Below are 227,807 nucleotides of genomic sequence, written 5' to 3'. Positions count from 1 at the left end.
GGCCTATGACGGTGTGCGCACGCGGCGCATCCTGGCCTTCATAATCGACTATTGCATCGTGGCGCTGCTCACCATTCCGTTCGCGATCCTGGTGGCCGTGCTTGGCCTTTTGACATTCGGTCTTGGCTGGGCGCTGTATTCCATCCTCGTGCCGGCGGTCGCCATTCTCTACATCTGGAACACGCTGGGCGGTCGCAACCAGGCCACATCAGGCATGAAGATGATGGGCATTCGGCTCGATCGTCTCGACGGCAGCCGTATCGACGGCCTCACCGCCGTTGTCCATTCGGTGCTGTTCTGGGCGAGCACGGTCATCCTGACGCCGCTCGTCCTCCTGGTGACGCTGTTTTCCGATCGCAAGCGCACACTGCACGACCTGCTGCTTGGCACGGTCGTCAGCCGCAGCGACCGTTGAACCGGCGTCCAACCGACGCCAACAGGCATTTGTGCGCAAATGTGAAGGGGTCCGTTCAACCCCGCCTTCACAATCCTGTTGAATTTTTCGCCAGCCAAGCCAAAGGTAGAGCGATTCGCAGGAGTGTTCCCAAGGTTCGATGACGCACCATCCGACCCAGTCGCCGCAGTTCTTCCTGACCGCGCCATCGCCGTGCCCGTATCTCGAGGGCCAGTTCGAACGCAAGGTGTTCACGCATCTGGTCGGCGACAAGGCGCCGGAGATGAACGATCTGTTGACGCAAGGCGGTTTCCGGCGCTCGCAGAACATCGCTTACCGTCCCGCCTGCGAGACCTGCCGCGCCTGCGTCTCGGTGCGTATCCTGGCGCAGGAGTTCACCGCCAGCCGCAACATGAAGCGGGTGATCCAGCGCAATTCCGATCTGATCGGCGCCATGCACGACGCGCAGCCGTCGACCGAGCAGTATTCGCTGTTTCGCGGCTATCTCGACGCTCGCCATCGCCGCGGCGGCATGTCCGACATGACGGTGCTCGACTACGCCATGATGGTCGAAGATACCCATGTCGACACCAAGGTGATCGAATACCGGCGCCGCGGCCCCGACACATTCATCACCGGCAAGGGCCAGGGCGAGCTGATCGCCGTGGCGCTGACCGACAAGATGGCCGATGGCCTGTCGATGGTCTATTCCTACTTCAATCCCGAGTTCGAGGACCGCTCGCTCGGCACCTTCATGATCCTCGACCATATCGCCCGCGCCCGGGCCATGGGCTTGCCCCACGTCTATCTCGGCTACTGGGTCAACGGCTCGCGCAAGATGAACTATAAGATGCGCTTCATGCCGCAGGAGCATCTCGGCCCGAAGGGCTGGGAACGCTACGACCACGAAGCGGTCACGCGCTGATTTTTCTTCTTACCAGATCCTGATCTAAACATTTTCAGCCGAGACGATGCTGGTCTTTCCGCCCGTTGGCGGGGCGATTGCGCCGACTGGCATCTGCTCAAATCATTGCGAAAGCCGTTGCATGTCCTCTCACAATGCCCACACCAAAGGACTTCTGCTCACCGCGCTTGGCGGGCTGGCGCTGACCATCGACATTCCCCTGATCCGGCTCGCCCATGGCGAAGCCTGGACGATCCTTTTGCTGCGCACCGGCTGCACCTTCGTGGCAGGGCTGATCGTATGGGCCATCTGGCGCTCGTTCAGCAAGAATGCTCCGCAGCTGATACCCGGCTGGTCGGGGCTCGTCGTCGCCACCCTCTACGGGCTCGGCGCAATCGCCTTCATCACTGCCGTCTACAACACCTCGACCGCCAATCTGGTTTTCATCCTGGCCTTCTCCACCATGTTCTCGGCGCTGCTGTCGTGGCTGTTCCTGAAGGAGCGACCGCAGCCGCTGACGCTTGCGGCAATGGCGCTGATGATCGTCGGCATCGCGATCATCGTCGGCGATTCCGTCGGCACGGGAAATCTGTTCGGCGATGTGATGGCGCTGTGTTCGGCCTTGGCGATTGCCTGCGCCATCACCGTTTCACGCGCCAGCGGCAGGGATATGGGATTCACCGCGCTGACCGGCGTCCTGCTGCCGTTCGGGCTGGCGGCGCTCATGGTCTCCAGGACCGGTTTTCAGGTGGAGGCGCCATGGTGGATCGTTTTCAACGGCGCCGTCATCATGCCGTTCGCCTTCTTCTGCCTAGCCAACGGGCCGAAATACATTTCAGGCCCGGAAGTGGCGATGTTCTATCTCCTGGAAACGGTTTTGGCGCCGGTCTGGATATGGATGATCTTTGCCGAGACGCCGTCGCGCAACAGCTTGATCGGCGGCGTGATCCTGATCGTCACGCTGGTTGCCCATTCCCTGTGGCAGTTGCATGAAGGGCGCAAGCGCCGGGCAGCGCTCGCCGTCGCTTACCCAGCCTGACTTTTCTTCGCCGGGCCGGCGACAATCTCGATCTGCGGCGGCCCGCCTTCGAGCTCGGCCGCCGCGTCGGGAACGGTGTCTTCGGCCAGTTCCACCTCGCGCAGCCATTCGCGCCAGATCGCGACGAGCAGCGCCATCAGCACCGGGCCGATGAACAGGCCGAGAAAGCCCATTGTCTTTACGCCGCCGATCAGGCCGAAAAAGGTCGGCAGGAAGGGCAGCTTGATCGGCCCGCCGACCAGCTTCGGGCGCAAGGTCTTGTCGACGATGAACAGTTCCACTGCGCCCCAGATGAACAGCGCCAGACCCGCCATCGGCGAGCCGCTGGCGGCGAGGTAGATCGACACAAGCGTAAACGACAGCGGCGCGCCACCGGGGATCAGCGCCATCACGCCGGTCAATGCGCCCAGCGTCACCGGCGACGGCACCCCGGCCAGCCAGTAGGCGATGCCGAGCACCAGCCCCTCGCCGATGGCGATCACGGTCATGCCGGTAACGGTCGAGGAAATGGTCGCCGGCACGACGCGCGAAATCCGCTCCCAGCGCGTCGGCAGGATGCGTTCGCCGAGCCGGTCGATCTGGCTGGCAAAGTGTTCGCCGTCGCGGTAGGCGAAGAACAGCGCGATCATCATGAACAGCAGCGTCAGCAACAGGCCGAAGGCGCTGCCGCCGGCAGCCAGCACGCCGCGATAGATGCTGCCGATATTAGCGCCGCTGACCAGCTGGATCAGCTCGCCGATGCCGCCGGGATGGCCGAAATTGTCGATCCACTGTTCGTTCAGCCACTCGCCGACGACAGGCAGCGAGGTGATCCAGTGCGGTGTGACCGCGCCGTGCCTGTTGGTCTCGATCGCCCAGCCGACCCATTCGCGGACCTCGTTGATGGCGTAGGTGCCGGCGAGCGCTATCGGCACCACCAGGAAGGCGAGGATGAACAGGATGGCGAGCGTCGCGGCGACGGTGCGGTTACCGCCGACACCGGCAAGCAGCCGGCGGTAGAGCGGCCAGCTGGCAAAAGCAATGACGAGGGCTGCCAGCACGGGAAACAGGAACCCGTGGAAGAAATAAACGCCGGCGGCGACGATCAGCACCAACAGCCAGCGCGCCGCCGACAGCGGAGGAATGACAGCTGATCGCAACGGAGTCGACAGGCCGAACAGGCGCTGCTGACGCTCAGGCTTCTGGATCTTCGCTTCCTTCAAACGGTCAATTCTCCCCGGCCTAACAGCGTTTATGCACTGTTATAGTGCCGCAATCGTGACGATAGTCCAAATGGTTGGTGAAGCTGCCAATCTCCCCCCTTGTGGGGGAGATGTCCGGCAGGCCAGAGGGGGTCGCGAAGGATCGCCAGCCTGGCACCCGACATTGAAGACCCAAGAGTTGCGACCGAGTGGCGAGCCATGACCATTTGATGCGCTGGCGGGACAGCGCCCCCCTCTGGCCTGCCGGCCATCTCCCCCACTTGGGGGGAGATCAGCAGCTTCAACCAAATTTCCCGGTCCGCGGGAATCCCTTCGGCACCATGCGACCGGCCGACGCTCTCGCGCCGATCCATTCCGCCAGCTCCTCGCGCGACCTGACGAAGGTGCGGTCTGCGGAATCCTGCCACGACAGGCCGCTCGCCAGCGTGAAGGGTTTCAGGTCGAGCAGACCGCCATCCTTGTATTTCTGCAGGCGAACGCCCTTGCCGCGGCCCATCTCCGGAATTTCGGAGAGCGCAAACACCAGCATCTTGCGGTTCTCGCCGACAATGGCGAGATGATCGCCTGACACCGGGACGCAGGCCTTGGCCTCGTCGGGCGCCTTGACGTTCATCACCTGCTTGCCCTTTCGGGTGTTGGCGACGACCTCCTCCTCCGGCACGACGAAACCATTGGCATCGTAGGAGACGAGCAGCAGCTTGCGCTTCGGGTCGTGGACGAAAGCGGTGACGATGTCCTGGTCGTTGTCCATGTCGACGATGATGCGGATCGGTTCACCATGGCCGCGGCCGCCTGGCAGCCGGTCAGCGCCGATGGTGTAGAATTTGCCGCCGGTGGTGAAGACCAGGATCTTGTCGGTGGTCTGGGCATGGAAGGCGAGCTTGAGGCTGTCGCCTTCCTTGAAGGTGAGCGTGGAATGGTCGGCCAGATGGCCTTTCATCGCTCGCAGCCAGCCTTTTTCCGAGACCACCACGGTGACCGGCTCGCGCTCGATCATGGCGTGCGCAATGTCGGTCAGGTCATGCTCCGGCGCGTCGGCGAACTGGGTACGGCGCTTGCCGAGTTCGGTCTCGGGGCCGAACTTGTCGCGAACCTGCGTGACTTCCCATTTGATCGTCGACCATTGCTTGGCGTCGGATGCCAGCAATGCCTCGATCTGCTTCTTTTCGGTGGTGAGACCGTCGAACTCCTTGCGGATCTCGAACTCTTCCAGCTTGCGCAGGGCCCGCAGCCGCATGTTGAGGATGGCTTCGGCCTGGGTGTCGGTGAGCGACCAACGGGCCATCATCACCTGCTTGGGCTCATCCTCCTCGCGGATGATCCTGATGACCTCGTCGATGTTGAGATAGGCGATCAGGTAGCCGGCAAGGATTTCCAGCCGCTTCTCGATCTCGCCAAGCCGATGCTTCGAGCGGCGGATCAGCACATCGCGCCGATGGTCGAGCCACTCCTTCAGCACGCCCTTCAGCGACAGGACGTTAGGCACCTTGCCCCGCGACAAAACGTTCATGTTGAGGGGAAACCGGCTTTCGAGCTCGGTCAGCTTGAACAGCGATTCCATCAGAATGCCGGGATCGACCGAACGGCTCTTCGGTACGAGCACAATGCGGACGTCCTCGGCGCTTTCATCCCTGACATCCTCAAGCAGCGGCAATTTGCGCGCGATCAAAAGCTCGGCGATCTTCTCGATCAGCCTGGCCTTCTGGATGCCGTAGGGGATTTCAGTGACGACGATGCTCCAGGTGCCCCTGCCCTGATCCTCCTGGCCCCATTTGGCGCGCACGCGAAAACCGCCGCGGCCGGTCTCATAGGCCTCCAGGATGGATGCGCGGCTGTCGACGATGATGCCGCCGGTCGGGAAATCCGGCCCCTGGACGAACTCCATCAGCTTTGTCACCGGCGCGTCCGGCTGCTCGATCAACTGCAGCGCTGCGTCGCAAAGCTCGGCGGCATTGTGCGGCGGGATGGAGGTAGCCATGCCGACCGCAATGCCGGAGGAACCGTTGGCGAGCAGATTCGGGAAGGCGCCGGGAAGCACTACGGGCTCCTCGTCCTCCTCGTTGTAGGTTGGCCGGAAATCGACGGCGTCCTCGGTGATGCCGGCAAGCAAATCGCTCGCCACCTCGGTCATGCGCGCCTCGGTATAGCGCATGGCGGCGGCGTTATCGCCGTCGATATTGCCGAAATTGCCCTGCCCGTCGACGAGGGGATAGCGCATGGAGAAATCCTGCGCCAGGCGCACCAGCGCGTCGTAGATCGACTGGTCGCCATGCGGATGGAACTTGCCCATCACGTCGCCGACGATGCGGGCGCATTTGGCAAAGCCCTGGTCGGGGTTGAGCCTGAGCAGCCGCATCGCATGCATGATGCGGCGATGCACAGGCTTCAGCCCGTCGCGCACGTCAGGCAGCGCCCGGTGCATGATGGTCGACAGCGCATAGGCGAGATAGCGCTCTTCCAGCGCCTTCTTCAGATCGACCGGTTCGATGTGGTCACCACCGCCATTTTCAGGCGGCAAAATCCTTTTTCCCATGCGGCTGGACTAGCCGAGCGGGTGATTCGCGGCAAGGCGGGGCTGCGGAAATCCGCACTTTGCAGCCTTTGGGCTTACGAGGGCGGCTCAAGGTCCGACAATGGATGTGACGGACTTCATGTTCCCCCTTGCCGTCCCTGTGCAACAGCAGCGGTAGCAGTGCTGTTGCCAACCAACATCAATCTGTTACACGCCTTCTCTAAGGCAGGAGACGGTACGCAGGGGAGCCCGACCTTCATGACATATTCACCGCATCGGGCGAAGGCTCCCGCTCCGATTTGCCTTTCGCCGTGATTTTCGACAACTCTGCGGGAAAGCGCCTTTTTCCCGTCCAGTTCGTCACGGAATGGTGATGGCGTAGAATTGAGAAAACACTTTTTCAGGACTCTCTCAGGGAACTCGCGATGACAATCCAACGTTCGACACTCAAGAAACTTGCTTTTTCGACCTTTTTGCTGACGCTGCCGCTGAATGCCGCCTTTGCGCAAGACACGGCGGTTGCCGACCGACTGAAGGCCGCACTTGCCGTCCAGGGCGTCGATATCACCTGGACCGGCGTTACCGGCGACAATTCCAGCATGGTGCTGCAGGGCGTGTCGGTCAAACCGGCGGCCGAAAAGGAGGCGCTGCCGATCGGCGACGTCAAGCTCGAGGGCGTGACCGAAGCCAATGGCGGCTTCGATGTCGCGACCATCACGACTTCGGCCTTCGAGCACAGCAAGGACGGCGTCACGCTCAACCTCACCCCCTTCGTCATCCACGACGCCAACATCCCGGCTGAGGGCGCTACAGGCCCGCTCGGCTCGATGATGATCTACAAGTCGGCCGAACTCGAAAGCCTGACGGTCAAGGTTGCCGACAAGACCGCCTTCTCGGTGGATGGGCTTGCTGTCCAGATCACGCCGCCGGCCGACGGCAAGGCGATGGAGTTTTCCGCCACCACGGAAAAGTTCAACGCCGACCTGACCCTGGTCGACGATGCGAAATCCAAGGAAGCCATCGAGGCCCTCGGCTACCAGAACATCTCGGGCAATATCGAAATCGGCGGCACCTGGCAGCCGAGCGACGGCAAGATGGACCTGTCGAAATACGACATCTCGGTCGAGAATGCCGGCACGCTCGGCATGACCTTCGGCCTCGGCGGCTACACGGTCGACTTCGTCAAGTCGCTGCAGGAGATGCAGAAGAAGATGGCGGCGCAGCCCGAAGGGGCTGACAATTCGGCGCAAGGCATGGCCCTGCTCGGCCTGTTGCAGCAGCTCTCCTTCAACAGCGCATCGATCCGCTTCGATGACGATTCGCTCACCGGCAAAGTGCTTGAGTATGTCGGCAAGCAGCAGGGCATGTCGGGCAAGGACATCGCCAACCAGGCCAAGGCGATCGTGCCGTTCGGCATGGCGCAGCTCAACAATCCCGAACTGACCGCCGAAGTGACGGCCGCGGTGAGCAAGTACCTCGACGATCCGAAGAGCCTCGAGATTTCGGCCGAGCCGCCGGCAGCGGTGCCGTTCGCGCTGATCATGGCCGGCGCCATGTCCAACCCGGCCGACCTGACCAAGACGCTGGGCGTCCACGTCAAGGCCAACGAAGACTGATCGAAGTTCGCTCCCTTCTCCCCGTCACTATACGGGGAGAAGGTGCCGGCAGGCGGATGAGGGGCGGCGCCAACGCCTGCAAATTGTAGTTCGATGCTGAACCGGTTGTCAGAAGGCGCCAACTGCTAAGGCCGTTCGCCAATCGCCTGCATGCGTGCTGCCCCTCATTGTCCTGTCGGACATTTCTCCCCGTATAGAGACGGGGAGAAAGGGCGGCTTCAACGCTGCCGTCAGTCCTTCTTCACTGCCGCGACACGCAGCGACAGATCACGCAACTGCTGCGGCGAGGCTTCCGAAGGCGCGTTCATCAACAAATCGTAGGCCTGCTGGTTCATCGGGAACATGGTGATCTCTCGCAGGTTCTTGGCGCCGACCAGCAGCATGACGACACGGTCGACGCCGGCCGCCATGCCGCCATGCGGCGGGGCGCCATACTGGAAGGCGCGGTAGAGGCCACCAAAGCGTTCTTCCACCGTGGCGCGGTCGAGGCCAACCGTCTCGAACGCCTTGACCATGGTTTCCGGCAAATGGTTGCGGATACCGCCAGAGGCGATCTCGAAGCCGTTGCAGACCATGTCGTACTGGAAGGCCTTGATGCCGAGCAGGTCGTCGCCGTTGAGCGCGTCGATACCGCCTTGCGGCATCGAGAACGGGTTGTGGGCGAAGTCGATCTTCTTCTCCTCCTCGCTCCATTCGAAGAACGGGAAGTCGACGATCCAGCACAATTCGAAGCGCTCGCGGTCGACAAGGTTCAGTTCTTCGCCGGCACGCGTACGCGCGGCACCGGCGAAGGTAACGAACTTCTTCGGATCGCCGGCGACGAAGAAGGCGGCGTCGCCATCGGCAAGGCCGAGCTGCTGGCGGATCGCCTCGGTGCGCTCCTCGCCGATGTTCTTGGCCAGCGGACCGGCGCCTTCAAGCTTGTCGCCTTCCTTGCGCCAGAAGATGTAACCCAGTCCCGGCTGGCCCTCGCCCTGCGCCCACGAGTTCATGCGGTCGCAGAAGGCGCGGCTGCCGCCGGTCTTGGCCGGAATGCCCCACACTTCGGCCTTCGGATCGTTGGCCAGAATGTTGGCGAAGACCTTGAAGCCGGAATCGCGAAAATGGTCGGAGACGGCCTGCATCTCGATCGGGTTGCGCAGGTCCGGCTTGTCGGAGCCATATTTGCGCATGGCGACATCGTAAGGAATGCGCTGGAATGTCTGCGTCACCGGCTTGCCGTTGGCGAAGGTCTCGAAGACGCCGCGCATCACCGGTTCCATGGTCGACAGCACGTCGTCCTGCTCGACGAAGCTCATTTCGAGGTCGAGCTGGTAGAATTCGCCGGGCAGACGGTCGGCGCGCGGGTCCTCGTCGCGGAAGCAGGGCGCGATCTGGAAATAGCGGTCGAAGCCCGAAACCATGATCAGTTGCTTGTACTGCTGCGGCGCCTGCGGCAGCGCGTAAAAGGTGCCGGGATGGATGCGCGACGGCACCAGGAAGTCGCGCGCGCCTTCCGGCGACGAGGCCGTCAGGATCGGCGTCGAGAATTCGGTGAAGCCGACATCGGTCATACGCTTGCGCATCTCGGCGATGATTTTCGTGCGCGCCACGATGTTCCTGTGCAGCGTCTCGCGGCGCAGGTCGAGAAAACGGTACTTCAGGCGGATGTCTTCGGGATAGTCGGGCTCGCCGAACACCGGCAGCGGCAATTCCTTGGCTGCCGACAGCACCTCGATCTCGCGGGCAAAGATCTCGATCTCGCCGGTCGGCAGGTTGGCGTTGGTGGTGTCCGGCAGGCGCGCCTTGACCTCGCCGTCGACGCGGATCACCCATTCGCCACGCAGCGTCTCGGCCACCTTGAAGGCGGGCGAATCCGGATCGGCGACGATCTGGGTCAGGCCGTAATGGTCGCGCAGATCGATGAACAGCAGGCCGCCATGGTCGCGCACGCGATGCACCCAGCCCGACAGGCGAACCGAAGAGCCGACATCGCTCTTTCTCAACTGGGCACAGGTGTGGCTGCGGTAACGATGCATTGTCATGTCAAAATTCCGGGGTGCTGGGTTGTGGGTCGAGCATCAAAGCCCGGTCCAAAATTTGCGCGAAAAGCGCATGGGAGGCCCGATTTGTCAAGGCAAGCCGGGTTTGGGTCGCCGCCCTATGCGATCGTCAGCATAAAGTCTTTGCCAGGCTTGGCGCATTGCCGCCAGGCATGTTTCTCGCGACAGTGCCGTCCTCAAGCAATCTGGAGATGCTTCATGCCGAAACGCACAGTCCCGTCGGGCGTCGGGCCACATAATGGCCGCGAGTTGGCACTGATGCTTCAGGGCGACAAGCCGATGGCCCTGTTCGGGGCGGAGCCGGGTATGGACGCCGAAGATATTGGCGACACGGGCTTTGCACCGTTTGTCGACGAAGGCCGCATCCTGAAGTTCACCCACTTTGATCCAGAGACGTCCGTGGAAGATCGCCGCTACTGCCTGCCGACAGAGGAATGGCGCTGCAAACTGAGCTTGTTGATCTCCAGAATGTGCCGCAGCGGAGAGGCCTTTGACATCTTCACATCGAATGATCTGGCGAGGCTTGAAGGAGCCCTTCTCGGTTATTCAAAGGAAGATGTCGAAGTGTTCGTCGCCCATGCTGCGTCCCGGACTGCCCGCGCGCCGAGCTCCGTTTAAGCCAAATGGATTTCGGCGCCCTGGCGTTCGAAATCCGCGAGGATCGCGGCCGGCGCGGTCTTTTCGACCACGAGGTGGCGGATCGCCTCTGGCCTGGCGACCCGGTAGGGTGCGGCTGTGGCTAGCTTGTCGTTGGTTACAGCGATGACGATGCCTGCGCTGTTCTTGGCCATCGCCCGCTTTACCTCGGCCTCAGCCGAATCGAAGGCCGTGACGCCGCGCGACGCATCGAGACCGCAGGATCCGAGAACAAACAGGTCCGCGCCAAGTTGCGCGACAGCGGCAAGCGTGTCGGCGCCGACGCAGGCGCCGAGGTGGCGGTCGAACCGTCCCCCAAGCACAATCAGCTCGACCAAAGCGTGGTTTGACAGGACGGAGGCAATTTCGAGCGAGTTGGTGGCGACGGTCAGATCGAGGTCGCGCGGGATGGCCCTGGCGATCGCGGCATTGGTCGAGCCGCTGTCGATGAACAGGGTCTGTCCGCGCGAAAGCAGTGCCACGGTCGCGCGGGCCAGCCGCGTCTTTTCTTCGACCGCATGGCCGGCGCGCAGGCCGACCGGCGTGGCCGCGAAGGGTGCGGCCGCGACCGCGCCGCCATAGACGCGGCGGCACTGCCCGGCCTTGGCCAACTCCCTGAGGTCGCGGCGAACCGTGTCTTCCGAAACGCCGAAGCGGCCTGCCAGCTCGCCGGCCAGCACCCTTCCCTCGACGGCCAGGCGATCGCGAATGATTTGATGCCGCTCATCGGTCAGCATTGCATGATCCTGTTTTCTTTGTGCACGTTCTTGCACAATTTGCATGTTTGTGCAAGATAAGGGGATATCAACGACAATCTCCGGCTCTCTTCCCCGAAAGCATCGTCATGACCTTTGGCCTCCGCCTCGCTCCGCAACACCGGGTCTACGCCGGCTTTGCGATCTATTCGTTCGCCATGGGCCAAATCTTCCCGCGGCTGCCCGACATCAAACATGCCATGGGCATAGGAGACGGCACGCTCGGGCTCAGCCTGATCGGGACGCCGATTGGCACCTTGACCGCGCTGACGCTGGCGGCGCCGATCCTGGAGGGCGTCGGCTTCCGCCGCGCGCTGCTCGGACTGGTGCCGCTTTTGTCGGTCGTCTTTGCCATTGCCGTGCATGCGCCTGGGCCGCTTGCGCTATTCCTGATGCTGTTTCCGGTCGGCCTGATGATCGGCAGCGTCGAGATCATTCTCAATGTCGAGGCCGACAGAACCGAATTCCTGCTCAAGCGCCGGATCATGAACCGGGCGCATTCGTTCTGGAGCATTGGCTTTTTCGGCGCCGGCCTGTTCGGCGCCGCGCTTGCGCATCTCGGCATATCGCCGCAACTGCACCTGGCGATTGTCGTACCGATGGTGGCGACAGGAATCGCGCTGTTTCTCGGCGGTTACGAACCGGCGCCGAGCCGCTTCGCCGGCAATGACGAGACGGCGCCAAGGCTGGCGCGGCCGACGCTGCCTATCCTCGTCCTCGTCGCGGTGACGCTGTCGGCGATGCTGATGGAAGGCGCCAGCATCGACTGGTCGGCAATCTACATGCGCACCGTGTTCGATGCGGGCCCTTTCGTCGCCGGCTTCACAGTGGCGCTGTTTGCATTCTCGCAAGCGAGCACGCGCTTCTTTGCCGACTCCTTTGTCGACCGCCACTCGCCGAGCGTCGTGGCGCGGGTGCTGCTGGCGACGATGGCGGTGGGCGTGCTGCTCGTCTTCTTCTCGCCTGCCCCGCTCGTATCGATGCTGGGCTTTGCGCTACTTGGCATCGGCAGCAGCGTGCTCTTTCCGTTGGCGATCTCGGCGGCAGCCCAGCGGACGGACCGCTCCGCGACGATCAATGTCGCGGCGCTGTCGCAGATTTCCTTCGTCGCCTTCCTGCTCGGCCCGCCGCTGCTCGGTTTCGTCTCCGACCATTGGGGCATCCGCTCGGCCTTCGGTATCGGCATCCCGTTCATCATGCTCAGCCTGCTGACCGCCGGCTCGCTTGGCCGAAGGGCTGCCCGGGGCAAGCCTGCGCCGGCGAGCGAAGCTTTGGCGAGGGCCGACGGAGCTTGAACGGCCGCACTTGAAGCCACACACCTGTTGGCGGCGGGACAAGCCACTGGCATTGGCCACACCGATGGTTCAGAACTGTGGAGCCACCTAAGCAACGGTTCCGTATGTCCTCCATCCGCCCGCTGATCCCGCTCCTCATCGCCGCCGGCATCCTGCTTGGCGGCAACGGGCTGCAGGGCACGCTGATCGCGTTGCGCGGCGCGCAGGAAGGGTTTTCGGCCTCCGACATCGGCCTGATGGGCACGTTCTATTTCGCCGGCTTCCTGCTTGGTTGCCTCGCAGTCACCCGCATCCTCAAGGCAGTCGGCCATGTCCGGACGTTTTCAGCGCTCGCCGCCATCGCCGCGGCCAGTACGCTGCTCCTGGTGCTGATCATCGATCCGGTGATGTGGTGCGCGGTGCGCTTTGCCGGCGGTTTCTGCTTTGCCGGTCTGTTCACCGTCATGGAAGCCTGGCTGAACTCCGGCGTCGAAAACAAGGATCGTGCGCGCGTGCTGGCCATCTACCGCATGGTCGATATCGGCTCGGTGACCGGCGCACAGTTCCTGATCCCGATCTTCGGCCCCGGCGGCTTTGCCATCTTCGCCATCATGTCGATGATGATCACGCTGTCGCTGGTTCCGGTGTCGCTCGGCGACCGCTCCAACCCGACGCCGCCCGAAGACGTCAAGCTCGATCTCGCCCGCGTCTGGCGGATTTCGCCGCTCGGCTGCTTCGGCTGCATCTGCGTCGGCGTCACCAACAGCGCCTTCCGCACGCTGTCGCCGGTCTATGCCGAACAGATCGGCATGTCGGTGGCCGATGTCGTCACCTTCGTCAGCGTCGGCATCTTCGGCGGCGCCCTCATCCAGTATCCGCTGGGCTACCTCTCCGACCGCTGGGATCGGCGCGCGGTGCTTTTGGCCACGACATGCGGCGCCATGTTCGCCGCGCTGGCGCTGGTCTTCGTCGCCGGCGCCGATCCGACCCTCAATTTGATCATCGTCTTCATCTTCGGCAGCTTCGCCATGCCGCTCTATTCGCTATCGGCGGCGCATTCCAACGACCGCGCCGACAAGGGCGAGTTCGTGCTGATCAACGCCGCCTTGATGCTGTTCTATTCCTTCGGCGCCATTGGTGGCCCCTTCGCGGCGTCCGCAGTGCTGCAACATTTCGGACCGGGCGCCCTGTTTGTCTTCAGCGCAGTCGTCTACGCCACCCTCATCGCCGTCATTCTCTACCGCATGCAGGTGCGCGGCAGCGTGCCGGCGGGCAAGCGCAGCCGCTTCACGGCGCTGCTGCGCACATCAACCGTCTTCGCGCGGCTGGCGCGCAGAAATGGCGATTCCGACGGATCGGCTGATACTTGACCGAAGGGCGGCTTGACGAAAGCGCCCATGGCTGAAATTGAAAGAGAACCTTACCCGTTACTAAAAAGCGATTTGATGCACGTCATCACCACCCAAAATGAGCTCGAGTCCGTTCTCGCCGCTTTTGAAAAGTCGGATTTCGTCACCGTCGACACCGAATTCATCCGCGAAACGACATTCTGGCCGATTCTGTGCCTGATCCAGATGGCGGCGCCAGGCGTCACCGCGCTGATCGACCCGCTGGCGCCCGACATCAACCTCGCCCCATTCTTCCGGCTGATGGCCAATGAAGCGGTGGTCAAGGTTTTCCATGCCGCGCGCCAGGACATTGAAATCATCGTCCATCTCGGCGATCTGGTGCCGCATCCGGTGTTCGACACCCAGGTCGCGGCCATGGTCTGCGGCTTCGGCGACAGCGTCTCCTACGATCAGCTGGTGCAGCGCATCACCGGCGCACGGCTCGACAAATCCTCGCGTTTCACCGACTGGCGCCACCGGCCGCTGTCGGACAAGCAGCTCGATTATGCGCTGGCCGACGTCACCCATCTGATCGACGTCTACAAGCACCTCAGCGCCGAACTGGAGCGGGAAAACCGCGCCCATTGGCTGAACGAGGAAATGGAGGTGCTGACTTCGCGCGAGACCTACGATCCGCACCCCGAGGATGCCTGGAAGCGGCTGAAGATGCGGCTGCGCAAGCCGCAGGAGCTGGCGATCGTGCAGACGGTGGCGGCATGGCGCGAACGCGAGGCGCGCGAGCGTGACGTGCCGCGCGGCCGGGTGCTCAAGGATGACGCCATATACGAGGTCGCCCAGCAGGCGCCGCGCGATGCGGCAGCCCTTGGCAAGCTGCGCACGACGCCGAAAGGCTGGGAGCGTTCGTCGACGGCTACCGCATTGCTCGGCGCGGTCAACACGGCGCTCGCTTTGCCCCGCGAAGAGATGCCGAAGCTGCCCAAGAGCTTTCAGCCGCCCGAAGGCTCCAATGCCGCCTCCGAGCTGTTGAAAGTGCTGTTGAGGATCGTCGCCGAGAAGGAAGGCGTCGCCTCGAAAGTGCTTGCGTCCAGCGATGACATCGACCGCATCGCCGCCGAGGGCGAGGATGCCGACGTGCCGGCCCTGCAGGGCTGGCGACGCGCCGTGTTCGGCGAAGCCGCACTGAAGCTGGTGCGCGGCGAAATCGGCATCAAGTTCGACAAGCGCAAGATCGCGGTGTTCGATTTGTAGACCCCCACCCCGCTCCGCTGCGCGGAGCGACCCTCCCCACAAGGGGGAGGGTAAACAACTGCCCTACACCGCTCCGAGCAGGTGTAGCGCGAACCAGATCCATGCCAGCAAGAGAATGATCGCGCCGACGTAGAAGGCGCGGCTGCGAAACCGCAGATTGTTGCTGGTGAGGTGGACCCAGGCGTGGCCATAGCGGGAAATCACGAAAATCCACATCAAGGCCAGGGTCAGATAATTGACGCCATTGGTCGCGTGCAGCGCCAGGCACAGCACATAGAACAGCACCGGCAGTTCGAACTGGTTGATGAGATTGTTGGCAACCGTGACGCTCGACCCGGGCTCGGTCGTGCGCACCTTGTATTGACCGACCTTGGCCTCGCCCGATTTGACCGCGCCGTAGCGGCGCCGGCCCATCACGACATAGACGATATAGACGAGCAACACCTGCGCCAGCATCGGCCAGAAAATCGCGGTCTGGCTCATGGCGTTGCCCCTGCTCTGTCGTTCATGCCTGTGGACGCCGCTGGGCGGCAAGGATCAAAAACGCGATGACGATGACGGGGATCGCCAGCAGCGCGAATTTGGTGACGATCAGCGACGAGGCGAAAGACAGAGAATCCGGGTTGGCCGACAGCGCATCGGACAAGAGCCGCGCCACCGCAATGTTCTGGGCGTAGTCGGCGCATGTGTAGGGCAGCACGATTACCAGCGCGAACAGCGCCTGAAGCTGCACCGGCATGGCACGAAAACTCTTCAGCCGCCGCCCGGTTGCCAGGATCAGGCTGACCATGGTCAGCGACAGCAGCGCCGGGAAGAGAAGGTCGAAAGTCAAATAGTGCCAGACCAGGATGATCTCGCTGCCGCGCCGGCCGAGTGCCGTCAGCCAGGCCATGCCCTCGTCGGGCGTGAACCCGCCAAGGCGCACGTCGAGCGACGGCAGGCCACCGCTCAGCCGGCGGAAATAGAAGAATTCCAGCAGCGTCATGATGATGAAAACCGCCGCGGCGGCAAAGCACAGCGCGCCGGCATGGCGCGCCAGCCGCAGCACGATCGTCGCCTGGTGGCGCCAGAGCATGTACCGCTCTGGCTGCCGGTCAGGCTCCGCCAGGATAGTTCGGGCTTTCGCGGGTAATCGTGACGTCATGGGCGTGGCTTTCACGAAGTCCGGCGTTGGATATGCGCACAAAGGTGGCGCGTTCGCGAAAATCGGCAAGGTCGCGGCCACCGACATAACCCATAGCGGCTTTTAGCCCGCCCGCAAGCTGGTGCAGCACGCCAGACACAGGTCCCTTGTAGGGCACCTGCCCTTCAATGCCTTCCGGGACCAGTTTCAGCGTGTCGCGAACCTCGGCCTGGAAGTAGCGATCGGCCGAGCCGCGCGCCATGGCGCCGACAGAGCCCATGCCGCGATAGGCCTTGAAGGAGCGGCCCTGATGCAGATAGACCTCGCCCGGGCTTTCGTCGGTGCCGGCCAGCAGCGAACCGATCATGGCCGCACTGGCGCCCGCGGCAAGCGCCTTGGCCAGGTCACCCGAATATTTGATGCCGCCGTCGGCGATGACCGACACGCCTGATCTATGCGCCGTCTCGACCGCCGACATGATCGCCGAAAGCTGCGGCACGCCGACGCCGGCGACGATGCGCGTGGTGCAGATCGAGCCCGGGCCGATGCCGACCTTGACGGCATCGGCGCCGGCGTCGATCAGCGCCTGCGTGCCTTCGGCGGTGGCGACGTTGCCGGCCAGGATGCGGACGGAATTGGAAAGCTTCTTGGCCCGCGTCACCGCATCGAGCACGCGCTGCGAATGGCCATGCGCGGTGTCGATGACCAGGAGGTCGACACCGGCATCGATCAACCGCTCGGCGCGCTCGAAGCCGTCATCGCCGACGCTGGTGGCGGCCGCCGCCCGCAGGCGCCCCTGCGCATCCTTGCTGGCGTGCGGGTTGAGCTGCGACTTCTCGATGTCCTTGACGGTGATCAGGCCGACGCAATTGCCGGACTTGTCCACGACGACGAGCTTTTCGATGCGGTGCTGGTGCAGCAGCCGCTTGGCCTCGTCCTGGTCGACATTCTCCTTGACCGTGATCAGGTTCTCACGGGTCATCAATTCGTAAACTTTCTGCCCCGGATCGGAGGCGAAGCGCACGTCGCGGTTGGTCAGGATACCAACCAGGCGGCCGATCTTCTGGCCGCCGGTGCCGCCATTCTCGACAACCGGAATGCCCGAGATGGAATAGGTGCGCATCAGCGCCAGCGCGTCGGCCAGGGTGGCGTCGGGGCCGATGGTGACCGGATTGATGACCATGCCCGATTCGAACTTCTTGACCTGACGCACCTGCTCGGCCTGTTCGGCCGGCGAGAAATTGCGGTGGATGACGCCGATGCCGCCGGCCTGCGCCATGGCGATGGCAAGCCTCGCCTCGGTGACGGTGTCCATGGCGGCCGACAGGATCGGCACGTTGAGGTCGATGTCGGTGGCGATGCGGGTGCGGATGTCGGTCTCACCGGGCATGACCTCGGAATGACCGGGCTGCAACAGCACGTCGTCAAAGGTCAGCGCCAGCGCGCCGGTGGACGTTTCGATGATTTTTGCCATGGCCAGTCCTCGGATACGAAAAGCGCCGGGAGAATACAAAAAAGCGCTGGACCGAAATGGACAGCGCCGACTCGTTTCTTCCCTTTCAGGATTGGCGCTGGCTGGTAACACGTCGCGGCGTGGTTGAAAAGCCGGTCGTGGCCTATTCGGCGGACTTGCCCAACAGGGCATCGAGCAAGACATGGCGCGGTGACGCGAAAGGATTGACGACCGTTACGCCGCCCCAGGTGAAGCCGTCCTGCAGATCTTCCGACAGCAGCAGCCGGCAACCGGTTTGCGAGGCAACAGACAGGATGGTCGCATCCCAGATGCCGAAATGGTGATCGGTCGCAAGATCAGCCGCGACCGTCATCACCTCCGGCGTCGTGCCGACAACCGGAAACGCGTCGCGCCAGCTCAACAGGGCGTCGCGCGCTTGTGCACGTGATCGTCCGGCCTTGCGTGTGAGAACGGTGAACAATTCGCCGAGCACTTGGACTGGAATGACGGCTGCCTCTTGCGCAATGTCGTGCAGCAGGCCGAAAACGATGTCGCGCTTCTCGGCTCCGTTGATCCCCTCGGCATAAACAAGGATGTTGGTATCGAGCGCGACCTTCACCGCTCGTCCTCGTAAAGCTCGTCGCGGCTCCAGCGCCCGGCTTCTACAACAGGCTGGCGTTCGAGGCGCGACAGCAGCGCTGTGCGCGAACGAGACGCCGCAGGGTCGGGCTGCCCTGCAGGCACGATCCGCGCCACGGGGCGCCCATGGCTGGTCACGACATAGCTCTGTCCTTCGCGGACACCGCGCAGGAGGAGCGAGAATTTGCGGTTGGCGTCGGCTGCGGAAACGGCTTCTTCCATGGCATTGTCCATATAGTAGTTATATTCACTACAGCATAGTGAACCCGGTCAATTTTCGCAAGTTCATTCAATGTGGCGAAACGCAGCGACGCCTCTTGTCCGCCCACGGTCGCACAAAAGTGACAGCAAATTAATGCGACATCGCGCCTGAGGCGTGATAACCGCCCGTTTGTATCGGCTTGCCCGCCTTTTCATTGTTTGGATTGGCCGGCAGGCACATTTAGACCAGTTCGGACGCGTTCGTTGAACCGCATCATTCCGCTCATTCTGGCGGTCGCCTTGTTCATGGAAAACATGGATTCGACCGTCATCGCGACATCGCTGCCGGCGATTGCCGTCGACATCCACACCAGCCCGATCGCGCTCAAGCTGGCGCTGACCGCCTATCTGGTGGCGCTGGCGATCTTCATTCCGATCAGCGGCTGGATGGCCGACCGGTTCGGCGCCAAGACCATTTTTCGCGCCGCGATCGGCGTCTTCATCGTCGGCTCGGTCTGCTGCGCCATCTCCAATTCACTGCCGGCCTTTGTCGTCTCGCGCTTCCTGCAAGGCATAGGCGGCGCCATGATGACGCCGGTCGGCCGGCTGGTCCTGGTGCGCGCGACGCCGAAGAGCGAGCTGGTCGCGGCCATGTCGTGGCTGACGGTGCCGGCGCTGGTCGGCCCGCTTGTGGGACCACCGATCGGCGGCTTCATCACCACCTATTTCACCTGGCATTGGATCTTTCTGATCAACGTGCCGATCGGCCTGATCGGCATCTGGCTGGCGACGCGCTTCCTGCCGCAAACCGACTCGATGGAGACGCCGCCGCTCGATTTCGTCGGTTTCGTACTGAGCGGGCTGGCGGCCTCCGGCGTCATCTTCGGCCTGTCGGTGGTCAGCCTGCCCTATCTGCCGCCGGCGACCGGCCTCATCACCGTGGCGGTCGGGCTGATTTCCGGCGTGCTCTATCTCCTGCATGCGCGGCGCGCCAAGAACCCGCTGCTGGCGCTGGAACTGTTCCGCAACCCGGTGTTCCGCTCCTCGGTGCTCGGCGGCTCGCTGTTTCGCATCGGCATCGGGGCGGTGCCGTTCCTGTTGCCCCTCATGTTCCAGATCGGCTTCGGGCTGACGCCGTTCCAGTCGGGCATGATCACCTTCGTCTCGGCTATCGGCGCCATCGGCATGAAATTCGTTACCGCGCTGATCTTCCGGCTTGCGGGGTTCCGCCGGGTGCTGATCTGGGGCTCGCTGATCGCCGCGGCATCGATCGCCATATACGGCCTGTTCACGCCGGAGACGCCTTACGCGCTGATGCTGGCGATATTGCTGGTCGGCGGCTTCATCCGCTCGATGTTCTTCACCGGCGTCAACGCGCTCTCCTATGCCGAGGTGACGGCTGAAGACACCAGCAAGGCAACGCCGATCACGGCGGTGTTCCAGCAACTGTCGATCGCGCTCGGCGTGGCGCTGGCCGGCGGCATCCTGGAAGTCTCGACCTCGATCCATGGCGGACCGCTGGCGCTCGGCGATTTCCACATCGCCTTCTTCATCGTGGCGGCGGTGTCGGCGGCAGCGTCCGTGTCATTCATGCGGCTGGCGCCGGATGCCGGCAATGCCGTGTCGGGACATGGCCGGCTGACGACGCCGAAGACGCTGGAGCCGGTGAGCACGGCTGGGAAGTAAGGGGCGGCGCGACGAAAATCGTCGACGTCGGCGATCCTTCACACCCCCCCCTCTGGCCTGCCGGCCATCTCCCCCGCAAGGGGGGAGATCGGATATCACGCGGCTTTCGCCAATCTTGCAACTTTGAAGGAACGGCGAGGCGGGGGCGGTCGCAACTGCCAATCTCCCCCCTTGCGGGGGAGATGTCCGGCAGGACAGAGGGACGGAACGCTACGAAGCGTCTTTCACGCCGTGCCGTCTCTGCCCTTAAAATCCTTCGCCAGCAGATACAACTCCACCGACTCATCGCGCGACGCCGGCGGCTTGACGTGATGCACTGAGCGGAAGTTCTTCTTGAGCATCGACAGCAGCTCGTTCTCCGCGCCGCCCTGAAACGTCTTGGCCAGAAAGTGCCCGCCCGGCTTCAGCACCGACAGCGCGAAATCGGCGGCCACTTCGCACAGATGCATGGTGCGGATGTGGTCGGTTCGCTTGTGGCCGGTGGTCGGCGCCGCCATGTCGGACAGCACGACATCGGGGTCGCCGCCCAGCGCTTCGGCGAGCTTTTGCGGCGCCTCGGGGTTAAGGAAGTCCATCAGCAGCACCGGCGCGCCGGGCACGGCGGGCATTTCGAGATAGTCGATGCCGATGACATGCGGATTTTCTGCCGTCGACTTGGTCCTCGCGGCCGCCACCTGGCACCAGCCGCCGGGGGCCGCACCGAGGTCGATGACCTTCATGCCGGGTTTCAGCAGATGATGCTTGTCGTCGATCTCGATCAGCTTGTAAGCCGCGCGCGAGCGATAGCCATCGGCCTTGGAGCGCTGAACGTAGGGATCGTTGATGTGGCGTTGCAGCCAGCGGCGCGACGATTCTTTCAGGCCCGACTTCTTCTTGATCCGCGTTTTGAGGACACGAATGCTGGCGGAGCCCGGCTTTTCCGGCTTCTTGGTCATGACTTTTTTTCTTGTTTGAGTTTTTGCACTCGCCGAGTTGCCGCCGTTTTTCGGCGGCTTCGCGTTTCGCGAAGGGCTTCCCCCACTCCGTCGCCGCTTCGCGGCGCCACCTCTCCCCCCTCCGGAGGGAGAGGAAAGGCGCTGGTCTGCATAAGTTCGCGCCCTTCCTCTACCCCGTCGATCGGGGGAGAGGTGTCGAGCGAAGCTCGACGGAGTGGGGGTCGACCGTTCACCAAAGCAATGCGGATCATGCTCGGCCCCGCCCACTGTTGCGCCAGACGCCGTCATCGGCCATCAGCTCGCTCAAAATGCCTTCGCGTAAGCCCCGGTCGGCGACGCGCAGCCGCTCCGACGGCCACACCGCACGGATGGCTTCCAGGATAGCACAGCCGGCCAGCACAAGATCGGCACGGTCGGCGCCGATGCACGGGTTGGCGCAGCGCTGCTGGAAGTCCCAGCCGACCAGTTTTTCGACCATGCGGTCGACGCTGTCGCGGTCCATCCACAGCCCATCGACGCGGCGGCGGTCGTAGCGTTCGAGATCGAGATGGACGCCGGCCAGCGTCGTCACCGTGCCGGATGTGCCCAGCAGATGGAATTTCGGACTGGCCAGCACATGGCTCAGCCGGTCGCGGCCGTCGAAGGCTTTCAGCCGCACCGCGACATCGTCGACCATGGCGGCAAAGATCTCGCGCGTCACCGTGCGGCCGCCAAAGCGCTCGGCCAGCGAGACAACGCCGACCGGCAGCGACGTCCACGACACGATGTGGTTGGCAAGCCGCGGCGAGCGCTGGCCGGTGAGGTCGATCAGCGCGATTTCGGACGAGCCACCGCCAATGTCGAACAGCACCACGCCTTGCGTGTCGCGCTCGACCAGCGAGCCGCAGCCGGATACAGCAAGCCGCGCCTCGGTCTGGCGATCGATGATTTCCAACTTCAACCCCGCCTCTCGTTCGACGCGCTGCAGGAATTCGACGCCATTATCGGCGGTGCGGCAGGCCTCGGTGGCGATCAGCCGGGCTTTCCTGATCTTGCGGTTGCGCAATTTGTCGCCGCAGATTTTCAGCGCCTCGACGGCGCGGTCCATCGCCGCCTGGCTCAGGTGCCCATTGGCGGTCAGCCCCTCGCCCAGCCTGACGATGCGCGAGAAGGCGTCGATGACGCGGAACTGGCCATGGCGTTGCGGCACCGCGACCAGCAGCCGGCAATTGTTGGTGCCGAGATCGAGCGCGGCAAACACCGGCAGTTCCTGCATCGGCGGCCGATGCATGGGCTGTTCCGGTCGGGGTTGTGGGGCCGAGGGCAAAGGCACGGGCGCTGGAGCGGCCGGGCCGACGGAGGCCGGCGCACCGACCGCCGCGGCCGTTGCGAGAGGGCTGTCGTCGCGCGCAAAAACCTTGCGCCCACGCCGGCGCTTGCGCCGCTTTCTCGCCTTGCCGCGCTGATGCTGGGCGTCGCCGGCCTGTCCGTTGCCGGACTGGGGCCCCGCCTGGCGGGGCCGCCCGGCGGATGGGCTTGGCCCGCCTGATGGCGGCGAAGCCCTGGACACGCCCACTTCCGGCGCGCCAGCGCCGGTGTCGTGGTCTTCCACTTCAGTTCCTTCCGGCGCCGCGCGAACCGGTAAACCGGACGCAGCAGGCGCTTCAATCTTTTAAGTTGCCGCCAGAGTAGCAGCGCCGGACCGGATCACCAAGAGCAAGGACTCAAATTTTGCCGGCTGCGTCCTGCCAGATCCCCGCTGCTTTGCAGCGTCCCGGCGTTCGCTAGCCTTTCATCTTGCCACTGGCACGGCGAATTCGCCGTTGGCGAACCGGCTGCTCACCCTTGCCGGTTGAATAGCCGGCTTCAATGAGGCATTTCTGAAATGAGGGGGAATTGGTGAATCGCGGACGTTTTAACGCCCGCCTGGGCGATGGGCAGCAACACATGACGACAACTGCATGAATTGGGGGGCCACGAATTGGAAGCGCTATCTGTGGCCGGTCATCGGTGTCGCGGCGGTCATCGGGTCGCTGTTGTTGCTGTGGCATGAACTGCGCGGCATCTCGATCGACGATGTCTGGGACGGCATATCCGCCATCCCGACGCGCGGCTGGATGCTTGCGGCGCTGAGCTCGGTGGTCGCCTACGCCTCGCTTGCCGGCTACGACCACATTGCCCTTCTACATATCGGCAAGAAGGTGTCGTGGCTGTTCGTCACCTTCTGCTCCTTCACCACCTACGCGCTGTCGCACAATATCGGCGGCTCGGTGTTTTCGGGCGCCGTGATCCGCTACCGCGCCTACGGCACCAGGGGGCTGACCGGCCAGGACGTCGGCATTCTGGTGGCAATCTGCTGGATCACCTTTGTGCTCTCCAGCATTCTGGTCGGCGGCCTGGTGCTGGTTTTCGAGCCACAAATCATCGACCGCTTTTCCGGCGCCCCGCACCACGGGTTGGCGATCGCCGCCGGCATCGCTTTGCTGATCCTGGTCGGCGCCTACATCTTCGGCAGCTGGCTGCATCTGAAGCCGCTGAAAATCGCCGGCTTCCAGCTGCACTATCCGGCGCTGCCGATCGTGGCGCGGCAATTGCTGATCGGCCCGATCGAGCTTCTGGCGGCGGCGGCGATCATCTTCTTTGCCCTGCCCGTTGCCGGCAATCCCGGCTATTTCGTCATCCTCGGCGTGTTCCTGGTGTCGTTCTCGGTTGCGCAGATCTCGCACGCGCCGGGCGGGCTCGGCGTGTTCGAGGTCGTGTTCCTCGCCGGCCTGTCTGATATGGACCCGGTCGGCGTGCTGGCGGCACTTCTGGTGTTCCGGCTGTTCTACCTGATCATCCCGCTGCTGATCGCGCTCGGCGTGGTGCTGTTCTTCGAGCACTCGCAATACAGCCGGACGGAGAGTTGAGGATCATTGGGTGCGGCGCGCCACCCCGGCGTAATTGCCCCTATGAAACGCTGTGATTGAAACGCAGCTTAGGCTTGACTATTTTCCGGCGGCGGCTACAAGGCACGCGCGGCTGCTTCGGCGGCCCACCAGCGCGACAGCGCCTGCTGGGGAATAGGTTAACGGTAGACCCACGGACTCTGACTCCGTTAGTCCTGGTTCGAATCCAGGTTCCCCAGCCAAGGCACGTCATGCCCACTGACAGCCAGTACATCCTCGAACGCATCAGCCAGGGATGCGTGACGCTTACCGAGGACGCGTTCGTCATCGACAGGTTAGTCAAGTATGTCGGCAACGGCAGGATCCGCTGGCATGTCGAATTGCGTAGGCACCGCATCGAACTGACGACCGGCCAGATCAAGAAGCAGCCGACCTTTCGCAGGAAAATCCTCGAACAGGCTGGCGTGCTGCCGCCGCAGCGTACCGGGGCCGACTACCGGCGATGGGCTCTCGATCTGAGGCGGAACGCCATCGAGCTTCCCTGGCGGGACAGGCCGGTCGATGCCGGTTTTGCCATCGACAGGCTGACCAGCCACGGCGATGGGCGCTGGACGGTGGAATACCAGGGCAAGGCGATAAAATTCACGACGACCAAACTGCGCAGGCAGCTCAGCTTCCGTAAACGCATGCTGGCCAAAGCCAAGGTGCTGCCGCCCGAACTGGCCCCAGCCGCTTATCGAAAGTGGATGGGCTGGCTTATTCAAAACGCCACTGAGGCGGCACCACAGGCCGGCGAAATCTTGATGACGGAGAAAAGCTGGCTGGACGACCTGCCGGAGCTGGCCGGCTGGCAAGATGAGGCGCCGCCCGAGAATTGATTGGGTTCCAATGATGTCATGCGCCGCTGGCGTGCGATCCGGTCGACGCTGTTGGGCACTTCACGTAAACAAGCTAAGATCGGTCCCGGCAGGGAGGACTTATGCAATGGCCGAACGAGAGGACAGAGATATCAGGGAATCGCGCCGCATCCTCCGGGACATCAAGCAACAGAACGGCCCGGCAGGCTTTAGTCGTCTCCCTTACGAGGACCGGTTGCTTAGCCTGAGCGAGAAATATCCTGATCAGATCGTACGGTATTGGCCAGTTGGCCTTATCGTTGTCTTTGGACTCCTCGCCCTGTTGATCTATTTCGCCTAGCGCAGTGGGCATTGCCCTCGGTGCGCTTTGACGAGGTTCCTCGGCATCCCAACGCGGATCTATCCGCATTTTAACTAATGTAGACAATTTAACTAATGTAGACAATCCTCACGGAGAACGTTCTCCCGGCTGGTGAGCAGTGTGGAATGGACTAACCTTGTGGATGAGGATGAGCTTCCGGCACCCAGCCGATCAGGCCGCTGGCGCACAATAGCTTTGGCGGCACTCCAAATCGTCCCACCGGTCATTTCGGTGGGATGCGCCATCATGGCCGGCTATTTCACCTATGGCTTCAAACAACAAGCCGCCCGCGGACATGGCCGCTTTGGCCGTGTCGATCATGAAATCCGGCGATGCCTCTCCGGAACTGCGCGATTGGGCAGCGGACGTTCTGGGGATACAGACCGATATCGGAATGCCTGCCAAAACTGCCCAGCAATAATCGCCTACCCGCCTCATATTCCTCCGGCGGCAATTTGGTCGCCGCCCAAATCAGCGGCCGGCGCCGCTCATTCAAGAGATGGCCTGAGGAGGCGCCGGCCAGGCGGGCATTGGGGTACCCGCCGACGCTACATTAGCATTCACGCATAGATTTGGTATGGCGCGAACGCGGAAGTGCCTTCACAGCAGCATTACCGCAATTTTTCCCAAGACCAGGAACCCGCAACGGTGCAAGGGTTGGAACGCCCAGCGTTTCGGCGCGGCTTGCCTGGAGACAATCATGGCGACGTTTCTTACCGCTCTCGCATCCGAAGGTCCGCCAGCCGACCGGCCGAAAGACATGGACCTGTATGGATGGTTGATCGGCAGTTGGGACATGGAGACGCTCCACCACCGCAACGACGGCACAATTCAGAAATGGGATGGCGAGTGTCACTTTGGTTGGGTGCTCGAAGGCCGCGCCATTCAGGACATCTGGATCAGGCCCAGGCGCCCTGCCCCGTCCACCATGTATGGCACGACCTTGCGCGTCTTCGATCCCGGGATCGGTGGCTGGCACATTATCTGGAGCGATCCGCTCAACCAGGATTACTCGCGCCAGATCGGGCGGGCCGAAGGCAAGGACATCGTCCAGATGGGCGCCGACTCGCGCGGCCTGCAGGCGCGGTGGCGGTTCACCGAGATCACCGCCGACAGCTTTCACTGGATCGGCGAGGAGAGACGCGCGGAGAGCGACCCCTGGCGCGTGACCTATGAACATTTCGCCCGCCGGGCGGGTTTCTGAAGCACGCCTGCGCGTTCCGCCCTCGTGCCCTTGCGCAACGCTCGATCATTTTCCCAACCGGCGCGATAACCCTCGTCCCGGTCGACGCCCCCGGCGAGAGCACGAAGGCGGTGGTCCCGCCGCCTGCCCCGCCCGCGAAAGGCAACAGCGCGCATACCGGCGTTTGAGCGAAAGACGGAAGCTTACTCCGCCGCTTTCGTAGCCTGCGATGCCCCTGATCGAGAGGAAATCCTCGAGCCTGTATCCGGCGTATTCGGCCGTTGCCGGATTGCTTTGCGCCGCCCGACCGGCAGCCTGCGCCAGCCGGGATGGTTGATGCAGACATTGTGGTGCGCATGGCGGGCGAGGTACGACCATAGATTAGCGATAGCTCAATTAACACCAAACGAGTATCTCAAAACCCGCCGGTACAAGCGCGCCCAAGAACCTTCATATGTACTGAGCGCGAACAGAGGCTAGACAAGCGAAGATTCCAATAGCATTGTTGGCACTGGGACGGGGCTCGACCGGCAAACGCAAACGATGCTTGTCGGTGGTTGGCAACAGCTAAACCGTACGGCCGTAATTGCCACGGCTGCGAGACCAAGGAGTCCCAAGGATGCCGAACCCAAGCCAAACCAGCGATCAATGGTGGGTCAACGACCAGACGCCGGACAACCCGTACGGCAAAAGCGAAGATTACGGGGCCTTCCTCACCTACCTTGGAGCGCTGGACCGGTCGATAACGCCGGCGATCGCGGCGGGAACGCTGAGGATCAATGTCTCCGAGCTCAATGACCATCCCGAATACAAGGCCGCCGCGATCGGCGCCTTGCAGATGTGGGCCAGTGTCACCCCTTTGAAGTTCGAAATCGTCGACAATGCACCATACAACAGCGCAACGGACTGGATGCAGGTTGTCAGCCCCGAACTGGGCGAAGAGGACGACGGCAGCGCCTATTCCAACGACCGCTATGTCAGCATCGGCCAGCGTTTCCACGACACCGAGGTCAACAAGACGGATATTGGCGGCTATGTCTTCGATTCCTTCATCCATGAATTCGGTCATGAGTTCGGCCTGAACCACCCCGGGCTCTACAATTACAGCGGCCCCGGCGGCGTACAGATCAATTATCTGAACAATGCGACCTGGACCTACGACCGTCAGCAATACAGCGTCATGTCCTATTTCGACGGGATCGATGTCGGTGAAACCAGCCGCTGGTCGGCGTCAACGCCGATGATGGCCGACATCGAGGCAGTCATCCGCCGCTTTTTCTCCACCGTCGACGAGAACGGCGTGCGCACCTATCAGCATATCGACCTCAACACGGGCGACAACGTCTACGGCTTCGGCAGTGCCGTGGACGGCTACCGGCTGACCTCCTCGGGCATGCAGCACGATATCGGTTTTGTCATCCATGACACCGGAGGAACCGACACGATCGACTTCTCCGGCTCGACGGCCGGCACGATCCTCGATTTGCGCGCCGGGCAGTTCTCCAGCGTCAACGGCCATAGCAACAATGTGTCGATCTTTGCCGGGCACAACGCCGACGGCACCGACTATTACATCGAGAACGGCATCGGCAGCAGCTATGACGACGTCCTGATCGGCAATGACGGAGCCAACGTGCTGGATGGCCGCGGCGGCGGCGACCGCATGGCCGGCAATGACGGCGACGACACCTACTTCGTCGATTCCCTCGACGACATCGTGCGCGAGGAAGCGAATGGCGGGAATGACATGGTCGTTCTGCTGAACCGGAACTTGAATATCCGGAAAATCGCCAACGTCGAACACATCATCTACGCCGACGAGTCGACACTCCAGCCTGGAGACGGCGGCACCGAAACCGCACCGACCATCGGCGACAACACGATGACCAGCGTCATCTTCGGCGACAATGGCAACAATACGCTCGACGGCGGCGCCGGCGACGACACGATCTTCGGTCAGGGCGGCGATGATCTCATCATCGGCGGCCGCGACTCGCTCGCCAGCCGCGACATCAACAACACCATCGATGTCGCCGACCTTCCAGACCAGACCGAGAGCGACGACGGCAATGACACGCTCTATGGCGGCCGCGGCAACGATACGATCCTCGGCGGCCAGGGCAACGACATCCTCGACGGCGGCGACGGCGACGATACGCTGAGCGGCCAGGATGGCGTCGATATATTCAGGGGCGGCGCCGGCGTCGACACGGTCGACTTCAGCAAGGAGAGCCCCTTCCAGCTGCTCGTCAACCTCGAGACGAACGTGGCCAGCGGCGGAACCGCTACGGGCGACACCTTCTACAGCATCGAAAACCTAATCGGCTCCGATGACCGCATCGACCGTTTCATCGGCACGTCGGCGGCAAATCATTTCTGGGGCCGGGGCGGCGGCGACTATTTCAACGGCGGCGGCGGCAACGACATACTGGATGGCGGCAATGACGGCGACATCCTGTACGGTGAAGCCGGCAACGACACGATCATCGGCGGCGCCGGCCAGGACTATCTGGATGGCGGCGCCGGCATTGATACGGTCGTCTACGAAGGCAGCTCCGCCGGCGTGACGATCGACCTCGCCAATGGCACGGCCAATGGCGGCGACGGCGATGGCCCGGTGCAGATCGTCGGGCGCGGCACCGTTATCCGGCACGACATCCTGGTCGGCTTCGAAAACGCCGTCGGGTCGTTCTTCGACGACCATCTCATCGGCAACGCCCAGGCCAACAAACTTTCCGGCGGCGCCGGCAACGACACGCTGACCGGCGGTGGCGGCGCCGATATATTGAATGGCGGCGCCGGCAGCGACACGGCGGACTACGCCGACGCGGCCAGCGGGCAAAACCTCAAACTGGGTGGCGGCAAATCCGGCGGCGACACCTATATCTCGATCGAAAATCTGGCTGGCTCGGGCTTCAACGATCACCTGACCGGCGATGGCGCGGCCAATGTGCTGACCGGCCAGGGCGGCGCCGACAAGATCGACGGCGGCGGCGGCGATGACACCCTGCTCGGCGATTTCGCTTATCAGGGCGATGCTCCGCCACGCCCGGGCATGGGCACCGGCTACGCCACGCTCGGACCGGACGCGACCAACAATTCGGTCTCGACCGCCTTCGACATCTCGAACAACTTCTCGCTGACCGCCGACCCCGACATCTTCGAATTCGACGACCACACCACCGTCAATGCCACCGGAAACGGCTTGGGCGGATATTACAGCATCAACCTGGCGGCCGGCACGATCATCACCATCGACATCGATGGCATTGCCGACCCCAATGTCCATGACAGCATCGTCAGGGTGCTGGACAGCGATGGCAATATCGTCGCCCAGAACGACGATGGCGGCAACGACCCCGGCTCCAACAACGGCCGCGATTCGAGCACCAGCTTCATCGTTCAGGAAACCGGAACCTACTATATTGTGGAGGGCGAATGGTCGGACTCGGCTCCTGGCGATGGCTGGGTCGAATCCGTGCCGGAGGGCTCGACTTACAAGCTGAACGTGTCGGTCGAATTCCCGCCGGCACCAGCTCAGCCGGGCGTTGCGGGCGCCGATACGCTCAACGGCGGCGGCGGCAGCGACCTTTTGGATGGCGGGCTGGCTGCCGATACGCTGACCGGCGGCGCCGGCGACGACTATTTCCGCTTCTCGACAGAACTCGGGAACGGCAATATCGACTGGATCAAGGACTTCAAGGTCGCCGACGATACGATCCTGCTGGACAACCTCATCTTTGCCAGCGTTGGCGGCGACGGCGCCCTCGCTTTGGGCTCATTCTACAAGAGCGCAGCCGGTGTTGCTCATGATGCCGACGACCGCATCATCTACGACACCGACAGTGGAATATTGTCTTACGACGCCGATGGTTCCGGACAGGGAGCAGCCGTTCAGTTTGCACACCTGAACACAAATCTGGATCTTTCGGCTGCAGACTTCATTGTCATCTAACGCGTTGCCGGGAGGGGTGCCGTCAGGCTCCCCTCCCGCATACCCCAGCGCAGTGAAAAGGGAGAGGACGCGATGACCGACCGCCGCACAGTGTTAATGGCCGCCGGAGTTGCGGCAGTCGCCGCGGCCACCGGGGCGGCGGCAGCGCAATCGCCAGATATTCGCGCGCTAGATATTCGCGCAACGGATATTCGCGGCGCCGTCACCTTTGTGGGCGGCAAGGCTATCCCGGAAGGTCATCTCGAGATCTATCTTGAGGATCCCGCCATTCAGGACAGTGGGCGACGCCGCGCCGCCAAAACCAGCCTCAAGAGCGAGGGCGGCTCAAAGACCATAGAATTTTCCTTGCCCCTGCCCGCAAGCTCGACCGCTTCACCAACGCTGCAGGTCGTTGCGCGCCTGGAGCGTGCGGACGGCTGGCTGGTGGCGCGGGGCAGCGCGCAGTTCCAGGCTGGCTTGCCCGTCCATGTCACACTCAAGGCAGTTATCTATTGAAGGGACGAGATGCCATATCCTGATTGCGAGCCTGCATGCAGCTGACGCCATCGACGCCGCTTACGCTGGTCGGAATCCTGGCGTCCTTTCGACGTGCGTTTTCGGGCATCGTCCTGATGAGCGGGGTCGTCAACGTGCTGACCCTGACCGGCTCGTTCTTCATGTTGCAAGTCTATGACCGCGTCGTTCCGGGTCGCAGCGTGCCGACGCTGGTCGGCCTGGCGGTGCTTGCGGGAACATTGTTCGTGTTTCAGGGAGTGCTGGAGCTGATCCGCTCTCGCCTCATGGTGCGGCTGGGACAGGGGTTGGACGCAAAGCTGAGCCCGTCGGTCTATTCGGCGCTGATGCGCCTGCCGCTGCGCGCCAAGCCTTCCGGCGACGGGCTGCAACCCCTACGGGATCTCGATCAGGTCCGCTCCTTTATCGGCAGTGCCGGACCGACCGCTTTGTTCGACCTGCCATGGATGCCGCTCTATATCGGCATCTGTTTCATTTTTCATTTCTGGATCGGCGTTACCGCGCTTGCCGGCGCCGTTGTCCTGTTTGCACTGACGCTTCTGGCCGAATTCCGGACCCGCGGCCCGACAAGGATCGCCGGACAGCACGCGGCCGTTCGCAGCACGTTGGCCGAGGCGACAAGGCGCAATGCCGAAGCCATGCAGGCCATGGGTTTTGGCGGGCGTATCGCCGAGCGGTGGTCTGCCGTCAATGCCGAGTACCTGAACGCCCATGCGGCGGCCAGCGATGTCGCGGGAACGCTTGGCACGATTTCCAAGATCCTGCGGTTGATGCTGCAATCGGCAATGCTGGCGATCGGCGCTTATCTGGTCATCCAGCAAGAGGCGACCGGCGGCATCATGATCGCAAGCTCGATCATGATGGGCAGGGCGCTGGCTCCGATCGAACTGGCGATAGCGCATTGGAAGGGTTTCATTTCAGCGCGGCAAAGCTGGGCACGCCTGAAGCAGCTTCTGTCCGCGCTGCCGGAAGGCGCAACCGGCGTGACCCTGCCCGCGCCTGTCAGCGCGCTGGCGGTCGAGAATGTCAGTGTCGCGCCGCCGGGCGAACGCACGCCGGTGGTGTGGGATGCAAGTTTTTCACTGGCCAGGGGAGCGGGCCTGGGGGTCATCGGCCCGAGTGCTTCCGGCAAATCATCGCTGGTGCGTACGCTTGCAGGTGTCTGGCTTCCGGCGCGCGGCGCCGTGCGGCTGGACGGCGCGACGCTTGACCAGTGGCCGGCCGACGAGCTGGGTAAACATATCGGCTATCTGCCGCAGGATGTGCAGTTGTTCGACGGCACGATTGCGCAGAACATCGCCCGCTTCGACCCGGATGCGTCGTCCGACATGGTGCTTGCGGCAGCCAAGGCCGCCGGCGTGCATGATCTTGTCGTGCATCTGGCCGACGGTTACGACACAAAGGTTGGCGAAGCCGGCGCCTCGCTCTCGGCGGGGCAACGCCAGCGTGTCGCGCTGGCGCGCTCTCTTTATGGCGATCCGTTCCTGGTCATCCTGGACGAGCCGAATTCCAATCTCGATTCAGAGGGTGAAGTGGCCTTGTCCGCCGCCATCCAGGGCATCAGGGACCGCGGCGGCATCGTTATCGTCGTCGCGCACCGATCCAGTGTCCTGGCCAATGTCGACACCGTGCTGGTGATGGCCAATGGCCATGTGCAGGCCTTCGGTCCGAAGGACGAGGTGCTGAACAAGGTCTTCCGATCGGCAGCGCCGCTCAAGGTCGTTGCCGTCACGGAGCGAGGCGTTCCGGCATGAGCGAGGACAGAAGCGCTTTGCATCATCGGCAGGTCCGCCGCTATCTCGTGGCTGGCGTTGCTACCTGTCTTCTGCTTGTCGGAGGTGTTGGCGGCCTGGCGGCAGTGACCAAGATGTCAGGTGCGGTGATCGCAGCTGGCCGGCTGGTGGTCGATTCCAATGTAAAGAAGGTTCAGCATCCGACGGGCGGCGTGGTCGGCGAGATCAGGGTGCGTGAAGGCGACCGGGTCAAGGCGGGCGATATTCTGGTGCGGCTGGACGAGACGACAACGCGCGCCAATCTGGCGATCGTCTCAAAAGGTCTGGATGAGTTTTATGCACGGTTGGCGCGCCTGGAGGCGGAGCGTGACGGCAAGGACACGATCAGCTTTCCGGACGTTTTGACATCGCGGCGCGACGAAGCCGGTGTCGCCGCATCGATGGCCGGAGAACAATCGCTGTTCGATTTCCGGCACCAGGCGCGGTCTGGCCAGCGATCGCAATTGCGCGAACGGATCGCGCAGTTGACGCAGGAGAGTGCCGGCCTGACCGAGCAGCTGCAGGCGAAACGCCGCGAGATCGAGCTGATCCAGATCGAGCTGGAAGGCGTGCGGTCGCTCTGGCATCGCAAGCTGATAGGGATCGACCGCATGACGTCGCTGGAACGGGACGCGGTGCGGCTCGAAGGCGAGCATGGCCAGTTGACCGCGGGAATAGCCCAGGTGAAAGGCAAGGCGTCCGAGATCGAACTGCAGATCATCCAGATCGACCAGGATCTTCGCAGCGAGGTCGCAACCGACTTACGCGAAACCCAAGGGAAGATCTCCGAGTTCGTCGAACGCAAGGTGGCGGCCGAGGACCAGTTGAAGCGCATCGATCTGCGCAGCCCGCAGGATGGCGTGGTGCTGCAGTTGGCGGTGCATACGATCGGCGGGGTGATCACGCCCGGCGAACAGGTGATGCAGATCGTACCGGTGACGGACGACCTGACCGTTGAAGCGCATATCGCACCGCAGGATATCGACCAGGTGACGATGGGCCAGAATGCGATTTTGCGCCTGTCGGCGTTCAATCGGCAAACCACGCCGGAGCTGACCGGGACGCTGTCGCGGATCTCGGCCGATCTCACCATCGAAGAGCGCACCGGAGCAGCCTTCTATGTGGCGCGGGTGACGCTACCGAAAACGGAGGTCGCCAAGCTGCGCGGGCTGGCGCTGGCGCCGGGCATGCCGGCCGAAGTGTTCTTCCCGACCGGCGACCGGACGATGCTTTCCTATCTGGTGAAGCCGCTGTCGGATCAGATCCAGAAAGCTTTCCGGGAAGAGTGAAGCCGCACCTTTGAGAGCTGAAGCCTCGGGACCGGCTGGTTGCCGGTCCCCAAGGGGTAGCCCCTACTCCGCTGCCTTATACCCCGCGATGCCCTTGATCTCGAGGAAATCCTCCAGCCCGTATTCGGCGTATTCGCGGCCGTTGCCGGATTGCTTGTAGCCGCCGAAGGGCAGGCCGGCGTCCCATTGGGGATAGTTGATGTAGACGTTGCCGGTGCGCATTCGGGCGGCGACTTCGCGGGCATTCTCGATATCCTTGGTCTGGATGTAGGACGCCAGCCCATAGACAGTGTCGTTGGCGGTGCCGATCGCCTCTTCCACGGTGTCGTAAGGCATGATCGCCAGCACCGGCCCGAAGATTTCCTCGCGCGCGATGCGCATATCTGATGTGACGTCGGCGAACACGGTGGGGCGGACATAGTAGCCGCGGTTGAGCTCGGCCGGACGCCCCGGTCCACCCGCGACCAGCGTGGCGCCTTCATCTATGCCGGCCTGGATCAGGTCCTGGATCTTGTCGAACTGGATCTGGCTGACCACCGGGCCGAGCTTGGTGCCGGCCGCATCGGCCGGGCCGACGGTCAATTTTTCGGCCGCCGTCTTGGCGTAGCCGGTCGCTTCGTCATGGCGGTCGCGCGGCACGAACATGCGGGTCGGCGCATTGCAGGACTGGCCCGAGTTGCTGAAGCAGCCGGCGACGCCCTTGCTGACGGCCTTTTCAAGATCGACATCGGGAAACAGGATGTTGGCCGACTTGCCGCCAAGCTCCTGATGCACGCGCTTGACCGTGTCGGCGGCCGCCTTGGCGACCAGGATGCCGGCGCGGGTCGAGCCGGTGAACGACATCATGTCGACATCGGGATGGCTGGACAGCGCCTGTCCGACGCCCGGACCGTCGCCATTGACGAGATTGAAGACGCCCTTGGGAACGCCGGCCTCGTCGATGATCTCGGCAAAGATGACGGCGTCGAGCGGCGCGATTTCCGAGGGCTTCAGCACCATGGTGCAGCCGGCGGCGAGCGCGGGACCGACCTTGCAGGTGATCTGGTTCAGCGGCCAGTTCCACGGCGTGATCAGGCCGACGACGCCGATCGGTTCCTTGACGATCAGCGACGAACCCTTGACGTGGCGGAATTCGAACGACTTGAGCACCTCGGCCATCTTCATGAGATGCGCGAGACCAATGCCGACCTGGCTGTCGAGCGCCATCTGGCGAGGCGCGCCCATCTCACGCGACACGGCCAGCGCCAGATCGGCGCTGCGCTTCTTGTAGACCTCGATTATGCGGTTGAGGATATCGAGGCGCTCCTCGACCGAAGTGAAGCCGAATGTCTCGAAGGCGCGCTTGGCGGCCGCAACCGCCTTGTCGACATCGGCCTTTGAGCCGAGCGAAATCTGCGCGAAAGCATCTTCGTTTGACGGATCGATGACGTCGAGTGTGCTGGGCACGACAGGATCGACCCACACGCCGTCGATATAGAACTGCAGATTGTGTGACATGGGCTTCTCCTCGGGGGATTTCTGAATTGATGGGGGGCGATCGCCAGATCGTCGTATCGGTTCAGGGATAACGATGGGGCAAGAGCGATGTCAAACGCAAGGGCGGGCGATTGAGCCGACGGCTACAGAAGCGTGTGCCCCGCCGCGACCAGAAGCCCCCTTGCCGCGGCTTCATCCTTGGCTTTGACGAGCAGATGGTCGCCATCGAAGGTGGATACCAGAAAAATGCCGAGTTCGTTTTCCGACAATGGCTTTATTACCGACAGCACGATGCCGGTTTCGTCGAAGGCAAAGGGACCTTGGAGTTTCAGGGCGACCCAGTCCCTGTCATGCTTCACCCCGTCCGGCACCCGATCCTGCAGGCAGACAACCGAAAGCTCGTCGTCGGTCCTGGTAATGCTGACGAAGCCCGGCCCGTCCGCCCAGCCGGGAATGCTGTCTTTTGCTTCGAGGCGCGAAACCGCATACCGCCCCGTGAGCGGCTTCAACCGGACCCTGACTGCCATCCGATCCTCCCTGTTATCGGCCATCACCCCAGTTTCTTGCTCATATAGACCGTGATGCCGTTCATGAACGGCTCCTCCCGGTCGATCGTATAGCCATGCCGTTTGTACAACAACACATTAGCCATGAAGGCGCCATTGGTCAGCAGGCGCAGTTCGAAGCAGCCGGCCTCCAGCGCCTTCTGCTCCGCCCGTTCCAGCAACAGCCGGCCGATTCCCCTGCCCTGCGCCTGTGGCGCGACGCAGACATTCTCGATCCAGAGATGATCGTCGGCCGGCATGGTCTCGATCATGCCGACGATGCGGCCATTTTCGATGGCGAGATCGAACGGATGTTCGGCGACCGCCTTGTCATAGTCGGCGCGCATCGGCAGCGGCTCGCGGCCGATCAGAGGCACCCATTTGGCATAGGCGGCACGCACAATGTCCTTGATGGCGGCAGCGTCCGCTGATTGGGCCGGTCGAACAGGATGGAAGAATTGGACATGGCAAAGGCTCCAGACATGAAAACCCCGCCGGCAGACGTCGCGGGCGGGGCTGGAACGAACGAACCGGAATTTTATTGGGCCGGTCCTTTTCGTCGCGCAAACAGCTTGCCGCGCTGCGTGGTGCAGGAACGGCGTCGCTTGGCGATGGCGAACGAGAAAACGAACATGACGCCACGCTGGAGCAGGAAGCGCGGCGCTGTCAAGATTTTGGCGTTGGCCCAGCCTCCGAGTTGACCCGCGCGGCTAGAGCGGGCGGCGCCGGCAAGGCCATAAGTGTACTGCCAGGCAACGCCAGTCTTCACCTTGCGCGGTGGTTGCTCGCCTAAACTGCTGCGCCGTCGAGTAGGGCTCTCGTACGCGTACAAAAAAACAGCAACAGCTAATATTGTTGGACATTCAACCTACCATTGTTTCAAATTTCTATTTGATCTAATCTTGGCATCATAATATAAGCGGAGAAGCACTGGACGGGCTGACGGGGGGGCGCCATGCATCGAGGGCTGGCAAAGCGTACAATCTCACGTTTGTTAGGCGCGATGACGGTCGTCTACGCGCTCGCGGGCACGACGTCAGCGCTCGGGCAGTCTTGTAGTCCCACACAGACAGCTCATGCTTTTAGCTTTACTGGCGGCGACCAGTCCATCTCGGTTCCTGGCAACACCCATTCCGCCACAGTATACCTCAAGGGAGCGCAAGGCGGGGTTGGCAAGAGCGGCGCCGGCACCATCGGGGGCAGCCCATTGAGCCCAGGCGGCGCCGGCGGGCTCGGCGGCCAGGTGAGCGGTTCCTTGACTGTCGCGCCGGGTGACATCCTTTCTGTCGGCGTTGGCGGCCGTGGCTCGCTCGCGGTCAATCCCGGTGGCGCGAGCGGTACTCCCGACGGCGGCAATGGTGGCGGGGCGACCGACCTGCGGCTGGGCGGAACCCGCCTGGCAATTGCTGGCGGCGGTGGCGGCGGTGGCAACGGGGGCTGGCACACTACAAATTCGATAGCTGGTGGCGCCGGTGGCAAGAGCGGGGGATCCGGCTCGGCAGGAACCGATGTTTCGGGCGGCCTTGGCCCCTTTGGCGGTGAAGGTGGCACTGTAGGTGCCGGTGGCGCGATCGGCGCTGGGTGCGATAGTTTTCCTGGCACGGCCGGTCAGACAAATGGCCAAGGCGGAACTGCACGAAATTTCTCAGGGTCTTTCCTGGGTGCCGGATATGCTGGTGGCGGCGGTGGCGGGGCTACTGTCGGCGGCGGTGGTGGCGGCGCAGGCGTCGGCACGACCTCGTGCCAGCAGAACTGGAACGGCGCCGGCGGCGGCGGCGGCGGCGGATCATCGGATGCCGGCTCGCTGCAATCGGCTGCGGTGGCGGATGGCGTCAATTCCGGCGATGGGTCCGCATTGATCTGTTTTGATGAGCCGCTCTATGTGATCAGTGGCACAGCGAGCGGTCAGACCGGGACGGTGAGTTTGAAATTGACATCAAGCTCGCCGGCAGGGACGCAAACCAGGGACGTGAATGTCGGCGATATCACCTTTGCCTTTGCGGATGGCCTGCTGACCGGCTCCAACTGGAGCGTTGAGGTTACTGCCAAGCCGGCCGACCAGACATGCACGGTCACGACGGCCTCGGGCACGGTGGCGGGAGCCGACGTGACCAATCTTGTCCTGTCCTGCACCACGGTCACGGTGGAGCTGTCGCCGGCAACATTGCCGAATGCGCATATTGGCACGCCGTACAGCCAGACCATCACGGCAAGCAGCCCCAATGGCGGCGCCGCACCCTATACCTTCACCGTGATTTCCGGCTCAGTGCCTCCCGGCCTCGCGCTCTCGCTTGGAGGTACGCTGGCTGGCACACCCACTGTCGCGGCCAATTACGATTTTACGGTGCGGGCCACGGACAGCAACGGCTTTACCGGCCAACGTGACTACACTGTGGTCGTCGAGATCCACTTGCCGTCGGCACAGGACCACACGCTGGACGTGATGGCCGGAACGACCGGGTCCCTCGACCTGACGCAAGGGGCTACGAATGGGCCGTTTACCAGCGCCACGATTGCCTCGCCGCCGCCGAGCGAAGCGGGCACGGCTTCCATTGTGCCCGATGGCGGCGCTTATATCCTGCAGTTTGCCGCGGCAGCCACCTTTGTCGGCACAACCAGCCTGACCTACACGCTCTCGAATGCCGACGGAACGTCACCTCCGGCAACCGTGACCATCAACGTCACGGCACGGCCCGACCCCTCCCGCGATCCGGAAGTGATCGGCCTGATTCGGGCACAGGTGGAGGCGGCAAAGCACTTCGCCGACATTCAGATCCAGGGATTTGGACAGAGGCTGGAACAGCTCCACAATGAGGGCGACCAGCGCCACAGTTCGATAGGCCTCAGCGTTGCCGTCCAGCAATCGTCGGACAATCCCGACGCATACGCTCAGCAGCAGAATGCGGCGAACGATCCGGCGCTCGCCGCAATCGCCACGGCATCGTCGCAGTCCACTTACGGAGCGCCCAATCCGGAGCGCATTCAGCCCAACGCCAACGCAAAGCAGGACAGGACTTCGACCGGCGCGTCGCCGATCAAGACCGGACAGTCTTCAACTGGCACGGACGTGGACACCCAGACGTCGTCACTGCCGGCCGAGAACCCATTTGGCGAACTGGCCTTCTGGAGCGGCGGCTACGTCAATTTCGGCACCGATGACGATGGAGCCATCAAGCTCGACCATACGCTGGTCGGCGTGAGCGTCGGTGCCGACTACCGCTTTTCCCCGACCTTCACCGCCGGTCTCGGGTTTGGCTATGGCCATGACGTCACCGACGTCGGGAGCAACGGCACCGAAAGCCGCGCCCATGCCATCTCGGTCGCCGCCTATAGCAGCTACCGCCCGGCGCCAAGTTTTTTTGTCGATGGCCTTGCCGGCTATGGCGCCCTCAATTTCGACAGTGAGCGCTATGTGACCGATACCGGCGATTTCGCGTCTGGAACGCGCGACGGAAGCCAGGTCTTCGGGTCGCTGACGGCGGGCTACGAATTTCGCCGGCCGGACTCTCTGATATCACCCTATGGACGTCTGTCGGGGTCCCACTCCACGCTTGACGGCTTCACCGAGACGGGTGGCGACATCTATAATCTGACCTTCGGCAAGCAGACCGTCGACACGCTGTCGGGCACCCTTGGCCTGCGCATCGAGAACAACATTCCTACCAGCTGGGGTCTGCTCACACCGCGCGCGCGCTTTGAGTATACGCACGACTTTGCCGGCTCCAGCCGCGTCAGCCTCGGCTATGCCGATATCGGCACCACGCCCTACGCGCTGGACGCAGATGCCTTTTCCAACGACTATTTGTCAATCGGGCTCGGCGTCGATGCGCAAATCGGCGGTATTGCCTTCGGGCTGAACTACAGCACCGCGGTCGGCAGCAACGGCGACAGCCAGGACCATACGATCGCCGCGCGAATTGGGATGAAATACTAGGGCATGATCCCAAAAAGTGGGGTTAGATCGTGAGGGAATTCATCATGATCTAGGGCGGCTCCAGGTTTCGCCCGGCCGCTCTTTCTCATTCTGACCTCGGCCGCCCTAAACGTTCACAAAAATCGATCATTTCAACAAAAACAATTCGTTGGAAAGATCGATTCTGGAATGACATTCTCCTGAGGTACTTGCGTGGAGAATTGCATTGTCTTCCGCCGCCCAGCTAGCGAACGATATTCCGATCAGCATGATTTCCGCCGATCTGGCCGTGGGCCGGAAGCGGCTCGGTTCCGTGTGGAATGGCGTCATCCCCGGGATCGTGCTGGTGGCGATGATCACGGGGGTGGCCTTCTCGGCCCATAATGTCTCCGGCTTCGCGCTGTTCAGCCCGATGATCCTCGCCGTCGTCGCCGGCATGATCTATTCCAACGTGCTCGGCACGCCCGCCCACGCCAAGGCCGGCATTGCATTCTCGCAGAAGCGCCTGCTGCGCTTTGCCATCGTGCTGCTCGGCTTTCAGCTGACGCTCGGCCAGGTTGTCTCCATCGGCGCCGGCGGCGTCGGCATCGTGGCGCTGACCCTTGGAGCGACCTTCGTCTTCACCATTACGCTTGGCCGGCTGATCGGCGTCGACGCCAAGCTGGCGCAGCTGATTGCCGCCGGCACCTCGATCTGCGGCGCTTCGGCGATCGTTGCCACCAACATCGTCACCGATGCGCGCGACGAGGACGTCACTTATGCCGTCGCCTCGATCACGCTGTTCGGCACCGTCGCCATGCTCGGCTTTCCGCTGCTGGCGCCGGTGCTCGGCCTCGACCAGCACGCATTCGGCCTGTGGGCCGGCGCCTCGATCCACGAGGTGGCACAGGTCATCGGCGCCGGCTTCCAGAACGGCGCCCAGTCCGGCGAGATCGCCACCGTCGCCAAGCTGACCCGCGTCGCCCTGCTGGCGCCGATGGTCATCGCGCTCGGCCTGATGGCGCGCCGCAAGAGCAATGGCGATCGCCCAAGCGACCAATCCGGTGCGCGGCCGCCGATGCCGTGGTTCGTCGCCGCTTTCATCGCCGTCGTGGCGCTGAACAGCCTGGTTGCCGTGCCGGCCGAAGTGAAGTCGGCCATGGCGTTCGCCACCACCATCATGCTGACCATGGGGCTCGCCGCCATGGGTCTGCAGGCCAACATTTCGCAGCTGCGCTCGCGCGGCCTTCGCCCGCTGGCGCTCGCCTCCTGCGCCTTCCTGTTCATCGGCTGCTTCAGCCTGATGCTGGTGAAGTTCGCTTAATCCTCGAACGAACTCGCCGCGACATAGATCGCGGCAAGCGCCTCGATGCCCGCCTGGTCGTCCTTGTCGAAGCGGCCGGGCGCCGGGCTGTCGAGGTCGATCAGGCCGAAGACGCCGTCATTGTCCCTCAGCAGCACGACGAGTTCCGAGCGCGAGTCGGCGTCGCAAGCGATGTGGCCGGCAAATTCATGCACATCCTTGACCAGCATCGACATTTCGAGATCGATGGCGGTGCCGCACACGCCCTTGCCGACGGCGATGCGCACGCAGGCCGGCTTGCCCTGGAACGGTCCGAGCACCAGCTCCTCGTCGGAGGCCAGGAAATAGAAGCCGGCCCAGTTGAGATCGGGCACCATCTGGAAGATCAGCGCCGATGTGTTGGCGGCGTTGGCGACGGAGTCGCTCTCGCCTTCCAGCAGCGCCTTCAACTGGGTGGCCAGTTCGCGGTAGAAGGCCGGCTTGTCGGTGCTGTCGATGGTCTGGGCCGCAAACATGGCGTCGTCTCCATTGCCGGCGGGCCAAAAAGCCCGTTACATTTCCTGTCTGCCACCAATGACGCTCCCAGGAAATACACAATTGTGAATACCGACCGTGCCAGCCAAACACACGACCGGGCGCAACCCGCAGCGAGCGAAGGTCCCCTCACCTTCGCTGTGCTGGTCTTTCCCGGCTTTCCGATGATGGCGTTCAGTTCGGTGATCGAGCCGCTGCGCGCCGCCAATGTGCTGGCCAAGCGCGATTGTTACCGCTGGGTGATCGTCGGCGCCGACCAGGGCACGGTCGAGGCGTCCAATGGGGTTGTCATACAACCGGGATTCTCAGCCTCGAGCGCACCGAAGGTCGACCGCATCGTCGTCTGCTCCGGCGGCAATGCGGACTTGCTTGTCGCGGACGATGCGGTTGCCTGGATCCGCAGGAGCCTGCGCGCCGGCGCCCATATCGGCGCGGTGGCCGACGCCGCCTTCTTCCTCGCCAGGGCCGGCTTGCTCGACGGCCATGCTTGCACCTTGCACTGGACCAGCCAGGCGGCCTTCACGGAGGCCTTCCCGGATATCGAGCTTCGGCGCGATCTCTATGTCATCGACCGCAAACGCTTCACCTCGGCCGGTGGCGTCGGCAGCCTCGACATGATGCTGGAGATCATCACCAACGATTATGGCGGCGAGCTCGCGGCGGGCGTTGCCGAATGGTTCGTGCACAGCCCCTTGCGTTCGAGCGTCGACCGCAAGCTGATGCCGCTCAGGCTGCGCACCGGCGTCCAGAACGAACTGGTGCTGTCGGCCATCGCCATCATGGAGGATGCGGTGGAAGAGCGGCTTGGCATGACGGAGCTGGCGGCAAGGCTCGGTGTCTCCTCCGACAAGCTGGAGCGCAATTTCCGCACCGAGCTCAGCATTTCGCCCAACGGCTATTACCGGCGCCTCAGGCTACGGCGCGCCGCCGACCTGTTGGCCCATTCGACGCTGATGGTGCGAGACGTGGCGCTGGCCTGCGGCTTCGCGTCCATGTCAAGTTTTGCCCGAGCGTTTCGCGAGGAGCATGGGCACGCGCCGAAGGCGATGCGGCGGCATTAGAGGGCGCTGCGCGCTAACGCGGTGAGATGCTGGCGGGACAGCGCCCCCCTCTGTCCTGCCGGACATCTCCCCCACACGGGGGGAGATCAGGTAGTGTGCTGAGAGTTCTGCAAATTCGCTGAGAGGGGGCGGTCATGGCAGGCTGGTGATTGTTCACGTCACCTGATTCCCGCGAAGGAACGCCACCATGACCAAGACTGAAGTTAAGACCGCCAGCGCTGCCGTCAAAGACATTTTGCTTTCGAACCCGGATGGATTGCACGAAGTGCTCCGTGCGGTGATGCAGGAGGTGCTTGAGGCCGAGATGGACGAGGCGCTGGGTGCCTCGAAGAGCGAGCGCACGCCCGAACGGCTTGGCTATCGCTCGGGCTATTACGGCCGCACCCTTGTGACGCGGGTCGGCAAGCTCGAGCTGCGGGTTCCGCAGGACCGGGCCGGGCGCTTCTCCACCGAGCTGTTCGAGCGCTACCAGCGTTCCGAGCGGGCCTTGGTGGCGACACTGGCGGAGATGTATGTGCAGGGCGTGTCGACCCGCAAGGTGAAGGCGATCACGGAAGAACTGTGCGGCCATGCCTTCTCGGCCTCGTCGATCTCGGCCATCAACAAGCGGCTGGATGAGAGCCTCGCTGCCTTTGCCAGGCGCCCCCTTCAAGAGCCGTTTCCTTACCTCATCCTCGATGCGCGCTACGAGAAGGTGCGTGAAGCCGGTGTTGTCATGAGCCAGGCGGTGCTGATAGCGGTCGGTATCGACTGGGACGGAAGGCGCCAGATCCTGGCCGTGGAGATGGCCAATCGCGAGAGCCGCTCGGCCTGGAGGGACTTCCTCGTCGGCCTCAAGGCGCGCGGCCTCAAGGGCGTCGAGTTGGTTGTGTCCGACGATCACGCCGGCCTGGTGGCAGCGATCGGCGAGGTGATCCCCGAAGCCGCCTGGCAACGCTGCTACGTGCACTTCCTCAGGAACGCGCTCGATCATCTGCCGAGGAAGCACGGCGACGACTGCCTTCAGGAATTGCGCTGGCTCTACGACCGGCGCGATCTCGCAGAGGCCAGGGCTGATCTTGCCGCATGGCTTGCCAAATGGTCGGCACGCTATCCGCGCCTGACAGGCTGGGCCGAGGATGCCATCGAACAAACCCTGACCTTCTTCAGGCTGCCGAGACAGCACCACAAGCATCTCAAATCCACCAACATGCTGGAGCGGCTCAACGAGGAAATCCGCCGGCGCACCTATGTCGTGCGCATCTTCCCCAACACCGAAAGCTGCCTGCGCCTGGTCAGGGCCTTGGCCGTCGAGACCAACGAAAACTGGATGGAGGCCAACCGATACATCAACATGGACGACCTGCGCGAGCACAAGAAGCTCGCTCTGCGCCAAGCCGCATGACCAGCATCATGGCTGCCCCATTTTGCAGAACTTGACGCACACAACCGGAGATCAGATGTCGCCTCGGCTTTCGCCAATCACCAACGTTGCAGGGCGAGCGGGACGCGAAAGCTGCTAATCTCCCTCCTTGTGGGGGAGATGTCCGGCAGGACAGAGGGGGCGCGAAGGATCGCAACATTGCCCTTTGTATCCATGCCCTTCTTGCGGCATTTCGCACGACACCTGCGGATTCTCGCACAGACATTTTTCGGCGCATGGCTATGGTCTAGCCCTTCAGGAGGCGCACCCAATGAGCATCGTCGTTTTCGACCCCGACAGCACCGAGGATGTGGATTTCAAGGACCGCATGCGCCACCCGGTCGCGGCTGACTCGGCCGGTGGCATGTGGCTGTCGGACACCGAGCCGTCCTTCATCGATGCCGACGCGCTGCGCAAGGGTCGGCTGGCGAAACTGCGCGGCTGGATGCGCGAGGCGGGCTATGGGGGCGTCGTTTTGTTCGACCCCTACAACCAGCGCTATGCCACCGGCTCGCGCAACATGTTCGGCTATTTCCTGCGCAACTCGACGCGGTATTTCTTCATCCCGACCGACGGGCCGATCGTGCTGTTCGAATACCCGCAGAGCTACCATGTCTCGATGGTGCTCGACACGATCGACGAGGCGCGGCCGTCCAAGCTGGTATGGTCTTCGGTGTCGGGCCGCGACGACGAAACCGCCGGCCCCTTCGCCAACGAGATCGCCGAGCTTTTGACGAAGCACGGCGGCGGCTCGATGAAGCTCGGGCTCGACCGCTGCAGCCATTTGCAGGCGCTGGCACTGGAAAAGCGCGGCTGCGACGTCAGGGATTGCCAGGGCGAAATCCTGGCGGTGCGGGCGGTCAAGACGCCCGAGGAAGTCAAATGCCTGCAGGTGTCGATGGCGGGTGCGGAAGCCGCCGTCTACGCCGTGCGCGAGGCGATAAAACCCGGCGTCTCCGAAAATGAGCTGTTCGCCATCATGTATGGCGAGGTGATCCGCCAGGGCGGCGAGTTCATCGAGACGCGGCTCCTCACCTCGGGACAGCGCACCAATCCGTGGTTCAACGAGGCCAGCGGCCGCAAGATCCGGCCGGGCGAGCTTCTGGCGCTCGATACCGATACGATCGGCTGCTATGGCTATTATTCCGATTTTTCGCGCACCTTCCGCTGCGGGCCGGGCAAGCCGACCGGCTATCAGAAATCGCTCTACCGCATGGCGCACGACCAGGTTCAGCACAACATTTCGATTGTCAAACCTGGCATGGCGTTTCGCGAGATCGCCGAAAGAGCGTGGAAAATCCCGGACCGTTTCGTCGACCAGCGCTATACCTCGGTGATGCATGGCGTGGGCATGCATGGCGAGACGCCGTTCATAGCGCACGCCATGGACTATGAAACCTACGGCCGCGACGGTGTTGTCGTGCCCGGCATGGTGGTGAGCGTGGAAAGCTATATCGGCGAGAAAGGCGGCCGCGAGGGCGTCAAGCTGGAGGACGAAATCCTGATAACCGACACCGGCACCGAGCTTCTGTCGCGCTTTCCCTACGAGGATGAGTTTCTGGAGAAGCAGGTTTGATGGTCGTTTCGCATCCCTTGGCAACCAGCGCGAACGCCAATCCCGTCGTCATCCTAGGGCGAAGCAAGGAGCGCAGCGACGCGGCGCAGACCCTAGGATCCATGCCGGGACTCATCGGCGCCGCAACGGTGCAAGTTCTGCTCCGCCGCACTCTCCGGCCAGCGTCACGGCATGGATCCTCGGGTCTCCGCGACGGAGCTTCGCTCCTGCTTCGCCCGTGGATGACGAAGGTGGGGAGGCACCGGCCAATCACCACTGTTGGCGCCACTTCGCTGAACGGAATAGCGTTGGTCGCGAACCAAGGCCTATCCGCATGAAAAGCCCGATCTCGATCAAACGCGGCACGGTCGCCGCGGCGTTCATCGACCTCCAGGAAGAGCATCGACAGGACAAGCGCTATCTGGTCGAAGGCTTTGGCGAGGTGCTGGCCAACGTCCAGCGCCTGCAGGCGGCGGCGCGGCGCAACTTCGTGCCGCTCTACCACTGGGCCTATATCGTCGATACCGCCAAAGCGCGTCCGTTCCATCCGCTCGACGCCGACGGCAAGTCTGCCTTTTCCGACAAGAGCGACCCGCTGACGGAAATCTGCCCGGAAGTGGCGCCCGCGGCCGGCGAGACGATGCTGGTCAAGACGCAGGCCAGCGCCTTCGGCGCCGGGCCTGCCACAACCGAACTCAAGGCGCGCGGCATCGAATGGCTGATCGTCGCCGGCGTCTGGACCGAGGCCTGCATCGACGCCACCGTGAAGGACGCGGTCGCATCCGGCTTTCGCGTGCTTCTGGTCAAGGATGCCTGCGGCAGCGGCAGTGCCGCCATGCACCAGACCGCCATCCTCAACCTTGCCAACCGGCTCTATGGCGGCGCCGTCACCAACACGATAGACGCGTGCCGGCTGATGGCGGGCGACACCATCGATGCATGGCAGGTCGAAGGCTCGGTACCGCTGCGCTTCACGTTTGAAAACGCCAAACGGCTCTACGGCGAGCTCTGAGAGATGGGCACGGTCCACAAGCTCAAGACCGCCAGGCGGGGGAAATACGCCACCCTGCTCGATCCGGCGCTGTGGGAGTATATCGACCTGGTCAATGACTGGTTCCCGCCAGATATCGCCGAACTTCCGATCGCCGAGCAAAGGTCGGTCTATGATGCGATGTGCCGCGCCTTCCATCAGGGTTATCCCAAAGGGGTTTCGGCCAGCGGCGGCATCATCGCCGCAGATGCAGGGCACGCCATCCCGATCCGCTACTATCGGATGGCGGGCAAGCCCGTGCGCGCCGTCATCGTCTACTATCATGGCGGCGGCTTTGTGCTTGGCGGGCTCGACAGCCATGACGACATCTGCGCCGAGATCTGCGCCGGCACCGGTTTCGACGTTGTCTCGGCCGACTACCGGTTGGCGCCGGAACATCCCCACCCGGCCGCCTTCGACGACGCGCTGACCGTGTTCGAATGGGCGGCGGTGACAACGGACCTGCCGATCGTGCTCGTCGGCGAAAGCGCCGGCGGCAACCTTGCCGCCGCGGTCGCGCACGCGTCTCGCCGCCACCTGCGCCGGGCGGCCGGCCAGGTGCTGATCTATCCCGGCCTCGGCGGCGACGAGAGTGCCGGCTCGTATGTCGAACATGCCGAGGCACCGTTGCTGACGCTGCGCGACATCGCGTTCTACCGCACCATTCGCGCTGCCCCGGCACAGTCGCCCGACGACCCGACTTTTTCTCCGCTGAAAGACAACGACTTCTCCGGCCTGCCGCCGACTGTCATCATCACTGCCCAGTGCGATCCGCTGTCATCGGACGGCGAGACCTATCGCGACCGCATCGTTGCCGCCGGCGGCCGCGCCTGGTGGTATGAGGAGCCGCGGCTGGTGCACAGTTTTCTGCGCGCCCGCAAAAGTGTTCAGCGCGCCGGCGAGGCGTTCGTGTGCACGCTTGCAGCCATCGCCGCCGTCGCCGTGCTCGGCAAGAACGACTGGCCATATTGAGGCGGCGAAGCGCTGATCTCCCCCTCATGGGCAGGCAATCGCATATGAGATTTTTGCGAAGAGGACCCCCACCCTAGCCCTCCCCACAAGGGGGAGGGAACGCTGCCGCCCGCCATATTGCGGCGCTCAACGTGGCCAATCTGCCGAGTTCAGCGCTGCCGAGTCTCCCTCCCCCTTGTGGGGAGGGATTAAGGGTGGGGGTATTCGTGGAGCGCAAAGCGCCGAAATCCATATGCGATTGCCGCGCCCACAAGGGGGAGATTGTCTGCACTCCCACTGCGGAGCAGTGCACAAGAATTGCGGAAAAGCGAACATTTCCCGGTGTCGGCCCGCTTTATCATCACCTGCTCAGGCAACGGCGCCTCGGCGATCGCATCCGCCCCCAGCGGAAGCGGACCGTCGGGGCGCCCAACAAAAAAGGGAACGACGATGAAATTCATGCTGACCGACCGTAATTTGCACCCGCAGGCGAAGCCCGTTGCCGATGATTTCAGGAAAGGCGGCGTCAACCGGCGCGAATATCTCGCCATCATGGCCGGCTTTGGCGTCAGTGCTGCCGGCGCGCTGGCGCTGGGCGGCCTCAGCGCGTCACCTGCCCGGGCCGAAGAGCCGAAGCGCGGCGGCACCTTGCGCGTCGCCATGAACGTCAAGGGTTTCAAGGATCCGCGCACCTTCGACGGTGTCGAGATGTCCAATGTGGCGCGCCATTGCAACGAATATCTGGTGCGCTGGAACCGCGACTTCACCTTCGAGCCGTGGCTGCTCGAAAGCTGGGAAACCAGCGACGACGCCAGGACGCTGACGCTGCATGTGCGCAAGGGCATCGCCTGGTCGAATGGCGACGCCTTCAACGCCGACGACGTCATCCACAATCTCACCCGCTGGTGCGATGCTTCCGTCGCCGGCAACTCGGTCGCCGCGCGCATGGGTGCGCTGATTAATGCCGACACCAGGAAACCGGTCGACGGCGGCATCGAGAAGGTCGACGACTTCACCGTCAAACTCAACCTGCCGAAGCCCGACATTTCGCTGATCGCAGGGATGGCCGACTATCCGGCTTTGATCATGCACCGCTCCTATGAGGGCGGCGACGATCCGATGAAGGCGCTGGCGATCACCACCGGACCCTGCGAACTGGTCAGCTGGAATGCCGAGACAAGTGCTGAGGTGAAGCGCAAGGACAAGCCCTGGTGGAAAGGCGACTTCCATCTCGATGGCATCAAATGGGTCGATTACGGCTCCGACCCCAACGCCATGCTGTCGGCGTTCGAATCCGGTGAGATCGACACCGACCACGAAACCGCGTCCGACGCCGTGTCGCAGACCGAGCAGATGGGCTTGCTGAATTCCGAGATCGCCACCGGATCGACCATCGTTGCCCGTTTCAATGTCGGCAACGCACCCTATGACGACGTCAAGGTGCGCCGCGCCGCCCAGCTTGCCGTCGACAATTCCGCCGTGCTGGCGCTCGGCCTCGGCGGCCGCGGCAAGCCGGCCGACAACCACCATGTCGGCCCGATGCATCCGGAATTTGCCGATATCGGCCCGGCCAAGCGCGACACGGAACAGGCCAAGAAATTGCTCGCCGAGGCCGGCAAGACGGACCACGAATTCGAGCTGATCTCGGTCGACGTCGAATGGCAAAAGAGCACCGGCGATGCGATCGCCGCGCAGATGCGTGAGGCCGGCCTGAAGATCAAGCGAACCGTGCTGCCCGCCGCGACCTTCTGGAACGACTGGAGCAAATACCCCTTCTCCACAACCGAATGGCTGGGCCGCCCGCTCGGCGTCCAGGTGTTGGCGCTCGCCTACAAATCGGGCGCCGCCTGGAACGAAAGCGCCTATGCCGACAAGGAATTCGACACGCTTCTCGACAAGGCGCTGGCAACGCCGGACGCCGCCCAGCGCAAGGAGATCATGGCCAGGATCGAGCAGAATCTGCGCGATGCCGGCATCATCATCCAGCCCTACTGGCGCTCGGTCTACCGCACCTATCGCAAAGGCGTGCAGGGCTGCGAACAGCACCAGTCGCTGGAGCAGCATTTTGAGAAGGTGTGGCTGGAGGGGTGATCGTTCGGGGACGCCGCATACCGGCTGGCACCTGAGCGGTATGTCGCTCAGGTAAATACCTGCAGCGCACTCCGAGCATTTACGACGGTGTTTGTCTTGACGCGGCGATCGTGGATCGGTCTGGTGTGTCGACGAGGCGCCGCTGTGGGCTCGCGTCATTCCGGAGAATACACATGCGCGCCCGTTGGGCTTTCATTCTTGCACCCAATTCCGGCGATCCTGCCCGGCTACAATTGGCATGCGAACCACCCTGAGACGGGGCCGTTGTCGGGCTTCATCTTCGTAACCCTTGTTTTCTATGTTGTGGAGGCGGTGGTAGGAATTCCGGCCTTCTATGTCCTCACCCGACGGCGCTGGCAGTTTTTTTGGGTATACGTCGTCGTTGGCTTTCTGGCAGTTTTTGTTCCAGCGTTTGTCTTCGGCCTCATTAAGTGGAGTCCTCCATTGGGAATCGGCGGAGTTCTCTATGCATGCTCCTTCATAGGGATACTCGGTGGCGCTACAGGGCTGATCTTCTGGCTTTTGGTGCGCACAGACAAGGACCCTGTCGAACAGATTGCTTCGCACTTTACCTAGGTCAGCACCCCAAGATTGAGTTCAAGGCCTGATACACTTTGGCCGCGATATTTTGCACGAGAACGCATGGACCACTTCGACCTCGGCACCTATCGCCGTCCAATCTCCACCGCCTCGGCCGAGACGCAGCGCTGGTTCGATATCGGGCTGAACTGGTGCTACGGCTTCAACCATGAGGAAGGCATAAAGTGCTTCGAGAAGGCGCTGGAGACAGATCCTGATTGCGCCTTCGTGCATTGGGGCATCGCCTATGCCGCCGGGCCTTTTTACAACCTCACCTGGAACGAGCACGGACGAGCGTGCAGGCGAAACACGCTTGTTGTCACTGAGATCCCGCCGTCCGAGCAGCCGAGTCAGCTTTCGCCTTCTACGAGAAAATCTCCGCGAGTTCGTCGACGCTGGTGCCTTCCTTGACCTGGCGCAGCTCGACATAGGTGACGGCAATGGTCACCGACAGCATCGTCGAAAAGATCGTCGACACCAGAGTGCTGCCGAGCGCTCCGACCAGGACACCGACGCCGGTGATGCCGCCGGTGGTGGCGACCGCCAGTCCGAAAAACAAAGTGAACACCGCCTGGATGAGCATCGCCGCCACGCCAATGATCAGCAGGAGCCAGAATATCGACCAGCGGCTGCCTTTGGTCAGGGCACGGCTGCGCGATATCGAGCCGAACACGCCAAGCCGCTCCTGAACCGCAATGGGCACGGAAACCGATACGGAAATCAGCCACATGAAAGCGGGGATAAACGCCAGGGCAAGCCCGATCAGCCACCCGATAGGGGGAATGACCCAGGCGATGAAAACCATCACAAAAACAGCCACCACCAGAGTGACAATGATCAGAATGCCTATGCCCAGCGTGGGCAAGAAGCTGCGCAATGCTATCTGGATGCAGTCGCCGATGACCGGCCGCTTGCCGTTCAAATCCTCGATTGCCGCCCTGACAAGCGCCGCTTGCACCAGCAAGGCCAGAACGAAAATGATCAAGGAAGCGACTATCGATAAGCCCGAGTAGTCTCCCATGGCCGACGTCTCGAAAGCGGCGGCGTTCCCGGCGCTGTCGACGTTCGCCAATGTAGCGACCCGGGACAGGTTCCAGAGATTGTACAGCAGTGCGGGCAGTGTAGAGAAAAGTCCGACAACCACAGCAAGGAAACCCAGATTGCGGCCAATGACCGCGAAGCTGTTGCTGAAAACCCTGCCGATGCGAAATTTTTCCAGTCGTTCCTGCGTCAGTGACGTCATGATGCCTCCTCCCCGCGCTTCCTTGATCCAACCGGGTCAAGGCAGTGCAAAGCCGTCTGCTTATGAGAAAATCTCGGCCAGTTCGTCGACGCTGGTGCCTTCCTTGACCTGGCGCAGCTCGACATAGCCGACCGCGGCGGCGACCGACAGCACCATCGACATCACGCTCTGCACCAGCCCCGCCACGATGGTCGCGGCAATGCCGTGAAACAGGTAGACAACCACGCCAACCATCGACTGGATGACCATGGCGATGATGAAGAGGAGCAAGAACAGGCCGAACAGCGACCAGCGGCTGCCCTTGGTCAGGGCGCGGCTGCGCGACATGGAGCCGAACACGCCGAGCCGCTCCTGGATCAGAACTGGTACTGAGACAGACCAGCCGAGCCACAGGATGATGCCAGGCACTGCCAAGGCGAGGAAGGCCAGTCCCGACCCCAGGCCAACCAGTATGCCGATCCCGAGGGTCGGCAGCAAAAAGCGAATAGCGGTCTGAATACTGTCGCCGAAGGATGGGCGCTTGCCGTTCAGATCCTCGATGGCGGCACGCACCAGCGCCGACTGCAGCAACAGGGCGCAAATGGAACTTATGAAAACGGCGACGATCGAGACCCAGGAATTGCGAAAGGCGAAAAGGGGATCAGCCGCCACGCCCGGATCGACCTGCAGGATCGCCTGCATGCGCGAATCGATCCAGAGCTGCATGATGATCGTCGGCAGTCCCGCAAGCAGAAAGGCCAAGCCGACGCTCAGGCCGATGTTGCGGCCGATGACGGAGAAGGTGTTGTTGAAGACCCTGCCGATCTGAAATTTCTCAGGCGGCGCAAATGTTGCCGAAGTCATGAAGTACCCCCCTTTTCGTCGCTGAATATTGGCCGACGATTGCAGCAGTAAATTTGCCAAGATTAACGACACTCGTCTAGCCCACTTGCAAATGTTGCGCTGCATTGCCAGTGTCGGCCCGCGAACCGCAGGTTGCATGGGGGCGAAAAGGTGACTGCTGCACAGCCGGACGCTGCGCAAGCCGAATGGCTGGCCAAACTGCACAAGCAGTTGCTGTCAGACGATTCGATCCAGTTCGACCTGCCGGCCTACAGACCACCCGAGACACCCGAGTGGCTGAGACCGCTGGGCGAGTTCCTGAAATCGCTCGGCCCGTACATGATCTACCTGTTCTGGGGCGCGGTGATCACAGGTGCCGCGATCATTCTGCTGCTGATTGTCCTTGAAGTGAAAGGCGTCGCCTGGCGCCTGCCCTGGTGGCGCAAAAAGAGCGTGACCGAGGCGGAAGCGATATGGCACCCCGACGTTGGCGCCGCGCAGATCCTGTTGTCGGAAGCCGATGCGCTCGCCGCCCGGGGCGAGTATGACGAGGCGGTGCATCTCCTGCTGCGCCGCAGCGTTGCCGACATTGCCGGCCGCCTGCCTGACTTTCTGCGCCCGTCGCTGACCGCGCGCGATATCGCGGGAGCGGCGTCGCTGCCAACGCGGGCGCGTGGCGCCTTTACCCAGATCGCGCGCATCGTCGAGGCCGCTCTGTTCGCGCGCCGGCCGGTCGGGCCCGAGGGCTGGCAGGAGGCGCGCAGCGCCTATGAGCGATTCGTCTTCAGGGATGCCTGGACGTGAGTGACGCGACAGCCGAGATCGCCCAGCAGGAGCCGTTCAGCCGCAGGACGCTGTTCTGGGGCATTTTCGCCAGCCTGCTCGCGGCCGCGGGCTTCTTCCTGTTGTCCACCTATGCGCCCGACTTTCGCCAGCCGAGCGTCGGTGGCGCAACCCCGCTGTCGAAGAGCGGCATCGGCTATGCCGGCTTGGCGGAATGGCTGGAGCTGACCGGCGAAGCGCCCGACATGGCGCGGTCCGACAGCGATCTTCAGATCGACACGAACCTCCTGATCGTCACCATTTCGCCCGACAGCGACCCGGATGCGCTTGCCAACATCATCAAGCTTCGCAAGGGCCTGGATACGCTGTTCGTGCTGCCCAAATGGGCGACCTTGCCGCTGGCCTTGCACGAAGGCTGGGAGATGAAGATCCAGCGGCTGCCGGATGTGGTGGTCAACGACTGGCTCGGCCGCATCGCCAAGGCCAAGCTCGGCGAAGGTGAGACCACGGTCAAGCAACTCGACGTCTCAGGGCAAATGGTCAGCGTTCCCGGCCAGTTGCAATGGGTGGCCGACGAACACCCGCTGATTGCCGCCGGCAACGGCAAGGCCGTGCTGACCGAGGTCGAAGACGAGCGGTTCTACATTCTGACGGACCCCGATCTCATCAATAACGCTGGCTTGAAAGATCCCGACAAGGCGGCGGCGGCGCTCAAGCTGATCGAGCTCCTCCAGCCCGAAGAGGGTGCCGTCATGTTCGACCTGACGCTGCATGGCGTCGGGCGAAAATACGATCTCGCCAAGCTTCTGGTCGAGCCGCCCTTCCTGGCGCTGACGCTGACCATCCTGGCGGCGGCGGCACTTGCCTTCCTGCATGGCCTTGGCCGGTTCGGGCCGCCACGGGCCGATCAGCGCGCCATCGCCTTCGGCAAGCGCGCGCTGGTCGATACCACGGCGATGCTGTTGCGCCGCGCCGGCCGGCTGGAGGAACTGGGCGACCGCTATGGAGCACTGGCACGCGTGCGCGCCGGCGCGCTGCTCGGCGCGCCGCACGGTTTGCAGGGCGAAGCGCTCGACCGCTGGCTCGATTCCCGCGACAAGGACGAAGCCGGCGGTTTCACGACCCGCCTGCAAGCTGCGAACGCGGCAAAGACCCTGACACAAATGCATGATGCAGCCGAAAAGCTGCACGACTGGACGGCAAGGAGGCTCGGTGAACGTCGATGATGTGAAGGCCCTGGCGACACAGATCAGGGAAGAGGTGGCCAAGGCCATCACCGGGCAACACGATACGGTCGATCTGATGCTCACGGCATTGTTCGCCGGCGGGCATATATTGCTCGAAGGACCGCCGGGCACGGCCAAGACGATGACGGCGCGCTGCTTTGCCCAGGCGCTGGGCGTCGCCTATGGCCGCATCCAGTTCACACCCGACCTGATGCCCGGCGATATCGTCGGTTCCAACATCTACAATTTCCAGACCGGGCAATTCACGCTGACGCGCGGCCCGATCTTCTGCGACCTTTTGCTCGCCGACGAGATCAACCGCACGCCGCCCAAGACCCAGGCTGCCCTTTTGGAGGCGATGCAGGAGCATGCCGTCACCTTCGACGGCACCACTCATGCGCTCGGCCCGAACTTCATGGTGGTGGCGACGCAGAACCCTATCGAACACCAGGGCGTCTATCCCCTGCCCGAAGCCCAGCTCGACCGTTTCCTGTTCAAGCACCGGGTGAGCTACCCCGGCGCGCAAGAGGAAAAGGCGATCATCATCCACCATGGCGGCGGCACCGCCTCGCACGATATCAAGCAATACGGCATCACCGCCCAGGCCGACCGCAAGACGCTGGAAAAGGCGTTGGCGACCGTCGGCGAGGTCACGCTTGTCGACGACGTCGTGGACTATATCGCAAGGCTGGTGCGGGCCACGCGCGAAAGCCCCGACCTCGAGGTCGGCGCCAGCCCGCGCGCGGGCGCCATGCTGGCGAGAGCTGCACGGGCTCGGGCAGCGCTCGACGGGCGTGCCTATGTCATCCCCGACGACGTCAAGGCGCTTGCCGTGCCGGCGCTGCGCCATCGCGTTATCCTGTCGCCGGCGGCGCAGATCGACGGCCGCCTGGTCGAACAGATCGTGACCGACCTTGTAGACCAGACGGAAGCGCCACGTTGATTTATCCGAGCGGCCGGGCAGTCTGGGCAGGTGCGGCCGGTGCAATACCGGCCTTCCTGATCGCGCTCGCGCTGCCGTCGATGTGGTATCTCGGCCTGTTGTGGATCTGCGCGCTGCTTGCTTTCCTGGCCGTGGACGCGGCCGCCGGGCGCGGACGGGCTTCTCTGAACGCCAGCATCCACGCCCCGCCGCAGGTCAGCGTCGGCGGCCAGCTCACCGTCAATGTCACCGCCAGGCTCGGCGGACGGCCGCGCGCCGTGCAGGCGCGTCTTGGCCATGACGAGCGGCTGCAACCGGTGGGCGGCACCGGCGGCGCATCGACCGCCGAGGCCGGCAGCGCATCGCTCGATCTCAGATTTCAGGCGCTGCGGCGCGGCATTGCCAGGTTCGATCGCCTGTGGGTGCGCTGGCGCGGGCCGTTCGGGCTGGTCTGGAACCAGGTGGTGCTGCCGATGGACGGCAAGGTGGCGGTGCTGCCCAACGTCAGCAGCGCTCGCGACGAGGCGATCACGCTTCTGCAGCGCCAGGCGCTGCCCGACGGACATGCGCAGCGCCGCGCCGGCCAGGGCCGCGAATTCGAGGCGCTCAAGGACTACCAGCCTGGCATGGGCCGGCGCATGATCGACTGGAAGCGCAGCGCCCGCCACGGCAGGCTTCTGGCGCGCGAATTCCGTATCGAGGAGAACAACAACATCGTGCTGGCCATCGATAGCGGCCGGCTGATGTGCGAGCCCGTCGACGGCGTGCCGAAGGTCGACCGCGCCGTCACCGCAGCCTTGCTGTCGGCGTTCATTGCGCTGAAGGGCGGCGACATGGTCTCCCTGTTCGGCTTCGACGCGAGGCCGCGCGTTTCCAGCGGTGCCGTGCGCGGCTCCGCCAGCTTCGCCATGATCCAGAAGCGGGCAGCGGAAATCGACTATTCCACCGAAGAGACCAATTTCACTTTGGCGCTGACGACGCTGGCGGCGCGGCTCGACCGGCGTTCGCTGGTGATCATCTTCACCGACTTCGTCGATCCGATCAGCGCCGAACTGATGCTGCGCACCGTCGGCCGGCTCACCGAACGGCATCTGGTGCTGTTCATGATGATGAAGGATGTCGAACTGGAGACACTGGCCGACATGCCGCCGGACGCACCGGAGGATGTGGCGCGCTCGGTTGTCGCCGGCGGGCTGCTGCGCGAAAGGCAGGTCGTCATCGGCAGGCTCAGGCTGCTCGGCGCGCATGTCATCGAAGCCGACCATCAGAGGCTCGGGCCGGCACTGGTCGAGCGCTATCTCGAACTCAAGCGAGAGGATCTGTTGTGAACGCGCTGGTCGGCAAGGATGCGGTGCGGCAGTCGCTGGCGAGCTTCCGTTCGGAGCGCGAGGCCGACTGGAAGGCGTTCGAGGCGCTGCTTGCCCGGGTCGAGAAACGTGCGCCGCGCACGCTGTCGGAAGACGAGCTTTTGTCGCTGCCGCTGCTCTACCGCTCGGCGCTGTCCTCGCTTTCGGTGGCGCGGGCGACGTCGCTCGACAATGCGCTGGTCAGCTATCTCGAAGCGCTGTGCCTGCGCGGCTACTTCTACCTCTATGGCGCGCGTCGCGGCTTGCGGCAGCGCATCGGCGATTTCTTTCTGCATGACTGGCCGCATGCCATTCGCGATTTGTGGCGCGAGACCTTGCTGTCGGTCGTCCTGACCTTTGTCGGCGCCGGCGCCGGCTACTGGCTGGTGGCGAAGGACAAGGGCTGGTTCGACGCCATCATTCCGCCGAGCCTGGCCGGCGGGCGCAACCCGGATGCATCGGCGGAAGTGCTGCGGCAGGTGCTTTATGACGGCGCCGACAGCAATTTCCTGTCGGGCTTCGCCGCCTATCTGTTCACGCACAATGTCCAGGTGGCGATCCTGGCCTTTGCGCTCGGCTTTGCCTTCGCGGTGCCGAGCGTGCTCCTGATCCTGATGAATGGCTGCCTGCTCGGCGCGATGTTCCAAATCTACGTCGCCAAGGGGCTTGGCATCGAGCTGGGCGGATGGCTGTCCATCCACGGCACCACCGAGATCTTCGCGATCGCCTTGGCGGGCGCCGCCGGCATGCGTATCGGCACGCGTATCGCCTTCCCCGGTGAACTGACGCGGATGACGGCCGCAGCCGATGCCGGGCGCGTGGCGGCAACCACCATGGTCGGGGTGACGATCATGCTTTTGTTCGCCGGCCTGCTCGAAGGCATCGGCAGGCAGGTGATCACCAGCGACGCTACACGCTACGCCATTGGCGGCGGCATGCTGACGCTGTGGCTCTGTTATTTCTATTTGTTCAGGGTGGTGCGGCATGGCGACCGCTAGGCGTGCTACCGTCTCGACGATACGGCCGCTGATCACGCCGGAAGGGGTCGATCTCCGGATCAAGCTCGTCGATGCCGGCACTCGCGCCGCCGCCTTCCTGCTCGACTTTGTCATCATCATCGTCACGGCGATCGTGATCTCGATCGTTGCACTGTTCGGGCTGGCCGGCCTCAAAGGCGAAGGCGCGCAGCCGCTGTTCATCGTCTGGATCATCCTGATCTTCTTCCTGCGCAACGCCTACTTCATCGTCTTCGAAGCCGGCCGCCGCGCCGCCACACCCGGCAAACGGATGCTCGGCATCCGGGTGGCATCGCGCAGCGGCGCCGGCCTGTCAGTCGATCAGGTCATTGCCCGCAACCTGATGCGCGAGATCGAGATCTTCCTGCCGCTGTCGATCATCCTAGGCCGCAGCCAGATGGGGCTCGCCGACACGCTGTCGACGATCTTCGGGCTGGTGTGGACGCTGCTGTTTGCGCTCTTCCCGCTGTTCAACCGCGACCGCATGCGCATCGGCGACCTGCTGGCCGGAACCTGGGTGGTGGAGGCGCCCAAGCTGGCGCTGGTCGAAGACCTGTCGCAACGCCAGGATACCACCACCCGCGCCTTCCGCTTCACCCAGGCGCAGCTCGATGCCTATGGCATCGCCGAACTGCACAAGCTGGAAGAGGTGCTGCGCCGCGACGACTATTTCGCGCTGAAAGCCGTGGCCGAAACGATCGGGCGCAAGATCGGCATGACGATCGAGCCGGTCGATTCCAGGGCCTTCCTCACCGCCTATTATGGCGAGCTGCGGGCACAGCTTGAGCGCAAGCTTTTGCTGGGGACGCGTAAGGCGGATAAGTACCAGCGGTAGATCGGAGTTCGGGATGCCGGCTCAAGTTAGCGAAGCGGAAAAAGCCAGAATAGAACGCGCCATTCAGGCGGCAGTCTCCGGATCCTGGAAGGAATTTGCAGAACTCACCGACGAACCGTTTCCAAACGATGCATCGATGAGGGAGCAATTCGGAGATACTTCTTCCCGACTTCAGCAAGCCGACGGAAATTGGGAAATGACCTCAGGCCTAGGTATCGTGCCTGACGGCAGCGCGCGCCTGATCACAGTCTTGATCAAGGCGCCGCCCACCGTGGATATTGTCCTGACGCTGCACAGCACGAGCGATCGGGATGACAGCACGATCAGCATCTGGACGTTCTTTCAGCAGGTGAATTGGGGCGATTAGGCATCGCCTACCCCACCCACTTCTCATAGTCGGACACCAAAAGGTGCACCGGCGCGACATCCTCGTCGATGTTGGAGAAGCGGCCGATCGGCTCTCGGAAGACGTTGTCGGTGAGATCGTCATTGACGGTCGAGACCTCGCCGATCAGCACATCCTTGCCCTCGGCCCAGAAGGCGTGCCAGACGCCGGGCAGCAGCGTCACGCTCTGGCCCGGGTCGAGCTTCAGGAGCCCGCCTGCCGGCAGCCTGTGGATGGTGCCGTCGACCGGCACCGTCACTTCGGCCTTCGGATCGATGCCGCCGTCGCGATCGTGCATGAACAGTTCCAGCACGAGCTTACCGCCGCCGCGGTTGATGATGTCCTCGGCCTTGATGTTGTGGCGGTGCATCGGCGACAGCTGATCCTTGCGCGAGATCATGATCTTCTCGGCATAAAGCATGCCCATGCCCTTCTTCATGTCGGCATAGACGCCGTTGCGAACGGTGAACAGGAACAGGCCGAGTTCGTCGAATTTTTCCTGGCCGTAATCGGTGATGTCCCAACCGAGCCGCGAGGTGAAAATGGCGGCGGAGTCGGCCTTGCGCGCCTTCATCTCTTCCGGGCTCCAGTAGGCGAAGGGCGGCATGATGTAGCCGAACGAGCGGATGAAGGCGTCTGCATCGCGGATGATGTCGTTGACGGTGGAGCGTTTCATGATCGTGATCCCTTCGCGTCGCGTTCCCTGGAGTTGTCTGAAGCGCATAGCCGAACAGCGCTGCGGTGTCGACGCAAACTGCGTGCTGGCCCCATGACATCCGTGCGGATAGGGGCCATAAGTCAGCCAGATTTCCCAGGGTGACATTCATGCAAGGCATAGACGACCTCGACACGCCGGCGATCCTCATCGACGCGGCCCGCGCCGAAGCCAACATCACACGAGCGCAGGCGCATGCCGACCGCCACGGGCTGAAACTCAGGCCGCACATCAAGACGCACAAGCTGCCTTATTGGGCGAAGAAGCAGATGGCGGCCGGCGCGGTCGGCATCACCTGCCAGAAGATCGGCGAGGCCGAAGTGATGGCCGATGCCGGGCTGACCGATATTTTCCTGCCCTACAACATCCTTGGCCGCGCCAAGCTGGAGCGGCTCAAGGCCCTGCATGGTCGTGTGACGCTGTCAGTGACGGCCGACAGCCGCGAAACGCTGGAGGGGCTCGCCGCTACTTTCATCGATGCCGGGCGGCCCCTGCCCGTGCTGGTCGAATGCGACACCGGCATGGGCCGCTGCGGTGTGCAGAGCGCCGCCGAGGCGTTGGCCTTGGCGAAAATCATCGACCAGGCCAAGGGGCTCACCTTCGGCGGACTGATGACCTACCCCGCGGCAGGCCGCGCCGCCGAGGCCGAATCCTGGCTGGCCGGCGCCAAGCAGGCCCTTGCGGCGTCGGATCTCGCCTGTGAACGCATCTCCAGCGGCGGCACGCCGGATATGTGGCGCTCCGGCGAGGACAGCGTGGTCACCGAATACCGCCCCGGCACCTACATCTATCTCGACCGCTACCAGGTCGCCAAAGGCGTCGGCACGCTCGACGATTGTGCGCTGACGGTGCTCGCCACCGTGGTCAGCCATCCGACGCCGGCCCGCGCCATCCTCGACAGCGGCAGCAAGGCGCTGTCCAGCGACACGCTGGGGCTCGCCGATTTTGGCGAGCTGCTCGGCATGCCCGGCGCCCGCGTCACCAGCTTGAGCGAGGAACATGGCACGGTCACGCTTGCGAATGGCGCGAGCCTGCGCATCGGCGAACGCGTTCGCGTGGTGCCTGATCATTGCTGCGTCGTGACCAACCTGTTCGACCAGGTGCATCTGATCGACGGTGACAAGGTGCTGGAAACGCTGAAGGTGGAAGCGCGTGGGCGGATGGGGTGAGGCTTTTCGTTTTGGAGGCTCGCCCTATTTCGACATTGACGAATTGTAATTTATAACTTACTAGTCCCCATGGCAATCCTGAAGCAGACAGCCACCTTTCGGAGGTGGCACCAAAAGCTGAAAGACGGAAGAGCCAAGGCGGCAATTGCCGTTCGGCTGCAACGTTTGATTGTAGGAAATCCCGGCGACGTGGCCCCAGTGGGTGAAGGCATCAGTGAATTGCGCATTCACTATGGGCCCGGCTATCGCGTTTATTTCACAAGCGCGGTGAAACGGTCATCCTGCTCCTGTGCGGCGGGGATAAAAGTTCACAAGAAACCGACATACGGACAGCAAAGCGCCTGGCCGTAGAATGGAGTGACGACAATGGTTGAAAAAATCTATGATTTCGATCCCGCCGAAATGCTCGATTCCGATACGGCAATCGAGGCGTTTCTGGCAGAGGCAATGGAAACCGGAGACGCCAAATTCGTCGCGTCCGCCCTCGGTGTCGTTGCCCGCGCCAAGGGGATGAGCAACATTGCCAGAAAGACCGGCTTGGCTCGCGAGCATCTTTATACCTCGCTCAGCGAAAACGGCAATCCTACGCTGGAAACCACACTGGCGGTCATGAAAGCATTCGGCTTTCATTTGGCCCCAAAGCACGATGCAACTCATGTCTAATCTACGCCAGCGCGCGTCGAGCGCGAGGTTGTTCGGGCCAACTGAAATCAGGACTGATAAACCGGACCCAGCGCCGCCTTCAGCGGATCCAGCGCGTCGCCATACAGCTTCCAGCGCTCGACCGAGGATGAATAGATCGGCTGGCGCACCTGCCAGCGGCTCGGCGTCCGCACCGTGCGCTCGGTTTCGTTGAAACGCAGGCAGGCATCGTCCCACTCGACGCCGAGGAATCCGATCAATACACGGGCGCGATTTTCGAAATCGGCGACCGTTTCTTCGTAGGGTATGTCGTGGATATCCAGCGGGATGACCTTGGCCCAATGGCGCATTAGGCGGTCATACTGCCGGTAATACTGCCCAATCTTGGTCAGATCGGCATTATAGCCGTGCGCCTCGGAAAAGTTATGCATGAAACAGGACGCGCAATTGTCCATCGGGTCACGCCGGCAATGGATGATGCGGGCATTCGGCAAGATCAGGCTGATGAAGGCCAGCAGCTCGAAATTATGCGGCATCTTGTCGACGACAAGCCGCGCCTTGCTGTTGCGTCTGTTGAGATCGTCGAGATACTTCGATCCAAGCTCCTTGGCCTTGGCCGCAGTGAGCGCCGCCATGCCCTTGGTGAAAATGGCTGGGTCGAGCTTGTCGAACCCAAGTTCGCCGGCAAGTGACCGAATGGTCGACAACTCGCCGGCGCCATGGATATCGCGATGGCTGGCGCATATCTGCTCGGTCAGCGTCGTTCCCGACCGGGGCATGCCGACGATGAAGACCGGGCGCCTGGATGGATTTCCCAAACTGGCTCGCGTCTTGAAGAAGCCAGCGTCGAAGGTGTCGATGAAGCTGTCGTAAAGCTGGGTGTGCCGGTCGATGTCGAAATCATTGCCGGAAATCGCCTTGGCCCTCGCGAAATGGCGGATGGCCGGGCTATACTCGCGCTGATCGTTGAGCATCTTGCCGGCGGCGTGGTGCAGCACTACCCGCTCGCGATCGGTGGTTGTCGGCAATTCCAGGCGTTTCAGCACCAAAGGCAACGTCGGATCGTCCTTGACCGCCCGGCGCGCAAGCGCCATTCCAGCCAGCGCCTCGACATGGCCCGGGTCGATGGCAAGGGCCTTGCTGAAGCATTCGACCGCCTCGGCCGGCCGGCCAATGTCGGTGAGCAAATCGCCCATACCGGCAAGTGCCATCACCGACTGGCCGTCGATAGCCAGCGCCTGGCGATAGAACCCTTCGGCAATGTCGCCCTCGAGCTGGCTGCGGTAGGAGCGGCCGAGATTGCACAGCGCTTCGATGAGCCCTCCATCGAGCTCGATCGCCTTTCTCAGATGTCTGCGCGCCTTGTCGACGTTGCCGGTGACATTGTAGGCGTTGCCGAGATTGTTGCGGAAGATGGCGTTGTCCGGTTCGAGCTTGACCGCCCTTTCCATATAGGCAATGGCGGCGTTATGATGTTCGGCCTCGATGGCCAGCGTGCCCATCAGGTTCAGCGCCATGGCATTTTTGGGCTGCGTGCGAAGCACCGTCTGGTAGCAGAACTCGGCCTCGCGAAAACGCTTGCGCCGTTGCAGGTCGATGCCGCGCTGCAATGTCTTTTCCGCCGACTCACCGGCGGTCGGCAGCGAAGCTGGGATCATTGCCGGCGGACCCAGGGGTTGCCGGCGTGGCAAGAGCGGCATCCGTCAAATCCCGGTCGCGGCCTGCGACGAACCAATCAGAACTTCAGGGTTACGCCAAGCTGGAGATTGTGGGAGTACAATTTGGCGTTCTCGTATGTGCCGCCGCCATCATTGTCGTCTAGATCCACGCTTGTCACGGCCTTGAAGCGGTAACCGAGATCGAGGTCGACATTCTGCGTTACCGCGTAGGTAACACCGGCGCCCACTTGGCCGGCGAAACCCCAGCCGCCAGGCCCGTATCCAAAGGCGTGGCCATCAAAGTGAGTGTCGGCGGTAACATAGGCCGCGCCGAGACCGCCGCCGACATAGAGTTTGGCATCACCAAAATGCGCAACATCGGCCCAGACGTTGGCGAGAAGATAGGTGGCCGACAGATTGCCGGAAGCCGGATAGTTGCCGACGCCCGTGTAGCTGTATTCGCTTGCCTTGTAGCGCGCGTAGGACAGTTCGCCTTCGACACGAAACACATCGTTGATGCGCCGACCGACAGCGCCGCCGATTACGAACCCGGTATCAAGATCGACTGAATAGCCAGTACCATTGTAGTCCGTCTTCACATGGTTCGGGAAACTGGCGCCGCCAAAGAGCGTGACGTACCAGAGATCCTCCGCCCTCGGAACGTCGACGATCGCGTCGGCGGCGTACGCCGAACTCCAGCCAAGCACCAATGCCGTTGTCGCCACACCAGCCAGTAGAAGCAGTTTCATCGTCGATTCCTCGTAGCCTTCCAGCTACTTGCTCGCCTGCGGTTGGAGCTGTCAATAAGCAGACGCAGTCAGGGCACTCTTTCAGGAATCCTCGTTGCTATGCAGCAACATAGCAGCATACTCTAATTTAGACGGAGATAGGCAAAGGCTGCTGTTTCGGTTGTCATTCGAGTGGCCGGAAGAGAACCGCCTAGTCGCGTTGCTCTGCCTGCCGCGCCGCGATGCGCCTCATGGCAATGACCCGCCGGCGGCGAATCTCAGTGCGCATCGCCATCAAATGCAGCGCGAAGAACAGCACGGTGAAGCCGAGCGCCATGACCAGCAGCGGCCATAGCAGGCTGGGATCGATCGTCGGTCCGCCGAGCCGGAACACCGAGGCCGGCTGGTGCAGCGTGTTCCACCAGTCGACCGAGAATTTGATGATCGGGATGTTGATGAAGCCGACGAGCGTGATGATGGCGGCGGCCCAGGCGGCGCGGCTGGCGTCATCCAGCGCACGCGTCAGCGCGATGATGCCGAGATACATCAGGAACAGGACGAAGACCGACGTCAGGCGCGCGTCCCACACCCACCAGGTGCCCCACATCGGCTTGCCCCAGATGGAGCCGGTCACCAGAGCAAGCGCGGTGAAGGTGGCGCCGATCGGGGCTGCAGATTTTAGCGCGACGTCGGCCAGCGGATGGCGCCAGACCAGCGTGCCGAGCGCGGCGACCGCCATCACCGTGTAGCACATCATGGCGAGCCAGGCGAAAGGCACGTGGATATACATGATGCGCACCGTGATGCCTTGCTGGAAATCCTCAGGCGCGGCAAAGCTCATATAGAGACCGATGGCTAGCAGGATCGCGGCGATCGACGCCAGCCACGGCACCAGCCTATCGGCCAGCCCGACAAAGCGCGTCGGGTTGGCGAGGTCGGTCCAGCCGGCGAGGCGTGAGGAGGTGTCGCTCATAAGGTCTAGATAGACCGGCGGCGCGTTCGGGGCAATCGAGTGGTTGTCGCAGTGCTTACCCTCCCCCCTTGTGGGGAGGTCGCTGCAAAGCAGCGGGGTGGGGGTGGTGGGGCACCACCCCCACCGGGACCCTACGGGTCCGACCTCCCCACAAGGGGGAGGTAAAAAAGCTTACGCAGCTTCGATATTCACCGTGCGGCTGAGACGGCGGACTTCCTCGTCGTTGAGCAGGCCGCCGGCGCGCAGCAGGCTGGCGAAACGGCCATTGCGCAGCGACAGTTCGGCGAAGCCGCCCATCTCGACCACCTTGCCCTTGTCCATGAACACGACCAGGTCGGCGTCGCGGACGGTGGTCAGGCGGTGGGCGATGATGAAGGTGGTGCGGTTGCGCCTCAGTTCGTCGATGGCTTCCTTGACGCGGTCCTCGGTCTCGACATCGAGCGCGCTCGTTGCCTCGTCGAGCACCAGGATCGGTGCGTCCTTGAGCACGGCGCGGGCAATGGCGATGCGCTGACGCTCGCCGCCCGAAAGCTGGCCGCCGCGCTCGCCAACGACGGTGTCGTAACCGGCGCTCTTGGCAAGGATGAAATCCTGCGCGGCAGCCGCGTTGGCGGCGGCGTGAACCTCGTCATAAGTCGCCTCGGCACGACCGACGCGGATGTTGTCCTCGATCGAGCGGTTGAGCAGGCCGGCATCCTGGAAGACGGTGGCGATCGAATGACGCAGCGACTTGCGGGTCACCGTGCGGGTGTCGATGCCGTCGATCAGGATACGGCCATGAGACGGCGAGAAGACGCGCTGCAAGAGGTTGATCAGCGTCGTCTTGCCGGCGCCGGTCGGGCCGACGATGGCAACCGTCTGCCCGGCCTGGACTTCGAAGGAGACGTCGTCGACGCCCTGCCTCGAATTGGCAAACTCGAAGCCGACATTCTCGAAGCGGACGTGGCCGGTGACGTTGGTGAGGTCGCGCAAGCCGTCCGGCTCGGCGGAGTCGGCGGCCGAATCCTCGAGGTGATAGAAGTCCTCGAGCTTGGCGCGGGCTTCCGAAATCTGGTTGGCGAAAGCCGACATCTGGTCGAGGCGGGCAATCAGCAGCGTGGCAAAGCCGGTGAAGGCGATGACGTCGCCGATCTTGAGCTGGCCATGGGTGACCAGATAGGCGCCGATCAAAAGCACAACCATCATCGATATGGTCGACGACAGGCGGTGCAACGCATTGGCCATCGCCCACCAGTCGAGCACCGGGTTCTGCGCGTCGAGCAGGTTCTTGACATAGCGGCGCAGCGTATCGGCCTCGTGGCCGAGACGGTTGTAGCTCTGCAGCACGGCGACATTGCTGACCGAGTCGGTCACATGCGCGAAGACCTGATGGTAGTGGCGCTCGACCGCGGCCTGGCCCGCCTTGGTGCGCTTCATCACAAGCCGGCCGATGCCGACATAGAGAACGCCCAGCGCCATTAGCACCAGCGACATGCGAAGATCCATGCTTATCGCGGTCGGAATCAGCAGAGCCAGCGCAACCGCCGTCGACAGATGCTGGCGCATGAATTCAAGCCACAGGCTGAACAGCGTCTCGACGGCGCGCAGCAGCGTGTGCAGCGCGTTGGAGGTGCCGCGCTGGTGGTGCCAGGCGAGCGGCATGGTGATCACGCGCTCGAACGACTGGCACAGCACCTCGCTGCGCCGCTTGTGGGCAAAACGGTCGGCGCCGCGCGCCACCAGCACGAAGGCGACGATGTTAAAGGCGCCGAGACCGGCCCACAGCGCCAGCGTCGAAAACACCGAACCCTTATCGGAGATGGCGTCGATTACCCGGCCGAACATGATCGGCTCGAGGATGGCGATAATGGCGAGCGCGACATTCGCACCGCAGATAAACGCAACGCGCTTCCTGTCGGCTGCGAGATAACCCAGCGCTCTCCAGTAGATTTGCAGAAGTGACACTTCAGCTACTCCGCCCAAAACATTATTGTGCACCGCACCATTTCTTGACACGTACCGGTTAACGGGTCGCAAAACAATGCCCGTCTACCTCTTCCGTTCCCATTCTGCGAACAAAAGATGACGACGTTGCGAAATCTGCCGTGATCACCTAACGGTTTGAGATAAAAGGTGAAATGTCAGTCTTGCGGCAAAATCATGGCAGCATCTGGCGCTGCCACATTTTTAGTCACTGCACGCTTGGACCGCCGGTATCCGGGAAGGCACGCCGTTCTTCGCGAGGAGCATGCCGAAGTAGAAAACGCGCGCCTCGAAAGGCGCGCGTCAATAACCTGAAGCCTTTGATTTTACGCGGGTATCTTGACGACCACCTCGGTCTTGTCGCCGGCTTTCGGCTGAAAACCGGAAGACTTTGTCTTGGTTCCATTGACTTCGAGCGAGATGGATTTGGCCTTTTTGTCGCGGATGACGCGAACCTTGATCTCCGACCCCAGCATCTTCAGCGTGGCAGAATAGCCGTCCCAATGGCTGGGCAGTTTCGGCCGGAACGTGATCTGCTTGCCCCGCCGCTCAATGCCCAGAATTCCTTCGACCGCAGCACGGTAGAGCCATCCAGCTGAGCCCGTATACCAGGTCCAGCCGCCGCGACCGCCCTTGTCCTCACCGGAATAGATGTCGGCGGCGACGACGTACGGCTCGACGCGATAATGCTCGGCCGATGCATCGTCGAGCGCATGGTTGACCGGGTTCAGCATCGAGAAGCAGCGATAGGCATCGTCGGAGCGGCCCATTTCGGCGAGCGCGATCACGAACCAGGTCGCCGCATGGGTGTACTGGCCGCCGTTCTCGCGCACGCCCGGCGGATAACTCTTGATGTAACCAGGGTCCTTTCTCGTGTTCTGGAAGGCCGGGGTAAACAGTTTGACGATCTTGAGCTTGTCGTCGACCAGCAGGTTCGTCGCCTGCTGCATCGCCGTGGTCGAGCGCGCGGGGTCGCCCTCGCCGGAGAGCACGCTCCACGACTGCGCGATGGAGTCGATCTTGCACTCGTCCGAATTGTGCGAGCCAAGCGGCGTGCCGTCATCGTAGCTGCCGCGGCGATACCACTGGCCGTCCCAGGCGGTGCTTTCCAGCGCCCGCTTCAGCACATCGGCGTGTTTTGTCCAGGCCTGCGCCCGCTTGGTGTCGCCCTGCCCCTTGGCCACGGTGGTAAAGTCGCCCAGCGTCTTCAAAAGGAACCAGCCGAGCCAGACACTCTCCCCCTTGCCGGCTTCGCCGACGCGGTTCATGCCGTCGTTCCAGTCGCCGCCGAGGATCAGCGGCAGCCCGGCCGGGCTGCTGCGCTTGATCGCAAGGTCGAGCGCGCGCGCGCAATGGTCGTAAAGCGAAGCGTTCGTCTTGGAGATTTCCGGCGTGAAGAAGGCGTCGTGCTCGCCCTCGCCCAGCACCTGCCCGTCGATGAAAGGCAGCTGCTCCTTCAGGATCCCTGTATCGCCGGTCACCTCGATGTAGCGATTGGTGGCATGCGCCAGCCAGACCACATCGTCGGAGATCATGGTGCGCACGCCGGCGTCGGTGCGCGGCAACCACCAATGCTGGACGTCGCCTTCGGGGAACTGCCGGCGCGCCGCATTGAGGATCTGGTCGCGCGCCAGTTTCGGATCATGCGCAAGCAGGGCCAGCGTGTCCTGCAGCTGGTCGCGGAAGCCGAAGGCGCCGCTTGCCTGATAAAAGGCCGAGCGGGCGCGGATGCGGCAGGCCAGGCTCTGATAGGGCAGCCAGTGATTGACCATGGCGTCGAGCGCCTTGTCGGGCGTCTCGACCTGGATGGTGTCGAGGAAGCCGCGCCAGACGCGTTCATTATCGGCCAGCCGCTGGTCGAAATCCTTGCCCGAATGGGTCTGCACCAACGCGCTCGCTTCGGCTGATGTAGCGGCGTCGCCAAGCAGCCAGACCAGCGTGACGTCGCCGCCGGCGGGGATGTCGATGTCGCTGGCGACAGCTGCGCACGGATCGTCGCCGGCCTCGACGCGGCCCGACAGGCCGGCGCCGCTGACGACAGCGTGCGGGAAGGCGCTGGTGCCGTGCCTACCGATGAACTCGCCACGATCGGCTGTCACCGAATGCACCGGACCGGTGGCGGCCAGGAAGGCCACCCGGTCGCCGAAATCGAGACCGTAGGGGTTTTGCGCCAGAAGCGCGCCGGTCGCTGGATCCCTGGACGGGATGATGGTCGCAGCCGTGCTCGAGCGATGGCTGCCGAGGACCCATTCGGCATAGGCATAGACGCGCAGCCGCGCCGGCGCCGAGCCCGAGTTCTGGATGCGCAGCCGCGTGATCTTCACTGGATCGACGGGATCGACGACGTGCGTCAGATCCATCGACAGCGGGCCGCGTTTGGACCGGAAGGTCGAGAAGCCCTGGCCGTGCCATGTCTCATAGGTCATCGAGGGATCGCGGACCACGGCAGCCAGCGGCGAGAATGCCTTGCCGCTGGCCTGATCGTAGATGTAGATGCCCTCGCCCGGCCGGTTGGTGACCGGATCGTTCGACCATGGCGTCAGTTGGTAATCGCGGCTGTTGCGGCTCCAGGTGAAGGCAGCGCCTTCGGCCGAGACATGGAAGCCGAACGAGGCGTTCGAGACGACGTTGATCCAGGGCTGCGGAGTCGTGCGCCGGCCGGTGAGACGCGTGACATAGTGACGGCCATCGCCTTCGAAACCGCCGAAGCCGTTCCACTGGCTGAGGCCGCTGCCGTCGGCGCTGCTGTCGGACGCGGCATGGTATGCAGGCGCCGCCGGCACCGGCAGAGACGGCTCGCGCAGTGACGCGGGGGCCGCCGGCTGCAGGGCATCGCGTGCTTGCAAGGCTGCCGCCTCGGCGCGTTCGATCTGGTCGAAGATGGTGCCGTTGCGTGTGTGCAGAACCACGCGGGCAACCGCCAGCAGCGTCTTGTACGTCGCCTCGTCCATCAGGTCGCGGCGCACGGCGAAGATGTGCTGGCGCGGCCCGAGTTCCTTGCCGCGCAGGCGGCTGTTTTCGCACAGCGTCTCGACCGCGCGCTGCAGGTCCTGGACATAGGACGATGCCTGCTCGTTGACGACCACGAAGTCGATCATCATGCCGCGGGCGCGCATATACTCCTGGAAGCGCAGCGCCTGGGCGACAATTTCGAGGTCGGCCACGTCGCCGATGCGGACCAGGAAGATCGGGAAATCGCCCGAAATGCTGGTCGGCCACAGGCTGGACTGCTTGCCCAGCCCCGAAGCGACGGATTCGCCGGGAAGGCGCAGGAACGGATCGGGATAGATCAGGAAGCGCGCCAGCTTCTGCACGTTGGCGGCGTCGGTCAGGCTGAGACCAAGATGGCGGGTCTGCACCTGCGAACGCGTCCAGGCAAGCATCGCCTGGCGAGCAAAACTTTCGGGATGGTCGAGCCTGGCGATGGCCTCGTCCAGTTCGGCGCGGTTGGCGCCGACGGCGGTCCAGAAGGTCAGCGATATCTTCTTGTTGGCCGGCACCCGCACCTGGCGGCGCAGGGCCGCTACCGGATCGAGGGTGAAGCCGTGGTGACCGCCAAGCTTGGCGCCGGGATCGAAGGCCGCCGCTTCCGCGATGGTACGGCCACGGCCGATGAAGGCACGGCGGTCGGTTTCGGCCTCGGCATCGCGCGCCGACCCGGACGGATCGGTGACGAAATGCACCATGGTGACGTCAGGCTCGTTCTTCTCGCGCTTGCGCCTGGTGGCAAAGATGGCGCCGTTATTGGCAGCGATCTCGGTCTCGATAAACATTTTCGAGAACGCAGGATGGGCATTGTCGGAGGCTTCGTTGCCCAGCACCAGCTCGGCAAAGGAGGTCACCTCGATATGCCGGTCAGTGGCGCCGTCGTTGTAGAGCGTGACGCGCCGTCCCTCGCCATTGCCTTCCGAGATGACGATGCATTCGACCTCCGAACGCAGCGAGCCCACTGTTTTGACGAAGCTCGCCTTGTCGTCGGAAAACAGCGTTTGCACTCTCTCGCCGGTCGCCTGCTTCGGCTCTGCGGTGGCCGACCACCAGTCGCCGCTGCCGGCGTCGCGCAGGAAGATGTAGGAGCCGAGCCGGTCTTCGGTCGGGTCGGGCTGCCAACGGGTGACGGCGAGTTCGCCCCAGCGGCTGTAACCGGAACCGGTGGCCGAGACCATGACGGAGTAGCGGCCATTGGACATGACGCTGGTGGCGCGCAACGCCCTCAGCGGGTCGAGGATAATGCGCGAGTCCGGGCTCTCGACCTCGGTCTCGTCCTTCGAACGCTCGTCGGCTTCGGTCCTGACCGTGGCGGTCGGGATGTCGCGCGGCGCCCTCTCCTGCAGCAGGAGTTCGGCAGACTCGATCACCGGATCGCTATGGAAGCGGTCGCGCAGCCGGCCCTCGAAGATGGCGTCGGCAACGGCGGCGATCGACATGCCGGAGTGATGCGCCATGTAGTTCAGGACAACGGCATGGTCGGTGCCTTCCGGCACGCGCTGCGGCGTGAAGTCGACGGCGTCGTAAAAGCCATGCCGGCCGAGAGCGCCGATGGAGCGCAGCCTGGCCAGATTCTGGACGGATTCGCGCGGTGTGAACTGCGCCGCGAGGATCGTGGCGTAAGGCGCGATCACCGTGTTCTGGCCAAGGCCACGCTTGAGCCCAAGTCCGGGCACGCCGAAATTGGTATACTGGTAGGTCAGTTCGCGGTCGCGGGCATTGTAGGCCGCTTCCGAAATGCCCCAGGGCACGTTCTTCGAACGCGCGTACTGGATCTGACGCTTGATGATCAGCTTGCTGGTCTGGTTGAGGATCGAGCCCTGCGGTTCCTTCATCACCAATGGCGGCATCAGATACTCGAACATCGAGCCCGACCAGGACATCAGCGCACCCTGGAAGCCGATCTCGACGATCGGCCTTCCAAGCCGGAACCAATGCTCCGTCGGCAGGTCACCCTTGGCGATGGCGAACAGGCTGGTCAGCCGCGCCTCGGAGGCGAGCAGATCGTAGCAGCTCTCATCGAGCTGATGCTCCTCGACCCGGTAGCCGATCGACAGCAGTTTGCGCTCCTGACGCATCAGGAAAGAGAAATCCATCTCGAAGGCATAGCGGCGGCAGCGTTCGCGCAGCGCCAGCAGCTTGGCGCGCAAGGCTTCGACGGCGTTTTCGTCGCTGTGCGAGTCATGCACATGCGCCTCGCAGGTCGCTTCCAGCCGTGCCGCCCAGTCGGCGATAATGTCGCTGCGCTGCGATCCGGCCTCGGTGTGGATGGCGGTGGCGAGCTTGCGGATCTCGCCGGCAAGCACGGCCAGGTTAATGGTGCGGATCGAGGCCATCTCCGGCTGCGCCTTGATGGTCATGACGGCGCGCCGCATGCCATCGAGGCGATCGGCCAGACGCTGGCGCAACGGCCGCAGTTGCCGGCGGTCGTCAGGCAATTCCTCGAGGCTCTCGTCGAGGATACTCACCGTGTCGAGGACGCCTTCGAAATCGCCCTGCAGGTGAACGGACGGGGCTTCCGCCCATTCGGCGCAGGCAGCCGCCACCGCGACCAGATGTCCGGCGAGATTGCCGCTGTCGACGGCGGAGATGTAGAGCGGATAGAGCGGCTTGAGCGTCGTGGTGTCGTACCAGTTGAAGAGGTGGCCACGGTTGCGCGGCATGCTCTCGATGGTCGTCATCGTGGCGTCGATCCGGGTGATGGCGTCGGAGAGCGCAATCCAGCCGAAATCGCGTGCCGACACCACCGACAGCAGGTAGACGCCGATATTGGTCGGCGACGTCCGCGGCGCCACAACCGGCGCCGGGCTTTCCTGGAAATTGTCGGGCGGCAGATTGTGGTGCTCGGCCGTGACGAAGGTTTCGAAATAATGCCAGGTGCGGCGCGCCACGGTGCGCAGCGCGTGGATGTCGGCCTGCGATATGCGCAGGCGGTCCTCGGTCTCGGCCGAGCGGCTGATCCAGCAGGCAACCGCCGGCGAACCGATCCAGAACAGAGCGAAGAAGAAGGCGACGAAGGCACCGGTGGAATCGGCCAGCACGGGGATAGCGAGACCGACGACGCCGATGATCACGGCGCCATACATCATGCTGTAATAGGAGCCGATATCGTTGTCGCCGCCCTTGTGCGCCTGCGACGCGGTGCGCCATTCCAGCAGGTTCTGGCGGCTGACGAACAGGCGGTAGAGCGTGCGCACGATGGCGTCGCCCATCATCCAGGCATTGTGCGCCATCAACAGCACTTTCAGCGCCACAAGGGCCGTGCCGAAGACGGTGTCGTGCGCCAGTGCGGAGAAATGGCCGCGCGGCGTCTGGTCGCCGCTCTTGGGCAGGATGGCGTTGACGACATCGAAGGTCGGCGCCATGAACAGCGACAGGATCAGCAGCGCCTGCCACTGCGCGGCCTGCGTGAAGGGCAGCAGCGTCCAGCCGGCGATCGCCGCCATCACCCAGAAGATCGGGGTCAGCGAGCGGCGCAGATTGTCGACCATCTTCCAGCGCGACAGCGCCGGCACGCCGGAACGCGGCGAGAAGATGAAGCGCAGCAGCTGCCAGTCGCCGCGCGCCCAGCGGTGGTGGCGCGAGGCGTCGACCGAGTAGCGGGTAGGATAGTCCTCGACCAGTTCGACGTCGGTGACAAGTGCTGCGCGCGCCAGCGCACCTTCGAGCAGATCGTGGCTGAGGACGGTGTTTTCCTCGATGCGGCCCTGCAGCGCCGCCTCGAAAGCGTCGACGTGATAAAGGCCCTTGCCGGTGAAGGAGCCGTCGCTGAAGACGTCCTGGTAGAGATCCGAGACGGCAAAGACGTAAGGATCGAGACCGCTGTTGGACGAGAAGACGCGCTGGAAGAAAGAAGCGTCGTCGCCGCTGGTGAGCGAGGCTGTGATGCGCGGCTGCAGAATGGTGTAGCCGGCGGTAACGACGCGCTTTGTCGCGTCGAAATGCGGGCGGTTGAGCGGATGGGCGAGCTTGCCGACCAGTGACGACACGGCGTCGCGCGTGGTGCGCGTGTCGGCGTCGAGCGTCATGACATAGACGACCTTTTCCGGCAGCGGCACGTCGAGCGGCAGGAACGTGGTGTCGCTGTCGCCGCGCAAGAGAAGGTTCAGCTCATGCAGCTTGCCGCGCTTGCGCTCCCAGCCCATCCAGGCGCCCTGCGCCTGGTTGTAGAGCCGGCGGCGATGCAGGATATAGAAACGCGGCGCGCCTTCCGAGGGATAACGGGCATTGAGCCTGGCGATCTCGTCGCGCGCATATTGCAGGATCTCGATGTCGGCGGCGTCGATCTCGGTCTTGGAATCCGGCCAGTCGGACAGCAGCGCGAAATGGATTTCTTCGGCCGTGTTGGCGAGGTGATGCACCTCGATGTTGCGGATGTTTTCCTCGACATCATCGCGCGAGCCGATCAGCGACGGCACCACGACCAAGGTGCGTGATGCCGCCGGAATGCCGTGCTTGTAATCATAGCCGACGAGCCGCGTCGGCTTCAGGAACAGTGAAACAACGGTGTTGAAGAAGGCGAGCGCGCCTTCGCTGGCAGGCACCGCAAACAGCGCCAGCATCAGCGTGATGGATTCCACCGACAGGCCGAGATGGGCAAGCGCATTGCCGGAGACAACCAGCAGCAGCACCGTCAGCAGGAAGACCGGCACAACGATGCCGAGCCAGCCCGTGGCGGTGAAGGCGCGCTTGAAAGTCACATGGAAGGGCGGCCGATAGCCGATCGCCTTTTCCAGATCCGGCCGGCGCGGGCCGACCAGGAAGAAGCCGACATCGGTATGCATGGCCGGATCGGCTGATGCATCCGGCACGCCGGAGGCATCGGTGACCCCGGGAACATGGCTGGCCAGCTCGATGGCCTTTTCGGCGACACGGAATTCGGACAGGTCGGAGCGGCGCGCCAGTTGCTCGATCGACGTGCGGTACTGGTCGCGCGAAAAGAAATCGAGCGCGGCGAAATCGGTGCGCTCGCGCAACAGCGTGTCGATGCGGCTGACGCCCTCGAACCACACCGTCCAGTCGACGTCGTTGATGAGGCGCAGGCCGCGGATGATATTGCCGGTGGTGACATTGCCGCTGGACAGCGTGCGATGCTCGGAAATGATGATTTCCTCGGCGTCGGAGCCGGTTTTCTCGAGCTCGACCTCCAGCCATTCCAGCGCCCTGCCGGCATTCTGCGAGCCGTCGCGCAGGCGGTAGAGCAACTGGGTGGCGAAGGTGGTGTCCTGCGCATGCGCGCCGTAGCCCGACAGGATCTTCCGGCGGTCTGCATTGTCGTCGGTCGCCAGCACGCGGTCGGCGACCTCGTTGGCGATATGGCGCATCTGCCTGGTGCGGTCGACGCGCACGGCGATGCGGCGCAGATTCTCGATCAAAACGAAGCGCAGCAGCGACGGCAGCGCCCAGAGCTCGCCGATCTTGAGCGGCTCGACCGACTGAAAACCCTCGACGATGGATTTGAACATGGTCGCCGAAACCGAACTGTCGGAATGGGCGACATAGCTCCAGGCCAGGGCCAGCGCGCGCGGCACCGCGGCGCGATCGGCCACTTTCAGGGTCGGCAACTGCCGGTAGAAACGGCGCGGCAGGTCGCGCTTCACCTGAAAAATGGTCTCCTCGACGAGATAATTGTTGTCGAGCAGCCATTGGGCGGCAGGCGTGATGGTTTCGCCCTTGGCCTGGGCGGCATTGGTCGAGCGGTAGACTTCGAGGATTTTCTTGGCGCTGTCGCGGATGCGGGCCTGGAAATCGAACGGCGTCAGGCCGAACAGGTCCTTGATGTCGCCCTTGGCAAGGCTTTCGCCCAGCGCGCGCAGCCGCTCTTCGGGCAGGAAATTGGAGCGTATCGGCTCTTCGGTGATGACCGGGAAGCCGGCGCTGGACTTTTCGATATGGGCAGGATTTGTCTGGATATTCATTGAAAATTCCGCATGGGGGACGCGATGCGGCGCCACCGCCACGGCAATGTCCCTAAAACCGATTCAAATGCAATTGGTTGCATGATTACACTGGCCGAAAGTTTTGCTTCGCACCACGCCAGAGGCGTTATCCCTTCGACATTTTAAGTGGGGCTTTCGACAACTCAAGGACGAGCACCCCTGCCCTCCCGTCCGCCTTGGAACGACGGAAGGATTCGGGCTTTTTCGTGATCCAGACAACAGCTTACGCCAGATTTCTCCGGCGTGCGATCATGTTTGGCAACAGGCGTTAATCGTTGTGCTGGCGGTGCGGCTGGCCCAGCCTGGCTATCCGGACGACGAACACGGTCGTCGGCCGTACCGGTTCAACCCGTAGTTTCGCCTGCGGACCGAGCAACAGCGTGTCGAGGGGTCCAAGACGAGACGATGTCGGGCCGCTGAGGCCGACCTCGCCGTCGAACGGCAGGATCAGGGTCATAGCGCTGGTCGGCCGGATATCGGTCGGAACCGAGACCACCAGGCGCTCGACCGTGTGCATGGCCCGCCCGCGGCGGGTCATAACGTTGAGGTCGGTGATCGGACCGGAGATCAGCGCCGCCGAGGTCGGCACATCGGCCGGGAAGGACAGCGGGGCGGAAGCCGCCGTCACTTCGGCCGGCCGCCGGCCAGCAATGTCGAGGACGATGCCCTCGCCTTCCAGCACGGCCAGCGTGCGGTCGACGCCGGCAAAGCCCGAGAACGGCCCGCTATCCTCGACTCGCGCCATCGAAACGCGCCAGTCGAAATCGTCCAGGCCGGCGCCGTCCGGCGAGACGGCGATCTCGGTGGTCGTGCCGCCGCCATTCTTCCACGGCATGACCCGGTAGTCGGCGGCCCGTAGGATGCGCATCATTTAAGCCAATCAGCCTAAAATACCGGGCAGATTGAGCTGGTGCTCCTTCGCGCACTCGATGGCGATGTCGTAGCCGGCATCGGCGTGGCGCATGACGCCTGTCGCCGGATCGTTCCACAACACGCGCTGCAGGCGCCTTGCGGCGTCCGGCGTGCCGTCGGCGACGATGACCATGCCGGCATGCTGCGAGAAGCCCATGCCGACGCCACCGCCATGATGCAGCGACACCCAGGTTGCGCCCGACGCGGTGTTGAGCAACGCATTGAGCAGCGGCCAGTCGGAGACGGCGTCGGACCCGTCCTTCATCGCTTCCGTCTCGCGGTTGGGCGAAGCCACCGAGCCGGAATCGAGGTGGTCGCGGCCGATGACGACGGGCGCCTTGAGTTCGCCCCTGGCCACCATCTCGTTGAAGGCGAGCCCCAGCCTGTGGCGGTCGCCGAGGCCGACCCAGCAGATGCGCGCCGGCAGGCCCTGAAAGGCGATGCGCTCACGTGCCATGTCCAGCCAGTTGTGCAGATGGGTGTTGCCGGGGGTGAGTTCGCGCACCTTGGCGTCCGTCTTGTAGATATCCTCGGGATCGCCCGAAAGAGCAGCCCAGCGGAACGGGCCGATGCCGCGGCAGAACAGCGGCCTTATATAGGCCGGCACGAAACCCGGGAAAGCAAAGGCGTTCTCGAAGCCTTCGTCCTTGGCGACCTGGCGGATGTTGTTGCCATAGTCGAGCGTCGGCACGCCGGCATTCCAGAACGCGACCATCGCCTCGACATGCTCGCGCATTGAGGCGCGGGCGGCCTTCTCGACAGCCTTGGGATCGGAGACGCGCTTCTCGCGCCACTCAGCCATCGTCCAGCCCTTGGGCAGATAGCCGTTAATCGGGTCATGCGCCGAGGTCTGGTCGGTGACCATGTCGGGGCGGATGCCCCGCTTGAACATTTCCGGCACGATGTCGGCCGCATTGCCGAGCAGGCCGACCGACTTCGCCTCGCCGGCCTTGGTCCAGCGCTCGATCATTTCCATCGCTTCGTCGAGCGTCTCGGCCTTCTCGTCGACATAGCGGGTGCGCAGCCGGAAATCGATCGAGTCCGGATTGCATTCGATGGCGAGGCAGCAGGCGCCGGCCATGACGGCGGCAAGCGGCTGGGCGCCGCCCATGCCGCCGAGGCCGCCGGTCAGGATCCATTTGCCCGTAAGGTTGCCATTGTAGTGCTGGCGGCCGGCCTCGACGAAGGTCTCGTAGGTGCCCTGCACGATGCCTTGCGTGCCGATATAGATCCAGGAGCCGGCCGTCATCTGGCCGTACATCATCAGGCCTTTTTTATCGAGTTCGTTGAATTTGTCCCAGGTCGCCCAATGCGGCACGATGTTGGAGTTGGCGATCAGCACGCGCGGCGCATCGGTGTGCGTCCGGAAGACGCCGACCGGCTTGCCGGACTGGACCAGCAGCGTCTCGTCTTCATTGAGGGTCTTCAACGAGGCGACGATGCTGTCGAAATCGTTCCAGGTGCGCGCGGCCCGGCCGATGCCGCCATAGACGACGAGCTCATTGGGGTTTTCGGCGACATCGGGATCGAGGTTGTTCATCAGCATGCGCAGCGGCGCTTCGGTCGTCCAGTATTTGGCGTTGAGCTTGTCGCCGCGGGGCGCGCGCACTTCGCGGATGTTGTGGCGAGGATTGTTCATCATTGTCCCTTTGGAGTAAGGCGGCGTCTCAGCGCCCGGCCCAGTCAATGGCGGATTGGAGGATTTTCGTCAGTGTGGCGCGCATCGGCGCGGCGAACTCGGCATCATAAGGCACCGGCCAATTGTCCGGTTCGCCCTTGCCCTCGGGCTCGCGCAAATAGCCGCGATCGGCAAGTTCCATCTGCAGCGCATGGTAGCCGGCTTGCGGATTGCCGAAATAGCGGGTGATCCAGCCGCCCTTGAAACGACCGTTGATGACATTGCTTTCACCGCTTTCGGCCATGATCTGGCCGACCAGCGCCTGAAGCATTGGGTCCGCGGTCTGGCCGTCATTGGTGCCGAGATTGAACACCGGCAGCGTGCCATAGAACAGCCGCGGCAGCACCGAACGGATCGAGTGGCAATCGTAAATGACGACCTTCTCATGCAGGCCGCGCAGCCTGACGGCCTGGGCCGCCAGCATTTCATGGTAGGGCACGAAATACGCTATGCGGCGCTGGTCTATCTCCGACGGCGTCGGTTCCGCGCCGGGCAGATACAGCGGATCGCCGTCGAAGGTCTCGGTCGGGCATAGCGTCGTTGTCGTCTGCCCGGGATAGAGCGAGGCGCCGGAGGGATCGCGGTTGACGTCGATGACGGTGCGCGAGATCGACGTGTGCACGACAGTCGCGCCAAGGCCGGCGGCAAAATCGTAGAGATTGTCGATCCACCAGTCGCAATCGCGGCGGCCGAGCCAGGGCGAGACCAGCCGATTGTCGATGCCGGCGAGATCGATACCCGTGTGCGGGATGGACACCAACAGGGGTGCCGTGCCTTCCGTCACTGTCAGCCAGTCGGCCATGTCAGACTCCCGAAATCGAAGGCAGTGTCACCGCGCCGGCAGCCTTGATGGCAGCGCCGCTGCGCACCATGGCGATGGCCTTTTCCATATCGGGATGGAAATGTCGGTCGTTGTCGAGATGCGGCACTTCTGCGCGGACCAGTTTGCGCACGGCTTCAAGGGCCGCGCTCGACGCCAGCGGTGCATGGAAATCGCAGCCCTGCGCGGCGGCCAAGAGTTCGATGCCGATGACGGCTGTCGCATTCTCGACCATGCCGATCAGCCGGCGCGCGCCATGTGCGGCCATCGAGACGTGGTCTTCCTGGTTGGCCGAGGTCGGGATGGAATCGACGCTCGCGGGATAGGCCTTCTGCTTGTTTTCGGAAACGAGTGCCGCCGCCGTCACCTGCGGGATCATGAAGCCGGAGTTCAGGCCGGGCTTCGGCGTCAGGAATGCCGGCATGCCGGACAGCGCCGGGTCCACCAGCATGGCGATGCGGCGTTCCGACAGCGAGCCGATCTCGCAGACGGCGAGCGCGATCATGTCGGCGGCGAAAGCCACCGGCTCGGCGTGGAAATTGCCGCCTGAAAGCGCAGTATCGTCCTCGGCGAAGATCAGCGGATTGTCGGTGACGCCATTGGCCTCGGTGCCGAGCGTATCGGCAGCCTGGCGCAGCACGCTGAGTGCAGCACCCATCACCTGCGGCTGGCAGCGCAGGCAGTACGGATCCTGCACGCGCTCATCGCCGACGCGATGCGATTCACGGATAGCGCTGCCGGCCATCAGATTGCGCAGCGCTGCTGCCGTCTCGATCTGGCCCGGGTGTTTTCTGAGGAGATGGATGCGCGGATCGAAGGGTGCATCGGAGCCCTTGGCAGCGTCGGTCGACAGCGCCCCGGCGACCAGCGCCGACTGATACAGCACTTCGGCCTCGAACAGAGCGGCCAGCGCGTAGGCGGTGGAAAACTGCGTGCCGTTGAGCAGCGCCAGACCTTCCTTGGCGCCGAGCGTCACGGGCTCCAGGCCGTGCGAGATGAAAGCGACCTTGGCCGGGAAGCGACCATGCGGTGTAAAGCATTCGCCGACGCCGATCATCACCGCCGTCATGTGCGACAGCGGCGCGAGATCGCCGGAGGCGCCGACCGAGCCCTGCGCCGGCACCATCGGGATGACGTCGTTGGCCAGCATCGCTTCCAGCAACTCGATGGTTTGCGGCCGTACGCCCGACGCGCCCTGCGCAAGGCTGGCGAGCTTCAGCGCCATCATCAGCCGAACCACCGAAACCGGCATCGGCTCGCCGACACCGGCGGCATGCGATAGCACGATGTTGCGCTGCAAGGTCTCAAGATCCTCGGCCGGAATGCGGACGCTGGCCAGCTTGCCGAAGCCGGTGTTGATGCCGTAGACCGGCTCACCCTTGGCGACGATGCGGGCGACAGCCTCGGCGCTGGCCTTGATCTTCGGACGGCAGGCAGCGTCGAGCTTCGGCACGGCGCCACGATAGATAGCGCGCCAGTCGGCCAGCGTCGCATTGCCGGGCTTCAGGTTAAGTTCGGTCATTGTCCTCTCCAGATGCGGGCATGGAGCGGGTTGAAGCCCATGCGGTAGACGAGTTCGGCCGGACGCTCGATGTCCCAGATCGCCAGGTCGGCGGATTTCCCTGCTTCAAGCGTGCCGGTCTGGCCGAGCAATCCCAGCGCGCGGGCAGCCTCGCGAGTGGTGCCGGCCAGGCACTCCTCGACGGTCAGGCCGAAAAGCGTCGCGGCCATGTTCATGGTCAGCAACAGCGAGGTCAGCGGCGACGTCCCGGGATTGTTGTCGGTGGCGACCGCCATCTTGACGCCGTGCTGGCGGAACAGGCCGACCGGCGGCTTCCTGGTTTCGCGGATGAAATAATAGGCGCCGGGCAGGATGGTCGCCACGGTGCCGGCCTTGGCCATCGCTGCGGCGCCGGCCTCGTCGGTGTATTCGAGATGGTCGGCCGACAGCGCGCCATAGCGGGCGGCGAGTTCGGCGCCATGCAGGTTGGACAACTGGTCGGCATGGAGCTTTACCGGCAGGCCAAGCGCCTTGGCCTTGTCGAAGACGCGGGCAATCTGTTCCGGCGAAAAGGCAATGCCCTCGCAAAAGCCGTCGACGGCGTCAGCCAGGCCCTCGGCGGCGATTCCGGGGAGGATGGTGTTGGCGACGAGATCGACAAAAGCGTCCTTGTCGCCTTTTGCTTCCGGCGGCAGCGCATGCGCGCCGAGGAAGGTGGTGCGGACCGTGACCGGGCGTTGCTTGTCCAGCTGCCGCGCGGCGCGAAGCGACTTCTGTTCATGTTCGAGATCGAGCCCGTAACCCGACTTTACCTCTACCGTGGTGACGCCCTCGGCCATCAGCGCATCGAGGCGTGGCAGCGTCTGCGCAACCAGTTCGTCTTCGCTCGCGGCACGCAGGGATTCGACCGAGGAGACGATGCCGCCGCCGGCACGGGCGACTTCTTCATAGGTGGCGCCGGCCAGCCGCATCTCGAACTCGTTGGCACGGTTGCCGGCATGGATGAGATGGGTGTGGCAGTCGATGAGACCGGGCGTGATCCAGCGGCCTTCGCAATCGGTAGTCTCGCCGCCCTGAGCCAACGCTGACGGCATGTCGGCTTCCGGACCGGCATAGACGATGAGACCGTCGCGGGCGGCAATCGCGCCCTTGTCGACAATGCCCAGTCCGGCGTCGCCTTCGGCCATGGTTGCCAGGCGCGCATTGCGCCAAAGGTGAAGGCCCCCTGCCCGGCTTTTGTTCTGTGCCGCCATCATCTTTTTCCGTTTGATTGGATGGCGATTATGTATATACATATTGAAAAGCACTGCAAGTGCAATTGTTCAGGGAATGCGGAGAAAAACGTGACGGCGATCTTTGCGGAACAGGCGCTGCTGCCCAATGGCTGGCACGACAAGGTGCGGATTTTGTTGAACGACGGTCGCATCACGGCAGTCGAAGCCGGCACGTCGATACAGGCTGGCGACGAACGCCACGCCATTCTGGTGCCGGGCATGCCGAACCTGCACAGCCACGCCTTCCAGCGCGGCATGGCCGGGCTTGCCGAACTGCGCGGTCCCTCCGCCGACAGCTTCTGGAGCTGGCGCGAGGTGATGTACCGCTTCGCGCTGTCGATGACGCCGGACCAGGTCGAGGCGGTCGCCGCCCAGCTTTATGTCGAAATGCTGGAGGCCGGATTCTCGCGCGTCGGCGAATTTCATTATCTCCACCACGATCGCGACGGAAAACCCTATGCCAACCTTGCCGAAATGGCCGAGCGCATTGCCGCTGCATCCGCCGAGACCGGTATCGGCCTGACGCTGCTGCCGGTGTTTTATGCGCATTCGTCCTTTGGCGGCGCTGCGCCCAATGAAGGCCAGCGGCGATTCATCAACGATGTGAATCGCTTCTCCCTGCTGGTTGAGAAATGCCGCGAATCGGTTCGTGCGTTGAATCAGGCTGTCGTCGGCGTCGCCCCGCACAGCCTGCGCGCCGCGACGCCGGAGGAACTCAGCCCTGTTGCCGCCATTGCGCCGGACGGACCGATCCACATCCACGTCGCCGAGCAGGTGAAGGAGGTCGAGGATTGCCTGGCGTGGTCGGGTGCGCGACCGGTCGAATGGCTGCTCGCCAATGCCGGGATCGACAAGCGTTGGTGCCTGATCCACGCCACCCACATGACCGAGGCTGAGACAACCGGCATGGCCAGAAGCGGCGCCATTGCCGGGCTTTGCCCGATCACCGAGGCCAATCTCGGCGACGGCACCTTTTCAGCACCTCTGTTCATCGAACATGGCGGCCGCTTCGGCGTCGGCTCGGATTCCAACGTGCTGATCGGCCTGCCGGATGAATTGCGCCAGCTCGAATATTCGCAGCGCCTCGCACACCGCGCCCGCAATGTGCTGGCGGTGGCCGGCGGCTCGACCGGGCGGGCTCTGTTCGACGCCGCCCTCGATGGCGGCAGCACCGCACTCGGCGCCGGCCCGTCGCGGATCGCCGCCGGCGCCGCGGCTGATTTCGTCTCCCTCGACGAAAACCATCCTTCGCTGGCCGGAAAAAGTGGCGATGGGATCCTCGACGCCTGGATCTTTGCCAATGGCGGCAAGGTCGATTGCGTCTGGGTGCACGGAAAAAAACAGGTCAGCGGCGGCCGGCATGCAGCGCGTGAGACGATCGCCGAGCGCTTTCGCCATGTGATGACGGCGCTTTCGGCATGAGCATATCAGAGACAGCGGCGGTGGAAGGCGGCGGTTCGCTGCACCAGCGCATCCTGTCCGACATCAGCGAGAAAATAATGTCCGGCGCCTGGGCGCCGGGTCACCGCATCCCGTTCGAGCACGAGTTGACGGCCGAATACAATTGCTCGCGCATGACAGTGAACAAGGCGCTGTCGCAACTGGCCAAGGCCGGGCTGATAGAGCGGCGTCGCCGTTCGGGCAGCTTTGTCCGCCAGCCGCAGTCGCAGGCCGCGGTGCTGGAAATCCACGACATCAGGATCGAGGTTGAGTCGCTTGGCCTGGCTTATCGTTACGAGCGCTTGGCGCGGCAGAAAAGGCGCAGCAGCGCCGAGGATCGCGCCTTGCTGGAACTGGACGCAGCCGGACAGGTGCTGGCGCTTGAATGCCGGCATTTCGCCGGCAAGCGGCCATTCGCGCACGAACAGCGGCTGATCAATCTCGCCGCCGTCGCGGAAGCCGCCGAGGAGGAGTTTCTCGACATCGCCCCCGGCCCTTGGCTGATCGGCCGCGTGCCATGGAGTGAGGCCGAGCACCGCATCCGAGCGGTGGCGGCCGACAGGCATATTGCCGAAGCCCTCGACGTCGCAACCGGCGCACCGTGCCTGGTGGTCGAACGCCGGACCTGGAGCGCGGAGCACCCGGTGACGCAGGTGAGGTTCACTTATGCCGCGGAGAGCCACACGCTGGTGGCGCGGTTCAGGCCTTCGCAGGGGTGATTACCCTCCCCCTCGAGGGGAGGGTCGCGGAGCAAGTGCCGCAAGGCGGCACTGGTGACGCGGGGTGGGGTCGGTGCAGCCTCGCCGACCCCACCCCGTCTCGCAGTCTCCGCTTCGCTTCGACTACTCGCCGACCCTCCCCTCGAGTGGGAGGGTAAGGCACCGCGCTCTAAATCGCCGCCGTAACAATAATCTCGACAGTGTATTCCGGCCCTGCAAGCTTGGCCTCACCCGTGGCGCGGGCGGGCGTGTTGCCTTGCGGGACCCACTTGTCCCATTCCTTGTTCATCTCGGCGAAGGTGCCCATATCGGCCAGCCAGATGATCGCCTGCAGGATCTTGGTCTTGTCGGTGCCGGCCTTGGCCAGCAGTTCGTCGATAGATGCGAGGATCGACCTGGTCTGTTCGCCAACGCTGGCGCCGGGCGTTCCGACCTGGCCGGCGAGATAGACGGTGTTGCCGTGGATGACGATCTGGCTCATGCGCGGGCCAACATCGATGCGACGAATGCTCATTGGATGGTTCCTTCGTTTGTCGGTGCGCCTGTTTAGAGTTGCTGCCGCCTCCGGGCAAGGCCAACAGCGCGAAACCTCTTGAGCCTGGGTTGGATCTTGGGCCGCAAATGTCTATCTGCGCCGAGGGATTTCTTTCCGGCGCGGATTGCCGACCTCGTGTGAGAGTGGCAAGACTTCGCGCCAAACCAGATTGCGAGGATGAGAGCCATGGAATATCGCGAAATCAGCGAGGACTATTCGGTCTCGGGCCAGATCCAGCCCGAAGATGCCGCCGCCATCAAGGAAGCCGGTTTCAAGAGCGTGATCTGCAACCGGCCGGATGACGAGCAGCCCGACCAGCCTTCGGCCGACAGCGTCAAGGCGGCGGTCGAAGCCGCGGGGCTGGCCTTCCGCTACATCCCGGTGATCAGCGGCCAGATCACGGCCGAGAATGTCGAGGACCAGGCCGAAGCGCTCGACGCGCTTGAGGGACCGGTGTTTGCTTATTGCCGGTCTGGAGCGCGCTGTTCCAATCTTTATGGGCTGATCCAGCAGTCGAAGGGCTGACCTGGGGAATCAGCGGCGTCTTCTGGCCATCAGTTCGCGCACCCCAAAGAAGATAGCGAAAACGGCGGTGGTCATGGCAATCTGACCAAGTGGGACAGTGTTGGCAACGAGCAAGACAAAGCCCACAAGACCGATCGGAACGCCGATAATGCACCACCAGCGGGATTTCGGATCTGTGAATATGCCTCGTACGAAGCCTCCAAGTGGAGATGCCGGAGGTGACCGGAAGGGATTGATGTAAAAGGGAATTTGGAACATTGCGTCGAAGCCCTTGGGATGCCGCGCGAAATAGATAAAACTACCTATTGTGTACAGCACTAGTCCAACACCAAAGAGAACAATAGCGACGAGCTGAAAACTGACCATCTTCCCCACAGCCTGAACTTTCCAAATGCAAATGAACGGTATCGAAGTGCCGATATCATATCCACTCAAATCGGTAGCGCGCCGGTTTCCTTCAATGTCTCAAGCACGATCGCTGTCTTCACATGCTGCACCGATTCATCCGGCAGCAGCACGCCATTGACGAATTCCGACAGCGATTTGAGGTCGGGCGTCACCACCTTCAAGATATAATCCATCTCGCCTGTCAGCGCGTGCGCCTCCTGCACCTCCGGCAGCCGCGCCAGCAGCTCGCCGAAGCGCCTGGCATTGTCGCGGTTATGGGTGGCGAGCGTCACCGAGATGACGTTGACCAGCGAGAAGCCGAGCTTGTCGCGGTCGAGCACGGCGCGATAGCCCTTGATGTAGCCGTCTTCCTCCAGCCGCTGGCGGCGGCGTGAGCATTGCGATGCCGACAGGTTCACGCGCTCCGAGAGATCGTTGTTGGTGAGCCGCGCGTCGCCCTGCAAGAGAGCCATTATCTTGCGGTCAAATTGATCGATGCGCGCTTCATTCATCGATTCATCTCCAATCATGCATGAATTACGCACGAGATGATCATTTCAAGCGTTTGAATGCAAGCACCGTGCGGTCGCTTCGCACTATCATGCGTCATCTCGTGGTCCGATGCGGCCACCATCCGTTTGGAGGAATGCCATGGGTCCCTTTCCGCACGACGCCCCGCCCGCCAAGATCAGCAAGGAAAACCCCGCCGGCACCGACGGTTTCGAGTTCGTCGAGTTCGCCCATGCGGAGCCGCAGAAGCTCGCCGAGCTGTTCACCCGCATGGGCTATGTCGCGGTGGCCAGGCACCGCACGAAGGACATCACCGTCTGGCGCCAGGGCGACATCAACTATGTCGTCAATGCCGAGCCCGGCTCGCATGCGATGAAATTCGTCGACAAGCACGGCCCCTGCGCCGCCTCGATGGCCTGGCGCGTGGTCGATGCAAAGCATGCGTTCGAGCATGCGGTATCGAAAGGCGCCACGCCCTACGACGGCAACGACAAGGCGCTCGACGTGCCGGCCATTGTCGGCATTGGCGGCTCACTGCTCTATTTCATCGAAGCCTATGGCAAGAAGGGCTCGGCCTATGATGCCGAGTTCGAGTGGCTGGGCGAACGCGACCCGCGGCCCCAAGGCGTCGGCTTCTATTTCCTCGACCACCTCACCCACAATGTCTATCGCGGCCAGATGGACAAATGGTGGGACTTTTATCGCGAATTGTTCGGCTTCAAGCAGATCCATTTCTTCGACATCGACGGCAAGATCACCGGCCTCGTCAGCCGCGCCATCACCTCGCCCTGCGGCAAGATCCGCATTCCGCTAAATGAATCCAAGGACGACACCAGCCAGATCGCCGAATACCTGAAGAAGTACAATGGCGAAGGCATCCAGCATATCGCCGTCGGGACCGACGACATCTACGCCGCCACCGACAAGCTTGCCGACAACGGGCTGAAGTTCATGCCCGGTCCGCCGGAGACCTACTACGACATGTCGTACAACAGGGTGAACGGGCATGACGAGCCGATCGAGCGGATGAAGAAGCACGGCATCCTGATCGACGGCGAAGGCGTGGTCGACGGCGGCATGACCAAGATCCTGCTGCAGATATTCTCCAAAACCGTGATCGGCCCGATCTTCTTCGAATTTATCCAGAGGAAGGGCGACGAAGGTTTTGGCGAAGGCAATTTCCGCGCGCTGTTCGAGTCGATCGAGCAGGACCAGATCAAGCGCGGCGTGATCAAGGTCGATGGCAAGGCGGCGTGAAAACCGTAAGCTCGTTTGCGGCTCGATCGGCTTTGATCTAAGTTCCGATCACAAGAGGTCGAGCCGTGAACGTCTCCATAACCGAAGCAAAGGCCAAACTATCGGAACTCGTCGGCCGCGCGGAAGCCGGCGAGGAGATAGTCATCACTCGTCACGGCAAGATCGCGGCGCGGCTCGTGGCACCAGTTCGAGAAGACTTGGTGTCGCGCATAGGTGCCCTGAAGGGCAAGATTTGGATTCTGACGATTTCGACAAACTCGGCCCTGAATGGAACGAGTACACCAGATAAAGGTCAGAGGCCCAGCCGCTCGACCTCTTCCTTCCTCACCTTCAAATCATAATCGAGCAAAAACTCGTCCAGCTGCGGCGGCGCGACCGAGCTGCCCGAGAGCATCGCGTGAACCTGGCCCCGATGGTGGATGTCGTGCAGGAAGACATGGGCGAGAATGTCGCCGATCTTTTCGGGGATCATGCCGTCCTCGCGCCGGTCCGTGATGACCTGACAGTCGAGATCCGCCTCCGACAGCTTCTCGCAAAAGGCGATAAGGCGTCGATCTGCTGCGACCTGGGCGGCAAACAGCGCCTGCGGCACATCGAACGGCACGTAGTCGTCATAAGCGGCCGCACCGACGCCGCCTTCTTCGAGAAAATCGAGATAGAGATGATCGACCGCGAGGATGTGGTTGAGCGTCGCCTTGATCGACGGGAAGAAGCTTGTGCGCTCGGCTTCGAATTCGCCGGGCTTTAGCTGCAGCACGGCGCGATAGAGCCGGTCGTTCGACCAGAGATTGTTGCCGGCCATGCGGCTGAAATGCTCGAGCAGGGTCACGCGTTCATTCGTCTGATCAGGCCAATGCCAGCCGCCATGACCACGAAACCGGCGACGACGATCAGCAGCAGCCGGTTCATGCGCCGGCGCATGGCCTGCGTTTCCGCATCGCGCGCCACATTGGTGTTGGTGATGGTGTGGAACATCATCGCCTTGCGCGGGTAGCCGCTGCGGTTGGTCAGATCGGGCGAGCGCGCCTCGATGCGGTAGCTCAGCCGGATCGCCTGGATGAAGACCACCAGAATGGCCAACGCCCAGACGCCGGCCAGCAGGTAGAACGCCTCGCCCGTCATTGCATTGCCCCCTCTTATGCCTGGGACTTCTCGACCTTCTGCTCGATGGCGCCGAAGATCGAGTTTCCGCTTTTATTCTTCATCTCGATACGCACTGTATCGCCAAAGCGCAGGAACGGCGTCTTGGGCTCGCCAGACTCAATGGTCTCGATCATGCGCAGTTCAGCGATGCAGGAATAGCCGGCGCCGCCGGCCGCCACCGGTTTGCCCGACCCGCCATCCAGCTTGTTGGAGACGGTGCCGGAGCCGATGATGGTGCCGGCAACCAGCGGCCGTGTCTTTGCGGCATGGGCAATCAGCGCCGGGAAGTCGAAGGTCATGTCGACGCCGGCATTGGCACGGCCGAACGGCTTGCCGTTGACGTCGGCGAGCAGAGGCAGGTTGACCTTGCCGCCATCCCAGGCGTCGCCGAGTTCGTCCGGCGTCACCGCCACCGGCGAAAAAGCCGAGGACGGCTTCGACTGGAAGAAGCCAAACCCCTTGGCGAGTTCGGGTCCGGTGAGCGCGCGCAGCGTCACATCATTGACCAGCATGACCAGCCGGATCGCAGCGCGCGCCTGGTCGAGGCTGGCGCCCATCGGCACATCGTCGACGACGACGGCGACCTCCGCCTCCATGTCGATGCCGAAGGCTTCGTCCGCCGCGCGGATCGGCTCGCGCGGCGCGATAAAGGAATCCGAGCCACCCTGATAGATCAGCGGATCGGTCCAGAAGCTTGCCGGCGTCTCGGCGCCGCGGGCTTTGCGCACCAGCTCGACGTGGTTCACATAGGCAGAACCATCGGCCCATTGATAGGCGCGCGGCAGCGGCGAATGGGCGTCATGCTCATGGAAGCGTGCCGACGGCACCGCATTGTTCTCCAGCGATTCGGCGATCGTCGCCAGGTGCGGCGAAATCCGCTGCCAGTCGTCGAGTGCGGCCTGCAGCGTGCGCGCCAGGAACGAGGCGTCGGTGAAGCGCGTCAGGTCGCGCGAGACGACGACAAGCTTTCCGTCGCGCGTCCCGTCCCTCAATGTGGCAAGCTTCATGCGGTTTCCTCTCCTGATGCGGCTTTGGCGCCGTCTAAGTTCACAACAAGGCCGTCGCGGGCAATCGTCAAGTCACCCACCCACGATTTCCTGACAGCAGCCTCCCAGTCGGCCTCGCCGATCTCGGGATCATCGGCCGGAATGAGGTGGTTGAGCACCAGCCTCTTCACCCCGGCATCGCTGGCGATGCGGCCTGCCTGCTCGGCAAATGAGTGGCTGGCAAGCAGATGCTCTTTCAGCCGCGCGCCATTGCCGGTCCTGGCGACCAGCCGCTCGATGCCTTCTTCCAGCATGGCCTCATGGACGAGAATGTCGGCATTTCGGGCAAAGCCTGCGAGCGGCGGAAAGAAGGCTGTGTCGGCCGAGAACACGACGCTATTCGCACCATGCTCGAAGCGCAGCGCGAAACAGTCGGTCACCGGCGGATGGTCGACGCGCAGTGCCGAGACCTTCAGGCCGCGCTGCGCAAAAATCTCGCCCTCGCCGAATTCCACGATCGAAACCATTTCGCGGATGTCCGGCCTGCCTTCGTCGACGATTCGGATCTCGATGTCGAACTCCATCGCCTGGCAGAAGCGCCGCCAGTAGTGGCCGGTGCCGGGCGGTCCGAACAACGTCACCGGATTGGCCAGACCGGCGGTCCAGGCGGTGTGGAGCAGCGCCCCCAGTTCCAGCACATGATCGGAATGCAGATGGGTGACGAAGATCAGGTCGAGCGCCTTCAGGCTGACGGCGGAATCGACCAGCCCACGCGTGACGCCGAGCCCGCAATCGACGACGATGGTTCGCCCGCCCAGTTCCAGCAGCGACGAACTCGGCCACGGCCCGCCCGGCCGCAGCGCCGGGCCGCCTTTCGAGCCGAGAAGCACCAGCCGGTCGTTCATCGGGCTGATCTCAAGACCAGTCGCCCTCCGGCGTGCCGTTGAAACGCTTCTTCAGATCGGTCCAGCAATCGATGTAATTGTCCTGCCTTGTTTCAAGCTCGGCGCCGTAGCGGGTGAGCATTTGCGGGAATCGGGTCTCGAACATGAAGGCCATGGTGTTGTCGAGCTTGACCGGTTTCAGCTCCGAGCGCGAGGCCTTTTCGAAGCCAGGTGCGTCGGGGCCGTGGGCCAGCATCAGATTGTGCAGGCTGATGCCGCCGGGCACGAAGCCTTCTTCCTTGGCGTCGTACTGGCCATGAATCAGGCCCATGAACTCGCTCATGATGTTGCGGTGGTACCAGGGCGGCCGGAACGTGTCTTCCGCCACCAGCCAGCGCGGCGGGAAGATGACGAAGTCGATATTGGCGGTGCCCTCCTCGCCGCTCGGCGCCGTCAGCACGGTGAAGATCGACGGATCGGGATGGTCGAACAGGATGGCGCCGACCGGCGAAAACGTCGCCAGATCATATTTGTAGGGCGCATAGTTGCCGTGCCAGGCGACGACGTCGAGCGGCGAATGGCCGATCTCGGTGACGTTGAAATTGCCGCACCATTTCACCGTCAGCCGGCACGGCGTCTCCTTCTCCTCGAACCAGGCGCTGGGCGTCTTGAAGTCGCGTGGGTTGGCCAGGCAGTTGGCGCCAATCGGGCCGCGGTCGGGCAGCGTCAGCTTGGCGCCGTAATTCTCGCAGACATAGCCGCGCACTTCCTTGTCGGCGAGCTCGACCTTGAACACCAGACCGCGCGGCAGCACGGCGATCTCGCCGGGCCGAAGCTCGATGACGCCCATCTCGGTGACAAAGCGCAAGGCACCGACCTGGGGGACAATCAGCAACTCGCCGTCGGCGTTGAAGAAATGGTCGTCGACCATCGAGCGGTTGGCGACATAGACATGCGCCGCCATGCCGCTTTGGCCCAGCACGTCGCCGGCGGTGGTGATGGTGCGCATCCCTTGAATGAAATCGGTCGGCTCCTTCGGCATCGGCACCGGGTTCCAGCGGTACTGGCCGAGCGCCAGCTCGTGGTCGCCGACATTGGGAGCGGTGTTCCACAGGGGATAGCTCGCCGCCTTGAAGCGGCCGGTGTGTTTTACGCTCGGCCGGATGCGGTAGAGCCAGGAGCGCTCATTGGTGCCGCGCGGGGCGGTGAAGGGCGAGCCCGAGAGCTGCTCGGCATAAAGTCCGTAAGCCGGCCGCTGCGGGGAATTGCGCCCTTGCGGCAGCGAGCCGGGCAGCGTTTCGGTCTCAAAATCATTGCCGAAGCCCGGCATGTAGGAAAATTCCATCCGATCCTCCCTGATCCCGACCGCCGCGAAGCGCGGCCTGCCGGCGATGTTGACCAAACTGGTTTCATTTGTAACCATCGAAAATGTAACTATCAACGGCTGATGCCGCATCCACGGTGCGCATGTGGAAACCCTCGAACTCGAAAATTTCCTGCCCTACCGGCTTTACCGGCTGGCCGACGCTGTCAGCCGAGAATTTTCAAAAATCTACCGCGACCGTCACGGTCTGACGCGGCCGGAATGGCGCACACTCTCTGGGCTCGGACAGCGCGGCACGATGACCGCGACGGCGCTCGGCGAGCAGTCGGCCATGCACAAGACCAAGGTTTCGCGGGCGGTGGCGGAGCTTGAGCGGCGGCGCTGGCTGACGCGCACGCCGGACGAGAATGATCGGCGTGTGGAGCATTTGGCGCTGACCAAGGCGGGACTGGCCGCCTATCGCGAGATGGTGCCGCTGGCGAAAGCCTTTGAACGGCAGTTGCTGGCGAGGCTTGGTACGGAAGAGCGGGCGGCGATTGTGAATGGGGTGGCGGCGCTGGAGGCAAAACTCACCTTGGGTTGAGATCTTCCCATAAGTTCGACCGTCGCTGAAATCAGATCGCGAATGCGGCAGGCAACGCCCCTAGACCGTAATAGGCGCGTTCGGCTTCAATGAAGCCTCTGACACGGCTTCGAAATGCCACCGGATCATCAATGTAGGCTAGAAGCGCCTGCGCTTGCGAAGCCGCGTGTCTTTGAGCGCTTTCAAACAGTCGCCTTGCCGTTTCAAAACCACCGGCCAAACCAGCCGCCACCCCGGCGTGGAAGGCCGCCCACTCGCCGTAGGCGCCCGGCTGCAATTCACTCACGAGGATTTTCGCTGTCGCCTGGACGGAAGGGAACATCGATCGGTGAACCTGATCGATTTCGACGACCTTCTTGGCCATTTGATCAACCGCGAGAAGAAACTGTGGCGGGCTCTCGAACGGAACGAACTGTCCAATGCGCTCAACGCGATCGAAGGTAATCGTTTCCGGAAGCGAACCCCAGAGCCAGTGGACTGCTACGTTAAGGTAAGTGCCCTTGGACCAGGAACTGGGCTGGAACTCGACTACACTTAGCCAGAAGCCGCGATCGGCGATCCAGATTCGGGACTGCCCTTTGCGTCGAAATCCGGCCGGCTTCAGTACGAGCTTTGCCTGCGAGGCAATGATACGACCGTGCTCATTGTCCGCCATCTTGCACCCACACGTGCCTCACCAATCCATCACCACCTTGCCCGAACTGCCGCTCCGCATCGCGTCAAACCCCGTCTGGAAATCGTCGATCCCAATGCGGTGCGTAATCAGACCCGACACATCCAGCGGCCCCTGCACCAGGGCGATCATCTTGTACCAAGTCTCGAACATTTCGCGGCCGTAGATGCCCTTCAAGTGCAGCATCTTGAAGATGACCTTGTTCCAGTCGATTTCGAAGCCGGTCGGCGCGATGCCCAGAATGGCGATCTTGCCGCCATTGTTCATGGTGTCGATCATGTCGCGAAAGGCGGGCGCGGCGCCCGACATTTCGAGGCCGACGTCAAAACCCTCGGTCATGCCCAGCGCCGGCATAACGTCGCGCAGTTTTTCCTTCGAGGCATCGACGACATGCTGGACGCCGAGCTTTTTGGCCAGCGCCAGCCGCACCGGGTTGATGTCGGTGATGACGACTTTTCGCGCCCCCACACATTGGGCAACGAGCGCGCCCATGATGCCGATCGGCCCGGCGCCGGTGACCAGAACGTCTTCACCGACCAGGTCGAAGGACAGAGCGGTGTGGACGGCATTGCCCAGGGGATCGAAGATCGCGGCGATCTCGTCGGGCACATCGTCGGGGATCGGCACGACATTGTGCTGCGGGATCGCCAGATATTCGCCGAAGGCGCCGGGGCGGTTGACGCCGACGCCGAGCGTGTTACGGCAGAGATGCCCCCTGCCGGCGCGGCAATTGCGGCAATGGCCGCAGACGATGTGACCTTCGCCGGAGACACGCTGGCCGACCTTGTATTCGGTGACCGCAGCGCCGAAATCGGCCACCGTGCCGACGAATTCATGGCCGGTCACCATCGGCACCGGCACGGTCTTCTGCGCCCACTGGTCCCAATTGTAGATGTGGACGTCGGTGCCGCAGATCGCCGTCTTCTTGACCTTGATCAGCACGTCGTTGGGGCCGATCTCCGGCACCGGCACCTCTTCCATCCAGATGCCCGGTTCAGCCTTGGCCTTCACCAGCGCCTTCATCATGTTCGACATGCTACAACTCCTTACCCTCCCCCTTGTGGGGAGGGTGGCCCGAAGGGCCGGGTGGGGGTCAAAAACTGGCGGAGGTCGTGACCCTGCAGACCCCCACCCCGCCTCCCGCCCGCTTGCTTCGCAAGCGGTCGAAAGTCGACCCTCCCCACAAAGGGGGAGGGTAAAACTCTCAGCCAATCACGCCCAGTTCCTTGCCGACCGCCGCGAACGCTGCCACGGCGCGGTCGATGTCGGCGCTGGAATGCGCCGCCGACATCTGCGTGCGGATGCGCGCCTGGCCTTTCGGCACCACCGGGAAGGAAAAGCCGATGACATAGATGCCGCGCTTCAGCATGCGCGCCGCCACTTCCTGCGCCAGGCTGGCATCGCCCAGCATCACCGGAATGATCGGATGATCGGCGCCGGCCAGCGTGAAGCCGAGCTTGCCCATTTCGGAGCGAAAGCGCGCCGCATTGGCATAGAGGCGTTCGCGCAGGGCGTCGCCATTGCGGATCAGCTCGAACACCTTGATGGAAGCGCCGGCAATCGCCGGCATCAGCGTGTTGGAGAAGAGATAAGGCCGCGAACGCTGGCGCAGCCAGTCGACGACCTGGCTTTTGCCGGAGGTGTAGCCGCCGGAGGCGCCGCCGAGCGCCTTGCCGAGCGTGCCGGTGATGATATCCACCCTGCCCTCGACGCCGCAATGCTCGGCCGAGCCGCGGCCGTTCTTGCCGACGAAGCCGACGGCATGGCTGTCGTCGACCATCACCATGGCGCCGTACTTTTCCGCGAGGTCGCAGACGCCTTTCAGATTGGCGATGATGCCGTCCATGGAGAACACGCCGTCGGTGGCGATCAGGCGGAAGCGGCAGTCTTTCGCCTCTTTCAGCCGCGCTTCGAGGTCGGCCATGTCGTTGTTGGCATAGCGGAAACGCTTGGCCTTCGACAGCCGCACGCCGTCGATGATCGAGGCATGGTTCAGCGCATCGGAGATGATCGCATCCTCCTCGCCGAGCAGCGTTTCGAACAGGCCGCCATTGGCGTCGAAGCAGGAGCCGTAAAGGATGGTGTCGTCCAGGCCGAGGAAGGATGAAATCGTTGATTCAAGCTGCTTGTGCTCTTCCTGCGTGCCGCAGATGAAGCGCACCGAGGCCATGCCGTAACCGTAGCGGTCGAGCGCGCCTTTGGCCGCGGTGCGCAACTCGGCGCTGTCGGCGAGGCCGAGATAGTTGTTCGCGCAGAAATTCAGCACCTTGTCGCCGCCGACTTCGATCTCAGCCGACTGGGTCGAGGTGATCACCCGCTCGGATTTGTAGAGCCCGGCGGATTTCAGCCCTTGCAGTTCGATGTCGATATGGGAGAGGAATGCCGCGCTCATGGATCAGGTCCTGTTGAGATTGGCGCGACTGTCGCGCTACGCGCACTAAAAATCCATCGCAAAAGCGACCGTTTCGGTGGCACGGCGGGCTCAACCCTGGCGCGACCCGATCGCATGGCCCGCATGCTGGAGTAGCAGGCACGCGAATACGGCTATGCCGCGAAAGAACATGATAACCATCTCGGCAGCTTTCGTTTACTGCCGAAGCAACAGTTCCGCCGGCTTCCAGACCTGTTAACCCTTTCAAGCCAATGGTCTTCTCGCCACGAATCGGTGGCAGAATCAGTTCGACCGAGGGGTCACCTAGAATATGTCGCAGCAGCCGGCGCAAACCGTCTCGGGCAAACTCATCCTGCTGATCAAGAGCGGCTATTGGCTGGCGCTGCTGATCATCGCCGCCATGGTGATGGCCTCCTTCATCCTGCTGCAGCAAATGATGGCGGCGCAACAGCACAACCATACTCTGCTCGACATCGTCAGCACCCAGAAGGCGCTGTCGCAGCGCATCGTCTTTTTGACCAGCGCAACCGGCTCCGCCGCGCGTGACAAGCAGCCGGCCCTAGTTGCCGCGCTGAAACAGGCGACCGCCGAGTTCGAGACGAACTACGACCTGCTCCTCAAACAGACGGGAGCCGACCCGCTGTCGCCGGCATTGTCCGACCCAAGGTCGATCGAGAGCGTGCTCTACGGCAAGCCGTTCCACCTCGACTATTTCTCGGTCGGGCTGGTCGCCAATGGCGAAAGGCTGATCTCGTCCTTCGAATCCCAGCTCTCCGGCAATGCCGCCTACAAGGGCGGCGGCGAGCGCGTCAATCTCGATGCTTCCGTCGCCAATGCGACGCTGTCGGGTTATGCCGCGCTCGGCCAACGCATCGCCGCATTCGCAGACGAGCGGTCGGAAAAGCTCCTCGATCTCCATCGCACCTTGTTCTACGCCACCATCGGCGTCATCGTCCTGGTGGCGCTTTTCATCTTCCGGCCGATGTCGAAGGCGATCCTGCGCAAGACGCACGAGCTTGTCGATGCCCGCAACTCGATGGCCTTCATCGCCGTACATGACGGGCTGACCGGTCTGCACAACCGCACCTTCCTGACCGACCACTTCGAAACGCTGATCAAGGGCGCGCATCGCCGGCGCGAGAGGCTGGCGGTCATCCAGCTCGACCTCGACCGGTTCAAGCAGATCAACGACACACTCGGCCACGCCGCCGGCGACTATGTGCTGGTCGTCACCGCGCAGCGCATGCGCGATTCCTGCCGTGCGTCGGATCTCTGCGCGCGCCTTGGCGGCGACGAATTCGTGATGATCCTCAATGGCGCCGGCGGCCCCGAGGACATCAACATGCTGGCCCGGCGCATCCTGGAGGAGATCAACGAGCCGATTACCTTCCAGGGCACGACCATCCTTCCAGGGGCCAGCGCCGGCATTGCCGTCTATCCCATCGACGCCGACAATGCCGAGGATCTGCTCGTCCACGCCGACCTCGCGCTCTATTCCGCCAAAAAGCTCGGCGGCGGCAGCTTCTCGTTCTTCTCCGAGGAACTCAGGCGCGAGCTAGACTACCGCAAGCAGCTCGAGCACGACATCAAGGTCGCGATCTCGGAGAACGCCTTCCAAGTCTATTTCCAGCCGCAGGTGTCGCTGAGCAACGGCGCCATCAGCGGCATCGAGGCGCTGGTGCGCTGGAAGCATGCCGAGCGCGGCATGATTGCGCCGGGCGAGTTCATTCCGGTCGCCGAAAAATGCGGCTTCATGCCCGAGATCGGCCGCATCGTCTTTACCAAGGCGATCGAGCAAGCAGCCGAATGGAATCGCGCCGGCATCGCTTTCGGCCGGCTTGCCGTCAACGTGTCCGGCACCGAGCTGCGCGAACCCGACTTCGACCGCTTCCTGTTCGCGACGCTGGAAAAGGCCGGCCTTGCTCCGCAGAAGCTGTCGCTGGAAATCGTCGAATCCGTCATTCTCGACGACGAGAAGACGGGCATCGCGGCGAAGCTGCGCCACATCCGCGCTGCCGGCGTCCATCTTGAGCTCGACGATTTCGGCACCGGCTATGCCTCGCTCAGCCACGTCAATCCCAACGAGATCGACCGGCTGAAGATCGACCGCCGCTTCGTCCAGAACATCAACGAGAATGGCGACAACACCAAGATCGTGCGCGCCATCACCGAGCTGGCGCGCGGTCTCGGCATTTCGATCGTCGCCGAGGGCGCGGAAACCGAAGCCGAGCTCGATTCGCTGATGGCGATCGGCTGCGATCAGGTGCAGGGCTATTCCATCGCCTTCCCGATGCCGCAGGACAAAGCGCGCGAATGGCTGCTGGCGCGCAGCCCGAAGAAAGCCAAGCTGAAGGTGCTTCAGGGCAATTTAGCCTAGACTATTGCCCACCGGTGCCGGTCATTTGGCCGGCGCGACATTCGCCCGCAATGCCGCCAGCACCTCGGCGAACTCCGCCAGCCTGTCGTCCGGCAATCCCGCGCGCAGCCGCTTGTCGAAGATGAGAGCCGCCGCCCGCAGCTTCAGGAACATCGTTTCGCCCGCCTGCGTCAGCTCGACCAGATGAACCCGGCGGTTGTCCGGATCGCGGCGGCGCGTCAGCAAGCCTTGCGCCTCCATGGCGTTGAGATGGTGGGTGAGCGTGGCGCCCTGGATGCCGATCATGCCGGCAAGTTCGCGCTGGTTGGCAAGCTCGCTCGACTTGACCGAAAGCAAGGTCAGCCACACCGGCAGTGTGCCGCCGGCCTCGACCAAAGCGGCGTCAAAAGCCTGCGCCACCAGCTTGGAGGTGCGCGCGAGATTCATGCCGATTGGCGGACGGTCAAAGGGAGTCATGCGCCGACAGTAGAACAAGGCGCCGAGCGATGGAACGCGGCATTATACATTGACATCGAACCATTTGATAGCTAACTATCATGCGTGTCGATCTACCGAGTTCGTATTATCCCGCATTCGACAGGGATCCGAGGACGGGCGGCGGGCAAGGAGGAAGCGGTCATGCAATATGTCTACATCGTCGTTATCGGCCTTCACGTCATGGCCGGTGTGTTCTGGGCCGGCACCACCATCACGCTTGCCCGCGACCCCGAGATCAGGGCGGAGCGCTTTATCGGACCGCAAATGGGCTCGGCCGGTATGGTGTTCTTGACCGGCGCCCTGCTCTGGTATTTCTTTCACGGCGCCTATTTCGGCTCGATGGAAATGGTGCTGGCGCTGGGCATCCTGGCCGCCTTCGCCGCTGCAGGCGTTCTCAGCGTCGTCGTCCGCAAGACCAGCCGGCAGCTTGCCGGCGCGGACGCCGCAACGGAAGCGGCGCTGCGCAGCCAAATGGCACGCGGCGAGCGCATCGCCGCCTGGCTGCTGGTACTCACCGTGCTTTGCATGGCGACCGCAAGGATGATTTGAGCCCTGCCGCGCGTTGCCGCCCGGTTTAAGCATTCCGCATCGTGCGTCGCCCGGCTCTCGGCTGGTGGCGTACGCGGCGCGCAGTTCGGACGGATGTGCAAGGTGGCTCTCCGCACAGAGGTTTGGCTGCGCGCCACCCATCACTTTGATCGATCGAGATGCGCCCGCCGGAAGGGTGAGATCGAGCTTTGGAACAAGCCGTAGGCCGGCTTGTAGGCTCAAACCCGCAAGCCGAACCTGATGCCATCATAGATGGCGGCGTGGATGTTGCGCGAGGCGACCGCATCGCCGATGCGCAACAGCACGAAGCCGCCTTCGGGGTTGCGTGAAGGAAAAATATCGCCGCCGCCGACCAGCCGCTCGTAATCGACCGCGCCACCATTCTTCGACAGCGGTTTCAGCTGGAGATAGAGATCGTCGAGCGGCGCCGTGCCGTGCTCGACCACCACCTGGTCGACCCGCCTTTCGCCACGCCAGCCATCGGCAAAGTCGGAGGCAAGTTCGGCGACCAGCTGGTTGCCCTCGCGCCGTACCGAGCGCAGCCTGGTGTTGATGGTGATGGTGACGCCCTTCTCCTGGAAGGCGCGCATATAGGGCACGTGGTTCATGCCGCCCATTTCGGGGGCGAAGAAGCGCTCCGGCGAAACCAGCTCCAGTTTTGACCCTGCATTGGCGATCAGCTCCGCCGCGCCCATGCCCTGGTGGCCACCATTGTCGTCGAAGAGCAGCACGTTCTCCGCCGGCTTGATGCTGCCGGCCATGATGTCCCAACTCGACGTGACGAGATTGTCGCCTGATGTCAGCGGCGGGTTCTGTGGCAGGCCGCCGGTGGCGATCACCACCACGTCGGGCGACAGCGCCAGCACTTCGTCCTGCTCGGCCCAGGTGTCGTAGCGGATCCCGACGCCGAGCCGGTCGAGTTCGGCCAGCCGCCATTCGATGATGCCGATCAACTCCTTGCGGCGCGGGTTCTGCGTCGCCAGCCGAACCTGGCCGCCGGCCTGACCGGAGGCTTCAAGCACCGTGACATGATGGCCGCGTTCGGCCATCACGCGAGCTGCCTCGAGCCCGCCAGCGCCAGCGCCAACGACAACGACGTTCCGCCTGGGCCCTTCGGTCTTCAGGATGATATGCGGAATCTCGGCCTCGCGGCCGGTCGCGGCATTGTGGACGCACAGCGCCTCGCCGCCTTCATAGATACGATCGAGGCAATAGGTGGCGCCGACGCAAGGCCGGATCTCGTGCTCGCGACCTTCCATGACCTTCTTGATGATGTGCGGGTCGGCGATATGGGCGCGGGTCATGCCGACCATGTCGAGCTTGCCGGTCGCGATGGCGTGGCGCGCCGTGGCCACATCGGAAATCCGCGCCGCATGGAAGGTCGGGAACTTCGTTGCCGCCCTCACCTCGCCGGCGAAATCGAGATGCGGCGAAGAGCGCATGCCGGTCACCGGGATAACCTTGGTGAGCGCCGCGTCGCTTTCGATCGAGCCGCGGATGATGTTCAGGAAATCGACCTTGCCAGAATTGGCTAGCCGTCTCGCGATCTCGACGCCCTCGGCCTTCGACAGGCCTTTGTCAAAGTCCTCATCGGCGACCATGCGGATGCCGACGATGAACTTTTCACCGACGGCAGCCCGCACGGCATCCAGCACCATGTCGGTGAAGCGCAGCCGGTTGTCGAGCGAACCCCCGAACTCGTCGTCGCGATGGTTTGTGGCCGGCGACCAGAAGCCGTCCATCAGATGGCCGTAGGATTCGAACTCGATGCCGTCGAGGCCGGCCGCCTGGCAGCGCTGCGCAGCGGACGCATAGTCGGCGACGATGCGCTCGATGTCCCAGTCCTCGATAGTTTTCGGGAACGCGCGGTGCGCCGGCTCACGCACCGGCGAGGCCGACAGCACCGGCAGCCAGTCTGCCTTGTTCCAGCCGGTGCGGCGACCAAGATGGGTGATCTGGATCATCACCTTGCAGTCATGCTCGTGGCAGGCGTCCGCCAGTTCGGCCAGCCACGGCACGATGCGGTCGTCATAGACATGCAGATTGCCAAAGGCGGCCGGGCTGTCGCGCGAGACGATCGCCGAGCCCGCCGTCATGGTCAGCGCCATGCCGCCCTTGGCCTTTTCGGCATGGTAGAGCCGGTAGCGCTGTTTCGGCATGCCGTCCTCTGAATAGGCCGGCTCGTGGCTGGTCGACATCACCCTGTTCTTCAGCGTCAGGTGTTTGAGCTGGTAAGGCTGGAGAAGCGGGTCGTTGCTGGTCATCATCTTCCTGCCATTCCAGTTTGTGTCGGAGCAGCGCGCGCTGCTCCAGTTCTTGTCTTGAGCATCGAATTTATCCGAAAATCGCTGCACACTTTTTGATCCGATGCTAATGAGCGCGGAAAATCCCCAGGAAAACCACGATGATCGATACCAAAACCCTCACCCAGCTCGGCGCCCACGTCGAGACGCCACAGAGCCCGGAGACCGCGGTCCTGGAGACCGTGCCGTTCCAGCGCGGCGACGGACCGCCGGCGATCGTGCGCTTCACCTGCCCGGAATTCACCTCGCTCTGCCCGGTAACCGGACAGCCGGATTTCGCTCATATCGTCATCGACTACGCACCCGATACCACGCTCGTGGAATCGAAGTCGCTCAAACTGTTCATGACCTCGTTTCGCAACCATGGCGCTTTCCATGAAGACTGCACGGTGATGATCGGCCGCCGCATTGTGGCGGCAACGAAGCCGCTGTGGTTGCGCATAGGCGGCTATTGGTATCCGCGCGGCGGCATTCCGATCGATGTCTTCTGGCAGACCGGCGCTCCGCCCGAAGGCGCCTGGTTGCCCGACACCGGCGTTGCCCCCTATCGCGGAAGGGGCTGAAGCTATTTTGCGGACCTTTAGCGGGACAGCGCCCCCCTCTGTCCTGCCGGACATCTCCCGCACACGGGGGGAGATTGGCCGCCACATAGGCTTTCGCTAATCTCAAATGATGCGGAGCGGGCGAGACGCTGGAACTGCTGATCTCCCCACCCGTGGGGGAGATGTCCGGCAGGACAGAGGGGGGCGCGAAGGATCGCAGGCGCTGACCCTCAATCAACATTATTCGCACTGATACTGGCTGAGCGCCCATTCACCGGTCACCGAAAGCAGATCGGATATCTTCCACTTGCCGTCGACTTTCCTGAATTTCCATTCAAGGCGATGCGGGTTGCCGGCGACGACGAAGGCGACAATGACCTTGGCCTGGTCGCCATTGATCGCTTCGAGTGTCTTCAGGCTCTTATCGATCTCGGCCTTGTCATAGTCGGCATTGTCGAGCGCCATGTTGGGGTCGAGGCATTCGCCCTGCCCGGATTTGCGCAACGCGTCGCTCTTGTCGAGAACGGTTTTTGCCGGGTCGATGAAGTGGCTGCGCTGCGCCGGATCGATCTCCAGCCCCACCTGATCGTAAAATGGCCGCACCACCGCCGTCGGGGATCCCGGCAGAATGGGTGCGGCCGGTGCGGCGTCGACCGGCGACCACCCAACCGGCGGTGTCGCCGCGTCCACCGCTGTCCCGGGTGGATTTGCGGGCGGTGCTGCGCCGGCCGGTGCCGCCACGGCCGGGGCATTGGCTGGCGGCGGGCCCAACAGGCCTTGGGCCGCGGCTGCGCTCATAGCCACCGCCAGCACGCACGTGGGCGACAGCGCCAGGGCAAGACGGCGGAGCACAGGATCACTCCGGCGCTTTGTCGGGCATGCATTCCAGCGCGCTCAGCGTCCAGCTGCTGGTCTTGGAGGTGATGTCGGCTACCTTCCATTTGCCGTCGATTTTCTTCAGCGACCACAGCATTTCGCGTTTGGAATCATCGCCTTCCGCAAAAAGGCTGAAGGTGGCGGTGACTTCGGCCGTATCGCCATTGACGGTCTCGGCCAGCTTCAATGTCTTGGCAATCGACGTCTGGTCGAAATCCTGGGCGTCGAGGCCGGGATCGAAGTCGAGGCAGGCGACTTCGTCGGGCTTGTTCTTCGTTGCCTGGTCGTTGAGATCGAACAGCTTGGTCACCGGCTCGGTGAAGCGGTCGCGGTACTTTGCATCTCCCTCGAATTTCACCTCGGGCACATAAAAGAACTTCACCGCGTTGGAAGCCGGCCCGGCCAGCACCGTCGCTGGCAAGGCAATCGAAAAGACAGCGGCAAGCACTATCGGTTTCATGCAGGATCTCCGGACGGTTCGGCGGCAAGGCGGCAATACCAGACATCCTGCATATCGGCTTTTTTGCGGCTCATGAAGCCCCGGCTTGCACCCTCTCAGCCATCCAGCCAGACGTTCTGCAGGTCCATCTCGAAGGTCTGGTGGACGCCGTAGTTCTTCACCTTCTTGTTCATGTGGCTGTAGAGCTTCTGCCAGAAGGGTTGAATGATGATGCCGGAATCCTGCAGGATCTGCTCGACATCCTTCATCACCTCACGCCGCTTCTCCACATCGATCAGCGACAGCGCCTGCTTCAGCTTGGCGTCGAAGTCCGGGTTGGAATAGGCCGATTCATTCCAGGCCTCGCCGGTGCGATAACCAAGCGCCAGGACCTGGACGCCAAGCGGGCGCATGTACCAGATGGTCATCGAATAGGGATACTTCGTCCAGTCGTTCCAGAAGGTCGAGCCCGGCAGCACCGTGCGCTTGACCTTGATGCCGGCGTCGCGCAGTTGGCCGGCAATCGCGTCGCCGGTGTTCTTCTGCCAATCGTCCTCGACGGTGATCAGCTCGTGCTCGAAATCGGCCTGCCCAGCGTCGGCCATCAGTTTCTTGGCGCCGGCCGCGTCGCGCGTCTTCTTGGGCAGCGCGAAATATTCAGGATGGATAGGGCTGACATGGTGGTTTTCACCGACCGTCCCTCGCCCGGCATAGCCGAGTTCCAGCACCGCATTGTTGTCGACCGCCATCTGCAGCGCGTTGCGCACCCGCTGGTCGTCATAGGGCTTGTGGGTAACGTTCGTGCGGGCAACCAGCGTGGTTGCCGTCGCAACCTCGGACTTCTCCAGCCCCATCTTATCCAGGATGTCGATGAAGTCGGCCGGCGTCTCGAAATTGAGGTCTATCTCGCCGGATTCGAAGGCGTTGATCGAAGCGTTGAAGTCGGTGCCGTAGTCGATGAACTCGACGCTGTCGAGCGGCGCTTCACCACCCCACCACTTGCCGTTTTCACGACGCTTGACCACCGCCTTCTGGCCGACATCGTAGGAGACCAGTTCGAACGGGCCCGTGCCGATCGGCTTCTTGACCGGGTCGGCGCCTTCGGCGTCGAAATTGCGGTGGACGACGAGCGCGGGATAATCGGTGAGGTTCGGGATCAGCGAAATGTCGGGCGCGCTGAGCGTCAGCTTGACCGTATTGTCGTCGACCTTGGCGATCGCGCCTTCCCTAGCCTTGCCCGACTTTTCGTCGATCAGCCCGCCGACGCGAGCGGCCATGGAGTTGCCGGCGACCTTCTTCTCGCACCAGCGGGTAACATTGAAGACCACGTCATCGGCGTTGAAAGCATCGCCATTGTTCCAGGTGATGCCCTTGCGCACATGCAACGTGTATTCCGTGGCGTCGTCATTGATGTCCCAGCTTTCGAGCAGCACTGGCTCGAAGGTGAATTCCCTGGTGTAGCGGACCAGCGGCTCCAGCCAGCAGCGCGAGATGTTGGCGAGTTCCACCCAGTCATAGGTGCGCGGATCTTTTTGGGCCTTGACCGACATCGATATGTGCAGCGTGCCGCCCTTCTTCGGCTCCTCGGCAAAAGCCTGTCCCGGCACGGCAAGGCCGATCATGCCGTAGGCCAGCGCCGTCGATGCGCCGAACGCACTTGCCAATGCTAGAAACTCGCGCCGGTCCATGCGGCCAGCACGCGTCTCTTGCGCCAGCGCCTCGATGGCGGTTGGCACGCGATCGCCATTGCTTTTGAAAAGTGTCATGTCTTTCTCCCTTGCGCTTCCCATCGGGTCTTCGCCCGTTTATCAACTCATTCGTCGTTCTCTTAGCTAACGCTGTCGGGCAGCCTCTCTTCGCGCTGCGCGATAAAGTCCCTGAGGCCCTCGGCAATGCCCTCATCGAGCTTCGGCTCTTCATAGTCGGCCAGCATGTTGCGGGCTTTCTCGCGGCCGCGCGTATCGTGATCCTTCGCCCCTCCGGCCTTCCATTGTTCGTAGGAGTTGAAGTCCATGATGGTGGGTATGAAGAATGCCGACTTGTAATGATCGAGCGTGTGCTGGGTGCCGAGGAAATGGCCCTGCGGCCCGACCTCGCGGATCGCCGCCATGGCCTCCTTGAAGTCGTCGAACGGCAGGCCGCCGGCATATTTGTACCAGCCGACAAGCTGCTCGCAGTCGGTGGCGAATTTCGAATAGCCGCAGGTCAGCCCGGCCTCCAACCAGCCGGCGGAGTGCCAGATATAATTGGCGCCGGCGAGGATGGCGGCATGCATCAGCATGTTGGATTCATAGCCGGCCTGGGCGTCGTTGAGCTTGGAGCCGACATGGAAGCCGGAGGTTCGCCAGGGCAGTTTGTATTTCCGCGCCAGCGCGCCCATCAGATACATCATCTGGGCGGCTTCCGGCGTGCCGCCCATCGGCGCGCCGGTCTTCATGTCGACCGTCACCATGAACTGGCCGTAGATTTGCGGCGAACCCGGGCGCAGCAGTTGGGTGAAAGCGACGCCGGCCAGTGCTTCGGCATTGACCTGCGCCACCGCGCCGACGGCCGAGGCCGAAGTCGATGCGCCGCACAGCGCAAAGGGAGCCAGGATCAGCGGCTGATTGCTGCGCGCATAGACCTTCATCGCGTCCAGCATGGTGGCGTCCCACACCAGCGGCGAGTTGCAGTTGGTAATCGACACCAGCACCGGGTTGTCGCGAACGAAATCTTCGCCAAAGACGATGCCCGCCATCGCCATCGTGTCTTCGGCGCGGTCTTTGGAAGTAACGATGCCCATGAACGGCTTGTCGGAATGCTTCAGCGCCGAATGGATGATGTGGAGATGCCGTTTCGGCACCGCGATCTCCATCGGCTCGCAGATGATCGAACTCGACGAATGCAGCGCCGGGGCCATGTAGGCGAGCTTGTGAAAATTGTTGAGGTCTTCAAGCGTGCCATAACGCCGGTTGTTGTCGAGGTCGCGCACGTAAGGCGCGCCATACATCGGCGCGAAGATGGAGTTCTTGCCGCCGACGCGCACGGTGCGCTCGGGATTGCGCGCATTGAGAGTGAACTCGGATGGAACCTTCGCGACCAGTTCCATCAGGAGGCCGCGGTCGATGCGGACGCGTGTCTCGGACACGTCGGCGCCCGCCGCCTTCCACATGGCGATCGCCTCGTCGTCGCGGAACTCGCAACCGACCTCTTCGAGGATAGCGAGTGACTCCTGGTGGATCAGTTCCACCGCCTCGTCCGGGACCATCTGGTAGGTGGGGATCTCGCGGACCAGCGTCGGGAACGAGGCGACGGGGGCGCTCCTCAGCGCCTTGCGTCCGAGGCGACCGCCGCCGCGGCGGTGGGTTTGCTCGGTCAGTTCAGCGGCCGGTGCGTTCATGGAGCCTCCTCATTCCGTCCAACCAAGTTAGCGAGAGGAAATATGGATGTGATGCTGGAAAATCCTGATCTCTTGTATAAGCTCAACTTATGCGAAGCCTGCGCCATCTCCTACCCTCGGCCGGCAGCCTGATCGTCTTCGAGGCGGCGGGCCGGCTGTCGAGCTTCACTGCCGCCGGGCGCGAGCTCGGCATGACGCAGGCCGCCGTCTCCTATGCGGTGCGCGGGTTGGAGGAACAGCTTGGCGCGCAGTTGTTCCAGCGCCGCCACCGCCAGGTCGTCCTGACAGAAGCGGGCGAACGCTTCCATGCTGACGTCTCGCTCGGCCTGTCGCATATCCGCAAATCGGCGGAGGATCTGCGCCTGCAGGCGACCGGCGGTCATGTCACGCTGGCGGCGTCGACCGCCTTCGGCTCGTTCTGGATGATGCCGCGGCTGCAGCAGTTCCGCGACGAACTGCCGGGCATCGACTTGCGCATCCAGACCGCCGACCGCGATCTCGACATCATCGCCGAGGGCATCCCGCTCGCAGTTCGCGGCGGCGAACCGCGCGACTGGGCCGATTATCACTCGCTGCCGCTGGCCGACGAGGAGATTTTTCCGGTGGTTGGCGCCAGCTATCTCGCGAAATTCGGCATGCCAAGGAGCGTCGCGGAGCTGGCGACGCATCGCCTGATCCACCTCGAGGAGCCCTACCGCGAGGCGGCTAGCTGGGACGAATGGTTCCAGTCTGCGGGCGGCAGGCTCGACAACACCGCGCGCGGCCTGCGCATCAACGATTACGGCCTCGTGATCCAGGGCGTCATGGAGGGCCAGGGCATCGCGCTCGGCTGGCGGCATCTGGCCGAACGGCTCCTGGCGTCGGGGCTGCTGGTGCCGGTGACCGACCATGTGCTGAAAACCGGCAAGGCGTTCTATGTGGTTTGGCCGAAGAACCGGGAGTTGAGCGAGAATGCGCGGAAAGTCAGGGACTGGCTGGCGGCGCAGGCTTGAAATCGGTTGCAGCGTAGTCACTATCGCGGAGTTCCTTCACACCCCCCTCTGTCCTGCCGGACATCTCCCCCGCAAGGGGGGAGATTGGCAGTTCATATGTCGCGTCACCCTTCAAGCATTGGAGATTGGCGAAAGCCGTCGTGACATCTGATCTCCCTCCTTGCGGGGGAGATGGCCGGCAGGCCAGAGGGGGGTGCTGTCCCGCTGGCGTCTCCAATGTCCGGCATTCATTGAAGCCTTCCGCACACCCTTCGAATCCGCCTATAATACCCCCATGCCCATTCGCCAGCTTTCCGAAACGATGATCAACCAGATCGCCGCCGGCGAAGTCATCGAGCGTCCGGCGAGCGTGGTGAAGGAACTGGTCGAAAACGCGCTCGACGCCGGCGCCTCCCGCGTCGAGGTCGTCACTGCCGGCGGCGGGCTGAACCTGATCCGCGTCACCGATGACGGCTCCGGTATCCCCGAACAGGAACTGGCGCTGGCCATTGCGCGCCACTGCACCTCGAAACTTGCCGACAACATTCATGATATCCGCTCGCTCGGCTTCCGTGGCGAGGCGCTGCCGTCGATCGGTTCGGTGGCGCGGCTGTCGATCCGTTCGCGCACGACCGCAGGCGACGCTGCCGCCGAGATCGCCATCGAAGGCGGCCGCGTTTCGGCGGTCAAGCCGGCGGCGGCCAATCGCGGCACAACGGTCGAGGTGCGCGACCTGTTCTTTGCCACGCCGGCGCGGCTCAAATTCATGAAGGGCGAGCGGGCCGAAAGCTCGGCCACCAGCGACGTGGTCAAGCGCATCGCCATCGCCTTCCCCGCCGTGCGCTTCACGCTGGCCGGCTCGGACCGCTCGACGCTGGAATTGCCGGCGACCGATGACAGTACCGAGGGCAGCCTGCGCCGCGTCGCTCAGGTGATGGGCGCCGAGTTTCCCGACAATTCCATCGCTATCGACGCCAGCCGGGACGGCGTGCACCTGACCGGCCACGTCTCGATCCCGTCCTTCACCCGCGCCAACGCGCTGCAGCAATATGCCTATGTCAACGGCCGGCCAGTGCGCGACAAGCTGATCGCCGGCGCCATTCGCGGCGCTTTCGCCGATGTGCTGCCGCGCGACCGGCACGCGGTGACCGTGCTGTTCCTGACGCTCGATCCGGCGACCGTCGACGTCAACGTCCACCCAGCCAAGGCCGATGTGCGCTTTCGCGACCCCGGCCTGGTGCGCGGGCTGATCGTCGGCGCCATTCGCGAGGCGCTGGCCAATGCCGGCATCCGCGCCGCCACCAGCGGGGCCGCCGGGATGGTGGCGGCGTTCCGGCCGGGAGCCGCCTCCTACGCCCATGCGGGTCCTGCCAACGGTCATCGCAGTTATGACGCGGCCTACCGGGCCTCGGGCTTTTCGGGCTTTGACCGCTCGCCACAGCGGCCGCTGGATATGGGATTTGACGGCGCCGGCTTCCGCGAAAACGACCAGGCTGCATTCGACGCCGGTCCGCTCGCCAGCGCCGATGCGCGTGCCGGATTAGCCGAGCCGGCCGAGACGCTGCTCGGCACCGCGCTGGGCGCCGCCCGCGCGCAGGTCCACGAGAACTACATCGTCGCCCAGACCAGGGATTCGCTTGTCATCGTCGACCAGCACGCGGCGCATGAGCGGCTGGTCTACGAGGCGCTGAAGAATGCCCTGCACTCGCGCGCGGTGCCCTCGCAGATGCTGCTTCTGCCGGAGATCGTCGACCTGCCGGAGGAGGACGCCGAGCGGCTGGCCATGCATTCCGAAACGCTGGCCCGGTTCGGCCTCGGCATTGAGCGTTTCGGTCCCGGCGCGGTGGCGGTGCGCGAGACGCCGTCGATGCTCGGCGAAACCAATGTCCAGCAATTGGTGCGTGATCTTGCCGACGAGATCGCCGACAACGACACGATCGAGACGCTGAAGGAACGACTGGACAAGATCGCCGCGACTATGGCCTGCCACGGCTCGGTCCGCTCCGGCCGCCTGCTCAAGCCTGAGGAGATGAACGCGCTGCTGCGCCAGATGGAAGCAACGCCGGGCTCCGGCACCTGCAACCACGGCCGCCCGACCTATATCGAACTCAAGCTCGCCGATATAGAGCGGCTGTTTGGGCGGCGGTGAGCACAAGCCAGGTCAGGGCACACGCTCAATTCACCAACAGGCGATAATCCTTGAACCTATGAGAGAAAACGTAATCCCTTGAGTAACCGTCGCTACCGCCGCGAAAATTCACGGAGATTATCTCGAAGCTTCTCCCAACCTGTTTTTGAACATTCATGTAGATGGGAGTCATCAGCATGCCGGCATCGCAATCGTCGTCATCGAAAGCGATCTCCTGAACGACCTTCTTTTTCTTCTTATCGATGACCCGCAGCTTATTCATGCAGACGAGAAAGCCCGCTTTCTCGTAGACCCCGGCAAATCTGTGGGTGGCTGTCTGCGCCCAGTGGGAATCTCGACGGTGCCGTCAACCTTCGTCGAGGCTTGCGACCTTCTTCAGCGTGATCGGGAACTTGTCCGAGCCCTTGCTCCAAGTCCCTGTTGCGCCGCTTTCGCCAAGGTCGAGAGAAAACGGACATCCGGTGGTGCCAACGGGCGTTTTCGATCCCATGACCAGCACCCGGTCGAACTCCCTGTCGTCCGCATCGCAAAGGAAGACGCTGGTGCCACTGATCTTGCCGTACACCGCTATCGGGCTTTGCTTCGCGTCGTAGAAATAGCTTCCTTCGACCGTAATCCCGCTGCCGAAACTGCCATATCTCTGCAGTGACAGATGGACTGGATTAGGCCCGATGGACCCTTCGTAGTTTTCGACCTGGTACCAGCCAGCGACGGCTTTCCCGGTCAGCAGCAAAACGCAAAAGATTGCCGATATGAACAGTTTTCCCATTCCATCCCCCAGCCAGGCAACTCACCATAACGGTCCTTCCTCCGGGTGTCTGCAGCTGTCGGATACGGCTCCCGGTTTGAGTCCGGAAACGGTTCCAACTTTTTGTTTTAACGCTTCAAATTCACCACGATGACACCGCCGAGCGCCAGCGCGCCGCCGAGGAGACCGAGCAGTGTCGGCACTTCGCCCAGCCAGAAGAAGCCGATCAGGGCAGACATGGGCGAGACCAGATAGAGGAAGTTCGACGCGCGCGCTGCCGGAAGACGCGACAGTGCGGTTGCCCAGGCGGCATAGGCGATCAGGCTGGGCACGATGCCAAGAAAGATCACGGCACCGATACCGGCCGTGTTAGCGACCGCGGCCTGCGCAAAGCCGCTCGGCAGAAAGGGTGCCAGGCAAAGCGCGCCAAGGATCATGTTGGAGGCCGAAATGGTCAGCGGGTGATGGCGGGCAAAGAGCGGCTTCTGCACGATCGTATTGACGGCCGAGCACAGCGCGGAGCCAAGAACCAGCAGCGCGCCGGTGTCGAAACTCAAGCCATTGCCGTCGGCCACGGCGATGATGCCGATGCCGGCGAAAGAAATCGCCGTGCCGAACCAGGCCCAGCTTGAGAAGCGCTCGCCCAGCAATGCCATTGCCATGATGGCGGTGAAGATCGGGCTGACATTGATGATGAAACCGGCGGCACCCGCCGAAACCGTCAGTTCGCCGAAATTGAGCATGACAGTGTAGAGCGCGACGAAGATGGCGCCGCCGAAAACCAGGCGCCACACTTCGTCGAGCCTCGGCAGCGCCGGGCGCTTGACGGCAAGAAAGATCGCTGCCGGCACCGCGGCAATGGCAAAGCGCAGCGCACCGAGTTCTAGCGGCCCGAAAGCGGCGAGGCCGGCACGGATGGCGGGAAAGGCCGAGGCCCAGCCAACCACCGTCAACGCCACGGCGATGGCCGCCGTGGTGTCCATCCGCTGTGTCGGATTCGACGTGCTGGTCGTTGCGCTCATCTGCCTGTCCTCGGGTGCCCAGAGTGTTGAAAGGCAGAAAGCGCCTTTTCGGCGCCGTTGACAAACGATCAAATCGTGGATCACCTGTGACTATGGATCACAGCTCAGACACAATGGTGCCGCTCGAGACCCTGCGCGCCTTCGATGCGGCGGCGCGAACGGGGAGCTTTTCGGCCGCGGCCGAGAAGCTCAACATCACCCACGGCGCCGTCAGCCGGCAGATCGCCAAGCTGGAGGACTGGCTGGGCTTGAAAGTGTTCGACCGCGGCGCGCGCGGCGTCTCGCTGACCATCGAGGGCAACCGCCTGCATCTGCGCACGGCGGAAGCCTTTGCGCTGATCTCCAGCCATTCCGACCGCTGGGTCGAGCCGCGCGGCACCGCCGTGGTGCGGCTGACCTCGATACCCTCCGTCAGCGGGCTGTGGCTGATGCCACGCATGGCGGCGCTGGAGAACAATCCCACCAAGCTGCGCATCGTGCTCGACGTCGACATCCGCCAGGCCGACCTTGCCGATGAAGGCATCGACCTGTCGGTCCGCTGCGGCCGCGGCGGCATTCCGGGCCGCATCTCGGTGAAGCTGTTCGAGGAACATGTCTTTCCCGTCGCCGCGCCCGGCCTTGCCCACGAGATCGGTCGCGGCGACCCGGCCCGGCTGCTGAGGTTTCCACTGATCAACGATTCCGACGCCTCCGGCTGGCGTGCCTGGTTTGCCGCGCAAGGGATGGACTACCGCCCGCGCCCGCAGGATCGCCGCTTCGAGGACTATAATCTGGTGCTCGACGCTGCCGCCTATGGGCTCGGCATCGCGCTGGCACGGCCACCGCTGACCGGACATCAGTTGGAGGCAGGCCGCATCGTCGCCGTCGACGAGCGCACGGCGCTGAACCCGGTGTCGTACTGGCTCGACCGGCCGCTTGGGCGGCCGCGCACGGCTGCCGCCGAACTTTCACGCCGTATCGCTGTCGAGGCGGGGCTGGCGATGGACAAGATGGAAGCATTCCTCGAAGCCGAGCGGTAGCGGCGATTGTTCGGTGCTCAGCCAAGCACCAGCAAGGCGAGCCCGACAATGGCAACGGCCAGAAACCCGGCAGCCAGCGCCATCAGGCCGACACGCATCTGCTGCCGGCCTTCGGGCTGGACCGTGTCATTCGACCCAGACATCGCCTGCCCCCGCTTCGCCGCCGCGCCGGTGGCGGAGGCGCGGCGCGGCGGCGAAACCCCCGGTGCGAGAAGCGCAAACCAGGGCAGTCCTGCCGGCTTTGCGGCAGCGCCATCATCGGCCCTGGCCGGCGGCACCGGCAGACCGCGCTGTGCATCGTCGTTGGCTGGCGTCGCCTTGCCTGTCGCAGCCGTTGTCGGCCCGAAATCGTCGGGCGCCGCGTCACCCGGTTCGGCAAGGGCCAGATAGGCCTGCAGGATCTCGGCTGAACCCGTCTGCTGCCCCTTTGCGACGGCTGCGGACAACAGCGCCTGCAGCGCCGGCGCCGCTGCCGGCTGCAAAGGCGCACCGGATGGCGTCGGCTGCACCAGCGCCTTTATAAGTGCTGCTTTCGCCGGATCGGCCTTCGCCGACGGCACCGCTGCCAATATCATGGCCTCGCGCAGCAGCGCAGTCAGGCGGGCGGATGAAATGTCCATGCCGGTCCCATAAGAATGGTTTGGAGCCGACAATAGCGCCTCAGCATTGCGTCAAGCTTGACCTTGCCGGCAATTTATGGCGATGAAATCAGCATGAACTCTGGCACCACCCCATGATGAACCGCTTCGAAGGCCCTGGCGGCAAGGAAGCCCGGATCCGCTATCTCGACGGCGACTTCCAAGTCACCAGCCCCGGCGCATTCGTGCGCTGCGCTGTGACCGGTGAGAGCATTCCGCTGGACGAGCTCAAATATTGGAGCGTCGCCAGGCAGGAGCCCTATGTCAGCGCCGCCGCCTCGCTGCGCCGCGAGATCGAAACGCATCCGGACCTGCGCAGCCGGGGTTAAAGGCGCGCACAGAGCCGTTGGTCGCGTTCCTTCACACCCCCCTCTGTCCTGCCGGACATCTCCCCCGCAACGGGGGAGATTGGATGATCATCTTTGCTTTCGCCAAATCACCAGCGTTGCAGAATGAGCGCCATTGGCAAAGCTGCTGATCTCCCTCCTTGCGGGGGAGATGGCCGGCAGGCCAGAGGGGGGTGCTGTCCGCCAGCATCTCCGCGTGACGCTGCACGCCCTACCCTCGCAGCTTGCGCTGTCTCCAGGCATCCAGCGTCTCGTCGATGATGCGCTCCGGCACAGTGTCGAGTTCGAACGTGGCGTCGATCTCCAGCACGGCGAGTTCAGCGAGGAAATCGGCCGGGGCAGCGCCATGGCGCAGCCGGGCGGCGTCCTTGGCGGTGGTGACGAGGCCCAGTCCATCGCGGCGCGCGGTTGCCGCCAGTTCCGCGAGCTCATCAGGGGCATAGAAGTGATGGTCCGGAAACGACCGGGTCAGCGCCACTTCCGCACCGGTGCCGCGCAGCGTCTCGAAGAATTTTTCGGGATGGCCGATGCCGGCAAAGGCGAGGAACCGCCGGCCGGCGAACCGCTCCTTGCCGCCCGGTTCAGCATGCGCCTCGAAGATCGGCCGGCCGGCGCGCGCCGCCTGGCGCACGACCTGGTCGGCGGCGGTGCCCTCGCCCATCTTCAACAGCCCATCGGTGAACACCAGTTGGTCGACGACGTTGGCGCGCAGCGGCCCACCCGGAATGACGCGGCCATTGCCGATGCCGTAGCGGGCGTCGACGACGACCAGCGCATAATCAATATGGATGCGCGCGCTCTGAAAACCGTCATCCATGATCAGGAAATCGCAGCCATGGGCTTCCATGAGCAGCTTGGCGCCGGCGGCGCGGTTCGGGCTTACCGCAACCGGCGCATGCTCGGCCAGAAGCAGCGGCTCGTCGCCGACATGCTTGGCGGCGTCGTGACTGGCATCGACAACATGCGGCTGCGCAAACGAGCCGCCATGGCCGCGCGACAGGAATCCGGGATTGAGCTGCATGCGCCTGGCCTGCTTGGCCAGCGCGATGGCGACCGGCGTCTTGCCGCTGCCGCCGACGGTGAAGTTGCCGACGCAAAGCACTGGTGCGTCGATCTTTTCACGTACCGCCCGGTGCATACGGCGGCCGGCGACCATGCCATAAATCGCTGATAGCGGCGACAGCGCAAAGACCCGCCAGTCCGGCGCTTCCCACCAGAAAGGTGGTGCTTCGGACGCCACCTATCGCCCGTCGGCGCCCTTCAGGCGCGACTTGACGATCAATGGCTGGATATAAGGCTCAAGCGATTTCAGCGTGTGCGCCAGCGCACCGCGCATCTGGTCGACGGTGGCGGCACCGGCCGCCATCATCTCATGGCGCGCGACTTCATTGCTCAACAGGAAATTGACGGCGCCGGCCAGCATGTCGCGGTCGCGCACCAGCTTGGCGCCGCCACTGTCGAGCAGACGCTGATAGGCTTCGCGGAAATTCTGGACGTTGCGGCCGGCAAGCACGGCGGTGTCGAGCATGGCCGGCTCCAGCGGGTTCTGGCCGCCTTCCGAGGTCAGCGAGCGGCCGACAAAGGCGATTTCCGTCAGCCGGAGATAAAGCCCCATCTCGCCGATCGTATCGCCGAGCAGGATATCGGTGTCGGCGGTGATCCTGTCGCCCTTGCTGCGCCGCGCCAGCTTCAGCCCCATGCCGGAAATCTGCGCCGCAAGGGCTTCGGCGCGGTCGGGATGGCGCGGGACGATGATCGTCAGCAGGCCATGGTGGCGCTTGTAGAGCGTGGCGTGGACTTCCGCCGCGACCACCTCCTCGCCGTCATGGGTCGAAATTGCCGCCCAGGTCGGGCGGCCGGCGATCTGGCGCTTCAGCGTCGCCAGCGCCCGTTCGTCGACGGGGGGCGGCAAGGTGTCGACCTTGAGGTTGCCGGACACGGTGACCGGCCGGGCGCCAAGCGCGCGAAACCGTTCGCCGTCGACATCCGACTGGGCAACGACGTGTGCGAGGTTCTCGAACAGCGCCTCGGCGATGTTGGCGCGCTTCTTCCAGGATTTGAACGAACGGTCGGACAGCCGGCCGTTGACCAGCACCTGCGGCACGTGTCGGGCGCCGAGCTCGAGGATGGTCATCGGCCATATCTCGGATTCGGCGATGATAGCCAGGTCCGGCCGCCAGTGATCGAGAAAGCGGCTGACGGCCGGCTTCAGGTCGAGCGGAACATATTGGTGGATGATGCGGTCGCCCAGCCGTTCGTCGGCAACCTGCGCCGAGGTCACTGTTCCCGTCGTCAGCACGATGTTGACACCGTAGTCGAGGATGCTTTGCACCAGCGGCACGACCGCAAGGGTCTCGCCGACGCTTGCCGCATGGATCCAGATCACCGGCCCTTCGGGGCGCGGCCGCCCGGCAACGCCGTAGCGCTCACGGCTGCGGCTGCGGTCTTCCTTGCCCTGCGATGTGCGCCAGGCGACATAGGGACCCATCAGCGGATAGGCGGCTGCACCGGCAAGGCGGTAGGCCGCCAGGAAGGCGCGCGCCCAGCCGACGCTCATGGCCTGCCGTCCACGAGCCGATAGGCCTCGGCGGTTGCGGCATTGAGCGCGGCCGTGACTTCCTGGCGCTTGCGCTCCATTTCGGCCTCGTCGGCATTGGCCGGCACGAAAACCGGCGTTCCGATGACGATCGAGGAGCGGCCGAACGGCAGGTTGATGGTGGTCTTGTCCCAGCTCCTTTCCAGCACCTTGCGGCGGCTGGTGGCGATGGCGGCAGGCATGATCGGCCGGCCGGAAAGGCGTGCCAGCAGAACGATACCAAGCCCCGCGTCGCGCGGCGTGCCGTGGGGAATGTCGGCGATCATGGCGACGTTCTTGCCGGCCACGAGTGACTTTTTCAGGGCGATGAGCGCCTTGGCGCCGCCCTTGTCGAGATGCTTCGTGCTTTCACGCCCGCCGGAGCCGCGCACCGCCTCGATGCCGAATTTTTCGATCATCAGCGCGTTGAGTTCGGCGTCGGCGCTGCGCGAGACCATGGCGACCAGCGGCCGTCCCTTGGGATAATAGGCTGGGGTCAGCAGATGCTGGCCATGCCAGAGCGCGATGATGCCGGGTTCGAATTCGGCGTAGTCGCCGCCTGAAAATTTAGCCGAGCCTTCGACCACGCGGTTGGTCAGGCGCACCAGGCGGACGAACTGGGCGAGCAGGCTGACGATCATGCTCTTGACGATTCGCGACTGCGCCAACGGCTCGCGGATCTTGCGCCAGAATGTCTTCGAACTGCCGCCGCGTCTTCTTCGGACCGCGGCGCCGGTGGGCTGCCCTTTCACCGCTTCATGCTCCATCGCTGTCAACCGGCGGCCTTGCTTTCAGGGTCGAGCAGCCGGTGCAGATGGACGACGAAATAGCGCATATGGGCATTGTCCACGCTGGCTTGCGCCTTTGCCTTCCACGCGGTGTGCGCGGTTTGATAGTCCGGATAAACGCCAACGATGTCGAGCGCGTCGAGATCGCGGAACTCGGTGCCTCCCAGCTTCTTCAGCTCGCCGCCGAACACCAGGTGCAAAAGCTGTTTCTTTCCGTCTTCCGCGGCCATTTCGGTCCTTCACATATTGTGAGTTTGCGACAGGTCTAGCCCAAAGCTGCCGACTTTGGAACCTTCGATCACGCTTCCGTATCGGCAATGACGCCGGCAAGCACGGTCAGCAACTGCCCGCTGCCGGCGACCAGCGCGCCGTGACGGATGATCTCCCCGGCATAAAGCGGCGCGCGGCCATGGCCGTCGAGCACGGCGCCGCCAGCCTCGCGCAAGATGAGATCGGCGGCGGCGATATCCCAGTCATGCGCGTTGGGCTTGACGAAGGTGGCGTCGAGCGTGCCGTTGGCGACCATCGCCAGCCGGTAGGCGAGCGAGGGAATGTGCGCCGCCCGCCGCACCCGGCCCTGCCATTGCGGCGGCATCAGGTCGATCAACTGCTTCAGCCCGCCGATCTCGACCGTCTCGCCCAACTGGCGCACGGCAATCGGCTTGCCGTTGCAGAAAGCTCCATGGCCAGGCAACGCCCAATAGGTTTCGCCCTTGGCCGGACATTCGAGCACACCGGTGAGCGTGCGGCCGTTCTCGACCACGGCGACGCTGACGCACCAGGAGCGCAGACCTTCGAGGAAGCCGCGGGTGCCGTCTATGGGGTCGACGACAAAGGTGCGCCGCGCCAGAAGCCGCGCCGGATCGTCAGTCGTTTCCTCTGATAGCCAGCCATAGTCCGGCCGCGCCGCAAGCAGGGTCTCGCGCAAATAGGCGTCCGCCGCGTGGTCGGCTTCGCTGACCGGCGAGGTGCCGCCCTTCATCCACACTTGCGGGTTCTTGCCGAAATAGCGCATGGCGATCGCGCCCGCCTCGCGGGCGGCGTCGCGCAGCAGATCGAGGTCGTCCGAGGCCCCGGCCGATATGACCGGGTCACGCTCCGGCAAGGGTCATTCCTTCGATCAGCAGCGTCGGTGCGGCGGTGCCGAAATCGCGGTCAAGATCGCTCGCCGGCACCATGTTGAGGAACATCGTCTTCAAATTGGAGGCGATGGTCACCTCGGCCACCGGATAGGCAAGCTCACCATTGTCGATCCAGAAGCCGGATGCGCCACGGCTGTATTCGCCGGTCACCATGTCGACGCCCTGGCCGAACACTTCGGTGACATAAAAGCCGGATTTCAGCGACCTGATCAGGTCTTCCGGCGTCCTGTCGCCCGGCTCGATGGCGAGATTGGTCGAAGACGGCGATACCGACGAGCCGCTGCGCGCGCCGCGTCCGTTGGTGGTCAGCCCCAATTCCCGCGCGGCGGACGTCGACAGGAACCAGTGCTTCAGCACGCCGTTCTCGACCATCAACAGCTTTTCGCCCTCGACGCCTTCGCCGTCGAACGGGCGCGAGGCCTGGCCGCGACGCCGTAGCGGCTCGTCGGTGACGGTGATGGCAGCCGACGCAACCTGCTTGCCCATCATCTCGCGCAAGAAACTGGTCTTGCGCGCCACCGAAGCGCCGTTGATGGCGCCGGCGAGATGGCCGGCAATGCCGCGCGCGACGCGCGGATCGAACACAACGTTGACCGGACCGGTCGCCGCCTTGCGGGCGCCGAGGCGGCGCACGGCGCGCTCGCCGGCCTTGCGGCCGATCAGCTCCGGCGCGTCGAGATCGGAAAAATGCTGGTTCGAGGAGTATTCGTAGTCGCGCTCCATGCCGGTGCCTTCGCCCGCAATAACGCTGGCCGAACGCGAAAAGCGCGATGCGACATAGTGGCCGACGAAGCCGTTCGACGTGGCCAGCACCAGCCCGCCAAGACCGGCGCTGGCGCCGCTGCCGGCCGAATTGGTGACGCCCTTGACTGCAAGGGCCGCTTCCTCGGCGGCAAGGGCCGCTTCCTTCAACTGATCGGCCGAAACCTCGGTGGCGTCGAACAGATCGAGGTCGCGCACCTTGCCGACCAGCAAAGCCGGATCGGCGAGACCCTGATAGGGGTCCTCGGGCGAGACTTTGGCCATGGCCACGGCGCGCTCAGCCAGCGCCTTGGGGTCCGATGCCGCCGTCGCCGAGACGCTCGCCACCCGGTTGCCGACGAAGACGCGCAGCGAGACATCGTCGCCCTCGGACGCTTCGGTGTTCTCGACCTTTCCCAGCCGCACCGACACGCCGATCGAGCGGCCGCGCACGGCAACCGCGTCGGCGGCGTCGGCGCCGGCCCGCTTGGCAGCCTCGACCAGTGCCGCGACGCGGTCGGTCAATTTCGCTGCCTCTGGTGTATCGGTCATGCGCATGGTCCTGGCTGAAGCCGCGCCGGGCGGTAGCGGCTGTTGCACCATCTATTGTCCCAATGCGGCTTGTGCAATGGCGCACGGGCAATTGTCCCGCTGCGGCATAGCGCCCAAGCGGCCCGCAAAGCCCATCCGCGGCGGCCGCCACAGACGCGCGGCTTGACCGGTTTGTGAGTTTAACCAAGGCCGATTTCCGTCAAGGAGTGGCGACTGGCGTCCAGATCACGTCATCGATCCTCGTCGCGCCCGTTGCCAGCATCACCAGCCGGTCGAAGCCAAGCGCCGAGCCGCTGGCTTGCGGCATGATGGCGAGGGCGGCGAGAAAATCCTCATCCAGCGGATAGCGCTCGCCATAAACGCGCTCCTTCTCGTCCATCTCGGCGGCAAAGCGCCGGCGCTGCTCGACCGGATCGGTCAGTTCGCCAAAAGCATTGGCGAGCTCGACGCCGCAGCAATAGAGCTCGAAGCGCTCGGCCACGCGCTGGTCCTCCGCGCTCGGCCGGGCGAGCGCCGCTTCCGAGATCGGATAGCCGTACAAGATGGTGGCCCGCCCCTGCCCCAGCACCGGTTCGACCTTCTCGACCATTACCCGGCTGAACAAATCGGCCCAGTTGTCATCGTCGGCCGTGCGCAGGCCGACCTTGACCAGAGCATCATGGAGTGCGGCGCGGTCTGTGCCGCCATCGGCAGAAACGGTGGCAAGAAGATCGATGCCGGCGTAACGCGCAAAAGCTTCCGCCACGCTCACGCGTTCCGGTTCGGCGAACGGATCGGCCTCGCGGCCGCGAAAGCGGAAGGTTTTGGCGCCGGCCCGCTCGGCTGTCAGCTTCAGCAGTTCGGCGCAATCGGCCATCAGGCTGTCATAGGTTTCGCCGACCCGATACCATTCCAGCATGGTGAATTCGGGATGGTGCAAGGGGCCGCGCTCGCGGTTGCGCCAGACGGCGCCCAGGCTGAAGATCCGCCGCTCGCCGGCGGCAAGCAGCTTCTTGCAGGCGAACTCCGGCGAGGTGTGGAGATAAAGCGGCCGGCGCGCGCCGTCGGCGCCGATCGCCTCGGTGGCGAAGGCTGAGAGATGCGCCTCGTTGCCGGGCGAAATCTGCAATGCCGCCGTCTCGACCTCGATGAAGTCGCGCTCGCCAAACCAGCCGCGCATTGCGGCAGCTATGGCGTTGCGGGCCATCAGCCGCGGCCGGCGGTCGGCGTGAACATCCGGCGTCCACCAGGGCGAAGCGCCAGTCATGGGTTTGCCGGGCAACGGAATTGCTGACAGGGCTGGCGGTTCGGGCCAAGATGCGCTACGGCGACGGCTCTCGCAGCCGATTTGCGCCGAACGATCGTTTCAGGCCAACGAAGTCTAGGATTGAAAACCGTGGTGAAGGTCATCGCCAGTTCGCTCCGTAAAGGCAATGTCGTCGACAAGGACGGCAAGCTTTACGTGATCCTCTTTGCCGAAAACATCCACCCTGGCAAGGGTACGCCGGTCACCCAGCTCGACATGCGCCGCATCTCCGACGGGGTGAAGGTTTCGGAGCGCTACCGCACCACCGAGCAGGTCGAGCGCGCCTATGTCGAGGAGCGCGAGCACACCTTCCTCTACGCCGACGCCGAGGGGTATCACTTCATGAACCCGGAAAGCTACGACCAGGTCGCGGTGCCGGAAAGCGTGGTCGGCGACATGGCGCCCTACCTGCTCGAAGGCATGGCGGTGCAGATCTCGCAGTTCAACGGCATCGCCATAGCCCTGGTGCTGCCGCAGCGCGCTACTTTCGAAGTGGTCGAGACGGAGCCGACGACCAAAGGCCAGACGGCGTCCTCGTCATACAAGCCGGCCGTGCTTTCCAACGGCGTGCGCACGCTGGTGCCGCCGCACATCGCGCCGGGCACCCGCGTGGTGGTGATGACGGCTGACGGTGCTTATGTGGAGCGGGCGAAGGACTGACGCGCGAGCGCTTCCGTCCTGGTTGATCCGTTGCATTGCCTTCTGCGGCCGCTGGCTCGATAGTCCTGCCGATGTGGCAGACCTTTGTGACCTACTGGCCTCTGATCCTTGTGATCATTCCGATGCTGATGGCCGCCATCGGCATCGTCCACGCAATCATGACCAAGGAAGACGTGCGCGCCGCCACCGGCTGGGTCGGCGTGATGATCTTGTCGCCGTTCCTTGGCGCGATCATCTATGCCATTGCCGGCATCAACCGCATCCGCCGCGCCACGATCAGCGCCATGCGGCCCGTCGCCGGTGAAGCCGAGACAGCCAAACACGACCACGACATTGCGCTCGAAGCACTCATTTCAGCCGAATTCGGCCAGCGCTTTGCCGGCCTGAAGACGCTAGGCGACAGGGTGGCGCGGCGCGCACTGACGTCGGCAAACGCGATCACGATCCTCAGGACCGGCGACGAAGCTTACGCAGCAATGTGCCGGGCGATAGACAGTGCACAGCGCAGCATTCTGCTCGAGACCTACATCTTCGACAATGACGAGATCGGACGACGTTTTGTCGGATCGCTGGCCGGAGCGGTCCGGCGCGGTGTGACGGTTCGCGTGCTGATCGATGCGGTGGGCGTGCGCTATTCCGTGCCCAGCATTCTTGGGACACTCCGGGAAGCCGGCGTCACCGTCGATCTGTTCAACGGCAACATCGTCATGGGCCTGAGACTTCCCTATGCGAATTTGAGGACGCACAGGAAAATCCTGATCGTCGACGGCGCGGTGGCATTCACCGGAGGCATGAACATCCGCAAGGGGTTCTCGGCTGAATTCGCTGGCACTGCCAGCTCGGCGGATACGCATTTCCAGGTCACGGGGCCGGTCGTGGCCGACCTGTTCGCGGTTGCCGCCGAGGACTGGCGTTTTGCCGGCAACGAGGCGCTCAAGGACGAGGTCTGGCACGTGGCAAAGCCCTCGCCGCCTCCCGGTCAGCCGATCCTGGTGCGGGCGGTGGCGTCGGGGCCGGATGCCAGCATCGAAACCAACCACAAGCTGCTGATGGGCGCATTTTCCGTCGCCCGCAAATCGATCCGCATCATGTCGCCCTATTTCCTGCCGGACCGGGAATTTGTCAGCGCGCTGGTCACGGCTGCCCGGCGCGGCGTCGAGATCGACATCGTCGTGCCCGCGGTCAACAATCTCTTCCTGGTCGGCCGCGCCATGACGGCGCAATACGACCAGGTGCTGAAGCACTATTGCCGCGTCTGGCGCCATGAAGGGTCGTTCGACCATTCGAAGCTGTTGTCGGTCGATGGCGTGTGGGCCTATGTCGGCTCCTCCAACCTCGACGCCCGGTCGCTGCGGCTGAATTTCGAAATCGACCTGGAGGTGCTGGATACCGGCTTTGCCGCCGAGATCGAGGGGCGCATCGGAGCGGCAATCGCTTCCGCCAAACCCGTCACACTCGCAACCCTAAGAGCGCGGCCATTTGTCATCCGGGTTTTTGACCGGTTGTTATGGCTGGGATCGCCCTATCTTTAGAATCAGGACAGATTGAACGCAGGCCTATGGATATAAACGGACGCAGCCTTCCTGAAACCGTGCTCCTGTCGATCCGCGGCAGGAAAGCGCGCAAGGCGAACGCGACGCCGCGCAAGCACATTGAAGGGACCCAGATGGTGGTCGCCTCCTACAACGTCCACAAATGCATCGGCACCGACCGCAGGTTCGACCCCGAACGGACCGCCCGCGTCATCCGCGAGATCGGCCCCGACGTCATCGCGCTGCAGGAAGCCGACAACCGATTCGGCGACCGCGCCGGGCTGCTCGATCTTGCCCGGATCGAACACGAAACCGGGCTGGTGCCGGTGCCGGTTTCCGGAAGCGGCAAGGGCCATGGCTGGCGTGGCAACGTGCTTTTGTTCAAGCGCGGCACGGTGCGCGACGTCCATCAGATCAAGCTTCCGGGACTGGAGCCCCGCGGCGCGCTGGTTGCCGAGATCGACCTCGACGAAACGCGCACTCTGCGCGTCATCGCCGCGCATCTCGGCCTGTTGCGCCGCTCGCGCTCGGAGCAGGCCCGCGTCGTGCTCGACATCATGAGCAACCAGGATGAAAGGCCGACCTTGCTGCTCGGCGACCTCAACGAATGGCGGCTGGGCAACCGCTCGGCGCTCAAGACGCTGCACGCCACCTTTGGTTTCACGCCGGCGGCGGTGCCGACTTTCCCCTCAGGCCTGCCGGTACTGGCGCTCGACCGGATCATGGCCAACCGGCACGGCATGGTCTCGTCGGTGGAAGCTCATGATACGCCGCTGTCGCGGGTTGCGTCGGATCATTTGCCGCTGACGGCGTTTGTCAGCCTGTAACTCATCCGTCCCGCAGCCAGACCAGCATCTCACCGGGTTCACGGTTGTCCCAGGCAAAGTACGGGACGGCGGTGATTTTCGTTTCGCTCACCGCCGGCGGATCGGTGCGATAGAGCCCGGTTTCCCAGTTTTCCTGAGCTTCCTTGCTGGCAAGTGCCGAAAGCGTGACGATGCCGCCGAGCAGGTTCGGCTCGGCATGCGCCTCGATTTTTGCCGTTCGCGGCAGAGCGATCCGATGCAACTGGCCGGCATTGTCGGTCTCCTCGACGCAATAGATCAGCGGACCGCGCGCAAGTGCGACGCGGCCGATGTCCTGACGCACCTCCGGATTGGCGAACAGACGGGCGATCGACATTTCGAGATCGAGTTCGACCCGGTCGCCCTGGCGCCACTCGCGCCGGATCGCGGCATAGCCGTCGCTGGTGATGCCGTCCAGATCGACCGCGGCGCCGTTGATCTTGAGCGCCGCCTTGCCGCACCAGGACGGGACGCGCAGGTGCAAGGTGAATTCCGCCGGAGCGTCGGCTTCGATCCGGATCGAGACCGCGCCATCCCAGGGATAATTGCTGGTCTGAATCAGACTGACCGCCCGGTTCGATATGTCGAAGCGCGCGGTGCTGTCGCCGTAGAGATGAACGGCCAGCGCGTCGTCCGACAGGCTGTAGAAATAGCTGCCGATGGAGGCGACCATGCGGCCGATATTGGGCGGGCAACAGGGGCAGCGATGCCATTTCCAGCGATTGTGCCTGCCCCGGCTCTCCAACGGGTTCTCGTAGAAGAACAGCGAGCCGTCGAGCGACAGGCCGGAGATCGAGCCGTTGTAGAGTGCCCGCTCCATCATGTCGGCGTAGCGGGCGTTGGGACCCATGCCGAGCATGCGGCTGGCCCAGAACACCAGGCCGACCGAGGCACAGGTCTCGGCATAGGCGGTTTCGTTGGGCAGGTCGTAGTCGCTGGTAAAGCCCTCATTGTGCGCCGACGGCCCGAGGCCGCCGGTGATATAGAGGTTCTTGGTGGTGAGATCGTTCCACAGCCGGTCGAGCGCTACCCTGAGCGTGTCGTCGCCATATTCGGTGGCGATGTCGGCCATGCCGGAATAGAGGTACATCGCCCTGACCGCATGGCCGACGACCTTGTCCTGCTCGCGCACCGGCTTGTGCGACTGGTTGTACTCATAAGTCTTGAAATGATAGGCCTTCGGATCGGCGCCGCGCGCACGCGCCTCCTCGTCGAAATAATGCGGCTGTTGCCCGCGCTGGTCGATGAAATACCTGGCCAGGTCCATGTATTTCTGCTCGCCGGTAGCCCGCGCCAGCTTGACCAGCGCCAGCTCGATCTCCTCATGGCCGCAATAGCCCTTCTTCTTGCCCGGCTCCGGGCCGAAGGTGTCGGCGATATGGTCGACGTAGCGGCACATGATATCCAGCAGCTTGCGCTTGCCGGTGGCCTGGTAGTAGGCGACCGCGCCTTCGATCAGATGGCCGGCGCAATAGAGCTCGTGGCAATCGCGCAGATTGGTCCAGCGCTTGCCGGGCTGGATACGCTGGTACCAGCTGGAGAGATAACCGTCTTCCTGCTGCAGTCTGCCGTAGAGGTCGATGACGGCATCGATCTTCTTCTCGAGCGCCGCGTTCTTGCGCCGGTAGAGCGAATAGGCCGCGGTCTCGATGGTCTTGCCCCAATCGGAGTCCCAGAACATCTGCGTCGTCACCGTCGAGCCGGTGAAGCCGGGGCTGGCCGCCTCGTCGGGCGACGGCGAATGGAACGAAATGACGACGCCCGGCGAGGGCCGGTCCGGGTCGATCTGCTCCAGCATGCGCGCCTCGACGCAGCGCTCGTAGAGGATGTCGGCGGTGCGCGACGCCACGGCATCGACACGGTCGCCCCAGAAGCCGCGGACATCGACCTGCGGCACCGGCAGTGGGCGGAAGGCGAGTTTGCCGGGCTTGGCGGATGGTTGAACGGTCATCGTGTCACTCCGTTGGATATTGGTCATTCACGGCGGGTCATTTCACCGCGCCGGCCATCAGGCCGCGGATGTAGAAGCGCTGCAGCAAGAGGAAGAGCACCAGGCACGGCACCATCATCACGGTGACGCCCGCCTGCACCGCGCCCCAGTCGATGGCGCCGAAGCGGCCCGACTGAAGTGCGGTCATCATGATCGGCAGCGTGAATTTGGACTGGTCGGTCATCAGCACCAGGGCGGCGAGGAACTCGTTCCAGGCGCCGAGGAAGGCAAACAGTGCGATGGTGACGATGCCCGGCCAGACCAGCGGCAGCATCACCTTCAACAGCATGGTGACGTTGTTGGCGCCGTCCATGCGCGCGGCCTCCTCGATCTCGCGCGGCACCGCGTCGAAGGCGTTGCGCATCATGAAGATCGAGAACGGCAATTGCAGCGTGGTGTAGACCAGGACCAGCCCGGTCAGCGTGTTGTGCAGGCCGACCTTGGTCAGCACCAGGAAGATCGGCGTCAGGATGGACTGGAAGGGGATCATGATCGTCGACAGGATGACGATGAAGAGCACATCCTTCATCGGAAAGCGGAAGCGCGAAAAGCCATAGCCGGCCAGCACGCTGACGACGACCGACAGGATCACCGTCATGGAGGCGACATAGAGGCTGTTTTGCGCCGGCAGCCAGAGGCCGTCGCCAAAGGTGTCGAGCGTGCGGTAGTTCTCGATCGAGAAGCCGGTCGTCGGCCATGGCGGCAGCGGCGGCTGGCGCGCCTCCTGCGCCGGCTTGAAGGTCGACAGCACGGCCCAGACGATCGGCGCGATGAACAGCGCGGACGCGATCATGCCGGTCGAATGCTCGGCGATCCTGAGCCAGAGGCGGCTGCTGCGGCTTCTTGCCTGCGCCATCAGTCGATGCCCTCCGGCTTGCGCAGCAGCCACAGCTGAACCAGGCTGAGCGCCACCAGTATGGCCAGCAGGATCATCGACAAAGCTGCGCCATAGCCGAGCTTGAACGAGACGAAAGACTGGTTGAAGATCCAGTAGACGGCGGTCAGCGTCTGGTTGCGCGGGCCGCCGCGCAGGATGATGTAGAACTGGTCGAAGGCGAGGATCGAACCGGCGATCGACAGGATCAGCGCCAGCGCCAGCGTGCGGCGCATCAGCGGCAGGGTGATGGCGCGAAAGCGCGCGAACGGCCCTGCCCCGTCGATCATCGCGGCTTCCTGCAGGTCGGTCGGGATCGACTGCAGGCCGGTCATCAGGATGATCATGGTGAAGCCCGCCACCTTCCAGACGACCATGGCGATGATCGACCAGAAGGCCGGCTGGAAAGTCGCCAGAAGGTTGAACTTTTTCGCCGTCAGGCCGAAATCGTAGGCGGCCGGGCTGAACAGGCCGGAATCGACATTGAGCAGCCACGACCAGAGCAGGCTGGCCGAGGCGAAGCCGACGACCGCCGGCATGAAGAAGGATGTCCGGTAAAAGCCGGTCAGCCGCCTGGGCTTTTCGATGAACAGCGCCAGCGGAAAGGCGACGGCGAAGATCACGATGGTGACGATCACGGTGTAGTAGGCGGTGAAGCTCAGCGCGTTCCAAAAACGGTTGTCGCGCAGGATCGCCCGGTAATTGTCGAAGCCGATGTAAAAATGCTCGCCCATCAGCGGCCAGTTGTGCAGCGACATCCAGGCGGTCATGCCGAGCGGAATGATGAAGAACACGACGACCAGCGCCACGGCCGGCGCGACATAGAGCAGGCCGATCCACTGCCGGCGGCCGGCGCCGACCAGTTTTCTGGCGCGTGGCGGGGTGGTGGTGGTGATGGTCATTTACCCTCCCCCTTGTGGGGAGGGTAGCTGCGCAGCAGCGGGGTGGGGGTGCGGCGCCGGCCTCCCACCCGGACCTGCGGTCCGACCTCCCCGCAAGGGAGAGGTAGGGCGTCGGTGCGATGATTGAGAATGCCAGAGGTCATGCTGCTCTTCCGTTGGATCTCGTAGGGCGGTGGGACACACCTCCCCCACCCCGCTGCTTCGCAGCGACCCTCCCCACAAGGGGGAGGGTAAGGAGCGCCGGCCGCCCGTCCAGGGAGACGGACCGGGCGGCCGGATCAGGACCCGCGACGGCAAGGGCGTTGCACCGCCCTCGCCGCCGGCCAGTCCTTATTTCTGCGCCTGGTCGATGATCGACTGCATGGTCTCTTGTGCATTGGCGATGGCGCCGTCGACGTCGTCGCCGAAGACGACCTCGTTGATCATCTGCGTCCACGGACCGTTGGCCGAGTTGATCAGGTCGTTGAACACCACGGAATAGGGCGTGCGGCCCTTGGCCATGGCTTCGGCGGCGATCTGGTAGCGCGGATCGAGATCCTTCAGCGCCTCCTTGGCGATGTCGCCGCGCACCGGCAGGCTGCCGTATTTGGCCAGGATGGTCTGGCCTTCGAGCGAATAGGCGAAGTCGAGAAACTCCTTCACCACGGCGAGCTTCTTGGTGCCCTTGGTGACGACAAAATTGTCGCCGCCGGCAAACGAAGACCAGCCGCTGTCCTTGCCCGGCAGGAAAGTGACGCCATAGTCGATATCCGGATACTGCGTGTTGAGCGCGCCGATGGCGAAGGCGCCGGACGGCGAAATGCCGATATTGCCGGTGGCGAAGGCGGCAAAGAAATTGGCGCCGGTGTCGGTCTGCGCGCCGGCCGGCACCAGATCCTTCTTGACCATCGAGCGGTAGAGGTCGATGGCGCCGCGCAGCTGCGGGCTGTCCAGCGTCGCCTTCGAGCCGTCCTCGGAGAGGATGTCGCCGCCCGAGGCCCACACCAGCGGCGTGAAGGTGAAGATATTGCAGCCGCCGCAATTGCCGGAGAAATAAAAGCCCTTGATGTCGCCGCCAAGCGCATTGACCTTCTCGGCATCGGCCTCGATCTCGGCCCAGTTGGCCGGCCCCTTGTCGGGATCGAGACCCGCCTGCTTGAACAATTTCTTGTTCCAGATCAGCACCGAGGCATCGGCCGAGAACGGCAGCCCGTAAATGTGGTCCTTGTAGGTGCCGGTCTTGACATGCGCCGGCGACAGGCTGGCGAAATAAGGCAGCGATTTCGCCCAATCGGTGATGTCCTCGAGCTGGCCGGCGGCGGCAAAGGACGGCGTGTAGATCAAGTCGAGCGACAGCGCGTCGGGCGCCGTGCCGCCGGCGGCGGCGGCGCCATATTTCGGGATGATCTCGGCATTGGGAATGATGTCGAGCTTAACCTGGTTCTCATGGCCCTTGTTGAAGGCATCGACGATGCGCGGCATGAAGTTCGAGCCGTCGGCGCGAACCCAGATGTTGGCGGTGTCGGCGGCCATTGCAGGCAAGGCAATGATGCTCGCGGCGAGCGCGAACCCGGTAATCACGGTCTTCATGGTTTTCCTCCTCATGGTTCTGTTCTCCTCCCTGTTGCGGCGCGCTCTTGGATCGCGCCGCGCGTTCTCCTAGCCGTCCGGCGGACGGCCGCATGACTGACGCACCACCAGCCGGCACGGCAGTTTTCGAATGCCCGGCGCGGCGGGTTGGCCGCCGACGAGCGAAAGCAGAGTGAGGCCGGCCTCGCGGCCGAGCGCTGCCAGGTTCATGTCGACCGAGGTCAGCGGCGGGCGGGTTGCCTCGGCCACGATCTCCCAATTGTCGAAGCCGATGACGCCGACATCGCCAGGCACGCCTAAGCCGCGCTCGCGCAGCGCATCGATGACGCCGCGCGCGATCTGGTCGTTGCCGCAGAACACGGCGTCGGGTTTCTCCCCCTTCTTGTTGAAGAGCGTTGGGCCGTCGAACAGCTTTCCGACGGCTTCATGCCCCCAGGCTTCCGACCACGAGCCGAGCAAGGGCTCGGTGACCGGCAGGCCGTGCGCGGCCAGCACATCGCGAAAAGCCTGTGCCCGCTCATTCACCACGGCAAAACTTTCGGGACCGCTGACATGGGCGATGCGCCGCCGCCCGAGCCGGCAAAAATGCTCGACCGCCAGCCGCGCGCCGCCGGCATCGTCGGAGACGAAGGCGATGGCATCGGGATCGGGCTGGCTGAAGGCGTAGATGACGGGCACGCCGAGATTGGCGAGGTCGACCGGCAAATGGCGGTCGATGCGCTTGCCGCTGGCGATGATGCCATCGATGCGCTTGTCCAGCATCGCCTCGACATGCAGCTGCGCCAGCCGCGGATCGTCCTCGACATTGCACAGGAACACCGAGACGCCGGCATCGACCAGCGCATCCGAAATGCCCGACATGACCGGCAGCGAAAAGCGGCCGTAGGTATCGTTGGTCAACAGGCCGACGGTAAAAGAGCGCCGCCGAAGCAGGCTCTGCGCCAGGCTGTTGGGGCGAAAGCCGAGCCGCTGCGCCGTCTCGCGAATGCGCTGGCGCGTCTCGGCAGTCATCCGCCCCTGTCCGTTCAGCGCCTTGGAGGCCGTGGCCACACTGACACCAGCCATCGCCGCGACTTCACGCAGGGTGACTGGTTGTTTGGCGGGTGCTGGCGAGACGTCGGAGGGCATATTTCGGGTGTCGGTCCTCGGTTTGGGAAAAGGTTTTCTCTTACTGGTCTGTAGAGTGGCGATATAGATGGGCGGCGGATGCTGCGGGATTTGGGAAAACGTTTTCTCAGAGAGAGACTAGGATGAGAATCTGAGTATGGCAAGAGGGATGGTGGGGTACGGACAACTGACCCGAATATTTCCGAGTGACCAGCTCACGGTCGCTTGCAAGTTCCCACCCGGCTCATCAGTATCCGGAGTATGACAATACAACCGATCCACACGCCAGATTCGTTCAACGAGGAGTCTAGCCCGGAGGATTCTAATGCCTGGGATACGTGGATAGCCGCGTGCTTGTCGGAGACCATGCAGGGCTATCGGGCTAAACCGGAATGGCTCAAGCGCGATGCCAATGGAGAGCGTTCGATCGCGCGCGATTATGCGAAGCGCGAGTTGCTCGAACTCGTCCAGAATGCCGCTGACGCGGCCGCCGAGCAAGGGGGCCATGGGCGTATCCGGATCGAGATCGCTCGGGAGGGCCTGTTCGTCGCTAATACGGGCATGCCTTTCCGTGCAGGCGGGGTTCGGTCGCTGATGACCGCGCACACGAGCGACAAGCCCGAGCGGCAGGCGACACTGATTGGCGCGAAGGGCCTCGGGTTCCGCGCCCTTCTTAACTGGTCGTCAGAGCCATTTGTCACCAGTGGCGCGCTCGAAATAGGCTTCTCTCGTAGCCATGCCGCTGGCCAAGTCGAGGCGCTCTCGCGGTCGGACGCACGCATCGCCGCTCTTGTGGCGCGCAGTAGCAAGCCGCTCGTTCCTATCCTTGCCTTTCCGGTGGCGGGGCCGGCGCTCGCGGCGATCGATGATCCGAAGCTCTCGCGGCTGATGGAACGTGCACGTGCGCTCCGCGCTGACGGCTATGACACGGTGGTCGCCGCACCGTTCGAAGATGAGAAGGCGCGCCAGCGCGCCCTCGACCAACTAGCCGAATTTCACCCGGACTTCCTACTGTTCGTCGAGGCGCTCGAGCAGATCGTAGTGTATGTCGATGATGACAGCCCACGGCGCTGGACTAAGTATCTCGACGCGTCCGGCCGGTACGTGCTCGAACTCGCCGAAGGCGATACAATCACGATTCAAGAATGGACCTGCGGCCGAAAGCGTGGGGCATTACCAGACCCGGAGTATCCCGGCAGCTTACGCGCGTATGAGCTCGCCATCGCGGTCCGCCACGACGCACCGAACGCGGCTGGGCGGCTGCACTGCTATTTTCCAAGCGAGGTCGCAGTCCCCTTCCCGGCGCTCTTCCATGCGACGCTCGAACTGGATTCCAGCCGCAAAACGCTCAACACAGACTCCGAGCTCAATGCAGGCGTCCTTTCGGCGCTCGCAGACTTTTTTGCCGATTTCCTGTTAGCGCTGCGGGATGATCCCGAAGCACCTGACCCCCTTTCACTTTTGGCTCGCCAGGCTGCCTTCCCAGACGCGCTGCAGGTGTTCGAAGCGCTAGTTTACAAGGCGGCCAGGGCGCGTCCTCTGGTCCCGACCAACGGTGGGGGTTATGCGAGTGCCGATGAAACCAAGGTCGAGCCCGCCGCCTTTGCCGGATATCTTCCGGCGCGCCTCTTCCCAAAGCTTGCCCTCGGTCGGACTGAGGCCGACCGTGCTGTTATCACAAGGCTGCAGGTCGGCGTGCTGAAGGACGCCGAGATCGTCCAGGTTCTCCGACAGGCGCCGATGACTCTCGACGAGCGGGCGACGGCGATCGTCGGCATTGCCAAAACACTGCCCGCCGATTTGCATGATCGAACGCTCCTGCTTGACACTGAGGAGCGTCCGCTTACCCGCAACAATACGTCCTTCCCTCCACCTACCAGCGGTCGTCCGCCCGCGCTCCCCCGTTGGGCAAGGGCAAGATTCCTGCATCCCGAGCTCTGGCAGAAGGTCAGCACAGGGCTCGGCGGAGCCATGCGAGATCGGTTCGACAAGCTAAGCACCTTTGGCATTAATGAATTCAGCGCCACCGGAGTCATCACATCGCTACGCCGCCAAGCCAGCGAAGTGCTCAGGCGAGCCAAGGTCGATCCCGTCCGGGTACGCCGCGAATTGCTGCAAGCCCTATTCGGCCTGCGGCAGACCGTAGCGCGAGACTCCTATTACCCTACAGGCCTAACGGAAGTGCCCTGCGCCAACGGCGCCTGGCAAGACGCCTCCAAGACCCATCTCTCGGCGGCCTATGGCGACACCGGTATTATCCTCTCGGCGCTCTATGCCTCGGACTCTGGTCGATTACTCGCCGCCCCTGAGACGCTTGGCATAATCGCGAGGACCGACGAGCTCGCTGCTTTCTTCCGTTGGATCGGCGTCCATTCCTGGCCCATGGCGGTTTCACAGCCCGTGCCGATAGCGTACAGGCCATTAGTCATTGACGCGCTGCCGGCGCAGTTTGAGGTATCGCAGGACAATACCAAGCGCAACATCGAGCGAGCGGAACTGAGCTGGGCCTGGACCTGCACCGCGGAGACTGACTGGATCGCGGGCCTCGACAGTATTCTTGATACCGCGCCCAGCGTGGCGATCTTGGCATGGCTGGCCCAGGACGAGCGGTTCGATGTCATCCGCGCCAAGCCGTTCCTGACGCGCTTTAGGGCAAAGTCGGGCCGAGCCGAATACAAGCCATACCACGGCCCACTGCCCGATCTGGTACGGCACGCCCTCGCTGCGCGGCCTTGGCTTGCTGTAGCCGGCGGCGAGAGAGTCGCACCACGCGATGCGATGATTTCGCCTGGCCCGCTCGCCGCGCTGTTCAAGACACCTCTGCGCCCGACACCTGCGGAAGAATCGCAGTTTGGTGTGTCACGGGCCGTCTGGCAGCGTGGCCTTGCCCATGCCCAGGTTCCAGATAGGCTGTCTGACCTTAACGAAGCCCAGATCTACCGATTGCTTGAGGGACTGGAGCAGCGCGATCCCGGCCCGGAGGTAGTCCGACGACTATATGGCCAGGTGCTGCAGATCGAGGACTTCGATCCCGCCCGAGCAATCGATGCCGCCTCGCGATTCCGGACTAGCGGCAAAGTTCAGATTCGCAAGAACGGTATGATCGGCTGGACGCCAGCCGAGGCCGCGCTCTATCTCGACCGAGACAATTTCCCTGCGGCAGCGCGCGAACATCTCGCCATGCTCGACCTGCCAGCGCGCCGCAGCGCAATCGAGATCGAAGCGCGCTTCGGCGTCGCTCCGCTGAGCAAGCAGAGTTTCAGCCTGATGGTCACTCGGCTGGTGGAGGATGAGGGGATGGACGCCGCGCATCTCCGGAGCCGCTTTCAGGACAGCCTTCCGTTCATCAAAGCGTTTCGCCTCGCCAACTCGTTCGAGACCGCACGCCTGCGGCGACTTGAGACGCTTGAGCTCAAGATCGTGCTCGAGGCGGATGTTGCTTTCAGCCTAGGGCCCAACCTATTTGACGGGCATCTCGAACCCGGCAAATATCTGCTCGACGGCGACGCACTGCTGATCTGCATCGATCCGAGCGAGGGGAGCGAAGAGACCGAGCTGCGCGCGATGACCGCGATGAGCGACGGATTGGCGGAACTCTTCGAACTGCAAAGCGGAGACGACTTCGAGAAGCTGCTGCTGGCTGGCAGCAATGCACTGCGGATGCTCCAGCTCCGGCGACTGCTCGATAATCAGACGCCAGACGAGATCGAGAAGCTAATCGCCGCCATCGAGACGGAGATCGCCATTCCGGAAGAGCCCTATGGAATTGATGCCGCGACGCTAGCACTGGCAATCGCTCCTAGTCCTGCAAGCGCGGTACCGCCACCTGCCGCCAGCGTGCTGACGGGGCCGGGCGTGGCGCCGATAATCCAGCCGATCCGAGCACCGACACCGCCGCTTGCACCACCGATACCGCCGCCGGCATTTCCGGTCATGCTGCCAAAGGCTTCTGCGGTCGTTTCAACGCGGCTTGAGTCTGACACCACCGGTGGCCATGGGGGGGGCGGTGGTTGGACCGTGGCTGTTCGAGTGGGCGGAATACCGAGTGCACCGCAGCGTCGTGCGGATGTTCAGGCACCTAACGATGCCGAGGAGTGGGCAATGCTGTTCGAGGAAAGTGAAGGTCGTTTTCCGCTGCGGGTATCGCGCCTTCAGGGCTACGCCGCCTATGGCTGTGATTGCCTGAGCTTCACCACGCAAGAGCATCGCCAAGCGTTCATCGACGATCCCAGGCAGCATGCGGGCCGGATAGTTCGGTTCATCGAAGTCAAGTCCGGGACGGTCCGTCTGACGCTAAATGAGCTGGCCTCGGCCCGGCGCAATCGCAGCCGCTACTACATCTACCAGATCGCGTTCGACGCCCAGGGACGCGCTTCGGCATACCTCACGATCGTTGTCGACCCGGTACGGTATAGGGCTGCGCTATCCCGCGAATGCGAGGTGCGGATCGACCAGATACCCGACCGCGACCGCATCAAACTCAACGCAATCGCCAACTGAAGCCTGACGGAGATACGCTCGCCCTCCTGGCGAAGCATCTCGATGCCGCGACCGGTCGACTGTAAACGTGTTGCTGTCGATCGGGCCACTCGCAATCGGCTCACGGCCCAACAGGGATATAGCTTGACCTCTCTGTACTATCCTTAGCCTTATGCTTCCGCGACCGGCCAGATTCTGGCGTCGGCCGACAGATAAAGGGGGAGACGTGGAGGTATCGTTTCTAGACAGCGCGGCGGCCAGCCGGGCCATATCGCGACTGATCTCTAGCTATGACGAACTACACTGGTCTGTCGCGTGGGGTTCGTACACTCCGCTGGCCGAGCAACTGATCAAGAACGCCGGCAAATTCCGCAATGTCACTTTTGGGATCGCTTTCAGTCAGACAGATCCTGACCTCGTTGACGGCCTCATAGGCCTCGACAACTGCTATGTCGCAACCAAATTCGCCGATGGAACCTATCATCCTAAGGTCTATTGTTTTCGTTCAGACGAACGTGTCGCCGCGATCGTTGGAAGCGCAAACTTTACCCGCGGCGGGATGGGGAAAAACCTCGAGGCGGTCGTGGAACTTACCGGATCGATCCACGACCCCGCACTCATGAACCTACTCAAATTCACCAATCGTAGCGCAACGTACGGCGAACCTGTGACACAGCGGCTGGCGGAAACGTATAGATTGAGCTGCAAGCGAGTAGCCCGCTTGCCCAAGGCGCCGCGCGACCCGCTCTCTAGCACGACCAGGCTCTCGTCTAACGGCGTCTCCTCTCGCTTGATCGCGATGGGCTGGAACCACTATTCTCAAGCAATTTACACGGCACAATACCACAACGTCGATCATAGCCTGGAGCTCCTAAGGATCGCCCAGACATGGCTTGCGTCTGTCCGGTCATTCAAGAACCTCGGGTTGGAGCAACGCAAGGCGCTCGCTGGCGTCATCGGCAAGAATCAAAAGACCAGTCCGGAACTGGATCGCGACTGGGGCTGGTTCGGATCAATGAGCGGGATGGGCGACTTCGCGAACCGGATCAAAGAAAACGACGCCTACCTCGCCCGAGCCGTCGATAGCATCCCGCAGAAAGGCGAGGTGACGAAAGATCACTTCGATCGGTTCGCAACACTGTTCGTGCAGGCGTTCAGGAGCTCCCATCGGGTCGGCGGGGTGCCGACGGCGTCCAGGCTGCTGGCAATGAAGCGGCCTGACGTCTTCCTCTGCATATCCGAGCCAAATCTAGAACTGGCTGCCAAGGAAATGGGGTTTTCGAAGTCGACGCTTCGTCTGGAAAACTATTGGGACCGCGTCGTCGAGGTGATCCGCTCGGCCGACTGGTATAATGTGGACAAGCCGGACGGTGCAGACGGCGAGCTCTGGGAAGGGCGAGCCGCAATGCTCGATGCTATGCTGTACCGACCTTGACCTCCGGGGGCCTTACCAATGACGCCGCTCGCCCCAGAGCTTCCACGCGCCCTTCCCGTCCATTCACGGCATGGCCGCATCGCCGCTGAAAACGTAGGTCAGCGCCATCGGCGCGAAAGCGTCGGTCCTTCATCAACAATCGGCAACGCCGATCAGCCAGACTGGCCTGGCCTCCATCGATACACCGGCAAGGATCCCTCGCGGCCCGGCGCTGGGCTGACGGCCGCGGCACGCCCGTTTTCGAATCCACCCCGTGATGGACACTGCTGCGATCTAAACAGACCGGTAGTTTTCAGGAACATGCCAAGGCCACCTGGACGATAGCAACCAGGCGCAAAGCAGCCTTCCGCAGCGTAGAAGTCAAAGAGGCCTGGGGGTAGAACCTGCCATTTGCCAATGTCAGCTTCAATCCAAACAGTCCCTGCGGTCAGATGCGATGGCGGAGCGCGTCGATGATCACCGCCATCGCAGGGGAGAGCTGTCGCCTGCTCGGATAGTACAGGTGATAGCCGGCAAATGGCGGGCTCCAGTCGTCAAGCACGAGCCTGAGGCGTCCCTCGGCGATGTGGTGGCTGACGAGGTTTTCCGGGACGTAGGCGACCCCGAAACCGCTTGTCGCAGCCTCGATCATGGGAATGGACGAATTGAAGGTGAGTTGGCCTTCCACCCGCACACGTAGGTCGCGGCCATCCCTGGCGAATTCCCAGGCATACAATCCGCCGAACGTCGCCTGCCGCATATTGATGCAGTCATGATCGACCAGGTCCTGGGGCGCGGTCGGAACCGGATGGCGGGAAAAGTAGTCCGGCGAAGCCACGGCCACGAGCCTCCAATCCGGCCCGATGCGCACTGCGATCATATCCCGGTCGATGCTCTCACCAAGCCGCACGCCTGCATCGAAGCGCTCCTCCACGATGTTCTTCATGCCGTTGTCGCTGTAGAGCTCGACGCGCACGTCTGGATTGTCGTTGAGCAAGGGCTGGAGCTTCGGCCAGACGGTCGTCTGGAGCGCATGGTCGGACAAGGTGATGCGGACCGTTCCGGAGGGCTTGTCGCGAAACGGCACCAGGCTTGCGAGGTCGGATTCGATTTCCTCGAAGCGGGGAACGAGAGATTGGAAAAGTCGCTCGCCGGCCTCGGTCGGAGAGACGCTCCGCGTCGTACGCGTCAGCAGGCGGACGCCAAGACGAGCTTCAAGCTCCTTGATTGTCGAACTCAGGGTCGACTGCGAGGTGCCGAGCTTGGCCGCCGCCCTGGTGAAACTGCGCTCCCGGGCGACCGCCACGAACCAGAGCAGATCCTTCATGCCATCGCGCTGCATAGGGCACCTCCCGTCGGACATTCATATCATGAGCAGATAAGTCCATGCGGATTGCTTAGTCTACTTAAATGGGTTCCCCTGCAATATCTTCTGGCAGCGACGGGAATTTGCGGCCGATCCGTCCGGTCGCTTTGCCAGGATGCCAATCATGGAAACCACGTACGACACAAGGCTGGTCGAAAACCGCGCCGCATGGGGCGCGGTGTTGTCGATGGCGCTGTGTGTTTTCGTGCTCATCGCGTCGGAATTCATGCCGGTCAGCCTGCTGTCGCCGCTAGCGGCCGATCTCGGCATCACCGAGGGCCGGGCGGGACAGGCGATCTCGATTTCGGGCGCTTTCGCCGTCGTGACCAGCCTGCTGGTCGCCGGCCTCACGCGCCACATCGACCGCCGACTGGTCGTGACCGGCTTCACCCTCCTCCTCATCGTGTCCGGTCTGGCTGTCACCTTCGCGCCGAACTACGCGTTGCTCATGGTCGGCCGGGCGCTGCTCGGCATCGCGATCGGCGGGTTCTGGTCGATGTCGACCGCGATCGTCATGCGCCTCGTGCCGCAAGACATGGTTCCGAAGGGTCTCGCCATGCTGAACGCCGGCAATGCCATTGCGGCCACCATCGCCGCGCCGCTGGGCAGTTTTCTCGGCGCCTATGTCGGCTGGCGCGGCGCTTTCTTCCTCGTCGTGCCGTTTGGCCTCCTGGCGCTGGCCTGGCAATGGACAAGCCTGCCGGCGCTGCCGCCGCGCCGGCGGAAGCGTGCCGGCAATCCGCTGACGCTGCTCGGCCGTCTTCCTGTCGCCACCGGCATGGCTTCGATCATGATGCTGTTCATGGGCCAGTTCGCGCTCTTCACCTATCTGCGGCCCTTCCTCGAGAACGTCACGCGGCTCGACATCGCCGCCCTCTCGGCGGTCCTGCTGGCGATGGGGCTGGCCGGGGTGCTCGGCACATGGTGCGTCGGCCGGCTTTTGCGCACGCGTCTGTTCAGCATCCTCACCGTCATCCCGCTGGTCATGGCTGCGCTGGCCGCCGCGCTCATCGCCTTCGGTGCACTCCCAGGTCCCACAGCGCTGCTGCTCGTTGCCTGGGGCTTCTTCGGCATGGCCGCGCCGGTCGGTTGGGGCACGTGGCTCAGCCGAACATTGCCGAACGACGCGGAGGCCGGCGGCGGGTTGCAGGTAGCCGTCATCCAGCTCGCCATCACCGGCGGCGCCGCGATCGGCGGCACGCTGTTCGATACGGTCGGCTGGTGGGGACCGTTCACTCTGGGCGCGGTGCTGCTCTGCGGATCGGCGCTCGCCGCCCTTGCCGCAGCGCATATGGCCCGGAGGTCTTTGCCGTGACGATCGAACATGCGCCGCTCAGCCGCCGGACATTGCTCGGCGTGGCGCTCGCGATGACCCTGCCTCGCACAGCCGCCAGCCAGGAAGACCAATCTCCCGTCAGCCAGGAGCCCACCGACATGAAGATCAGGATGGTTTTCAACGGCCGCACCATGACCGCCACGCTCTACGACAATCCCTCGGCGCGCGACTTCTTCTCCATGCTGCCGCTCGACCTCGAGATCGAGGACTACGCCCATAACGAGAAGATCGCCTATCTGCCGCGCAAGCTGACCGAGGAGGGAAGCGGTCCGTTCGCCGACGAGCAGCCCTACGACCTGTGCTATTTCATGCCCTGGGGCAACCTGGCCATGTTCTACGCCGACTACCGCCATCCCGGGCTGATCAGGCTTGGCCGCTTCGACGAGGGCGAGCAGGCCCTGCACATTCGCGGCAAATCCCCGCTTCGCATCGAACGCATTTGAGGACGCAAAGGAGATCACCATGGACATTCTTCGCGCCGGCACCAGGCCTTCCGGCAAGGGACCGCCTGACTGGTTCACCGGAACGGTGCGGATCGATCCGCTCTTCAATCCCTACGACGCCGAGCGGGTTCAAGGCGCACAGGTGACCTTCGAGCCCGGCGCCCGCACCGCCTGGCACACGCATCCGCTCGGCCAGACGCTGATCGTCGTCTCCGGCCTCGGCCGAGTTCAGCGCGAAGGTGGCCCGGTCGAGGAAATCCGTCCGGGCGACGTCGTCTGGTTCGCGCCCGGCGAAAAGCACTGGCACGGCGCGTCGCCTCGGACCGCCATGACCCACATTGCCCTCCAGGAGGTCAAGGACGGCAAGGTCGTGGACTGGCTGGAACATGTCAGCGACGCCGACTACGGCGCCTGATCTTCTCCTCTCGAAAGGAACCAACATGCTTGCAACCGTTCTTCACAAACCGGGCGACATACGCTGCGAGGAAATCGCCGATCCGAAAATCATGCGGCCGACGGACGCCATCATCAAGCTGTCGGCAAGCTGCATCTGCGGCTCGGACCTGTGGCCCTATCGCGGGCTGCAGCCGGTCGCCGGGCCTATGCATATGGGCCACGAATATTGCGGCATCGTCGTCGAGGTCGGCACAGAGGTGCGCACGGTCCGCCCCGGCCAGTTCGTCGTCGGCTCGTTCTGCCTCTCGGACAACACCTGCCCGCATTGCCGCTTCGGCTTCCAGTCGTCTTGCGTGCAGCGCGAGTTCATGTCGGGCGCGCAGGCGCCTTACGCCCGCGTACCGCTGGCCGATGGCACACTGGTCGCCACCGCCGAGGTACCGCCGGCCGACCTCATCCCTGACCTGCTGGCTGTGTCCGATGTGCTCGGCACCGGCTGGTATGCGGCCGACGCAGCCGAGGTCCGCGAAGGATCGACGGTGGTGGTGGTCGGCGACGGTGCGGTCGGCCTGATGGGCGTGCTTGCGGCCAAGGAGATGGGCGCCGAGCGCATCATCGCCATGAGCCGGCACGCCAGCCGCCAAAAACTCGCCCGCGAGTTCGGCGCCACCGACATCGTCGCTGAGCGCGGCGAGGAAGGCGTGGCCCGCATCAAGGAACTCACCAAGGGCGTCGGCGCGGACTCCGTGCTGGAATGCGTCGGCACGGGAGAATCCTTCGACCAGGCGCTGGCCTGCTCCCGCCCCGGCGGCACCATCGGCTATGTCGGCGTGCCGCATGGCGTGAACTTCGACGGCCAAAAACTATTCTTCGGCCAGAAACGAATGCTGGGCGGCCCGGCGCCGGTGCGCCGTTTCCTGCCCGACCTGATGGACCGTGTGCTGCAAGGTCGGATCAAGCCCGGCAAGGTCTTCGACCTCAAGCTGCCGCTGGCCGAGGTCGCTGAAGGCTACCGCGCCATGGACGAGCGTCGCGCCATCAAGGTCATGCTTTCGGTGTGAGCAAAGATCGGGCGGACGGCCTGTGCGCACCCACAACTCAGAAAAGGGACAACATATGACGATGAGATTGAAGATTGCCGCCCTTGCGCTTGCGCTTTCGGTCGCCACGCCAGCTTTCTCGCAAGAGCCTCCGATCATCGGCGCATGGCGCATGACGTCGCTGGAGGCCGGCGCCGAGGGAAACCTGAAGCCCGTGCCCTATTCCGGCCAGGTCATCTTCACCGAGGCCGGCACCCTCTCGGTGCAGGCGCAGAACCCCGACCCCAAGGCGCCGGACACGCCTTACACGGCGAATGGCTACGAAGCCTATTACGGGCCGGTCGCCATCAACGACCAGGACAAGACTTTCGTCATCACGATCGAGTCCTCCCTGGTCCGCAACCTTGTCGGGAAGAGCATGAAACGCAAATTCGAGGTCTCGGACAACAAACTGGTCCTCACGCCGGACAACCCGGCCGAAGGCTGGCGCGTAACCTACGAACGCTACTGATCCGAACAGTTGAGTTACCGATGGCCAAAATGGCGCGGATGTCAGACCGAAATGGCGTCATCGCGGAACTGGTGCCAATCATGGCGGCTGTCTTCGCCGGCTTCCTGCTGATCGGACTGGCGCTACCCGTCCTGCCGCTGCATCTTCACCAGCAGCTCGGCTTCGGCCCCTTCGCAGTCGGGCTGGTGACGGGCAGCCAGTTCGTCGCCTCGATGCTGTCGCGCATCGGGGCTGGAAACTATGCCGATGGACGCGGCGGCAAGCGCGCCGTCGTCGTCGGCCTCATTGCCGCTGCCCTTGCCGGGTTATTTTACCTCGGCTCGCTGGCATTGCTCGACCGGCCGGTAGCGTCCGCATCGGCGCTGTTCGCCGGACGGGCGGTACTGGGCGCGTCCGAGAGCTTCATCATAACCGGCGGCGTCGCCTGGGGCCTCTCCGTTGCGGGCGGACAGAACTCCGGAAAAGTCATAGCCTGGGTGGGCACGGCGATGTTTGCGGCGCTCGCGCTAGGGGCGCCGGCCGGATCTGCGCTTTATGCAGCGAGCGGTTTCACCGCGATCGCACTCGCGACGATCATCCTGCCGCTGGCGACGCTGCTTGCCATCCTGCCGATGCGCGACACCGGCGCCGCCGCGGGCAGCGTGCCGCAGTCATGGAGGAGCGTGGCGAAAGCGGTCTGGCTTCCTGGCGTCGGAGCTGCTTTCAGCAGCCTCGGCTATGGTGCTATTCTGGGCTTCGGCGCCCTGCTCTTCGCCGAGCGGGGCTGGCAGCCGGTATGGCTTCCTTTCACGGCCTATGCTGCGTCTCTGATTGTGGCAAGGCTGTGCTTCGGCCACCTGCCCGACAGGCTTGGAGGCGCACGCGTCGCCGTGATCTTCGTCGCGGTCGAGGCGGCAGGGCTGATGCTGATCTGGCTTGCGACCGGGCCTGTTGTCGCCGCAATCGGAGCGGGTCTGACTGGCCTCGGCTACTCGCTGGTCTATCCCGGCCTCGGCGCCGAGGCCGTAGGCCATCTTCCGTCGCGCAGCCGCGGCCTGGCCATGGGACTCTACACCGTCTTCCTCGACGTGGCGCTCGGCTTCGGCAGTCCGGCGCTCGGCCTGGTCGCCGCGTCGACGGGGCTGCAATTCGTCTTCTTCGCCGTCGCGGCGGCGACGCTTCCGGCGTTGGGCATCGCTCTGCTGCTGGGTCGCCGTAGCGCTCCATTATAGACAGCTCGCCGGCGTCGTCCGCATGAGGTTCGCTCATATTCTGTTTCCGGGTTGCCACCAAAGCTGAACCCCTGCCCCGCAAGGGTCAACGAGGCCCGGCAAATCCCCGCCCAGACACACTCCAGAAACAAAATTCAACAGTTCGGAAAAACCGGCGAAAAGATCGGGTGGCATAAGCTTCCCCGTCGGGATTCCGGGCACTTCCTTTTTGGAAGCCCTCCACCAACAAAATCGCAGCGGCGGCGCAGTGCCTCCTCCAGCGGCGGCATGAACAGCCGGGCGATGCCCGGCGAGGACGAGAAAGTATGGACATGGACTACGATATCGCCGAACTGGACAGCGACGCGGCAACGGCGATCGGCAGCCTGGCAAGCATCGATGCGCTGGCAAGGATCGCTCGCGGCCCGGCAAGGGACGGCCAAGTCCTGACGGGCGCCGACTTTGCCCTGCAGCCGGGTGAGCGGCTCGATACGGTGTTCGAGCAGCTCGCCGTGACATTCGCCACGTTGCCGGCGGTGATCTCCGACGGACGCGTGTGGACCTATCAGGAGCTGAACAGCCGTGCCAACCAGTGCGCCCGCATGCTGATCAAGCACGGCGTGCGGCCGGGCCACCGGGTCGGGCTCATTCTCGACCGGTCGGCGGAGACCTATGTGGCGTTGCTGGCGGTGATGAAGGCGGGGGCTGCCTTCGTGCCGCTAGCCACCGCGTTTCCGCAGGAGCGGATGGCGCTGATCATCGAAGACGCCGCCGTCAGCATGATCGTCACCATCGCCGCCTATGCGTCGCGCGCCGGTCAACTGCCCGTTCCCCATGTGCTGATCGACAGCGCCGCCGCCGAAATCTCCGCGCAGTCGCCCGCGCCGCCGAAGCCGCAGGCGACCGACGACATCTGCTACATCCTCTATACCTCGGGCACCACCGGCAAGCCCAAGGGCGTGGTCATCACGCACCAGAGTTTCGTCAATTTCATACACGTCGCCGCCGCCTCCTATGGCTACCGGCCGGGCGACCGGGTCTATCAGGGCATGACCATTGCCTTCGACTTTTCCTCCGAAGAGATCTGGGTGCCGTTCGTCGCCGGCGCGACGGTGGTGCCGGCACCTGGCCAGATGCCGCTGGTGGGCGAGGAACTGGCGGATTTCCTGCGCCTCCATGACATCACCTGCATGGCCTGCAGCCCGACATTGTTGTCATCGATGACATCGGACGTTCCCAGCCTGCGCACGCTTCTGGTGGGCGGCGAGGCCTGCCCGCACAATCTGGTGGTGCGCTGGTCGAAGCCGGGCCGGCAGATCCTCAACACCTACGGGCCGACCGAGGCGACCGTCACCGCAACGATGGGGGCGCTGACGCCGGACCGTCCCGTCACAATCGGCGCGCCGTTGCCGACTTACTCGATCGTCATTCTCGACGCTTCGCTGCCGCAACTTGCCGAGCCCGGTGAACTGGGCGAGATCGGCATTGCCGGCATCGGGCTCGCCGTCGGTTATCTGAACCGGCCGGACCTGACCGACCAGAAATTCATCGCCGATTTCGTCGGCCTGCCGAACAACCCGTCGCAGCGCATCTACCGCACCGGCGATCTTGGCCGGATCAACGATAGCGGCGAGATCGAGTATGCCGGGCGCATCGACACGCAGGTGAAGATTCGCGGATATCGCATCGAGCTCGGCGAGATCGAGGCGGTGCTGCTCGACCAGCCCGAGATCGCGCAGGCCGCCGTCACCACCTGGGAGATCGAGCCCGGCCGCGTCGAACTCGTTGCCTATTACGCGCTTAAAACCGGCGTAGCGGCGGTTTCCCGTGCGGATCTCGCCCAGACGATGAAGCGGCGGCTGCCCGACTACATGGTGCCCGCCTATCTGGAGGAACTGCCTGCCATCCCGATGACCGTCTCCAACAAGGTAGACCTGCGCCAACTGCCGAAGCCGACGAGCGTCCGGCTTTCGGCCGATCGCACGATGGTGCCGCCCGGCAATGAGGACGAGCGATTCCTGGCGGAAGCGCTGGCCACGGTGCTGAAATTCGACGCGGTGTCGGTCGAGGATCACTTCTTCGACGATCTCGGCGCCAACTCCTTGCTGATGGCGCATTTCTGCGCGCGCGTGCGCACCAGGAAGGAATGGGCGACGACGTCGATGCGCGACATCTATCTCTATCCCACAGTGGCGCGCCTGGCGCTGCATCTGGGGGTAGCGGAGGAGATGACGACGGCAACCAACGAGCCGGTCCTCACCCGCCGGGCCTCGAATTTCGCCTACTGGACCTGCGGCGCGGCGCAGCTTTCGTTCTACGGCCTCTACAGCTACGTGGCGCTCTGGGCGATCAATGACGGCCTCAACTGGATGTATGACGCGCTCGACGATCCGCTGCAGCTCTATATCCGGTGCGTGGCGCTCTCGGCCGCCGTGTTCTTCGGCATGTCGGGCTTTGCCGTCCTGGCGAAATGGGTGCTCATCGGCCGGTGGAAGGCCGAGGCGTTTCCGATCTGGGGCGTGCGCTACTTCCGCTTCTGGGTGGTCAAGACATTGATCCGCACCGCGCCCGTCGTGCTGTTCCGCGGCAGCCCGCTCTACAGCCTCTATCTGCAGCTGCTCGGCACCAAGCTCGGGAAAAACGCCGTCATCGAATCGAAGTCCGTGCCCGTCTGCACGGATCTCATTTCCATCGGCGCCAACACCATCTTGCGCAAGGAATCGATGATCCTAGGCTTCAGGGCCGAGGCCGGCTACATCCATACCGGACCGCTGACCATCGGCCGCGATGCCTTCGTCGGCGTCGGCTCCACGCTCGACATCGACACCAGCATCGGCGACCGTGTCCAGCTCGGCCATTCGTCCTCGCTGCATCGCGGGCAAAGCATCCCCGACGGCGAGCACTGGCATGGATCGCCGGCGGTGCCGACCACGGCGGACTATTGCAAGGTGCGCAATGTCAATCCTTACCAGGTCCGGCGCTTCCTCTATGAAGCGCTGCAGCTGATCGGCCTGTTTGGCCTCGTCACCCCGCTGCCGCTCCTGTTCCACAGCTACTGGGAATATGTCGGCGACGACTACCAGGAGACGATCGGCCTTGTCGCAATCGGCACCACGGTCACGCTTTTCGGCTATATCGCGGCGGCTTTCCTGGCAGCGACGCTGGTGCCGCGCCTGACGAGCCTGATCTTGAAGCCGGGCCGCACCTACACGCTTTACGGTTTCCGCTACTGGCTGCAGACCGTCGCCGAATTCGCCAGCAATTCCCGCGTGCTCGGGCTCCTGGCCGGCGACAGCTCGGCAATCGTGCACTACATGCGCGCCATCGGCTGGAACCTCAACAGAGTGGTGCAGACCGGCTCCAATTTCGGCTCCAACCAGCAGCACGAAAACCCGCTTCTGTGCGAGATCGGCACCGAGACCATGGTCTCGGACGGGCTGTTCATGATCAACATGCACAAGTCCGCCTCGGCCTTCAGGCTCGAGCCGACGCGCATCGGCGAACGCAACTATCTCGGCAACAACATCTACTATCCGCCGGACGGCCGCACCGGCGACAACGTGCTGCTCGGCACCAAGGTGATGATCCCCATCGATGGGCCGGTGCGCGAGAATGTCGGCCTTCTCGGTTCGCCTGCGTTTGAAATCCCGCGCATGGTGAACCGCGACAAGGAGCTTATCGCCGGCGTCGACGAGGCCGACCGGCGCCGGCGCATCCCGCACAAGAACCGCCACAACCTGGTGACCATTCTTCTGTTCCTGGCAACGCAATGGGTCATGCTGTTCGTCACGCTGGCGATCTGGGACCGGGCGCTGAACTACTATACGGAATGGGCGGAGGTCGCCCTGTTCGCCGCCGTGCTTTTGACCTCGGCGATCACCATTCCGTTCTACATTCTGGTCGAGCGGGCAAGCCTTGGCTTTGGCCGGTTAAAGCCGCAGATGACGACGATCTACGACGTCGCCTTCTGGCGCCACGAACGCCACTGGAAGCTGGCGGATTCGCCGATCGTGCGCCTGTTCGCCGGCACGCCGTTCCGGCCGATGATCCTGCGCCTGCTCGGCGTCAAGGTCGGCAGCCGGGTCTATGATGGCGGCAGCAACCTGACCGAGCGCTCGCTGGTCGAGATCGGCGACGACGTCACGCTCAACGAGGGCTGCGTCATTCAGGCCCACTCGCTGGAAGAAGGCGCGTTCAAGTCCGATTTCATCCGCATCGGCGATGGTTGCACGCTCGGACCTTCCGCCTTTGTCCACTACGGCGTGGTGATGGGCAAAGGCTCGATGGTCGACGCGGACTCCTTCGTGATGAAGGGCGAAGAGCTGGAGCCCAACTCGATCTGGCGGGGCAACCCGGCCAAGCTGCATCGCTTCGTCGAGCCGGTGCCGGAGGATAGCGTCAAGGCAACGGCTTGATGGGCGCAGACGTCCGTCTCGTTTCGCTGACTGCGGCCAACCGGGCCTTGGTCGCGGCCCTGCAACTGGCCGCGGATCAGATCGATTTTGTCGCCAGCAATGCGGAGTCGCTGGACGAAGCCGAAACCGACGGGGACGCACGGCCGCGCGTCGTCATGGCAGGGGATCGCGTCGTCGGTTTCCTGATGTACGAGGCGCCGCAGGACGACGACGAGGCGCGGATCTACCGCTTCATGATCGATCGCGTCCATCAGGGCCAAGGCTACGGCAAGGCCGCTTTGCGCGAAGTGCTGGATGAAATCATGCGGCTCGGCCACATCAGCCACGTTTCGATCTGCTACGAACCTGGGAATGAAGCGGCACGCCGCCTCTATCGCGCTGCCGGTTTCGTCGAAGAAGGGCCCGACGAGGACGGGGAAATGATCGCCGACCTCGCTCTGCGGGGCGAACAGCCATGACGCGCCCGCTCGATGCCGGCGCCAGCCTGTCGGCGCAGTTGCTGGCGGCGATGGCCGCCATGGCACCCGCCGGCGTTCGGATCGGATGCCGCACGATCCGCGAAGGCGATGAGAACCATTTGCTGCCGCAGGAAGCACGCTCCATCCCGTCACGCCTGCCGCTGATGCGGCGGGCGAGTGGCGCGGCGCGGTGGATCGCGCACGAGTTGCTGGCGGATATGGGCTTGAACGACGTCGCTATCCTCCGCGGCTCCTCCGGCGCACCGGTATGGCCTCATGGAGTAACGGGGTCGCTGGCTCACGACGACGAGATGGCCGTGGCGGCCGTCGCGCCGCTCTCCCACGTCGCCTCGCTCGGCATCGATATCGAGCCCGCTTTGCCCCTGCCCGACGACATCTTCGCGCTGGTTGCAGCCCCCGCTGACCGGATCGACGCAACCGACTTGTATCTTGCCGGTCGCATCCTTTTTGCCGCCAAGGAAGCTGTCTACAAGGCCGCCTACCCGCTTGATGGCGAAGTGCTGGGCTATGAGGACATCACCGTCGATCTCGACGCAAGCGACGCTGTGACGAAGACGGGCCGCAGAGCGAGACTGGTTTACTGCGTTGCTCCGTGTGTGGTCGTTCTGGCGTTTGTCGATGGTGTCCGAAGCGCCCCCCTTTAAGCGCGATGGGCCAGCGCCCGACAGCAACGCCTGCTCAACAAAGCGCTTTTTTTTCGCAGAGCGGTCGCAAAAGGCTCACACGGTTCGTCCTTTGACAGAAGAAGGAGAGCGCCATGAGAAACCTTATTGTCACCGATTTCATCAGCATCGATGGCATCGCCGAGGTCGAGAAGCTGCCCAGCGTGACCTGGAACGATGAGATGCAAAGGTTCAAGGAGGACGAGCTTGCCGACAGCGGGGCCATGCTTCTGGGGCGCACCGACCTACGAGATTTTTGCCGGCTCTTGGCCCAAGGAAACCGGAGACTTCGCCGACCGGTTCAATGCGCTGCCGAAATATGTCGCGTCGACAAGCCCGAAGGCACTCGACTGGAAACCGGCCGAGTTGCTGAAGGGTGTGTTGCCGGAAGCGGTTCGGGCGCTGAAGCAAGGCAGCGGCGGCAACATCTATGTGCATGGCAGCCTCAGCGTCGCGCGGGAATTGCTGCGCCATGGTCTGGTCGATCGCGTCAGGCTGCTGAGCTACCCTGGCTCCGTCGGGGAGGGCAAGAAGCTGTTCCCGCCCGATATGCCGGTGGCGTTGGAGCCGATCTCGACCGTACAGTTCAGCAATGGCGTGGTGGCGCTGGAATATGCGGCTGGGAGGGTGTGAGACGCTGGTGGGGTAATCTCCCCTTTAGGGGAGATGTCGCCGAAGGCGACAGAGGCGGTCGGTCCGTCCTGACGCAACCTCCTATCGACAGTAGGAGGTCTAGCTTCACGCGAGACGACCCCCTCTGGCCTGCCGGCCATCTCCCCCTCGAGGGGGGAGATCGGCAGCTCACCCTACTTTCTTCCCCCGCTTGCCCTTGGCACGCGCCTCGACCACTCTTTCCACCTCGCGCTTCAGTTCGTCCTTGACCTCCTGCGTCTCGGCCATCAGCGTGTCGATCTTCATGAAATCGAGCACGCGGTATTTCGACACTGGCGGGCGGATCAATATGTCTGGTGGGCGCTGGTTCAGCTTGTGGGCGATGATCGACTGCATCATCAATTGCGTCGCGCCGTACATCAGGTCGACCGTGGTCGGGTGCTTGCGCTCGGCCTCGCTCGGCGCGCCGACGACGTCGATGGCGATGATGATGTCGGCGTCGTTTTCGATGAGGTCGAACGGCACCGGATTGTAGATGCCGCCGTCGATCAGCACGCGGTCGTCGCGCGTCACCGGGCGGAACACGGCGGGAATGGCAGCCGAGGCGGCGAGCGCCGAATGCAGGTCGCCCTCGTCGAAGACGGCCAGCTTGTGACCGAAATAGTCCGTCGCCGTCACCTTCAGCGGGATTTTCAGCTCGGCGAAGGTTTCCGGGATGGCTTCCGGCAGGAACGCCTTCAAGATGCGCTCTATGTTGAACTGGCTGACTCGGATGCCGCCCTGCATCGCCTCGGCGATGGTGCCGGGACGCGAGCGCCACATGCGCGCCGCCACCTCGGCGCGGCGGCCGAGGATCGAGCGGGCGTAGTCCTCGATGTCCTTGCCGCTCATGCCCGAGGCCATGCCGGCGCCCATGATGGCGCCGATCGAGGAGCCGGCGATGGCCACGGGCTTGATGCCGAGCTCGTCCAGCGCCTCGACGATGTGGATATGGGCGAGGCCGCGCGCGCCGCCGCCGCCAAAGGCGATACCGAAAGTCGGACCTGTCATTTGGCCTCCAGCTTCGGCCCGATGCTCATGATCGCGGGCGCCGGCGTCAGCAGCTTCTTCGCCGCTGCCTTGACCTGATCGAGCGTCACGCCGTTGATGAGCGCCGCGCGGCGCTGCACGTAGTCGATGCCGAGATTGTCGAGCTGCAATTCCACCAGGGTCGCGGCAATGGCGCTGGAAGAATCCAGATTGCTGATAGCATAGGAGCCGACCATGTATTTCTTGGTCGCGTCCAGCTCGGCCTCGGTCGGCCCCTCCTGCGCCATCTTCTTGACCACCTCCTTGACGATGCCGAGCGTCTCGGCGGCGCGGTCGGAACGCGTCGCCGTGGTGATGATCAGCGCATTGGAATGCTGGTGGTCGACCAGGTTGGAATCGACGGAGTAGGCCAAGCCGCGCTTTTCCCGCACCTCGTCATAGAGGCGCGAGGTGAAGGTGCCGCCGCCGAGAATCTGGTTCATCAGCACCGCAGGGAAGAAATCCGGCGCATCGCGCTTCACACCGGGATAGGCAAACTGCAGCGAGGTCTGCGGCAGGTCGTAGTCGACCTCGAGCTGCTGGCCGAGCTTCAGCTCGGTATCGGCAACCGGTTGCAGCACCTGCTTTTCCGGCAGATCGCCGAAGACCTCGTCGAGCTTCCGTTTCAGCGTCGCGGCATCTATGTCGCCGACCACCGCAACATGCAGGCCGCTGCGGGCGAAATTGGCCTTGTGGAAGGCAGCCAGATCCGCCGCCGTGATGGTGGCGATGCTGTCCTTGGTGCCCTGGTCGGGCCTGGAATACGGATGTTCGCCATAGATGGCGCGCAGCCATTTGGTTTGCGCGACGGTGTTGGGGTCACGCTCATTGGCGATGATGCCGGACAGGATCTGGGCGCGGATACGGTCGATCGGCGCCTGGTCGAAGCGCGGGCTGGTGACCGCCAGCCTGAGCAGGTCGAAGGCCGCATCCTTCTGCTCGGCCAGCATCCGCATCGCGCCATAGGTGCCGTCGCGCGCCGCTTCGAAGCCCATTTCGGCGCCGGCATCGTCAAGCTTGATCTGGAAGGCCTCGCTGTCGAGGTCGCCGGCGCCCTCGTCGAACAGGCCAGTCATCAGATTGACCAGCCCTTCCCGCCCCGCCGGATCCTGCGTCGAGCCGCCATCGAAGACGAAGCGGATGGCGACGATCGGAATGGAGTGGTCCTCGACCAGCCAGGCGTTGACGCCTTTCGATGAGGTCACCGGCTGAATGTCCATCGCGTGCGCGGCAAGCGCCGGCAGGATGAGGAAGAAGATGCCGAGGAACAGTGTGGCGAAGACGTGGAGAACCGCGATGCGCCTATGAGCAATCGCATAAGGCCATTGATCGCCAAGGTCAGCTCCGCCCCTCATCGCGCTGCCGGGCACTTCTCCCCGTATAGTGACGGGGAGAAGGGGTCTCGCCGCGACGCTGGCGCTCTTCTTACGACGCTGATGGTTGGTGAAATCGACGATGACAGCGCCCCTCTCCCCGTCACTATAGGGGGAGAGGATGCCGGCAGGCAGGTGAGGGGCAGCGCTAACGCTCAATCTCGTCATCATCAATTCCCCGCCTGTTGCTGCGGCAAGAGATAGCCGGTCGTCGTACGATCGAGCAGCAGATAGCGTGCGGCGACCGCCTTGATCTCATCGGCGGTGACCTTGCGAATGCGTTCCGGCCATTCCTCGATATCCCTGACGTTGCCGCCGGTGGCGAGCTCGGCGCCGTAGAGATTGGCCATCTCGTCCTGCTTGTCGCGGGCGAAGATCATGGCCCTGATATAGCGGGCCTTGGCCTTCTCCAGCTCATCGGCGGTGACGCCGTCCTTGACGATGCGGGCGATCTCGGCGTCGACGGCCGCCTCGACGTCGCTCAGCTTGGCGTCGCCGCGCGGCGCGCCATAGACGGTGAAATTGGTGGCGTCGAGCATCGTACCCTGGAAGAAGGCGCCGGTCGCCGATGCGATGCCTTGCTTGACCACGAGTTGCTGGTAGAGCCTGCTGCGGCTGCCGCCGCCAAGGATCTCTCCCAGCAGGTCGAGCGCCTCGGCCTCGCCGGGTTTTGCCGTGTGGTAGGACGGAACCACCCATTGCGTCGAAAAGCTCGGCACCGAAACGCGCCCATCGGTGAGCGTCACCGTGCGCTTGGTGTTCTGCTCCGGCTCGACCGGGCGGATGCGCGGGGGCAGGTCGGGACCGCGCGCGACCTTGCCATAGGTTTTTTCGGCCAGCGCCTTCACGACCTCCGGCTCGACATCGCCGGCCACGATCAGCACCGCATTGTTGGGGCGGTAGTATTTGTCATAGAAGGCAACCGCATCGGTGCGGTTCAACTGCTCCATCTCCTGCATCCAGCCGATCACCGGAATGCGGTAGGGCTGGTTCTGCCAGAGCGTCGCGTCGACCTCTTCGTCGAGCACCGCCTGCGGATTGCTGTCGATGCGCGCGCGGCGCTCTTCCAGGATCACGTCGCGCTCGGTCTTGATGACCTCGTCGGTCAAGATGAGGTTGCGCATGCGATCGGCCTCGAAGCTCATCATCTCACCGAGTGCCGAGGGCGCCACCGTCTCGTGGAAGGCAGTGTAGTCATAGGAGGTGAAGGCGTTGTTGGAGCCGCCGATGGCCGATATGGCGCGGTCGAACTCGCCCGCGGCGTGGTTGGTCGTGGCCTTGAACATCAGGTGTTCGAAGAAGTGCGCTATGCCGGACTTGCCTGGCGGCTCGTCGGCGCTGCCGATCTTGTACCACACCATATGGGTGACGATGGGGGCGCGGTGATCGGGAATGACCACCACCTCCATGCCATTGTCGAGCAGGAAGTTGGCCACCTTGCCATCGTCCGCGGCCAGGGCCGGGCCGGCCATGGTCAGCGCGGTGGCGAGCAAGGCTCTCCGCAGCCATTCAGTATGAAATGTCATTGATGGCTCCGGTTGTTATCGCGCGACGATAGGCAAGGTTAGCCGCGGAGGCAAAGTGAATTGTGCGTCATTTTGAAGGCGCCGGTCGCTCCACCCTTACGCAAGCTCGATGAACCGGACCACCGTCTCGCCGTAGTTTCGTTCATCAACCACCGAGAATTCCGGCCCAATCTCGAAGGGCGCCGAGGCGGCTTCCTCGACCACGCAGAGCGCGCCGGGCAGCAACCAGCCGCCATCCCTGGCCGAGCGCAGGGCGCGCTCGCCAAGGCCCTTGCCATAGGGCGGATCGGCGAAGACCAGGCCGAATGCCGCAAGCGTACCGGCCTCACCCAGGGCGGTCGCGTCGCGGCGGAAGATCTTGGTGCGGCCGGTAAGGCCAAAAGCTTCGACATTGGTGCGGATCAGGCCGCGTCCTTCGGCCGATTCTTCGATAAAGACGCCATAGGAAGCGCCGCGCGACAGCGCTTCGAGGCCGAGAGCGCCGGTGCCGGCGAAAAGGTCGAGCACACGCGCGCCGTCGAGCTTGTCGGCAAAGCGGTGCGCCAGCACGTTGAAGACGGCCTCGCGGGCGCGGTCGGTCGTCGGGCGGATGGCATGGTCGCGCGGCGTCGCCAGCGGACGCCCGCGAAATTGGCCGCCGACGATTCTCATTTATGCCCGGGTCTCATTTAAGGCCGGATCTCATTTAAGTCCCGGCATCATCTGGTCCTCGGGCCCTTGGGACCGTTGCGTGGCCGCTCGCCGCCCCGACCGCCATCCGGACGCTCGCCACCCGGCTTGCCGAACGGCTTGGCTCCGCCCGGCTTGCCATAGGCCGGCTTGCCATAGGACGGCTTGAATGACGCCTTGCGCGCCTTGGCCTCGGCCGCCTTGGCGGCATCGGCTTCCGCCCTGCCCTTGCCGATCGGACGCGCGCCCGGCGCCATCCAGACATTAGCCTTGCGCTGGCCCGGCGGATCGATCGGCCGCTGCTCGCGCTCGGGCTTCTTGCCGCCGCGCGGTTTGTCACCAAAGGCGCCGCGCGGCTTGTCGCCGAAGCCTCCACGGGGCTTGTCGCCAAAATCGCCGCGCGGCTTTTCGCGAAACTCGCTGCGCGGCTTGTCCGAAAACTCGCTGCGCTCGGGTCTCGGGCCGCGTTCGCCAAAGCTCTTTTCCGGCCTCGCGCCCCTTTCGGGACTGGTCGACAGCTTGCCGAGCGCTTCGTCGCGGCTGCCTTCGCGGCGCTTGCGGTTCTTGATCAGACCGCCCTCGCCGATCGGCCGATGGTCACCCTCGCGGGTGACTTTCGGCCGTTCCGGCTCCGCGTCACGCTCTCGCCGCACCGGCTGGTTGGAAAACGGCTTGATGATCTCGGCGTCGAAATTGGCGCCGGATTCCTCGACCAGTCGCTCGCCGAGCTGGTCGCGCAAGACGCGGCCCTTGATCTCCAGCACATGGCCTTCGGCGAGATCGTCGAGCTGGAACGGTCCGTAGGAGATACGGATCAGCCGCGTCACGTCGAGGCCGAGCGATCCAAGGATGTTCTTCACTTCGCGGTTCTTGCCTTCGCGCAGGCCGATCGTCAGCCAGGCGTTGGTGCCTTGCTCACGGTCGAGCGTCGCTTCGATGGCGCCGTAGAAGACGCCGTCGACGGCAATGCCTTCACGCAGGCCTGCGAGCATGCTTTCCTCGACCTTGCCATGGACGCGCACGCGGTAACGGCGCAGCCAGCCAGTGGCAGGCAGTTCGAGCACGCGCGACAGACCGCCATCATTGGTGAGCAGCAGCAGGCCTTCGGTGTTGATGTCGAGGCGGCCGATGGTCATCAGCCGCGGCAATTCGGCCGGCAGCACGTCGAACACGGTCTTGCGGCCCTCGGGGTCGCGGTTGGTGGTAACGACGCCGGCCGGCTTGTGAAACAGGAACAGGCGGGTGCGCTCGATCGGCGGGATCTCCATGCCGTCGAGATGGATGATGTCGCCCGGCATGACGTTGAAGGCCGGCGAGGTCAAAGCCCGGTTGTTGACCTTGACACGGCCCGCCGCGATCAGGTCTTCGGCGTCGCGGCGCGACGCCAGGCCGGCGCGGGCCAGCCGCTTGGCGATACGCTCGCCGGCTTCTTCCGCATCTGCCGGACGCGGGCGCGGCTTGAAGGCGCCGCCAGATGCTTGCGGCCGGTCACCACCGAAATCGCGCTTGGGGCGATCGCTGAAGTCACGCTTGGGACGATCTCCGGCGTCGCGCTGCGGGCGATCGCCAAAATCGCGCTTTGGCCGGTCAAAACGCTTTTCGCCCTCGGCGGAAGCAGGCCGATCGCCACGCGGTGCGTAGGGCTTGCGCGGCCCTTCACGCTTTTCGAAAGGCTTGCCTTCGGGACGCGGCCCCTTGCTGAATGGCCGATCGCCGCCCTTGAAATCGCGCTTTGGCCGCTCGCCATCGGCCGCAACCGGCCGATCGCCGCGCGGTGCATAAGGCTTGCGCGGCCCCTCGCGCTTTTCATACGGCTTGCGTTCACCCTCGGCCGGCATAGGGCGATCCCCACGCGGCGCATAGGGTTTGCGCGGCCCTTCGCGCTTTTCATACGGCTTGCGCTCGCCTTCGGCTGCCATCGGCCGGTCACCGCGTGGTGCATATGGCTTGCGCGGTCCCTCGCGCTTTTCGAAGGGCTTGCCTTCGGAACGCGGACCTTTGCTGAATGGCCGGTCGCCACTTTTGAAATCGCGCTTGGGCCGCTCGCCCTCAGCCGCTGCGGTCCGGGCGCCTCGCGGTGAATAGGGTTTCTTGGCCCCGAAGGAGGGTTTGCCGCTTTTGCCGGCGGCGCCATCGCGGCGCGGCCCCGCGGCTCCAGGGCCGCTTTTGCCCGGGCCTTTGTGGCGCGGAGATTTCTTGTCGTTGTCGTCCATGTGGCCTTTGCCTTGTTGCGCTGCTACAGCGTGGCGCATCCTTTCGGACGCGCAAAGGACGCTATAGCACTTTGATTTGGCGCATGATCATTTCCGAAAATCTGTTCCGATATTCGGGTTGACGCGCTCCATAACAGGATCACCGCCAAGTGGCGAGGAGATAATCGGAATGGAAACCGCGTGAAGCGGCCGGATTTCATGGCGCTGGCGCTGAAAGAGGCGCAAGCCGCCGCCTTGCGCGGAGAAGTTCCGGTTGGCGCCGTCATCGCCAGCGGCGACACGGTGGTGGCATCCGCCGGTAACCGCACCCGCGAACTTGCCGATCCGACGGCGCATGCCGAAATGCTGGCCATCCGCGCGGCCTGCCAAACGCTCTCCAGCGAGCGGCTGACCGGCCACGACCTCTATGTGACGCTGGAACCCTGCGCCATGTGCGCCGGCGCCATTTCCTTCGCCAGGCTGCGCCGGCTCTATTTCGGCGCGGCCGACGAGAAGGGCGGCGCGGTGGTCAACGGCGTGCGCTTCTTCGCTTCGCCGACCTGCCACCATACGCCCGACATCTATCCGGGCATGGCCGAGGCCGATGCGGCGCTGCTGCTCAGGGAATTCTTTCGGGAAAGACGCGAAAGGTAGAGCCTTCAGCTACCGAAGGCGGCGTTCCTACCAGGAGGGCAGCCAGTCGAAGAGCCCGCCGCTCTTGCCCTTGGCGGCCGCTTCCTTCTTGAGGCGGCGTTCCTTCTTGTATTCATCCTCGCCGAGTTCGCCCTGCGGCGCCGTGTCGGAGGCAGCTCGGTAGGCCAGAGGCGGCTCGCTCAGATATCTGCGAGTGTTGGGATCGCCCTGCTTTTGCTCTGCGGTGCGGCGCTGGATCTCCGCGGCGCGGCCCTTGTCTGAATCCTTCGGCGACCAGGCCGGCGGGTGGCTGGAGCCCGAATCCGCCAGCGCCTTCTTCACGGAAGCCGGATCGGTCTGCACGTCATCGACGATCCCCGATTGATAGGACGGGTCGTCCTGGTGGGCAGTGGCGTCGGCACGCAGACGGGCGCGGCGCTGCTCGGGCGATTCGGGCCAATCGGTGCTCGCCGTCTCGATGCTTTCCTGAGGCGGCGGCAGCACTTCCTTCTGCCCCGGCGCCGGCTTTACCAGCTCCGGACGCGGCCTGTAGTCGATCTGTTCCTTGTGCTTGGGCGTGATCGCGAAGGCGCCGGAAAGGTCTCCGGCAAGCTGCTCGCCAGCCGTCTTGTCGGTGCCGTAGGTCGGCGAACCCATGCAGCCGGACAGAGCGAGGCCGGACGCGACAAACGGCGCCAGCAGCGCAACGCGCGCATAAGTTCTCTTGGTCATGCCAAAAAGTCCCACTCTAGACAGCCTCTCGATCGTCACCGGCCGAAGGCCCGGTCCCCATCGTCCACGCTCTTGCGACGGAATTCCGGCGACAATTTGTCTTCCGGAGTTTCGCGTGTTTATCTCAACCACTCGTTAAGGGCAACGCGCGGGCGCTTTTCACCCGCCCGCCGTGGCATTTGTGCACCGGCTTTGAGCACTCACAAACGTCCCAGAGCCTTGAGTTCATGCAGCACGGCGGCATCGCGGGCAGACACGTCGGGGAATTCCACGTCCTGCCCGACATCGGCGGTATAGCGCCACGAACGCGCGCATTTGACCAAGCCGCGGTCCTCGGCCTTTTCGACCACCACCGAGACACCTTTGACATCGTCGAGCGCAAAGGCGCCTTCCGGCGCCTTGCCATGGGCGATGACGAGATCGCTGGTGATCGCCATCTCGGCCATGTCGACATCGGCGATCGCGGCTTCAACCGCGGCATCGTCGAGGGTCACGACCGGCACGGCTTCCAGAGAGGCACCTATGACCTTCTGAGCGCGTGCGATCTCGAGCGCGCCGGTGACGACACGGCGAACCTGCCGCACCTTGCGCCATTTCTCAGCCAGTGCCTCGTTCTTCCAGTCGGCCGGAATCTCGGGGAACTGGTCGAGATGCAGCGAGACAGCATCCGGATGACGGTCGAGCCAGGCTTCTTCCGTGGTGAAGGGCAGCATCGGCGCCAGCCATTTCACCAGGCAGTCGAAGAGGTGGCGCACCACTTGCACCGAGGCCTTGCGCTTCACGCTGGCGGGTCCCTCGCAATAGAGCGCGTCCTTCCTGATGTCGAAATAGAAGGCCGACAGCTCGACCACCATGAAGTCGAGCAAAGTGCGGGTGATGCGTTTGAACTCGAACGCGTCGTAGCCCGAGCGCACGACCTCATCGAGCTCGGCCAGCCGATGCAGCATCAGCCGCTCCAGTTCCGGCATCTTGTCCAGCGGCACCTCCTCGCCATCGTCATGGGCGAGCGTGCCCAGCATCCAGCGGATGGTGTTGCGGAGCTTGCGGTAGGCGTCGATGTTGGTCTGCAGCACGTTCTTGCCGAGACGCTGGTCTTCCCAATAATCCGTCGTCACCACCCATAGCCGCAGAATGTCGGCGCCGGACTGCTTGATGACGTCTTGCGGCACGACGGTGTTGCCGAGCGATTTCGACATCTTTCGCCCCTCCTCATCCATGGTGAAGCCATGGGTGACGACGGTGTCGTAAGGTGCCCTGCCCCTGGTGCCGCAGCTTTCGAGCAGCGAGGAGTGGAACCAGCCGCGATGCTGGTCGGAGCCTTCGAGATAGACGTCGGCCGGCCATTTCAGGTCCGGACGGTCCTCCAGCGTGAAGACATGCGTCGAGCCCGAATCGAACCAGACGTCGAGGATGTCCATCACCTGCTTCCATTTAGAGGCATCGTGATTGCCGAGGAAACGCTCCTTGGCGCCGGCAGCGAACCAGGCGTCGGCGCCTTCCTTCTCGAATGCGTCCATGATGCGCTGGTTGACGGCTTCGTCCTTCAGCACATTGCCGTCCTCGTCGGCAAAGACGGCGATCGGCACGCCCCAGGCGCGCTGGCGCGACAAGACCCAATCCGGGCGCTCCTCGATCATGGCGCGGATGCGGTTCTGGCCGGCCGCCGGCACGAAGCGTGTGTCGTCGATCGCCTTCAGCGCACGGCTGCGCAGCGTCGTGCCGTCGCCGAGGTCCTTGTCCATATAGACGAACCATTGCGGCGTGTTGCGGAAGATGATCGGCTTCTTCGACCGCCACGAGTGCGGATAGCTGTGCTTCAGCCGGCCGCGCGCGAACAGCGCGTTGCGCTTGATCAGTTCGTCGATGACCGCCTGGTTGGCATTGCCCTTCTTGCCGTTGTCGTCGATGACGCGCGCCGCCCCGCCTTCGCGATCCGGGCCAAAACCCGGCGCGTCCCTGGTGAAGAAGCCGGCATCATCTACAGTGAAGGGGATGGCAGGGTCGATGCCACGTGCACGCAAATCCGATGCCGCATCCATCCAGGCATCAAAGTCCTCGCGGCCATGGCCGGGCGCGGTGTGGACGAAACCGGTACCGGCATCGTCGGTGACATGGTCCCCGGCAAGCATGGGTACGGCGAATTCGTAACCACCGCCGAGACCTTTGAAGGGATGTGAAAGTGTAAGGCTTCCAAGCTCTTCGACCGAAACGCTGCGAAGCCGATTCAAGGTGACCTTGGCCTTGGCCGAGGAGTCTTCGGCAAGCGCATCTGCAAAGATCAGCTTCTCACCGGGCTGTGGACCGAACGAATTTTCGGCTGCGGTAACTTCATAAAGGCCGTAGCCGATCCGTGACGAATAATTGACGGCACGGTTGCCGGGGATCGTCCACGGGGTTGTCGTCCAGATGACGACGTGGGCGTTGTCCAAAAGTGCAACGCTTTCCGGAACGCGCATGGACGGTGCAGCGTCTGATACAAAGTGCTCAACGCTCCAAAATCCTGACACAACTGGAAACTTCACCCAGATCGTGTCGGACTCATAGTCCTGGTATTCGATCTCGGCCTCGGCCAGTGCGGTGCGCTCGACGACGCTCCACATTACCGGCTTGGAGCCGCGATAGAGCTGGCCCGACATGGCGAACTTCAACAACTCCTCGGCGATGCGCGACTCCGAGTGGAAAGCCATTGTCGTATAGGGGTTCTTGAAATCGCCGACGACGCCGAGCCGCTGGAACTCGCCGCCCTGCACCGTGATCCAGTTCGCGGCGAACTCGCGGCATTCCTTGCGAAACTCGTTGACCGGCACCTCGTCCTTGTTCTTGCCCTTGGCGCGGTACTGTTCCTCGATCTTCCATTCGATCGGCAGGCCATGGCAGTCCCAACCCGGCACATAATTGGCGTCATAGCCGCGCATCTGGAACGAACGGGTGATGACGTCCTTGAGGATCTTGTTCAGCGCATGGCCGATATGGATGTTGCCATTGGCGTAGGGCGGGCCGTCATGCAGCACGTATTTTTCGCGGCCGGCCGCGTCCTCGCGCAGCTTGCGGTAGAGATCCATGTCCTGCCAGCGCTTGACCAGCAGCGGCTCTTTTTCAGGCAAGCCGGCGCGCATCGGGAAATCCGTCTGCGGCAGATAAAGCGTCTTGGAATAGTCGATCGTTTCAACAGTGTCGGTCATTGGTCTGCCATATGCATTGCCCGGCGGGCGTAAAAGCTCGGGCGTGAACTATCATGATTTGGAAAAAGCGCGAGGGCGCACGCCAAGATTCCCGGCGGCTCCGGCGGCGCTCAGGCCGCCCGGAACACCGGGCCTGTAATTCGTATCGTCAGCGCGCGAAGGCGTGAAAAGCTCGTCATTGCCGGGCTTTTAGCGGAGAAAGCCGCAGGAATAAAGCGTCTCTTGTTCGATTCACTTACATCGTGAAGTCGAAGCGATAGGTGGTCGAGACGCCGACCGTGAACTGGTTGCGGTCGCCGCGCTCCTTGACCAGGCTGGAATCGGCGGCCGGACCCATCAGGCGCGCATATTCGCCGAACAGGCTGGCGGTCATCGGCTCGGTGACCTTCCAGGTGATGGCGCCACCAAGGCCGGTCGATTTCAGGCCGCCGCCAGGATGGTATTCGCTCAGGCCCGAGGCCGCAGCCTCCTTGGCGTTGACACCATAATAAGAGTCGAAATAGCCCGACGAGGCAAAGGACACGCGTGGTCCGCCCGAAATTCTGACAGTCGGCGTCACGTCGTAGAAAGCATCGGCGGCGATGTCGGCGACAAAGCCATCATGGGCACGAATGCCATGGCGCAGTTCGGCGCGGGCGCGCAGCCAGTCCGTCGGATAGATTTCGAAGAAGCCGCCGACCTCACCGCCCCAGCGCACCGGGTCGAGGCCCTTGAGCTCATCCTTGCTGTCGCGGGAAAACAGGAATTTTCCGGTCAGGCCGGCGCGGACGCCGCCATCGTCGACCAGCGCCAGCGAGATGTTGTCGTTGCGCGAGGTAAAGCGCGCGGCCGGGCCGGCCTTGCCCAGCGAGATGATCGGCGATGCGCTGAGCAGATAGCTGTTGGAGCCCTCGAATTTCGGCGCGACCATGCCGGTGGCGCCAAGCGTCAGGTACCAGTCGCCGGACATCCAGCCGAAGGCACCCTCGCCCGCATTGGCGGTGGACACAGTGAGCAGCGCCGAGGCGAGAAACAGCGGAATCGTCCAGACAATACGCATCACCACCCCATACGCGAAACAAAACGGAGAGAACACCGGCAGCCAAAGCCATGGCGCCGGTTCGGTAAAATTTGACTTAAAATCTACAGCAGTGGCGGCAACTGCGACCCTGTTTTTTGCGCTGTGGCCCATTTGAACAGGGCGCCGCCGGGCCTGTGGCGACTTGACAGAAAAAGCGAGGTTGCCTAAATTCGCGTTAGTGCAGACTAACATGAACAGATGGACAGCGCTTGGCGACCCGACCAGGCGGACGATCTTCGAACTGCTGGTCGAACAACCCTGTTCGGTCGGGGAATTGGCTCATGCGCTTCCTGTCACCCGGCCGGCGGTCTCGCAGCACCTGAAGGTGCTCAAGGACGCCGGCCTCGTGGCCAACACACGGCTAGGCAAGCAACGCATCTACCGGGTCGAACCGGAAGGCTTGGCCAGCCTGCGCGCCGAACTCGACCGGTTCTGGAGCAAGACCTTGGCGGCCTACAAAGTGGTCGTCGAACAGCCCTTGAAGGAGCAGGAATGAGCACACATCAACCGCCCGTGAGGCACTCCATCCTTGTCGAGGCTCCGATCGCACATGCCTTCAAGGTCTTCACCGAGGACTTCGGCAGTTTCAAACCCAAAGAGCATAACCTGCTTGCGGTGCCGATCGCGGAGACGATCTTCGAACCCCGCGTTGGCGGTCACGTCTACGACCGCGGTGTGGATGGCAGCGAGTGCCGCTGGGCACGGGTGCTGGCCTACGAGCCGCCGAACCGACTGCTTCTGAGTTGGGATATCAGCCCTCAATGGCAGATCGAGACCAATCCGGACAGGACCAGCGAGTGGGAAGTCCGGTTTACGGCGGAGACGAATAGCCGGACCCGCGTCGAGATCGAGCATCGCAATCTCGAACGTCATGGCGAAGGCTGGGAAGGCGTGCGCTTTGGGATTGACGGTGATCAAGGCTGGCCGCTGTATCTCAGGCGATTCCAAGATCTTTTTGCCGGCAAAGTGACCTGAAGGAGCACAATTATGGAACCCTATTGGCTAAGCATCCTCGGTGTACTGATCCTCTGTCTTTTGTCAGTCGCGCTGGCGGTTTACTCGGGTTCGTCCAAGGGATTTGCCGGAGCGCTTTCCGGTCCGGTGATCCCGGCCGACGACGCCAATCTCCTCTACAGGATCGACCGCGTGCATATGAACTCGGTCGAGGCGCTGGCGCCTTTTGTCGTCCCGGCGGTGCTGGCCATGATGGTTGGCGTTGGGTCGGCCACGTTGGCGACCATTGTCTGGGTTCATGTGGCGATACGCCTGCTTCACCTGGGGGTTTACCTACGCGGCGGCAATGCCGCCAAGGGTGGCAGTGTCAGAACGATCGTCTACGTCTCTGGAGCGATCGTCACGCTTGTCCTCGTCCTTGTGACTGGGTGGGCTGCCATAAATTGACACGTACGCGCGAACCTCAAGCCACCGACGCTTTGTTTATTTACTAGCCGTCGCCATCGGCTGGACGTCCGCTATAGCCGGGGCTAACCTCCCGGCAAGGTGCCAGGCGATTTCGAGGAGATGCAGCAATGACCCTGCACGGTGATACCCTCAAAGATGCGATCGGCCGGACACGGGACAAATGGGGGTGGTTCGTCGCGCTCGGCGTGCTGCTGCTCATCTTCGGCGGCATTGCCTTCGGCAATCTGTTCATCGCCACCGTCGCCTCGGTCTATGTCGTGGGCTGGCTGATGCTGATGGCCGGCATCATCGAGATCGTGCATGCCTTCGGCGTGAAGACCTGGAGTCGCTTCTTCTATTGGCTGCTCAGCGGCCTACTTTATGCCGTTGCCGGTTTCTTTGCCTTCGACAATCCGCTGCTGGCCTCGACGGTGCTGACCTTGCTGCTGGCGGTGGCGCTGGTCGCTTCAGGCGCGCTCAGGGCCTGGGTCGGCTATAGCCACCGACCGGAAAAGGGCTGGGGCTGGGTCGTCGCGGCGGGCCTGATCAGCGTGCTGGCGGGGCTGACCATCGCCATGGGCTGGCCGGTCAACAGCCTGTGGGTGCTCGGCCTGTTCCTGGCCATCGACCTGATCTTCCAGGGCTGGAGCTTCATCGCTCTCGGACTGGCGTTGAAGAAGTAGGGGCTTGAAGAGGTAAGCGGCCGGAAGGCTCAAAAAGCGATGGCGCCGTCCAGATCCGAAAGCGGCCTGACGCCGGCCAGCAGCGCGCGCGCCTCCGCCTCGTCGCGCTTCATTTGTGCCACCAGCCCATCGAGCCCATCGAACTTCACCTCGGGACGCAAAAAGCCGAAGAGCGATACGTCGCAGATCTCGCCATAGAGATCGCCGGCAAAGTCGAAGACGAAGGTTTCGAGCAGCGGCGCGCCATTGTCGTCGACAGTCGGGCGACGCCCGAAGCTGGCGACACCATCATAGAGCGTGCCGTCGGCGCGGCGAAAGCGGACGGCATAAATCCCTTCCTTCAGAGTCGTTTCCGGCGAAAGCCTCATGTTGGCTGTCGGGAAGCCGAGCGTGCGGCCGAGCTGCTGGCCGCCGATCACTTCGCTTTCGACGGTGAAGCGGTAGCCGAGCAGGCCTGCGGCCTCGGCGACCTCTCCCTCGCAGAGCAGCTCGCGGATACGGCTCGACGACACCACCTCGGCGCCCTCGTCGCGAAAGGCGTCGACCAGGGTGACGCCGAAACCATGGCGCTCGCCTGCCGCCATCAGAAACGCAGGACCGCCCTGCCGGTCCTTGCCGAAGTGAAAATCGAAGCCGGTGACGGCATGGGTGATGCCGAGGTTCGTCTCCAGCACATCGGTCACGAAAGCCTCGGCCGACAGGCCGGCAAAGGCGCGCGTGAACGGCTGTTCGACGAGTGCGGCAAAGCCCAGATGCGACAGCAGCCGCGCCTTCATCGGCGGCGGCGTCAATACGAACAGCGGCATATCGGGCCTGAACACCTTGCGCGGATGCGGGTCGAAGGTCAGCACCAGCGCCGGCACGCCGCGCCGCCCGGCTTCGGCAAGCGCGCGATCGAGCACCGCCTGGTGGCCGCGATGGACGCCGTCGAAATTGCCGATCGCCACCACGCCGCCGCGCAAATGCGGCGGCAGCGGCGCGGTTGCTGAAATGTGTTCGAAAGCTGCGCTCATGCAGCAACCCTACCGCAGTCTCGGAATGACGGCGACCGGCCGGTAGCCGTGCTTTTGCAGAAAGGCTGCAAGCCTGGCGGGGTCCGGCTGCATGGGATCGCCATAGTCGCGCGCGTGAATGCCGCCCGAGACGTAAAGCACGTCGATGCCGTTGTCGGCGGCGCCCTTGACGTCGGTCATCATGCCGTCGCCGATGGCCAGCACCTCGGTGCGCGCGACGTCTCGGCCGAGAAGCACGGCGACCTCCCGCAGCGCTACGTCATAGACCGGCGCATAGGGTTTTCCGGCGATCAGCGTGCGGCCGCCAAGCTGGGCATAGTCGCGCGCCAAGGCGCCGGCGCACCAGATCATGCGCTCGCCGCGTTCGACCACGATGTCGGGATTGGCGCAGATGAAAGGCAGGTTCCTGGCGCGCAGCCGGCGCAGCAGATCGGCGTAATCCTCAGGCGTTTCCACCTCGTCGTCGAACAGCCCGGTGCAGACCACGCCGGAAGCCTCGAACTCCTCGACGAGCTCGACGTCGAGACCGTCATAGAGGGTGAAATCGCGGTCGGCGCCGATATGGAAGATTTTTCGTGGACCTTCGGCGATAAGGTCGCGGGTCACATCGCCTGAGGTGACGACGCGATCGTAGGCGGCGGCGGGAACGCCGATCGCATTCATCTGCGCCACCACATCGGCATTGCGGCGCGGCGAGTTGGTGATCAGGACGACCGGGACCTTCGCCGCACGCGCGGCGGCAAGCGCTTCGGCAGCCGCCGGAAAATGCCATTCGCCATTGTGGATCACGCCCCAGACATCGCACAGGATGGCCGAGTAGGCGCCCGACAAATCCGCGAGCGAGCCGATGATGTCAGGCGAATCCGCCATGCCGTTTTCCTGCTGTGACGATCATTGCGACAGCTGCAGCCGACGGTCCGCCGCAACCGGCCCCGCATTAACCGAAGCGTTTCATCCTGTCACCAGCTTTTCGGCACTTGCCAGGCTGTTGCGCAACGGGCTGATCGAAGGTTGCACAGGCAGGAACCACCCTTCTCCGAGCTTTGGTCTATCGAAACAATGTCGCACCGCTGATCACCAGGGCCGAGTGGTTAACGAGCCTTGAAAAGATCGGCCTATGTTGAACGCATTTCAGCAACCTGAAATTTAACGATTTTGTGGGCATCTTCGGACCGATATTGGGGTCCTGGCAGGGGTGCTGAAGGCATGATCCGCAGATTTCTGAACGACAGACGCGGCAACTATGCCTTGATGACAGTGATCACCATGGTGCCCTTGATGGGCGCGCTGGCGCTTGCCATCGACTACACCGATCTCTTGCGCCAAAAGCAGAACATGCTGAACGCGCTGGATGCCGCCGGGATTGCCACGGCACAGCAGATCGTCACCGGGGCGACCGATACGGCAGTCAAGGCCTATGCGAAGGATTTCTTCGAAGCCAATCTCGGCCGCGTCAAAGCAGCCAATACGGTCCTGACGGTGACGCTTCCCAACAACAACGCAGGTGGTGGCACGCTGAAGCTGTGCGCCGAATTGACGTACCACCCCTATTTCCTGCCGGCAGCGGCCATGATGATCGGAAGAACCGCCGCCGACGTCACAACATCGGCATGCTCGGAGATCCGCCTCAAAAACACGCTGGAAGTGTCTCTCGTGCTCGACAATTCCGGCTCCATGAGCATCAACGGCTCCGGCACCGGCCAGCCGCGAATAGATTTGCTCAAGAAGGCCGCGACGGAGCTTGTCAATACAATGGCGCTCCAGGCCGCACAAATGAAGCAGGTGACCAAGCCGGTGCAGTTCTCGCTGGTCCCGTTTTCTGCGTCGGTCAATGTCGGCGCTCCGATCCCCCCGGCTCCATTGCCGACGTGGCTGGACACGACCGGCATTTCCCCGATCCATCATCAGAACTTCGATTGGTCGACGATGACAGCGGCAGCAAATGCCACCAAATGGATCGAAAAAGTAGGCAGCGTTTACTACCAGCGCGGCACGGGCTGGGGCACTGACAAAGACAAGGAGATGACGCGTTTCACCCTCTATCAGGACATGATGGCAACGACCTGTACGAAGAAAAACTCGAACGGCACTTGCAAGACCTCCGTCGTCGCCAAATACGAAGCCTGGAAGGGCTGCGTGGAGGCGAGGCCGTATCCCTATAATGACGACGACACGTCGCCGACCACTGGCACGCCCGCCACCATGTTCGTGCCGATGTTCGCGCCGGACGAAGCTGGCAATTTCTGGACCGACACAACTCGCACCAGCACATCGACGTGGGGTTACGCCAACAATTGGTGGATCGATTATTCCGACACGCTGACTGTCCCCAAACGCCAGGCGGATATGCGCAAGTATTTTCTGACAAAGCCCTGGGACGCAGCAGCCGCTGCGGCCGATGATGGACCCAATTCGGCATGCACGACCGCCGCGATCACGCCGTTGCAGGACATAACCACCACCGATGGCAAGAAAATCCTGACGGATGCCATCAATGCCATGGCCCCGACGGGCAACACCAACGTGCCGGAAGGGCTGGCCTGGGGCTGGCGGACGGTGTCGAGCAACGAGCCTTTTACGCAAGGCCGGCCGAACACCGAAAGAGGCAACGACAAAGTGGTCATCGTCCTGACCGACGGCGCAAACACCTATAGCATCGGCCCCAGCAACGACATGACCAGCAACTACGCCAAGAATGGATCGACCTACGCCGCCTATGGCTACACCGGCCCTAATTTTCCGAAGCCAGTGGAGCCTGCGACCCGCCTGTTCGTCAACACGACCGTCGCCAAGACAACCTATACGGCGACCAACTACACGGCCGCGCTTGACGAGCAGATGCAAACCCTTTGCGCCAATGCGAAGAATTCGAACATTCTCTTGATGACCGTCTCGCTCGACCTTGTTAGTTCCAAGCCGGCGGAAAAGACTGCCATAGATGCGCTCAAGAAATGCTCCTCGGATTCGCGCTTCCGCAAGGATCCGACCGACCCGAGCAAACCGGCGAAGCTGTACTGGAACGCGACCGGCGCCACCTTGTCGCAAAGTTTCAAGGAAATCGCCGACGAACTGTCGAACCTGCGCATCGTCAGCTGATCGGCGCGATCTTTCGAACAAGGCGCTCCGCCTCGGCGGGGCGTTTTGCGTTCGGCAGCTGGCGCATTTGGTTAGCGCCTGGTGAAGCGCTATCCGCGCAATCGAGCAGTTTCCCAAACCCGTCCTTCAACGTTTTGTGAAACTGTGGCGGCATTGAAGAATCCGCAGGCGGGGCCGCTTACATCACATGCGTGAACTCTGGCGCACATTCCGGCGTGACTTCTGGCGTGACCGCCGCGGCAATTACGCTCTGATGACCGTTGTGGCGATGGTGCCACTGATGGGCGGCGTGGCAATGGCTGTCGACTACACCGGCGTGGTCAGCGAGAAGCAGAGGGTGGTCAACGCGCTCGACGCCGCCAACTTCGCCACAGCGCGCCGGCTGGTGGAAGGCGCCACCGACGACCAGTTGCGGGCCTATGCGCTCGACTTCTTCAAGGCAAACCTCAACCACGTCGATCCCGCCGACACGACGCTCAGCGTTACGCTGCCCAGCAGCACGACCGGCGGCGGCATCGTCAAGCTGTGCGCCAGCCTGGTCTACAAGCCCTATTTCCTGCCGGCAGCGGCGATGCTGATCGGCAGGACGTCGGAAAACGTCACCTACTCCGTGTGTTCGCAAGTCCGGCTGAAGAACACGCTGGAAGTGGCCATGGTGCTCGACAATTCGGGGTCGATGTCGAACACGGGCACGGGTGCCGGACAAAAGCGCATCGACCTTCTCAAGCAAGCCGCCAAGCAGCTCGTCGACACGCTTGCCTTGCAGGCCGCGATGATCAAGCAGATCGACAAGCCGGTCCAGTTCAGCCTGGTGCCGTTCGCCGCCTCGGTCAATGTCGGCGCCAGCAACGACAACGCGTCGTGGATCGACGCCTTCGGGCTGTCGCCCATCCACAATGAGAATTTCGCCTGGTCCACGCTTAACGCAGCCGACAAATATGCCCAGAAGATCGGCGGCATCTGGTACAAGAAAGGCACTGGCTGGGGTGAGCAGGAGGGGCAGATGCTGACCCGCTTCTCGCTCTACCGCGACATGAAGGTGGTCACCAGCCACGAGCGCATCGTCGGCAGCAAACGCGTGGTCTGCGACAAATATCGCGCCAATCATACATGCTCGGACAGCCACAACGAATACGACTACAACGACACATACGGACCGTTCGCCAGCTGGCAGGGCTGCGTCGAAGTGCGGCCCTATCCCTATAATGTCAACGACGCGCCGGCCTCCGGCGGACCGAACAACACCGGCACCGGCGTCGGCGATCCCGCGACCATGTTCGTGCCGATGTTCGCGCCAGACGAGCCGGGCAATCATTGGTACATAACGCAGGACCCCGACGAGGTGGCCCCCAAGACCTATGGCGCGGCCAACAGCTGGTGGAACGACGATCCGGCGAGCACCTCCGGCAAGACCAGGCAGTCCAACATGGCCAAGTATTTCCAGCCGCGGCCGATCAATGCTCCGGTGCTGTCGGCCGGTGCCGGTCCTAACTACAGCTGCACGACGACACCGATCACGCCGCTGACCGACGTCTCCAACACCGCCGGGCTGACCAAGATCAAGGCTGCGATCGACCTGATGGCGCCGAACGGCTTCACCAATGTGCCGGAGGGCATGGCCTGGGGCTGGCGCACCGTCTCCAGCACGGAGCCTTTCACAGGAGGACGTCCTGAGACGGAGCGCGGCAACGACAAGGTGGTCATCGTGCTCACCGACGGCGAGAACACCTACGCGGTGCCCAGCAGCGATCCCGCCGGCAACAAGTCGACCTATGCCGCCTATGGCTATACCGGCGTCGGCTACAACGGCACTGCGGTCACCCGCCTGTTCGGCGGCACGTCGAGCGCCATCGGCCAGCTCAACTATTCGTCGAGCAACTACACCGCCGCCCTCAACGAGCAGATGGCGACGCTGTGCAACAACGCCAAGGCGGCCAACATCATGGTGATGACGGTGGCGCTCGATATGTCGACGACCGACGCCGGCGACAAGAGCGCGATGGAGGCACTGAAGGTGTGCTCGTCGGACTCGCGCTTCCGCAAGGATCCGGCCGACCCGAGCAAGCCTGCAAAACTGTTCTGGAACGCGACCGGCGCCACGCTGTCCGACAATTTCAAGGAAATCGCCAACGAGCTCTCGAACCTGCGCGTGGTGAGCTGAGGGTTGAAGCTGCTGATCTTCCCCCACCTTGCGGGGGAAATTGGCGGCTTCGCCGCTTTCGCCAATTTTCGACGCTGGCGCAAAGGCTCCGGCCATCATGCTCTTGCGGTGAGTCAAAACGCGTGGTGGGTATCGTCACCGCTTCCCGGAGATTGCCCGTGCCCGAAACCGCCAACCATCTCGCCTTCGCGCTGGTCTGCCTGGGCATGGTGCTGACGCCCGGGCCGAACATGATCTACCTGATCTCGCGCTCGCTGTCGCAAGGCCCGAAGGCCGGGCTGATCTCGCTCGGCGGCGTGGCGGCCGGCTTTCTGTTCTATGTCGTATCGGCAGCGCTGGGCATCACCGCGCTGCTGCTTGCCGTGCCGTTTGCCTATGACGCACTGCGCATTGCCGGCGCGCTCTATCTGCTATGGCTCGCCTGGCAAGCGGTGCGGCCCGGCGGGCGCTCACCATTCCAGGTGCGCGAACTGCCGAAGGACAGGCCGCGCAAGCTGTTCGCGATGGGCCTGATGACCAATCTCCTCAATCCCAAGGTGGCGGTGCTTTATCTGTCGCTGCTGCCGCAGTTCATCTCGCTGGGCAACGGCCATGTGCTGTCGCAGCTTCTGGTGCTCGGCGCCACGCAGATCTCGATCAGCCTGACCGCCAATGCCATCATCGCGGTAACGGCCGGTTCGATCGCCACCTTCCTTGCCGGACGGCCGCTATGGATGGTCATCCAGCGCTGGATGATGGGCACGGTGCTCGCCGCGCTGGCGCTTAAAATGGCGACCGACGCGCAACGCTGATCGGACGCAGCGCGCCGAGACTACATCGGCCGCCGACCTTCCCATTCGAATCGGCCGGCCGAACCTGCACGGAGGCCAGCGATTGAGATTTTCGCAGCCCTGCCCGGCAAAAGCCATGATCGCGGCTAAGTCAGGCAGGCATGACAATGATCTGCACCACCAATCATCCGCTCGCGCAAACCCGCTCTGGCGCAGCAAGTCCAAAACCAAACAGGCGCCTGCTGCTGATCGGCCTTGCAGCCATGGCCGGCCTCGCTGCTTGCAGTACGGTCTCGGTGCCGACCGGCGAAGGCGCCGGTGTGTCGTCCTCGGCCACCGCGACGCTGGCCGGCATCCGAGCTTCGGCCGGATTGCCGGCGCTGGTGCCGGACGCCCAGCTCGAGCAGGCCGCTCGGCAGCAGGCCGGCTATATGGCCTCACGCGAACGCATGAGCCACACGACGGGCTGGGGAAAGGATTTCGCGTCGCGGATGAAGGACAATGGGGTGCGGGGCGCCGCCGCCGAGAACATCGCCGAGGGCCGCTTCGACCAGCAGAAACTGTTCGACATCTGGATGCATTCGGCTGGCCACCGCCGCAACATGCTCGATCCGGATTTCAGCCGCTTCGGCCTCGCCTATGTACGCGACGGACGCGACAGCGCCATCCGCTACTGGAGCCTGGTGCTCGGAAAATAGCAGCCAGCGGTTACGGCGCGAGCCAGCCGTCAGCCTTTCGCGATCAGCTCGCCGATATCCCCAGCCGACAGGGGTTTGCTGAAATAATTGCCCTGCACCTCGTCACAATTGTTCTTGCGCAGGAAGGCGACCTGGTCTTCCGTTTCGACACCTTCGGCCAGCACCCGAAGGTTCAACTTCTGCCCCAGGGAAATCACGGCGCCAGTGACCGCTTGATCGTTCTCGTCGGTCGCGAGATCGTTGATGAAGGACTTGTCGATCTTCAGCCGCGCCACCGGAAACGTCTTGAGAGCGCTGAGACTGGAATAGCCTGTTCCGAAATCGTCGATCGATATCTGCACGCCGAGCTTTTGCAGTCCGTTCATCGTTGCGACCGCCAGCTCGAAATCCTGCATGATCAGGCTTTCCGTCACTTCGAGCTCGAGATACCTCGCCTCCAGGCCGCTTTCCTTCAATGCGTTGACGACGCGGTCGATCAGGTTCTTCTCCCGGAACTGCCGCGCCGACACGTTGACGCAGACGGTTACGGGCGACAGACCGGCGCGCTGCCAGGCTTTGTTCTGCCGGCAGGCTTCGTGCAGGATCCAGTCGCCGAGCGGCACGATCAGCCCGGTCTCCTCGGCGGTCGGGATGAACATCGCCGGCGAAACCAGGCCTCGCGTCGGGTGGTTCCAGCGCACCAGCGCTTCGACGGCGAAAACCTGCCCCGATCGCAGATCCACCTGTGGCTGATAATGCAGAGCGAATTCCGACCGGGCGAGCGCGTTTCGCAATTCCTCCTGAAGCAGGAATTTTTCATGTGCCGTTGAGTTGAACTCCGGGGCATAGAACTGGAAATTGTCGCGGCCGAATTCCTTGGCGCGATACATGGCGGCGTCGGCATTGGCCAACAGCGTATCCGGGCTGGTCCCGTCCTTCGGGTAATTTGCGATGCCGATGCTGGCCGTCGTTCTCAGCCGATGCTCTCCGACAAGAACCGGTTCCGCGATCGCATCCCTGATCGTCTGCAGGGTTTCCGAGACCACATCGACATTGGTGGTTTGGTCGAACAGGACGATGACAAATTCGTCGCCGCCAAGCCGCACGACGGTGTCGGTGGCCTTCACGCATCCAACCAAACGGCTGGCGACGGTCTTGAGGAGTTCGTCGCCGGCATTGTGGCCAAACGTATCGTTCACCAGTTTGAAATTGTCGAGATCGATGAACACTACCGTCATCCAGCGATTGTATCGCTGCGCGTAGAGGACCGCCTGGGAAAGCCGATCCTCCAGCAAAGCGCGATTGGGCAGGCCGGTCAGCGCATCATGGTTGGCCATGAAGTGGATCTGGTCTTCCGCCAATTTGCGCTCGATTGCGATGCCGGCAATGTGTGTGGTGAATTCGATCAGGCGGGTCTCGGCATGGGTGGGTTCGCGCACGGTCATCGAATACATGGCAAAGGCGCCCAACACGACGCCCCGATGCGACAGGATCGGGGTTGACCAGCACGAACGATAGCCATGGGGTGCCGCCAGTTCGCGGTAATCGTCCCAAAGCGGATCCTGCAGAATATCGGTAACAATGACCGGTTCCCGCCGGTAGATGGCGGTTCCGCAGGATCCCACCTTGGGACCGATGGCGGCCCCATCGATGGCGCTCGTATAGGCTTTCGCCAGGCCCGGCGCCGCACCGTGACGCAAATGAATGCCGTCCTTGTCGAGCAGCAGGACGGAACCGAATATCCCCTTCAACTGAGACTCGACGAAGCGCATGAGGCGGTCGAGCACGTCCTCCAGCGGCGCGCTCGTGGCAATCATTTCGAGGATCTGCGCCTGCCCGCTGCGAAGGACATCCGCCTGCTTGCGGGCGGTGATGTCGTGGGCGATGCCAACCAGGCCGAAGATTTCATTTTGACGATTGCGCAGCGGCACCTTCGTCGACGAAAGCCATTTGCCGGCGCCCGACGCATCGACGACAAACTCTTCCGCGTCGATCATTGGTTGTCCGCTCTTGAGCAGGCGCTGCTCGACCAGGCGAAATTTCCGCGCAAATTCCGGGGGGTGGAGATCAAAATCGGTCAAACCGATCATGTCGCTGGTCTTGTTGCGGCCGCTATCGGTCGCAAGGGCGCTGTTGACCACGACGAAACGGCTTTGCGTATCCTTGACCCAGAGATAATCGGGCACCCAGTCGATCAGCGCCTGCAGCGAAATGCGCTCGTCGACGATCTGCCGATTGGCGAGGAGTTCAGTGATGTCCTCATGCGTGGCGATCCAACTGCCATCGGGCATGGGCTGGTTACGGATCTGGATTGTGCGACCATCGACAAGTTTGGCGGTCCAGAGCCGCGAAGCCTTGCCCGAATTGATCGAGCGAGCCGTTGCGAGATAGGTGTCGGCGGCCGTCGCCGCCGTGCCGGCGGCAACGCGGCGTTCGACTATTTCGCTCAGTGTCACGCCAGGCCGCAATTCCTCGGGCGCAATGCGGTAGATTTCCGCATAGCGCCGGTTGCTCAGGATCAGCCGTTCATCGGCATCGAAAAAGCAGATGCCTTGCGAAATATTCTCGATCGCAGTCTCGAAGCGCAGGGTCTGCCCTTCGAGACCCGCAATGGTCGTGCGAAGTTCTCCCTCGAGCGTATCGTAGGAAACGTCAGCCAGTCTTGCCAATGCGGCTACGCCCACCGGCCGGCGCGCCCCGACGGATCTTCTGGATGACTTCGTGACCAAACAGACCTCCTCCGGTTTGGCACCTGAAACAAGAAAGGGCCTCTGTCGTGCCAGACGAAAGTCGACTGACAATGTTACAGATGTGCTAATTCAAGATGAACTGTAACGGAATTGGAGGCGTCAGCAACCAGATACCAAAGGTGCAAATGTCATTTCAAATCAACTTCCAACGGCTCATTATCGATATTCTTTTGCACACGCGGGTTTTGACGATCATCCGAGCAACAATCATCAGGGGCAACCAGCTTGCTGCCAGCGCTACCGGCGCCCGCCTCAATCCATATGCGCGGCAGGAGCGGCCGCGCCGGCCGGAGCGGTCTTCGGCTTGCGCAGCAGGAAGACAAACGGAATGGCAACCAGCGTCATCACCATCAGCAGTTTGAAGTCGTTGACGTAGGAGATCATCATCGCCTGGATGTTGACCATGCGGTCCACCTGCGAAAGTGCCGTCGGATCGCCGCCTGCTGCCGCCGGCGAGGCCGCCCACAAATTGGGGTTGAACGGGTTGATGAAAGCCGACAGTTCGGTGTGATTGACCTGCGTGTTGCGCACCATGAGAACCGTCACCACCGACACGCCGATCGACGAACCGAGATTTCGAACCAGGCTGAACAGGGCCGTGGCGTCGGTGCGGAAGCGCACGTCGAGCGTGGCGAAGGCCACCGTCGACAGCGGCACGAACACCATGCCCATGCCCAGGCCCTGGATGACGCCGGAGCTAAGGATCAGCCAATTGTCCATCTGCGGCGTGAAGGAGGACATGGTGTAGAGCGACTGCGCGGTGAGCAGAAAGCCGATGACGACGAGGATGCGGGCGTCGATCCTGCTCATGAGCCGTCCAACGACAAGCATCGAAATCATCGTGCCGACACCGCGCGGCCCCAGGACGACGCCGATGGTGACGGTCGGATAGCCGAAGATGGTCGACAGCATCGGCGGCAGCAGCGACATCGAGGCCAGGATCAGCACGCCCATGACGAAGATGAAAGCCAGACCGGTGACGAAATTGCGGTCGAGGAAGATCTTGGGGTCGATGAAAGGACGTTCCGCCGTCAGTGTATGGATGATGAAAACCCAGAAGCCGGTGATCGAAAGAGCAAGCTCGATCCAGATTTCGACCGAGGAAAACCAGTCGACCTCGCCGCCGCGGTCGAGCAGCAGCTGCAGCGCGCCGACGCCGAGCGAAATCATGGCGAAACCGAAGAAATCGAAGCTGCGGATCCGCCGGGCAACGACCGGCAAATAGGCTGCCATGCCGAGGAAGGCGATGATGCCGACCGGCAAATTGATGAAGAACACCCAGCGCCAGTTGAAATTCTCGGTCAGCCAACCGCCCAGCGTCGGACCCAGGATCGGCCCCAGCATGATGCCGGCGCCCCAGATGGCCATCGCCTGGCCGTGGCGTTCCCTGGGGTTGATGTCGAGCAGGAAGGTCTGCGACAGCGGCACGATGGCTGCGCCGAACACGCCCTGCATCAGCCGGAAGAACACTATGCTCTCCAGGCTCCAGGCAATGCCGCACAGCATCGAGAACACGGTGAAGCCGACAACCGCCGCCAGGAACAGTTCCTTGCGGCCGAAGCGGTCGGCCAGCCAGCCGGTCACCGGCGTCATGATCGCGGCGGCAACGATGTAGGAGGTCAACACCCAGTTTATGTTGTCGGGCGACGCGCCGAGGTCGCCGGTCATGGTCGGCAGCGCGACATTGGCAATCGTGGTGTCGAGCGCCTGCATGACCGTCGCCAGCATCAGCGCCACGGTGATCAGGCCGCGATGCGGCACTTCCTTGAAAGGTTCTGGTGTGGTCATGATGCGGAACTTCCGACAGGTTACAAAAACGTGTACATTAGGTTTCCGGGCGGCGAGGCCTTCTCTGGTGAAGAGACCCTCATCGCGGTGGGACGCGATCTATCGATGTGGGGGTTACATCGATCGAAGGTCTCGACACATCAGGCGCTTGCCGCCCGGAAATCCAAGGTCCGAAGGATGGGCGCCGAGATGGTCCAGGTTCTGGGCAGGCCGCGATGCGGCCCGGTCCAATCCACCCCTCGTTCAACCTGCCGTCGGACCGATCCTGTCATCTCAACTTCACCTCGCCTGCGGCGGGCGTTCTGCCGGGCCGTGATCCTGCTTTTCGAGATCACGGTCCATTCACAGTCTATTGTGCTTCGCCTGCGGTGGCGTGGCCGAAGATAGCGGGGAACCCGCGAGCAACGCCGGTATCCACCGTAACCGAGGCGCTCATGCCGGTGCGCAGCGCCATTTTGGCGTCGGCATCGGTCAGTTCCAGGCGCACCGGAATGCGCTGCGTGACCTTGACCCAGTTGCCGGTGGCGTTTTGAGCTGGCAGCAGCGAAAACTCCGCGCCGGTGCCGGCGCCGATCGCCTTGACGGTGGCCTCGAAAGTTCTGCCCGGATAGGTGTCGACGACGATCTCGGCCTTCTGGCCAGGCTTCATGTGGGTAAGCTGGGTTTCCTTGAAATTGGCATCGATCCAGGTGTCGCCGGTCTCGACCAACGCAAACAGCGGCGTGCCGGAACCGACATACTGGCCGATCTTGAACGAGGAGGCCTGGCTGATGACGCCGTCGGCCGGCGCCTTGACCGTGGTCTGCGCCAGATCGTAGGCGGCCTTGTCGCGCGCGGCGAGTGCGGCCATCACCGTCGGATGCTTGTCGGTCTCGATATCGGGATTGCCGGCGAGAGCCGCCTTGGCGCTGATGATGCCTTGCTCGGCAACGGCCAGTTGCTGCCTGGCCTTGTCGAGATCGTTCTTGGCCTCGTCCAGCGACGATTTGGCGTTGATGCCCTTCTGGGCAAGGTCGGCGGCGCGGTCATACTGCGACTGCGCGTAGTCGACCTGGCTGGCATCGGACTTTTCCTGCGCCAGCGCCTGGCTGTAGGCGGCGCGCAGCTGTTCGATACCGACGCGTGCGACTGCGACCGCCGCGTCGGCCTGCGCCAACGCGATCCGGTAGGGCTCGGGGTCGACGGCAAACAGCACATCGCCCTGCTTGACCTGCTGATTGTCCGAGATGCCGACCTGAACGATGCGGCCGGCCGTGTCCGAGGCGATCGACACCTTGGCCTGCTGCAAATTGGCGTTCTCGGTTTCCTGATAGCGGCCGCCGGTCACCCAGACATAACCGCCACCAATGGCCAGCGCGGCCGGCAGGGCGACCATCAGCAGCAAGCGGCCGATGCGGCGCTTCTTGACCGGAGCCGGAGCGGGTTGAACCGGGGGAGCCACCGCGACAGGTGCTGCGGCCGGCTGTGCAGGCGCTTCGGCAGCCGGCTGTGCAGGCGCTTCGGCAGCCGGCTGTGCCGGCGTCTCGATCTTGGTAACATTCTCGTCTAGTTTGGCTGCCGCGTTCATGCTGCTGCCCCTTCCGTACTCTTCAAGGACGACGTCTCGCCGTCCGCCAGGTTTTGCACGATGGTGTCCAGCGCCCGGATAAGGACGCGGCGGTCGTCCGGCGAAACGCCGACCAGCGATTCCTCATAAACTTCGCCAGCAAGGCTTTTGACCTCGGCATAGGCCGCGTTCGCCTTGGCTGTCGGGAAGATCATGCGCACGCGCCGGTCAGTTGCGTCGGAGCGCCGCTCGATCCAGCCGCCCTCCTCCATCCGGTCGACGAGGCGTGAAACGCTGATCGGCTCGATTTCGAGAAGTTCGGCGAGGCGAGCCTGGGCGACGCCGGCCTCCTTGGCGACGCGAACCAGAAGCCGCCATTGTGCCGAGGAAAGGCCAAGACCGCTGGCGCGCGCCTCGAAGCGCTTGCGCATGAGGCGCTGCACGTCGTGGATCAAAAAGCCCAATCTATCTATGCCGTCGGAAACCATGAGCGGTATATATTATAAGCGTGCTTACCATTCAAGGCGCCGCATTGCGCCAGAGCCGAAAAAGAGGGGTGGCAGCCATGCAGATGCGGTCATGGCACAGTCAATAACGGTTGCGGATGACCTCCCGACCGTGACGTGAATTGCCGTCGAGAACGCCGCGAGGAGAAAGGTCGTCTTGCGCGTCCTCGCCACCGGCACACCTAGGCTTTCGGCGGCACTTTCGCCGGCGGGGAAGGCATCGAGCCGGCGGTGGTTCCACAGGGCATAGGCAAGGATGGTGCCCGCACCCAGCGCGCCCGGATATTGTCCCAGCGAGCCAGGCCGAGGCCGCCCAGCAGCGGCTTTCCACGATGGTGACCTGCCACAGTCGACCAGCGCCCTTCGATTTTACGACAGGCGCAATTTCGATCAAACTGGCCTCGCAAAAAGCCGGCAGCATGGAGTGGCCAAATGAGAGGAGACTCATGAACCCGACCGAGAAAGCGCTGTGGTTTGTCGAGAGCCATTTGCCGGAAGCGATCTCGCTTGAGGATGTCGCGCAAAGCAGCGGCGTCTCGCGCTTTCATGTGACGCGCGCCTTTGGCGCCGCCACCGGCCGTTCGGTGATGGGCTATATGCGCGCGCGCCGGCTGACCGAAGCGGCGCGCAAGCTGGCTTCCGGCGCGCCCGACATCCTCGCTGTCGCGCTCGATGCCGGCTACGCCTCGCACGAAGCCTTCACCCGCGCCTTCCGCGATCAGTTCGGCACGACGCCGGAACTGGTGCGCGCGCAGGGCAGCCTCAGCAATCTCGACCTGGTGGAGCCGATCCTGATGGACCAGTCCTTCCTCGCCTCACTGCCGCCGCCGCGCTTCGAGACCGGCCGTCCCTTCCTCATTGCCGGCCTCGGCGAGCGCTACAGCTGCGAAACCAGTGCGGCCATTCCGATGCAGTGGCAGCGCTTCGGTCCCTTTATCGGCAACATCCCGGGCGAGACCGGCGACGTCGCCTATGGCGTCTGCGTCAATGGCGACGATGCCGGCAATTTCGACTATATCGCCGGGGTCGAAGTTTCGGATTTCTCGGACCTGCCGAAGGAGCTTTCGCGGGTGCGGGTGCCGGCGCAGAAATACGCCGTGTTCACCCATGCCGAGCACATCTCCACCATCCGCCGCACCGTCAACACGATCTGGAACAAATGGCTGCCGGCCTCGGGGCACGATATAGCCGACGGCCCCGAATTCGAGCGCTACGGCCCGGAGTTCGATCCGCGCAGCGGCAATGGCGGGCTGGAGATATGGGTCCCGGTGGCCTGAACGCCGCTACAGCTCCAGGCTCCAGTTCTGGCCGACCAAATCCTTGCCGAAGGCGTGATGGCGCTCTTCGTCCACCAGCCTGAAGCCGGCACTCTCGTAGATGTGGCGGGCGGCGGTCAGGATGTCGTTGGTCCATAGGGTCAGCGTCTTGTAGCCCTTGGCACGAGCAAAGCCGATGCACTCCTGAACCAGCCGCTTGCCGATGCCGAGGCCGCGCGCCGATGGTTCGACATAGAGCAGGCGCAGCTTCGCCACCGCGTCGGATTTGCGCACGACGAAGACCGAGCCGACCACCTCCCCTTGCCGTTCGGCAATCCAGCTGCGTTCCCATTCTGGATCGAAGGATTTTACGAAGGCGCCGAGGATTTCGGCGACCAGCGCCTCGTAGGTTTCGTCCCAGCCATAGTCCTGTGCGTAGATCTGTCCTTGGCGGCGCACCACCCAGCCGATGTCGCCGACCTGCAAGGGGCGCAGCATATACGGCACTTTGGTCTCCGGGCTGTCGCCCAGGAGTTGCTGCACCGTCTGCATGGCCTTGACCAGCCGGTCCTCTTCGGCAGCAGGAAGCCGCTCCAGCAAGGCCGCGACCTGGTCGTGCGAAGCCCGGTTCAGCGGCGCGAAGGCCTGCCGCCCCACCGGCGTCAGCGTGATCGACGACTGCCGCGCATCCGACGCCAGCGGCGCGCGCGCTATCAACTGCAGGTGCTCGAACTTCTTCAGGAGCCGGCTGACATAACCGGCGTCGAGGCCGAGATCGCGGATGAGATCGCTGGCGGTCAGGCCATCGCGATGCGCCAGTTCGTAGAGCACCCGCGCCTCGGTCAGCGAGAAGGCGCTTTTCAGCAGGCCTTCGTCGAGCAGACCTATCTGGCGGGTGTAGAAGCGGTTGAAAGCCCGCACCGCGTCGATGCGTTCCTTGCCGGGTTGATGATGGATCGTCATGGGAAGCCTCCTGCCCATCAACGATCGGTCATTTATTTGACTTAGTCAAGTATCGAGGAGATGCTCCCCCGGTCGTGTCTCAGGCGATGGCGCGGCGGCGCCGTGCGATCAGGACGAACAGGCCGAGCAGCACGACGCTGGCCGCAGCACTGGCGGCGGCAAATTCCGGCACCGGCCGAAAATCCTTGCCGTCGATCAGCAGCGATGCCGCGACCGGGCCGATCGCCAGACCGAAAAGCTGGGCCGCCGGCACCAGAAGCACGGCCGTGCGCGTCTCGTCGGCGGTGATCGCCAGCCGGATCTGATAGGGCACGATGAACAGAAGGATGAAGCCCATGATCAAGGCCGCGACCCAGAAAACCGTCAGGCCGGGGCTGCCGGCGAGCACCACGGAACTGGCGACGGCGACCACGCCGATCGCCACGATGACGAAGCGGTAGTCGATACGCGCCTCGAAGACGGTAGCCGTCATTGCGCCCAGCACCTGCAATGCGAGGCTGGCCGAGACGATCAGGCCGACGCTGCGGCCATCGATGCCGTATTGTGCGCCAAGCGGCTCGAGAAACGCCCAGACCGAGCCGAAGAACATAAAGTAGCAGAAGACGCACAGCAAAGCGGCAAGCGAAGGAACGGTCAGCACATTGCTGAACTGTTCCTCCTTGGGCAGGTCGGCATAGCTATCGGGGACGATGAAGGCGACCGCCACCGAAGCGATGCAGACGACGGCAAGGACGATGAAGCCGCCTGCCGATCCGGCGGCCGGGATGACGTAAAGCGCCAGCAGCAGGGCAAGGGCGCATTGCGCCAGGGTCTGAAGGGTGACGAAGAAGCCGCCGATGCGCTCGGCCCGGCGCGAACGGGCGATCAGTTCCGTGGCGACCGCCACCAGCCCACCCTCGGCGAGGCCCGCCACCGCGCGGGCGGCAATCAGCGAGGTCGAGGTCAGCGCATAGGCGGTCGCGCAGTTAGCCAGCGCCAGCAAGAGCAAAAGGCAGGCACTTTTCGAGCGCATATTGTGGGCGGACAGCATCATGGCGATGACCGCCGATCCGATGCCGATGGCGATCATCTCCGCCGTGGCGACCAGCGCGAGTTCGTCACCGCTGACATGCCCTTCGGTGTAGAGCGCGCCAAGAAGCACCGGCTGCAGCCCGAGAATCAGCAGGCCGACCGAGCCGATCCACAATGCCGAGGCGAGCTGCGCCCCAGTCGGGTTGCCGACCAGCCAGTCGCCGTTCCCGGCATCGGCGTTACCAGCAGAAGTCACGGTCGCCTCCCAACGTCCTTGCCTGTCGGCAAAAAAACTGACAGTCTGTCAGCATTTAGAAACTGATACTCGATCATATTCGTTTGTCAATCATCAGCGGGACTTGGCACCAACAAGGCTGGGGATGGTCTTGGCGATCGAATGGTCTGGGCGATCGAGAGGATGGCGGCATGAACGAAGCAGTGCAGATGACGACCGAACCGAGGCGCAGGCCCAAACAGGAGCGCAGCCGCGAGCGCATCGACGCCATCCTGTCGACGACCATGCGGCTGATTGGCGAGAAAGGCATCGACGCCGTCACCATGAAGGAAGTCGGCGCACAGGCCGGCGGGCCGATCGCCACCGTCTATCATTACTTCCCCAACAAGTCGGCGATCCTGGCGATGCTCTACGAGCGATTCTCCGAAGTGAGCCGCGCCCGGCTTGCCGCCATCGTTGCCGACATTGGCGGGCTGGACGACGTTATCGCTGCGGCCGACCGGCTGCTCGACGACTACTATGAGCGCGTCGCCGGCGACCCCGCCATTCAGGACCTGCAAAACGCCATCCAGGCTGACAAGGCGCTGAAGAATCTCGACATCGCCGAAACCCGGCGCCAGGCGACGATGTTCTGCGACCATGTCGGCCCCTTTCTCGCAGCCGAGCGACGCAATGAGTTCGGCCGTATGGTTTTCCTGATCTTCCAACTGGCCGGCGGCGTCGTGCGCATGGCGCTGACCCAGGACCAAGAGGAAAGCCGCCACACCATCGAGGACTACCGGTCGATCATCCATACGCAGTTGGGACTGTTCCTCTAGCGCCCGATTCGGCCCCGTCCGGTCTGGTGGATGAGGTTTTCGAAGCCGTCGGCCAGGTTGGCGGCGCCGGCGGCAACGATCTTCGACAGGTTCCTGGCGCGACCTGGGGTCTTGTTGGCATCGAGCAGCACGGCCCTGCCCTCATGCACGACAAAGTCGAACTTGCCATAGTCGAAGCCCAGCTTCCGACGCAAGGCGCGCAATTCGTCGGGAACCGCAACCGGCTCCCGGCGGATGGTGTCGTCGCCCTTGACCAGGCGCTGCGGCGAGACATAGCGGGTGCAGCGCTCCCGATCGCCGCAGAATATCCAGAACCGCGCCGCAAACCCGTCGGGCTCGATTTCGGGAATGAATTTTTCCACGATTAGGTCGGCACGCCTGAAAATCTCCGGCGCCACATCGGCCAGCGAGGCATGCACCTGATAACGGTCGAAGGTCTGCGCGCCCGGGAAAGGCACTGCCTTGCCGGCGCGAACGGATTTTCGGTTGAGCTGCTCCTCGGGCGTCCCCCAATGATTGAGGTTGCTCTTGACGATGACCTGGCCGCTCCAGTTGGCACCCTCCTCGAGGATAGCACCGCTGATGCGGCGCTTGGAAATGTCGGTTGCACCAAGATTGAGACAAATCGGAAATCCGCGCGCGTAGTCGACATAGTCCGATGGCGTCACTGTCGCGTCGACATGCAGGACGGCAATATCGGCGTTATGACTTGCCGAGGGTCCACGCATGATCTGCACGGAGTGACCGCGCCGTTTCAGCTCCGCCAGGACGTCGAACAGCATGTAGGGGCTGTCCTGGCGCAGCAGGAGGCCCCGCCGGCTCTGGAAGCGGTCAAATTCATGCGTTATTACGGCAATGCGGGCCATGGCCTTTCCTGCATGAGGTAACTCGCAAGGCAACCAACAGCCTGGAAGGAAATATGTCCAGCCTTTCCCCAAACCGTTCCGCATGACTGAGCATTGGGACGCAATTCGCCGTCATTGGCGGCTTCTCGGGTCGCCGCTGTGTCCGCCCCCGGAAGCTGTCGCCGCCTATGAGCGCGAACTTAGCCTGCAATCGGTCGATGTGGTGCTGCTCGGGGTCACGCCGGAGCTTGCCGGCCTCGGAAGGACCATGCTCGCGATCGACGAGTCCACTGCCATGATATCGGGCATCTGGCCGGGCGATACCGCCTCACGCAAGGCGGTGATCGGCAACTGGCTGGAGTTGCCGCTGGGCGACGAAAGCGCCGGGGCGGTGATCGGCGACGGCTGTCTGTCGGCGCTGGACTCCTCGGTTGCACGGCAGGCGCTGCTTGCCGAGATCGCGCGTGTGCTGAAGTCCGATGGGCGGGCTGCATTGCGCGCCTATGCAAGCCCTCAGGTGCCGGACGATCTGCAGGAGGTCCGGGCGCTGACGCTGTCCGGTGGTGTCGCGACCTTCCACGAACTCAAATGGCGCATTGCCATGGCTTGTGCCGGCGGCGATCCCGACCGCGCCATTCCGGTGCGGGCGATCCTCGACGCCTTCGATGCGCTGTTTGCCGACCGGGAGGCCCTTGCCGCGACGACCGGATGGGAGATGCCGGTCATCGGCACCATCGATGTCTATGCGAATTCGCAGACTGTCTACAGTTTCGCCCCGGCGGCGACGCTGGTCGAAGAGGCGAGCCGGTTTTTTGACAGTGTCCGCCTCGCGCCGACAGGGACCTATGGGCTGGCTGAACGCTGTCCGCTTCTGGTGCTTAAATCGCCGCGGCGCCGGTAGGGTCTGCCGTCGGATCGCGGCACGGCTCCAATTGGCACAATTGTGCTCACCGTTCGCCTTGACTCTCGAAAGCCACGCGCTTATTTCAGCGCACGTTAGCACTCTCCCCAGGTGAGTGCTAACGCACATCCGGCACCGCCGGATCGAGGAACAGCTCTCACCGTTCTCATTCGAGGAAGAAAAAATGGCAAAGTCGAAGTTCCGCCCGCTTCATGACCGCGTGGTCGTACGCCGGGTCGAATCCGAATCCAAGACCGCCGGCGGGATCATCATCCCGGATACGGCAAAGGAAAAGCCGCAGGAAGGCGAGATCATCGCCGTCGGCTCCGGCGCTCGCGACGAAGCCGGCAAGCTGGTCCCGCTGGACGTCAAGGCCGGCGACCGCATCCTGTTCGGCAAGTGGTCGGGCACCGAAGTCAAGCTCAATGGCGAAGACCTTCTGATCATGAAGGAATCCGACATTATGGGCATCATCGGCTGATTATCGGCCTCACCGTCAACTAATTTCGGGCTTGATCGCAAGCCCCCTGCCAGGAGCTAAAAAATGGCTGCTAAAGACGTAAAATTCTCCCGCGACGCCCGCGAGCGCATGCTGCGCGGCGTCAACATCCTCGCCGACGCAGTGAAGGTCACGCTCGGCCCCAAGGGCCGCAACGTCGTCATCGACAAGTCGTTCGGCGCACCGCGCATCACCAAGGACGGCGTCACCGTCGCCAAGGAAATCGAGCTTGAAGACAAGTTCGAAAACATGGGCGCGCAGATGGTCCGCGAAGTTGCTTCGAAGACCAACGACATCGCCGGCGACGGCACCACGACCGCGACCGTTCTGGCGCAGTCGATCGTCCAGGAAGGCCACAAGGCCGTTGCCGCCGGCATGAACCCGATGGATCTGAAGCGCGGCATCGACCTGGCCGTGACCGAAGTCGTCGCGGCTCTCGGCAAGGCTGCCAAGAAGATCAAGACCTCCGAGGAAGTTGCCCAGGTCGGCACGATCTCGGCCAATGGCGACGAGTCGGTCGGCGCCATGATCGCCGAAGCGATGCAGAAGGTCGGCAATGAAGGCGTCATCACGGTTGAGGAAGCCAAGACCGCCGAGACCGAGTTGGAAGTCGTCGAAGGCATGCAGTTCGACCGCGGCTATCTCTCGCCCTACTTCGTCACCAACGCCGACAAGATGGTTGCCGAGCTCGAGGACGTCTACATCCTCCTGCACGAGAAGAAGCTGTCCAACCTCCAGGCCATGCTGCCGGTTCTCGAAGCCGTCGTGCAGACCTCCAAGCCGCTGCTCATCATCTCGGAAGACGTCGAAGGCGAGGCTCTGGCCACGCTGGTCGTCAACAAACTGCGTGGCGGCCTGAAGATCGCCGCCGTCAAGGCGCCGGGCTTCGGTGATCGCCGCAAGGCCATGCTGGAAGACATCGCCATCCTCACCGGTGGCCAGGTCATCTCGGAAGACCTCGGCATCAAGCTCGAGAACGTCGGCCTCAACATGCTCGGCCGCGCCAAGAAGGTGTCGATCTCCAAGGAGAACACCACCATCGTCGACGGCGCCGGCAAGAAGGCCGAGATCCAGGGCCGCGTTGCCCAGATCAAGCAGCAGATCGAAGAGACCACGTCGGACTACGACAAGGAGAAGCTGCAGGAACGTCTGGCGAAGCTCGCCGGCGGCGTTGCGGTGATCCGTGTCGGCGGCGCGACGGAAGTCGAAGTCAAGGAAAAGAAGGACCGCGTCGATGACGCCCTCAACGCGACCCGTGCGGCCGTGGAAGAAGGCATCGTTGCAGGCGGCGGCGTCGCTCTCCTGCGCGCTTCGGCCAACATCAAGGTCACCGGCGTCAATGCCGACCAGGCTGCCGGCATCAACATCGTTCGTCGTGCACTGCAGGCTCCGGCCCGTCAGATCGCTTCGAACGCAGGTGCTGAAGCTTCGATCGTCGCCGGCAAGATCCTCGACAACAAGGGCGCGACCTACGGCTACAACGCCCAGACCGGCGAGTATGGCGACATGATCGCCATGGGCATCGTCGACCCGGTCAAGGTCGTTCGCACCGCTCTCCAGGACGCGGCTTCGGTCGCCGGCCTGCTCGTCACCACCGAAGCCATGATCGCGGAGGCTCCCAAGAAGGAGTCGGCTGGCGGCGGCATGCCTGGCGGCATGGGCGGCGGCGGCATGGGCGGCATGGGCGGCATGGATTTCTAATCCAAGCTATCTGGCTTATACATACGGAAAGGGCGTCGAGAGGCGCCCTTTTTTGTTTTGGAAAGCGGATGGTTAGGCGGCGCTGTCCGCCTGCCGCGCAACCTTGCCTGCAAGCACCGCCTGCTCGACAAGTGCCGCCACCTCGTCGGCCACCACCAGCACCGGTGCACGGTCGCGGGTGGCCCGCGCAATCACCATAAGCCCTTCCAGCGAGGATTCGACCAGCAGTGCCAGGGCATGCGCCCGGCGTTCGGGCACTCCTGCCCTGACAAAGGCCTGTCGCAGCAAGCCGATCCATTGCTCGAAAGCCGATCGGCAGAGTTCCGCCAGTTCCGGCACATCGGTGGGTGAATCCAGCACCACCGGCGCGATGGGGCAACCCAGCGAAAAATCATTGTCCTCCAGCATGCGCCCGACCGACTGGTAGATGTGATGGACGGCCACTGCAGGATCGCTCTCGGCTGCCAGTGCTTCGCCCAGCCTTTTCGTGACGTCGGCAACGCTGTTGCGCGTCACCTCGATGACCAGTTGGTCCTTGCCGCCTGGGAAATGAAAATAGAGCGAGCCGCGCGGCGCCCCGCTGGCGCCCAGAATGTCGTTGAGCGAGGTGCCGTGATAGCCGCGCTGCCTGAGCAACAGGCCTGTGGTCTCGAGTATGCGGGTGCGGGTGTCGTTGGCCATGTCAACCTCTGTCAGCAGTGACGCATTATAGGCCTTGCCAAGAATATGACAATCGGTCTATATAATATGTGGATCAGTCTATATACTATTAAGGAGAGTGACATGCGCAGCTACCGTCTCGAAGGGTTTGGTGGAACCGAATCCCTGGCGATGCGCGACGAGGCGCGGACGGAACCGAAACCGCATGAGATCGTGGTGCGAGTCCGCGCCGCCTCGCTCAATCGGCGCGACACGATGATCCTTGGCGGCACCTATCCCTTGCCGGCGCGGCAAGGCATCGTGCCGCTGAGCGACGGAGCCGGTGACGTCGTCGCAATCGGCGATGCCGTCACCCGTTTTGCCGTCGGCGACCGCGTCACCGGCAGCTACTTCGCCCGCTGGATCGATGGCCGCATCAATGCCGGTCTGATCGACCAGCTCGGCTGTACGCTTGACGGCATGCTGACTGAGTTTGCCGTGCTCGACGAACAATGGGCGGCGCGACTGCCCGATCATCTGAGCTGGCACGAAGCGGCGACGCTGACCTGCGCCGGCGTGACGGCCTGGAACGCGGTGACCGGGACCCGGATTCCGAAGCCTGGTCAATGGGTTCTCACCATCGGTTCGGGTGGCGTTTTCGCTGTTTGCTCTGCAGTTCGCCAAGTTGCTCGGCTGCCGGGTTGTCGCCATCACATCGCGCGCGGAGAAGGCCGACAGGCTGCGGGCGCTGGGCGCCGACCTCGTTGTCTCCAGCACCGACATACCGGAATGGGGCGGCTGGGCGCGCGAGCAGACAGGCGGAGTCGACCTCGTCGTCGAAACCGGCGGCCCGGCCACCTTCGCGCAGTCGCTGATTGCCAGCACGCTTTATGGACACATCGTGCTGCTGACGCTGCAGGACGCCAGTGGCAGATCGATCGAGATGCCGGCAGCGCTTTATCAGCGCAGCCTCGCCACCATCAGCCGCCTGTTCGTCGGCAGCCGCAGCAATCTTGAGGCCATGCTGCGCGCCGTGTCGCAGCATCGCCTCAAGCCCGTTATCGACAGGGTCTTCCCCTTTGCCGAAGCCCCCGAAGCGTACCGCCACTTCCAGCAGGGCGACGTGTTCGGGAAGGTTGTCATCGACTGCGCCTGACCCAATTGCCCGCTTTTCAACCCCGAATCAGGAGAACGACCATGACCATCCGTGAAGCTTCCGCAGAATGGCAAGGCACGCTGAAGGAAGGCGGCGGCCGTCTGCGGCTTGGCAGCGGCGTCTTCGAAGGCGCCTATTCCTTTCCGTCGCGGTTCGAGGACGGTCCGGGCACCAATCCCGAAGAGCTGATCGGGGCAGCACATGCCGGCTGCTTCTCGATGGCGCTGACCTTCATCCTCGGCCAGGAAGGCCACGTCGCCCGCACCATCCGCACCGTCGCCAAGGTGCATCTCGGCGCGACCGCCGCCGGGCCGACGATCACCCGCATCGAGCTCGAAACGGAAGCAGAGATTCCCGGCCTTCAGCCTGCCGAATTCCAGCGTATGGCGGAGACGGCGAAGACGACCTGCCTTGTCTCTCGCGCTTTGGCCGGCGTTACAACCATCACCCTCAAGGCCGAGCTGGCCGCCACCACTGCCACGGAACAATGAAAACCAGGAGGTATGAGATGAGCCAGGACAGCATCACGAGCATTCATCCGGGCGACCACTCTAGCCAGACGGCCGAGATCATGCGTCGCTTCAACGATGTGTTCCAGTTGCACGATCCGTCCGCGCTTGCCGAGTTGGTGGCGCAGGATTGCGTTATCGAAAACACCGTGCCGGCGCCGGACGGCGCCCGCCATGCCGGCAAAGAGGCATGCATTGACCTATGGTCGGCGATCGCCACCCAGCCCGGCACGCGCTTCGACCTCGAGGAAACCTTCGTCGCCGGTGAACGGGCGACGATCCGCTGGCGCTACTTCATGGCCGACGGCAACTCCATCCGCGGCGTCAACCTGATGCGTGTCGCGGACGAGCTGATCGTCGAGGCGATGGGTTACGTCAAAGGATAGAAGCGTTGCCCGGCACTCCCGTTCCCAGCCCGGAATCTCGCTCAAGTCGAGTTTCCGGGCCGGTTTTCTGGTCACTGGATGACGCGGTGCAGCTTCACCGTGGTGCTGGGACTGTTCTGGATGGTCTGGAAGATCACGCAATAGCGATCCGTGAGTTCGAGCAGTTGGTCGAGCTGACTTTGGGGAGCGTCGGTGTCGATGTCGAAGCGCAAGCGGATTTCCTTGAAGCCGACTGGAACACCCGCAGTCACGCCGAGCGTGCCGCGAAGATCGACGTCACCTTCCGCGGAAACTTCGGCGGACCTGATCGGAATTTCGAGCACGGCCGCCGCCGCGCGCATCGAGACACCGGCGCATGCGATCAGCGCCTCCAGCAGCATGTCGCCGGAGCACAGTTCCTGGCCGCTGCCCCCGGCCATCGGATGGATGCCGGCAAGCGCCAGCCCGCGTCCGGTCTCGACCTTGCAGGTCACGGTGGACGCGTCGGCGACGCCTTTGGCCTTCAAGGTGAGGAACGCGGCCTTCGCATCCCTGCGATAGAGATCCTTGATCGGCTCCTGCGTGGCGCGAAATGTTGCGATTTCCATGAACAATCTCCTGTCTTGAATTGTCGTTGTCAAAAATGGCGAGCAGTGGCCGGGCCTTATTCCGGCACCGCGATGCCGGAGCCGCCGAGCTCAGCCGGAAAGTCCCTGAGCTTGGGCAGCCCGTCCTTCATCGGCAGCACGGTCTCAGCGTAGTTGACGTGAACTCCAGGCGTGAATTTCACGCCTGGTATCGTTGCCGCATAGACATCGACCAGGCCGAGCGGCGGATGAACGGTCATCAGATGACCACCGCATTTCGTGCAGAACTGGCGATCGCTCATTTCGGTCTTCTCGAACCCGGACAGGAACTCCGCGCCCCCGGTGACCTTGACGTTCTGAGGCTTCCACAGCGTGAATGCGTTCACGGGAGACGCCGACCACGATCGACACGAACCGCAATGGCAATAGCCCATTGCCTCGGCGGCTCCGTGCACTTCGATTTCCACAGCGCCGCAAAAACACCCGCCCTTATGTACCGTCATGACATTTGTCCCTGGTTGGTTTCGACAGCACTCAGCGCCCACTCTCGGCAGCGCTTGAGCACCGGTGCAGGTTTAGGAGTTCTGGCCGCGAACTGAATGATACGGCGTCCGCCTCGCTTGACAGCGCGTCCGGAACTCGAAAGGGATGGCTGACCGGCTAGCCGGGTGCGGGACGAAACGGAATGGCCGGGGATGCTCTGTCTGACCTGTTGAGGACGGTACGCCTTACCGGCGCGACGTTTTTTGACATTGAGGGCCACGAGCCGTGGGCCGTCTGCTCGCCGGCGCCATCGTCCATCCTGCCGAAGATCCTGCCCGGTGCGGACCATCTGATCTCCTACCATGTGGTAACGGCCGGTCGCTGCTTCGCGCGCATCGTCGGCCAGGAAGCGATCGCGCTGGAGGCCGGCGAAGTCGTCGTCTTCACCAGGAGCGACCCGCATATTATGTCCAGCAATCCGGCGTTGCGCGCCGATCCGCCGACAGCCGACGTTCTCGACATCGCAACAGCCGGCCGGATGCCGTTTTACATCAACTGCGCCGGCGACGGCGCGACCTCGGCCAGGCTGGTTTGCGGCTATCTCGCCTGTGATGCACAGCCTTTCAATCCACTGCTCGAGGCTTTGCCGCCGGTGATCAAGGCCGCAGATGCCAAAGGCGATGGCGGCTGGCTCAGCCAGTTCATCAACCTGGCTGTCACGGAGGTGGCGCAAAAGCGCGCAGGCAGTGAAACGGTGCTCACCAAACTGAGCGAACTGATGTTTGTCGACGTGTTGCGCCGTTACTTGGAATCGCTGCCGCCACAAACCACGGGATGGCTGGCTGGCCTGCGCGATCCGCACCTGGCGAGGGCACTGGCGCTGATCCACGACCGGCCGGCGCATAACTGGACGGTGGAGGCGCTGGCGAAGGACTCCGCGCTGTCGCGCAGCGTGCTCGCCGAACGCTTCACCAGGCTGGTCGGCATGCCGCCAATGCATTATCTCGCCAAATGGCGCATGCAGATCGCCTCGGAGCTGCTCAGCGCCGGCTCCAGCAACATGGCCAGCATCGCCGCTGAAATCGGCTACGAATCCGAGGCAGCGTTCAGCCGCGCCTTCAAGAAGATGATCGGCCTTCCGCCCTCGGCCTGGCGTTTAGGCATCCGGACCGGATCCGGAACCGACGAAGAGTAGGCCGAGGCCTGGCAGCTCCTGTTCTATCGATCAGCCAGCGCCAGCTTGGCGCCAAGCATGACAAAGGCGCCGGCGAAGGTGCGGCGCATCCAGGTCAGCACCATCGGCCGCGACACGACATGGCTGCGGATCGAGGCCGCAAAGATGCCGTAAGCGACGAAGACGACGAAGGTCAGTAGCATGAAGACGCTCGAGAGTTCGAGCATCTTGGCAAATGCGTTCGGTTCGGTCGTGCTGACGAATTGCGGCAGGAAGGCAAAGAAGAAGATCGACAGCTTCGGGTTCAGGATGTTGATCAGGATACCGGAGGTGATGACCTTGGCTGCCGAGCGGGGTGCCGCGTTTTCATCGACGCTCAGGCCGCCCTTCTCGTTCAGCGTGTTCCAGGCCATGTAGAGGAGATAGGCGACGCCGAGATATTTCAGCGTCTCGAAGGCGACAGCACTTGTGTGCAGCAGCGCCGCCAAGCCGGTGATGGCGGCGGCCATATGCGGGATGATGCCAAGCGTGCAGCCGAATGCAGCAGTGATCGAGGCGCGCGCGCCTCGCGAAAGCCCGGCGCTCAGCGTGTAGAGAACGCCGGTGCCGGGCGAAGCCACGACGATCAGCGACGTCAACAGGAATTCGATGCTCATGGTTCCTCCAACGCCCTGCCCGTAGTGGAAGCTATCGGGGGATGTGGGATGAGGCAAGGTGGGCGTCGGCTAGATCGTTGGCATCCCGTGCGCCTTGCGCGCCATCAGGCAATCGTCGCCGCCAGGCATGCAGGCGTGGCAGACGTCCGGGCGGATCTCGTAGATGCCGCAGGCCGTGTGCTTGCCGATCTCGCCCGTAAGCGCCGAACAGCGCACGCCCTCGCAGCGCATGCCGGACAGGTCGGCGGACACGAACTTTTCCGGAATCCGGTCAAGTTGCGCATCGTCCTCGGTCGAGAAGCGCGGCCATTCGGCCGAGTAGGAGCAGCAGGCGCCGCAGCTCTGGCAATCGAAAACCGGCTGGTCGTCCTGTTTTGACGACCGGATATCCCTGGCGGCCAACGCGACCAGTCCAGGCGCTGCGAGATTGCGATCGGCTTGGTGCGGCAAGGCGCTATTTCTTCTTGCCTGCCTTGCCCTTGGGCGTGGCGGCTGGCGCCTCGAACAGATCGGTCGCCGACGGTTCGGCGGCCTTCGGCGCGGCAGCGGGCTTGGCCTGCTTTGCAGTGGCAGCAGCCGGCGCTGCCGGCTGGTCCTTGGTGGAAAACTTTATGGCCATGTCAGTCCTCGTCGGAAAAGCGGGATGATGGTGCGCGCGGATTGCGCAAGCGGCCGATCAGCGCCGAGACCGCTGTGATGTTCATTTCCTCGGGCGACCAGTTCCTCGCCTCGGCAATGTGGTGCGCCGCCAGTTCGCGATGCGTGCTGCCGCTATAGGCGGCATCCTGGTAGGTCACGCGCTCCTGGGTCTTTTTGTCCTCGCGGACATATTCGACCAGATAGTTCGGGGCTTCGGCACGGCCGCGCACGCCGACGCGCACCTGGGCATCGCCATGCGCGCGCTTGCAGCGCTCGAGCTTTTCCAGCACACGGCGGACATATTCGACCGGCTTATCCAGGCCCGGGACCATGGACGCTATGGTCGCATCGGCATCGATCGGCGTCGGCGGTACGCGCTTGGTGGCCATCAGCGTTTGCCTGCCCGCTTCGGCAGCGCCGCAAGGGCTGCGGCCGCTGCCATGTCGTCGGCTTCCTTTTCCTTGCGCAGTTCGCGCAAGCGCGCGGTCTTGGCTTCGCGCGCCTCGCTGACGGCATCACGCTCGGACAGGATGCGGTTGAGTGACATCGACTGGGTTTGCGTCTTGCTGAACAGCGAGCCGGCCTGGTCGGCGGTCTTGGATTGAGTGGTCAAAACTTTTTCTCCTGTCGGGAGCCTGGTGCCGATAGAGCGAGAGCGGTCTTCGATTACGACCAAAGCAATACGGCAGCGGGGCAGTATGGGCGGTTCAGATTGCTGGAGCGTCCCTTAGCACGTTCCGGCCGGCGTGCGGCGCACTTTTAGCGGCACGACGCACAAAATGAAAAAGGCCAGGCACCGCCTGACCTTCCATGAAAGCGCCGCGCATCCAGTTGGATGCGCAAGGCGCTCCTTTCAGCCTTTCATCGGTGCCAGTACATCCGTGGTCACCGGAAGGCCGAATTCCTTATCAGGCCGCCTTCAACTGGTCGGCGGACATCTTGCCCGACTTGTTGTCGCGGGTCATCTCGTAGCCGAGCTTCTGACCCTCGACGATGTCACGCATGCCGGCGCGCTCTACGGCCGAGATGTGGACGAAAACGTCGGCGGAGCCGTCGTCAGGCTGAATAAAACCAAAACCTTTGGTGGCGTTGAACCATTTCACTGTGCCGGTGGCCATGAAGAACCCTTTCCCTGGCAAATATTCGTTCACCATCGTGCGACTGCACAACAGCGTTTTGTCTCGATTTTTGATGGGGAAGTTCGTCAAAGGCGCGCATCATGCGCGGATAACAAAAGTCGGTCAAACAAATATCGACATATTTCTTATAGACTTCTCTTAGCGCCGAGTCAATTTCTGGTTTGGCCACAGCCCAAATTCAACCTGAGGATGCCTGAGGCATAAGCCTCAACTGACGAGGTGGCGGAGCGCAACGCGTTCCCAAAAAATATTCCACGCCCCGGAACCAATCGCAAGCCGGCGCATTTCCGTGGTGTCAACAATTCAGAGAGAAATCTCGGTAATGCTGGCAAAAGGACGCCTCCCGCACATTGAACGGTGCGAGAGGCGTTCTTGTATGTGCCGTTGTCTGACACAATTCCCAAGGGAAAACCGTTTCACACTTTTCCTTAAACTTACGCTCGCCTACAGGATCGCGCTGATCAGCGGCAGGATCTCGTAGCGGAAACCGCGGCCGGAGCTCGACACCGGATCGCCGTCGGTGACCGCTCTTGCCTCGGCTTCGCTGCCGACACGCAGGATCAGCAGACCCCAAGGGCCGGCCGGGTCGGCGACCGGCCCGGCCAGGATCATGGTGCCCTCGGCAAGCTTGCCGCGCAGATATTCGGCATGCCGGCCCATCAACTCCCTCTCCTCCTCCGTCAGGGTGAAGGCGAAGTCCGGCCGAGGCGGGATCAGCCGGCAGTGGAAGATTGTTGGCGCGGTAGTCTCACGCGGTCCATCATTGCTGGCCATCGGTCACTCACCGTGATGTCATTAGTGGTCCTATTCGTCCGGGCCGGGTTCCGGCCAAGTCTCCTTCGCCGCTTCCGCATACCAGTGCCGCATCGCCGGCGTTGCCAACACGGCGTCGACATAGGCGCGCGTGTCGGGCGCCAGTTCGCCGCCATAGGTGTCGAAGCGGGTGACGACAGGTGCATACATGGCATCGGCCGCGGTGAAATGACCGAACAGGAAGGGGCCGCCCTTGCCGTATTGTTCCCGGCACTGGCGCCAGATCGTTTCGATGCGCGCGCGCTGCATTTCGCCTTCGGCGTCGAGCGGCTTGTGGCCCTTCGGCCGACGCAAATTCATCGGCCAGCCATAGCGCACCTCGCGAAAGCCGGAATGCATTTCGGTCGCCACCGAGCGCGCCAAGGCGCGGGCGCCGATATCCTGCGGCCAAAGTTTTTTCTCCGGAAACAGGTCGGCCAGATATTCAAGGATGGCAAGGGTTTCCCAGACGATCCTCCCCACTCCTTTCAACGGTTTGTGATTCAGGATCGGCACCAGGCCGGTCGGCGACACTTTCGCCAGATTGGCAAAAGTCTCGGGCGTGCGCAGGCGCACGAAACCTTCCTCGAACGGGATCTCCAGATGCTTCATCGCCACCCATGGCCTCAACGACCAGGACGAAAAGCACTTGTTGGCGATGATGAGTGTAAATTCAGCCAAGGCGGTCTCCCCAAAATTTCGTCACACTAGTCACACGATACGACGCGGCAAAGCGTTTCGGCGACCATATAAGCGACCATATGCGACGATGATCGGCCGCCCAGGGAACCTAAGCCAAGCCGGCCCGTTTGCCTCCTGCGAAGGAATCCCCGGAAACCCCAGGAGATGTAAAGATGGTGAACAAGGATCAGGTTGCCGGCGTGGCCAAGCAGGTCAAGGGCTCGGTCAAGGAGGCCGGCGGCAAGGCGACCGGCAACAGGCAGACCCAGGCCGAAGGCACGGCCGACAAGACCGCCGGCAAGGTGCAGAAGGTCTATGGCGACGTGAAGGACAAGATCAAAAAGGCGCTCTGATTCGATCTTGCAGGCAATGAGGAAGGCGGCTCAAGGCCGCCTTTTTCTTGTCAGAGGCTGAGGCTTTTGCTGAAGGCGCTGGTGAACTTGACCTCGCCGTGGTCGTCGGCCGCCTCGCCCAGCACCACGTCCATGCTGTCCCCGGTTACCCTCACCAGCGCGAAGCCACCCATATAGGCAGCCTTCGGCTTGAACAGGTCGAGGCCATCGCTGTTGTAGATCATCGGCACTTCGTGCTGATGGCCATGGAAGATGGCGATGACATTGTAGCCCTTCAGCGCCGCCAGCATCGCCTGGCGGTCGGCCTCGCTCCACCAATGCGGCGCGCCTGCGCCGTCATCGTCATAGGTGCGCTTGGCCGGGTCCCAGCGCTCGACCGAGAAAGTGTCCCAGCCATAGTGCTGGAACAGGATGACGGGACGGCCATCCGCCGCGTAGGTCGCCAGATCCTGCTTCAGCCACGGCAGGCTGCTCACCGCGCCGTGGCCGGTGTCGCCGGCAAAGCGGTGGGTCTGGACGAGATGCAGGCCGCCCCAGTCCCAGGAATAGCAGTCGGTGTCGACATCGTATTCGGTGGCCGGCACCGCCGGCTTGAAGAACACGCCGGGGCGGTGGTTGACCTCGACATAGTCGCGCAATTCGCGCCGATACCAGTCGACATGGGGCGGCGAGCCGTTCTGGTCGAGATCGTGGTTGCCGAGGCCGACATAGACCGGCATGTGCACGCGGTCCGGGCCGACGCCTTGTTGATAGCGCTGGCTGAACTGCAACAGTTGCGTGCCTTCGCTGGGCTCGGTGATCTGGCCGCCGCCATCGTCGGTGATGTCGCCGCCGACAATGAGGCCGAGCGGCGCATCGATGCGGCTGCCGGCCGAACGCAGGCGGGTTGCAACGCCATCGATCTCGACTGGCCATTGCCGGCCGGCCAAGCCATTGAGGACAGCGACATTGCGCAACAGCGCGGCATCGGTCTTGCCTTCCTCCAGGCAGTTGGGGCTGAGGCCGCTCGACATGCGGCAGGCATGGACGTCGGCGATGAACAGAAAGGTGGCGTCGATGGGCTGGATGCGCTTGCCGGTCTGGCCAAGCGCGGCGCGCGGCAGCATGCCAGCCATGGCAAGGCCGGCTGCCTGTGCGAGGAAATTGCGACGGGAGAGGACGAGCTTGCGATTCATGACCTGAAATTCAGCACAGCCGGCGCCCCACCGTCCAGTTGCCAGGAATGGCAGGTCGACACGGCACTGTGGCTCTGGCATTTCTTGGGTCATGCTGGCGCGCAGCAAATACAAGCAGAGGGGGAGGATTTCATGAGAGCCTTTTCGATAGGCGTGGTGCTGGCTGGGTTGCTGCCGGCGGCTGCGGTGCATGCCGCTGATTGTGTCGACGCAAAATCGGCCAAGGCCGGCTTCGTTCTGGAAATGCCTGGCGTCCGCAGCGAGTTTCGGCCGGTGGCCGGCGGCATGGTGTCCGTCGCCAACACCTACGAATCGCAATCGCCGCAGACACAGTTCCTGTTTGCCGGCCTGGTCGAAGTGTTTCGCGACAGCGATACCGGACGGATGGCGACGATCCCGTTTTCCGATCTGCGAAAACTGTTTCCACTGAAGACGGGAGCCAAGAGCACGATCGAATTCGTCGAGCTGTCGCCGAACAAGCAGCCGAAGAGCACCAAGACGCTGAGCCTGGTCGTCAAGGGCAAGGAGACGTTCAGTGTCGGCGGCTGCAAATACAACGTGCTGGCCGTCACGGAGACCTTCAAGAACGGCGCCGGCGAAACGCTGGACACATTCACCGCGCTTTATGCGCCCGATCTGCATGCGTCCCTCGCCCGGCGCTACGACGAAGGGACCAGCGCGGAATCGGTGAACGGTTACGAGACGATCAAGCCGCTTTCCGACTAGAACAGCGCAGTTCCGGCCTCAAGGTTTTCCCGGCCGCAGCAGGATCCTGCGACGCCGCTTCGCTCTGCTCGGGAATGGCTGCGTTGAGCTGCCCTGAAGTTCGGCCAGGCAATCGCGCAGCACGCTGGCATCCTGTGCCGCCTTGGCCATCGACATGGCGCCGGAATAGGCGGCGATGGCGAGTGCCGCAAAGCGCTCGGGGTCGGTGCCCTGCTCCCTCCCCGACTGCTGGTCGGCTCGCACCTTGTCGGCAACCGCCTGACGCCATCCGGCAAAGATATCGTCCAGAGCGGCGCGGAAATCCGGGTCAGCGAGCGACAGTTCATGCGCCAGATTGTTGAGCGGACAGCCGCGCACGAAGCCTTGCTGCTCAAGCTCGGTCGCCACCGCCTCGAACACCGCGCGCACGCCTTCGCGCGCCGAGCCTGCCGCCCGTACAGGGTTGATCCAGGTTTCATCGAGGGCCGCTGCCACGCGCTCCTCGATCACCGCCAGAGCGAGCGCCTTCTTCGTCGGGAAATGATGATGCAGCGCGCCGCCGCTGACGCCTGCGGTCGTCATCAGCTCGCCAAGGGCGGATGCATGATAGCCACGCGCCTGGAACGACGCTTCGGCGATATCGAGCACCTTGTTGCGCAGCCCTTCGGGATCGTTGGTGCGTTTTCGCGGCGGCCCTTTCGGAGCCCGAGCAATCTCTGCTGACATTTGCCAACGATAGCAGATTGACAAAACAGGACAACCGGTCTGTTTTATAAACCGGATGATCATCCTGTTTTTTGGAGACGACACAATGACCGTACCCCTGAATGCGCCTGCAGCGGCAAAACTGCTCGCTTCGCCTGTCGTCGAGTTGCGGCAGTACACGCTGAAGCCGGGCCGGCGCGAGACGCTGATCGACATCTTCGACAGTCGGTTCATCGAAGGCCAGGAACACGCCGGCATGACCATCATCGGACAGTTCCGCGACCTCGACCGCCCCGACATGTTCGTCTGGCTGCGCGGCTTCGATGGCATGGAAGCGCGGAAGCAGGCGCTCACCGCCTTCTATGACGGGCCGGTGTGGACGGCGCACCGCGACGCCGCCAATGCGACGATGATCGATTCCGACGATGTGCTGCTCTTGAAGCCGGCATGGCCAGGCGCCGGCTTCGATCTGTCAGGCGCGCAGCGAGGCGCCATGCCGGCGGATGGAAAGTTGAGCGCAGACAATCGCTTGACCGGTGTTGTTGTCATCCAGATTCATCATCTGCGGTCTGGCGCCGAAGCCGATTTCGCCGGCAATTTCGAAACGGACGCCGTTCCGGTCCTTATCGGCGCCGGCGGACGGTTGCTTGGCGCCTTCATCACCGAGCACGCTGAAAACAGCTTTCCCCGCCTGCCGGTGCGCTTGAGCGAAAACGTCTTTATCGCGGTGACGGGTTTCGACAGTCCCGAGGCGCATGCCAGTTACGAAGCCGCAGTTGCCGCTTCGCCCCAATGGCAAGCGGCCGATGTGACGTGGCGGACCGAAACCTTGCGCCTGACGCCGACGTCGCAGTCGCTGCTGCGGTAACCGGATCGGCACGCGGCCAACCGAAGTTCATACTGAGCGATAGGCCGGCGGCTTGACCGCCCTCGCCGATCGGCATTGCCTTCGTGACGCGGGCAACAGCGAGAGCATTCGATGCGACTTGGCCTTCAATGAGACTTTCTGGCAAACGAGCACTGGTGACCGGCGGCTCGGACGGCATCGGCCTGGCGATATCGGAAGCTTTCTTGCGCGAGGGCGCCGACGTGCTGATCGTCGGTCGCGACACCAGCAAGCTCGAGACCGCCCGCGAGACACTTGCGGCGGCGGGCAACGTCGGCACCCAGTCGGCCGATCTCTCGACCTCGTCCGGCATCGATGCCGTGGTCGATCGCGCGAAAGCAACCGGCCCGCTCGACATCCTCGTCAACAATGCCGGCGTCGCTTATCTGGTGCCTTTCGAGACCGTCACCGAGCACCAATTCCAGCAATCCTTCGCGCTCAATGTGACGGCGGCGTTCTTCCTTACCCAGCGGCTGCTGCCGCATCTCGGCGCCAACACCTCCGTCATCAACATCTCGTCCTACTTCGCCGACAAGATGATCCCGAAGCGGCCGTCGAGCCTGTATTCCTTGTCCAAGGGCGCGCTGAATTCGCTGACCAAGTCGCTGGCCTTCGAGCTTGGTCCGCGCGGCATCAGGGTCAATGCGATTGCGCCCGGCACGGTCGACACCGCCATGCGGCGCAAGTCGATCGACAACCTGCCGGCGGCAGCGCAGGCCGAGCTGAAAACCTACGTCGAGCGCAGCTACCCGCTCGGCCGCATCGGCCAGACCAGCGATCTTGCCGGCATCGCCGTCTATCTGGCCAGCGACGAGGCGGCGTGGACCAGCGGCGGCATTTTCGCGATCGATGGCGGGTATACGGCGGGGTGACCGTTTGGACGGCCCTCTGCCTCGAACAAGCGGAGCACTTGACCAAACTTCCGATACCGCGTCTGTCTGCAGATTGAGCAATGCTTCAGACATTCGTGGTGCCATGCCGTCTATCGATCCACTGATCCTCTTCTACACAACGTTCTTCAGCAAACCCGTCGATATCGCGTCGATACAGTGCGAAATGCCCGGGCGGTGGACACTGGACAAACGACGGATTTCCGAGGCCGCGGCAGTGGTCTTCCATATTCCGAACTTTCGCGAAGTTGGCGATGCCTACAAATACCCTGGTCAATATTGGGTCGCCTGGTCGATGGAATGCGGCCAAAACTACAAGCGACTTGCTGACCCCAAAATCATGCGGCACTTCGATATCATCATGACGCATGAATCCCGGTCCGATGTCTGGGTACCCTACCTTCCGCGTGCGGTGTGGTGGAAAGATGCGCTGGCCAGACCAATCGTGCCGAAAACGGAAGAAGCGCCGGTCGCACTCTTCCAGTCGGCCGGCCTGAATTATAGCGGCCGTGTCGATTTGGCGAACGAACTGGCGCGCCACATCAAGATCGATTCTTATGGCCGATATCGCAACAACCGATCGGTCTCTGGCCCCGATCTGGGCTCGAAGACCAAGATCGAAACCATTGCGCGGCACAAATTCTGCCTGGCCATGGAGAACTCGATCGAGGCCGACTATGTCACCGAGAAAATCTATGACGCGTTCATGGCGGGCACGGTGCCGATCTACCTTGGCGCTCCCAATGTGGACGAGTTCGTTCCGGAGCACTCCTTTATTGACGCCAGTGCCTTCGCCAGCGCCAGCGATCTTGCAGCCTATCTCCAGCACCTGATCGCAACGCCGCAAGACTACGAGGCTTATTTCGACTGGCGCTCAAAGCCATTGCCCGACAACCTCGTCAAACGGGTGCAATCATTGGAAACACCCGCGTTCTGCAGACTGATGAGCGTCGTGCGCCAGCGTCTGGAGGCGCGGACAAGCAAGCCTTCCGGACGGCGAACACTTCCGTTCGGCTATAGATCCTATCTCAGGACAAAGCTGCGCCGTTGGAGGAAAAAGGTTCCGAGCTGACGGTCCGCGATCAGGCGCGCTTTCAGCAAAATACGGAGAACAAAGAGCGTCTCTTGCGACGTCGAGACGGCTTCGACCTTGCCGCCATGCATCTTGGAAATCTCCGAGGCTATGTGGAGGCGCTCCCAGGGTGGACTTGAAATTCTCGGCTTCGCGATCCGAAGCTCGATCCGGATGCGATGTCGGATTTTGGTCGGAAACTGAACAGAAGGACAAGTGCATAAGCTACCTCATCGCTGCTGTTGCCAGTGAGACGCCGGCACGGATGGTAGTTTGTGTGGCAGCGTCGCTCGTAGGTAGAGTAGGTAGACATGAATTGCGCATTGCTGATCCTGGGGGAAGTTTGCGTAGAGCAATCCGCCAGCTCGACATGATCTCATCGAGCTAAATCCGCAAGTTTCCGTTCACTTCATGGGATCAAGCCGCACTGAGGAGCAATTTCCTTCACAAGAAAGTGGAGGGTGCAGGATCCCGAAGGCCGGCGCTACCGCTTCAACCGATTTACTGCCTGCCGGCCGCAATCTCTGCTTGAAGGCCATTGTGCAACGCGATACGCCGTTGCCGAATTCGATCGTCGGAGAGACAAGTGACCGCTGCCAGGACCAGAACCGAAACCGACACGTTCGGCCCCATCGAGGTTGCCGCCGACCGTTACTGGGGCGCGCAGGCGCAGCGTTCCCTCGGCAATTTCAGGATAGGCTGGGAAAAGCAGCCGGCCTCGATCGTGCGTGCGCTCGGCATCGTCAAGCGAGCGGCGGCGGAAGCCAATATGGAGTTGAAGCGGCTCGATCCGGCAGTCGGCAAGGCGATCATCGAGGCGGCGCAAGAGGTGATCGACGGCAAGCTGAACGATCATTTCCCGCTGGTCGTCTGGCAGACCGGCTCGGGCACGCAGTCCAACATGAACGCCAACGAGGTGATCTCCAACCGGGCGATCGAACTTCTGGGCGGCGTCATGGGCTCGAAGAAGCCGGTGCACCCTAACGACCACGTCAATATGAGCCAGTCGTCGAACGACACCTACCCGACAGCCATGCACATCGCGTGCGCCGAGCGCATCGTGCACGATCTGCTGCCGGCGCTGAAGCATCTGCACGCGGCGCTCGAGGTCAAGACGAAGGCCTTCGCCCACATCATCAAGATCGGCCGCACCCATACGCAGGACGCGACACCCCTCACGCTGGGCCAGGAATTTTCCGGCTACGCCGCGCAGGTGGCCTCTTCGATCAAGCGCATCGAGATGACGCTGCCCGGCCTGCAGGAACTGGCGCAGGGCGGCACCGCCGTCGGCACCGGCCTCAACGCGCCGGTGGGCTTTGCCGAAACGGTGGCGGCGCGCATCGCCGAAATCACCGGCATCGCCTTCGTCACCGCGCCGAACAAGTTCGAGGCGCTCGCCGCGCATGATTCCATGGTGTTCTCGCATGGCGCCATCAACGCGGCGGCCGCCGCCCTCTTCAAGATCGCCAACGACATCCGCTTCCTCGGCTCCGGCCCGCGCTCGGGCCTCGGCGAACTGTCGCTGCCGGAAAACGAGCCGGGTTCCTCGATCATGCCGGGCAAGGTCAACCCGACCCAATGCGAGGCTCTGACGCAGGTCTGCGTGCAGGTGTTCGGCAACAACGCCTCGCTGACCTTCGCCGGCAGCCAGGGCCATTTCGAGCTCAACGTCTACAACCCGCTGATGGCCTACAACTTCCTGCAGTCGGTGCAGTTGTTGGCCGACGCCTCGATCTCCTTCACCGACAATTGCGTCGTCGGCATCGAGGCTCGCGAAGACAACATCAAAGCCGCGCTCGACCGCTCGCTGATGCTGGTGACCGCGCTGGCGCCGACGATCGGGTACGACAATGCCGCCAAAATCGCCAAGACCGCGCACAAGAAGGGCACCACCTTGCGCGAGGAAGCACTGGCCACTGGGCTGGTCAGCGAGGCAGACTACGACCGGCTGGTGCGGCCGGAGGACATGACGCATCCGGGTTAAGCGATTCCAGGGAAAGTGCCTTGCGTTTCCTCGGGAAGGGCGCAGCCCTCTTCTTGGGGATTGCGTCAACTAGAAATCCGAATTTGTGGCGGGACAATTTGCTCCCGCCGCTGCTGGCCGCGACAAGAATTTTGCGTCGGTCGAACGATCCCGAAATGTACGTCCTGTGAACAATGTGTCGCCGGACTGGCGGCTTTGGTGAACAGTCGGCTTGGTCTATCTGACGGGACATCAACCCTTTTCGGAGAGCCACCATGTCCATCAACACTTCCGCTGCCGGCGCCGGCATCGCGTCCAACAGCTCCACCACCATCCTGCTCGGCCGCATCCTGCTCGCCGCCATCTTCCTGCTTTCCGGCTTCGGCAAGCTCACCGCCATTTCCGGCACCGCCGGCTATTTCGGCGCCATGGGCCTGCCGGTGCCGACCGTAACGGCCATTGTCGTCGGCCTGATCGAATTGCTCGGCGGCCTTGCCGTGCTCGTTGGCTTTCAGACCCGCATCGCCGCCTGGGTGCTCGCGGTCTTCACCATCGCCTCGGCCTTTGTCGCCCATACCGGCTGGGCCGACCAGAACCAGATGATCCATTTCCTGAAGAACGTCGCCATCACCGGCGGCTTCCTGCTGCTGGCTTCCTCAGGCCCTGGCACCTACTCGATCGACGCCAAGCGCGGCTGAGCTTTCCCTTCCCAAGCCTGAAAAAAAGCGGCGTGGAATTTTCCACGCCGCTTTTTCGTTGTCTGCCCAAGCGCACGCTCGACCCATCCCTGCTAGGATCGGTCTCGAAACAGCCGGCGGACAGACATCGGAGATGACCATGCCCCGCGATGCATTGCTTCTGATTTCCCGGCTGCTGCTCGCCGTCCTGCTCGTTCCCTCCGGCTACCACGCGCTCGCCGACATTGCCGGGACGACCGGCTATTTCGCCGGCCTCGGCATGCCATTGCCGACGCTTGCCGCCTGGGGCACCGGGCTGTTCGAGTTGATTGCCGGTCTCTTGATACTGGTCGGCTTTCAGACGCCGGTCGTTGCGATACTTCTTGCCGCTTTCTGCATCGTTGCAGGCTCCATCGGCCACTACGGCCAGGGCGGCGATGACCCGATGCTCACCTTCCTGCACCAGCAGATGCTGATGAAGGATATTGCCATCGCCGGTGGATTCCTGGCGCTAGCCATGGCCGGCGCCGGGGCCTGGTCGATCGACGGGCGCCGCGCCGCGGTCTGATATCGTCAAATATCGTCCCGGTTGAACCATCCGTGCCAATTCGACCCCCACTCCGTCTCGGCTTCGTCGAGCCACCTCTCCCCCGATCGACGGGGTAGAGGAAGTGCGCGAGCCTATTGCCGCCAACGCTTTCCAACGAGGCTCCCTTCCTTTCCCTCCGGAGGGGGAAGGTGGCGGTGCGAAGCAGCGACGGATAGAGGAAGCCGGTCCTCGAACGCGAGGCCGACGACGACATGGTTTTGCTGTCAGGCCGCGCCTACTTCACCGACACGCTCTGCCCACCCTCGACCGCCAGCACCAGCCGGCGGTTGGTGATCCGCGCCAGTTGCGCCAGCCGTCCGGCCGGGCGTTCGCCGTAAAGATCGGAAAGTGAGGCCGGCAGCACCAGCGCCAACGTGCCATTGCCGCGGTTTTCCCATTTCAGCCGCGGCATGACGCCGGGCATGGCCGCAGTCAGCAGATAGACGACGCGCAGCACCGCCGCCAGGATGCGGGCGCGCTCGAGATAGCGCGGCGTCGCCAGGCCGCGGATTTCCGGCGCCGCATCGTTGAACACGCCTTCGTGGCGGAACAGGCCGACCAGCGCCAGGAAGGCACGGCCGGGGTGATCGACGCCAATGAAGGAGGCGTGGGCAATGATGTTGAGCGACTGCTTGCCGCGATATTCCGGGTGCGCGCGCCAGCCTATATCGGCCAGCAGACAGGCAGCGTGGCGATAGCGCGCCTCATCCTCCGTCTCGTCGATGCCGAAGGCGGCAAAGGTCTTGTCCGTCCATTCGACAAGCTCATGCGCATGGGTGACCGAGCGCGACCGCAGCCGCGCCAGTTCCTCCGAAGCGGAGACCAGCGGATCGGCCTTCTGCTCGGCAGGGTCGAGCAGCGAATAGAGAAACCCTTCGCGCACGCCCAATGCCGAGACGATGATCTTCGACGGCTGCATCGCCGCCATGATCTCCTGCAGCACGACCGCGCCATAGGGCAGCAGCGAACGGCGGTTCTTCGACACACCTTCGATGCCCTTGACCTTCTCGATCTCGCCTTTCGCCACCTGCTTCAGGAAATTGGCGGCGCTTTCGACACCGATCTCATAGTGGTGCATGACGCCAAGCGGGTAGTTGGTCATTTCCATGTGCAGCCGGGCAAGGTTTCGCCAGGTGCCGCCAACGGCGTAAAAGGGCCGTCCCAGCCCGCCCTTCAACAATTTGGCGCGCGCCAGTTCGTCGCGGGTGATCTTTGCCGCCTGGGCGAGCGAATTCCTGGCCATGTCCTGCAGCCGCAGGCCACCCAGCGGCAGCGTGATACCGTCGCCGATCGCCTCGCCATTGATGTCGATAAGCTCCAGGCTGCCGCCGCCAAGATCACCGGCAATGCCATTGGCGGGGTGGAAGCCCGAAATGACGCCAAGCGCCGAATAATGCGCCTCCTGCCGGCCAGTGAGCACGCGGATCTCGGTCTTGAGCACATCCTGGGCGCGGTGGATGAAATCGGGGCCGTTGATCGCTTCGCGGGCCGCGGCCGTTGCCAGCACAAACATGTGCTCCGCACCCGCCTGGTCGGAGAGCGCGCGGAAACGGCGGAACTCCTCCATCGAGCGCGTCACCGCCTCCGGGTCGAGCTTGCCGGTCGAAACGATGCCGCGGCCGAGGCCGGCCAGCATCTTTTCGTTGAACAGCAAGGTCGGCGAGCGCGCCAACCCTTCATAGACGACAAGGCGGATCGAGTTCGAGCCGATGTCGATAATGGACAGCGGCCGGCGATCCTGCAGCCGGCCTTGGGACGTTGAAATCATCAGCCGGTGTTCTTCTTGCGACGCTTGAACTGCGCGATGCGCTTGGGCGCATGCGACTTCAGCGCGTCACCCCGTCCCGACAGGCTCGGATTGGTCATGAAATATTCCTGCGCGTTGAACGGTTCCTCACCCTCCTCCAGCACGACGCGCCGGGAGGTTCCGTCAGCCAATACGTCGAAACTTTGCTGGTTGTCCATGATGTTGCCCAGCATGATCTGGCCAAGGATCTGTTCATGCACCGTCGGATTGGTGATCGGCACCATGGTCTCGACACGGCGGTCGAGATTGCGTGGCATCAAGTCGGCCGAGGCGATGTAGACGATCGCCTCGTCCGACGGCAGGCCATGGCCGTTGCCGAAGCAATAGATGCGGCTGTGTTCGAGGAAGCGGCCGACGATCGACTTGACCCTGATGTTTTCCGACAGGCCGGGCACCTGCGGCCGCAGGCAGCAGATGCCGCGCACGACGAGATCGATCTCGACGCCGGCACGGCTGGCGTCATAGAGCGCGTCGATGATGTTGGGATCGACGAGCGCGTTCATCTTCATCCAGATGCGCGCCGGACGGCCAGCCAGCGCGTGGGCGACCTCGTCGGCAATGTGCTTGAGGATACGGCTGCGCAGCGTAAACGGCGAGATGGCGATCCGCATCTCATCGGTCGGCTCGGCATAGCCGGTGATGAAGTTGAACAGCTGGGCGACATCGCGCGCGATCGTCGGATCGGTGGTGAAGAAGGACAGGTCGGTGTAAATGCGCGCTGTCACCGGATGGTAGTTGCCGGTGCCGAGATGCACATAGTTACGCAGCTTGCCGTCCTCGCGCCGCACCACCAGCGACATTTTCGCATGGGTTTTGAGTTCAAGGAAGCCGAACACGACCTGGACGCCGGCGCGTTCGAGGTCGCGCGCCCAGCGGATGTTGGCTTCCTCGTCGAAGCGCGCCTTGAGCTCGACCAGGGCGGTTACCGACTTGCCGGCCTCGGCCGCGTCGACCAAGGCGCGCACGATCGGGCTGTCGTTGGAGGTGCGGTAGAGCGTCTGCTTGATCGCCACCACCTCCGGGTCGGCCATCGCCTGGCGCAGGAATTGGACCACCACGTCAAAGGATTCATAGGGGTGGTGGACGACGATGTCCTTCTCGCGAATGGCCGCGAAACAGTCGCCGCCATGCTCGCGGATGCGCTCGGGAAAGCGTGGATTGTAGGGGGTGAACTTCAGGTCGTCGCGTGGCACGGCGACGATCTCGGAAATCTGGCTGAGCGCCAGCGGGCCGGTCAGAACGCTGATGCGGCTCGAAGAGACGCCAAGCTCGCCGGCGACGAACTCGCGCAATTCGCCGGGCATCGACTTGTCGAATTCGATGCGGATGACCGAACCGCGGCGGCGCCGCTTCAGCGCCGTCTCGAACAGGCGCACGAGATCTTCCGACTCTTCCTCGACCTCGATATCGCTGTCCCGGATGATGCGGAAGGTGCCGGAACCCTTGACCTCATAGCCGGGGAACAGCTTGCCGATATAGAGGCCGACAGCCTCCTCCAGTGGAATGAAGCGAACGTGCTGCTTGCGGTCGGGCAGGCGGATGAAGCGCTTCAGCGCCACCGGCAGGCGCAGAAGCGCGCTCATCTCCTCGCCATTCTTGCGGTGGCGCAATTGCAGCGCCATCGAGAAGCCGAGATTGGGAATGAACGGAAACGGATGCGCCGGGTCGATCGACAGTGGAGTCAGGACCGGGAAGACCTGGTCCTGGAAATGGTCTTCCAGCCAGACTTTCTCATCCTTGGTCAGTGCATCGCGGGTGATGCTCTCAATGCCTTCCTTGTTGAGCAGCAGCATCAGCGCCGAAAGGCTGTTCTGCTGGTCCTCCTGCAGCCGCTCGACCTCGCGCAGCAATTGTTCCAGCTGCTGCTCCGGCGTGCGGCCGTCGGGGCTCTTGAGCGCAATGCCTTCGCGCACCTGGCCGGCAAGGCCGGCGACGCGGACCATGAAGAATTCGTCGAGATTGGCGGCTGAAATCGACAGGAAACGGACGCGTTCGAGCAGCGGATGGTGCTGGTTCTGGGATTCCTCGAGCACACGCCGGTTGAACTGCAGCCAGGAGAACTCACGGTTGACGAACCGATCGGGGTTGCCGCCCTCGGGGCTCGCCACCTCGACATTGATGAATTCGCTCTGCACCGGCTTCAGTTCGTTCATGGTTCCTGCTCTTCCCCCGCCAACCGTCCCTTGGAGCGCCGCTGGACGTGCCATGCCTCTAACACGCTTTTGTGGCGCATGACCCTTCGGCGAAAACCGTTCCGATTTCAGGGACATGCACTTAACCGGCTCAACGTATCCTCTGACAGGCTTTTGCGACAGTTTCATTTCATCGATCTTGCAAACAGGCCTGTTATGTTCCAGATGCTTTTCGACGAGATCAAGGAGACGACGATGGCAGGCGGTTCCATTCCCCATTTCCAGAACGATGCGGGCCATCCGGCAATCGACATCGGCGTCAAGGAATTCATGTGCACCGGCGCCAACCCGCCCTTCGACCACCCGCATGTGTTCCTCGACATGGGCGACGACAATGAAAAGGTCTGTCCCTACTGCTCGACGCTCTACCGCTATTCGGCGAAGCTGAGGGCGACGGAAACGCTGCCGGCTGGTTGCCTTTATATCGACCAGGCCGCCTGATCCTTCCGCGACAAGCCCGATGGAAGACATCAGGTCCCGGCAGGTCATAATCGCCGGGGCCGGCATCGCCGGGCTGACCGCTGCCCTTGCCTTCGCCGGACGGGGTTATCCGGTAAAGCTTATCGAACAGGCACAGCACCTCGAAGCGGCCGGCGCCGGCATCCAGCTTTCGCCCAACGCAACACGCATTCTTGGAAAACTCGGCGTGCTCGACCGACTGCTGCCCGCAGCGTTGCGGCCGGAAGCGGTCGTGCTCAAGGACGCCGGGACGCTGCGCGAACTGGCGCGGGTACCGCTCGGGCACGCCGCCGAAGCGCGCTGGCAGTCGCCCTATCTTGTCGCCCATCGCGCAGATCTGCAGGCAGCGCTGCTGGGGCAAATGGCTGAACGGTCGCAGATTGAGCTCATCACCGGCGCCCGCGTGACCGGCATCGTCAAAGACGCGCAATATGTCGCCGTGACCGCCGAAGTGGACGGCCGCGAGATCGAGGCACGCGGCAAACTGCTGGTCGGCGCCGACGGCGTCTGGTCGGCGGTCCGGGCGCAACTCGCAGGCGAGGACTTCGTCAAAAGCCGTTTTTCGGGCGAACTCGCCTGGCGAGTCACGATCGCGGCCGAGAGCGCCTCCGGCGAAGCCTTTGTCGCGATCGGCGCCGCCGACTGCGTCACCACGTTCCTGCATCCAGGCTTCCACATGGTCGCCTATCCCGTCAGCAAAGGCCGGGCCTTCAATCTCGCCGCCTTCACCAAGGGCGAGCGCATGGCCGAAGGTTGGTCGGGCCATGCCGATCCCGCGATCCTCACGGCTGCCCTGCGCGGCACCGCGCCGGGCCTGACGAAGCTTGTGGCACTGGCCGGCCCATGGACGGCCTTTCCGATCCACACCGTCGAACAACAGCGGTGGACGAGCCCGCAGGGCATCGCGCTGATCGGCGACGCTGCGCATGCGATGACGCCGTTTGCCGCACAGGGCGCGGCAATGGCGATCGAAGATGCCATCACGCTTGCCGACGCTATCGCCGATTTCCCTGGCGATCTGCCCAGAAGTTTTCAAATCTGGGAAAATCTTCGGCGGCCGCGTGTCGCCAAGGCCGCGCGTCGTGGGGCCGTAAACCGCCTCGCCTGGCATGCTGCCGGCCCGGTGGCGATCGCCCGCAATCTGTTCCTGGCCATGCGCTCGCCCGACAAGCTCGCCGCCGACCTCGACTGGCTCTATGGATGGCGAGCGGACGCTCGGCAGTCTAGATCGTCGACTTAGCGATCCTTCCCACCCCCCTCTGTCCTGCCGGACATCTCCCCCGCAAGGGGGGAGATTGGATGTCGCCGCCGCCTTCGCCAAAATCGCCGGCGTTGCAGCAGGAGCGCCGCGGGCAAAACGGCTGATCTCCCCCCTTGCGGGGGAGATGGCCGGCAGGCCAGAGGGGGGTGCTGTCCCGCTGGCTTCAAAAGATCCAACACTGTCGCGGTGCGATGAAGGACTGCTAGTTATAAAACCGCATCGACAAGCCCAGCGAGGCCGGCAGCGGGTTCCACCAGCCGGTGCGCAGGCCGGCGGTGCGCAGGCCGGCGGCTGTCCAGGTGTTACAGCCGACAAGCGCGTTGAAATGGCCGTTCGCCTCGAAGAAGCGGTCGAAGCTGGAATAGGCGGCGTTCTCGATGACGACCGGACCATGCGGCCCTTGCTGGAAACTCGCGTCGATATAGTCGAGCAGCGCTGCAAAACGTTCCTCATCGATGTCGAAACCGGTGACAGCAGGGTGCGGCTCGGCGATGGCCCCGGCGATATCGACATGCATGACCGAGGCGTCCAGTGTCAGCGCCTTGAGGACGGGCACTGTCTTCAGCTGCGACCAGCTCGGCGTCTCCAGATAGAAGGCCCGGCCGCCCCAGCCAAAGACGATGTAGCGCACTTCCGGGGCGTCGACAGGGATGCCGGCAGCGACCAGGAAATGGAAGCGCCGGCGCACCTCGTCATCGACGGGAATGGCGATGTCGGTGTGGATCGGATTCTCCAGCACCAGAATATGGCGCGTGCCCTCACCCGCCGCTGACGCCGGCCACAGCGGACGCGGCACCAGCGTGCCGAGCGTGGCAGCGAGCGCGACCACGATAATCAGCATGGCCACGAAACGCAGGGCTTTTCTCATGCGGCGGCGGCTTTGTGTTTCAATGGAGAAGATCAATCCCGACCCCAGATAGAAAGAGCCCGGCCGCATTACGGCCGGGCTCTTTTGCTTCGCATGAAAATGCTCAGTGCAGGATCTGCGACAGAAACAGCTTGGTGCGCTCGTGGCGCGGATGGTCGAAGAACTCGGCCGGCGTGTTCTGTTCGACGATCTGGCCCTGATCCATGAAGATCACCCGGTTGGCCACTTTGCGGGCAAAGCCCATTTCGTGGGTGACGCACAGCATGGTCATGCCTTCCTCGGCCAGGCCCACCATCGTCTCCAGCACTTCCTTGATCATTTCTGGATCGAGCGCCGAGGTCGGCTCATCGAACAGCATGATGCGCGGGTTCATGCACAGCGAACGCGCTATCGCCACGCGCTGCTGCTGGCCGCCCGACAGCTGGCCCGGATATTTGTTGGCCTGTTCGGGGATCTTGACGCGCTTGAGGAAGTGCATCGCGATTTCCTCGGCCTGCTTCTTCGGCGTCTTGCGCACCCAGATCGGCGCCAGCGTGCAGTTCTCCAGGATGGTCAGATGCGGGAACAGGTTGAAGTGCTGGAACACCATGCCGACCTCGCGGCGCACCTCGTCGATCTTCTTGAGATCGTTGGTGAGTTCCTTGCCGTCGACGATGATCTTGCCCTTCTGGTGCTCTTCCAGCCGGTTGATGCAGCGGATCATGGTCGACTTGCCCGAGCCCGAAGGACCGCAGATGACGATGCGCTCGCCGCGCATCACCTTGAGGTTGATGTCCTTCAGCACATGGAACTCGCCATACCATTTGTGCATGCCGATGATGTCGATTGCGACATCGGTGGTCGAGATGTGCATCTTCTTGGCATCGACCTTGATCTCTTCGGCGCTGACGGCGTTTTCTATGACCATGGCAGGTTCCCCTTTTTGTTCTGTCTTTTAGCTATGATGCATGTCGTTGTCCCAAAACCGCTAAACACTTTTGGGCGACATGCATCAACGTTTGTGGCCGGTGTCGAGCCGGCGTTCCGTATACATCGAATAGCGCGACATGCCGAAGCAGAACAGCCAGAAGACGAAGGCTGCGAAGATCAGGCCGGACTTGGTGGTCTGCGGCGTCGCCCAGTTGGGATCGGAGAAGTTCTGCTTGACGACACCGAGCAGGTCGAACATCGAGATGATGATAACCAGGCTTGTGTCTTTCAACATGCCGATGAAGGTGTTGACGATGCCGGGTATGACCAGCTTCAGCGCTTGCGGCAGCACGATAAGGTTCATCTTCTGCCAGTAACCGAGACCAAGCGAATCCGCACCCTCATACTGGCCCTTGGGGATCGCCTGCAGACCGCCGCGCACCACCTCCGCCATGTAGGCGGCGGCAAACAACGAGAAGCCGATCAGCGCCCTGAGGAACTTGTCGAAGGAAACGCCGGGGGGCAGGAACAGCGGCAGCATGACGCTGGCAAAGAACAGGACGGTGATCAGCGGGATGCCGCGAACGAATTCGATGAAGATAACGCACAGCATCTTGACTATCGGCATCTTCGAGCGCCGACCGAGCGCCAGCACGATGCCGAACGGCAGCGACACTGCAATGCCGACGAAGGCCAGGCTGAGCGTCACCAGCAGGCCGCCCCATAGCTGCGTCTCCACATGCGGCAGGCCGAACATGCCGCCGACCAGCAGCACGAAAGCGACGATCGGCAGCACCAGGAAAAGCAGGATCGCGTTCAGCCCCTTGCGCGGCACGCGCGGGATCAGCAGCGGCACCAGCAGCGCCACGAACAGTATGGCGACCAGGATCGGCCGCCAGCGCTCCTCAATAGGATAGCGGCCGAGCATGAATTGGCCGAACTTGGCGTTGACGAACGCCCAGCAAGCGCCGGACCAGCCATCCGGCTGAACGCCGCCTTGCGCCGCCGTGGCGCATACCGAGCGATCGGACCCTACCCACTGGGCGCTGATGAAGGCCCAGTTGATGATTGGCGGCAGGATCATCACCACCAGTGCGATGCCCAGTACGGTCAGGATGGTGTCGCCCACTGAACCGATCAGGTTCTTGCGGACCCAGGCGATGGGGCCCCGCACGCCGGCCGGCGCCTGTTGCGCCAGGGCCATTTCGGTCCGCACCCAGGCGGTATCGTGTTCCTGCATGGCCTTACCTCTCCACCAGCGCCATCCTGGCGTTGACCACATTCATGACCGCCGACGTCACCAGGCTGATGACGAGATAGACGACCATCATGATCAGCACGTTTTCGACCGCCTGCCCCGTCTGGTTGAGCACTGTGCCGGCGGTCGCCGTCAGATCCGGGTACGCAATAGCGATGGCCAGCGATGAGTTCTTGGTCAGGTTGAGATACTGGCTGGTCAGCGGCGGGATGACGATGCGCATGGCTTGCGGCACGACGACAAGCCGCAGGATCGATCCCGGCCGCAATCCCAGAGCACCAGCCGCTTCCGACTGGCCCTTCGAGACGCCGACAATGCCGGCACGCACGATCTCTGCAATAAAGGAGGCCGTGTAGCAGGACAGCGCCAGATAGAGCGAAAGGAATTCCGGCCCGATGTGGAAACCGCCGGCCAGGTTGAAGGTCGATTGCTTCGGAAAATCGAAGGTCAGGGGAAAGCCGCTCAGCGCATAGGCCAGAAGCGGCAGGCCGACGATCAGCGCCAGGGACGTCCAGAACACGGGAAACTGCTGACCGGTCGCCATCTGCCGCTGGCGCGCCGTGCGGGCGACGAACCATGCCATGGCGATGCCGACAAGCAAGGCGACAAAGATCAGCCAGGAGCCATCACCCCAGATGGCACGAGGAAGATAGAAGCCGCGCTGGTTGAGAAAAGAGCCGAATGGCAGGTTGATGCTTTCGCGCACCACGGGCAAGACCGCCAGCACGCCCGAATACCAGAAGAAGATCACCAGCAGCGGCGGGATGTTGCGGAAAATCTCGACATAGACCGTGCAGATCTTGCGGATCAGCCAGTTGTGCGACAAGCGGCCGATGCCGACGATGAAGCCGATGATGGTTGCGGTGATGATGCCGGCAACGGCGACGATGAGGGTGTTGATCAGCCCGACGACAATGGCTTTGCCATAGGTGTCGTCCGAGTTGTAAGGGATGGCACTGACTGAGATATCGAAGCCGGCACGGCTTTTCAGGTAGCCGAACCCGGAAGAAATGTGCAGGCGCTGCAGATTGTCGATGACGTTGTGGACAATCCACCAGACGCTCGCCACCAGCAAGACGACAACCACCGCCTGGAAGACAACTCCACGGACTTTTGGATCGTTGATGAAGGAACCGCGGCTCGGCTCCTCGCGTAGGACTTCCTGCGACGCCATTGCCCATCCCCTGCAAAGAGAAACCGGAAGGCAGACAATCTGCCTTCCGGATCGCATTTCGATCAGCGGATCGGTGGCGCGTATTGCAGGCCGCCCTTGGTCCACAGCGCATTGATGCCGCGCGCGATCTTCAGCGGGCTGCCGGTGCCGACATTGCGCTCGAACATCTCGCCGTAATTGCCGACTGCCTTGACGATGTTGACGACCCAGTCATTGCTAACGCCGAGATCGGTGCCGATCTTGGTTTCGGGTTCCTGGCCGAGCACGCGCTTGATCTCCGGGTTGTCCGAGGTCTTCATCTCGTCGACATTGGCCTGGGTGATGCCCAGTTCCTCTGCCTGCAGCAGCGCGAAATAGGTCCACTTGACAATGTGGTACCACTGGTCGTCCCCCTGGCGCACGGCCGGGCCGAGCGGTTCCTTGGAGATGATCTCGGGCAACACGACATGGTCTGCCGGCGCGCTGAGCGTCAGGCGGATGCCGTAGAGACCCGACTGGTCGGTGGTGTAGACATCGCAACGGCCCGCGTCATAGGCGGCGTTGACCTCTTCAAGCTTTTCGAAGACGACCGGGTTGTACTCCATCTTGTTCGCCTTGAAGTAGTCGGCGAGGTTGAGCTCGGTCGTGGTGCCGCTCTGCACGCAGACTGCCGCACCCGAAAGCTGCAGCGCCGAATTGACGCCCGGCAGCTTCTTGGCGTTGATCATGAAGCCCTGGCCGTCATAATAGGTGACGCCGACGAAGTTCAGGCCAAGTGCCGTATCCCGATTGATGGTCCAGGTGGTGTTGCGCGACAGGATGTCGACTTCGCCCGACTGCAGCGCGGTGAAGCGCTCCTTGGCGCTGAGCGGCGTGAACTTGACCTTGGTGCCGTCGCCGAAGACGGCGGCCGCGACCGCGCGGCAGAAATCCACATCGATGCCTTTCCATTCACCCTTGTCGTCAGGCGCAGCGAAGCCGGCAAGACCTGTGTTGGTACCGCACTGGATGAAGCCTTTCGCCTTGACGTCGTCGAGCGTGCTCGCCGACGCGGCCGAAGCCATCCATCCAAGCGCAGCGGCGCCGAGAATGCCAATTGCAATGTGTTTCATAACCCACAGACCCTTTTCTGTTTTCAGGTAAACCCTGATCCTCAGGCAAATCCTGATCTTTTCCCGCGTGAACCCGGCTCCCATCCGGCTCATTCCCGGAACCCCGCGTCGTAACCGACGCCCGGCCCCTCCCATTCACGAACTGCATCGAAGGCGATTATCTCTGTGAGGTCAAGGGAAATGACCGTTTCACGACAGCTTTGAAAACCAATTGCCGCAAATGCCTGAATTGCAGACAACAGCATCAGGAAAGCAGCAAGCCCCGCAAATAAAACCGGCAAAGTCCGTCGACGCTAATCCACATCCACTCATGAAATCCGCGGCTCTGGATCGCCACGCATTCCAGACTATTCATGGGGGAATTGGCCTATGCAAAGGGCACCGCCTGGCGGGCGCCCGCTGTTGCACAGCCAATGCCGCCGCTCTATGGCTAGCGCTTTCACCACAAGGCGAAGAGCAATGGCGACTGACGGCAACGAAATGGGTATCAACACGCGGCTTGCCCATTCGGGCAACAATCCGCACGACTATTTCGGCTTCGTCAATCCGCCGATCGTGCATGCCTCGACCGTGCTCTATCCCAATGCGTCGGCGATGGCGGCGCGAAGCCAGAAATACACCTATGGCACACGCGGCACGCCGACCACCGATGCGTTGGCGCATGCGATCGACGCGCTGGAAGGCTCCGCCGGCACCATAATCGTGCCGTCGGGCCTGGCGGCGGTGACCGTCCCGTTGCTGGCGTTTCTCTCGGCAGGCGATCACATCCTGATTGTCGATTCCGTCTACCATCCGACCCGCAATTTCGCCGACACGATGCTGAAGCGGCTGGGTGTCGAGGTCGAGTATTACGATCCGCATGCCGGCGCCGGCATCGCCAGCTTGATCAAGCCGAACACCAAAGTCGTGTTTACGGAATCACCGGCCTCCAACACCTTCGAGGTGCAGGACGTTCCGGCAATCGCCAAGGCGGCGCATGAAACGGGCGCCATCATCATGATGGACAACACCTGGGCAACGCCGCTCTATTTCCGTCCGCTCGACCACGGCGTCGATATCTCGATCCATGCGGCGACGAAATATCCGGCCGGCCATTCGGACGTGCTGCTGGGCACAGTGTCGGCCAATGCCAACTGCTGGAAGCAGCTTTGCGAGACGTTCTACACGATGGGCTGCTGCGCCGGCCCCGACGACGTCTACCAAGTCCTGCGCGGCCTGCGCACGATGGGCGTTCGGCTGGATCACCATCAAAAGAGCGCGCTTGCCATTGCCGTCTGGCTTGAAGGCCAGCCCGGCGTGGCCCGCGTGCTCCACCCGGCGCTCCCCAGCCACCCCGACCACGCGGTGTGGAAGCGTGATTTTTCCGGCTCGAGCGGCATCTTTTCCATCGTGCTCAAAGGCGGCGGCCAGAGACAGCAGCACGCTTTCCTCGATGCGTTGAAAATCTTCGGTCTCGGCTATTCCTGGGGCGGCTATGAGAGCCTTGCCGTGCCGGTCTTCCTCGGCGACCGTACCGTCGCCAAGGGCCCCTATGACGGCCCGCTGATCCGGCTGCAGATCGGGCTCGAGGATGTCGAGGACCTCAAGGCCGATATCCTGCGCGGGCTGGAAGCGGCCGCTGCGGCATGACACCAGCAAACTTGCGAAGCTGATTCCGCTGGTCCGCCCAATCCGTTGAAAGGATTGGCGAGCGACTTTCGCAGGCGATCGACGTCGCAAAGCCGCTCATCGGTCAACCAAGCGCAATGTTATTTCCCCAACGCGCGCTTTTTCGGATCGGTTTGACTTTCAAAATCGTCGGTCCAACGCCATTGCAGGCGCTGCGCGCACAATTCCAGCCGGACTGAGCTTGCCATGGCCTTTCGTCTCTTTGTCCCCATTCTCGCCGGCGCGACGCTGCGCGAGCGCCTCATCGCCTGCATCGGGGCGATGATCGGCATTGCGCTGACCGGCGCGATCGGCGCGCTGGTGCTTGGCAATGGCCCGCATGTGCCGCTGCTGGTGGCGCCGATGGGGGCATCTGCAGTGCTGTTGTTTGCGGTGCCTGCAAGTCCGCTGGCGCAGCCATGGTCGGTCATCGGCGGCAATACAATATCGGCGCTGGTCGGCGTGATCGTGGCCCATTTCGTCCATCAGCCCGTTCTCGCCACGGGCATTGCCGTGGCGATGGCGATCGCCGCCATGTCGTTCTCGCGCTGCCTGCATCCGCCGGGCGGAGCCGCCGCACTGACCGCCGTGCTCGGCGGGCCGGCCGTGATCGGTGCCGGCTTCCTGTTTCCGTTCGTGCCGGTGGCGCTGAACTCCATGATGCTGGTCGCGCTCGGCTATGCTTTCCACAGGCTGTCGCGACGCAGCTACCCGCATGTGCCGGCCCCTGCCCCGAAAAGCACGCACGGAACCATCGATCCGCCGGCTCAGGAGCGCATCGGCTTCCGGGCCGAGGACATCGATGCCGCGCTGGCTGCGCTCGACGAGACCTTCGACATCGACCGCAACGATCTCGAACAGCTGCTGCGACAGGTCGAACTGCAAGCGACGATGCGCGCACACCGAACCATGTTGTGCGAGGACATCATGTCGCGCGACGTGATTTCGGTCGATGAACACGCGTCCGCCGATCGGGCGCGTCATCTGCTGCTCGACCACAATATCCGCACGCTGCCGGTTGTAGACAAGGACGCCAGGCTGGTCGGCACCGTTGGATTGAGGGAATTGGCGCGAGCCGACGAAGCCGTCGGAAGCGTTACGTCGACAGCGTCGACCGCCGCCGCCGGTACGCCCGCCATGGCCCTGCTACCGGTGCTCACCGACGGCCGCACCCATGCAGTCATCATCGTGGACGGGGACAGCCGCATCCTTGGCCTGATCACGCAGACCGATCTGCTTGCGGCAACGGCGCGAGCGCAGGCTACTGACAAGCCGCTGGCGGAAGCAGTATTCTAGGCGCCGTCGGAGCCGGGCGAAAATGGCCGGGAACCTTTTGCCGGCGATGTAATCCAATGTCTTGATCGAGGTTTCGGACGGGGATTGGATCGAGGAACTGGCCATGCCTGCTATGTCTCTACCAATGCCCACTGCTGCTTCAAGCGAGATGCTTCTCGTGCGCCGCGCGCTGGCACGCGAAGGCAACGCCTTCCGCATCATCATGAAGACCCATAATCAGCGGCTCTATCGCATCGCTCGCGGGGTGGTGCGCAACGATGCTGAAGCCGAGGACATCGTCCAGGAGGCCTATGTCAGAGCCTTTGCCCATCTCGATGCCTTTCGCGGGGAGTCCTCATTGGCCACCTGGCTGTCGCGCATCGTCATCAACGAGGCGCTGGGCCGTCTGCGCAAAAGGCGGCGGACGGTGGCGAAAAACCCGCAAGCCGAAATCATCCAGTTCCCCCTCAATCCCAGCGACGATCCGGAGCGGACGATGGCGCAGCGGCAGATCCTCGAGTTGGTGGAACGGGCGACCGACAGCCTACCCGATGTTTATCGGACGGTGTTCGTGGCGCGGGTTATCGAGGGGCTCAGTATCGAGGAGACCGCCGAGCTGCTTGGCGTGCGGCCGGAAACCGTCAAGACAAGGCTACACCGCGCCCGCGCCCTGGTACGCAATGCACTCGACGACCAGATCGGGCCGGTGCTGCTCGACGCCTTCCCGTTTGCCGGCCGGCGCTGCGACAGGCTGACCAGCGCCGTCATGCAGCGGCTCGGCCTGGAGAGCTGATCATCGGCTGATTTGGCCGATTTCCTCGGGAACGTTTGCCGCCGCTGCGCATCCAATGACCGTCAACTGAAAAACATGGCCCGGCGCGATCCCGCGTCCGGGCGAAGGAGATGCCATGCTTACCCGACACAAAAAGATAAGTTTGTCGATGGTGACCTGGATGGTTTCGGCCTGCACGGGTGAGGTCCCGAAGACCAGCGCCAGTGCAATCCACAGCTGCCGTTTCGTCATAGCCTGGTCCTTACTTCAGCATACCTGCAACATGCTCGGCGTGCTGTTCATGGCCCTGGAAAATCTTCAGGCCGGTCTCCAGCAGGCTCTTCAACTCGGTATTACTGGCCGATGGGATCAAAAGGGTTTCAAGCGCGCCGTCGACCTGTTTGTGGTAGGCGATCTCGTTGTCGACATAGGCTTTGTCAAAGGCTGCGCCGTCGAGTTTGGCGAGCTTCGCCCGCTCCTCGGCCGCAGCCTTGGTCAGCGCCTGGCTGGTTGCGTTGTCTTGCGGCGTCACCTTCAGCTTCTTTACCAGTTCCAGTGCCTGCGCGTTGACCGCTTCGTGGTCGCGCACCATGTCGTTGGCGAAATCCACGACCTCCTTGGTCTTCGATTTCTTGATCGCCTGCTTGGCGGCTTCCACATCGATGACGCCTGCCGTGTAGGCGATGTGGGCGATCTGCGGGTCCGTCGGCTTGTAGGCGGCTTGTGCAAGCGGGGCGGCGCCAAGCAGCAGCAAGGCTGCGAGGGTGGCGGTGCCGGCCACCGTCGACGCGAAGGTCGGCGACACGATCAAGTGGGTGAACAAGGACGTGTTCGCACATACGGCTACCGTCAAGGGTGGCTGGGAAGTGATGATCCCGCCGAAGACAACAGCGAGCCTGACCCTGCGGAAGGCGGAAGCGGTCGAATATTTCTGCCGCTTCCACCCCAACATGAAAGGTCATGTGGCCGTGACGGCGCCTTGATCCAGGTCCGCAAGCCCGTCCTGCTGCGTTGAGGCTCACCTGGCTTCATCCGGCCGGGTGATGTGCGTCCACGAGCCGTCACAGCCCGGCTGGCGCCGTGCGATCCAGGCATCCAGCCCTTCGCGCAGATCAGCGGTCGGAGCCATGCGGGCGAACTGCTCAGCCTCGACAGCCAAGCCTTCCGCGATGCTCTGGCTCAGGCCGCGCGCCACTGCTGTGAGGATCGAGGCAATTGCTGCAGGAGAATGCCTGGTCATGCGCCGGGCGAGATCAATTGCGGCGGGCATCAGCTCCTCATGCGGCACCACCTGGTTGACGAGGCCGAGTTCGACGGCGCGCGGCGGCGGGAACCAATCGCCGGTCAACAGCAGCTCGAGCGCCCGCTTGCGCCCTGCCAGCCTCGGAAGCCGCTGCGTGCCGCCGAAAGCAGGCGGCATTGCAAGGTTGATCTCAGGCTTGGCGAACAAGGCGCGGTCGCTGGCGATAGCGAGCGGCACGGCTTCGGTGATCTCGCAGCCGCCGCCGAAGGCGATGCCGTTGACGGCGGCGATGACGGGCTTGCGGAATGCCTCCAGCCTTGCAGTCAGCCGCTGTCCGCGCATGACGAAGTCGCGCAGGGCAACGTCGACGCCGATGGCCACGCTGCCTGAGAATTCATGGATGTCGCCGCCGGCGGAGAAGGCGCGCTCTCCTGCTCCAGTAAGGATGACGGCGCGGATTGCATCGTCGGTCTCGGCGGCATCGAGGAGCGCAAGCAGGCGATCAATCAGCGCATAGTTCAAGGCGTTGAGCTTTTCCGGCCGATTAAGTGTGAGGATGGCGATCCCGTTGCGGGCCTCGGTGAGCACAAGCTCGGTCATGTCTTTTCCTTCCCTGTGTTTGTCGACGGAGAGGATCAGGCTTTCGGTTGTATGTATATTCACTAGTCGGTATACTTGCGTATGAGCGAAGCACCGAGCCCTACCCGCAAACTCATTGTCGATGCCGCAACGAAGCTGTTCTATGCCGAGGGGATCGGCCGCGTCAGCGTCGATGCAGTGGCGGAAAAAGCCGGGCTGACCAAGCGCACGCTCTACTATCATTTCAAGAGCAAGGACGATTTGATCGCGGCCTATCTCGACGGTCGCGACCAGCCGAACCTCAAGCAGATGGCCGGCTGGTTCGAGATGGCCGAAGGCGATGTCGAGCGCAAGGTCGAGGCGATTTTCACCAATCTGGCGCGCGTGGCGAAGCACCCGAAATGGAGAGGCTGCGGCTTCCTGCGCACGGCAGCCGAACTCGCTTCCATGCCCGGACACCCCGCCGTTAAAGCGGGGGCGCGGCATAAGCAGAATTTCGAGACATGGCTGGCCGGCGAACTCTCAGGCCACGGCGTCGACGAGCCGCAGACCCTGGCGCGCGAAATCGTGCTTTTGATGGACGGCGCGTTCTCGATCATGCTGATCCACCGCAACCCCGACTATATCGAGGCGGCCGGACATGCCGCTGCAACGCTGGTTCGGGCAAGGTTAGGATCGGCGACTATCCGCTAGAGCGTTTCACCGTCTAATGGAGACGGCGAAACACTCTATCTCTTTGTTTTGACGCAATCCGGACGGAAAACCGTTTCACACTTTTCCTGGAATTGCTCTAGAATCCAGCCGCCAGCCATGCCGTCCCGACGGCAAGGGTCAGCAGCGTCAGTGGCAGGCCGACCTTGAAGAAGGCTGAGAAGGACAGCTGCGTGCCGGCCGCCCGCGCCTGTTCGGCGACGATCAGGTTGGCGACTGAGCCGAGCAAGGTGAAGTTGCCGGCCAGCGTCGAGCTCATCGCCACCACCAGCCAGGCACGCCCGGGGTTTTCAAGGCCGGGTATGAATGGCCGCAGCGCCAGCACGGCCGGAACATTGCTCATGATGTTGGAGAGCACCGCGGTGAAGCCCGATAGCCGCCAGACGTCGTCCAGCCCGAGGTTCTTGGCCGAGGCGATGATGTCGGGTGTCAGCAGCGTCTTTTCGGCGCCGGCGACAACGATGAACAGGCCGGCGAACATGAACAGCAGCGGGCCGTCGATCTCGCGGTAGATGCGTGCCGGCTTGATGGCGCGGGTGAGCAACAGGATGGCGCCGCCGATGAGCGCTGCCTTGGCAACCGGAACGCCGGCGAAGAAGGCGATGGCCAGGCCAATGCAGACAACCACCGCCTTCAGCACCTGTCCCGGCAGCATGCGGCCGCGATAGACTTCCGGGTTGAGATCGGCGGTGCGGGCGAATTCGGCGCGGTAGACGATGCGCACGATGACGATGACCGCGACGAGGCCGAAGAGGGCAACCGGCGCCAGGGCGGCCGAAAAGGCTGGGTAGGGAATTCCCGACAGCGCGCCGATGACCATGTTCTGCGGGTTGCCGGTGATGGTAGCGACGCTGCCGCAGTTGGACGCGGTGGCGGTGGCGATCAGATAGGGAATGGGATTGCGATTGATAACACGGGTGACGTGGACGACGATCGGCGCCATGACCAGGCAGATGGCGTCGTTGACCAGGAACGCCGACAACACGCCGGTCAACAGCGTCACCATCACCAGCAGCACGAAAGGCGCGTGCGCATGCTCGATAGCGTAGGCGCCAAGCGCCCGGAAGGCGCCGGACACCTTCAGATGCGCCACCACGATCATCATCCCGAGCAGCAGCGTAATGGTGTCGAAATTGATGGCGCGATAGGCATCTTCCATACTGAGTGCGCCGATGGCGATCATCGCCGCCCCCCCCAGCAAGGCGATCCCTGCCCGGTCGAGACGGAGGCCTGGAATACGCCCGACTGCGACGCCGGCATAAGTCAGGACAAGGATCAAAAGTGCCGCTGCGCCCATCAATGTCATTGGCAGACATCCTTGTCCAAACGAACCGACGCAGGAACGGACTGTTCCCGCTCAGGCATTTGCCGGGCAGCTTTAACGCCGCTCCAGCAAAGCGAAAGCCTATAACGATCCGAATGCGAAAATCGGTGGGCAAAATCGCGGGTCGACCGATGCCGGGAGCAACCGGAGCTTGATCTTGAGACGGCCGAAATTGGGAATGAGACACGCGCGGCGGACTGCGGCGGACTGAGATCGCCATCCGCGAAACTTCCCCCTCGGAAGGCTCGTGATCTATGTGATTAAATTCTAATTTAGGCTTTCCGGGTATGGATAGCTTAGCCGTATTTCGGCCTTGGGGTTTCAGATGGTCCAGGTTCTTGAGAGGGAATGCCGTGTCTCGGAAAACGAGGCTCTGCTGGCGCGTCCGATAGAATGTCCACAATGCCACGGAACCCGCAAGGTGTTTGTCTGTGCCCGGTGGGCGAGCTCGAACGGCCATTGCTGCCCTGGAGGAACACACCGGCTCAGGTGCCCCGGTCACAGCGTCACGTGCATGGAGTGCGAAGAGAACCTTGAGCGTATCTGAAAGCGATCGCGACCATTTCCTGTTCGGAAAACGCAAAAAGCCCGCTCCGGCGAACCGGAGCGGGCTTTGCAACCATACGCCAAGAGTACCCTGCTGAGACCAGTACCCTGCCGAGAGCCGACCCGCTTTGCGTTTCCGCCACTGCAATAAATTGGTAGCGGCACTTCCAGAAAAAGCGATTGTTGGCTAACCGCCGTCGGATTACTCGCCCGACTGGCCGTCGCCAGTCACACTGCTGCCCAGAATTCCAAAGTCCTGAGACTTAGTTCCTTGTCCCGCAGTCAGGAATCCATCCGCATCCAAGCCGCGCCGCAGCAGTTCCCGCACCGCCGCGGACCGGCTTGGCATGCGCTTTTCGAAGCGCCAGTTTTCCAAGGCAGCCAATTCCTCGGCTGTCAGCATGATCTGCAGTCGCTCGGGTCGTTCCAGCTCGGCCATTCGCGCCTCCAACCGTCAAGACCAAAAAATATGGTGAGTTAGTATGTGTCTCAATTGCAGTATAGCTAGGGGTCCCCGTGCAGCGCGTCAAGAGAGGCTGATGGGTGACTCACATAGAAGACCAACGATGAGGAAGACACGCCGATAGCACAACCCGCGCAGTCTGCTAACTACTTGATTACTTAAGAATATTTTATATTCTTCTTGCCATCTGAAGGTCGTTGGCGCATCTTGACCACGACGGGACAACCGGCTCCTGAAAGGAAGGTTTCCATGCGCTACGGATATTCGGCTCGGCTACGGGAGGATCTCAATTCACGGGTCCTGGGCGCGCTGCGCTCGCGCGGAATGGTCAATATTGCGGTGGTTGCCGAGGACATACGATTGCGTAACCTGGACGAGAACGTCGCCCTTGAAGATGTCGAGCGGCTTGTGATGCAGACGGCCCAACTCTACGGCGCGGTGATGGAGTTGGACGGACTGACCTCCGTCGAGGCGGGGAGATTGACTTCGGTTGCCGACGATAAGCACGAACTGCCTGGCATCGGCAATTCCGACACCACAGGCGGCCAAACCGCTCCCCTGCTGGGATTGTCCTAAGGCGCGACCCGCTCTTTCAATCGACAAAAATCCGCGAGAGAGATTTGGACCGAGCGCAGCGGCGCCTTGAGCGTCCAGACAACGCCTTGTTCCCCAAATTTTAGTTGTCCGGTGCCGCTAAGCGCTTGTGGTGCAACCCGCTTGAGCACGACGGAGCCAAAACCGCGGCGCGTCGTCCCACTCAGGTTCGGCCCACCCAATTCACGCCAGATCAAGCTAAAGGTATCGGTGCCGTCGGTTGCCGGCGCCGTATCCCATTCGATTTCGACTCGTCCGCCGTGACGTGACAGTGCTCTATGCGGAATTGGTGGCCAGTTCGTGAAAGCGATGCCGAGATACTGCACGGCATTCGGGCGAAGTGTGATCACAGGCCCGGCCACCGACAAACGGTCCTGCGCCGCGAAAGCTTTGAGTTGCGCCTTGAGCAGGTCGCCGATGCTGGCGCCGCGCCATACGGCGTCGACCAGGAGATCGTGCGATTGCGAAAGCGCCGAGATGCGCTATCGCACCTGTTCGAGGAATGTCGCCGGACTGCCCGCCGATTTGCTCGTCTCACAGATCATCGAAATGATGACCGGATGCGGGCTTCGTCGGCTTGCGTTTGCGTGCGCAGATCAAGCAGCTGTTGATGGCGCCGACAATTTCGCCCGATACGTCGCGGAGCAGGCGTGGTTGGGCTCTAAACGAAATAAGTTCGCCGTCCGGCCGCTCTGCAATGGCCTGGTCCTACGGGATATCGCTTCCTTCAACCATGGAAACGGCCATCGGGCACTCAGCATGCGACATCGGCCGACCATCGAGGTGACGGAGTTTTCACGAACCGCACCACAGGTCTCGGCCAATGACCGGACGATGCCCCAAACGTCGGCAGCGGCCTCGTTGTAGAACGTGATGCGGCCGTCTTTGTCGGAAGCTCGTCAACCCGAGGCGGTTCTCCCGTTAGCCCCGCCTGAGGCCAGCAACAAGTTGCCTGGAACTGTGTCGCCGACGCAATGGGCGATGATGACGGTCTTCATCGTCGCCCAGCCGGTCGCCGGCATGGTGCTGGCGAAAGGTTTTTACCGGCTGCTCGGCACGCTGGCCGGTGGACTTGCGGCGATCGGCATCACCTCGGTTTTCGGCACCAATCCCTGGCTGCTGGTCACGGCGCTGTCCGTCTGGATTGGGCTGTGCACGCTGGTTTCGTCGCTGCTGCGCAATCCGGAAGCCTATGGCGCCGCACTTGCCGGCTATACCGCGATGATCATTGGGCTGCCGGCTTTCGGCCAGCCGCATGTGATCGTCGATCTCGCTGTCGCGCGCTGCGCCGAGATCGTGCTCGGCATCGTCTGCGTGGCAAACGACAACCATTGCGGCAAACAGGCCCTGATCGGCGTTCAGCTTCAAAGGCCGCGGAACGCTGTTTCGCAGCCTTTACGTTCCCGATGGCTTCGCATCGACAGGAACCAATCAAGGGCCAGAGCGTTTGCCGCTGCGTACTCTTCTCAGACGTAGCCAGACGGAGTGAGGGACATGGCTTCATCGGTACTTATCGGCATTCTAATCACTTTCCTGGTGATCATCCTGGTGCTCTATCTCGTCCAGCGTCTGCCGCTCGATGGCCGCACGAGGCAGATCGCGCAGATCGTTGTCATCATTATCGGCATTATTTCGCTGTTGAAATAGCTGGCAGTATTTTAGGATATGGATCGCCATGACATCACAAGCAATCGCAGGGATCATCGGAACGGCGTTGTTTGTCGCGACAAGCACGGCCTACGCCCGACCCGACACGCGTTCGATGACCTGCGAGGAGACGCAGCGCCTGATCCAGAGCCATCACTCGGCGGTGTTGACGACCGGCCGGAATACTTACGATCGCTATGTCCGCCAATACGGCAACGAGTGCGACTGGCCGGAGGTGCCGGTCGCTGCCTCCGTTCCGACACGTGATGGCCAGTGCCGTGTCTATTGGTGCCGGGAACCGGTGTTCGATTCCCGAACTGACATATCCAGCAGCCTTGCGGCGGTCGTTGCCATGGCGCTCCCGGGTTCAGACGATGCATTGCGCGAGGCGACATGGAACCCTTGCGCCGCGCGTGAATTGATTGTGCGCATGGCGCTGCAAGATGTAGCGGTGTGATGCCCAACCAGATGGAGGAGCGGTCATGCCCAATGATACAAGGCGGAGCGGCAGCTGCCTGTGCGGCGGCATCCAGTTTTCGGTGACGGGAGATCCCTTTCGGATTGGCCTTTGCCATTGCAAGGACTGCCGCAAGGCTAGCGGGTCGGCTTTTTCGACGTTTGGAGTGTGGCCGCTCGAGGCGTTCGAAACGACGGGTATCGTCAACAGCTACGGCGACAGAAGTTTTTGTCCCACCTGCGGCGGCCGGGTGCCTTTGGTTCGGGAGAATGAGGTGGAAGTGACAATTGGCAGCCTCGATGAGGTGCCCACCGAAGGGCTGGAGCCCAGCTATGAACTCTGGGTCAATCGCCGTGAGCACTGGTTGCAACCCTTGCCTGCTGCCCGGCAATTCGAGCACGACTGGGTCAATGACGAGCCGACAAACCGGACAGCCGAACCGATTTCTGACGGTGTCGAGACGCCGTCTAGCTTGCCGCAACGCAAGTCGGCCTAGCGCGAGCGGCGCAGACAGCCGGCAGGCAGGAAATCGTTCTCGAAACCGCCCGATGCCGACAGGACCGGGTCCGACAACATTTCACCCGGCAGAAGCCAAACGCAAAAAGCCCGCTTGGCGTCAATCCAAGGCGGGCGGTAGATCATCCGGCCTGCGCTGCCGTGGAACGATGGGTTGGCCAAAGCCCTGGGCTGAGACCCATGCCGTTTGTAACCGGCGATTGACTACGGAGCGGCCCCGGTCAGCTGGAATTCGTCTTGTGGTTGCAACGATGCGACGTTTTGTTTGGAAACGAGAGCTTAAGACCACGCAATATCGTTACGTCAACTATGCTGTCCAAGTATCTCGTGGTGTGAACTGAAGGAATCTTCCTGTCTTGTACAAAAGAACGCTTTGTTTATTTTCTTTCCGTCACATAGTGTAGCGAATCTTGAAGCCGGATGGGGCGGCTTTCATGCAGCCAGCGCCTTCGCAGGATCGCGGTCCGCACGTGCAATATCCACTTCACGGCAATCTTCATGCAGCATAGCCAGCGCAAAGTTCATACGCAGACGTTGGGGGGCACCAATGGACCAGCCGAGCAAAATGGAGAACCTGCAGTTCGCGCAAGGGATACTGCGGGAGCTTCGGCAGAAAGCCGAAGCCGACGGCCAGAAGCTTCTGACCTACCTCATCGACATGGCCTACCTTGAAGCCAGCGACCGCATCCGTGCACATTGGGTCGGCAATCACGAGCCCGAAAACCGCAGGGCCAAGGGGTAGTGTCAAGGGGTAAACCCGAAACGGGGCTATGGTTGCCCCCACGGAGCGTTTGATCAGACGCTTGGGGCCGGCGAGGCCACCGGTCAGTTGGCAATACCGGCTGAGAGGTCAGCCAGAACCTCCCTCACCCGAGTTTCGCTGACGCCGCGCGTGTCCTTGACCCAGCTGGGCGTCGAAAGCGGCGGTTCGATAAAGCGAACATGGTTGTTTACAGGCCCATGCACATAGGGGCGATTCAGCCCGTAGATGAGCGCGCATGGGACGTTCAGGGCAGCGGCGGCGTGGGAAATCCCGCCATCAACCCCGAGGAACATGGTCGACGCAGCGATTTGGCACATCGCGTCAGCAATCGACGGGGTCGAGGTGAAGTCGATTGCCTCAGGAATGGCGGCGCGGATTTTTGCGGCACCGGCGTGCTCGCGCGGTCCGCCTACAATCCAGATTGCCCAGCCGCGATCATGATGGTCTCTGGCGATCGAAATGAAGCGCTCGACGGGCCATGAGCGGAAATTCTCAATGTCGGCAGTATAGAGCGCCAGTGCCGGTCGGTCGGCATCGATCTTCTTGTGCTGGCGCCATTCGTCCAGTTCGGCCGGATCGACCACAAGCCGGGGCGCCGGCCACTCTGCGCCCGCAGCCGGCTTTTCGCCAAGCGAGGCAATCGAGCAGACCTCCTCGAACAGCCGCGTCTTGCGGGGTCCGAAGGCCCATAGATGGGCCAACCAGCCGGCGGGGAAGCGATTGAGGAGGCCGAATTGCAACTCCTGCGGATAGCCGATGCGCTCCTCTATTCCGGCCATGAACGCCATCAGCGCCGCCTTGGTGCTGCTGGTCATCAGATAGGCCGTACGGTAATTTTCCTTGCGCAACTCGCCAACCAGGCGGCTGCGCTCGCCAAAACCGGGGCGCTGATGACGCTTGGCAAGCGCCCAGCCCTTCCTGACATGCGGCATCAGGCGCGCCAGCGGCGCTGCAACGGGCGAGGTGACGACATCTATGGGGCGATCAGGAAATCGCGCGGCAATGATCTGGATGGCGGAATGGCAACGGACGAAGTCGCCGACCGCGGGGAAGCCGACGAAGAGGATTGGATCGCCGGTCGTCAAGGAAGCGCTTCGCCGTCAAGGATGCGGGCATAGAGATCCAGATAGCCGCGCGCCGCTTTTTGGATGGGAAATCTCGTCGCGGCCGATTCGCGGCATTGCTGAGGCGTAAGGTCGGCGACGGCCTCGAAAGCGGCCGCAAATTCTTCATCGGTCTCAAAGAAGCGCCCGCTGTCGGCATCGACCGTCTCGGGCAATGCGCCTCGCGTCGTCGTCAGCACCGGAGTGCCGCACAACATGGCTTCGACCGGTGCGTTGCCGAACGGCTCCTCCCAGGCGATGGGGTTGAGGAAGGCTCGCGCTTCGCCGAGAAGGCGAAGCTTCGGCTCGCCGTCAACGATTCCGTGGAAACGGTATCGCCTGCCAAGGCTCTTGAAAAACAACCCTTCGCGGCGGGTCTGACTTCGGCCCAGCAGTTT

General features: G+C 63.1%; 210 protein-coding genes, 1 tRNA gene and 6 pseudogenes (2 of these 217 running past the window's edge). 108 read left to right on the top strand and 109 right to left on the bottom strand.

Annotation, left to right across the window (positions count from 1 at the left end):
- The 3 genes from ACYG9V_RS15680 to ACYG9V_RS15670 form a co-directional block, all read left to right on the top strand.
- A protein-coding gene (locus tag ACYG9V_RS15680; RefSeq protein WP_023673020.1) for an RDD family protein crosses the window boundary here: on the top strand, positions 1-415 show its 3' portion. The gene continues 56 nt to the left of window position 1, outside the view; only the last 415 of its 471 coding nucleotides appear in the window; its start codon lies off the left edge, out of view; it ends in the stop codon at positions 413-415.
- A gap of 139 nt (positions 416-554) precedes the next feature.
- Entirely contained in the window at positions 555-1,319 is a 765-nt protein-coding gene (locus ACYG9V_RS15675; protein ID WP_023682417.1) for an arginyltransferase, read from the top strand.
- A 121-nt stretch (positions 1,320-1,440) separates the two neighbouring features.
- Positions 1,441-2,337 (top strand): DMT family transporter, encoded by an 897-nt coding sequence (locus ACYG9V_RS15670; protein WP_023689526.1) that lies wholly within the window; start codon positions 1,441-1,443, stop codon positions 2,335-2,337.
- Here the strand turns inward: ACYG9V_RS15670 and ACYG9V_RS15665 are convergent.
- Positions 2,325-3,539, bottom strand: coding sequence for an AI-2E family transporter (locus ACYG9V_RS15665; RefSeq protein ID WP_023682419.1), 1,215 nt, complete (start codon positions 3,537-3,539; stop codon positions 2,325-2,327). The genes ACYG9V_RS15670 and ACYG9V_RS15665 overlap by 13 nt on opposite strands.
- A 280-nt stretch (positions 3,540-3,819) precedes the next feature.
- Positions 3,820-6,072, bottom strand: coding sequence for a DNA topoisomerase IV subunit A (gene parC / locus ACYG9V_RS15660; RefSeq protein WP_023673024.1), 2,253 nt, complete (start codon positions 6,070-6,072; stop codon positions 3,820-3,822).
- Between the two features lie 404 nt (positions 6,073-6,476).
- Here parC and ACYG9V_RS15655 point away from each other — a divergent pair, with 404 nt between their 5' ends.
- Positions 6,477-7,667: a hypothetical protein gene (locus tag ACYG9V_RS15655; protein WP_023682420.1), complete on the top strand. Its 1,191-nt coding sequence runs from the start codon at positions 6,477-6,479 to the stop codon at positions 7,665-7,667.
- 230 nt (positions 7,668-7,897) lie between these two features.
- Here ACYG9V_RS15655 and aspS read toward each other — a convergent pair whose 3' ends face one another.
- Positions 7,898-9,685, bottom strand: coding sequence for an aspartate--tRNA ligase (aspS, locus tag ACYG9V_RS15650; RefSeq protein WP_023682421.1), 1,788 nt, complete (start codon positions 9,683-9,685; stop codon positions 7,898-7,900).
- 222 nt (positions 9,686-9,907) lie between these two features.
- On the opposite strand from aspS, the gene ACYG9V_RS15645 reads away from it, so the two are divergent.
- Entirely contained in the window at positions 9,908-10,327 is a 420-nt protein-coding gene (locus ACYG9V_RS15645; protein ID WP_023682422.1) for a hypothetical protein, read from the top strand.
- On the opposite strand, the gene ACYG9V_RS15640 is transcribed toward ACYG9V_RS15645, so the two are convergent.
- Positions 10,324-11,082: a DeoR/GlpR family DNA-binding transcription regulator gene (locus ACYG9V_RS15640; RefSeq protein WP_023689527.1), complete on the bottom strand. Its 759-nt coding sequence runs from the start codon at positions 11,080-11,082 to the stop codon at positions 10,324-10,326. The genes ACYG9V_RS15645 and ACYG9V_RS15640 overlap by 4 nt on opposite strands.
- Before the next feature lie 107 nt (positions 11,083-11,189).
- Here ACYG9V_RS15640 and ACYG9V_RS15635 point away from each other — a divergent pair, with 107 nt between their 5' ends.
- The 3 genes from ACYG9V_RS15635 (at position 11,190) to rnd (ending at position 14,971) form a co-directional block, all read left to right on the top strand.
- Complete coding sequence (locus ACYG9V_RS15635) at positions 11,190-12,395, top strand: MFS transporter (RefSeq protein WP_023682424.1); 1,206 nt, start codon at positions 11,190-11,192, stop codon at positions 12,393-12,395.
- 104 nt (positions 12,396-12,499) lie between these two features.
- On the top strand, positions 12,500-13,744 hold the full coding sequence (locus ACYG9V_RS15630) for an MFS transporter (RefSeq protein ID WP_352764289.1): 1,245 nt from the start codon (positions 12,500-12,502) through the stop codon (positions 13,742-13,744).
- 75 nt (positions 13,745-13,819) lie between these two features.
- Positions 13,820-14,971 carry a ribonuclease D gene (gene rnd, locus ACYG9V_RS15625; protein WP_023682426.1) on the top strand — a complete coding sequence of 384 codons (1,152 nt, stop codon included), beginning with the start codon at positions 13,820-13,822 and terminating at the stop codon, positions 14,969-14,971.
- A gap of 63 nt (positions 14,972-15,034) precedes the next feature.
- Here rnd and ACYG9V_RS15620 read toward each other — a convergent pair whose 3' ends face one another.
- The 5 genes from ACYG9V_RS15620 to ACYG9V_RS15600 all read right to left on the bottom strand — a co-directional run bounded on the left by ACYG9V_RS15620 (position 15,035) and on the right by ACYG9V_RS15600 (position 18,408).
- A complete protein-coding gene (locus tag ACYG9V_RS15620) occupies positions 15,035-15,454 on the bottom strand; it encodes an MAPEG family protein (protein ID WP_023673032.1) in 420 nt (139 codons plus the stop codon).
- Positions 15,455-15,476: 22 nt separating this feature from the next.
- Positions 15,477-16,046, bottom strand: a complete 570-nt coding sequence (locus ACYG9V_RS15615; RefSeq protein ID WP_023673033.1) for a hypothetical protein — start codon at positions 16,044-16,046, stop codon at positions 15,477-15,479.
- 19 nt (positions 16,047-16,065) lie between these two features.
- On the bottom strand, positions 16,066-17,568 hold the full coding sequence (gene guaB / locus ACYG9V_RS15610; RefSeq protein WP_352764290.1) for an IMP dehydrogenase: 1,503 nt from the start codon (positions 17,566-17,568) through the stop codon (positions 16,066-16,068).
- Positions 17,569-17,710: 142 nt separating this feature from the next.
- A complete protein-coding gene (locus ACYG9V_RS15605) occupies positions 17,711-18,166 on the bottom strand; it encodes a PIN domain-containing protein (RefSeq protein WP_023673035.1) in 456 nt (151 codons plus the stop codon).
- The gene (locus tag ACYG9V_RS15600; protein ID WP_023673036.1) at positions 18,163-18,408 is read right to left on the bottom strand and encodes a type II toxin-antitoxin system Phd/YefM family antitoxin; all 246 of its coding nucleotides are present in this window, start codon (positions 18,406-18,408) and stop codon (positions 18,163-18,165) included. Before ACYG9V_RS15600 ends, ACYG9V_RS15605 begins: the two co-directional genes overlap by 4 nt.
- A 243-nt stretch (positions 18,409-18,651) precedes the next feature.
- Between ACYG9V_RS15600 and ACYG9V_RS15595 the strand changes: the two genes are divergently transcribed.
- Entirely contained in the window at positions 18,652-20,073 is a 1,422-nt protein-coding gene (locus ACYG9V_RS15595) for an MFS transporter (RefSeq protein ID WP_023689532.1), read from the top strand.
- Positions 20,074-20,297: 224 nt separating this feature from the next.
- On the opposite strand, the gene ACYG9V_RS15590 is transcribed toward ACYG9V_RS15595, so the two are convergent.
- Together ACYG9V_RS15590 and ACYG9V_RS15585 are read right to left on the bottom strand one after the other, a co-directional pair.
- Entirely contained in the window at positions 20,298-21,008 is a 711-nt protein-coding gene (locus tag ACYG9V_RS15590; RefSeq protein ID WP_023700576.1) for an RlmE family RNA methyltransferase, read from the bottom strand.
- A 247-nt stretch (positions 21,009-21,255) separates the two neighbouring features.
- A complete protein-coding gene (locus ACYG9V_RS15585; RefSeq protein ID WP_352765948.1) occupies positions 21,256-22,599 on the bottom strand; it encodes a Ppx/GppA phosphatase family protein in 1,344 nt (447 codons plus the stop codon).
- Positions 22,600-22,948: 349 nt separating this feature from the next.
- Here ACYG9V_RS15585 and ACYG9V_RS15580 point away from each other — a divergent pair, with 349 nt between their 5' ends.
- The 10 genes from ACYG9V_RS15580 to ACYG9V_RS15535 all read left to right on the top strand — a co-directional run bounded on the left by ACYG9V_RS15580 (position 22,949) and on the right by ACYG9V_RS15535 (position 33,805).
- Positions 22,949-23,896 carry a lysylphosphatidylglycerol synthase domain-containing protein gene (locus tag ACYG9V_RS15580; RefSeq protein ID WP_023698055.1) on the top strand — a complete coding sequence of 316 codons (948 nt, stop codon included), beginning with the start codon at positions 22,949-22,951 and terminating at the stop codon, positions 23,894-23,896.
- Between the two features lie 147 nt (positions 23,897-24,043).
- Positions 24,044-24,117: transfer RNA gene (locus ACYG9V_RS15575), tRNA-Gln, on the top strand.
- 9 nt (positions 24,118-24,126) lie between these two features.
- Positions 24,127-24,753 carry a hypothetical protein gene (locus tag ACYG9V_RS15570; RefSeq protein WP_031199620.1) on the top strand — a complete coding sequence of 209 codons (627 nt, stop codon included), beginning with the start codon at positions 24,127-24,129 and terminating at the stop codon, positions 24,751-24,753.
- Positions 24,754-24,859: 106 nt separating this feature from the next.
- Positions 24,860-25,072, top strand: a complete 213-nt coding sequence (locus ACYG9V_RS15565; protein WP_031199619.1) for a hypothetical protein — start codon at positions 24,860-24,862, stop codon at positions 25,070-25,072.
- A 286-nt stretch (positions 25,073-25,358) separates the two neighbouring features.
- Positions 25,359-25,514, top strand: a complete 156-nt coding sequence (locus tag ACYG9V_RS15560; RefSeq protein ID WP_023698054.1) for a hypothetical protein — start codon at positions 25,359-25,361, stop codon at positions 25,512-25,514.
- Positions 25,515-25,793: 279 nt separating this feature from the next.
- Positions 25,794-26,297: a hypothetical protein gene (locus ACYG9V_RS15555; protein WP_023698053.1), complete on the top strand. Its 504-nt coding sequence runs from the start codon at positions 25,794-25,796 to the stop codon at positions 26,295-26,297.
- A gap of 598 nt (positions 26,298-26,895) precedes the next feature.
- Positions 26,896-30,231, top strand: a complete 3,336-nt coding sequence (locus ACYG9V_RS15550; RefSeq protein WP_460221971.1) for a M10 family metallopeptidase C-terminal domain-containing protein — start codon at positions 26,896-26,898, stop codon at positions 30,229-30,231.
- A 72-nt stretch (positions 30,232-30,303) separates the two neighbouring features.
- On the top strand, positions 30,304-30,726 hold the full coding sequence (locus tag ACYG9V_RS15545) for a hypothetical protein (RefSeq protein ID WP_023734185.1): 423 nt from the start codon (positions 30,304-30,306) through the stop codon (positions 30,724-30,726).
- A gap of 35 nt (positions 30,727-30,761) precedes the next feature.
- The gene (locus ACYG9V_RS15540) at positions 30,762-32,498 is read left to right on the top strand and encodes a type I secretion system permease/ATPase (protein WP_352765950.1); all 1,737 of its coding nucleotides are present in this window, start codon (positions 30,762-30,764) and stop codon (positions 32,496-32,498) included.
- A complete protein-coding gene (locus ACYG9V_RS15535; protein ID WP_352765951.1) occupies positions 32,495-33,805 on the top strand; it encodes an HlyD family type I secretion periplasmic adaptor subunit in 1,311 nt (436 codons plus the stop codon). Before ACYG9V_RS15540 ends, ACYG9V_RS15535 begins: the two co-directional genes overlap by 4 nt.
- A 63-nt stretch (positions 33,806-33,868) precedes the next feature.
- Here the strand turns inward: ACYG9V_RS15535 and ACYG9V_RS15530 are convergent, their stop codons facing one another.
- The 3 genes from ACYG9V_RS15530 to ACYG9V_RS15520 form a co-directional block, all read right to left on the bottom strand.
- On the bottom strand, positions 33,869-35,302 hold the full coding sequence (locus ACYG9V_RS15530) for an aldehyde dehydrogenase family protein (protein WP_352765952.1): 1,434 nt from the start codon (positions 35,300-35,302) through the stop codon (positions 33,869-33,871).
- Between the two features lie 122 nt (positions 35,303-35,424).
- Positions 35,425-35,808 carry an ACT domain-containing protein gene (locus ACYG9V_RS15525; protein WP_023682887.1) on the bottom strand — a complete coding sequence of 128 codons (384 nt, stop codon included), beginning with the start codon at positions 35,806-35,808 and terminating at the stop codon, positions 35,425-35,427.
- A gap of 23 nt (positions 35,809-35,831) precedes the next feature.
- A complete protein-coding gene (locus tag ACYG9V_RS15520; protein WP_023682888.1) occupies positions 35,832-36,227 on the bottom strand; it encodes a GNAT family N-acetyltransferase in 396 nt (131 codons plus the stop codon).
- Positions 36,228-37,033: 806 nt separating this feature from the next.
- On the opposite strand from ACYG9V_RS15520, the gene ACYG9V_RS15515 reads away from it, so the two are divergent.
- Positions 37,034-39,760 carry an autotransporter domain-containing protein gene (locus ACYG9V_RS15515; protein WP_460221970.1) on the top strand — a complete coding sequence of 909 codons (2,727 nt, stop codon included), beginning with the start codon at positions 37,034-37,036 and terminating at the stop codon, positions 39,758-39,760.
- A 247-nt stretch (positions 39,761-40,007) separates the two neighbouring features.
- A complete protein-coding gene (locus ACYG9V_RS15510; protein WP_444848994.1) occupies positions 40,008-41,042 on the top strand; it encodes a YeiH family protein in 1,035 nt (344 codons plus the stop codon).
- Here ACYG9V_RS15510 and ACYG9V_RS15505 read toward each other — a convergent pair.
- Positions 41,039-41,536: a GAF domain-containing protein gene (locus tag ACYG9V_RS15505; RefSeq protein ID WP_023698045.1), complete on the bottom strand. Its 498-nt coding sequence runs from the start codon at positions 41,534-41,536 to the stop codon at positions 41,039-41,041. The genes ACYG9V_RS15510 and ACYG9V_RS15505 overlap by 4 nt on opposite strands.
- Before the next feature lie 183 nt (positions 41,537-41,719).
- On the opposite strand from ACYG9V_RS15505, the gene ACYG9V_RS15500 reads away from it, so the two are divergent.
- The 8 genes and pseudogenes from ACYG9V_RS15500 to ACYG9V_RS15465 all read left to right on the top strand — a co-directional run.
- A complete protein-coding gene (locus ACYG9V_RS15500) occupies positions 41,720-42,616 on the top strand; it encodes a GlxA family transcriptional regulator (RefSeq protein ID WP_352519331.1) in 897 nt (298 codons plus the stop codon).
- A 187-nt stretch (positions 42,617-42,803) separates the two neighbouring features.
- Positions 42,804-44,000, top strand: a complete 1,197-nt coding sequence (locus ACYG9V_RS15495) for an IS256 family transposase (RefSeq protein ID WP_286456782.1) — start codon at positions 42,804-42,806, stop codon at positions 43,998-44,000.
- 289 nt (positions 44,001-44,289) lie between these two features.
- The gene (locus ACYG9V_RS15490; RefSeq protein ID WP_352625409.1) at positions 44,290-45,594 is read left to right on the top strand and encodes a M24 family metallopeptidase; all 1,305 of its coding nucleotides are present in this window, start codon (positions 44,290-44,292) and stop codon (positions 45,592-45,594) included.
- A 313-nt stretch (positions 45,595-45,907) separates the two neighbouring features.
- Positions 45,908-46,585: an isochorismatase family protein gene (locus tag ACYG9V_RS15485; protein ID WP_352765965.1), complete on the top strand. Its 678-nt coding sequence runs from the start codon at positions 45,908-45,910 to the stop codon at positions 46,583-46,585.
- Positions 46,586-46,588: 3 nt separating this feature from the next.
- Positions 46,589-47,575: an alpha/beta hydrolase gene (locus ACYG9V_RS15480; RefSeq protein ID WP_352765964.1), complete on the top strand. Its 987-nt coding sequence runs from the start codon at positions 46,589-46,591 to the stop codon at positions 47,573-47,575.
- A gap of 429 nt (positions 47,576-48,004) precedes the next feature.
- Complete coding sequence (locus ACYG9V_RS15475) at positions 48,005-49,645, top strand: ABC transporter substrate-binding protein (RefSeq protein ID WP_460221969.1); 1,641 nt, start codon at positions 48,005-48,007, stop codon at positions 49,643-49,645.
- A gap of 264 nt (positions 49,646-49,909) precedes the next feature.
- Positions 49,910-50,221 carry a hypothetical protein gene (locus ACYG9V_RS15470; protein WP_352765961.1) on the top strand — a complete coding sequence of 104 codons (312 nt, stop codon included), beginning with the start codon at positions 49,910-49,912 and terminating at the stop codon, positions 50,219-50,221.
- 66 nt (positions 50,222-50,287) lie between these two features.
- A pseudogene (locus tag ACYG9V_RS15465) lies at positions 50,288-50,521 on the top strand (hypothetical protein); the annotation flags it as partial.
- A 67-nt stretch (positions 50,522-50,588) separates the two neighbouring features.
- Here ACYG9V_RS15465 and ACYG9V_RS15460 read toward each other — a convergent pair.
- Entirely contained in the window at positions 50,589-51,467 is an 879-nt protein-coding gene (locus ACYG9V_RS15460) for a hypothetical protein (protein WP_352765960.1), read from the bottom strand.
- A gap of 60 nt (positions 51,468-51,527) precedes the next feature.
- Positions 51,528-52,310, bottom strand: coding sequence for a hypothetical protein (locus tag ACYG9V_RS15455; protein ID WP_352765958.1), 783 nt, complete (start codon positions 52,308-52,310; stop codon positions 51,528-51,530).
- Between the two features lie 150 nt (positions 52,311-52,460).
- Here ACYG9V_RS15455 and ACYG9V_RS15450 point away from each other — a divergent pair, with 150 nt between their 5' ends.
- The 7 genes from ACYG9V_RS15450 to ACYG9V_RS15420 are packed head-to-tail and all read left to right on the top strand — an operon-like array spanning position 52,461 to position 58,784.
- Entirely contained in the window at positions 52,461-53,093 is a 633-nt protein-coding gene (locus ACYG9V_RS15450; protein ID WP_023682900.1) for a DUF4129 domain-containing protein, read from the top strand.
- On the top strand, positions 53,090-54,298 hold the full coding sequence (locus tag ACYG9V_RS15445) for a DUF4350 domain-containing protein (protein ID WP_352741684.1): 1,209 nt from the start codon (positions 53,090-53,092) through the stop codon (positions 54,296-54,298). Before ACYG9V_RS15450 ends, ACYG9V_RS15445 begins: the two co-directional genes overlap by 4 nt.
- On the top strand, positions 54,285-55,241 hold the full coding sequence (locus ACYG9V_RS15440) for an AAA family ATPase (protein WP_023705787.1): 957 nt from the start codon (positions 54,285-54,287) through the stop codon (positions 55,239-55,241). The genes ACYG9V_RS15445 and ACYG9V_RS15440 overlap by 14 nt, the downstream gene beginning before the upstream one ends.
- Positions 55,238-56,548 carry a DUF58 domain-containing protein gene (locus tag ACYG9V_RS15435; protein WP_023705786.1) on the top strand — a complete coding sequence of 437 codons (1,311 nt, stop codon included), beginning with the start codon at positions 55,238-55,240 and terminating at the stop codon, positions 56,546-56,548. Before ACYG9V_RS15440 ends, ACYG9V_RS15435 begins: the two co-directional genes overlap by 4 nt.
- Positions 56,545-57,564: a stage II sporulation protein M gene (locus ACYG9V_RS15430; protein WP_050485775.1), complete on the top strand. Its 1,020-nt coding sequence runs from the start codon at positions 56,545-56,547 to the stop codon at positions 57,562-57,564. Before ACYG9V_RS15435 ends, ACYG9V_RS15430 begins: the two co-directional genes overlap by 4 nt.
- Positions 57,551-58,417, top strand: a complete 867-nt coding sequence (locus ACYG9V_RS15425; protein WP_027049627.1) for an RDD family protein — start codon at positions 57,551-57,553, stop codon at positions 58,415-58,417. Before ACYG9V_RS15430 ends, ACYG9V_RS15425 begins: the two co-directional genes overlap by 14 nt.
- A 13-nt stretch (positions 58,418-58,430) precedes the next feature.
- Entirely contained in the window at positions 58,431-58,784 is a 354-nt protein-coding gene (locus tag ACYG9V_RS15420) for a hypothetical protein (RefSeq protein ID WP_023753711.1), read from the top strand.
- Between the two features lie 7 nt (positions 58,785-58,791).
- On the opposite strand, the gene ACYG9V_RS15415 is transcribed toward ACYG9V_RS15420, so the two are convergent.
- On the bottom strand, positions 58,792-59,478 hold the full coding sequence (locus ACYG9V_RS15415) for a D-lyxose/D-mannose family sugar isomerase (protein WP_023694398.1): 687 nt from the start codon (positions 59,476-59,478) through the stop codon (positions 58,792-58,794).
- Positions 59,479-59,627: 149 nt separating this feature from the next.
- On the opposite strand from ACYG9V_RS15415, the gene ACYG9V_RS15410 reads away from it, so the two are divergent.
- The 3 genes and pseudogenes from ACYG9V_RS15410 (at position 59,628) to ACYG9V_RS15400 (ending at position 61,349) form a co-directional block, all read left to right on the top strand.
- Complete coding sequence (locus ACYG9V_RS15410) at positions 59,628-60,686, top strand: D-TA family PLP-dependent enzyme (RefSeq protein WP_352497320.1); 1,059 nt, start codon at positions 59,628-59,630, stop codon at positions 60,684-60,686.
- A gap of 69 nt (positions 60,687-60,755) precedes the next feature.
- Positions 60,756-61,060 (top strand): annotated as a pseudogene (locus tag ACYG9V_RS15405) (type II toxin-antitoxin system RelE/ParE family toxin).
- On the top strand, positions 61,053-61,349 hold the full coding sequence (locus ACYG9V_RS15400; RefSeq protein WP_023824557.1) for an addiction module antidote protein: 297 nt from the start codon (positions 61,053-61,055) through the stop codon (positions 61,347-61,349). The pseudogene ACYG9V_RS15405 and the gene ACYG9V_RS15400 overlap by 8 nt, the downstream one beginning before the upstream one ends.
- Positions 61,350-61,396: 47 nt before the next feature.
- On the opposite strand, the gene ACYG9V_RS15395 is transcribed toward ACYG9V_RS15400, so the two are convergent.
- From ACYG9V_RS15395 to hutI, 10 genes are all read right to left on the bottom strand, one after another.
- Entirely contained in the window at positions 61,397-62,986 is a 1,590-nt protein-coding gene (locus ACYG9V_RS15395; RefSeq protein ID WP_352765956.1) for a tetratricopeptide repeat-containing sulfotransferase family protein, read from the bottom strand.
- A 77-nt stretch (positions 62,987-63,063) separates the two neighbouring features.
- Positions 63,064-63,735, bottom strand: coding sequence for an outer membrane protein (locus ACYG9V_RS15390; RefSeq protein ID WP_352676756.1), 672 nt, complete (start codon positions 63,733-63,735; stop codon positions 63,064-63,066).
- 190 nt (positions 63,736-63,925) lie between these two features.
- Positions 63,926-64,687 carry a heme ABC transporter permease gene (locus ACYG9V_RS15385; protein WP_352676752.1) on the bottom strand — a complete coding sequence of 254 codons (762 nt, stop codon included), beginning with the start codon at positions 64,685-64,687 and terminating at the stop codon, positions 63,926-63,928.
- A gap of 171 nt (positions 64,688-64,858) precedes the next feature.
- Entirely contained in the window at positions 64,859-66,631 is a 1,773-nt protein-coding gene (locus ACYG9V_RS15380; protein ID WP_023672897.1) for a glucan ABC transporter ATP-binding protein/ permease, read from the bottom strand.
- 344 nt (positions 66,632-66,975) lie between these two features.
- Complete coding sequence (locus ACYG9V_RS15375) at positions 66,976-75,555, bottom strand: GH36-type glycosyl hydrolase domain-containing protein (protein WP_352764163.1); 8,580 nt, start codon at positions 75,553-75,555, stop codon at positions 66,976-66,978.
- Between the two features lie 289 nt (positions 75,556-75,844).
- Positions 75,845-76,444, bottom strand: a complete 600-nt coding sequence (locus tag ACYG9V_RS15370) for a HutD/Ves family protein (protein WP_031215462.1) — start codon at positions 76,442-76,444, stop codon at positions 75,845-75,847.
- A gap of 12 nt (positions 76,445-76,456) precedes the next feature.
- A complete protein-coding gene (hutU, locus tag ACYG9V_RS15365) occupies positions 76,457-78,130 on the bottom strand; it encodes a urocanate hydratase (RefSeq protein WP_023672900.1) in 1,674 nt (557 codons plus the stop codon).
- A gap of 25 nt (positions 78,131-78,155) precedes the next feature.
- Positions 78,156-78,968: an N-formylglutamate deformylase gene (hutG, locus tag ACYG9V_RS15360; protein ID WP_023743653.1), complete on the bottom strand. Its 813-nt coding sequence runs from the start codon at positions 78,966-78,968 to the stop codon at positions 78,156-78,158.
- Position 78,969: 1 nt separating this feature from the next.
- A complete protein-coding gene (hutH, locus tag ACYG9V_RS15355) occupies positions 78,970-80,508 on the bottom strand; it encodes a histidine ammonia-lyase (RefSeq protein ID WP_352764161.1) in 1,539 nt (512 codons plus the stop codon).
- A complete protein-coding gene (gene hutI, locus ACYG9V_RS15350; RefSeq protein WP_352764160.1) occupies positions 80,505-81,740 on the bottom strand; it encodes an imidazolonepropionase in 1,236 nt (411 codons plus the stop codon). The genes hutH and hutI overlap by 4 nt, the downstream gene beginning before the upstream one ends.
- A 90-nt stretch (positions 81,741-81,830) precedes the next feature.
- On the opposite strand from hutI, the gene ACYG9V_RS15345 reads away from it, so the two are divergent.
- Entirely contained in the window at positions 81,831-83,183 is a 1,353-nt protein-coding gene (locus ACYG9V_RS15345; protein WP_352764158.1) for a formimidoylglutamate deiminase, read from the top strand.
- Positions 83,180-83,920, top strand: a complete 741-nt coding sequence (gene hutC, locus ACYG9V_RS15340; protein WP_023698022.1) for a histidine utilization repressor — start codon at positions 83,180-83,182, stop codon at positions 83,918-83,920. Before ACYG9V_RS15345 ends, hutC begins: the two co-directional genes overlap by 4 nt.
- Before the next feature lie 169 nt (positions 83,921-84,089).
- Here hutC and ACYG9V_RS15335 read toward each other — a convergent pair whose 3' ends face one another.
- Positions 84,090-84,434 carry a RidA family protein gene (locus ACYG9V_RS15335; protein WP_023672906.1) on the bottom strand — a complete coding sequence of 115 codons (345 nt, stop codon included), beginning with the start codon at positions 84,432-84,434 and terminating at the stop codon, positions 84,090-84,092.
- A gap of 207 nt (positions 84,435-84,641) precedes the next feature.
- Here ACYG9V_RS15335 and ACYG9V_RS15330 point away from each other — a divergent pair, with 207 nt between their 5' ends.
- Positions 84,642-84,980 carry a protein tyrosine phosphatase family protein gene (locus ACYG9V_RS15330; RefSeq protein WP_352764155.1) on the top strand — a complete coding sequence of 113 codons (339 nt, stop codon included), beginning with the start codon at positions 84,642-84,644 and terminating at the stop codon, positions 84,978-84,980.
- A 9-nt stretch (positions 84,981-84,989) separates the two neighbouring features.
- Here the strand turns inward: ACYG9V_RS15330 and ACYG9V_RS15325 are convergent, their stop codons facing one another.
- Entirely contained in the window at positions 84,990-85,346 is a 357-nt protein-coding gene (locus ACYG9V_RS15325; protein ID WP_031250958.1) for a hypothetical protein, read from the bottom strand.
- Between the two features lie 65 nt (positions 85,347-85,411).
- Positions 85,412-85,879, bottom strand: a complete 468-nt coding sequence (locus tag ACYG9V_RS15320; protein ID WP_352460548.1) for an Lrp/AsnC family transcriptional regulator — start codon at positions 85,877-85,879, stop codon at positions 85,412-85,414.
- A gap of 139 nt (positions 85,880-86,018) precedes the next feature.
- On the opposite strand from ACYG9V_RS15320, the gene hppD reads away from it, so the two are divergent.
- On the top strand, positions 86,019-87,134 hold the full coding sequence (gene hppD, locus ACYG9V_RS15315; protein ID WP_352764154.1) for a 4-hydroxyphenylpyruvate dioxygenase: 1,116 nt from the start codon (positions 86,019-86,021) through the stop codon (positions 87,132-87,134).
- Positions 87,135-87,199: 65 nt separating this feature from the next.
- Positions 87,200-87,475: a type II toxin-antitoxin system Phd/YefM family antitoxin gene (locus ACYG9V_RS15310; protein WP_460221968.1), complete on the top strand. Its 276-nt coding sequence runs from the start codon at positions 87,200-87,202 to the stop codon at positions 87,473-87,475.
- Here the strand turns inward: ACYG9V_RS15310 and ACYG9V_RS15305 are convergent.
- Genes ACYG9V_RS15305 through hmgA form a run of 5 tightly spaced genes read right to left on the bottom strand, consistent with a single transcriptional unit; the run spans position 87,427 to position 91,492 of the window.
- The gene (locus ACYG9V_RS15305) at positions 87,427-87,963 is read right to left on the bottom strand and encodes a DinB family protein (RefSeq protein WP_023826114.1); all 537 of its coding nucleotides are present in this window, start codon (positions 87,961-87,963) and stop codon (positions 87,427-87,429) included. The two genes, ACYG9V_RS15310 and ACYG9V_RS15305, sit on opposite strands and share 49 nt — an antisense overlap.
- Positions 87,960-88,256 (bottom strand): hypothetical protein, encoded by a 297-nt coding sequence (locus ACYG9V_RS15300; protein WP_352764153.1) that lies wholly within the window; start codon positions 88,254-88,256, stop codon positions 87,960-87,962. Before ACYG9V_RS15300 ends, ACYG9V_RS15305 begins: the two co-directional genes overlap by 4 nt.
- A gap of 14 nt (positions 88,257-88,270) precedes the next feature.
- Positions 88,271-89,284, bottom strand: coding sequence for a fumarylacetoacetate hydrolase family protein (locus ACYG9V_RS15295; protein ID WP_023736400.1), 1,014 nt, complete (start codon positions 89,282-89,284; stop codon positions 88,271-88,273).
- Positions 89,281-90,168, bottom strand: coding sequence for an MBL fold metallo-hydrolase (locus tag ACYG9V_RS15290; RefSeq protein ID WP_023736399.1), 888 nt, complete (start codon positions 90,166-90,168; stop codon positions 89,281-89,283). The genes ACYG9V_RS15295 and ACYG9V_RS15290 overlap by 4 nt, the downstream gene beginning before the upstream one ends.
- 10 nt (positions 90,169-90,178) lie before the next feature.
- The gene (gene hmgA / locus ACYG9V_RS15285; protein ID WP_352764150.1) at positions 90,179-91,492 is read right to left on the bottom strand and encodes a homogentisate 1,2-dioxygenase; all 1,314 of its coding nucleotides are present in this window, start codon (positions 91,490-91,492) and stop codon (positions 90,179-90,181) included.
- 124 nt (positions 91,493-91,616) lie between these two features.
- Between hmgA and ACYG9V_RS15280 the strand changes: the two genes are divergently transcribed.
- Complete coding sequence (locus ACYG9V_RS15280) at positions 91,617-92,054, top strand: MarR family winged helix-turn-helix transcriptional regulator (RefSeq protein ID WP_023724852.1); 438 nt, start codon at positions 91,617-91,619, stop codon at positions 92,052-92,054.
- Between the two features lie 31 nt (positions 92,055-92,085).
- On the opposite strand, the gene ACYG9V_RS15275 is transcribed toward ACYG9V_RS15280, so the two are convergent.
- From ACYG9V_RS15275 to ACYG9V_RS15265, 3 genes are all read right to left on the bottom strand, one after another.
- The gene (locus ACYG9V_RS15275; protein WP_023672917.1) at positions 92,086-92,709 is read right to left on the bottom strand and encodes a DUF4304 domain-containing protein; all 624 of its coding nucleotides are present in this window, start codon (positions 92,707-92,709) and stop codon (positions 92,086-92,088) included.
- A gap of 18 nt (positions 92,710-92,727) precedes the next feature.
- Positions 92,728-93,762, bottom strand: a complete 1,035-nt coding sequence (gene tdh, locus ACYG9V_RS15270) for an L-threonine 3-dehydrogenase (protein WP_023672918.1) — start codon at positions 93,760-93,762, stop codon at positions 92,728-92,730.
- Positions 93,763-93,931: 169 nt separating this feature from the next.
- Entirely contained in the window at positions 93,932-95,119 is a 1,188-nt protein-coding gene (locus ACYG9V_RS15265) for a glycine C-acetyltransferase (protein ID WP_352764148.1), read from the bottom strand.
- A gap of 310 nt (positions 95,120-95,429) precedes the next feature.
- Between ACYG9V_RS15265 and ACYG9V_RS15260 the strand changes: the two genes are divergently transcribed.
- A complete protein-coding gene (locus ACYG9V_RS15260; protein WP_352764146.1) occupies positions 95,430-97,496 on the top strand; it encodes a putative bifunctional diguanylate cyclase/phosphodiesterase in 2,067 nt (688 codons plus the stop codon).
- A 21-nt stretch (positions 97,497-97,517) separates the two neighbouring features.
- Here the strand turns inward: ACYG9V_RS15260 and ACYG9V_RS15255 are convergent, their stop codons facing one another.
- Entirely contained in the window at positions 97,518-97,922 is a 405-nt protein-coding gene (locus ACYG9V_RS15255) for a MarR family winged helix-turn-helix transcriptional regulator (protein ID WP_023672921.1), read from the bottom strand.
- A 192-nt stretch (positions 97,923-98,114) separates the two neighbouring features.
- On the opposite strand from ACYG9V_RS15255, the gene ACYG9V_RS15250 reads away from it, so the two are divergent.
- Entirely contained in the window at positions 98,115-98,522 is a 408-nt protein-coding gene (locus ACYG9V_RS15250) for a hypothetical protein (RefSeq protein ID WP_352741706.1), read from the top strand.
- A gap of 218 nt (positions 98,523-98,740) precedes the next feature.
- On the opposite strand, the gene ACYG9V_RS15245 is transcribed toward ACYG9V_RS15250, so the two are convergent.
- Positions 98,741-100,786 carry an NADH:flavin oxidoreductase gene (locus ACYG9V_RS15245; protein WP_352764170.1) on the bottom strand — a complete coding sequence of 682 codons (2,046 nt, stop codon included), beginning with the start codon at positions 100,784-100,786 and terminating at the stop codon, positions 98,741-98,743.
- A gap of 140 nt (positions 100,787-100,926) precedes the next feature.
- Here ACYG9V_RS15245 and queF point away from each other — a divergent pair, with 140 nt between their 5' ends.
- Complete coding sequence (queF, locus tag ACYG9V_RS15240) at positions 100,927-101,388, top strand: preQ(1) synthase (protein WP_023672924.1); 462 nt, start codon at positions 100,927-100,929, stop codon at positions 101,386-101,388.
- A 219-nt stretch (positions 101,389-101,607) separates the two neighbouring features.
- Here the strand turns inward: queF and ACYG9V_RS15235 are convergent, their stop codons facing one another.
- From ACYG9V_RS15235 to ACYG9V_RS15220, 4 genes are all read right to left on the bottom strand, one after another.
- On the bottom strand, positions 101,608-102,165 hold the full coding sequence (locus ACYG9V_RS15235; protein WP_352764144.1) for a hypothetical protein: 558 nt from the start codon (positions 102,163-102,165) through the stop codon (positions 101,608-101,610).
- 58 nt (positions 102,166-102,223) lie between these two features.
- Positions 102,224-102,703: a DUF3828 domain-containing protein gene (locus ACYG9V_RS15230; protein ID WP_352537621.1), complete on the bottom strand. Its 480-nt coding sequence runs from the start codon at positions 102,701-102,703 to the stop codon at positions 102,224-102,226.
- Positions 102,704-102,798: 95 nt separating this feature from the next.
- The gene (locus tag ACYG9V_RS15225) at positions 102,799-104,448 is read right to left on the bottom strand and encodes an ABC transporter substrate-binding protein (protein ID WP_352764143.1); all 1,650 of its coding nucleotides are present in this window, start codon (positions 104,446-104,448) and stop codon (positions 102,799-102,801) included.
- Positions 104,449-104,510: 62 nt separating this feature from the next.
- Positions 104,511-106,061, bottom strand: a complete 1,551-nt coding sequence (locus ACYG9V_RS15220) for a trimethylamine methyltransferase family protein (protein WP_352764141.1) — start codon at positions 106,059-106,061, stop codon at positions 104,511-104,513.
- A gap of 89 nt (positions 106,062-106,150) precedes the next feature.
- Here ACYG9V_RS15220 and ACYG9V_RS15215 point away from each other — a divergent pair, with 89 nt between their 5' ends.
- Both ACYG9V_RS15215 and mutL read left to right on the top strand, forming a co-directional pair.
- On the top strand, positions 106,151-107,053 hold the full coding sequence (locus ACYG9V_RS15215) for a LysR substrate-binding domain-containing protein (protein WP_352764140.1): 903 nt from the start codon (positions 106,151-106,153) through the stop codon (positions 107,051-107,053).
- A gap of 274 nt (positions 107,054-107,327) precedes the next feature.
- Complete coding sequence (gene mutL, locus ACYG9V_RS15210; protein ID WP_352764138.1) at positions 107,328-109,181, top strand: DNA mismatch repair endonuclease MutL; 1,854 nt, start codon at positions 107,328-107,330, stop codon at positions 109,179-109,181.
- A 25-nt stretch (positions 109,182-109,206) separates the two neighbouring features.
- On the opposite strand, the gene ACYG9V_RS15205 is transcribed toward mutL, so the two are convergent.
- From ACYG9V_RS15205 to ACYG9V_RS15195, 3 genes are all read right to left on the bottom strand, one after another.
- Entirely contained in the window at positions 109,207-109,443 is a 237-nt protein-coding gene (locus tag ACYG9V_RS15205; protein WP_352764137.1) for a hypothetical protein, read from the bottom strand.
- An 84-nt stretch (positions 109,444-109,527) separates the two neighbouring features.
- Positions 109,528-109,950, bottom strand: a complete 423-nt coding sequence (locus ACYG9V_RS15200; RefSeq protein ID WP_352764135.1) for a hypothetical protein — start codon at positions 109,948-109,950, stop codon at positions 109,528-109,530.
- A 107-nt stretch (positions 109,951-110,057) separates the two neighbouring features.
- The gene (locus ACYG9V_RS15195) at positions 110,058-110,951 is read right to left on the bottom strand and encodes a DMT family transporter (protein WP_023715225.1); all 894 of its coding nucleotides are present in this window, start codon (positions 110,949-110,951) and stop codon (positions 110,058-110,060) included.
- Between the two features lie 92 nt (positions 110,952-111,043).
- On the opposite strand from ACYG9V_RS15195, the gene ACYG9V_RS15190 reads away from it, so the two are divergent.
- Positions 111,044-111,970 (top strand): LysR family transcriptional regulator, encoded by a 927-nt coding sequence (locus ACYG9V_RS15190; RefSeq protein ID WP_352764133.1) that lies wholly within the window; start codon positions 111,044-111,046, stop codon positions 111,968-111,970.
- A 17-nt stretch (positions 111,971-111,987) separates the two neighbouring features.
- Here ACYG9V_RS15190 and ACYG9V_RS15185 read toward each other — a convergent pair whose 3' ends face one another.
- The gene (locus ACYG9V_RS15185; RefSeq protein ID WP_460221967.1) at positions 111,988-112,590 is read right to left on the bottom strand and encodes a hypothetical protein; all 603 of its coding nucleotides are present in this window, start codon (positions 112,588-112,590) and stop codon (positions 111,988-111,990) included.
- A 113-nt stretch (positions 112,591-112,703) separates the two neighbouring features.
- Between ACYG9V_RS15185 and ACYG9V_RS15180 the strand changes: the two genes are divergently transcribed.
- A complete protein-coding gene (locus ACYG9V_RS15180) occupies positions 112,704-112,937 on the top strand; it encodes a DUF2093 domain-containing protein (RefSeq protein WP_023671580.1) in 234 nt (77 codons plus the stop codon).
- A gap of 229 nt (positions 112,938-113,166) precedes the next feature.
- On the opposite strand, the gene lpxK is transcribed toward ACYG9V_RS15180, so the two are convergent.
- From lpxK to epmA, 7 genes are all read right to left on the bottom strand, one after another.
- Positions 113,167-114,195, bottom strand: coding sequence for a tetraacyldisaccharide 4'-kinase (gene lpxK, locus ACYG9V_RS15175; protein WP_286487464.1), 1,029 nt, complete (start codon positions 114,193-114,195; stop codon positions 113,167-113,169).
- A complete protein-coding gene (gene waaA, locus ACYG9V_RS15170; RefSeq protein ID WP_023671577.1) occupies positions 114,196-115,512 on the bottom strand; it encodes a lipid IV(A) 3-deoxy-D-manno-octulosonic acid transferase in 1,317 nt (438 codons plus the stop codon).
- The gene (locus ACYG9V_RS15165) at positions 115,509-116,297 is read right to left on the bottom strand and encodes a lysophospholipid acyltransferase family protein (RefSeq protein ID WP_023682942.1); all 789 of its coding nucleotides are present in this window, start codon (positions 116,295-116,297) and stop codon (positions 115,509-115,511) included. The genes waaA and ACYG9V_RS15165 overlap by 4 nt, the downstream gene beginning before the upstream one ends.
- 5 nt (positions 116,298-116,302) lie before the next feature.
- Positions 116,303-116,548, bottom strand: a complete 246-nt coding sequence (locus tag ACYG9V_RS15160) for a DUF4170 domain-containing protein (protein WP_023682943.1) — start codon at positions 116,546-116,548, stop codon at positions 116,303-116,305.
- 68 nt (positions 116,549-116,616) lie between these two features.
- On the bottom strand, positions 116,617-117,423 hold the full coding sequence (locus ACYG9V_RS15155) for a 3'(2'),5'-bisphosphate nucleotidase CysQ (protein ID WP_352652149.1): 807 nt from the start codon (positions 117,421-117,423) through the stop codon (positions 116,617-116,619).
- On the bottom strand, positions 117,410-118,753 hold the full coding sequence (locus tag ACYG9V_RS15150; RefSeq protein ID WP_023816274.1) for a TldD/PmbA family protein: 1,344 nt from the start codon (positions 118,751-118,753) through the stop codon (positions 117,410-117,412). Before ACYG9V_RS15150 ends, ACYG9V_RS15155 begins: the two co-directional genes overlap by 14 nt.
- A 199-nt stretch (positions 118,754-118,952) precedes the next feature.
- On the bottom strand, positions 118,953-119,999 hold the full coding sequence (gene epmA / locus ACYG9V_RS15145; protein WP_352764130.1) for an EF-P lysine aminoacylase EpmA: 1,047 nt from the start codon (positions 119,997-119,999) through the stop codon (positions 118,953-118,955).
- 129 nt (positions 120,000-120,128) lie between these two features.
- Here epmA and efp point away from each other — a divergent pair, with 129 nt between their 5' ends.
- The 3 genes from efp (at position 120,129) to ACYG9V_RS15130 (ending at position 123,057) form a co-directional block, all read left to right on the top strand.
- The gene (gene efp, locus ACYG9V_RS15140) at positions 120,129-120,698 is read left to right on the top strand and encodes an elongation factor P (protein ID WP_023682947.1); all 570 of its coding nucleotides are present in this window, start codon (positions 120,129-120,131) and stop codon (positions 120,696-120,698) included.
- A 71-nt stretch (positions 120,699-120,769) separates the two neighbouring features.
- Complete coding sequence (locus ACYG9V_RS15135) at positions 120,770-122,230, top strand: phospholipase D-like domain-containing protein (RefSeq protein ID WP_023705755.1); 1,461 nt, start codon at positions 120,770-120,772, stop codon at positions 122,228-122,230.
- Between the two features lie 26 nt (positions 122,231-122,256).
- A complete protein-coding gene (locus ACYG9V_RS15130; RefSeq protein ID WP_352764127.1) occupies positions 122,257-123,057 on the top strand; it encodes an endonuclease/exonuclease/phosphatase family protein in 801 nt (266 codons plus the stop codon).
- Position 123,058: 1 nt separating this feature from the next.
- Here the strand turns inward: ACYG9V_RS15130 and ACYG9V_RS15125 are convergent, their stop codons facing one another.
- The 5 genes from ACYG9V_RS15125 to ACYG9V_RS15105 form a co-directional block, all read right to left on the bottom strand.
- Entirely contained in the window at positions 123,059-125,026 is a 1,968-nt protein-coding gene (locus tag ACYG9V_RS15125) for a glycoside hydrolase family 127 protein (protein ID WP_352764124.1), read from the bottom strand.
- A gap of 37 nt (positions 125,027-125,063) precedes the next feature.
- Complete coding sequence (locus ACYG9V_RS15120; RefSeq protein WP_352764123.1) at positions 125,064-125,921, bottom strand: carbohydrate ABC transporter permease; 858 nt, start codon at positions 125,919-125,921, stop codon at positions 125,064-125,066.
- Positions 125,921-126,841 carry a carbohydrate ABC transporter permease gene (locus ACYG9V_RS15115; protein WP_023682952.1) on the bottom strand — a complete coding sequence of 307 codons (921 nt, stop codon included), beginning with the start codon at positions 126,839-126,841 and terminating at the stop codon, positions 125,921-125,923. Before ACYG9V_RS15115 ends, ACYG9V_RS15120 begins: the two co-directional genes overlap by 1 nt.
- Positions 126,842-127,171: 330 nt before the next feature.
- Positions 127,172-128,410 (bottom strand): ABC transporter substrate-binding protein, encoded by a 1,239-nt coding sequence (locus tag ACYG9V_RS15110; protein ID WP_023824528.1) that lies wholly within the window; start codon positions 128,408-128,410, stop codon positions 127,172-127,174.
- Between the two features lie 69 nt (positions 128,411-128,479).
- Positions 128,480-129,538, bottom strand: a complete 1,059-nt coding sequence (locus ACYG9V_RS15105) for a LacI family DNA-binding transcriptional regulator (protein WP_352499215.1) — start codon at positions 129,536-129,538, stop codon at positions 128,480-128,482.
- A 240-nt stretch (positions 129,539-129,778) separates the two neighbouring features.
- Between ACYG9V_RS15105 and ACYG9V_RS15100 the strand changes: the two genes are divergently transcribed.
- Both ACYG9V_RS15100 and ACYG9V_RS15095 read left to right on the top strand, forming a co-directional pair.
- Positions 129,779-134,017 carry a sacsin N-terminal ATP-binding-like domain-containing protein gene (locus tag ACYG9V_RS15100; RefSeq protein ID WP_352764120.1) on the top strand — a complete coding sequence of 1,413 codons (4,239 nt, stop codon included), beginning with the start codon at positions 129,779-129,781 and terminating at the stop codon, positions 134,015-134,017.
- A gap of 205 nt (positions 134,018-134,222) precedes the next feature.
- A complete protein-coding gene (locus ACYG9V_RS15095; RefSeq protein ID WP_352499213.1) occupies positions 134,223-135,431 on the top strand; it encodes a phospholipase D family protein in 1,209 nt (402 codons plus the stop codon).
- 427 nt (positions 135,432-135,858) lie between these two features.
- On the opposite strand, the gene ACYG9V_RS15090 is transcribed toward ACYG9V_RS15095, so the two are convergent.
- A complete protein-coding gene (locus ACYG9V_RS15090; RefSeq protein ID WP_352764117.1) occupies positions 135,859-136,752 on the bottom strand; it encodes a LysR family transcriptional regulator in 894 nt (297 codons plus the stop codon).
- 148 nt (positions 136,753-136,900) lie between these two features.
- On the opposite strand from ACYG9V_RS15090, the gene ACYG9V_RS15085 reads away from it, so the two are divergent.
- From ACYG9V_RS15085 to ACYG9V_RS15040, 10 genes are all read left to right on the top strand, one after another.
- Positions 136,901-138,091, top strand: a complete 1,191-nt coding sequence (locus tag ACYG9V_RS15085; RefSeq protein WP_352499211.1) for an MFS transporter — start codon at positions 136,901-136,903, stop codon at positions 138,089-138,091.
- 53 nt (positions 138,092-138,144) lie between these two features.
- A complete protein-coding gene (locus ACYG9V_RS15080) occupies positions 138,145-138,555 on the top strand; it encodes a cyclophilin-like fold protein (protein ID WP_352499266.1) in 411 nt (136 codons plus the stop codon).
- A gap of 19 nt (positions 138,556-138,574) precedes the next feature.
- The gene (locus tag ACYG9V_RS15075) at positions 138,575-138,970 is read left to right on the top strand and encodes a (R)-mandelonitrile lyase (protein ID WP_352499210.1); all 396 of its coding nucleotides are present in this window, start codon (positions 138,575-138,577) and stop codon (positions 138,968-138,970) included.
- A 25-nt stretch (positions 138,971-138,995) separates the two neighbouring features.
- Positions 138,996-140,012, top strand: coding sequence for a zinc-dependent alcohol dehydrogenase family protein (locus ACYG9V_RS15070; RefSeq protein WP_352499209.1), 1,017 nt, complete (start codon positions 138,996-138,998; stop codon positions 140,010-140,012).
- A gap of 55 nt (positions 140,013-140,067) precedes the next feature.
- Positions 140,068-140,502: a lipocalin-like domain-containing protein gene (locus ACYG9V_RS15065; RefSeq protein ID WP_023805027.1), complete on the top strand. Its 435-nt coding sequence runs from the start codon at positions 140,068-140,070 to the stop codon at positions 140,500-140,502.
- A 38-nt stretch (positions 140,503-140,540) separates the two neighbouring features.
- Positions 140,541-141,713, top strand: a complete 1,173-nt coding sequence (locus ACYG9V_RS15060; protein ID WP_352764115.1) for an arabinose transporter — start codon at positions 140,541-140,543, stop codon at positions 141,711-141,713.
- 305 nt (positions 141,714-142,018) lie between these two features.
- Positions 142,019-146,107, top strand: a complete 4,089-nt coding sequence (locus tag ACYG9V_RS15055) for a Pls/PosA family non-ribosomal peptide synthetase (protein WP_352764114.1) — start codon at positions 142,019-142,021, stop codon at positions 146,105-146,107.
- The gene (locus tag ACYG9V_RS15050; RefSeq protein ID WP_352764112.1) at positions 146,107-146,565 is read left to right on the top strand and encodes a GNAT family N-acetyltransferase; all 459 of its coding nucleotides are present in this window, start codon (positions 146,107-146,109) and stop codon (positions 146,563-146,565) included. Before ACYG9V_RS15055 ends, ACYG9V_RS15050 begins: the two co-directional genes overlap by 1 nt.
- Positions 146,562-147,230 carry a 4'-phosphopantetheinyl transferase family protein gene (locus tag ACYG9V_RS15045; RefSeq protein WP_023752074.1) on the top strand — a complete coding sequence of 223 codons (669 nt, stop codon included), beginning with the start codon at positions 146,562-146,564 and terminating at the stop codon, positions 147,228-147,230. Before ACYG9V_RS15050 ends, ACYG9V_RS15045 begins: the two co-directional genes overlap by 4 nt.
- A gap of 225 nt (positions 147,231-147,455) precedes the next feature.
- The gene (locus ACYG9V_RS15040; protein ID WP_352764111.1) at positions 147,456-147,881 is read left to right on the top strand and encodes a dihydrofolate reductase family protein; all 426 of its coding nucleotides are present in this window, start codon (positions 147,456-147,458) and stop codon (positions 147,879-147,881) included.
- Positions 147,882-148,049: 168 nt separating this feature from the next.
- On the opposite strand, the gene ACYG9V_RS15035 is transcribed toward ACYG9V_RS15040, so the two are convergent.
- From ACYG9V_RS15035 to ACYG9V_RS15015, 5 genes are all read right to left on the bottom strand, one after another.
- Positions 148,050-148,910 carry a patatin-like phospholipase family protein gene (locus tag ACYG9V_RS15035; RefSeq protein ID WP_023712767.1) on the bottom strand — a complete coding sequence of 287 codons (861 nt, stop codon included), beginning with the start codon at positions 148,908-148,910 and terminating at the stop codon, positions 148,050-148,052.
- Positions 148,907-150,283, bottom strand: a complete 1,377-nt coding sequence (locus ACYG9V_RS15030; protein ID WP_352764109.1) for a M16 family metallopeptidase — start codon at positions 150,281-150,283, stop codon at positions 148,907-148,909. Before ACYG9V_RS15030 ends, ACYG9V_RS15035 begins: the two co-directional genes overlap by 4 nt.
- A gap of 188 nt (positions 150,284-150,471) precedes the next feature.
- Positions 150,472-151,827 (bottom strand): M16 family metallopeptidase, encoded by a 1,356-nt coding sequence (locus ACYG9V_RS15025; RefSeq protein ID WP_023824515.1) that lies wholly within the window; start codon positions 151,825-151,827, stop codon positions 150,472-150,474.
- Positions 151,828-151,923: 96 nt separating this feature from the next.
- Positions 151,924-152,478: a 16S rRNA (guanine(966)-N(2))-methyltransferase RsmD gene (gene rsmD, locus ACYG9V_RS15020; protein ID WP_023671544.1), complete on the bottom strand. Its 555-nt coding sequence runs from the start codon at positions 152,476-152,478 to the stop codon at positions 151,924-151,926.
- Positions 152,479-152,525: 47 nt separating this feature from the next.
- Positions 152,526-154,709: a pseudouridine synthase gene (locus ACYG9V_RS15015; protein ID WP_352764107.1), complete on the bottom strand. Its 2,184-nt coding sequence runs from the start codon at positions 154,707-154,709 to the stop codon at positions 152,526-152,528.
- Positions 154,710-154,889: 180 nt separating this feature from the next.
- Here ACYG9V_RS15015 and ACYG9V_RS15010 point away from each other — a divergent pair, with 180 nt between their 5' ends.
- Positions 154,890-155,342, top strand: coding sequence for a nucleoside deaminase (locus ACYG9V_RS15010; RefSeq protein WP_352764106.1), 453 nt, complete (start codon positions 154,890-154,892; stop codon positions 155,340-155,342).
- A gap of 27 nt (positions 155,343-155,369) precedes the next feature.
- Here the strand turns inward: ACYG9V_RS15010 and ACYG9V_RS15005 are convergent, their stop codons facing one another.
- The 3 genes from ACYG9V_RS15005 to ACYG9V_RS14995 form a co-directional block, all read right to left on the bottom strand.
- A complete protein-coding gene (locus ACYG9V_RS15005) occupies positions 155,370-156,053 on the bottom strand; it encodes a hypothetical protein (protein ID WP_023700630.1) in 684 nt (227 codons plus the stop codon).
- Between the two features lie 200 nt (positions 156,054-156,253).
- Positions 156,254-159,235 carry an isoleucine--tRNA ligase gene (gene ileS / locus ACYG9V_RS15000; RefSeq protein ID WP_352764105.1) on the bottom strand — a complete coding sequence of 994 codons (2,982 nt, stop codon included), beginning with the start codon at positions 159,233-159,235 and terminating at the stop codon, positions 156,254-156,256.
- Between the two features lie 235 nt (positions 159,236-159,470).
- Positions 159,471-160,274, bottom strand: a complete 804-nt coding sequence (locus ACYG9V_RS14995; RefSeq protein ID WP_352764103.1) for a MipA/OmpV family protein — start codon at positions 160,272-160,274, stop codon at positions 159,471-159,473.
- A gap of 211 nt (positions 160,275-160,485) precedes the next feature.
- On the opposite strand from ACYG9V_RS14995, the gene ACYG9V_RS14990 reads away from it, so the two are divergent.
- The 4 genes from ACYG9V_RS14990 (at position 160,486) to ACYG9V_RS14975 (ending at position 162,379) form a co-directional block, all read left to right on the top strand.
- The gene (locus ACYG9V_RS14990; RefSeq protein WP_352764101.1) at positions 160,486-160,791 is read left to right on the top strand and encodes an ArsR/SmtB family transcription factor; all 306 of its coding nucleotides are present in this window, start codon (positions 160,486-160,488) and stop codon (positions 160,789-160,791) included.
- Positions 160,788-161,270, top strand: a complete 483-nt coding sequence (locus ACYG9V_RS14985) for an SRPBCC family protein (RefSeq protein ID WP_023671537.1) — start codon at positions 160,788-160,790, stop codon at positions 161,268-161,270. The genes ACYG9V_RS14990 and ACYG9V_RS14985 overlap by 4 nt, the downstream gene beginning before the upstream one ends.
- 12 nt (positions 161,271-161,282) lie before the next feature.
- A complete protein-coding gene (locus ACYG9V_RS14980) occupies positions 161,283-161,696 on the top strand; it encodes an MAPEG family protein (RefSeq protein ID WP_023671536.1) in 414 nt (137 codons plus the stop codon).
- Between the two features lie 128 nt (positions 161,697-161,824).
- On the top strand, positions 161,825-162,379 hold the full coding sequence (locus ACYG9V_RS14975; protein ID WP_023671535.1) for an HdeD family acid-resistance protein: 555 nt from the start codon (positions 161,825-161,827) through the stop codon (positions 162,377-162,379).
- Between the two features lie 29 nt (positions 162,380-162,408).
- Here the strand turns inward: ACYG9V_RS14975 and ACYG9V_RS14970 are convergent, their stop codons facing one another.
- Positions 162,409-163,392 (bottom strand): bifunctional riboflavin kinase/FAD synthetase, encoded by a 984-nt coding sequence (locus ACYG9V_RS14970; protein ID WP_023682976.1) that lies wholly within the window; start codon positions 163,390-163,392, stop codon positions 162,409-162,411.
- A gap of 9 nt (positions 163,393-163,401) precedes the next feature.
- On the bottom strand, positions 163,402-164,262 hold the full coding sequence (locus tag ACYG9V_RS14965; protein WP_352764099.1) for a TIGR01459 family HAD-type hydrolase: 861 nt from the start codon (positions 164,260-164,262) through the stop codon (positions 163,402-163,404).
- 336 nt (positions 164,263-164,598) lie between these two features.
- Between ACYG9V_RS14965 and ACYG9V_RS14960 the strand changes: the two genes are divergently transcribed.
- The 4 genes from ACYG9V_RS14960 to ACYG9V_RS14945 all read left to right on the top strand — a co-directional run bounded on the left by ACYG9V_RS14960 (position 164,599) and on the right by ACYG9V_RS14945 (position 170,117).
- A complete protein-coding gene (locus tag ACYG9V_RS14960; RefSeq protein ID WP_023829493.1) occupies positions 164,599-166,488 on the top strand; it encodes a pilus assembly protein in 1,890 nt (629 codons plus the stop codon).
- Positions 166,489-166,675: 187 nt separating this feature from the next.
- Positions 166,676-168,649 (top strand): TadE/TadG family type IV pilus assembly protein, encoded by a 1,974-nt coding sequence (locus ACYG9V_RS14955; protein ID WP_352764098.1) that lies wholly within the window; start codon positions 166,676-166,678, stop codon positions 168,647-168,649.
- Between the two features lie 158 nt (positions 168,650-168,807).
- On the top strand, positions 168,808-169,440 hold the full coding sequence (locus tag ACYG9V_RS14950; RefSeq protein WP_023671530.1) for a LysE family translocator: 633 nt from the start codon (positions 168,808-168,810) through the stop codon (positions 169,438-169,440).
- Between the two features lie 146 nt (positions 169,441-169,586).
- Complete coding sequence (locus ACYG9V_RS14945; protein WP_023671529.1) at positions 169,587-170,117, top strand: CAP domain-containing protein; 531 nt, start codon at positions 169,587-169,589, stop codon at positions 170,115-170,117.
- Between the two features lie 29 nt (positions 170,118-170,146).
- Here ACYG9V_RS14945 and ACYG9V_RS14940 read toward each other — a convergent pair whose 3' ends face one another.
- The 5 genes and pseudogenes from ACYG9V_RS14940 to ACYG9V_RS14920 all read right to left on the bottom strand — a co-directional run.
- Positions 170,147-172,765, bottom strand: coding sequence for an EAL domain-containing protein (locus ACYG9V_RS14940; RefSeq protein ID WP_352764096.1), 2,619 nt, complete (start codon positions 172,763-172,765; stop codon positions 170,147-170,149).
- A 333-nt stretch (positions 172,766-173,098) separates the two neighbouring features.
- Complete coding sequence (locus tag ACYG9V_RS14935; RefSeq protein ID WP_023671527.1) at positions 173,099-174,634, bottom strand: DHA2 family efflux MFS transporter permease subunit; 1,536 nt, start codon at positions 174,632-174,634, stop codon at positions 173,099-173,101.
- A 349-nt stretch (positions 174,635-174,983) separates the two neighbouring features.
- A complete protein-coding gene (locus ACYG9V_RS14930; protein ID WP_023745452.1) occupies positions 174,984-176,201 on the bottom strand; it encodes an HlyD family secretion protein in 1,218 nt (405 codons plus the stop codon).
- A complete protein-coding gene (locus tag ACYG9V_RS14925; RefSeq protein WP_023705728.1) occupies positions 176,198-176,668 on the bottom strand; it encodes a MarR family winged helix-turn-helix transcriptional regulator in 471 nt (156 codons plus the stop codon). Before ACYG9V_RS14925 ends, ACYG9V_RS14930 begins: the two co-directional genes overlap by 4 nt.
- Positions 176,669-176,794: 126 nt before the next feature.
- Positions 176,795-177,003 (bottom strand): annotated as a pseudogene (locus ACYG9V_RS14920) (iron chelate uptake ABC transporter family permease subunit); the annotation flags it as partial.
- 129 nt (positions 177,004-177,132) lie between these two features.
- Here ACYG9V_RS14920 and ACYG9V_RS14915 point away from each other — a divergent pair.
- Positions 177,133-177,963 (top strand): AraC family transcriptional regulator, encoded by an 831-nt coding sequence (locus tag ACYG9V_RS14915; protein WP_023835101.1) that lies wholly within the window; start codon positions 177,133-177,135, stop codon positions 177,961-177,963.
- A gap of 6 nt (positions 177,964-177,969) precedes the next feature.
- Here the strand turns inward: ACYG9V_RS14915 and ACYG9V_RS14910 are convergent, their stop codons facing one another.
- Together ACYG9V_RS14910 and ACYG9V_RS14905 are read right to left on the bottom strand one after the other, a co-directional pair.
- Positions 177,970-178,905 (bottom strand): bifunctional helix-turn-helix transcriptional regulator/GNAT family N-acetyltransferase, encoded by a 936-nt coding sequence (locus tag ACYG9V_RS14910; RefSeq protein WP_352764093.1) that lies wholly within the window; start codon positions 178,903-178,905, stop codon positions 177,970-177,972.
- A 79-nt stretch (positions 178,906-178,984) separates the two neighbouring features.
- Positions 178,985-180,172: an MFS transporter gene (locus ACYG9V_RS14905; RefSeq protein WP_023723606.1), complete on the bottom strand. Its 1,188-nt coding sequence runs from the start codon at positions 180,170-180,172 to the stop codon at positions 178,985-178,987.
- A gap of 170 nt (positions 180,173-180,342) precedes the next feature.
- On the opposite strand from ACYG9V_RS14905, the gene ACYG9V_RS14900 reads away from it, so the two are divergent.
- Positions 180,343-180,969, top strand: coding sequence for a TetR family transcriptional regulator (locus ACYG9V_RS14900; protein ID WP_352519217.1), 627 nt, complete (start codon positions 180,343-180,345; stop codon positions 180,967-180,969).
- On the opposite strand, the gene ACYG9V_RS14895 is transcribed toward ACYG9V_RS14900, so the two are convergent.
- A complete protein-coding gene (locus tag ACYG9V_RS14895; protein WP_027049677.1) occupies positions 180,966-181,835 on the bottom strand; it encodes a hypothetical protein in 870 nt (289 codons plus the stop codon). The genes ACYG9V_RS14900 and ACYG9V_RS14895 overlap by 4 nt on opposite strands.
- 82 nt (positions 181,836-181,917) lie before the next feature.
- On the opposite strand from ACYG9V_RS14895, the gene ACYG9V_RS14890 reads away from it, so the two are divergent.
- The 3 genes from ACYG9V_RS14890 (at position 181,918) to groL (ending at position 184,915) form a co-directional block, all read left to right on the top strand.
- On the top strand, positions 181,918-182,715 hold the full coding sequence (locus ACYG9V_RS14890; RefSeq protein ID WP_023689544.1) for a class I SAM-dependent methyltransferase: 798 nt from the start codon (positions 181,918-181,920) through the stop codon (positions 182,713-182,715).
- 184 nt (positions 182,716-182,899) lie between these two features.
- Positions 182,900-183,196, top strand: a complete 297-nt coding sequence (gene groES, locus ACYG9V_RS14885; protein WP_006203049.1) for a co-chaperone GroES — start codon at positions 182,900-182,902, stop codon at positions 183,194-183,196.
- Positions 183,197-183,259: 63 nt separating this feature from the next.
- Positions 183,260-184,915: a chaperonin GroEL gene (gene groL, locus ACYG9V_RS14880; RefSeq protein WP_023709705.1), complete on the top strand. Its 1,656-nt coding sequence runs from the start codon at positions 183,260-183,262 to the stop codon at positions 184,913-184,915.
- Between the two features lie 72 nt (positions 184,916-184,987).
- Here the strand turns inward: groL and ACYG9V_RS14875 are convergent, their stop codons facing one another.
- The gene (locus ACYG9V_RS14875) at positions 184,988-185,596 is read right to left on the bottom strand and encodes a TetR/AcrR family transcriptional regulator (protein WP_023828903.1); all 609 of its coding nucleotides are present in this window, start codon (positions 185,594-185,596) and stop codon (positions 184,988-184,990) included.
- Between the two features lie 45 nt (positions 185,597-185,641).
- On the opposite strand from ACYG9V_RS14875, the pseudogene ACYG9V_RS14870 reads away from it, so the two are divergent.
- The 4 genes and pseudogenes from ACYG9V_RS14870 to ACYG9V_RS14855 form a co-directional block, all read left to right on the top strand.
- Positions 185,642-186,028: pseudogene (locus tag ACYG9V_RS14870) on the top strand (alcohol dehydrogenase catalytic domain-containing protein); the annotation flags it as partial.
- A gap of 175 nt (positions 186,029-186,203) precedes the next feature.
- Positions 186,204-186,710, top strand: a complete 507-nt coding sequence (locus ACYG9V_RS14865; protein WP_352764092.1) for a zinc-binding dehydrogenase — start codon at positions 186,204-186,206, stop codon at positions 186,708-186,710.
- 41 nt (positions 186,711-186,751) lie between these two features.
- Entirely contained in the window at positions 186,752-187,201 is a 450-nt protein-coding gene (locus ACYG9V_RS14860) for an OsmC family peroxiredoxin (protein WP_023697708.1), read from the top strand.
- A gap of 17 nt (positions 187,202-187,218) precedes the next feature.
- Complete coding sequence (locus tag ACYG9V_RS14855) at positions 187,219-187,605, top strand: nuclear transport factor 2 family protein (protein WP_023697709.1); 387 nt, start codon at positions 187,219-187,221, stop codon at positions 187,603-187,605.
- A 71-nt stretch (positions 187,606-187,676) separates the two neighbouring features.
- On the opposite strand, the gene ACYG9V_RS14850 is transcribed toward ACYG9V_RS14855, so the two are convergent.
- Entirely contained in the window at positions 187,677-188,192 is a 516-nt protein-coding gene (locus tag ACYG9V_RS14850) for an OsmC family protein (protein ID WP_023671510.1), read from the bottom strand.
- A 56-nt stretch (positions 188,193-188,248) separates the two neighbouring features.
- Positions 188,249-188,674, bottom strand: coding sequence for a GFA family protein (locus tag ACYG9V_RS14845; protein WP_023715197.1), 426 nt, complete (start codon positions 188,672-188,674; stop codon positions 188,249-188,251).
- A gap of 182 nt (positions 188,675-188,856) precedes the next feature.
- On the opposite strand from ACYG9V_RS14845, the gene ACYG9V_RS14840 reads away from it, so the two are divergent.
- Positions 188,857-189,849 (top strand): AraC family transcriptional regulator, encoded by a 993-nt coding sequence (locus tag ACYG9V_RS14840; protein ID WP_352764091.1) that lies wholly within the window; start codon positions 188,857-188,859, stop codon positions 189,847-189,849.
- Between the two features lie 23 nt (positions 189,850-189,872).
- On the opposite strand, the gene ACYG9V_RS14835 is transcribed toward ACYG9V_RS14840, so the two are convergent.
- The 8 genes from ACYG9V_RS14835 to ACYG9V_RS14800 form a co-directional block, all read right to left on the bottom strand.
- A complete protein-coding gene (locus tag ACYG9V_RS14835; RefSeq protein WP_023671507.1) occupies positions 189,873-190,484 on the bottom strand; it encodes a LysE family translocator in 612 nt (203 codons plus the stop codon).
- A gap of 69 nt (positions 190,485-190,553) precedes the next feature.
- A complete protein-coding gene (locus tag ACYG9V_RS14830; RefSeq protein ID WP_023715196.1) occupies positions 190,554-190,934 on the bottom strand; it encodes a YkgJ family cysteine cluster protein in 381 nt (126 codons plus the stop codon).
- A gap of 4 nt (positions 190,935-190,938) precedes the next feature.
- Positions 190,939-191,103, bottom strand: coding sequence for a hypothetical protein (locus ACYG9V_RS14825; RefSeq protein WP_023671505.1), 165 nt, complete (start codon positions 191,101-191,103; stop codon positions 190,939-190,941).
- A 1-nt stretch (position 191,104) separates the two neighbouring features.
- Positions 191,105-191,512: a hypothetical protein gene (locus ACYG9V_RS14820; RefSeq protein ID WP_023671504.1), complete on the bottom strand. Its 408-nt coding sequence runs from the start codon at positions 191,510-191,512 to the stop codon at positions 191,105-191,107.
- Positions 191,512-191,736, bottom strand: a complete 225-nt coding sequence (locus ACYG9V_RS14815) for a hypothetical protein (RefSeq protein ID WP_023671503.1) — start codon at positions 191,734-191,736, stop codon at positions 191,512-191,514. The genes ACYG9V_RS14820 and ACYG9V_RS14815 overlap by 1 nt, the downstream gene beginning before the upstream one ends.
- A 295-nt stretch (positions 191,737-192,031) precedes the next feature.
- Positions 192,032-192,241, bottom strand: coding sequence for a cold-shock protein (locus tag ACYG9V_RS14810; RefSeq protein ID WP_023671502.1), 210 nt, complete (start codon positions 192,239-192,241; stop codon positions 192,032-192,034).
- Between the two features lie 465 nt (positions 192,242-192,706).
- Positions 192,707-193,036, bottom strand: a complete 330-nt coding sequence (locus tag ACYG9V_RS14805; RefSeq protein WP_352764090.1) for a YciI family protein — start codon at positions 193,034-193,036, stop codon at positions 192,707-192,709.
- A 30-nt stretch (positions 193,037-193,066) separates the two neighbouring features.
- Positions 193,067-193,735 carry a glutathione S-transferase family protein gene (locus ACYG9V_RS14800; RefSeq protein ID WP_352764088.1) on the bottom strand — a complete coding sequence of 223 codons (669 nt, stop codon included), beginning with the start codon at positions 193,733-193,735 and terminating at the stop codon, positions 193,067-193,069.
- A gap of 173 nt (positions 193,736-193,908) precedes the next feature.
- Here ACYG9V_RS14800 and ACYG9V_RS14795 point away from each other — a divergent pair, with 173 nt between their 5' ends.
- The gene (locus ACYG9V_RS14795) at positions 193,909-194,088 is read left to right on the top strand and encodes a CsbD family protein (RefSeq protein ID WP_023671498.1); all 180 of its coding nucleotides are present in this window, start codon (positions 193,909-193,911) and stop codon (positions 194,086-194,088) included.
- Between the two features lie 50 nt (positions 194,089-194,138).
- On the opposite strand, the gene ACYG9V_RS14790 is transcribed toward ACYG9V_RS14795, so the two are convergent.
- A complete protein-coding gene (locus ACYG9V_RS14790; RefSeq protein ID WP_352764087.1) occupies positions 194,139-195,263 on the bottom strand; it encodes a metallophosphoesterase in 1,125 nt (374 codons plus the stop codon).
- A 132-nt stretch (positions 195,264-195,395) separates the two neighbouring features.
- Here ACYG9V_RS14790 and ACYG9V_RS14785 point away from each other — a divergent pair, with 132 nt between their 5' ends.
- Positions 195,396-195,989 carry a hypothetical protein gene (locus ACYG9V_RS14785; RefSeq protein WP_352764085.1) on the top strand — a complete coding sequence of 198 codons (594 nt, stop codon included), beginning with the start codon at positions 195,396-195,398 and terminating at the stop codon, positions 195,987-195,989.
- 18 nt (positions 195,990-196,007) lie between these two features.
- On the opposite strand, the gene ACYG9V_RS14780 is transcribed toward ACYG9V_RS14785, so the two are convergent.
- The gene (locus ACYG9V_RS14780; protein WP_352764083.1) at positions 196,008-196,694 is read right to left on the bottom strand and encodes a TetR/AcrR family transcriptional regulator; all 687 of its coding nucleotides are present in this window, start codon (positions 196,692-196,694) and stop codon (positions 196,008-196,010) included.
- An 85-nt stretch (positions 196,695-196,779) separates the two neighbouring features.
- Between ACYG9V_RS14780 and ACYG9V_RS14775 the strand changes: the two genes are divergently transcribed.
- The 6 genes from ACYG9V_RS14775 (at position 196,780) to ACYG9V_RS14750 (ending at position 202,729) form a co-directional block, all read left to right on the top strand.
- Complete coding sequence (locus ACYG9V_RS14775) at positions 196,780-197,541, top strand: NIPSNAP family protein (protein ID WP_352519820.1); 762 nt, start codon at positions 196,780-196,782, stop codon at positions 197,539-197,541.
- A gap of 128 nt (positions 197,542-197,669) precedes the next feature.
- Positions 197,670-198,431 (top strand): SDR family NAD(P)-dependent oxidoreductase, encoded by a 762-nt coding sequence (locus ACYG9V_RS14770; protein ID WP_352764081.1) that lies wholly within the window; start codon positions 197,670-197,672, stop codon positions 198,429-198,431.
- A 103-nt stretch (positions 198,432-198,534) separates the two neighbouring features.
- Positions 198,535-199,521, top strand: coding sequence for a glycosyltransferase family 10 domain-containing protein (locus ACYG9V_RS14765; protein WP_023715187.1), 987 nt, complete (start codon positions 198,535-198,537; stop codon positions 199,519-199,521).
- Between the two features lie 586 nt (positions 199,522-200,107).
- Positions 200,108-201,505 carry a class II fumarate hydratase gene (gene fumC / locus ACYG9V_RS14760; RefSeq protein WP_023697720.1) on the top strand — a complete coding sequence of 466 codons (1,398 nt, stop codon included), beginning with the start codon at positions 200,108-200,110 and terminating at the stop codon, positions 201,503-201,505.
- A gap of 254 nt (positions 201,506-201,759) precedes the next feature.
- Positions 201,760-202,182 (top strand): DoxX family protein, encoded by a 423-nt coding sequence (locus ACYG9V_RS14755; protein WP_023697721.1) that lies wholly within the window; start codon positions 201,760-201,762, stop codon positions 202,180-202,182.
- A 139-nt stretch (positions 202,183-202,321) separates the two neighbouring features.
- Entirely contained in the window at positions 202,322-202,729 is a 408-nt protein-coding gene (locus ACYG9V_RS14750; protein ID WP_023734272.1) for a DoxX family protein, read from the top strand.
- 256 nt (positions 202,730-202,985) lie between these two features.
- Here ACYG9V_RS14750 and ppx read toward each other — a convergent pair whose 3' ends face one another.
- Both ppx and ACYG9V_RS14740 read right to left on the bottom strand, forming a co-directional pair.
- Positions 202,986-204,518, bottom strand: a complete 1,533-nt coding sequence (ppx, locus tag ACYG9V_RS14745; RefSeq protein WP_023697723.1) for an exopolyphosphatase — start codon at positions 204,516-204,518, stop codon at positions 202,986-202,988.
- On the bottom strand, positions 204,518-206,710 hold the full coding sequence (locus tag ACYG9V_RS14740; RefSeq protein ID WP_023689905.1) for an RNA degradosome polyphosphate kinase: 2,193 nt from the start codon (positions 206,708-206,710) through the stop codon (positions 204,518-204,520). The genes ppx and ACYG9V_RS14740 overlap by 1 nt, the downstream gene beginning before the upstream one ends.
- A gap of 234 nt (positions 206,711-206,944) precedes the next feature.
- Between ACYG9V_RS14740 and ACYG9V_RS14735 the strand changes: the two genes are divergently transcribed.
- Together ACYG9V_RS14735 and ACYG9V_RS14730 are read left to right on the top strand one after the other, a co-directional pair.
- Positions 206,945-207,190: a zinc-finger domain-containing protein gene (locus ACYG9V_RS14735; protein ID WP_023705697.1), complete on the top strand. Its 246-nt coding sequence runs from the start codon at positions 206,945-206,947 to the stop codon at positions 207,188-207,190.
- Positions 207,191-207,209: 19 nt separating this feature from the next.
- A complete protein-coding gene (locus ACYG9V_RS14730; RefSeq protein ID WP_352764080.1) occupies positions 207,210-208,448 on the top strand; it encodes an FAD-dependent monooxygenase in 1,239 nt (412 codons plus the stop codon).
- Positions 208,449-208,671: 223 nt separating this feature from the next.
- Here the strand turns inward: ACYG9V_RS14730 and ACYG9V_RS14725 are convergent, their stop codons facing one another.
- From ACYG9V_RS14725 to ACYG9V_RS14700, 6 genes are all read right to left on the bottom strand, one after another.
- Entirely contained in the window at positions 208,672-209,337 is a 666-nt protein-coding gene (locus ACYG9V_RS14725) for a TIGR02117 family protein (protein ID WP_352497266.1), read from the bottom strand.
- Between the two features lie 103 nt (positions 209,338-209,440).
- Positions 209,441-210,244, bottom strand: a complete 804-nt coding sequence (locus ACYG9V_RS14720) for an amino acid ABC transporter ATP-binding protein (protein ID WP_023671483.1) — start codon at positions 210,242-210,244, stop codon at positions 209,441-209,443.
- An 84-nt stretch (positions 210,245-210,328) separates the two neighbouring features.
- Complete coding sequence (locus ACYG9V_RS14715; protein ID WP_023684325.1) at positions 210,329-211,486, bottom strand: amino acid ABC transporter permease; 1,158 nt, start codon at positions 211,484-211,486, stop codon at positions 210,329-210,331.
- A 4-nt stretch (positions 211,487-211,490) separates the two neighbouring features.
- The gene (locus ACYG9V_RS14710; protein WP_352764078.1) at positions 211,491-212,678 is read right to left on the bottom strand and encodes an amino acid ABC transporter permease; all 1,188 of its coding nucleotides are present in this window, start codon (positions 212,676-212,678) and stop codon (positions 211,491-211,493) included.
- 62 nt (positions 212,679-212,740) lie between these two features.
- Positions 212,741-213,769 (bottom strand): amino acid ABC transporter substrate-binding protein, encoded by a 1,029-nt coding sequence (locus ACYG9V_RS14705; RefSeq protein ID WP_023684327.1) that lies wholly within the window; start codon positions 213,767-213,769, stop codon positions 212,741-212,743.
- 89 nt (positions 213,770-213,858) lie between these two features.
- Positions 213,859-214,050: a hypothetical protein gene (locus ACYG9V_RS14700; RefSeq protein WP_023684328.1), complete on the bottom strand. Its 192-nt coding sequence runs from the start codon at positions 214,048-214,050 to the stop codon at positions 213,859-213,861.
- A gap of 178 nt (positions 214,051-214,228) precedes the next feature.
- Here ACYG9V_RS14700 and ACYG9V_RS14695 point away from each other — a divergent pair, with 178 nt between their 5' ends.
- From ACYG9V_RS14695 to ACYG9V_RS14685, 3 genes are all read left to right on the top strand, one after another.
- The gene (locus ACYG9V_RS14695; protein ID WP_352764075.1) at positions 214,229-215,398 is read left to right on the top strand and encodes a cystathionine beta-lyase; all 1,170 of its coding nucleotides are present in this window, start codon (positions 214,229-214,231) and stop codon (positions 215,396-215,398) included.
- A 225-nt stretch (positions 215,399-215,623) separates the two neighbouring features.
- The gene (locus tag ACYG9V_RS14690; protein ID WP_352764074.1) at positions 215,624-216,712 is read left to right on the top strand and encodes an HPP family protein; all 1,089 of its coding nucleotides are present in this window, start codon (positions 215,624-215,626) and stop codon (positions 216,710-216,712) included.
- A gap of 103 nt (positions 216,713-216,815) precedes the next feature.
- Positions 216,816-217,484 carry an RNA polymerase sigma factor gene (locus ACYG9V_RS14685; protein ID WP_023804983.1) on the top strand — a complete coding sequence of 223 codons (669 nt, stop codon included), beginning with the start codon at positions 216,816-216,818 and terminating at the stop codon, positions 217,482-217,484.
- Here ACYG9V_RS14685 and ACYG9V_RS14680 read toward each other — a convergent pair whose 3' ends face one another.
- Together ACYG9V_RS14680 and ACYG9V_RS14675 are read right to left on the bottom strand one after the other, a co-directional pair.
- A complete protein-coding gene (locus ACYG9V_RS14680; RefSeq protein WP_352764071.1) occupies positions 217,485-217,715 on the bottom strand; it encodes a hypothetical protein in 231 nt (76 codons plus the stop codon). It abuts the gene before it with no gap.
- A gap of 10 nt (positions 217,716-217,725) precedes the next feature.
- Complete coding sequence (locus ACYG9V_RS14675) at positions 217,726-218,286, bottom strand: DUF4142 domain-containing protein (protein WP_460221966.1); 561 nt, start codon at positions 218,284-218,286, stop codon at positions 217,726-217,728.
- Here ACYG9V_RS14675 and ACYG9V_RS14670 point away from each other — a divergent pair.
- Positions 218,183-218,446 (top strand): annotated as a pseudogene (locus ACYG9V_RS14670) (cupredoxin domain-containing protein); the annotation flags it as partial. The gene ACYG9V_RS14675 and the pseudogene ACYG9V_RS14670 sit on opposite strands and share 104 nt — an antisense overlap.
- A 35-nt stretch (positions 218,447-218,481) precedes the next feature.
- Here ACYG9V_RS14670 and ACYG9V_RS14665 read toward each other — a convergent pair.
- The gene (locus ACYG9V_RS14665) at positions 218,482-219,306 is read right to left on the bottom strand and encodes a crotonase/enoyl-CoA hydratase family protein (RefSeq protein WP_352764068.1); all 825 of its coding nucleotides are present in this window, start codon (positions 219,304-219,306) and stop codon (positions 218,482-218,484) included.
- Positions 219,307-219,387: 81 nt separating this feature from the next.
- Here ACYG9V_RS14665 and ACYG9V_RS14660 point away from each other — a divergent pair, with 81 nt between their 5' ends.
- Complete coding sequence (locus ACYG9V_RS14660) at positions 219,388-219,978, top strand: TetR/AcrR family transcriptional regulator (RefSeq protein ID WP_352764066.1); 591 nt, start codon at positions 219,388-219,390, stop codon at positions 219,976-219,978.
- Positions 219,979-220,075: 97 nt separating this feature from the next.
- On the opposite strand, the gene ACYG9V_RS14655 is transcribed toward ACYG9V_RS14660, so the two are convergent.
- Positions 220,076-221,302 (bottom strand): anion transporter, encoded by a 1,227-nt coding sequence (locus ACYG9V_RS14655; RefSeq protein ID WP_352764064.1) that lies wholly within the window; start codon positions 221,300-221,302, stop codon positions 220,076-220,078.
- Positions 221,303-222,068: 766 nt separating this feature from the next.
- Complete coding sequence (locus ACYG9V_RS14650) at positions 222,069-222,305, bottom strand: hypothetical protein (protein WP_023671471.1); 237 nt, start codon at positions 222,303-222,305, stop codon at positions 222,069-222,071.
- Between the two features lie 273 nt (positions 222,306-222,578).
- Here ACYG9V_RS14650 and ACYG9V_RS14645 point away from each other — a divergent pair, with 273 nt between their 5' ends.
- Positions 222,579-222,905 (top strand): hypothetical protein, encoded by a 327-nt coding sequence (locus ACYG9V_RS14645; protein ID WP_023730432.1) that lies wholly within the window; start codon positions 222,579-222,581, stop codon positions 222,903-222,905.
- Here the strand turns inward: ACYG9V_RS14645 and ACYG9V_RS14640 are convergent.
- Positions 222,902-223,372 (bottom strand): sensor histidine kinase, encoded by a 471-nt coding sequence (locus ACYG9V_RS14640; RefSeq protein ID WP_352764168.1) that lies wholly within the window; start codon positions 223,370-223,372, stop codon positions 222,902-222,904. The genes ACYG9V_RS14645 and ACYG9V_RS14640 overlap by 4 nt on opposite strands.
- Here ACYG9V_RS14640 and ACYG9V_RS14635 point away from each other — a divergent pair.
- The 6 genes and pseudogenes from ACYG9V_RS14635 (at position 223,341) to ACYG9V_RS14610 (ending at position 226,285) form a co-directional block, all read left to right on the top strand.
- Positions 223,341-223,790: a hypothetical protein gene (locus ACYG9V_RS14635; RefSeq protein ID WP_352535742.1), complete on the top strand. Its 450-nt coding sequence runs from the start codon at positions 223,341-223,343 to the stop codon at positions 223,788-223,790. The two genes, ACYG9V_RS14640 and ACYG9V_RS14635, sit on opposite strands and share 32 nt — an antisense overlap.
- A gap of 105 nt (positions 223,791-223,895) precedes the next feature.
- Positions 223,896-224,237: pseudogene (locus ACYG9V_RS14630) on the top strand (FUSC family protein); the annotation flags it as partial.
- A 180-nt stretch (positions 224,238-224,417) separates the two neighbouring features.
- The gene (locus tag ACYG9V_RS14625) at positions 224,418-224,570 is read left to right on the top strand and encodes a Thivi_2564 family membrane protein (protein WP_352535743.1); all 153 of its coding nucleotides are present in this window, start codon (positions 224,418-224,420) and stop codon (positions 224,568-224,570) included.
- Between the two features lie 28 nt (positions 224,571-224,598).
- The gene (locus ACYG9V_RS14620; RefSeq protein WP_352764062.1) at positions 224,599-225,027 is read left to right on the top strand and encodes a hypothetical protein; all 429 of its coding nucleotides are present in this window, start codon (positions 224,599-224,601) and stop codon (positions 225,025-225,027) included.
- 25 nt (positions 225,028-225,052) lie between these two features.
- Positions 225,053-225,523, top strand: coding sequence for a GFA family protein (locus ACYG9V_RS14615; protein WP_352535744.1), 471 nt, complete (start codon positions 225,053-225,055; stop codon positions 225,521-225,523).
- A 567-nt stretch (positions 225,524-226,090) separates the two neighbouring features.
- The gene (locus tag ACYG9V_RS14610) at positions 226,091-226,285 is read left to right on the top strand and encodes a hypothetical protein (protein ID WP_023835341.1); all 195 of its coding nucleotides are present in this window, start codon (positions 226,091-226,093) and stop codon (positions 226,283-226,285) included.
- 83 nt (positions 226,286-226,368) lie between these two features.
- On the opposite strand, the gene waaF is transcribed toward ACYG9V_RS14610, so the two are convergent.
- Complete coding sequence (gene waaF, locus ACYG9V_RS14605; RefSeq protein ID WP_023671465.1) at positions 226,369-227,391, bottom strand: lipopolysaccharide heptosyltransferase II; 1,023 nt, start codon at positions 227,389-227,391, stop codon at positions 226,369-226,371.
- Positions 227,388-227,807 carry the final stretch of a glycosyltransferase gene (locus ACYG9V_RS14600; protein WP_023808296.1) on the bottom strand. Its footprint extends 522 nt past the window's final position, so only the last 420 of its 942 coding nucleotides appear in the window; its start codon lies off the right edge, out of view; it ends in the stop codon at positions 227,388-227,390. Before ACYG9V_RS14600 ends, waaF begins: the two co-directional genes overlap by 4 nt.

This window comes from Mesorhizobium sp. W016 (genome assembly GCF_054719485.1).
This window is presented reverse-complemented; position numbering and strand designations above follow the sequence as displayed.

Bases quoted from the DNA above. Each gene is read 5' to 3' on its own strand.
- ACYG9V_RS15675 (WP_023682417.1), top strand. From the start codon at position 555: ATGACGCACCATCCGACCCAGTCGCCGCAGTTCTTCCTGACCGCGCCA.
- ACYG9V_RS15670 (WP_023689526.1), top strand. From the start codon at position 1,441: ATGTCCTCTCACAATGCCCACACCAAAGGACTTCTGCTCACCGCGCTT.
- parC (WP_023673024.1), bottom strand. From the start codon at position 6,072: ATGGGAAAAAGGATTTTGCCGCCTGAAAATGGCGGTGGTGACCACATC.
- ACYG9V_RS15655 (WP_023682420.1), top strand. From the start codon at position 6,477: ATGACAATCCAACGTTCGACACTCAAGAAACTTGCTTTTTCGACCTTT.
- aspS (WP_023682421.1), bottom strand. From the start codon at position 9,685: ATGCATCGTTACCGCAGCCACACCTGTGCCCAGTTGAGAAAGAGCGAT.
- ACYG9V_RS15645 (WP_023682422.1), top strand. From the start codon at position 9,908: ATGCCGAAACGCACAGTCCCGTCGGGCGTCGGGCCACATAATGGCCGC.
- ACYG9V_RS15640 (WP_023689527.1), bottom strand. From the start codon at position 11,082: ATGCTGACCGATGAGCGGCATCAAATCATTCGCGATCGCCTGGCCGTC.
- ACYG9V_RS15635 (WP_023682424.1), top strand. From the start codon at position 11,190: ATGACCTTTGGCCTCCGCCTCGCTCCGCAACACCGGGTCTACGCCGGC.
- ACYG9V_RS15630 (WP_352764289.1), top strand. From the start codon at position 12,500: ATGTCCTCCATCCGCCCGCTGATCCCGCTCCTCATCGCCGCCGGCATC.
- rnd (WP_023682426.1), top strand. From the start codon at position 13,820: ATGCACGTCATCACCACCCAAAATGAGCTCGAGTCCGTTCTCGCCGCT.
- ACYG9V_RS15620 (WP_023673032.1), bottom strand. From the start codon at position 15,454: ATGAGCCAGACCGCGATTTTCTGGCCGATGCTGGCGCAGGTGTTGCTC.
- ACYG9V_RS15615 (WP_023673033.1), bottom strand. From the start codon at position 16,046: ATGCTCTGGCGCCACCAGGCGACGATCGTGCTGCGGCTGGCGCGCCAT.
- guaB (WP_352764290.1), bottom strand. From the start codon at position 17,568: ATGGCAAAAATCATCGAAACGTCCACCGGCGCGCTGGCGCTGACCTTT.
- ACYG9V_RS15600 (WP_023673036.1), bottom strand. From the start codon at position 18,408: ATGGAAGAAGCCGTTTCCGCAGCCGACGCCAACCGCAAATTCTCGCTC.
- ACYG9V_RS15590 (WP_023700576.1), bottom strand. From the start codon at position 21,008: ATGACCAAGAAGCCGGAAAAGCCGGGCTCCGCCAGCATTCGTGTCCTC.
- ACYG9V_RS15580 (WP_023698055.1), top strand. From the start codon at position 22,949: ATGAATTGGGGGGCCACGAATTGGAAGCGCTATCTGTGGCCGGTCATC.
- ACYG9V_RS15570 (WP_031199620.1), top strand. From the start codon at position 24,127: ATGCCCACTGACAGCCAGTACATCCTCGAACGCATCAGCCAGGGATGC.
- ACYG9V_RS15565 (WP_031199619.1), top strand. From the start codon at position 24,860: ATGGCCGAACGAGAGGACAGAGATATCAGGGAATCGCGCCGCATCCTC.
- ACYG9V_RS15560 (WP_023698054.1), top strand. From the start codon at position 25,359: ATGGCTTCAAACAACAAGCCGCCCGCGGACATGGCCGCTTTGGCCGTG.
- ACYG9V_RS15555 (WP_023698053.1), top strand. From the start codon at position 25,794: ATGGCGACGTTTCTTACCGCTCTCGCATCCGAAGGTCCGCCAGCCGAC.
- ACYG9V_RS15550 (WP_460221971.1), top strand. From the start codon at position 26,896: ATGCCGAACCCAAGCCAAACCAGCGATCAATGGTGGGTCAACGACCAG.
- ACYG9V_RS15545 (WP_023734185.1), top strand. From the start codon at position 30,304: ATGACCGACCGCCGCACAGTGTTAATGGCCGCCGGAGTTGCGGCAGTC.
- ACYG9V_RS15540 (WP_352765950.1), top strand. From the start codon at position 30,762: ATGCAGCTGACGCCATCGACGCCGCTTACGCTGGTCGGAATCCTGGCG.
- ACYG9V_RS15535 (WP_352765951.1), top strand. From the start codon at position 32,495: ATGAGCGAGGACAGAAGCGCTTTGCATCATCGGCAGGTCCGCCGCTAT.
- ACYG9V_RS15530 (WP_352765952.1), bottom strand. From the start codon at position 35,302: ATGTCACACAATCTGCAGTTCTATATCGACGGCGTGTGGGTCGATCCT.
- ACYG9V_RS15525 (WP_023682887.1), bottom strand. From the start codon at position 35,808: ATGGCAGTCAGGGTCCGGTTGAAGCCGCTCACGGGGCGGTATGCGGTT.
- ACYG9V_RS15510 (WP_444848994.1), top strand. From the start codon at position 40,008: ATGATTTCCGCCGATCTGGCCGTGGGCCGGAAGCGGCTCGGTTCCGTG.
- ACYG9V_RS15505 (WP_023698045.1), bottom strand. From the start codon at position 41,536: ATGTTTGCGGCCCAGACCATCGACAGCACCGACAAGCCGGCCTTCTAC.
- ACYG9V_RS15500 (WP_352519331.1), top strand. From the start codon at position 41,720: ATGATGGCGTTCAGTTCGGTGATCGAGCCGCTGCGCGCCGCCAATGTG.
- ACYG9V_RS15495 (WP_286456782.1), top strand. From the start codon at position 42,804: ATGACCAAGACTGAAGTTAAGACCGCCAGCGCTGCCGTCAAAGACATT.
- ACYG9V_RS15490 (WP_352625409.1), top strand. From the start codon at position 44,290: ATGAGCATCGTCGTTTTCGACCCCGACAGCACCGAGGATGTGGATTTC.
- ACYG9V_RS15485 (WP_352765965.1), top strand. From the start codon at position 45,908: ATGAAAAGCCCGATCTCGATCAAACGCGGCACGGTCGCCGCGGCGTTC.
- ACYG9V_RS15480 (WP_352765964.1), top strand. From the start codon at position 46,589: ATGGGCACGGTCCACAAGCTCAAGACCGCCAGGCGGGGGAAATACGCC.
- ACYG9V_RS15475 (WP_460221969.1), top strand. From the start codon at position 48,005: ATGAAATTCATGCTGACCGACCGTAATTTGCACCCGCAGGCGAAGCCC.
- ACYG9V_RS15460 (WP_352765960.1), bottom strand. From the start codon at position 51,467: ATGACGTCACTGACGCAGGAACGACTGGAAAAATTTCGCATCGGCAGG.
- ACYG9V_RS15455 (WP_352765958.1), bottom strand. From the start codon at position 52,310: ATGACTTCGGCAACATTTGCGCCGCCTGAGAAATTTCAGATCGGCAGG.
- ACYG9V_RS15425 (WP_027049627.1), top strand. From the start codon at position 57,551: ATGGCGACCGCTAGGCGTGCTACCGTCTCGACGATACGGCCGCTGATC.
- ACYG9V_RS15420 (WP_023753711.1), top strand. From the start codon at position 58,431: ATGCCGGCTCAAGTTAGCGAAGCGGAAAAAGCCAGAATAGAACGCGCC.
- ACYG9V_RS15415 (WP_023694398.1), bottom strand. From the start codon at position 59,478: ATGAAACGCTCCACCGTCAACGACATCATCCGCGATGCAGACGCCTTC.
- ACYG9V_RS15410 (WP_352497320.1), top strand. From the start codon at position 59,628: ATGCAAGGCATAGACGACCTCGACACGCCGGCGATCCTCATCGACGCG.
- ACYG9V_RS15400 (WP_023824557.1), top strand. From the start codon at position 61,053: ATGGTTGAAAAAATCTATGATTTCGATCCCGCCGAAATGCTCGATTCC.
- ACYG9V_RS15395 (WP_352765956.1), bottom strand. From the start codon at position 62,986: ATGATCCCAGCTTCGCTGCCGACCGCCGGTGAGTCGGCGGAAAAGACA.
- ACYG9V_RS15390 (WP_352676756.1), bottom strand. From the start codon at position 63,735: ATGAAACTGCTTCTACTGGCTGGTGTGGCGACAACGGCATTGGTGCTT.
- ACYG9V_RS15385 (WP_352676752.1), bottom strand. From the start codon at position 64,687: ATGAGCGACACCTCCTCACGCCTCGCCGGCTGGACCGACCTCGCCAAC.
- ACYG9V_RS15375 (WP_352764163.1), bottom strand. From the start codon at position 75,555: ATGAATATCCAGACAAATCCTGCCCATATCGAAAAGTCCAGCGCCGGC.
- ACYG9V_RS15370 (WP_031215462.1), bottom strand. From the start codon at position 76,444: ATGCGCATCCTACGGGCCGCCGACTACCGGGTCATGCCGTGGAAGAAT.
- hutU (WP_023672900.1), bottom strand. From the start codon at position 78,130: ATGATGAACAATCCTCGCCACAACATCCGCGAAGTGCGCGCGCCCCGC.
- hutG (WP_023743653.1), bottom strand. From the start codon at position 78,968: ATGGCCGACTGGCTGACAGTGACGGAAGGCACGGCACCCCTGTTGGTG.
- hutH (WP_352764161.1), bottom strand. From the start codon at position 80,508: ATGACCGAACTTAACCTGAAGCCCGGCAATGCGACGCTGGCCGACTGG.
- hutI (WP_352764160.1), bottom strand. From the start codon at position 81,740: ATGGCGGCACAGAACAAAAGCCGGGCAGGGGGCCTTCACCTTTGGCGC.
- hutC (WP_023698022.1), top strand. From the start codon at position 83,180: ATGAGCATATCAGAGACAGCGGCGGTGGAAGGCGGCGGTTCGCTGCAC.
- ACYG9V_RS15335 (WP_023672906.1), bottom strand. From the start codon at position 84,434: ATGAGCATTCGTCGCATCGATGTTGGCCCGCGCATGAGCCAGATCGTC.
- ACYG9V_RS15330 (WP_352764155.1), top strand. From the start codon at position 84,642: ATGGAATATCGCGAAATCAGCGAGGACTATTCGGTCTCGGGCCAGATC.
- ACYG9V_RS15325 (WP_031250958.1), bottom strand. From the start codon at position 85,346: ATGGTCAGTTTTCAGCTCGTCGCTATTGTTCTCTTTGGTGTTGGACTA.
- ACYG9V_RS15320 (WP_352460548.1), bottom strand. From the start codon at position 85,879: ATGAATGAAGCGCGCATCGATCAATTTGACCGCAAGATAATGGCTCTC.
- hppD (WP_352764154.1), top strand. From the start codon at position 86,019: ATGGGTCCCTTTCCGCACGACGCCCCGCCCGCCAAGATCAGCAAGGAA.
- ACYG9V_RS15300 (WP_352764153.1), bottom strand. From the start codon at position 88,256: ATGACGGGCGAGGCGTTCTACCTGCTGGCCGGCGTCTGGGCGTTGGCC.
- ACYG9V_RS15295 (WP_023736400.1), bottom strand. From the start codon at position 89,284: ATGAAGCTTGCCACATTGAGGGACGGGACGCGCGACGGAAAGCTTGTC.
- ACYG9V_RS15290 (WP_023736399.1), bottom strand. From the start codon at position 90,168: ATGAACGACCGGCTGGTGCTTCTCGGCTCGAAAGGCGGCCCGGCGCTG.
- hmgA (WP_352764150.1), bottom strand. From the start codon at position 91,492: ATGGAATTTTCCTACATGCCGGGCTTCGGCAATGATTTTGAGACCGAA.
- ACYG9V_RS15275 (WP_023672917.1), bottom strand. From the start codon at position 92,709: ATGGCGGACAATGAGCACGGTCGTATCATTGCCTCGCAGGCAAAGCTC.
- tdh (WP_023672918.1), bottom strand. From the start codon at position 93,762: ATGTCGAACATGATGAAGGCGCTGGTGAAGGCCAAGGCTGAACCGGGC.
- ACYG9V_RS15265 (WP_352764148.1), bottom strand. From the start codon at position 95,119: ATGAGCGCGGCATTCCTCTCCCATATCGACATCGAACTGCAAGGGCTG.
- ACYG9V_RS15260 (WP_352764146.1), top strand. From the start codon at position 95,430: ATGTCGCAGCAGCCGGCGCAAACCGTCTCGGGCAAACTCATCCTGCTG.
- ACYG9V_RS15255 (WP_023672921.1), bottom strand. From the start codon at position 97,922: ATGAATCTCGCGCGCACCTCCAAGCTGGTGGCGCAGGCTTTTGACGCC.
- ACYG9V_RS15250 (WP_352741706.1), top strand. From the start codon at position 98,115: ATGCAATATGTCTACATCGTCGTTATCGGCCTTCACGTCATGGCCGGT.
- ACYG9V_RS15245 (WP_352764170.1), bottom strand. From the start codon at position 100,786: ATGACCAGCAACGACCCGCTTCTCCAGCCTTACCAGCTCAAACACCTG.
- queF (WP_023672924.1), top strand. From the start codon at position 100,927: ATGATCGATACCAAAACCCTCACCCAGCTCGGCGCCCACGTCGAGACG.
- ACYG9V_RS15235 (WP_352764144.1), bottom strand. From the start codon at position 102,165: ATGAGCGCAGCCGCGGCCCAAGGCCTGTTGGGCCCGCCGCCAGCCAAT.
- ACYG9V_RS15230 (WP_352537621.1), bottom strand. From the start codon at position 102,703: ATGAAACCGATAGTGCTTGCCGCTGTCTTTTCGATTGCCTTGCCAGCG.
- ACYG9V_RS15225 (WP_352764143.1), bottom strand. From the start codon at position 104,448: ATGACACTTTTCAAAAGCAATGGCGATCGCGTGCCAACCGCCATCGAG.
- ACYG9V_RS15220 (WP_352764141.1), bottom strand. From the start codon at position 106,061: ATGAACGCACCGGCCGCTGAACTGACCGAGCAAACCCACCGCCGCGGC.
- ACYG9V_RS15215 (WP_352764140.1), top strand. From the start codon at position 106,151: ATGCGAAGCCTGCGCCATCTCCTACCCTCGGCCGGCAGCCTGATCGTC.
- mutL (WP_352764138.1), top strand. From the start codon at position 107,328: ATGCCCATTCGCCAGCTTTCCGAAACGATGATCAACCAGATCGCCGCC.
- ACYG9V_RS15205 (WP_352764137.1), bottom strand. From the start codon at position 109,443: ATGAATAAGCTGCGGGTCATCGATAAGAAGAAAAAGAAGGTCGTTCAG.
- ACYG9V_RS15200 (WP_352764135.1), bottom strand. From the start codon at position 109,950: ATGGGAAAACTGTTCATATCGGCAATCTTTTGCGTTTTGCTGCTGACC.
- ACYG9V_RS15195 (WP_023715225.1), bottom strand. From the start codon at position 110,951: ATGAGCGCAACGACCAGCACGTCGAATCCGACACAGCGGATGGACACC.
- ACYG9V_RS15190 (WP_352764133.1), top strand. From the start codon at position 111,044: ATGGATCACAGCTCAGACACAATGGTGCCGCTCGAGACCCTGCGCGCC.
- ACYG9V_RS15185 (WP_460221967.1), bottom strand. From the start codon at position 112,590: ATGGACATTTCATCCGCCCGCCTGACTGCGCTGCTGCGCGAGGCCATG.
- ACYG9V_RS15180 (WP_023671580.1), top strand. From the start codon at position 112,704: ATGATGAACCGCTTCGAAGGCCCTGGCGGCAAGGAAGCCCGGATCCGC.
- waaA (WP_023671577.1), bottom strand. From the start codon at position 115,512: ATGAGCGTCGGCTGGGCGCGCGCCTTCCTGGCGGCCTACCGCCTTGCC.
- ACYG9V_RS15165 (WP_023682942.1), bottom strand. From the start codon at position 116,297: ATGGAGCATGAAGCGGTGAAAGGGCAGCCCACCGGCGCCGCGGTCCGA.
- ACYG9V_RS15160 (WP_023682943.1), bottom strand. From the start codon at position 116,548: ATGGCCGCGGAAGACGGAAAGAAACAGCTTTTGCACCTGGTGTTCGGC.
- ACYG9V_RS15150 (WP_023816274.1), bottom strand. From the start codon at position 118,753: ATGACCGATACACCAGAGGCAGCGAAATTGACCGACCGCGTCGCGGCA.
- epmA (WP_352764130.1), bottom strand. From the start codon at position 119,999: ATGACTGGCGCTTCGCCCTGGTGGACGCCGGATGTTCACGCCGACCGC.
- ACYG9V_RS15135 (WP_023705755.1), top strand. From the start codon at position 120,770: ATGTGGCAGACCTTTGTGACCTACTGGCCTCTGATCCTTGTGATCATT.
- ACYG9V_RS15130 (WP_352764127.1), top strand. From the start codon at position 122,257: ATGGATATAAACGGACGCAGCCTTCCTGAAACCGTGCTCCTGTCGATC.
- ACYG9V_RS15125 (WP_352764124.1), bottom strand. From the start codon at position 125,026: ATGACCGTTCAACCATCCGCCAAGCCCGGCAAACTCGCCTTCCGCCCA.
- ACYG9V_RS15120 (WP_352764123.1), bottom strand. From the start codon at position 125,921: ATGGCGCAGGCAAGAAGCCGCAGCAGCCGCCTCTGGCTCAGGATCGCC.
- ACYG9V_RS15115 (WP_023682952.1), bottom strand. From the start codon at position 126,841: ATGACCATCACCACCACCACCCCGCCACGCGCCAGAAAACTGGTCGGC.
- ACYG9V_RS15110 (WP_023824528.1), bottom strand. From the start codon at position 128,410: ATGAAGACCGTGATTACCGGGTTCGCGCTCGCCGCGAGCATCATTGCC.
- ACYG9V_RS15105 (WP_352499215.1), bottom strand. From the start codon at position 129,538: ATGCCCTCCGACGTCTCGCCAGCACCCGCCAAACAACCAGTCACCCTG.
- ACYG9V_RS15100 (WP_352764120.1), top strand. From the start codon at position 129,779: ATGACAATACAACCGATCCACACGCCAGATTCGTTCAACGAGGAGTCT.
- ACYG9V_RS15090 (WP_352764117.1), bottom strand. From the start codon at position 136,752: ATGCAGCGCGATGGCATGAAGGATCTGCTCTGGTTCGTGGCGGTCGCC.
- ACYG9V_RS15085 (WP_352499211.1), top strand. From the start codon at position 136,901: ATGGAAACCACGTACGACACAAGGCTGGTCGAAAACCGCGCCGCATGG.
- ACYG9V_RS15080 (WP_352499266.1), top strand. From the start codon at position 138,145: ATGACCCTGCCTCGCACAGCCGCCAGCCAGGAAGACCAATCTCCCGTC.
- ACYG9V_RS15075 (WP_352499210.1), top strand. From the start codon at position 138,575: ATGGACATTCTTCGCGCCGGCACCAGGCCTTCCGGCAAGGGACCGCCT.
- ACYG9V_RS15070 (WP_352499209.1), top strand. From the start codon at position 138,996: ATGCTTGCAACCGTTCTTCACAAACCGGGCGACATACGCTGCGAGGAA.
- ACYG9V_RS15065 (WP_023805027.1), top strand. From the start codon at position 140,068: ATGACGATGAGATTGAAGATTGCCGCCCTTGCGCTTGCGCTTTCGGTC.
- ACYG9V_RS15060 (WP_352764115.1), top strand. From the start codon at position 140,541: ATGTCAGACCGAAATGGCGTCATCGCGGAACTGGTGCCAATCATGGCG.
- ACYG9V_RS15055 (WP_352764114.1), top strand. From the start codon at position 142,019: ATGGACATGGACTACGATATCGCCGAACTGGACAGCGACGCGGCAACG.
- ACYG9V_RS15050 (WP_352764112.1), top strand. From the start codon at position 146,107: ATGGGCGCAGACGTCCGTCTCGTTTCGCTGACTGCGGCCAACCGGGCC.
- ACYG9V_RS15045 (WP_023752074.1), top strand. From the start codon at position 146,562: ATGACGCGCCCGCTCGATGCCGGCGCCAGCCTGTCGGCGCAGTTGCTG.
- ACYG9V_RS15035 (WP_023712767.1), bottom strand. From the start codon at position 148,910: ATGACAGGTCCGACTTTCGGTATCGCCTTTGGCGGCGGCGGCGCGCGC.
- ACYG9V_RS15030 (WP_352764109.1), bottom strand. From the start codon at position 150,283: ATGAGGGGCGGAGCTGACCTTGGCGATCAATGGCCTTATGCGATTGCT.
- ACYG9V_RS15025 (WP_023824515.1), bottom strand. From the start codon at position 151,827: ATGACATTTCATACTGAATGGCTGCGGAGAGCCTTGCTCGCCACCGCG.
- rsmD (WP_023671544.1), bottom strand. From the start codon at position 152,478: ATGAGAATCGTCGGCGGCCAATTTCGCGGGCGTCCGCTGGCGACGCCG.
- ACYG9V_RS15015 (WP_352764107.1), bottom strand. From the start codon at position 154,709: ATGGACGACAACGACAAGAAATCTCCGCGCCACAAAGGCCCGGGCAAA.
- ACYG9V_RS15005 (WP_023700630.1), bottom strand. From the start codon at position 156,053: ATGACCAAGAGAACTTATGCGCGCGTTGCGCTGCTGGCGCCGTTTGTC.
- ileS (WP_352764105.1), bottom strand. From the start codon at position 159,235: ATGACCGACACTGTTGAAACGATCGACTATTCCAAGACGCTTTATCTG.
- ACYG9V_RS14995 (WP_352764103.1), bottom strand. From the start codon at position 160,274: ATGCGTATTGTCTGGACGATTCCGCTGTTTCTCGCCTCGGCGCTGCTC.
- ACYG9V_RS14990 (WP_352764101.1), top strand. From the start codon at position 160,486: ATGAACAGATGGACAGCGCTTGGCGACCCGACCAGGCGGACGATCTTC.
- ACYG9V_RS14985 (WP_023671537.1), top strand. From the start codon at position 160,788: ATGAGCACACATCAACCGCCCGTGAGGCACTCCATCCTTGTCGAGGCT.
- ACYG9V_RS14980 (WP_023671536.1), top strand. From the start codon at position 161,283: ATGGAACCCTATTGGCTAAGCATCCTCGGTGTACTGATCCTCTGTCTT.
- ACYG9V_RS14975 (WP_023671535.1), top strand. From the start codon at position 161,825: ATGACCCTGCACGGTGATACCCTCAAAGATGCGATCGGCCGGACACGG.
- ACYG9V_RS14970 (WP_023682976.1), bottom strand. From the start codon at position 163,392: ATGAGCGCAGCTTTCGAACACATTTCAGCAACCGCGCCGCTGCCGCCG.
- ACYG9V_RS14965 (WP_352764099.1), bottom strand. From the start codon at position 164,262: ATGGCGGATTCGCCTGACATCATCGGCTCGCTCGCGGATTTGTCGGGC.
- ACYG9V_RS14960 (WP_023829493.1), top strand. From the start codon at position 164,599: ATGATCCGCAGATTTCTGAACGACAGACGCGGCAACTATGCCTTGATG.
- ACYG9V_RS14955 (WP_352764098.1), top strand. From the start codon at position 166,676: ATGCGTGAACTCTGGCGCACATTCCGGCGTGACTTCTGGCGTGACCGC.
- ACYG9V_RS14945 (WP_023671529.1), top strand. From the start codon at position 169,587: ATGATCTGCACCACCAATCATCCGCTCGCGCAAACCCGCTCTGGCGCA.
- ACYG9V_RS14935 (WP_023671527.1), bottom strand. From the start codon at position 174,634: ATGACCACACCAGAACCTTTCAAGGAAGTGCCGCATCGCGGCCTGATC.
- ACYG9V_RS14930 (WP_023745452.1), bottom strand. From the start codon at position 176,201: ATGAACGCGGCAGCCAAACTAGACGAGAATGTTACCAAGATCGAGACG.
- ACYG9V_RS14925 (WP_023705728.1), bottom strand. From the start codon at position 176,668: ATGGTTTCCGACGGCATAGATAGATTGGGCTTTTTGATCCACGACGTG.
- ACYG9V_RS14915 (WP_023835101.1), top strand. From the start codon at position 177,133: ATGAACCCGACCGAGAAAGCGCTGTGGTTTGTCGAGAGCCATTTGCCG.
- ACYG9V_RS14910 (WP_352764093.1), bottom strand. From the start codon at position 178,905: ATGACGATCCATCATCAACCCGGCAAGGAACGCATCGACGCGGTGCGG.
- ACYG9V_RS14900 (WP_352519217.1), top strand. From the start codon at position 180,343: ATGAACGAAGCAGTGCAGATGACGACCGAACCGAGGCGCAGGCCCAAA.
- ACYG9V_RS14895 (WP_027049677.1), bottom strand. From the start codon at position 181,835: ATGGCCCGCATTGCCGTAATAACGCATGAATTTGACCGCTTCCAGAGC.
- ACYG9V_RS14890 (WP_023689544.1), top strand. From the start codon at position 181,918: ATGACTGAGCATTGGGACGCAATTCGCCGTCATTGGCGGCTTCTCGGG.
- groES (WP_006203049.1), top strand. From the start codon at position 182,900: ATGGCAAAGTCGAAGTTCCGCCCGCTTCATGACCGCGTGGTCGTACGC.
- groL (WP_023709705.1), top strand. From the start codon at position 183,260: ATGGCTGCTAAAGACGTAAAATTCTCCCGCGACGCCCGCGAGCGCATG.
- ACYG9V_RS14875 (WP_023828903.1), bottom strand. From the start codon at position 185,596: ATGGCCAACGACACCCGCACCCGCATACTCGAGACCACAGGCCTGTTG.
- ACYG9V_RS14860 (WP_023697708.1), top strand. From the start codon at position 186,752: ATGACCATCCGTGAAGCTTCCGCAGAATGGCAAGGCACGCTGAAGGAA.
- ACYG9V_RS14855 (WP_023697709.1), top strand. From the start codon at position 187,219: ATGAGCCAGGACAGCATCACGAGCATTCATCCGGGCGACCACTCTAGC.
- ACYG9V_RS14850 (WP_023671510.1), bottom strand. From the start codon at position 188,192: ATGGAAATCGCAACATTTCGCGCCACGCAGGAGCCGATCAAGGATCTC.
- ACYG9V_RS14845 (WP_023715197.1), bottom strand. From the start codon at position 188,674: ATGACGGTACATAAGGGCGGGTGTTTTTGCGGCGCTGTGGAAATCGAA.
- ACYG9V_RS14840 (WP_352764091.1), top strand. From the start codon at position 188,857: ATGGCCGGGGATGCTCTGTCTGACCTGTTGAGGACGGTACGCCTTACC.
- ACYG9V_RS14835 (WP_023671507.1), bottom strand. From the start codon at position 190,484: ATGAGCATCGAATTCCTGTTGACGTCGCTGATCGTCGTGGCTTCGCCC.
- ACYG9V_RS14825 (WP_023671505.1), bottom strand. From the start codon at position 191,103: ATGGCCATAAAGTTTTCCACCAAGGACCAGCCGGCAGCGCCGGCTGCT.
- ACYG9V_RS14820 (WP_023671504.1), bottom strand. From the start codon at position 191,512: ATGGCCACCAAGCGCGTACCGCCGACGCCGATCGATGCCGATGCGACC.
- ACYG9V_RS14810 (WP_023671502.1), bottom strand. From the start codon at position 192,241: ATGGCCACCGGCACAGTGAAATGGTTCAACGCCACCAAAGGTTTTGGT.
- ACYG9V_RS14805 (WP_352764090.1), bottom strand. From the start codon at position 193,036: ATGGCCAGCAATGATGGACCGCGTGAGACTACCGCGCCAACAATCTTC.
- ACYG9V_RS14795 (WP_023671498.1), top strand. From the start codon at position 193,909: ATGGTGAACAAGGATCAGGTTGCCGGCGTGGCCAAGCAGGTCAAGGGC.
- ACYG9V_RS14790 (WP_352764087.1), bottom strand. From the start codon at position 195,263: ATGAATCGCAAGCTCGTCCTCTCCCGTCGCAATTTCCTCGCACAGGCA.
- ACYG9V_RS14785 (WP_352764085.1), top strand. From the start codon at position 195,396: ATGAGAGCCTTTTCGATAGGCGTGGTGCTGGCTGGGTTGCTGCCGGCG.
- ACYG9V_RS14780 (WP_352764083.1), bottom strand. From the start codon at position 196,694: ATGTCAGCAGAGATTGCTCGGGCTCCGAAAGGGCCGCCGCGAAAACGC.
- ACYG9V_RS14775 (WP_352519820.1), top strand. From the start codon at position 196,780: ATGACCGTACCCCTGAATGCGCCTGCAGCGGCAAAACTGCTCGCTTCG.
- ACYG9V_RS14770 (WP_352764081.1), top strand. From the start codon at position 197,670: ATGAGACTTTCTGGCAAACGAGCACTGGTGACCGGCGGCTCGGACGGC.
- ACYG9V_RS14765 (WP_023715187.1), top strand. From the start codon at position 198,535: ATGCCGTCTATCGATCCACTGATCCTCTTCTACACAACGTTCTTCAGC.
- ACYG9V_RS14755 (WP_023697721.1), top strand. From the start codon at position 201,760: ATGTCCATCAACACTTCCGCTGCCGGCGCCGGCATCGCGTCCAACAGC.
- ACYG9V_RS14750 (WP_023734272.1), top strand. From the start codon at position 202,322: ATGCCCCGCGATGCATTGCTTCTGATTTCCCGGCTGCTGCTCGCCGTC.
- ppx (WP_023697723.1), bottom strand. From the start codon at position 204,518: ATGATTTCAACGTCCCAAGGCCGGCTGCAGGATCGCCGGCCGCTGTCC.
- ACYG9V_RS14740 (WP_023689905.1), bottom strand. From the start codon at position 206,710: ATGAACGAACTGAAGCCGGTGCAGAGCGAATTCATCAATGTCGAGGTG.
- ACYG9V_RS14735 (WP_023705697.1), top strand. From the start codon at position 206,945: ATGGCAGGCGGTTCCATTCCCCATTTCCAGAACGATGCGGGCCATCCG.
- ACYG9V_RS14730 (WP_352764080.1), top strand. From the start codon at position 207,210: ATGGAAGACATCAGGTCCCGGCAGGTCATAATCGCCGGGGCCGGCATC.
- ACYG9V_RS14725 (WP_352497266.1), bottom strand. From the start codon at position 209,337: ATGAGAAAAGCCCTGCGTTTCGTGGCCATGCTGATTATCGTGGTCGCG.
- ACYG9V_RS14720 (WP_023671483.1), bottom strand. From the start codon at position 210,244: ATGGTCATAGAAAACGCCGTCAGCGCCGAAGAGATCAAGGTCGATGCC.
- ACYG9V_RS14715 (WP_023684325.1), bottom strand. From the start codon at position 211,486: ATGCAGGAACACGATACCGCCTGGGTGCGGACCGAAATGGCCCTGGCG.
- ACYG9V_RS14710 (WP_352764078.1), bottom strand. From the start codon at position 212,678: ATGGCGTCGCAGGAAGTCCTACGCGAGGAGCCGAGCCGCGGTTCCTTC.
- ACYG9V_RS14705 (WP_023684327.1), bottom strand. From the start codon at position 213,769: ATGAAACACATTGCAATTGGCATTCTCGGCGCCGCTGCGCTTGGATGG.
- ACYG9V_RS14695 (WP_352764075.1), top strand. From the start codon at position 214,229: ATGGCGACTGACGGCAACGAAATGGGTATCAACACGCGGCTTGCCCAT.
- ACYG9V_RS14690 (WP_352764074.1), top strand. From the start codon at position 215,624: ATGGCCTTTCGTCTCTTTGTCCCCATTCTCGCCGGCGCGACGCTGCGC.
- ACYG9V_RS14685 (WP_023804983.1), top strand. From the start codon at position 216,816: ATGCCTGCTATGTCTCTACCAATGCCCACTGCTGCTTCAAGCGAGATG.
- ACYG9V_RS14680 (WP_352764071.1), bottom strand. From the start codon at position 217,715: ATGACGAAACGGCAGCTGTGGATTGCACTGGCGCTGGTCTTCGGGACC.
- ACYG9V_RS14665 (WP_352764068.1), bottom strand. From the start codon at position 219,306: ATGACCGAGCTTGTGCTCACCGAGGCCCGCAACGGGATCGCCATCCTC.
- ACYG9V_RS14660 (WP_352764066.1), top strand. From the start codon at position 219,388: ATGAGCGAAGCACCGAGCCCTACCCGCAAACTCATTGTCGATGCCGCA.
- ACYG9V_RS14655 (WP_352764064.1), bottom strand. From the start codon at position 221,302: ATGACATTGATGGGCGCAGCGGCACTTTTGATCCTTGTCCTGACTTAT.
- ACYG9V_RS14650 (WP_023671471.1), bottom strand. From the start codon at position 222,305: ATGGCCGAGCTGGAACGACCCGAGCGACTGCAGATCATGCTGACAGCC.
- ACYG9V_RS14645 (WP_023730432.1), top strand. From the start codon at position 222,579: ATGCGCTACGGATATTCGGCTCGGCTACGGGAGGATCTCAATTCACGG.
- ACYG9V_RS14635 (WP_352535742.1), top strand. From the start codon at position 223,341: ATGCTGGCGCCGCGCCATACGGCGTCGACCAGGAGATCGTGCGATTGC.
- ACYG9V_RS14625 (WP_352535743.1), top strand. From the start codon at position 224,418: ATGGCTTCATCGGTACTTATCGGCATTCTAATCACTTTCCTGGTGATC.
- ACYG9V_RS14620 (WP_352764062.1), top strand. From the start codon at position 224,599: ATGACATCACAAGCAATCGCAGGGATCATCGGAACGGCGTTGTTTGTC.
- ACYG9V_RS14615 (WP_352535744.1), top strand. From the start codon at position 225,053: ATGCCCAATGATACAAGGCGGAGCGGCAGCTGCCTGTGCGGCGGCATC.
- ACYG9V_RS14610 (WP_023835341.1), top strand. From the start codon at position 226,091: ATGGACCAGCCGAGCAAAATGGAGAACCTGCAGTTCGCGCAAGGGATA.